This is a genomic window from Deltaproteobacteria bacterium HGW-Deltaproteobacteria-4, from assembly GCA_002841765.1.
In the GTDB taxonomy this organism is placed as follows: Bacteria; Desulfobacterota; Desulfuromonadia; order Desulfuromonadales; family UBA2197; genus UBA2197.
Window position 1 is genome coordinate 1 of record PHAV01000003.1, and the last position, 189,985, is coordinate 189,985.

148 protein-coding genes, 3 pseudogenes and 2 riboswitches are annotated in these 189,985 nt (G+C 56.3%); of the genes and pseudogenes, 96 read left to right on the top strand and 55 right to left on the bottom strand.

Going from position 1 to position 189,985, the window contains the following annotated elements; translation table 11 throughout:
* The first annotated feature begins 192 nt into the window (after positions 1-192).
* The 32 genes and pseudogenes from CVU69_02610 (at position 193) to CVU69_02765 (ending at position 35,517) form a co-directional block, all read left to right on the top strand.
* On the top strand, positions 193-1,005 hold the full coding sequence (locus tag CVU69_02610; protein ID PKN13213.1) for a teichoic acid ABC transporter permease: 813 nt from the start codon (positions 193-195) through the stop codon (positions 1,003-1,005).
* A gap of 138 nt (positions 1,006-1,143) precedes the next feature.
* A complete protein-coding gene (locus tag CVU69_02615; protein PKN13214.1) occupies positions 1,144-1,776 on the top strand; it encodes an SAM-dependent methyltransferase in 633 nt (210 codons plus the stop codon).
* A 51-nt stretch (positions 1,777-1,827) separates the two neighbouring features.
* Positions 1,828-2,532, top strand: a pseudogene (locus tag CVU69_02620) (ABC transporter ATP-binding protein).
* 611 nt (positions 2,533-3,143) lie between these two features.
* Positions 3,144-3,809, top strand: a complete 666-nt coding sequence (locus tag CVU69_02625; protein PKN13215.1) for a hypothetical protein — start codon at positions 3,144-3,146, stop codon at positions 3,807-3,809.
* A gap of 6 nt (positions 3,810-3,815) precedes the next feature.
* Positions 3,816-4,676, top strand: a complete 861-nt coding sequence (locus CVU69_02630; GenBank protein PKN13216.1) for a hypothetical protein — start codon at positions 3,816-3,818, stop codon at positions 4,674-4,676.
* Positions 4,676-5,626, top strand: coding sequence for a hypothetical protein (locus CVU69_02635; protein PKN13217.1), 951 nt, complete (start codon positions 4,676-4,678; stop codon positions 5,624-5,626). The genes CVU69_02630 and CVU69_02635 overlap by 1 nt, the downstream gene beginning before the upstream one ends.
* Entirely contained in the window at positions 5,619-7,343 is a 1,725-nt protein-coding gene (locus CVU69_02640; GenBank protein PKN13218.1) for a hypothetical protein, read from the top strand. The genes CVU69_02635 and CVU69_02640 overlap by 8 nt, the downstream gene beginning before the upstream one ends.
* Before the next feature lie 49 nt (positions 7,344-7,392).
* Positions 7,393-8,484: a lipopolysaccharide biosynthesis protein gene (locus tag CVU69_02645; GenBank protein PKN13219.1), complete on the top strand. Its 1,092-nt coding sequence runs from the start codon at positions 7,393-7,395 to the stop codon at positions 8,482-8,484.
* Positions 8,485-8,580: 96 nt separating this feature from the next.
* A complete protein-coding gene (locus CVU69_02650; protein ID PKN13220.1) occupies positions 8,581-9,411 on the top strand; it encodes a hypothetical protein in 831 nt (276 codons plus the stop codon).
* A 116-nt stretch (positions 9,412-9,527) separates the two neighbouring features.
* A complete protein-coding gene (locus CVU69_02655; protein ID PKN13221.1) occupies positions 9,528-9,827 on the top strand; it encodes a hypothetical protein in 300 nt (99 codons plus the stop codon).
* 11 nt (positions 9,828-9,838) lie between these two features.
* Positions 9,839-10,684 carry an IS3 family transposase gene (locus CVU69_02660; GenBank protein ID PKN13222.1) on the top strand — a complete coding sequence of 282 codons (846 nt, stop codon included), beginning with the start codon at positions 9,839-9,841 and terminating at the stop codon, positions 10,682-10,684.
* 175 nt (positions 10,685-10,859) lie between these two features.
* Positions 10,860-11,624: a hypothetical protein gene (locus CVU69_02665; protein PKN13223.1), complete on the top strand. Its 765-nt coding sequence runs from the start codon at positions 10,860-10,862 to the stop codon at positions 11,622-11,624.
* Between the two features lie 121 nt (positions 11,625-11,745).
* Positions 11,746-14,847 carry a hypothetical protein gene (locus CVU69_02670; protein ID PKN13224.1) on the top strand — a complete coding sequence of 1,034 codons (3,102 nt, stop codon included), beginning with the start codon at positions 11,746-11,748 and terminating at the stop codon, positions 14,845-14,847.
* Positions 14,848-14,987: 140 nt separating this feature from the next.
* The gene (locus tag CVU69_02675) at positions 14,988-15,248 is read left to right on the top strand and encodes a hypothetical protein (GenBank protein ID PKN13225.1); all 261 of its coding nucleotides are present in this window, start codon (positions 14,988-14,990) and stop codon (positions 15,246-15,248) included.
* 6 nt (positions 15,249-15,254) lie between these two features.
* Positions 15,255-16,124, top strand: coding sequence for a class I SAM-dependent methyltransferase (locus tag CVU69_02680; protein ID PKN13226.1), 870 nt, complete (start codon positions 15,255-15,257; stop codon positions 16,122-16,124).
* Between the two features lie 5 nt (positions 16,125-16,129).
* Complete coding sequence (locus CVU69_02685) at positions 16,130-18,265, top strand: hypothetical protein (GenBank protein ID PKN13227.1); 2,136 nt, start codon at positions 16,130-16,132, stop codon at positions 18,263-18,265.
* A gap of 77 nt (positions 18,266-18,342) precedes the next feature.
* Positions 18,343-19,500 carry a glycosyl transferase family 1 gene (locus tag CVU69_02690; protein PKN13228.1) on the top strand — a complete coding sequence of 386 codons (1,158 nt, stop codon included), beginning with the start codon at positions 18,343-18,345 and terminating at the stop codon, positions 19,498-19,500.
* A gap of 194 nt (positions 19,501-19,694) precedes the next feature.
* A complete protein-coding gene (gmd, locus tag CVU69_02695; protein ID PKN13229.1) occupies positions 19,695-20,819 on the top strand; it encodes a GDP-mannose 4,6-dehydratase in 1,125 nt (374 codons plus the stop codon).
* Between the two features lie 160 nt (positions 20,820-20,979).
* Positions 20,980-21,954: a GDP-fucose synthetase gene (locus CVU69_02700; protein ID PKN13230.1), complete on the top strand. Its 975-nt coding sequence runs from the start codon at positions 20,980-20,982 to the stop codon at positions 21,952-21,954.
* A 472-nt stretch (positions 21,955-22,426) separates the two neighbouring features.
* Positions 22,427-22,801 (top strand): GxxExxY protein, encoded by a 375-nt coding sequence (locus tag CVU69_02705; protein ID PKN13350.1) that lies wholly within the window; start codon positions 22,427-22,429, stop codon positions 22,799-22,801.
* Positions 22,802-23,226: 425 nt separating this feature from the next.
* A complete protein-coding gene (locus CVU69_02710) occupies positions 23,227-24,681 on the top strand; it encodes a mannose-1-phosphate guanylyltransferase/mannose-6-phosphate isomerase (protein ID PKN13231.1) in 1,455 nt (484 codons plus the stop codon).
* A 287-nt stretch (positions 24,682-24,968) separates the two neighbouring features.
* Positions 24,969-25,343 carry a GxxExxY protein gene (locus CVU69_02715; GenBank protein ID PKN13351.1) on the top strand — a complete coding sequence of 125 codons (375 nt, stop codon included), beginning with the start codon at positions 24,969-24,971 and terminating at the stop codon, positions 25,341-25,343.
* Positions 25,344-25,444: 101 nt separating this feature from the next.
* Positions 25,445-26,797, top strand: coding sequence for a phosphomannomutase (locus tag CVU69_02720; protein ID PKN13232.1), 1,353 nt, complete (start codon positions 25,445-25,447; stop codon positions 26,795-26,797).
* A gap of 338 nt (positions 26,798-27,135) precedes the next feature.
* Positions 27,136-27,864 (top strand): glycosyl transferase family 2, encoded by a 729-nt coding sequence (locus CVU69_02725; GenBank protein PKN13233.1) that lies wholly within the window; start codon positions 27,136-27,138, stop codon positions 27,862-27,864.
* Positions 27,855-28,247, top strand: a complete 393-nt coding sequence (locus CVU69_02730) for a DUF2304 domain-containing protein (GenBank protein PKN13234.1) — start codon at positions 27,855-27,857, stop codon at positions 28,245-28,247. The genes CVU69_02725 and CVU69_02730 overlap by 10 nt, the downstream gene beginning before the upstream one ends.
* Positions 28,244-29,242 carry a 4-hydroxythreonine-4-phosphate dehydrogenase PdxA gene (gene pdxA / locus CVU69_02735; protein PKN13235.1) on the top strand — a complete coding sequence of 333 codons (999 nt, stop codon included), beginning with the start codon at positions 28,244-28,246 and terminating at the stop codon, positions 29,240-29,242. Before CVU69_02730 ends, pdxA begins: the two co-directional genes overlap by 4 nt.
* A gap of 29 nt (positions 29,243-29,271) precedes the next feature.
* Positions 29,272-30,615, top strand: coding sequence for an MATE family efflux transporter (locus tag CVU69_02740; GenBank protein ID PKN13352.1), 1,344 nt, complete (start codon positions 29,272-29,274; stop codon positions 30,613-30,615).
* Between the two features lie 485 nt (positions 30,616-31,100).
* Positions 31,101-31,979: a YicC family protein gene (locus tag CVU69_02745; protein PKN13236.1), complete on the top strand. Its 879-nt coding sequence runs from the start codon at positions 31,101-31,103 to the stop codon at positions 31,977-31,979.
* 10 nt (positions 31,980-31,989) lie between these two features.
* A complete protein-coding gene (locus tag CVU69_02750; GenBank protein PKN13353.1) occupies positions 31,990-32,595 on the top strand; it encodes a guanylate kinase in 606 nt (201 codons plus the stop codon).
* Positions 32,596-32,653: 58 nt separating this feature from the next.
* Positions 32,654-32,860 carry a DNA-directed RNA polymerase subunit omega gene (locus tag CVU69_02755; protein ID PKN13237.1) on the top strand — a complete coding sequence of 69 codons (207 nt, stop codon included), beginning with the start codon at positions 32,654-32,656 and terminating at the stop codon, positions 32,858-32,860.
* A gap of 99 nt (positions 32,861-32,959) precedes the next feature.
* On the top strand, positions 32,960-35,110 hold the full coding sequence (locus tag CVU69_02760; protein PKN13238.1) for a GTP pyrophosphokinase: 2,151 nt from the start codon (positions 32,960-32,962) through the stop codon (positions 35,108-35,110).
* Positions 35,111-35,130: 20 nt separating this feature from the next.
* A complete protein-coding gene (locus CVU69_02765) occupies positions 35,131-35,517 on the top strand; it encodes a reactive intermediate/imine deaminase (protein ID PKN13239.1) in 387 nt (128 codons plus the stop codon).
* A gap of 91 nt (positions 35,518-35,608) precedes the next feature.
* Here CVU69_02765 and rpmB read toward each other — a convergent pair whose 3' ends face one another.
* Complete coding sequence (rpmB, locus tag CVU69_02770) at positions 35,609-35,800, bottom strand: 50S ribosomal protein L28 (GenBank protein PKN13240.1); 192 nt, start codon at positions 35,798-35,800, stop codon at positions 35,609-35,611.
* A 185-nt stretch (positions 35,801-35,985) separates the two neighbouring features.
* Here rpmB and CVU69_02775 point away from each other — a divergent pair, with 185 nt between their 5' ends.
* From CVU69_02775 to CVU69_02815, 9 genes are all read left to right on the top strand, one after another.
* Positions 35,986-36,498 (top strand): hypothetical protein, encoded by a 513-nt coding sequence (locus CVU69_02775; protein PKN13241.1) that lies wholly within the window; start codon positions 35,986-35,988, stop codon positions 36,496-36,498.
* Between the two features lie 52 nt (positions 36,499-36,550).
* Positions 36,551-37,873, top strand: a complete 1,323-nt coding sequence (locus CVU69_02780) for a tRNA (N6-isopentenyl adenosine(37)-C2)-methylthiotransferase MiaB (GenBank protein ID PKN13242.1) — start codon at positions 36,551-36,553, stop codon at positions 37,871-37,873.
* 10 nt (positions 37,874-37,883) lie between these two features.
* A complete protein-coding gene (locus tag CVU69_02785) occupies positions 37,884-39,725 on the top strand; it encodes a hypothetical protein (GenBank protein PKN13243.1) in 1,842 nt (613 codons plus the stop codon).
* Entirely contained in the window at positions 39,722-41,173 is a 1,452-nt protein-coding gene (locus tag CVU69_02790) for a hypothetical protein (protein ID PKN13244.1), read from the top strand. Before CVU69_02785 ends, CVU69_02790 begins: the two co-directional genes overlap by 4 nt.
* Positions 41,170-41,820 (top strand): PHP domain-containing protein, encoded by a 651-nt coding sequence (locus CVU69_02795; protein ID PKN13245.1) that lies wholly within the window; start codon positions 41,170-41,172, stop codon positions 41,818-41,820. The genes CVU69_02790 and CVU69_02795 overlap by 4 nt, the downstream gene beginning before the upstream one ends.
* A gap of 91 nt (positions 41,821-41,911) precedes the next feature.
* Positions 41,912-42,982: a hydrolase gene (locus CVU69_02800; protein ID PKN13246.1), complete on the top strand. Its 1,071-nt coding sequence runs from the start codon at positions 41,912-41,914 to the stop codon at positions 42,980-42,982.
* Between the two features lie 98 nt (positions 42,983-43,080).
* Positions 43,081-44,556: an IMP dehydrogenase gene (locus CVU69_02805; GenBank protein ID PKN13247.1), complete on the top strand. Its 1,476-nt coding sequence runs from the start codon at positions 43,081-43,083 to the stop codon at positions 44,554-44,556.
* A gap of 104 nt (positions 44,557-44,660) precedes the next feature.
* Positions 44,661-46,220, top strand: coding sequence for a GMP synthase (glutamine-hydrolyzing) (gene guaA / locus CVU69_02810; protein PKN13248.1), 1,560 nt, complete (start codon positions 44,661-44,663; stop codon positions 46,218-46,220).
* Positions 46,220-46,615 carry an 8-oxo-dGTP diphosphatase MutT gene (locus CVU69_02815; GenBank protein PKN13249.1) on the top strand — a complete coding sequence of 132 codons (396 nt, stop codon included), beginning with the start codon at positions 46,220-46,222 and terminating at the stop codon, positions 46,613-46,615. Before guaA ends, CVU69_02815 begins: the two co-directional genes overlap by 1 nt.
* Positions 46,616-46,709: 94 nt before the next feature.
* Here CVU69_02815 and CVU69_02820 read toward each other — a convergent pair whose 3' ends face one another.
* Complete coding sequence (locus tag CVU69_02820) at positions 46,710-47,600, bottom strand: hypothetical protein (protein ID PKN13250.1); 891 nt, start codon at positions 47,598-47,600, stop codon at positions 46,710-46,712.
* A complete protein-coding gene (locus CVU69_02825) occupies positions 47,597-48,490 on the bottom strand; it encodes an AAA family ATPase (protein PKN13251.1) in 894 nt (297 codons plus the stop codon). Before CVU69_02825 ends, CVU69_02820 begins: the two co-directional genes overlap by 4 nt.
* A 240-nt stretch (positions 48,491-48,730) precedes the next feature.
* Between CVU69_02825 and CVU69_02830 the strand changes: the two are divergent.
* From CVU69_02830 to CVU69_02850, 5 genes and pseudogenes are all read left to right on the top strand, one after another.
* A pseudogene (locus CVU69_02830) lies at positions 48,731-49,832 on the top strand (hypothetical protein).
* A gap of 44 nt (positions 49,833-49,876) precedes the next feature.
* Complete coding sequence (locus CVU69_02835; protein ID PKN13252.1) at positions 49,877-50,077, top strand: hypothetical protein; 201 nt, start codon at positions 49,877-49,879, stop codon at positions 50,075-50,077.
* A 593-nt stretch (positions 50,078-50,670) separates the two neighbouring features.
* Positions 50,671-51,576 carry a hypothetical protein gene (locus tag CVU69_02840; GenBank protein PKN13253.1) on the top strand — a complete coding sequence of 302 codons (906 nt, stop codon included), beginning with the start codon at positions 50,671-50,673 and terminating at the stop codon, positions 51,574-51,576.
* A 326-nt stretch (positions 51,577-51,902) separates the two neighbouring features.
* Positions 51,903-52,955, top strand: coding sequence for a hypothetical protein (locus tag CVU69_02845; protein ID PKN13254.1), 1,053 nt, complete (start codon positions 51,903-51,905; stop codon positions 52,953-52,955).
* 90 nt (positions 52,956-53,045) lie between these two features.
* Positions 53,046-54,983 (top strand): pilus assembly protein PilB, encoded by a 1,938-nt coding sequence (locus tag CVU69_02850; protein ID PKN13255.1) that lies wholly within the window; start codon positions 53,046-53,048, stop codon positions 54,981-54,983.
* Positions 54,984-55,058: 75 nt separating this feature from the next.
* Here CVU69_02850 and corA read toward each other — a convergent pair whose 3' ends face one another.
* Positions 55,059-56,021, bottom strand: a complete 963-nt coding sequence (gene corA, locus CVU69_02855; GenBank protein ID PKN13256.1) for a magnesium and cobalt transport protein CorA — start codon at positions 56,019-56,021, stop codon at positions 55,059-55,061.
* A 178-nt stretch (positions 56,022-56,199) separates the two neighbouring features.
* On the bottom strand, positions 56,200-57,960 hold the full coding sequence (locus tag CVU69_02860; protein PKN13257.1) for a radical SAM protein: 1,761 nt from the start codon (positions 57,958-57,960) through the stop codon (positions 56,200-56,202).
* Between the two features lie 701 nt (positions 57,961-58,661).
* On the opposite strand from CVU69_02860, the gene CVU69_02865 reads away from it, so the two are divergent.
* From CVU69_02865 to CVU69_02895, 7 genes are all read left to right on the top strand, one after another.
* Positions 58,662-60,224, top strand: a complete 1,563-nt coding sequence (locus tag CVU69_02865; GenBank protein PKN13258.1) for a hypothetical protein — start codon at positions 58,662-58,664, stop codon at positions 60,222-60,224.
* Positions 60,225-60,304: 80 nt separating this feature from the next.
* Positions 60,305-66,487 carry a hypothetical protein gene (locus CVU69_02870; GenBank protein ID PKN13259.1) on the top strand — a complete coding sequence of 2,061 codons (6,183 nt, stop codon included), beginning with the start codon at positions 60,305-60,307 and terminating at the stop codon, positions 66,485-66,487.
* Between the two features lie 72 nt (positions 66,488-66,559).
* On the top strand, positions 66,560-67,807 hold the full coding sequence (locus CVU69_02875; GenBank protein ID PKN13354.1) for a hypothetical protein: 1,248 nt from the start codon (positions 66,560-66,562) through the stop codon (positions 67,805-67,807).
* A 4-nt stretch (positions 67,808-67,811) separates the two neighbouring features.
* Positions 67,812-69,212 (top strand): hypothetical protein, encoded by a 1,401-nt coding sequence (locus CVU69_02880; protein PKN13260.1) that lies wholly within the window; start codon positions 67,812-67,814, stop codon positions 69,210-69,212.
* 28 nt (positions 69,213-69,240) lie between these two features.
* Positions 69,241-71,514 (top strand): hypothetical protein, encoded by a 2,274-nt coding sequence (locus CVU69_02885; GenBank protein PKN13261.1) that lies wholly within the window; start codon positions 69,241-69,243, stop codon positions 71,512-71,514.
* A gap of 97 nt (positions 71,515-71,611) precedes the next feature.
* On the top strand, positions 71,612-72,058 hold the full coding sequence (locus CVU69_02890; GenBank protein ID PKN13262.1) for a hypothetical protein: 447 nt from the start codon (positions 71,612-71,614) through the stop codon (positions 72,056-72,058).
* 5 nt (positions 72,059-72,063) lie between these two features.
* Positions 72,064-74,265 carry a hypothetical protein gene (locus CVU69_02895; GenBank protein PKN13263.1) on the top strand — a complete coding sequence of 734 codons (2,202 nt, stop codon included), beginning with the start codon at positions 72,064-72,066 and terminating at the stop codon, positions 74,263-74,265.
* 140 nt (positions 74,266-74,405) lie between these two features.
* Here CVU69_02895 and CVU69_02900 read toward each other — a convergent pair whose 3' ends face one another.
* The 35 genes from CVU69_02900 to CVU69_03070 all read right to left on the bottom strand — a co-directional run bounded on the left by CVU69_02900 (position 74,406) and on the right by CVU69_03070 (position 116,821).
* Positions 74,406-75,545 (bottom strand): mannose-1-phosphate guanyltransferase, encoded by a 1,140-nt coding sequence (locus CVU69_02900; protein PKN13264.1) that lies wholly within the window; start codon positions 75,543-75,545, stop codon positions 74,406-74,408.
* Positions 75,545-76,462, bottom strand: a complete 918-nt coding sequence (locus tag CVU69_02905) for a multidrug ABC transporter ATP-binding protein (GenBank protein ID PKN13265.1) — start codon at positions 76,460-76,462, stop codon at positions 75,545-75,547. The genes CVU69_02900 and CVU69_02905 overlap by 1 nt, the downstream gene beginning before the upstream one ends.
* Positions 76,459-77,460 (bottom strand): secretion protein HlyD, encoded by a 1,002-nt coding sequence (locus tag CVU69_02910; GenBank protein PKN13266.1) that lies wholly within the window; start codon positions 77,458-77,460, stop codon positions 76,459-76,461. Before CVU69_02910 ends, CVU69_02905 begins: the two co-directional genes overlap by 4 nt.
* Before the next feature lie 130 nt (positions 77,461-77,590).
* Positions 77,591-79,318, bottom strand: coding sequence for an amino acid ABC transporter substrate-binding protein (locus tag CVU69_02915; protein PKN13267.1), 1,728 nt, complete (start codon positions 79,316-79,318; stop codon positions 77,591-77,593).
* Positions 79,319-79,746: 428 nt separating this feature from the next.
* The gene (locus CVU69_02920; protein PKN13268.1) at positions 79,747-81,138 is read right to left on the bottom strand and encodes a cytochrome C; all 1,392 of its coding nucleotides are present in this window, start codon (positions 81,136-81,138) and stop codon (positions 79,747-79,749) included.
* 98 nt (positions 81,139-81,236) lie between these two features.
* Complete coding sequence (locus tag CVU69_02925) at positions 81,237-83,072, bottom strand: DUF3373 domain-containing protein (GenBank protein ID PKN13269.1); 1,836 nt, start codon at positions 83,070-83,072, stop codon at positions 81,237-81,239.
* 35 nt (positions 83,073-83,107) lie between these two features.
* Positions 83,108-83,434 (bottom strand): cytochrome C oxidase Cbb3, encoded by a 327-nt coding sequence (locus CVU69_02930; protein ID PKN13270.1) that lies wholly within the window; start codon positions 83,432-83,434, stop codon positions 83,108-83,110.
* Positions 83,435-83,743: 309 nt separating this feature from the next.
* Positions 83,744-84,700, bottom strand: a complete 957-nt coding sequence (locus tag CVU69_02935) for a hypothetical protein (GenBank protein ID PKN13271.1) — start codon at positions 84,698-84,700, stop codon at positions 83,744-83,746.
* A 62-nt stretch (positions 84,701-84,762) separates the two neighbouring features.
* A complete protein-coding gene (locus CVU69_02940) occupies positions 84,763-86,967 on the bottom strand; it encodes a hypothetical protein (protein PKN13272.1) in 2,205 nt (734 codons plus the stop codon).
* A gap of 72 nt (positions 86,968-87,039) precedes the next feature.
* Positions 87,040-87,849 (bottom strand): periplasmic polysaccharide biosynthesis/export protein, encoded by an 810-nt coding sequence (locus CVU69_02945; protein PKN13273.1) that lies wholly within the window; start codon positions 87,847-87,849, stop codon positions 87,040-87,042.
* Between the two features lie 66 nt (positions 87,850-87,915).
* Positions 87,916-88,464, bottom strand: coding sequence for a hypothetical protein (locus tag CVU69_02950; GenBank protein ID PKN13274.1), 549 nt, complete (start codon positions 88,462-88,464; stop codon positions 87,916-87,918).
* Positions 88,465-88,515: 51 nt separating this feature from the next.
* Positions 88,516-89,877, bottom strand: coding sequence for a hypothetical protein (locus CVU69_02955; protein PKN13275.1), 1,362 nt, complete (start codon positions 89,875-89,877; stop codon positions 88,516-88,518).
* Between the two features lie 12 nt (positions 89,878-89,889).
* Positions 89,890-91,860: a nucleoside-diphosphate sugar epimerase gene (locus CVU69_02960; protein PKN13276.1), complete on the bottom strand. Its 1,971-nt coding sequence runs from the start codon at positions 91,858-91,860 to the stop codon at positions 89,890-89,892.
* A gap of 201 nt (positions 91,861-92,061) precedes the next feature.
* Entirely contained in the window at positions 92,062-92,691 is a 630-nt protein-coding gene (locus CVU69_02965; protein PKN13277.1) for a hypothetical protein, read from the bottom strand.
* A 132-nt stretch (positions 92,692-92,823) separates the two neighbouring features.
* Positions 92,824-94,038: an aminotransferase gene (locus CVU69_02970; GenBank protein PKN13278.1), complete on the bottom strand. Its 1,215-nt coding sequence runs from the start codon at positions 94,036-94,038 to the stop codon at positions 92,824-92,826.
* 96 nt (positions 94,039-94,134) lie between these two features.
* Positions 94,135-95,370, bottom strand: a complete 1,236-nt coding sequence (locus CVU69_02975) for a hypothetical protein (protein ID PKN13279.1) — start codon at positions 95,368-95,370, stop codon at positions 94,135-94,137.
* The gene (locus CVU69_02980) at positions 95,367-96,389 is read right to left on the bottom strand and encodes a hypothetical protein (protein ID PKN13280.1); all 1,023 of its coding nucleotides are present in this window, start codon (positions 96,387-96,389) and stop codon (positions 95,367-95,369) included. The genes CVU69_02975 and CVU69_02980 overlap by 4 nt, the downstream gene beginning before the upstream one ends.
* 51 nt (positions 96,390-96,440) lie before the next feature.
* Positions 96,441-97,076, bottom strand: coding sequence for a hypothetical protein (locus tag CVU69_02985; protein ID PKN13281.1), 636 nt, complete (start codon positions 97,074-97,076; stop codon positions 96,441-96,443).
* On the bottom strand, positions 97,036-98,139 hold the full coding sequence (locus tag CVU69_02990) for a hypothetical protein (protein ID PKN13282.1): 1,104 nt from the start codon (positions 98,137-98,139) through the stop codon (positions 97,036-97,038). Before CVU69_02990 ends, CVU69_02985 begins: the two co-directional genes overlap by 41 nt.
* An 11-nt stretch (positions 98,140-98,150) precedes the next feature.
* Positions 98,151-99,710, bottom strand: a complete 1,560-nt coding sequence (locus tag CVU69_02995) for a D-alanine--poly(phosphoribitol) ligase (protein ID PKN13283.1) — start codon at positions 99,708-99,710, stop codon at positions 98,151-98,153.
* 4 nt (positions 99,711-99,714) lie between these two features.
* Positions 99,715-100,848, bottom strand: coding sequence for an acyl-CoA dehydrogenase (locus CVU69_03000; protein ID PKN13284.1), 1,134 nt, complete (start codon positions 100,846-100,848; stop codon positions 99,715-99,717).
* A 2-nt stretch (positions 100,849-100,850) separates the two neighbouring features.
* A complete protein-coding gene (locus CVU69_03005; GenBank protein ID PKN13285.1) occupies positions 100,851-101,108 on the bottom strand; it encodes an acyl carrier protein in 258 nt (85 codons plus the stop codon).
* On the bottom strand, positions 101,105-103,105 hold the full coding sequence (locus CVU69_03010; protein ID PKN13286.1) for an iron-sulfur-binding reductase: 2,001 nt from the start codon (positions 103,103-103,105) through the stop codon (positions 101,105-101,107). Before CVU69_03010 ends, CVU69_03005 begins: the two co-directional genes overlap by 4 nt.
* Before the next feature lie 10 nt (positions 103,106-103,115).
* The gene (locus tag CVU69_03015) at positions 103,116-104,096 is read right to left on the bottom strand and encodes an electron transfer flavoprotein subunit alpha (protein ID PKN13287.1); all 981 of its coding nucleotides are present in this window, start codon (positions 104,094-104,096) and stop codon (positions 103,116-103,118) included.
* A gap of 19 nt (positions 104,097-104,115) precedes the next feature.
* Positions 104,116-104,874, bottom strand: a complete 759-nt coding sequence (locus CVU69_03020) for an electron transfer flavoprotein subunit beta (protein PKN13288.1) — start codon at positions 104,872-104,874, stop codon at positions 104,116-104,118.
* A gap of 21 nt (positions 104,875-104,895) precedes the next feature.
* A complete protein-coding gene (locus CVU69_03025; GenBank protein ID PKN13289.1) occupies positions 104,896-105,912 on the bottom strand; it encodes an ATP-dependent carboxylate-amine ligase in 1,017 nt (338 codons plus the stop codon).
* 16 nt (positions 105,913-105,928) lie between these two features.
* The gene (locus CVU69_03030) at positions 105,929-107,170 is read right to left on the bottom strand and encodes a diaminopimelate decarboxylase (protein PKN13290.1); all 1,242 of its coding nucleotides are present in this window, start codon (positions 107,168-107,170) and stop codon (positions 105,929-105,931) included.
* Positions 107,171-107,187: 17 nt separating this feature from the next.
* Positions 107,188-107,859 (bottom strand): UDP-galactose phosphate transferase, encoded by a 672-nt coding sequence (locus CVU69_03035; GenBank protein PKN13291.1) that lies wholly within the window; start codon positions 107,857-107,859, stop codon positions 107,188-107,190.
* Positions 107,834-108,976, bottom strand: a complete 1,143-nt coding sequence (locus CVU69_03040) for a glycosyltransferase family 1 protein (protein PKN13292.1) — start codon at positions 108,974-108,976, stop codon at positions 107,834-107,836. The genes CVU69_03035 and CVU69_03040 overlap by 26 nt, the downstream gene beginning before the upstream one ends.
* Before the next feature lie 138 nt (positions 108,977-109,114).
* Positions 109,115-110,254 carry a phosphatidylinositol alpha-mannosyltransferase gene (locus CVU69_03045; GenBank protein ID PKN13293.1) on the bottom strand — a complete coding sequence of 380 codons (1,140 nt, stop codon included), beginning with the start codon at positions 110,252-110,254 and terminating at the stop codon, positions 109,115-109,117.
* A 24-nt stretch (positions 110,255-110,278) separates the two neighbouring features.
* Positions 110,279-111,406, bottom strand: coding sequence for a glycosyl transferase (locus tag CVU69_03050; protein PKN13355.1), 1,128 nt, complete (start codon positions 111,404-111,406; stop codon positions 110,279-110,281).
* A 27-nt stretch (positions 111,407-111,433) separates the two neighbouring features.
* A complete protein-coding gene (locus CVU69_03055; protein ID PKN13294.1) occupies positions 111,434-112,597 on the bottom strand; it encodes a hypothetical protein in 1,164 nt (387 codons plus the stop codon).
* Positions 112,594-113,655 (bottom strand): hypothetical protein, encoded by a 1,062-nt coding sequence (locus CVU69_03060; protein PKN13295.1) that lies wholly within the window; start codon positions 113,653-113,655, stop codon positions 112,594-112,596. Before CVU69_03060 ends, CVU69_03055 begins: the two co-directional genes overlap by 4 nt.
* A 225-nt stretch (positions 113,656-113,880) precedes the next feature.
* Positions 113,881-115,386 carry a hypothetical protein gene (locus CVU69_03065; GenBank protein ID PKN13296.1) on the bottom strand — a complete coding sequence of 502 codons (1,506 nt, stop codon included), beginning with the start codon at positions 115,384-115,386 and terminating at the stop codon, positions 113,881-113,883.
* A 112-nt stretch (positions 115,387-115,498) separates the two neighbouring features.
* Complete coding sequence (locus tag CVU69_03070; GenBank protein PKN13297.1) at positions 115,499-116,821, bottom strand: hypothetical protein; 1,323 nt, start codon at positions 116,819-116,821, stop codon at positions 115,499-115,501.
* A 377-nt stretch (positions 116,822-117,198) separates the two neighbouring features.
* Between CVU69_03070 and CVU69_03075 the strand changes: the two genes are divergently transcribed.
* Entirely contained in the window at positions 117,199-117,711 is a 513-nt protein-coding gene (locus CVU69_03075; protein PKN13298.1) for a hypothetical protein, read from the top strand.
* A gap of 154 nt (positions 117,712-117,865) precedes the next feature.
* On the opposite strand, the gene CVU69_03080 is transcribed toward CVU69_03075, so the two are convergent.
* On the bottom strand, positions 117,866-120,622 hold the full coding sequence (locus CVU69_03080) for a hypothetical protein (protein PKN13299.1): 2,757 nt from the start codon (positions 120,620-120,622) through the stop codon (positions 117,866-117,868).
* 42 nt (positions 120,623-120,664) lie between these two features.
* A riboswitch (cyclic di-GMP riboswitch) is annotated at positions 120,665-120,742 on the bottom strand.
* A gap of 475 nt (positions 120,743-121,217) precedes the next feature.
* On the opposite strand from CVU69_03080, the gene CVU69_03085 reads away from it, so the two are divergent.
* From CVU69_03085 to CVU69_03130, 10 genes are all read left to right on the top strand, one after another.
* Positions 121,218-122,066 carry an alpha/beta hydrolase gene (locus tag CVU69_03085; protein ID PKN13300.1) on the top strand — a complete coding sequence of 283 codons (849 nt, stop codon included), beginning with the start codon at positions 121,218-121,220 and terminating at the stop codon, positions 122,064-122,066.
* Positions 122,067-122,233: 167 nt separating this feature from the next.
* On the top strand, positions 122,234-126,763 hold the full coding sequence (locus CVU69_03090; protein ID PKN13301.1) for a glutamate synthase: 4,530 nt from the start codon (positions 122,234-122,236) through the stop codon (positions 126,761-126,763).
* Positions 126,764-126,902: 139 nt separating this feature from the next.
* On the top strand, positions 126,903-127,709 hold the full coding sequence (locus CVU69_03095; GenBank protein ID PKN13302.1) for a hypothetical protein: 807 nt from the start codon (positions 126,903-126,905) through the stop codon (positions 127,707-127,709).
* Between the two features lie 19 nt (positions 127,710-127,728).
* A complete protein-coding gene (locus tag CVU69_03100) occupies positions 127,729-128,031 on the top strand; it encodes a hypothetical protein (protein ID PKN13303.1) in 303 nt (100 codons plus the stop codon).
* Between the two features lie 97 nt (positions 128,032-128,128).
* Positions 128,129-128,917, top strand: coding sequence for a hypothetical protein (locus tag CVU69_03105; protein PKN13356.1), 789 nt, complete (start codon positions 128,129-128,131; stop codon positions 128,915-128,917).
* A gap of 312 nt (positions 128,918-129,229) precedes the next feature.
* Positions 129,230-131,335 (top strand): TonB-dependent receptor, encoded by a 2,106-nt coding sequence (locus CVU69_03110; GenBank protein ID PKN13304.1) that lies wholly within the window; start codon positions 129,230-129,232, stop codon positions 131,333-131,335.
* 42 nt (positions 131,336-131,377) lie between these two features.
* Positions 131,378-131,953 carry a DUF4154 domain-containing protein gene (locus CVU69_03115; protein PKN13305.1) on the top strand — a complete coding sequence of 192 codons (576 nt, stop codon included), beginning with the start codon at positions 131,378-131,380 and terminating at the stop codon, positions 131,951-131,953.
* Between the two features lie 15 nt (positions 131,954-131,968).
* Positions 131,969-134,023, top strand: a complete 2,055-nt coding sequence (locus tag CVU69_03120) for a GGDEF domain-containing protein (GenBank protein PKN13306.1) — start codon at positions 131,969-131,971, stop codon at positions 134,021-134,023.
* Positions 134,024-134,163: 140 nt separating this feature from the next.
* The gene (locus tag CVU69_03125; protein PKN13307.1) at positions 134,164-135,870 is read left to right on the top strand and encodes a hypothetical protein; all 1,707 of its coding nucleotides are present in this window, start codon (positions 134,164-134,166) and stop codon (positions 135,868-135,870) included.
* The gene (locus tag CVU69_03130) at positions 135,860-136,510 is read left to right on the top strand and encodes a DNA-binding response regulator (GenBank protein ID PKN13308.1); all 651 of its coding nucleotides are present in this window, start codon (positions 135,860-135,862) and stop codon (positions 136,508-136,510) included. The genes CVU69_03125 and CVU69_03130 overlap by 11 nt, the downstream gene beginning before the upstream one ends.
* Before the next feature lie 69 nt (positions 136,511-136,579).
* On the opposite strand, the gene CVU69_03135 is transcribed toward CVU69_03130, so the two are convergent.
* On the bottom strand, positions 136,580-137,248 hold the full coding sequence (locus tag CVU69_03135; GenBank protein PKN13309.1) for a hypothetical protein: 669 nt from the start codon (positions 137,246-137,248) through the stop codon (positions 136,580-136,582).
* 78 nt (positions 137,249-137,326) lie between these two features.
* On the bottom strand, positions 137,327-137,638 hold the full coding sequence (locus tag CVU69_03140) for a hypothetical protein (protein PKN13310.1): 312 nt from the start codon (positions 137,636-137,638) through the stop codon (positions 137,327-137,329).
* A 641-nt stretch (positions 137,639-138,279) separates the two neighbouring features.
* A riboswitch (cyclic di-GMP riboswitch) is annotated at positions 138,280-138,357 on the top strand.
* A gap of 43 nt (positions 138,358-138,400) precedes the next feature.
* Here CVU69_03140 and CVU69_03145 point away from each other — a divergent pair.
* Entirely contained in the window at positions 138,401-139,093 is a 693-nt protein-coding gene (locus tag CVU69_03145) for a hypothetical protein (protein ID PKN13311.1), read from the top strand.
* Between the two features lie 556 nt (positions 139,094-139,649).
* Here the strand turns inward: CVU69_03145 and CVU69_03150 are convergent.
* From CVU69_03150 to CVU69_03200, 11 genes and pseudogenes are all read right to left on the bottom strand, one after another.
* Entirely contained in the window at positions 139,650-140,126 is a 477-nt protein-coding gene (locus tag CVU69_03150) for a hypothetical protein (protein ID PKN13312.1), read from the bottom strand.
* Between the two features lie 43 nt (positions 140,127-140,169).
* Positions 140,170-141,936: a Na(+)/H(+) antiporter subunit D gene (locus tag CVU69_03155; protein PKN13313.1), complete on the bottom strand. Its 1,767-nt coding sequence runs from the start codon at positions 141,934-141,936 to the stop codon at positions 140,170-140,172.
* Positions 141,926-142,159 carry a hypothetical protein gene (locus CVU69_03160; GenBank protein PKN13357.1) on the bottom strand — a complete coding sequence of 78 codons (234 nt, stop codon included), beginning with the start codon at positions 142,157-142,159 and terminating at the stop codon, positions 141,926-141,928. Before CVU69_03160 ends, CVU69_03155 begins: the two co-directional genes overlap by 11 nt.
* A 236-nt stretch (positions 142,160-142,395) precedes the next feature.
* Positions 142,396-143,865 (bottom strand): cation:proton antiporter, encoded by a 1,470-nt coding sequence (locus tag CVU69_03165; protein ID PKN13314.1) that lies wholly within the window; start codon positions 143,863-143,865, stop codon positions 142,396-142,398.
* A gap of 15 nt (positions 143,866-143,880) precedes the next feature.
* A complete protein-coding gene (locus CVU69_03170) occupies positions 143,881-145,371 on the bottom strand; it encodes a hypothetical protein (protein PKN13315.1) in 1,491 nt (496 codons plus the stop codon).
* Positions 145,368-145,760, bottom strand: a complete 393-nt coding sequence (locus CVU69_03175) for an NADH-quinone oxidoreductase subunit J (protein ID PKN13316.1) — start codon at positions 145,758-145,760, stop codon at positions 145,368-145,370. The genes CVU69_03170 and CVU69_03175 overlap by 4 nt, the downstream gene beginning before the upstream one ends.
* 1 nt (position 145,761) lies before the next feature.
* Positions 145,762-146,507, bottom strand: a pseudogene (locus tag CVU69_03180) (sodium:proton antiporter).
* A complete protein-coding gene (locus CVU69_03185; protein ID PKN13317.1) occupies positions 146,504-146,749 on the bottom strand; it encodes a cation:proton antiporter in 246 nt (81 codons plus the stop codon). The pseudogene CVU69_03180 and the gene CVU69_03185 overlap by 4 nt, the downstream one beginning before the upstream one ends.
* Positions 146,746-147,069 (bottom strand): sodium:proton antiporter, encoded by a 324-nt coding sequence (locus CVU69_03190; GenBank protein ID PKN13318.1) that lies wholly within the window; start codon positions 147,067-147,069, stop codon positions 146,746-146,748. Before CVU69_03190 ends, CVU69_03185 begins: the two co-directional genes overlap by 4 nt.
* A gap of 1 nt (position 147,070) precedes the next feature.
* Positions 147,071-147,376 (bottom strand): pH regulation protein F, encoded by a 306-nt coding sequence (locus CVU69_03195; protein PKN13319.1) that lies wholly within the window; start codon positions 147,374-147,376, stop codon positions 147,071-147,073.
* Between the two features lie 5 nt (positions 147,377-147,381).
* Complete coding sequence (locus CVU69_03200; GenBank protein PKN13320.1) at positions 147,382-147,858, bottom strand: cation transporter; 477 nt, start codon at positions 147,856-147,858, stop codon at positions 147,382-147,384.
* A gap of 392 nt (positions 147,859-148,250) precedes the next feature.
* On the opposite strand from CVU69_03200, the gene treZ reads away from it, so the two are divergent.
* The 10 genes from treZ (at position 148,251) to CVU69_03250 (ending at position 164,637) form a co-directional block, all read left to right on the top strand.
* Positions 148,251-150,074, top strand: coding sequence for a malto-oligosyltrehalose trehalohydrolase (treZ, locus tag CVU69_03205; protein PKN13321.1), 1,824 nt, complete (start codon positions 148,251-148,253; stop codon positions 150,072-150,074).
* Between the two features lie 3 nt (positions 150,075-150,077).
* A complete protein-coding gene (locus CVU69_03210; protein ID PKN13322.1) occupies positions 150,078-152,531 on the top strand; it encodes a glycoside hydrolase in 2,454 nt (817 codons plus the stop codon).
* Complete coding sequence (locus CVU69_03215; protein ID PKN13323.1) at positions 152,528-155,500, top strand: malto-oligosyltrehalose synthase; 2,973 nt, start codon at positions 152,528-152,530, stop codon at positions 155,498-155,500. The genes CVU69_03210 and CVU69_03215 overlap by 4 nt, the downstream gene beginning before the upstream one ends.
* Complete coding sequence (locus CVU69_03220; protein ID PKN13358.1) at positions 155,412-157,421, top strand: 1,4-alpha-glucan branching enzyme; 2,010 nt, start codon at positions 155,412-155,414, stop codon at positions 157,419-157,421. The genes CVU69_03215 and CVU69_03220 overlap by 89 nt, the downstream gene beginning before the upstream one ends.
* A 7-nt stretch (positions 157,422-157,428) precedes the next feature.
* Positions 157,429-159,417: an alpha-1,4-glucan--maltose-1-phosphate maltosyltransferase gene (locus tag CVU69_03225; GenBank protein ID PKN13359.1), complete on the top strand. Its 1,989-nt coding sequence runs from the start codon at positions 157,429-157,431 to the stop codon at positions 159,415-159,417.
* A gap of 17 nt (positions 159,418-159,434) precedes the next feature.
* Positions 159,435-162,803, top strand: a complete 3,369-nt coding sequence (gene treS, locus CVU69_03230; GenBank protein ID PKN13324.1) for a maltose alpha-D-glucosyltransferase — start codon at positions 159,435-159,437, stop codon at positions 162,801-162,803.
* A gap of 1 nt (position 162,804) precedes the next feature.
* On the top strand, positions 162,805-163,488 hold the full coding sequence (locus CVU69_03235) for a hypothetical protein (GenBank protein ID PKN13325.1): 684 nt from the start codon (positions 162,805-162,807) through the stop codon (positions 163,486-163,488).
* 155 nt (positions 163,489-163,643) lie between these two features.
* Positions 163,644-163,973 (top strand): ArsR family transcriptional regulator, encoded by a 330-nt coding sequence (locus tag CVU69_03240; GenBank protein ID PKN13326.1) that lies wholly within the window; start codon positions 163,644-163,646, stop codon positions 163,971-163,973.
* A 128-nt stretch (positions 163,974-164,101) separates the two neighbouring features.
* Positions 164,102-164,371, top strand: a complete 270-nt coding sequence (locus CVU69_03245) for a prevent-host-death protein (GenBank protein PKN13327.1) — start codon at positions 164,102-164,104, stop codon at positions 164,369-164,371.
* Positions 164,372-164,373: 2 nt separating this feature from the next.
* Positions 164,374-164,637 carry a plasmid stabilization protein gene (locus CVU69_03250; GenBank protein PKN13328.1) on the top strand — a complete coding sequence of 88 codons (264 nt, stop codon included), beginning with the start codon at positions 164,374-164,376 and terminating at the stop codon, positions 164,635-164,637.
* Positions 164,638-165,050: 413 nt separating this feature from the next.
* On the opposite strand, the gene CVU69_03255 is transcribed toward CVU69_03250, so the two are convergent.
* Positions 165,051-166,976 carry a 4-alpha-glucanotransferase gene (locus CVU69_03255; GenBank protein ID PKN13329.1) on the bottom strand — a complete coding sequence of 642 codons (1,926 nt, stop codon included), beginning with the start codon at positions 166,974-166,976 and terminating at the stop codon, positions 165,051-165,053.
* A 153-nt stretch (positions 166,977-167,129) separates the two neighbouring features.
* Between CVU69_03255 and treS (CVU69_03260) the strand changes: the two genes are divergently transcribed.
* The 21 genes from treS (CVU69_03260) to CVU69_03360 all read left to right on the top strand — a co-directional run.
* Complete coding sequence (treS, locus tag CVU69_03260) at positions 167,130-170,471, top strand: maltose alpha-D-glucosyltransferase (protein PKN13330.1); 3,342 nt, start codon at positions 167,130-167,132, stop codon at positions 170,469-170,471.
* 143 nt (positions 170,472-170,614) lie between these two features.
* Positions 170,615-171,493 carry a protease HtpX gene (locus CVU69_03265; protein PKN13331.1) on the top strand — a complete coding sequence of 293 codons (879 nt, stop codon included), beginning with the start codon at positions 170,615-170,617 and terminating at the stop codon, positions 171,491-171,493.
* Positions 171,494-171,505: 12 nt separating this feature from the next.
* Positions 171,506-172,942 (top strand): signal transduction protein, encoded by a 1,437-nt coding sequence (locus CVU69_03270; protein PKN13332.1) that lies wholly within the window; start codon positions 171,506-171,508, stop codon positions 172,940-172,942.
* A gap of 103 nt (positions 172,943-173,045) precedes the next feature.
* The gene (locus CVU69_03275; GenBank protein PKN13333.1) at positions 173,046-174,662 is read left to right on the top strand and encodes a TIGR00341 family protein; all 1,617 of its coding nucleotides are present in this window, start codon (positions 173,046-173,048) and stop codon (positions 174,660-174,662) included.
* 4 nt (positions 174,663-174,666) lie between these two features.
* Complete coding sequence (locus CVU69_03280) at positions 174,667-176,970, top strand: Na(+)/H(+) antiporter subunit A (GenBank protein PKN13334.1); 2,304 nt, start codon at positions 174,667-174,669, stop codon at positions 176,968-176,970.
* Positions 176,967-177,377: a Na(+)/H(+) antiporter subunit B gene (locus tag CVU69_03285; protein PKN13335.1), complete on the top strand. Its 411-nt coding sequence runs from the start codon at positions 176,967-176,969 to the stop codon at positions 177,375-177,377. The genes CVU69_03280 and CVU69_03285 overlap by 4 nt, the downstream gene beginning before the upstream one ends.
* Positions 177,378-177,379: 2 nt before the next feature.
* Positions 177,380-177,751 (top strand): Na+/H+ antiporter subunit C, encoded by a 372-nt coding sequence (locus tag CVU69_03290; GenBank protein PKN13336.1) that lies wholly within the window; start codon positions 177,380-177,382, stop codon positions 177,749-177,751.
* Entirely contained in the window at positions 177,748-179,256 is a 1,509-nt protein-coding gene (locus CVU69_03295; protein ID PKN13337.1) for a Na+/H+ antiporter subunit D, read from the top strand. Before CVU69_03290 ends, CVU69_03295 begins: the two co-directional genes overlap by 4 nt.
* A complete protein-coding gene (locus tag CVU69_03300; GenBank protein PKN13338.1) occupies positions 179,253-179,726 on the top strand; it encodes a Na+/H+ antiporter subunit E in 474 nt (157 codons plus the stop codon). Before CVU69_03295 ends, CVU69_03300 begins: the two co-directional genes overlap by 4 nt.
* The gene (locus CVU69_03305) at positions 179,723-179,998 is read left to right on the top strand and encodes a cation:proton antiporter (GenBank protein ID PKN13339.1); all 276 of its coding nucleotides are present in this window, start codon (positions 179,723-179,725) and stop codon (positions 179,996-179,998) included. Before CVU69_03300 ends, CVU69_03305 begins: the two co-directional genes overlap by 4 nt.
* A complete protein-coding gene (locus tag CVU69_03310) occupies positions 179,991-180,350 on the top strand; it encodes a Na+/H+ antiporter subunit G (protein ID PKN13340.1) in 360 nt (119 codons plus the stop codon). Before CVU69_03305 ends, CVU69_03310 begins: the two co-directional genes overlap by 8 nt.
* A gap of 7 nt (positions 180,351-180,357) precedes the next feature.
* Positions 180,358-181,125, top strand: coding sequence for an ion transporter (locus CVU69_03315; protein PKN13341.1), 768 nt, complete (start codon positions 180,358-180,360; stop codon positions 181,123-181,125).
* A gap of 483 nt (positions 181,126-181,608) precedes the next feature.
* Complete coding sequence (locus CVU69_03320) at positions 181,609-182,625, top strand: fatty acid desaturase (GenBank protein ID PKN13342.1); 1,017 nt, start codon at positions 181,609-181,611, stop codon at positions 182,623-182,625.
* A 404-nt stretch (positions 182,626-183,029) separates the two neighbouring features.
* On the top strand, positions 183,030-184,184 hold the full coding sequence (locus tag CVU69_03325) for a DUF4263 domain-containing protein (protein ID PKN13343.1): 1,155 nt from the start codon (positions 183,030-183,032) through the stop codon (positions 184,182-184,184).
* A 91-nt stretch (positions 184,185-184,275) separates the two neighbouring features.
* Complete coding sequence (locus CVU69_03330) at positions 184,276-185,475, top strand: EstA family serine hydrolase (protein ID PKN13344.1); 1,200 nt, start codon at positions 184,276-184,278, stop codon at positions 185,473-185,475.
* Positions 185,476-185,518: 43 nt separating this feature from the next.
* Entirely contained in the window at positions 185,519-186,061 is a 543-nt protein-coding gene (locus CVU69_03335) for a flavin reductase (GenBank protein ID PKN13345.1), read from the top strand.
* A 132-nt stretch (positions 186,062-186,193) separates the two neighbouring features.
* Positions 186,194-186,712 (top strand): tRNA (N6-threonylcarbamoyladenosine(37)-N6)-methyltransferase TrmO, encoded by a 519-nt coding sequence (tsaA, locus tag CVU69_03340; GenBank protein PKN13346.1) that lies wholly within the window; start codon positions 186,194-186,196, stop codon positions 186,710-186,712.
* Between the two features lie 212 nt (positions 186,713-186,924).
* The gene (locus tag CVU69_03345; protein PKN13360.1) at positions 186,925-188,616 is read left to right on the top strand and encodes a mechanosensitive ion channel protein; all 1,692 of its coding nucleotides are present in this window, start codon (positions 186,925-186,927) and stop codon (positions 188,614-188,616) included.
* Complete coding sequence (locus CVU69_03350; protein PKN13347.1) at positions 188,613-188,918, top strand: DUF1049 domain-containing protein; 306 nt, start codon at positions 188,613-188,615, stop codon at positions 188,916-188,918. Before CVU69_03345 ends, CVU69_03350 begins: the two co-directional genes overlap by 4 nt.
* A 218-nt stretch (positions 188,919-189,136) precedes the next feature.
* Positions 189,137-189,463 (top strand): hypothetical protein, encoded by a 327-nt coding sequence (locus CVU69_03355; protein ID PKN13348.1) that lies wholly within the window; start codon positions 189,137-189,139, stop codon positions 189,461-189,463.
* 258 nt (positions 189,464-189,721) lie between these two features.
* Positions 189,722-189,985: hypothetical protein (locus CVU69_03360; GenBank protein PKN13349.1), on the top strand; the 264-nt coding region annotated here is incomplete at its 3' end.

Below are 189,985 nucleotides of genomic sequence, written 5' to 3' on the forward strand. Positions count from 1 at the left end.
GTTTCACCGTTTCCAGAATTCAATGTGAACCGCCGTATACGGAACCGTACGTACGGGGGTGTGGGAGGACGGCGGGAGTAATTCCGCCTCCTACCCGATTGTTCTCGATTTAAAGATTATTTCAATTGATTAACATTTTTGATTCAGTTAAATTGACCAATCAAAATTCAGTATTTAACAGGTAGTTACCTCATGAAAAGTCTCAAGATGTTCCTCGGTTTTCTGACGGAACTTTTTTCCAAAAGACACATCATTACCGAGCTCACCAAAAATGATTTCCGGAAAAAATACCTCGGCTCCTATCTGGGGATACTCTGGGCCTTCGTACACCCGACCATCTATATCGCCATTGTCTGGTTCGTGTTCCAGGTCGGCTTCCGCTCCCAGCCCATGGATAATTTCCCTTTTGTCCTCTGGATGCTGGCTGGGATCATCCCCTGGTTTTTCTTTAGCGAATGTCTTGCCAGCGCCACCAACAGCATTATGGAGAATGCCTTTCTGGTCAAGAAGGTGGCTTTCAGTATGGGGATGCTCCCCCTGGTTAAAATCCTTTCCAGCCTGATCATTCACTGTTTTTTCATTGCCGTCATCTTTGTCATGTTTACGGTTTATGGCTACCCGCCCAGCATTTATAACCTCCAGGTCTTTTACTACCTGTTTTCCGCCATCGTTCTGTTGCTCGGACTTTCCTGGTTGACCTCCTCGCTCACCCTCTTCTTGAAGGATACCGGCCAGATCGTCACCATGATCCTTCAGTTCGCCTTCTGGATGACGCCGATTTTCTGGTCGCCAAAGCACCTTCCGCCAAAGATCATGACTTTGATCAAGCTGAATCCGGTGTACTACATCGTCGAAGGATATCGGCAAAGCTTCATCTATAAGACCTGGTTCTGGGAACAGAACTACATGATGACCCTCTATTTCTGGTGCGTCACCCTGTTCTTCTTTTTCCTCGGAGCAGTGGTGTTCCGGCGCTTGCGGCCGCATTTTGCGGACGTATTGTAGGCCTTTGTGAGTTTTTTTCGTTCGTTCTTCCTTATCCCAAAAAAAGCCTATGCCGAGATCATCGACACATGAGCTCCGGTAAGTCGACAAGTATGCAAGTTGTAACAGTCACCGTGCTTCAATAAAAGGATGTGTTAGATGACCAAATTCTTGTCTCATTGCAGGAAAGTGTTATGGCAATTGTCTGTGAAGGGATTAGAACGTGGCCCCCATATCACGCGCTATTTCATGTACGAGCGACTTTGCGTCGTTGCTGCTGATTTTAATTCACATTTGGGGCGTGTCCTTTCAATCAGTCGCTCCACTTCTTTGGTCAAACTATTGCAATTACAGCCTGATGAAGTGGTAGAGGCCGATTACCCGGAATACAACGTCCTTGATCTTGCTTTTGAGGATGCTTCCTTTGATTTTATTCTGCTCGATCAGGTGTTGGAGCATGTAGAGGGGAGTCCGCAGCAGGCAATTGATGAGTGCCTGAGGGTGCTCAAACCCGGCGGTGTTATGGTGCTGACTACATGTTTTATGAATCCGGTACATGCAGCACCCGGTGATTATTGGCGGTTTACGTCGGACGCTCTTTGCCACCTCTGTCGACAATTTTCAAAAATTATCGACTGTGACGGTTGGGGTAATTTTGAAACATGGCTTCTGGTGCGCGACGGATTGAGATGGGAGGGTATACCCCATGCCACCTGGCATCCGCTCAATCGCCTTGCCCGCAGAAACGATCCGGAGTGGCCCATTGTTACCTGGATTGTGGCGCAAAAATAACCAGCAACATACTGGCCAGATCATTGGTCATAAAAATAGGTGCCGATGCTCATGTCAGATCATACTGCGATCAAAATCGAAAATTTGACCAAAATCTACAAACTCTACAACTCCCCCCAGGACCGGTTGAAGGAATCGCTACACCCCCTGCGCAAAAAGTACCACAAGGATTTTTATGCCCTCAACGACGTCTCCTTAGAGATACGCAAAGGTGAAACAGTGGGGATCATCGGGCAGAACGGCGCCGGCAAGTCGACGCTTTTGAAACTCATCACCGGTGTCCTGACACCCTCTAGCGGAACAGTGTCGGTCAACGGCAAAGTATCAGCGCTGCTGGAGCTGGGGGCCGGTTTTAATCCTCAACTTACGGGATTGGAGAATGTCTATTTTAACGGGACTATTTTGGGATACACACGGGTGGAGATGGATGTCAAGCTTGACGACATACTGACCTTTGCCGACATTGGTGAATTTATCCATCAGCCGGTGAAAACCTACTCCAGCGGCATGTTTGTCCGCCTTGCCTTTGCCGTAGCGGTTCATATAGAACCGGAGATCCTCATCGTCGACGAAGCATTGTCCGTCGGGGATATGATGTTCCAGGCAAAGTGTTATGACAAGATCAAGTCCCTTATGGCTGGCGGCGTCACGACGCTCTTTGTCACTCATAATATGAACACTATCACCACTCTCTGCAATCGGGCCTATATGCTTGATAGTGGAAAGATATATGTTGAAGGTGCTCCCAAGGAGGTGTCTCTTGCGTACTACCGCCTGCAGCGGGAGCGGGAGCATGCACGGCAAGGGAAGACGTCTGTCAGAATGGTGGAGCCGCCGAAAGACAAGGGGCAGCTTGAGCCGCAGCAGTCTTCCGTCAGGGCAGATGCGGCGCCCGGTGAAGAACGGTTTGGGCTCGGTACGGCCAGGATCGTTGATTTCAGAATATACAACCATGATGACAGGGAGACTAATGCTCTGGAGACGGGGATGAAATTTAGTGTCCGGGCGGAGATAGAATTCTACGGAAATGTGCAGAATCCTGCGGTGGGTGTAATGTTCAAGAACCCTCAAGGGCAGGCACTGTTAGGGATTCACAGTTATTGTGACAATCGGGTTTGTTTCGGAGCCAAAAAGTCGGGTGATCGGTTGGTGCTGACATTTGAGTCCGTCATGCTTCTCAACCCTGGAACATATCTAATGAACATAGGTCTGGCTGACCACGAGACAGACCATGAGTACAAAAATATAGATTCCAGACACAATGTGGCTAGCATAAGCGTGTACGGAAAAGAGTTTTCATACGGACTAATTAATAACCCAGGAATCGCTCTTGAAGAAAAGAATGATGACAGTCAGGCGGTAGCTGAATGATAAAACAACAATACGATCAAAATAAAAAACTGTACGAATTTATCATAAACAGTAATATCCCTTACATCAGTAAGTCCATACTCAACAAGATATATGATCAGGACTTCTTTGTACAAGGCGGGAAGCTAAAAAAGGAATCCGCTGCCAAGGTCGCGCAAATTATAGACGAGCATATCGACTTTAGCTCATTGTTCGACATCGGCTGTGGCATGGGAATCTATCTGGAGGAATTTCATCGGCTGGGGAAAGATGTGCTTGGTTGCGATTTCAGTGCTGACGGCCTGCGGTTGGCTCCCAAGGAATTTACTGTTTTTCAGGCGGATGCTACGAAACCCGTACTCCTCAACCGGAAGTACGATGTAGTGGCCTGCTTTGAAGTGGCAGAGCACATACCCACCAGACATTCACGGCAACTTGTGTCCAACTGCATCAATAATGGGAGAGCGGTGCTATTCACTTCCGCACCCGTGGGGCAAGGAGGTATAGGGCACATCAACGAACAACCCTATGAATTCTGGATCGATATTTTCAAGGACAAAGGTTTCAGTTACCAGGAGAAGCTTTCTCATACAATTCGAGAACAAATGAAGAGTGAAAATGTCGTGTGGTGGATAGCAAACAACCTCATGTTTTTTACAGGTGATGGGAGTACTCACTCGTAGTTGCATATGGCCGCTATATCTGAGCATCCAATAATTGTCGCCGGCTCCGGTCGAAGCGGTACAACATGGCTTGGTAACGTCATCGCTGGAGATGATCACCGTATCATCTTCGAGCCCTTTGACTATCGGAGAACCCCTGAATTTAGCGGGCTGACTCTGAGGCCCTACTTCCGGCCGAATGAAAAATATCCACAGTGGGGAAGTACCATTGAAAAGATTCTGAGGGGTGAGGTCAGCAGCGATTGGGTCGACCAAGACCTGCCACGCCTCAATACATCTGCACCTCTACGCGGGCTTGTTATCAAGGAGATACGAGCCAACGGCATGCTTGGGTGGTTGCAGAACAACTATTCGTGCAAGATAGTGTTTTTGCTGCGTCATCCCTGTGCGGTTGTAGCCTCACGTATGAGTCTTGGATGGGATGCGGGAATTGATGAGGTTGTGACCCAGGGGGAGTTCATTGAAGATTATCTTACGGAGTATGCCGAAGTGATCGCCGGTGCGGATACCCCTGCCAAGCGCCATGCAGTAATGTGGTGCATCGAAAATCTGGTGCCATTGCGACAATTGCCGGGCACGGGCTGTTGCACCCTTTATTACGAGGACCTGGCGGCTAAAACCCAGTCCGAAGTAGTGCGAGTATTGGATTTTCTGGAGCTGCCTCTGACGGAAAGCAGAAAGGCGGCAATGCAGGAACTCTCGCGCACCAGCAGGAATGGTGTAATACGTAGTGCAGGGTCTCTGTTGGGTGGTTGGAGAGAACAACTTTCAGCGGAAGACCTGTCTGGCGTCGGAGAGATTGTGAAAGCCTTTGGTATAGATGTCTATGCAACAGATTCACTATTGCCCGTGAGAAAACCCCTGTGATGCCTCTCGTATCAGTAGTCATGAGCGTCTACAACGGCGAGCGCTATCTTCGAGAAGCGGTTGACAGCATCCTCAGGCAGACGTTCACAGACTTTGAGTTCATCATCATCAACGACGGCTCTACCGACGGGACGCGGGAAATCCTTGAATCGTACCAAGATGAGCGAATAGTCCTGATCCATCAGGAAAATATGGGCCTCACCAAGTCCCTCAATAAAGGGATTGCCCTCGCGCGTGGTAAGTACATTGCCCGGCAGGATGCAGATGATTTTTCCCTGCCCGAACGTTTTGCCACCCAGGTTTCTTTCCTTGACCGGGAGTGCGATATTTCGATGGTCGGGTCAGCAGTTCAGGTTGTCGATAAGTCAGGGGAAGTACTGACCACCTTCAAGAACCCGACCGGATCATCGGAAATCAAAGAGATCCTCAAGAAATACAACTGCTTCTGGCATGGTTCAGTGATGTTTCGGCGGGAATGTCTCACCAGTGTTGGGTGCTATAACGAGCGCTTCGGTACTGCTCAGGACTACGACCTATGGCTTCGTTATTCTGAAAAGCTGAACTTGGCTAATCTTCCCGAACCATTTTACGCTTACCGGGTTTCTCCTGAGGCGATAACTTTCAAAAAGATAGTCTCTCAGCACCGCTTGGCGAATCTTGCTCGCCGCTTAGCCCGGATCAGGAGTGTTGGTGGTGATGAGATTGCCGAGTTAGAGATATATGAGAAGGAGTCGCTCAAACCGCTTTCGAAAACTGAAAAGTTTGAAATCATAGGGAATTATAAGCCATGGTGTCGGTTGCTCATCAAGAGTGGCCTTCTCCTCGATGCCAAAGAAATGATGTCCGAAGTTTTTCGCTATCACCCAAGCCGAATCTTCAGGTTTGCCTTCAGTTGTGCGAAAAATATCAATTCACCGCAACTTCTTACCCGGTTCATTGAGCATGCATAAGATAAAAGTTCTCTACCTATCCCATTCCTCAACCTTGAACGGTGGCGAGATCAGTCTCTTGACCCTGCTCAAGAACCTTGACCGGGACCGGGTCGAGCCCCTCGTTGTCTTGCCCGGGGAGGGGCCCCTTTGCAGCGAGATCGAAGCTCTCGGTATTCGAATGATCGACAGTTCCCTCGATCGCTGGATACGATACTCGTGGGATCACCTGCCGGCTGATGGTTTGACGACCCAGAGGGTCGCTCGGCTGGTCGAAATCATTCAGAGCGAACAGATCGACATCGTTCACAGCAACTCGTCGGTCATCCATGAGGGAGGGCTGGGGGCAAAGCTGGCAGGGGTTCGCCATGTCTGGCATATCCATGAAACGCTCACCGATCATCCCGAACTTGTACCTCTCCTTGACCTTCCATTGATTCTTCACGGCATCGACTACCTCTCCGACGCCGTCGTGACGGTAGCCAATACGGTTCAACAGCAGTTCAGGGATGTCGGGGTTACTGAAAAGCTGAGGACGGTCTATAACGGAATAGATTCTGCTCTTTTCGATAAGCTTGAAGGTTCATCAATCCGGGATGAATTGCGAATTTCCCGGGATAAGATACTCGTCGTTTCAGTGGGTGCCGTCACCGAAAGGAAGGGGTATCCTCATCTTCTCAAGGCCGCCGAAATTATCTGCGGACAGCGCAGTGACGTTCATTTCCTCTGGGTTGGGCCACTACTGGGTAAGGAGCGGCCTGCCTTTGAAGAAGCAATCAGCAATTGTGGTCTTCAGGATGTCTTCACCCATCTCGACTTTCGGCGAGATATTCCTCAGATACTGAAGTTCAGCGATTTGTACGTCCTACCTTCCTTAAATGAAGCCTTCCCCTTGGTCATCCTCGAAGCCATGGCCGCCGGTAAACCGGTGGTGGCCACTTGCTGTGGTGGAACAAGCGAAAGCGTCGAGGACGGGAATACGGGGTATCTCGTGCCGGTGGCGAACTCTGAGGCGCTGGCGGAAAAAATCCTTGTCCTTGCCTCGAATCAGGGGCTGCGTGAAGCCATGGGGCAGAGGGGCCGAGAGGTTTTTGAAAGAAAGTTTTCTGCCGAAACCTATGCCCGAAGGATGGAGGAGCTTTATGAACACCTCCTTTCATCGCCAATGACAACAGATTTGTCCGGTTCCGTTGAGAACATCCTCTTTCAAGGCGCTATCCAGACCTATGAAACGCTGACGACTCGTATTGAAGAACTGAGGATAGCCAGTGAAAGCTTGCAGGCTGCGCAACGTTCCTGTGGACATTTGCAGGCCAAGGTAGAGGAAGCCCAGGACCGGCTTGCCGACCGTGACCGGCGATTAGCTGATCTGGTAGATCAGGTCGCCGAGCGTGAGCGGGCTATACAGGAACGCGACCACCTTCTTGCTGAATCCAGAGGTACAGCCCAAACGTTAAAGCAGGACCTCACCGCTACACAGGGTGAGCTTGCGCAAGCCAATATTAGAGTTAAAGCACTGGAAGAGCGCCTAAGACAAACCGAGTCAATCCTTGCGGCCGAGCGGAAAGGTTTTGATGAGGAGAAGACAAAAAACGCCAATGAGCGCAAGGCCGAATGTCTGCGCCATGAAGAGAAGCTTAGTGAGATAGAAAAGCAAATAAATGAAATTTTAAATTCAAAGAGCTGGAAAGTCACCGCTCCGCTCCGCAAGGCTGGCAGTTTTTTGACCAGAAAATGAAAAAATTCGTACGCTTTTTGATACCCAACACCTAGAGAGAACGAAATTTATGTACAAAGCGCGACTCATCGCCCATTACCTTCCCCAGTTTCATCCGATCCCTGAAAATGATCTATGGTGGGGCAAGGGTTTCACCGAATGGACCAATACCGCCAAGGCCAAGCCGCTCTTCCCCGGCCATAAACTCCCGAATATCCCGGCTGATCTTGGCTACTATGACCTGCGTGTCGCCGAGTCTCGAGAGGAGCAGGCCGGGCTTGCCAGGGCCTACGGTATTGAAGGTTTTTGTTACTGGCACTACTGGTTCGGCGGTGGCAAGAGGCTGCTGGAGCGACCTTTTAACGAGGTACTTAAATCCGGGAAACCTGATTTTCCTTTCTGTCTCGCCTGGGCCAACCACACCTGGTCCGGCATCTGGCACGGTTGCCCCAACAAGATTCTTATCGAACAGACCTACCCCGGCGTCAATGATTTCAAGGCGCATTTCTACTGCATGCTCGATGCTTTTCTTGACCCCCGATATATGAAAGTTGACGGTAGAAACATTTTTTGTATCTATCGCCCGACCGATTTTGAACATGCCGAGCTGTTTATGGAGACCTGGCGGGAATTGGCTCGGAGAGAAGGCGCCCCGGACTTTCATTTCGTAGCGATCACCGATTATCCCTGGCGGATGCCGGAGGGCGGCTATGATGCCTATACGACCAATCCGCCGGTCGGTCAGCTCCCCTACCAGGGCATCAAGTCCATGAATGAAGAGATCGAAAGAGAAATAATGGCGTCCGGTTTTGGTGGGGCGCAGGAAAAACCAAAGTTGCCGCAAATTTATACGTATGAGACTTTTGTCAAGAACGCCTTTCCTGAGGTCACCCGACGGAAGGAGTTTTTCCCGTGCGTCCTCCCCAACTGGGACAATACGCCCCGTTCAGGGACAAACGGTTTCGTTTTGCAAGAATCAACGCCTGAACGCTATCGTCAACACCTTGAAGAAGCAGTCGGACTGGTGCAGGACCGTACGCCGGATCAGCGGGTGATCTTCGTCAAGTCATGGAATGAGTGGGCTGAAGGTAATTATCTGGAGCCGGATTTGAAGTGGGGCCATGCGTATCTCGAAGAGACTCTGAAGGCCATAACAGTCTAGAACCGATGAAAATTCAAAAGAGGTCTTTGGGGGAAGTTTTCAGGCGACCTTAGGGTAGCCTACTGCTTAGCTGGGTAAATCATCTAGGAGGAGTTTATGGTCGCGTCCGAAATCCTTGAACAGACAGAGCGTTCAATCGAAGAAAATCCCAACATTCCTCTATGTAAATTATTTTCATCTTGGGATATTAAAGATTACGCATCGCTTTATTTCAGTGATTTGACAGTATATCCATCTCTACAACGGCGGCTTCCTAAAATGCCGCCTGCGGATATTCAGAGGCACTGGAACTGGTTCTCTGATAAAGAACTAATGGAGCGTAGCGTTCTGTTCTCCAAGAACATAAAGGAAACATATGAATCAATTACGGGAAGATCCCTTGCCGACGCCTCGGTTCTCGACTACGGTGCTGGATGGGGTCGATTGACAAGAATGATGTTGCAGTTCGTACCAGGGTCTCGTGTACATGCTTGTGACGCTGACCCCAAATCAATTAATTTGTACAATTCCCTTGGTTTTGAAAACATTTGTCAAAAAGTGTCGCCAGTGCCTGTTGAATTACCCTTCGCACAAAGATCTTACGATCTTGTTTGGTTATGGTCTATCTTGACGCATTTGCCCGACAAGGCGACTGACGCAGTGATGAACTCTTTGCATCCGATTATGACTCCCCACGGTATGTTGCTCATTACTATCAGACCTGCGAAATTTTGGACTGAAAATCCTTTAGTTGACAATAAATCCGTGGCACAAAAAATGGTAGAAGAACATGAGGTGACCGGGTTTGCTCATAATGCACAGAGCCCTTATTGGGGGGACACCTCTATGTCAGTTGATTATATCAAACAAAAATGGCCACAATGGGCTGTGTCTAAGGTAGAAGATGATGGCCTACATCAAATCAAGGTTTATTTGTCTCCTAATTAAGGGTCGCGTTCCGCATAATGCCCCTTCAGAACTGGGGTTTTTGCGTAGACATTTTTAAGCAGTCTGAAGTGGCTACGCTATCCCGGACACACTAAATTGAGGCAATATGCCCAAAAATGGAGATGTGTCCAATGAGTTCAAGTTATTCATCCCAATTCAAACAAGATGCTGTCAAATTGGCAGTTGAGTCCGACCTTCCTGTCGCCCAGACGGCAAGGAATTTGGGTGTTAATCCAAACAGTCTGTACACTTGGATAGCGAAGTATCATCAGCCAGAGTCTCCGAGCAATAAAGGCGCTGGTGAAAAGCACCCGCATGAGGAGTTGAAACGCCTCCGCCGGGAAAATGCTCAGCTTAAGGAAGAGCGTGACATCTTAAAAAAGGCGGCGGCGTACTTTGCAAAGAACAGTCGATAAAGTACGCCTGGATGAAACAGCAGACTGATTTCAGCACCCAAGCCATGTGTCGAGTCCTTCAGGTTTCCCGAAGTGGCTACTATGAGTTCTTAAGGCGGCCTCCCAGTTGCCACCGGATTGAGGATGATGAACTGAAGCCCCAAATCAAAGCCGCCTTTGAAAAAGGTCGGAAAAACTATGGGACCCGTCGTGTAAAGCGCGAACTAAAAAAACAAGAAATCGCCGTCAGTCGCCGCCGTATTGGCCGATTGATGCGGGAAGAAGACCTTCAGGTCCAAACCAAGCGGAAATTCAAAGTGACAACGGATTCGAACCACGACAAGCCGATCGCACCGAACCTTCTTGAACATGAATTTACCGTCGGTACTCCAGATACCACTTACGTTGGCGACATCACTTACATTTCGACGCGTGAAGGATGGCTATTCTTGGCAATTGTCATCGATCTGTTTTCTCGGGCCGTGGTCGGCTGGTCCATGGATTCACGAATGAAAGCCGACTTGGTCAATGATGCCATGCTGATGGCCATCTGGAAGCGAAAACCAGCTAAAGGTCTTATCTTCCACAGTGATCGGGGCAGTCAATATGCCTCTGACAGTTATCGAAAAATCCTCGAAATCCATGGGGTGACGGCCAGCATGAGCAGAAAAGGTGATTGCTGGGACAATGCCGTCGCCGAGAGCTTTTTCCACACCTTGAAAACAGAACTGGTTCACCATTGTGATTTTCAGACTCGGGAGGAAGCCAGGGCTGCAATATTCGAGTACATCGAAGTTTTTTACAATCGTGAGCGGCTGCATTCTGCTAACGGCTATGAGGCTCCGCTGGCCTTTGAAGTCATGCAGAAAGCTGCTTAATCTTGTGTCCGGAAAAGTGTTGACACTCCAGTCGTAATTTTCTGTATTAACGGGTTAGGTTGCATAAAGTCGTTTCCATTGTCTGTAGTATGTTCTTCTCAGCCACAGCGATGGATTCTTTTTCGGCAACCTGCTTTGAATCATTCAGATTTTATTTATTTATTGAGGATTTCTTATGGCATCAGATATGAAATTCGTTATCATAGCGAATCCGCGTACAGGCACAAACCATTTCATTGACTTGCTCAACTCCCACCCTAATATCTCTTGTCACCGAGAGGTTTTTCATCGCCACTCGGTTTACTTGCTCGAAGGGACGAGAGACGACCTGTTTGAGAAGCGAAATCACGACCCGGTAGCCTTTTTACACGAACTTTACAATTCGAGCCCGACCCAAGCGTGCGGGTTTAAAATTTTTATGGGCCATGATGACGTTGTTTTGAATACCGTGTTGCAGGATCCTGAAATCAAAAAAATCATCTTGTACCGCCCCAACTTTTTAGCGGTCTATTCCTCCGATATGATCGCAGAAGCAGAACAACGCTATCTTATCTTCGATCAGACGCAAGACAGGATTGATTCTGGAATTCGGGACAAGGCACGCACTTCTGCGAAGGCCGTCTTTGATCGTACCCAATTTGAAATGCGGTGGCGCGATTACCATTCCCACTACCAGAAGGTCGTCAAAGTCCTCAACGAGACAAACCAAGTCTATCTCTTCATGACCTACGATGATTACATAAACGAGGGTCTGTTTAGGCGAGTCTTTCCTTTCCTCGGACTGGCTCAACCAGAGCAGGTTCAAACTCGAATGAAGAAGATGAATAGCAGCGATATTCTGTCTCGCTTCGCCAATCCAGATGAGGTGCGAGATTACCTCACAGAAACAGGAATACTCCACTGGGCTCACGAGGGGTTCATGATCTGGCCTCAGGTGTAAGAGGATTTGGCACCTGTCATCAACCAAGCAAATCCACAGAAGTGTCTATACCCGCAGGGCCTGGCGTATCAAATCGGTAAAAAGTCGGAATAAAACGAGTGATTGGAAGAGGAACAATACATTGAATAAAAAGAATGGCAAAAGACTGATGGGAATGAGTGCTGCGCACAATTCCGACGGAGGGCAATGTCAAGCTAGACCCAGTTCCCGAGTGGAAGAACGTAAACAGACCCTTCTCTTCGTCGATTATGCCGTACCGATGTACGACAGGTTCGCCGGCTCGCGGACGAATTACATGTACCTCGTCCTTTTAGTGAAAATGGGGATGAAAGTGAAGTTCCTTCCGGCGGATTTCAAGCATGTCGAACCTTATTCTGCCGAACTGAACAATCTTGGAATTGAGGTTCTGGCAGGTGAATGGTTCAGCAACAACTGGGAAGAGTGGTTCAAGGAAAAGGGTCAAGAGATCGATTACATCTTCCTGAACAAGCCCAACCCCTCCATAAAATTTCTGGATGCTATCCATCGTTATACCAGGGCTGCCATTCTCTATCAGTGTCATGACCTACATTTCCTAAGACTGCAAAGGCAAGGCCAGCTAAACGGGGACCACAGCCTTCTGGATGAAGCCAGGTTTTATGAGGAAAAGGAAGACTATATTTTCGGCGTTAGTGATGCTCTTTTGACCTTCAGCACGGTGGAAGAAAAGATTATCAGAAACAAGTTTCCACAGAAGCAGGTCTTCACCGTTCCCTTGTTCTTTTACGATGATGTGCCTGAACCCAAGTACAATTTCAGCAGTCGCCGTGATCTGCTTTATGTCGGCGGTTTTGATCATGCCCCCAATCGGGATGCGGTCGCATGGTTTTGCCGTGAGGTCTTTCCCCTCGTCCTTCGCCAGTCACCTGAAATAGTCCTTAATGTTGTTGGTGCCAATCCACCCAAGGAAATATCATCCCTGCAATCCGACAACGTAAAGATCCTTGGCAAGGTTAGCGATGAGGAGCTGCAGGGGTTGTATGATCAGGTCAGGCTGTCGGTTATTCCTCTCAGGTTTGGCGCCGGAGTCAAGGGGAAGACCATCGAGACCATGTACCATGGAGTTCCTCTTATTTCGACAAGTATAGGTCTTGAGGGGATTGAGGGGATCGAACAAATCGCCTCACCCAAGGACGAATCCGAGACTTTCGCCACGGAAATCCTCGCACTTTATCAGGATGAAGTTCTTTGGCGGGACCGGAGCCTACAGGGTGCTAAATTTGTAGCCGAACACTTTACTTCGCTGAAAACTGCCGAATTGATGAGTGATATTTTTACATCCTCAAAAGACGTGGTTGCCGCACGGATGGTTGCCGCGCCAGCGGTGAACCCGGAGGAGGATCTGCTTCGACTTATCGCTCTGTACCTGCCGCAGTATCACCCGATTCTGGAAAACGATAAATGGTGGGGGAAGGGATTTACCGAGTGGCGGAATGTCTGTAAGGCCGCACCGCTCTTCCCCGGACACTATCAACCGCATATCCCTGCCGATCTCGGCTTCTATGATCTGCGTCTGGAAGAGGCCCGCATTGCCCAGGCTGAACTGGCCAGGGAATATGGAATCCACGGTTTTTGTTATTACCACTACTGGTTTAACGGGCGGCGTCTTCTTGAGCGCCCGGCCGAAGAGATGCTGGCGTCGGGCAAACCGGATTTCCCCTTTTGCCTCTGCTGGGCAAACGAGAATTGGACCCGTCGCTGGGACGGTGAAGACCAGCTCGTTCTCATGGAACAAAAGTACAGCGAAGAGGATGACCGGGAGCACATCCGCGACCTGTTCAGATTTTTCAGGGATGAACGCTACGTAAGGATCAACGGCAAGCCGGTCTTCTTTGTCTATCGCACGGAAAATATTCCCGATCCGGCCAGAACGGCCAGTGTCTGGCGTGAAGAAGCTCGACAGGCAGGCATCGGTGAACTCTATCTGGTGCGCGTGGAAAGTATTGGGCGAACAGACCCACACGCGATCGGGTTCGATGCGGCATTGGAATTTGCCCCGGACTGGAACAACCTGGGGCACCAGGTAAATTCTCTCGCCCCTTCATATTCTGATTTGCAGGATGTTGTCGAATTGCCACGAGACGTCTGTGAGAAAAATTATATCCGTGGCTATGATGTCATGATGAAACGGATGCTGGAAAAGGAAAAGCCAGACTATCCATGGTTCCGATGTGTGACACCGGCCTGGGACAATTCGGCAAGGCGCAGTGAAGGCGCTGTCGTCCTTGTCAACTCCACCCCCTCCCTGTACCGGCACTGGCTGGAGAGCGTTATCAAGTCCACCAACTCAGTTCGGAAGGGGGACGAGCGAATCGTCTTCATTAATGCCTGGAACGAATGGGCGGAAGGCAACCACCTTGAGCCATGCCTTAAATGGGGAAGGACCTATCTCGAGGTGACTAAGGCTGCGATTGAAAACAGCAACCCTGCGGCCAGCAGTGCTTATCTCAAAGGGACTGAGGCAGTTGATAAGGAAAACATCTCTATGAGCGAAAGCTCCTTCGCAAGCCTCCTTATTAACATCATGAAGGAAACGAAATGCCCTCTTTCAATCATCATGAGCATCGAGGACATATGCGAGTGCGATGAAAGGACGTATTTAAGTGGATGGGCGTTCATTAACGACAATATTTGCGCTGCCGGCTCCGAAATTCTGATTTTGCTCCAAGAACCAAACGGCAGAGTTCAACTCATAGAACCGTCGAAGCGGAAGCGCCCGGACGTCACAGCACATTTCTCGAACAGGTGTGATTACGACGATTGCGGCTTTGAAATTGTTGTGAAGCGAATTGACCCGAATTCTCGAATTACCCTTTTCATTAAACGGGACGGCAAGATGGCCTGGGCCGACTATAAGTCTCCTTCCGCACCTGCCCCTGCACCTTCCGCCCCGGTCGCGGCCCAACAAAAGTCCGCTGCTGCGCCAGTTTTAAAACAGGAAACAATAGTGGTACCGAAATTTGAGCCGGTTGCAGGCAAGGGTTTGCTCCTTATGCACGAACGGCGGATTGCCCATCTCGAGCTACGGGCACAGGAGCGCGAGCGGGACGTTGCCGAGCTTGAGAATATTGTCAAAGACCGCGAGAGAAGCATCGATGCCCTGCTAAATTCAGCAAGTTGGAAAGTAACCGCCCCCTTGCGCTGGTGTCACACCAAGTTCATACGGCGGGACGAATCCTCATAATGAGCATCTAATTGCTTTTTTCTCTCTTGTTTTATCCTGTATCTGAAAATGTTTAGTGACGGTGAAGACGAAATAGATGAATGATGTTTAGTGCTAGTTATTTTTATATTTGTTCAGACTGATCATGACCGGGGGCGCACATGTATTCACTGTTCCGTGGTACTTTGGGCAAGAAACAAGAATCAGAGGCCATGCTGAAAGATGGCCAGGTTACTAACCTCCTGGAACCCGTGTATCATGGGAATCCTATCGACGCGAAGGGTTCACTGGTTGTCACTGATTTTGGACGCGATTTGTGCAACTACATATATGAGAGCTCCAAAATGTTTACAACAGTTATAAGAATCAATGATAAACAATTAGGAATAGGCGGAAAATTTATCGAGCTATTCGTTAGTTAAAAATAAATGGATAATATCAGTATCGAAAAAATAAGAAATACCAGTGAATTCGAAGCGATCTTCGATGCAGCTTATCTGGATAGAGTTGCTGTCGAAAAAATGATGGCATTGTCGAACCGCAAGCAGCGCACTTGGCATCTGCCCGGGTATTGTGAGGTGTGTGGGAAAGCTGTCCGGTTTTTGATCGACTGGGTGAATTCCTTTGAGACACCAGAAGGGAAAATGCCATCCTACCGCGAGAGGATCATCTGTGAAGACTGTGGTTTAAACAATCGACAGCGGTTCATGGCTGCCTTCCTGCGTAAAGCCATGAACAAACTCGATGGCAACGACCATCGGGTCTATCTCTATGAGCAGGTGACCCAATTTTTTAAATTAATGCAGGCAGCAAAAACCAAGGCTGAGATATTCGGCAGTGAATATCTCGGACATGACAAGAAACCAGGCGAATTAATTAAGAACATCCGCCATGAAGACGCATTGAGTCTCAGCATGGCAAGCGACAGTATCGATATCATCGTGTCCAATGATGTTTACGAGCACGTTCCCGACATCTCAACAGCACTTGCTGAAGCATGCCGGGTGCTGAAAAAAGGCGGACGCCTCCTGTTTTCTGTTCCTTTCCACGCCTCTCAGGATACCACCACTCAACGTGCCCGACTTGATCAGGGTGTGGTGACGCATCTGCTGCCCGAGCGCTATCATGGCAATCCAGTCTCTTTCAAGGGCTCACTGGTTTTTTACGATTTTGGCTGGGACTTGCTTGATTTTTGCAGGGCTGCGGGTTTCAGCGATGTGTATATGCTGTGCTATTACAGCATGATGTATGGCTATATAGGCGAAGGAATGCAGTATATGTTCGTTGCTGAAAAGTAGCGATTATGAATACGGAGCATCATGTTATGTTCAAGCTCTTCATCAGATGCGTCCGCGCTCCTTTTTCCCTTATCCGTAACATCAACCGCGATTCTGTCCGCTTGGCCCTTGGGCATCTGAAAAACGGCGACTTCACTGCTTTGGCGGAAGGCATCCGCATCTTTATCCGGCGGTCAGCGCCGAGTACCGAGTACAAACCGGTCATTATCCACGGCACCATCGATCCCGACTCTTCAGTCGCTCTCCCCATTTCCGAAAAGCCCCTCGTCTCCATCATCATCCCTGTCCACAACCAGTGGGAATTCACCCACTCCTGTCTTGCCGCCATCGCACGGCACAGCGGCGAGATCACCTACGAAGTCATCATCGCCGACGATGTCTCCACGGACCGGACGCAGAGAATCTCAGAGTTGGTCCCCAACGCCCGGGTGGTGCGCAACGAAAGGAACCTGGGTTTCCTGCGCAACTGCAACCGGGCCGCCCGGGCGGCACGGGGCGAATATCTCCTCTTTCTGAACAACGACACCAACGTGCAGCCCGACTGGCTTGCTCCTCTGGTGAATCTGATGGAGGGGGACGCGACCATCGGCATCGCCGGCTCTAAGCTGGTGGATCCGGACGGCATGCTCCAGGAGGCGGGTGGAATCATCTGGACGGACGGCTCGGGGTGGAATTTCGGCCGCTTTGATGATCCGGAGAAGCCGGAGTACAACTACCTGAAGGATGTCGATTACATCTCCGGGGCCGCCATCATGGTACGGCGCGAACTGTGGGAGAAGACGGGCGGTTTTGACGAACGGTACGTTCCCGCTTACTACGAGGATACGGACCTGGCCTTCGAGGCCCGCCGGCTGGGGTATCGGGTTGTGTATCAGCCACTCTCGGTTGTGGTGCACTTTGAGGGGAAATCCCACGGCACCAGCACCAGCAGCGGCATCAAAAGTTATCAGGTGACGAATCAGCAGCGGTTCGTTGAAAAATGGCAAGAGGTGCTGAAGAAAGAGCACTACCCCAATGGACAGAAGGTGTTCCGTGCCCGGGACCGGAGCCGGGACAGAAAGGCGATTCTGGTCATCGACCACTATGTGCCGACGCGGGACCGTGATGCCGGCTCCTTTTTCCTTTACAGCCTGCTGAAGGCCCTCTCCAGTTTGGGATATCGGGTGACCTTCTGGCCGGCGAACCTGTACCGCCACGAGCCCTACGCGACGGAGCTTCAGCAGCTCGGCATCGAGGTGATCTACGGACAGCGGAGCTTCGATGGTTACATGCAGGCCAACGGGGCAAATTTTGACGCCGCCATCCTGACCCGGAACCACATCGCCATCAACTTTATCGACACGGTGCGCCGGCATGTCCCCAAGGTCATCTACCATGATCCTGATCTGGAATTTTTGCGGGAGCAGCGGCGCTTCGAGTTGGAGGGTGGCTCGGCGCGGGAACTGGAAAAGATTAAGGAGCGGGAGTTCTACCTCTTCCGCACTTGCGATATCGTTGGCATTCACAGTCCGGTGGAGAAGGAGATCATCGAAAAGGAATTGCCGGGTGTGCGGGTGGAGGTGATCCCCCTGCCCATCTCCGGGACGCCGCCGACGGAGACTCCTTTTTCTGCCCGTAGCGGGCTCTTTTTCGTCGGCGGGAGCCACCCTCCCAATGCCGATGCCCTTGCTTACTTTATCCGCGATATTATGCCGCTGTTGCGGCAACGGATGCCGGACATCACCTTTACGGTGGCGGGTGAGGTGAACCGAGGGGCACTGGCTGGTCTGGATATGACGGGTGTTGCTGTTACGGGCTATGTCCCCGATCTGCGGCCGTTGTATGCCCAGGCGCGGGTCTTTGTGGCGCCGCTGCGCTACGGCGCCGGGATCAAGGGGAAGATCCTGGAGGCCATGAACTATGGTCTGCCGGTCGTCACCACCGCTGTGGGTGCCGAGGGGATAGGCCTAAGCCCTGGGGAGAATGTCATCATCGGTGATACCGCCGAAACCTTTACCCAGGCAGTTCTCGATCTGTATGGCGACGAGACAGCCTGGACGCGGGTCTGCACGGGCGGCCAGCGGCATGTGGCGGAACACTTTTCCCAGGGTGCGTTGCGTGATAGGGTGGGCGCGGTCCTTGACAAGCTTCTGAAAATATAAAGATTTGAGGACAATTCATGAATTGCCCCTACAATCATCATAACTGCCATCGGGATTCGGAATAAGGCCGCCAATTCATGAAAATTCTTTTGGTTTCACTCTTTCTCCCCCGGCAACAGGCCAATCACGCGGGGGGCCGTTATGTCTTTGAAATCCTGCGGCAGCTGGCCAAACATCATCAGGTCACCCTGGCGACCCGTTATGAGGCAGGCGAGGAAGGGGAGTTGGAGGCGCTGCGCCCGTGGTGTCGGGAGATTCATGCACAGTCTTATCCGGCCTTTGCGCAGCGGGGTGTGGTTGAAAAAGCACAGTTGATCGGCAGCTATCTGACCTTTAGCCGTTTTGCCGACACGTTGATCCGGGACGGCGATTTCGACCTGATCCAGGTGGAGTGGGTGGAGACGGCGTTTCTGATCGGTCGGCACAGCACCCCGATGCTCCTTGATGCCCACGATGTCATGACCAAGCCGGCGGCCCGGCGTTGGCGAGAGGCGCGCGGCCTGGGTCGCGTTATGGCTGGAGTCAAGTACCTGTTGACCCGGAGCGTTGAGCGGTGGATCGTCGGCCGCTTCGACGCGGTGCTGACCGTTTCGGACTTCGACCGTGGCTACCTCGAAGCGATGGCGGTCAAGACGAGAGTGCGGACCGTGCCGATTCCGGCCGGACTCGACCTGACGGAGCGCGCTTTTTTGCCGGTACCGGGGACGATTCTTTTTCTCGCGTCGTACCGCCACCATCGCACCAATATCGATTCGGCCCTGTGGCTGGCGCAGGAGGTTCTCCCCCGGGTCAGGGAGCAGGTGCCGGAGGCTCGGCTGATTCTGGCCGGTTATGGTCCGCCCGCCGAGCTGTTGCAACTGGCGGAAGCGGATCCCTGCATCACCGTCCCCGGTTTTGTCGAGGATCTGGATCGCTGCTACAAGGAGGCGGCCCTCTTTGCCGCGCCGATCCTCACCGGCGGTGGCATGATCGTCAAGATTCTCGATGCCTTGGCCGCCGGCCGCCCGGTGGTGACGACTCCCTTCGGCAATGAAGGGGTCGGGGCGGAATCCGGCCGGGATCTTTTGGTGGTCGATACGGCCAAAGATTTTGCCGATGCTTTGGTGCATCTGCTGCGCAGCCCTGAACTGGCTGAGCGTTTGGGTGCAGAGGGCAAAGCCTTTGTCGCGCGTCGTTATTCTCCGGCGGTGTTGCTGGCACAGCTGGAGAGTGTGTATGCGGAGGTTGTGAGCTGAAGGCCGGGAAGCGGTGAACGGTGAACGGGAATTCAGGGAGTAAACTTTGAATCGAAAAACCATTGCATTCGGGAGTTGTGAATTGATTTTCCTGATCCCTGTTCCCGGACCCCGGCCTTAAACTCTTTGCGTCTTGAGTGCGCGCCGCGAACGGGCGGTGAAAAAATTATTACTTGAATGAAAGGTATGTTTTTATGTCGAAAGTTGCACTGATCACTGGCATCACCGGCCAGGACGGCGCCTATTTGGCGGAATTCCTCCTCAGAAAGGGGTATATCGTCCACGGCGTCAAACGCCGCGCCTCCCTCTTCAATACCGATCGCATCGACCATCTTTACCAGGATCCGCACATTGAAAATCGTAACTTTATCCTCCACTACGGCGATCTCACCGACTCCACCAACCTGATCCGCATCATCCAGCAGGTGCAGCCGGACGAGATTTACAACCTCGCGGCGATGTCGCATGTGGCGGTCTCTTTCGAAACCCCGGAGTACACCGCCAATGCCGACGGCATCGGCACGCTGCGTATTCTGGAGGCGATCCGTATCCTCGGGCTGGAGAGTAAGACCCGCTTTTATCAGGCTTCGACCTCGGAGCTCTACGGCCTGGTGCAGGAGACTCCGCAGAAGGAGACGACCCCTTTTTATCCCCGTTCGCCTTATGCGGTGGCCAAGCTCTACGGCTACTGGATCACCGTCAACTACCGCGAAGCCTACGGCCTCTACGCCTGCAACGGCATCCTCTTCAACCACGAATCGCCGGTGCGCGGCGAGACCTTCGTTACCCGCAAGATCACCCGCGCCATTGCCCGGATTGCTCTCGGCCTGCAGGACTGCGTCTATCTCGGCAACATGAACGCGCTGCGCGACTGGGGCCATGCCCGCGATTATGTCGAGATGCAGTGGCTGATGCTGCAGCAGGAGAAGGCGGAGGATTATGTCATCGCCACCGGCGTGCAGTATTCGGTGCGCGATTTTGTCGATGCGGCGGCGGCGGAATTAGGGGTCAAGCTGCGCTGGCAGGGGGAAGGGCTCGATGAGGTCGGCATTGTCGATGACCTGTCCGGATTCGAAATCCAAAATACAAAATTGAAAATCGGTGACGTTATTTCCCGGGTCGATCCCCGGTACTTCCGTCCCACTGAGGTCGAAACCCTGCTCGGTGATCCGACCAAGGCCCGGGAGAAACTGGGCTGGACGCCGACCACCACCTTTGCCGAGCTGGTGCGGGAGATGATCCTCTCCGATCTCGAAGGGGCAAAGCGTGATGAGCTGTGCCGTTCGCACGGTTTTAATACCTTCGATTATCACGAATAGTCTTCAGGGCTTTTTACCACAGAGAACACCGAGGACACCGAGAAGAACAGAGTGATGATTTTCCGGATCAAGATTTTATGCTGCAAACGCTTTTCTCCGTGAACTCTGTGTCCTCTGTGGTGAATAAGGTTCGGCATTTCCTTCAATTAAAGGCACTCCCATGGAAAAGAACGCGAAAATTTTTGTTGCCGGGTCACAGGGGCTGGTCGGCTCTGCGCTGGTGCGGCGGCTGCGGCACGAAGGATTCAGCAATCTGCTTTTGCCGGAGATCGACCAACTCGATCTGACCGATCAGGTCGCGGTTCGCCACTTCTTCCTCGCCGAGCGCCCTGACTATGTCATCCTGGCGGCGGCCAAGGTCGGCGGTATTCATGCGAACAATACCTATCCGGCGGACTTCATCTATCTCAACCTGATGATCCAGAACAACGTCATCCATCAGGCCTTTGAGGTCAAGGTGAAGCGCCTCCTTTTCCTCGGATCCTCCTGCATCTATCCGCAGCTGGCACCGCAGCCGCTGAAGGAAGAGTACCTGCTGACCGGGCCCCTGGAGCCGACCAACGAACCCTACGCCCTGGCCAAGATCGCCGGTCTGAAGATGTGCGAGTCGTACAACCGCCAGTACGGCACCCGCTTTGTAGCAGTGATGCCGACCAACCTTTACGGACCGGGAGACAACTTCCACCCGGAAAACTCCCACGTTATGCCGGCGCTGATCCGCCGCTTGCACGCTGCCACGCAGGCGCAGCTCCCCGAGGTGGTGGTCTGGGGGACGGGGACGCCGATGCGGGAATTCCTGTACGTCGACGACATGGCGGCCGGCAGCCTCTTTGTCCTCAACCTCCCTGATGAGGTTCTCGGGCCGGAGCTTTGTGCTTATCCGAAACCGAACTTTGTTAATCTCGGCACCGGCACCGATGTCACCATCCGCGAGCTGGCCGAGACGATCCAGGCGGTGGTCGGCTATCAGGGCAAGCTGGTCTTTGATGCTTCGAAACCGGATGGCACGCCGCGCAAACTCCTGGATGTTTCGCGATTGAAGAGCTTGGGATGGGAAGCCCAGACGGCGTTGCGGGACGGAGTGGAGCGGACCTATCAATGGTTTTTGGCGCATCAGCAGGATTTTCGCGGCTGATTTTTGTTGTCAAAGGCGGGCGACGAAGGCTTTGGCTCTCTGCGGGAAAGAAGGGAGGGTAGCTATGGCCAGAAATCTCGGGGCATTTGTCCACGAAATGGCACGAAGTTTTACAAAAAAAGGCTAAGGGACAAGAGCGTTAGCAGCTTTTGGTGTTAAACCCGGATCACAAGTTTTTTTGACTTTCTTCGTGGCTCCTTTCGTGTGCCTTCGTGGAAGAGATCAAAGGCATTTTGTCCACGAAATGACACGAATTTTCACGAAAAAGGCTAAGTCATAAGAGCATTAGCAGCTTTTGGTGTTAAACCCGGATCACAGGTTTTTTTGACTTTTTCGTGGCTCCTTTCGTGTGCCTTCGTGGATAAGATCAAGAGCATTTGTCCACGAAATGACACGAATTTTCACGAAAAGGCTAATGCATAAGAGCGTTAGCAACGTGGAAACGAAGTTCTTGACTTCAGAGGAGGGGGAAATGGATTTACTGCTGAAAAACGAGGTCTTTGCAATTATCGGTGCAGCAATGGAGGTTCACCACGAGTTGGGGCCGGGTTTTCTTGAGGCGGTTTATCAAGAGGCAATGGAAGTGGAGTTGGAGGAAAGAGGAATACCCTTCAGCGCCCAAAAAAACTTGCCGATCTGGTATAAAGAACGCCCCTTGAAAAAGGAGTATGTTGCTGATCTTCACTGCTACGGACAAATCATCGTCGAACTCAAGGCGCTCGATCGACTCGGGGGCAAGGAGCAGGCGCAATTACTCAACTATCTGCATGCATCCCGTTCAGCGGTGGGGCTCGTGATTAACTTCGGCAGTCACGGGCAGCTCGAATGGAAGCGTTTTGTGCTTTGATCCACGAAGGTTAAAACCTGGAGTCTTGGACTTCTTCGTGTGCCCCTTTCGTGTGCCTTCGTGGAAGAGATCAAGAGCATTTGTCCACGAAATGGCACGAAGTTTCACGAAAAAAGACTAAGGAATAAGAGCGTTAGCAGCTTCTTGTGTTAAACCCTGATCTCAGTTTTTTTGCCTTCTTAGTGGCCCCTTTCGTGTGCCTTCGTGGATAAGATCAAGAGCATTTGTCCACGAAATGGCACGAAGTTTCACGAAAAAATGCTAAGAAATAAGAGCGTTAGCAGCTTCTTGTGTTAAACCCTGATCTCAGTTTTTTTGCCTTCTTCGTGGCCCTTTTCGTGTGCCTTCGTGGATGAGATCAACGGCATTTGAAAGGTGGGCTGCGGTAGAACACCTACGATTTATTTAATTGAATGGAGGTTTTTATGATCGTCCCCTTGATCCTTTCCGGCGGCTCCGGCACCCGGCTCTGGCCCTTGTCGCGGGAGATGTACCCGAAGCAGCTGCTCCCTCTGGTGGGGAATCAGACTATGCTGCAGAACACCATCACCCGCCTTGCCGATGTTGCCGGGTTGGCGAGCCCGATCGTCGTCTGTAACGAAAATCACCGTTTTCTGGTCGCCGAACAACTGCGCCAGGTCGATAGCTGCCCTACGGCGATTATCCTTGAGCCGGCCGGCCGCAATACCGCTCCGGCGGTGGCGGTGGCGGCGTTGCGGGCCCTGGCGACCGGGGATGATCCGCTGCTGCTGGTGCTGCCGGCGGATCATGTGATCAAGGATGCAACGACCCTGTGCCGGACAGTTGAAGCGGCAATCCCCCACGCCCGGGCCGGCAAGCTGATCACCTTCGGCGTTGTCCCCACCGGCCCCGAGACCGGCTACGGCTACATCAAAGCCGGCGCCGCGCTATCAGATTCTCCGATCCCCGATTCCCGATCCCCGATTCCCGATCCCCGAATCCCGGCCTTTAGCGTCAGCCAGTTCGTCGAGAAACCCGACCTGGCCACGGCGCAGGGGTATGTTGCTTCGGGCGAATATTACTGGAACAGCGGCATGTTCCTGTTTCAGGCTTCCCGCTATCTGCAGGAGCTGGAGAAGTTCTCCCCGGCGATGGTGGCGGCCTGCCGGCTGGCCTGCGACGGGGCGAAGGCGGATCTCGACTTTGTCCGCCTGGACGCGGACGCCTTTGCCCGCTGCCCGAGCGACTCGATCGATTACGCGGTGATGGAGAAGACCGCTGCGGCGGTGATCATCCCTTTGAATGCCGGCTGGAGCGATGTCGGTTCGTGGTCGGCCTTGTGGGAGGTCGGCGAGCTGGATGCGCAGGGGAACCTCCTTTACGGCGATGTCCTGACCAAGGATGTCAAAAACTGTTATCTGCATGCCGAAAGCCGGATGGTGGCGGCGGTGGGGATCAGCGATCATGTGGTGGTGGAGACCGCGGATGCGGTGTTGGTCGTCCACAAGGACAAGGTGCAGGACGTCAAGGAGATTGTGCAGCAGTTGAAGTTGCAGAGCCGCAGTGAAGCGATCCTGCACCGGCGCGTTGCCCGTCCCTGGGGTTCGTATGAGTGCATCGACAGTGCGGAACGCTTCCAGGTCAAGCGGATCATCGTCAAGCCCGGCGCCACCTTGTCGCTGCAGATGCATCACCATCGCGCCGAGCACTGGATCGTTGTCTGCGGCACGGCGGCCATTACCCGCGGCGAGGAGACCTTTATCCTGTCGGAAAATCAGTCGACCTACATCCCCCTGGGCGTCAGCCATCGCCTCGAAAATCCCGGCAAGATCCCGCTGGAGCTGATTGAAGTGCAGTCAGGAAGTTATCTCGGAGAGGATGACATCGTCCGCTTCGAAGATGTTTACGGGCGGAGTTGATGGACCGTTTGCACCACAGAGGTCACGGAGGGCACAGAGAAAGGCTGAGAAGAGCTGTTTTGATGGTTAAACCAATGCGGAATGCTCTTCTCGGTGTCCTCGGTGTCCTCGGTGGAAAAAATGTTTTTAAAGGCGGTTTGCACCACAGAGGTCACGGAGGGCACAGAGAAAGGCTGAGAAGAGCTGTATTGATGGTTAAACCAATGCAGAATGCTCTTCTCGGTGTCCTCGGTGGTGAAATGTTTTTTGAGGTCACGGAGGCCATAGAGAAAGGCTTGGAGGCGGGGATGACGGAGATCGATCCGATTACTGATAAGATTATTTGTGCGGCGATCAGGGTGCATCGTGAGCTTGGTCCGGGGTTGTTGGAGTCAACTTATGAGGCCTGTTTAATTCATGAGTTGATCAATTTTGCTCTGGATTGTAAAAGACAGGTTGAGTTGCCGGTCATTTATCGCGGCGTGCATATTGATTGTGGTTATCGCCTTGATCTTCTCGTCGAAAACAAGGTGATCGTTGAACTGAAAGCGGTTGAGAAAATATTGCCGATCCATCGTGCACAGCTCCTTTCTTATTTGAAGTTATCCGGACAAAAGACCGGGTTACTAATCAATTTTAACGTTGAACTGCTGAAATCAGGTATTGTCAGAATTTCCAATTAACAAATGGCAACAACTGAATTTTTATATTCGCTCTCTTTTTAAACAAAAAGCACGGTTTTCTCGGTGTCCTCGGTGCCCTCGGTGGTGCGAAAAGGATTTATATGAATCTGAATTGTTTCAAAGCTTACGACATCCGCGGGCGCATTCCTGACGAATTGAACGAAGAGATCGCCTATCGTATCGGCCGGGCTTATGCTCAATTTCTCCTGCCGCAGCGGGTGGTGGTCGGCCGGGATATCCGCTTGAGCAGCGCTGAACTTTGTCGGGCGTTGACCGAGGGGCTGACCGACGGCGGGGTCGAGGTCTTTGATCTCGGACTGTGCGGGACGGAGGAGATCTACTTCGCAACCTTCAGCGCGGAGATGGACGGCGGGATTATGGTCACCGCCAGCCATAACCCCATGGACTACAACGGCATGAAGCTGGTGCGGGAGGGATCGAAGCCGATCAGCGGTGATAACGGTCTCAATGAAATCCGCGATCTGGTCGCGGCGAAGGCTTTCCCGCCGGTGGTCGTCAAGGGGAGCGTACACCCCCTCAATGTCCAGGAAAAATATATCCAGCACCTCCTCGGTTACATCGATCCGCAGGAGTTGCGCCCTCTGAAGGTGGTGGTCAATGCCGGCAACGGCTGCGCCGGGCCGATTATCGACGAGCTGGCGCCGCACCTCCCCTTCGACTTTATCCGCGTTCACCATCAGCCGGACGGCACCTTTCCGCACGGCATTCCTAATCCCCTTTTGCCGGAAAACCGCACGGCCACAGCGGAAGCGGTGCGCGCCCACGGGGCGGATGTCGGCATTGCCTGGGACGGCGACTTTGACCGCTGCTTCTTCTTTGATGCGCAGGGGGAGTTCATCGAGGGTTATTATATTGTCGGCCTCCTGGCCACGGCCCTCCTTGTCCACCATCCTCGCGCCAGGATCATCCATGATCCGCGTTTGACCTGGAACACCATCGAGATGGTCACGGCGGCGGGGGGGATTCCGGTGCAGAGCAAGACCGGCCATGCCTTCATCAAGGAACGGATGCGGGCGGAGGATGCGGTCTACGGCGGGGAGATGAGTGCGCACCATTACTTCCGCGACTTTGCTTATTGCGACAGCGGCATGATCCCCTGGCTGCTCGTCCTTGAAATCATCAGCCGCAGCGGCCAGCCGTTGTCTGCGCTGGTGGCGGAGCGGATGCGCCTCTTCCCGGCAAGTGGCGAGATCAACCGCCGCCTCGCCGACCCGGCGGCGGCGATTGCCCGGGTGGAGGCTCGCTTTGCTCCGGCGGCGCTGGCCATCGACCGCACTGACGGGTTGAGCGTGGAGTTTGCCGATTGGCGTTTCAATCTGCGCTCTTCCAATACCGAGCCGGTGCTGCGGCTTAATGTCGAAAGCCGGGGGGATGCCGGGCTGATGGCGGCGAAGACGGCGGAGCTTTTGGAGCTGATTGGTGATGAGGCGTGAGGCGTGAGGCGTGAGGCGTGAGGCGTGAGGCGTGAAAGGCCGGAAGGCATTTGTCCACGAAATGGCACGAAGTTTCACGAAAAGAGGCTGAGAAATAAGAGTGTTAGCAGCTTTTGGTGTTAAATCCAGATCACAGTTTTTTTGATTTCTTCGTGGCTCCTTTCGTGTGGCTTCGTGGAAGAGATCAAAGGCATTTGAAAGGCGGGCTGAGGTAGAACATCGGGCCGCAGAGTTGGCTACCGGGAAGAATTGAACCTTGAGTTTTGTGGCAGTTACCGATCCCGGATCCCGATTCCCGGATTCTGCCTTTACCGATTTAACCTTAACGGACCTGACCTATGGCAAAAATACTGATTCTCATCCCTGCTTACAACGAGGCCGACAATGTCGGAACGGTTGTGACTGCGGTGCGTGCCGTTCATCCCGATTTCGACGTGCTGGTGGTCGATGACGGTTCTCTTGACCACACCGAATCGGCGGCGCGGGCGGCCGGGGCGGCGGTGGTGCGGCTGTCCCAGAACATGGGCTACGGCGTTGCCATCCAGGCCGGTTACAAGTATGCCCGGCTGCATGATTACGATTTTCTCGTCCAGCTTGACGGCGACGGCCAGCATGACCCGACCTTTATCGCCGCGCTGCTGGCGCCGCTGCTGGCGGAGGAGACCGACTTCGCCCTCGGTTCGCGCTTTCTGGCCGTGGAGAGCTACCGCCCGTCCTTTACCCGGCGGCTGGGGATCCTCCTTTTTCGCCACCTTGTTTCGGTCCTGATCGGCCGGCCGATCACCGATCCGACCTCGGGCTATGCCGCTTTCAACAAGAAGGTGATCCACTTCTTCTGCAGCGACATCTTCCCTTGTGATTATCCGGATGCCGACATGCTCCTCACCCTCAATCTCGCCGGCTTCCGTATTCGCGAGGTGCCGGTGCGGATGCTCGCCAACCTGCGCGGCTCGTCGATGCATCACGGTCTGCTCCCCCTTTACTATATCTTCAAGATGTTTCTGTCGATCCTTGTCACCCTGCTCCGGAGCCGTAAATTTTACGCCAGGAGGAACTCATGCCTCTGAAACAGCAACTCTTCGCCCTGTTCGTCTGTGTCGGTGTCTTTCTCTTTACCCTCGATATGGTGCGCCGTAAAAAGCTGCGGGAGGAATATTCGGTGCTGTGGCTGCTGACCAGCGTCGGCATGTTCATCCTCGTCTTCAAGTATCAGTGGCTGGTGCTGCTGACCGATCTGATCGGCGCGGTCCTGCCGACCACCACCCTCTTTATCGGCTCGCTGATCTTTCTCACCCTGATTGCGGTGCAGTTCTCCATCAAGATCTCCCGCTTGACCGAGCAGATGAAGAATCTCACCCAGGAAAACGCCATCCTCGCCCATGAGGTGCAGAAACTGCGTGAGGGGGAGGGGCCGGGAAGCGGGAAGCGGGAAGCGGGAAGCGGCAAATGAAACCACTGATTATCACCATGGGGGATCCGACCGGGATCGGCCCGGAGATCATTGTCAAGGCCTGTCTGGCCGGGGAGTTCGATGCTTATCCGCTCCTGGTTGCCGGTGATGTCGGGGTGTTGCTGCGCGCGGCACGGATCTTCGGCATCGACGGGACGATCGCAACGGGGGCAACGACTGATGAAGTCCTGCTCCGTCTCGGGCCGCGTTCGCTGCGGGTGCAGAACCTGTCGACTCTGGATGCGGCGGGGCTGTCCTGCGGCGCTCCGGATCGGGCTTGCGGGGCGGCGATGCTGGCTTACATCGAATGGGCCTGCGCGGCCTGTCTGGCCGGCGATGCCGCGGGGATGGTGACCGCGCCGATCAGCAAGGCGGCGATCCGGACGGCCGGCTCGCCCTTTCCCGGTCATACCGAACTTCTGGCGGCGCGCTGCCAGGTGAGCAAAGAGGTGATGATGCTGGCCGGCGACCGTCTCAAGGTGGCGCTGGTGACGACGCACCATTCCCTTGCGGCGGTACCGGGGCTTCTCTCGGTCGAGGAGATCCTGGCCACCATCCGCATCACTGCTGCGGCGTTGCGCCGTTACTTCGGCCTGACCTCCCCGCGCTTGGCGGTCCTGGCCCTGAATCCCCATGCCGGGGAAGGGGGGCAGTTTGGCGACGAAGAGCGCACCCTGATTGCGCCGGCGATTGCCGCCGCCCGGGCGGAAGGGATCAACGCCAGCGGGCCGCACAGTGCCGATACTCTTTTTCACTTTGCCGTGCAGGGGCACTACGACGTGGTGATCTGCATGTACCACGATCAGGGATTGATCCCGTTGAAGCTCCTCCACTTCGATGACGGCGTCAATGTCACCCTCGGCCTGCCGATCGTCCGCACCAGCGTCGATCACGGGACCGCCTACGATCTGGCCGGCAGCGGCTGTGCCAGTGCCGGCAGTCTGGTGGCGGCGCTGCGCCTGGCGGCAGAGATGGCGGGGAAGCAGCAGGGGTGAGCGTTTTCTCCTTCCTGAATCAAAATCTTCTGCGGCTGCGCCAGGCCGAAGGCCGCGCCCTTTTGACGCTGGCGGCGCCGATCTTTACCGCCCTCTTTGCCCAGCAGTCCCTCGCCTTTGTCGATACGGTCATGGCCGGCCGGGTCAGTGCTGTCGATCTGGCCGGGGTGGCGGTCGGCGGCAGTCTGTGGATCCCCCTCCTCCTCTTTTTGTATGGTGTCCTCCTCGCGGTCACACCGCTGGTGGCGCAACTCTACGGCGCCGGGCGGACCGCCGAGTGCGGCCCTCTGGCGCGCCGGGCGCTGTGGGTGGCGCTGCCGCTGGTCCTCCTCTCCTTTCTGCTGCTGCGTCAGGCGCAGGGGCTCTTTGCGGTGATGGGGGTGGAGCCGGCGATTGCGGGCATTGCTGTCGATTACCTCAAGGCGATGACCTGGGGGCTGCCGGCCCTGGGGATCTTCTTTGTGCTGCGCAATTTGAGCGAAGGGCTGGGGCTGGCCCGTCCGAGCATGCTCATCGGTCTGGCGAGTCTGCCGGTCAATATCCTCGCCAATTATATCTTTATCTATGGCAAGTTCGGCTCTCCGGCCCTGGGCGGGGTCGGCTGCGGCTGGGGGACGACCGTCACCTTGTGGTTCATGTGCGGTTGCATGTTCCTCACCATCCGCCGCGTCGGCGCTTATACTCCCACCCATTTCTTCGATCTGAAACAACAACGCGGCACTGAAGGGGCGACCCAGATCCTCCGGCTCGGTCTGCCGATCGGTGCCTCCCTCCTGGTCGAATCGAGCATCTTTGCCCTGATTGCCCTCTTTCTGGCGCCCCTCGGGGCGGTGGCGGTGGCGGCGCATCAGATCACCCTCAACTATTCCTCCCTGATCTTCATGATCCCCTTGAGTCTCTCCAGCGCCATGACCATCCGTGTCGGCCATGCGGTCGGCCGCCGCCGCTTCGATCGGGCGCGGCTGGTCAGCCAGACCGGTCTGACCCTGACCTCCCTGATTGCCTTGATTACCGCCGCCGCTACCCTCATCTTTGCCCGGCAGATCGCCGGTCTTTATACCCATGATCCGCAATTGATCGTCACCGTCGTCGGGCTGTTGACCCTCAACGCGCTTTATCAATTGCCGGATGCGCTGCAGGTCGGCGCCGCCGCTTCCTTGCGCGGTTACAAAGATACCCGGGTCCCTCTGCTGCTGGTGATCGTTGCTTACTGGGTGATCTCTCTGCCCCTCGGCTACACCCTGGCACTGACTTACTTCTGGGGGGCGCCGATGGGGGCCCGCGGCTTCTGGATCAGTCTGATCATCGGCCTGAGCGTTGCCGCTCTCCTCCTCCTCAGCCGTTTACGGCGGGTGGAGAAGCGCCGCCGCTGATTCCTTTTTTCTGCTTCGGTGGATTTCCCCCCTTGCATCGGCCGCGGCTCTGGTGTATAAAGATAGCAATGAGCCCCTTCCCCCCCTCCAGGGGCTCCAGCGCTCTGGCCACCCCCCTCCGGCCAGGGCGCTGTTTTTTTGCCCTGCAGCACTGTGCATCGCCACACTCGGCTCCTGACTATTTTCGATGCAAATAATACGAACCTCCACCTACCTTGTCTTTCTCCCCTGCGCTATTCTCACACCATAGCAAAGCAAGTCTCCTCCTCCAAGGCTGGCGCAGATAGTTTCTTCAGAGCATCCTGACTCTTCCTCAGGAAAACCCTTTGCCGGTTGAGGTCCTCCTCCTCGACCGGCCTTTTTTTGTCTTCCCCCGGCCGCTCCGGCCTTTCTCCCCCCCCCCCCCCTTTTTCTTGACACCTTTGCGCGATTATCCTATTCTGCCGGCCGCTGTGTAACGACTTTATTTTGCGAGGAAATCATCGATGATCCGAAGCATGACCGGGTTTGGCAAAGGGATAGCAACGATCGACGGCGCCACTCTGACCGTGGAGATCAAGACGGTCAATCATCGTTTTTGCGATATCAGTATCAAATCCCCCCGCCTCTTTTCCGCCTGTGAAGCGGAGTTGCGGCGCAGTCTCAGCGAGCGTCTCAAGCGCGGCAAGGTCGATCTCCTCGTCCTCCTCGAATACAATTCCGGGGGCGCGGCCCTGCCGGTCCTCAACCTGCCCCTGGCGCAAGCTTATTTTCAGGCTTTTAGCGAATTGCGGACGACCTTTAATCTGCCCGGGGAGATCAGCCTCGAACTTCTCAGCGGCCAGCGCGATGTGATTCTGATGCGGGAGAATGCCCTGCCGGAAGAAGATTTGTGCCGTTGTCTCTTTGTTGCCCTGGAGCGGGCGATCGAAGCGGTCGAAACGATGCGCAGCCATGAAGGGGAGGCCACGCAGCGCGATATTGAAGGGCGCATCGCCACCCTCGATGCCCACCTTCATGCGATCTCGGCGCGGGCGGCGGTTGTCCCGAAAGAGTGGCAGGGGCGCTTGAACGAGCGTCTGGCCCGCCTCGGTCCGGATTTTGCCTACGATCCCCTGCGTGTTGCCCAGGAGATTGCCCTCTTTGCCGATCGCTGCGATATCAGTGAAGAACTTTCGCGGTTCCGCAGCCATCTTGAACAGGTGCGGCTGCTGTTGGCCGAACCGGAACCGGTGGGCCGCCAGCTCGATTTCCTCGTCCAGGAGCTGAACCGGGAAACGAATACCATGGGGTCGAAGTCGAACGATGCCGAGTTGACCCGGCATGTGGTGCAGATCAAGTCCGAACTCGAAAAGGTGCGAGAGCAGATTCAAAATGTCGAATAATTTCAATCAAATCAAACGTGACGGGGTGCTCTTTGTGATCTCGGCGCCGTCCGGGGCGGGAAAGACGTCGCTGTGCAAGGAAATCGTTGACATCATTCCGGGGCTGCGGCATTCTGTCTCTTTCACGACGCGGCGCATGCGCAAGGGCGAAGTGGAGGGCGTCGATTATCACTTTGTCGATGAAAAGACCTTCGCCGACATGGTTGCGGCCGATGCCTTTGCCGAGTGGGCGGAGGTGCACGGCAATCGTTACGGCACCGCCCTGGCGACGATCGACACCGCTCGGCAAAGTGGCTGTGATCTCCTCCTTGATATTGACTGTCAGGGGGCGGTGCAGTTGCAGACCAGTCAGGTGCAGGGGGTCAATATCTTTATCCTGCCACCGTCAATGACCGAACTGCAGCGGCGGCTGTGCGAGCGCCAGACCGACAGCGATGCGGTGATTGCGCAACGTCTTGTTAATGCCCGCGGAGAGATTGCCCAGGCGGGCTGGTACGATTACTGGGTCTTCAATGACGATTTCAATCTGGCACTGGAACAGCTCAAATCGATTATTATCGCCGAGACCTGCCGTGCAGCCCGTTATCACGGCGTTGTCGAGGAACTGCTCGGTTAACGAGACATCCCCCACGCATAACTTCAAGTATGCGTTTCATTATCAAGGAGTATCAAAGATGGCACGTATTACCGTTGAAGACTGCCTGCAGCAGATTCCCAACCGTTTCCTGCTGGTGACAGTGGCTGCAAAGCGGGCCAAGCAACTCTACAAAGGGTCGCAACCCCTCATTGAGAACAAGGCCGGCAACAAAACCATCGTCGTCGCCCTGCGGGAAATTGCCGCCGGCAAGGTCGATTACGAAATCCCGACGCGGCGCCGCTAAAGTTCCGTGACTTTTCACTGAACGGTTATGCTCAGGTTTATATTGCAGGCGGGTCATTTTTTGCCCCGCCTGATTTTCGTTTACAGGTAAGCCATGCCCATGTCTGCTCTCGACAACCTTCTTGCCAGTGTCCAGGCTTATCAGCCGACCGCTGATCTTTCGTTGATTCGCGACGCTTACACCCTGGTGGAAAGCGGCTCTTTCGGTGGTGTCCGTCCGACGGCGGCGCAGAATATTGAACACGCCGGCGCTGTTGCGCAGATCCTCGCCCGCTTGCGCATGGATGTGCCGACGATCGTCGCCGGCCTGTTGCACGAAGCGTTGGAGGGGAATGCGCCGACGACCCTGCCGGAGCTGCGGCAGCGTTTTGGCGATGAGATCGCCGAACTCGTCGACGGGTTGACGCGGATCAGCCGTTACAATGCCGTCAGCAGCGAAGAGCGCCAGGCCGAGAACTTCCGCAAGATGTTGATCGCCATGGCCCGGGACCTCCGGGTGATCCTCGTCAAGCTCGCCGATCGTCTCCATATCATGCGCAACCTGGCGAGCCAGCCGGAAGAAAGGCAGCGGCAGATAGCCCGCGAAACCCGGGATATCTATGCCCCTTTGGCCAACCGCCTCGGGATCAGCTGGCTCAAGTGCGATCTTGAAGATCTTGCTTTCCGTTTTCTCGAAGCGGAGACCTTCACTGCCCTGGCCGCACAGGTGGAGAAGCGGACGCAGGAACGGGCCGCTTATATCGAAGGTGTGCGCATCAATATCCTCGACAAGCTGCATGAGCACAAAATTGAAGGGGAGGTTTACGGCCGTTCCAAGCACCTTTGGTCGATTTATCGCAAAATGGAGCGGCAGGGGGTCGACCTTGACCAGATCTATGATCTCGTCGCCTTTCGGGTGATGGTCAAGTCGCTGCGCGACTGTTATGCCGTCCTCGGTATTATTCACGCCGCCTGGAAACCGCTCCCCGGCCGTTTCAAAGATTATATCGCCATGCCCAAGGCGAATATGTACCAATCGCTGCATACGACGCTGATCGGCCCGCAGGGGGAGCCGATGGAGGTGCAGATCCGCACGGAAGAGATGCACCGCATTGCCGAAGAAGGGATTGCCGCCCACTGGAAGTACAAGGAGAAGGGGGTTACGGTCGCGGACGATCGCGATGACAAAAGTTTTGCCTGGTTGCGGCAGATGCTGGAGTGTCAGTACGAACTCACTGATTCCAAGGAGTTCATGGATTCGGTGCGCTTCGAGCTCTTCCCCGGCGAAGTCTTTGTCTTCACCCCGCGCGGCGAAGTTTGTGAGCTGCCGCGGGGTTCGACGCCGATCGATTTTGCCTTCTCCATCCATAGCAATATCGGCATGCACTGTGTCGGCGCCAAGGTGAACGGCAAACTGGCCCCGTTAAAGACGGTCCTCAACAACGGCGATCTCGTCGAGATTATTACTTCACCGAACCAGACGCCGAGCAAGGATTGGCTCAAGCACGTCCATACCGCCAAGGCGCGCAACAAGATCCGCCAGTGGATCAAGAATGCCGAGCGGGACAAAAGCCTGGTCATCGGCCGCGATCTTCTCGAGAAAGAGTTGCGCAAGCAGGGGGCGGCGCTTAACCGCTACCTGAACTCGGAGGAGATGAACCATGCGGCTCTGGATCTCGGTTTTTCCACGGTCGAGGATCTCCTTGCCGGCGTCGGCTATGGCAAGGTGCCGATCGGTCAGGTGGTCGGTCGCCTCCTGCCGCCGGAGAAGAGCAAGGTCGAGAGTGAAGTCATTCCCCTGTCTCCCCGCCCGCCGGAGCGGAATAAATCCGGAAGCGCCATCACCATTCACGGCGTCGACGATATCATGGTCCGCTTCGCCAGGTGTTGTAACCCTCTCCCCGGCGATGAAGTGATCGGTTTTGTGACGCGGGGGCGCGGCGTGACCATTCATACGGTCGATTGTTCGCATGCCCTGCAGTCTGATCCGGAGCGGCGCATCGATGTGGAATGGGATCTGAAGAAGAAGTCGCTGCGTCCGGTCAAGGTGCGGGTGCATTGTTACGATCAACAGGGGATGTTGACCAATATTACCGGGGCGATTACCAACTGTGATGCCAATATCGTCAGCGCCAGCATTATGTCGACCCCCGACCATCGCGGCCTTAACAACTTTGAACTCGATGTGCAGGATCTTGCTCATCTCAACCGGGTGATCAATGCTTTGTTGAAGATCAAGGGCGTTTATAAAGTCGAACGCTTGCGCAGTTAATAATCAGGGAGGTCAGAGAGATGGCACTTCAGGTGGTGAGGAGTGAAGCGGCGCCGGCCGCAATCGGCCCTTATTCGCAGGGGATGCGGGCGGGGGATTTTATCTTTTTCTCCGGCCAGATTCCGCTTGATCCCGGTAGCGGTGAGGTGGTGAGCGGCGGCATTACGGCGCAGATCGAACAGGTGATGGCCAATTGTGCGGCGATGCTGGCCGCGGGCGGGGTCGGTTTCGAGCGGGTGGTCAAGACGACGATCTTTCTCGTCGATATGGCGGACTTTGCCGTGGTGAACGCGGTCTACGGCCGCTTCTTCCCGACCAATCCGCCGGCCCGGTCGACGGTACAGGTGGCGGCCCTGCCCCGGGGCGTGGCGGTCGAAGTGGAGATGGTGGTTTATTGCGGCGCTTGAGATATAAGAAAAGGGCGAATGAAAACGGGGGGATGGACATCTTGTCCATCCCCCCGTTTAACTGGCGGATATTCCTGCGGCGCGATGCCGATCAGACCACTTTGGTGACGGACCCGGAACGGATGCAACGGGTACAGACTTTCATGGTGCGAACAGTCCCGTTATTCAGCGCTTTAACGTGCTGAAGATTCGGATACCAGGTCTTCTTGGTTTTGTTATTCGCGTGACTGACATTATTGCCGGTGGAAGGCTTTTTTCCGCAAACTGCACAAATTCTCGACATGATCCTTCGACCTCCTAAAGAGTAGACGCAGATTGATATCACCCTTTTTGGGGAAAGGCAACAGGTTTTTTTCTTTTTCGTCATTGCCTGGAGGGGGATGCTCCTTTATAATCCACCCCCGCCCGGCCTCCTTGACCTTGATTCCTCAAGAAGGGATGTTATGAATGAGCGGAAGGAAGAGTGCCATGTTTGAACCTTTACCTTTGGCTGAAAATGAAACCATCCTTTGGCAGGGGCGCCCGGCGCCGCGTGCTTATACCTTTCGCAACTGGCGCCATGCCGTCTTTGGTCTGGTGTTGATGCTCCCCTGCCTTTTCTGGCAAATCGTCGGGATTGAGCTTGCCGCCACCGGCGCCCCCGCGTGGGTGGCATGGCTGCCACTGCCCTTCAATCTCGCTTGCCTCTATCTCGCCTTCGGTCAATTATTCATTGCCCGGCTGGAATGGGAGCAGATCCTGTATATTGTGAGCGACCGCACCATTTACCAGCGCCGTGGATTTTTTCGTTCCCGGCTCCGTTCTCTGCCGCTGGCGGCGGTGACCAACGTCCGGCAAAAAAGACTCGGGCCGAATCTGGCAACGGTCCGTATCGAAGGCAGGGACGGGGAATCGCTCCTCTTTGCGGCGCTGGAACATCCCGAGCTCCTGCTGCGCCTTTTTCCTGGCGCTGCCAACGGGGATAACACTTTAAAATATTGACATTTTCACTGTCCCGCAAGATCATAACTGCACTCTATTTTTAGGATGGATCATGGCAAAGAGTTTTTATCTGGAAACATTCGGCTGTCAGATGAATGTCGTCGATTCGGAGCGGATCGTCGCCACCCTGCATGACCTGGGCTATCAGCAGGTCGACAGTCCGGAGGGCAGCGATCTCATCCTCCTCAATACCTGTTCGGTGCGCGACAAGGCCGAACGCAAGGTCTATGGTCATCTCAATCGCTTTAAAGCCCTGAAACAGGCGAATCCCCGGCTGATCATCGCGGTCGGCGGCTGTGTCGCCCAGCAGGAAGGGGAGAAGATTCTTAAAAAACTCCCCTTTGTCGATCTCGTCTTCGGGACCCATAATGTCCACCGGCTCGCCGAATTGGTCGGTGAAGTTCAAGCAAATCGCGGAGCCCAGCTGGCCACGGAATTTCTTGATCGTGAAACCCGCCTGCGCCTCTTCCCCCGCCGCGCCGCCGGCAGCGGCATTGCCCGCTTTGTCACGGTGATGCAGGGGTGTGACAACTTCTGTACCTACTGCGTCGTCCCCCTGGTGCGCGGCCGCGAGATCAGCCGTCCCTGCGCTGAAGTCCTTGATGAAGTCCGCGCTCTGGTCGGGCAGGGGGTCAGGGAGATCACGCTGATCGGCCAGAACGTCAACTCCTATAATCGTCACGATCCGGCTGCCCCCGACTTTGCCGGGCTGTTGCAGCAGGTGCATGCGATCGACGGGATTGAGCGGATTCGCTTTATCACTTCCCACCCCCGCGACCTCTCCGATGGCCTCATCGACGCCTTTGCTTCCCTGGACAAGCTCTGCCCCCAGCTCCACCTCCCGGTGCAGAGCGGTTCTGACCGGATTCTGACGGCGATGAACCGCGGCTACAGCGTCGCCGGCTACCGGCGCCAGGTCGAACGCTTGCGGGCGGTGCGGCCGGATATCCGCCTGAGTTCCGATGTTATTGTCGGCTTCCCTGGTGAAACGCAGGAAGACGCCGATGCTTCTTTGGCGTTGGTGCGGGAGATTTCTTATGCTGATATCTACCTCTTCCTTTACTCGCCGCGCCCCGGCACGGCCGCAGCGGCTTTGCTCGATGACACCCCGCCGGCGGTGAAACAGGCCCGTTTTGAGGCGATTCTGGCGGCCCAGAAAGAGAACAGCCAAAAGATCTGGGGCGCGGATGTCGGGCAGATCCTGCCGGTTCTGGTCGAAGGACCGAGTCGCCGTAATGGCGAGGAGTCCCTCTTTGGCCGCTCCCCCTGGAATCGTATCGTTAATTTTCGCGGTGATCCGCAGTTGATCGGGACGATCGTGCCGGTGCGGATCGTCCGGAATAACACCAATACCCAATTCGGGACGATCCTTTAGTGGTAGTTGCATGACCTTGAACTCGACACAACAAAATATTCACAAGGGCCGCCTGCTGGTGATCGATGCGGATCAGCAGATGCGTCTTGCCGTCGAGTCGATCTTTGTCCTGCAAGGGTATGAAGTTGTCGGCAGTGACTCCTGGCCGGAAGCACGTCAGTTGTTGCAGTCGGAGAACTTCGATCTGATCTTGAGCGATCTGCAAGCCGGACAAGGGCGGGGGGAGGAGACGGCTAAAACCCTGCTGGCTCTCGGCGGAGCGAGCGAGGTGCTGGTCGGTGTCTTCCCGGCGCAAATTCAGGAAGGGCGCGCCGCCCTGTGCCACGGCGCGACCGCCTATCTTTTGCAGCCTTACGATAGCGACGAACTGGAGATCCTGGTCGACCGCAGCCTTTATCGTCACGCTGAAGCGGAAAGTCATCTCCGCCTGAATCGGGAGAACAGCGAGTTACAACGGAGCCGGGATGTTCTCCTGTCCTGTCTGCCCTTGTTGCAGGTGGACGATCTCGACCGTCTTGGCGATCTGGTGCTCGATACCATGATGGAGCTTTGTGCGGCGGAGACCGGGATCCTCTGGTTGAGCGGCAACGGTGAGCTCCATCTTCATTGCGTGCGCGGCTTGTCGGCGGTCGGGGCGCTCGCCCCGGAGACGGCGGTTGCCGCGAACTTGTCCGTTGATCAGCACGCTCTCTTTGTGCCGTTAGCTGCCAACGGCAGGGTGATCGGCCTGGTGCGCCTCGAATCAGCGGTGGGCCGCGAGCTCTTTAACGCCGAGGCGCAGCAGCGCGCCGAGACCGCCGGCACCTTTGCGGCCGTGGCCCTCTCCGCGCTGCTGCGCCGCCAGGAAGTCGAACATAATCTGTTGCGGGCGCCGGGGAGTCAGGCCTACAATATGATCTTTTTCCGGGATCACCTCGAAAAAGAGCTTTACGCCGCCAAGCGTTATGACCGCAAACTGACCCTGCTGAAAGTCGTCATCGTCAACTATGCCGAGCTGACCGCGCGCTTTCATGACCGGCAGGTAAACGATGCCGGGGAGATGATGGTGGCAACGATTCTGACGGTGCTGCGCGATACTGATTTGATCTGCTCTCTCCTCCCCGGCCAGTTTTATATCCTTTTGCCGGAGACCGATTCCTGGGGAGCGCTCATGGCGCAACGGCGGATCCGGAAAGCCCTGCGCGGTCAACTTCTCATCTCCGATATGAAGAAGAATCTGCCGATCCGGGTGCAAATGCGCTCTGCCACTGCCCCCTTTGAGGCGACGACCCTGCCGGAACTGGATCAGCTTATTGAATCCCGCCTCGCCACGTTGCGCAGCAGCCTCCTTATCCGCTGTCAATTCGAGGAAGCCGGATTCTGGAAGATTGTCGACACCCTCCTTGCTCCGTCCGGGCCGCAGCTGCTGCGCAAGGCGGTAAAGGGGAGCGCAACTTTTCTTCCTTTAGCGGACGGAGAGTTTACCGCTCTCGGGCTGGCCGTTTGTCAGGAACTGCTCGGCGCGGTGCCGGTCCGCGGCGTCATCCTCTGGGGGGGGCCCGATCTCACCACCCCGCGCTCGCTCCTTTCTCCCTTCCTGGCCACCCCCGAAACACGCACCGCCCTTTACCTGCTCGGCGCGACCGGGCCGACAGCAGGGCTTGATCCCCCCGGCGGCATAACCATTCCGGTCGGGGATGGTTCCCTGAGCGATCATGCCTTTCTCCTTTGTCTCGGTGAAGACTACGCTTATGCCCTGCTCGCCCGGCGCAGCGGGGCTGGCTGGCATGCTTTCCACAGCAATGACGGTTATTTTGTCGAGAATATGTTCGCGAAAGTACAAGAGCAGTATCAATTTCAGGCGCAGATATGAACGAAACCGCAACGCCATCGACTATCCTTTTTGCCGGTGATGATCCCGCCTTCAGTGACCTTTTCCGGAGGTTCAAGGAGCAGGGTTTTGCTGCCGGGCATGCGACCGATGGCAACGTCGCTTTACAACAAGCCTTGGAGCTGAAGCCGGCGCTGGTGGTGATCGATGCCGGGCTGCGCGCCATTCCTGCCCCGCGTTTCGCCCAGATACTGCGGACAAATCGCCAGGGGAACGATCTGGCGATCGTCTTTGTCGGCGAAGACGGTGAAGAGATTGAAGGATTTGTGCGGCATCGGGACGCTTTCTTTGCCCGGCCCCTCAACCTCAGTCAGATCAGTGCTTATATCGAAAAACATTTTCAGCGACTGGCACAAGCGCAGCAGCTGCTAGAGCAGACGCAAGAGGTCAAGGGGAGTCTTGATCAGCTCGGGATTACCGATCTTCTGCAGCTGTTCACGCTGAACCGTAAAAGCGGTACGCTCTTTTTGACGCGCGGTAGCGAACAGGGAAGTGTCCATCTGCAGGACGGCCAGATCGTCTATGCCCGGCTTGGTCGTGTCGATGCGGAAAAAGCTTTGTATCGTCTCCTTCTTTGGAACTCCGGAACGTTCCGTTTCCGCCCCGGCGCCTTCACTGGTCCCGTCAGGATTTCTACTCCCACCGACCATCTGATCATGGAGGGGTTGCGCCTTGGCGATGAAACTGCTGCCCAGGCAGAACGTCTGCCGGCGCTGCAGTCGCTTCTGCAGTTAGCCATTCCCCGGGAGCGTCTCCCCCAGGGATTGCGTACCGCCACCCGGGAGATTCTGCTCAAGCTTGAAACCTACCCCCGCGTCAGTGATCTTCTTGACCACTGCGCTTACGGCGACTTGCAGGTCCTGCAGGTGTTGCGGGTCTTGCGGGAAAAAGGGGTGATCAGCGAAAGCCGTCATGAAAGCGGCACCGCTCCCCTCTTGACGACGGCAGAGATTCTGACGCTGCATCAAGCCCTTTATGGCCCGACCCGGATCGGTGAACCCCTCAGTGCGGTGGTGGTCATCCTTGCTCCGTCGCCCGAGGCATTGCGGGAGTTTCTGGCGGCCCTGCAGACACTCGCTGAGTTTGTGCCGGCCACTCTGGTGGCAGCTTCTCCCCGCCTCCCCGTCGAACTCGGTCGTCTGCAAATCGCGGGAAATTTCGCTTTACGCTTCACGGCCCTGGCGGCGCCAGCGGAATTCTCCCCGCTCTGGTCCCTTTATGGCCGCCAGCTTTTCGGCGTGATCGTCCTTGCCCCGGCCGGCACCTTCCCGGGGGCGGAAAAATACTTCGCGGCTCGCGGCACCGACCTGCTCTTCCTTGATGCGCCGGAACGACAGGCGTTGACGCACGGCAAGCGGGACGACTGGCGTGATCTTTTTCACCGTTTTCTTCTCCGTCACCAACCCGGCACCCCATTGGAGGACTCATGATCGATCTGCATACGCATACTCTCTTCAGCGACGGCGAGTTGATCCCCGCCGAATTGACCAGGCGCGCTGCCTTTGCCGGCTATCGCGCTCTCGCCATGACCGACCATGTCGATCTCTCCAATCTCGATTTCATTCTGCCGCGCCTGCTGAAAGTCGCGGCCGATCTCGGTCAGGCCTGGGGACTGACGGTCCTCGCCGGCGTCGAACTCACCCACATCCCGCCGGCACAGATCGCCGCTGCGGCTGCGGCGGCCCGGCAACTCGGGGCGCAGATCATCGTTTGCCACGGGGAGACGATCGTCGAACCGGTTGCCGCCGGTACCAACCTCGCCGCTTTGGCGGCCGATATCGACATTCTGTCCCATCCCGGCCTGCTCAGCGCCGAAGAGGCGGCTCTGGCCGCAGAGCGCGGTATCTTTCTGGAGATTACCACCCGCAAGGGGCACAGTCTCACCAACGGTCATGTCGTCAGGATGGCGCAAGCCGCCGGCGCCCGACTGGTGGTCAACAACGATGCCCACGCCCCCGGCGACCTCGTCTCTCTGGAGATGGCGCGTAAAATTGCCCTCGGCGCCGGCCTTGATGAGGCCGGTTTTGCCGCTTGCCGGCGTAACAGTGAAGAGCTGGTCAAGAAGGCGTTGGGGTAGATGAAGCTGGGCGAGGCACCGCCTCGCCCCTACAAAGACCCTCGAATCGTAGGGGCGACCCGGTGGGTCGCCCACGACAAAGGAACCAACCATGAACGAAGCCGATTACGCCTTTCTCAAAGAGCTGATCGAAGCGCCAAGCCCCTCCGGCTTTGAACAGCCGGTGCAGCGGATCCTTCGCCGCGAACTGGCGACCGTTGTCGACGAACTGCGCAGCGATGTGCTCGGGAATCTTATTGCCCGCATCGACGGACACGGTCTGGCGCCCCTCAAGGTCATGCTGGCGGCGCACTGTGACGAAATCGGTTTCATGATCCGCTATATCGATGAGCAGGGCTTCCTGTGGTTTGCACCGATCGGCGGGGTCGATCCCCATCTCTGTCCGGGGCAGCGGGTCATGATCCACAGCGAAGCCGGGCCGATCCTCGGCGTCATCGGCAAGAAGCCGATCCATCTCATCGAGGTCAAAGATCGCGACTCCGTCGTCAAGTTCCGCAACCAGTTCATCGATATCGGCTGCAGTTCGCGCGCCGAGGCCGAGGCGCTGGTCGCTATCGGCCAGGCGGTGACCTTTGCAGTGACACTGGAGCGTTTGCAGGGGGAGAAGGTCACCAGTCGCGCCTTTGATGACAAGATGGGGGTCTTCATCCTCGCCCAGGTTCTCAAGGCGGTGCGGGAGCAAGGCGTCCCGGCAGTGGAACTTTACGGCGTCTCGACGGTGCAGGAAGAGGTCGGTCTGCGCGGCGCCGCCACCAGCGCCTTTGAACTCCGTCCCGACGTGGCGATCATCCTTGAAGTCGGTTTTGCCAGCGATGTCCCCGACGGCGACAAGAAGGAACAGGGGGAGATCCGCCTCGGCGGCGGCCCCATCCTCTCCTGCGGTCCGAACATCAACCCCGCCCTGTTGGCCCGTCTCAAGGCAACGGCAACGCAGGAAGAGATCCCGGTGCAGATTCTCGCTGAGGCGAAGATTACCGGCACTGACGCCAATGTTGTCCAGCTTTCGCGCAGCGGCGTCGCCACCGCCCTGGTGCGGGTGCCGCTGCGCTACATGCACACCCCGGTCGAGGTCCTGTCGCTGGACGATCTCGACGCTGCCATCCGTCTGGTCGTCGCCCTGCTCGGGGAGCTGGGCGACCGGCAGGAACTGATTCCGCAATAATTGTGTTAAAAGGTTTTTTCTTGACCGTCGCCTGCGCCACGGTATAAGGTCACCGATTATTTCCTCCCGCCGCAACCTCCCAGCACAAGGAGATCCGCATGCTTGTTTCCGAGATTCGCGAAGGTTTAACCTTTGACGACGTCCTCCTCATTCCCGCCCACTCGATCATCCTCCCCAAGGATGCCGACCTCTCCACCTGGCTGACTCCGCAGATCAAATTGAATATACCCCTCCTCTCGGCGGCGATGGATACCGTCACCGAAGCCCGCACCGCCATTACCATGGCACGGGAAGGGGGGATGGGGATTATCCACAAGAATCTCAGCATCCTCGACCAGGCGCATGAGGTCGACAAGGTCAAGAAGAGTGAATCCGGGATGATCGTCGACCCGATTACCATGCGCCCGACCCAGAAGATTCGCGATGCTCTCGAAATGATGGCGAAATACCGGATTTCCGGGGTGCCGATCACCAATGCCAAAGGGAAGCTCCTCGGTATCCTTACCAACCGCGACCTGCGATTCGAAACCAACTTTGATCTGCCGATCTCCGAGCGCATGACCAAGCGCAATCTCGTCACTGTTCCGGTCGGGACAACTCTCGATGAAGCCCGTGAACATCTCAAGCACACCCGGGTCGAGAAGCTGCTGGTCGTTGATAAGGATCGTTATCTCAAAGGGTTGATTACCATCAAGGATATCGAGAAGGTTAAAAAATATCCTCATGCCTGCAAGGACTCCTTCGGCCGTCTCCGCGTCGGTGCCGCGGTCGGCCCGACCGCTGATATGGAAGAGCGGGCGGAAGCGCTGATTCGCGCCGGGGTTGATGTGCTGGTCATCGATACCGCGCACGGCCATTCACAGGGGGTCATCGAGGGGGTGCGCCGCCTCAAGGCCTGCTTCCCCGAGGTTTCGATTATTGCCGGCAATATCGCCACCGGTGACGCGGCTGAAGCGTTGATCAAGGCCGGGGCGGATGCGGTCAAGGTCGGAATCGGTCCTGGCTCGATCTGCACCACCCGGGTCGTGGCCGGGGTCGGCGTGCCGCAGATTACCGCCATCTCCGACGTCGCCCGTGCCACCCGCAAGGCGGGCGTGACGCTGATTGCCGATGGCGGCATCAAATATTCCGGTGAACTCCCCAAGGCGATTGCCGCCGGCGCCAATGTCATCATGATCGGCTCCCTCTTTGCCGGCACCGACGAATCGCCGGGCGAGACGATCCTCTTCCAGGGGCGCACCTACAAGTCCTATCGCGGCATGGGGAGCATGGGAGCGATGAAGCAGGGGAGCAAGGATCGTTACTTCCAGGAGGATGTCGAGAGTGACGTCAAGCTCGTCCCGGAAGGGATCGAAGGACGGGTCCCCTCGCGCGGCAGTCTCTCGACCAACATCCACCAGCTCCTCGGCGGCCTCCGCGCCGGCATGGGTTACACCGGCTGCGCCACCCTCAAGGAGTTGCAGGAGAAGGCGCAGTTTATGCGCATCACCAACGCCGGCCTGCGTGAGTCGCATGTCCACGATGTGACGATCACCCAGGAAGCGCCCAACTACCGGGTCGAAAAGCCCTCGTAGTAGATTCTTCCGTAGGGGCGCAGCGTGCTGCGCCCTTTTTCGTGACCCACACAACAAAATCGGGCGCAGCACGCTGCGCCCCTACGCATCTATAGGCCCTCCCCATGTCCGACATCCATAGCGAAAAGATCCTCATCCTCGATTTCGGTTCCCAGTACACCCAGCTCATTGCCCGGCGTGTGCGTGAAGCCCATGTCTTTTGCGAGCTTCATCCCTTCGATATGACGATGGCCGAGATCCGCGCATTTGCGCCGAGCGGGATCATTCTCTCCGGCGGGCCGAAGTCGGTTTACGAGGAGGGGGCTCCGGCCGTGGCTGAGGAACTCTTTGAACTCGGCGTGCCGGTCCTCGGGATCTGTTACGGCATGCAGCTCATGGCCCGCCACTTCGGCGGCCAGGTCGTCCCCGCCGGCAAGCGCGAATTCGGTCACGCCGAACTCCTGGCAGAGGGGATGCCGGATACGCTCTTCGACAACTTCTTTGTTGAAGGAAAGAGCCCGGTGTGGATGAGTCACGGCGATCATGTCGAGGTGGTCCCGGCCGGTTTCGAGATTGTCGCCGGCACCGCCAATGCCCCGGTCTGCGCTATTCAGAACCCGGCCCGCCGCCTCTACGGTGTGCAGTTCCATCCCGAGGTGAATCATACTCCGCGTGGTGAAGCCCTCCTCGATACCTTTGTCCGCAAGATCTGCGGCTGCAACGGCCTGTGGACACCGGGGCAGATCATCGAAGATGCTATCGAGCGGATTCGCGCCCAGGTCGGCAGCGATCACGTCATCCTCGGCCTGTCCGGCGGCGTCGATTCTTCCGTTGCCGCCGCCCTGATTCATCGCGCCATCGGTGCACAACTGACCTGCGTCTTTGTCGACAACGGTCTCCTCCGTCTCGGCGAAGGAGATCAGGTCATGGCGACCTTTGCCGAGAGCCTTGGCGTCAAGGTCATCCGCGTCGACGCCGAAGGCCTTTTCCTGGACGAGCTCGCCGGCGAGGCTGACCCGGAGAAGAAGCGCAAGATCATCGGCCGGCTTTTTGTCGAGATCTTCGAGGCCGAATCGAAGAAGATCGCCGATGCCAAGTGGCTGGCGCAGGGGACGATCTACCCCGATGTCATCGAATCGGCCGGCGCCAAGACCGGCAAGGCGCACAACATCAAGAGCCACCATAATGTCGGCGGCCTCCCTGAGCACATGACACTAAAGCTTCTCGAACCGCTGCGCGAACTCTTCAAGGATGAAGTCCGCGCCATCGGCGAAGAGCTCGGCCTGCCGCATCGTATGGTCTGGCGCCACCCCTTCCCCGGACCCGGCCTCGGGGTGCGCATTCTCGGCGCGGTCAACAAAGAATATGCCGATATCCTCCGCCATGCCGACGCCATCTATATCGAGGAACTTTATGCCTCCGGCCACTACGAAAAGATCAGTCAGGCCTTTGCCGTCTTTCTGCCGGTGAAGAGCGTCGGCGTCATGGGGGATGGCCGCACTTACGAATATGTCGTGGCGTTGCGGGCGGTCGAGACCAAGGACTTCATGACCGCCGGCTGGTATCCGATGCCCTATGAAGATCTGGCGCGGATCAGCTCGCGGATTATCAACGAAGTGCGCGGTATCAATCGCGTTGTCTACGATATCTCCAGCAAGCCGCCGGCCACCATCGAGTGGGAGTAGTGACGCGGCGCCACCATCATGTCGCTTGCGCGCTGATCGAAAAGGCCGGTCTCCTCCTTGCTGCCCAGCGTAGCGCCACGATGAGTCTGCCGCTCAAATGGGAGTTTCCCGGCGGCAAGATCGAAGCAGGGGAGTCGCCGGAAGAGTGTTTGCACCGGGAACTGCGGGAGGAGATGGAGGTTCTCGTCGAGATCGGGACGGCGCTTTCGACATCGACCCATCACTATCCGGATTTCAGCGTCACCCTTTATCCGTTTGTCTGTCAGTTGGCAACGACGGAGATTGTGCTGCGCGAACATGCAGCGATGCGCTGGTTGGCGCCGGGAGATGTTCTGGGGTTAGATTGGGCGGCGGCGGATATGCCGGTGCTCAGGGATTATCTGGCGCGGGGATAAAAGGGTTAGGCGACCGATCGGTCAGCCCTGGCAGGAGAAAAGTTTAGAGCGATTTTAGTTGCGGATTTCCGTGATTAAAATCGCTCTTTTTGGTTTAGGTATGGTCAGGGAGGACGATGCCACATTTCTCCAGATAACCCGCCAGATCCGCCGGAAGCGGCACTTCGCAATTGATCGGTTTACCGCTGCAGGGATCGAGAAAAGCGAGGCGGTGACAATGAAGGAAGAGGCGGGGGAGGTCGGAGGGGTAGGGGCCGCCGTAGCGTTTGTCGCCAAAGAGGGGGTGGCCGATCTCGGCAAGCTGGCGGCGAATCTGGTGCTGGCGGCCGCTGTGCAGGCGGATCTCCAGGAGCGTCGCCGTGCCGTTACTCGCCAGGGTGCGCACGTCGGTGCGGGCGTTCTTCAGCTTGCCCTTGGCCGGAACCAATCCTTGCAACGATTGCTCTCCGCTCATCTCTCCCTGAACCAGGGCAAGATAGGACTTTTCAACCTGGTCGTCCATGAAGAGTTTGCCGAGGGCGCTGCAGGCCGCCTTCCCTTTGCCGAAGAGGAGGGGACCGCTGGTTTCAAGATCGAGACGATGCACCGGGGCGATGGAGAAGCGGTCGCCGCGGTGCTTGAGGAGTTCCTGACAGCGGGCGGTGAGATTGTCAGCTTCATGCCCTTCACTGGCGTGGACCGCCAGCCCCGGCGGTTTGGCGACGATGAGGAGATCGCGGGTTTCGAAAAGGATCTGCAGGGTCGTCATCGCCAGCAGATCGCGCAGGCGCTTGCTCTCGGGGAGGAGGATGCGGGCGCCTATCGGCAGACGGGCTTCAGCGTTGAGGATCTGCTCTCCGCGGCAAACCTTCCCCTGGCGCAGGAGTTGCCGCAGATAACTCGCCGGAGCCAGGGGGATACGGCGCTGCAACAGCACCAGCAAGGGGAGATGTTCCTCCCCTTGCTGGACGGTGAGGGCAAGGGGTGGCGCCGTCGCTTCGTTCACTTCGGCATCCGGGCAAGGAGGTAGCGACCGATCCAGTTTTTACTGAACTGGAAGGCGGTCCGTCCGCAGCGTTTGGTCTTTTCGTGCGACCAGTTCATCGCCGCTTCTTCGAGTTCCTGGCTCCAGGGGATGGTGATCTTTCTCGCCCGACTTTCGCGCTCGATGCAGAGACGCACGGCATCAAGGTAGCGTTCCTGCGAAAAGATATGGAAAGGGATCCACAGGCCGAAGCGGTCGGAGAGAGACTGCTTCTCTTCCATGACTTCGCCCGGCTGATTTTCGTTATTGACGAAGCGATTGCCGAGGTTGTCACTTTCGAATTCGGGGATGAGGTAGCGGCGGTTCGAAGTGACGTAGATCAGCACATTCTCCGGGGCGGAGTAGACCGACCCGTCGAGGGCACTTTTCAGGAGTTTGTAGGTGAGTTCGCCCGCTTCAAAGGTGAGGTCGTCGCAAAGGAGGATGAAGCGATACGGCTCATTCTCGACGGCGTTGAAGATGTCGGAGATATAGATCAAATCCTCCTTCTCCACCTGAACGATGCGCAGGCCCTGCGCTGCATAAGCATTGAGGAGGGCCTTGACCAGGGACGATTTGCCGGTGCCGCGCGAGCCCCAGAGGAGGGCGTTGTTCGCCGGGAATCCGGCCAGAAACTGCCGGGTGTTGCTGTCCATGATCTCTTTCTGTTTGTCGACGCCAAGGAGTTCGTCCATGGTCGTGGTGTCGGTGACCTTGACCGGTTCGAGATAGCCGGAGAAGGAGTGGCGACGCCAGTTGGCGGCATGACAGGTCGACCAGTCAACTTTGTTGACGGCTTTGGGCAGGAGCATTTCTACCGAGCTGAGGACACGTTCGATCTGGGCGACAACTTCCGGTTTGAGGCTGAGCATGGGAATCTTCTCTCTTTAGCGGGAAATGGAGTGAGCGGGCAGTCCGGTGCAGAGTTGGATGAAGCATGGTTAACTCATTGAAAAATACGTATAATCAGGGTCTTGTGTATACGTCAGCCTCGGGGATGCTGTCAAACCAAAAATTGTCAAAAGTTGTTATTTGGGTGGACGCTTCCTTGCTGATTTTATCGCGGTCTTGTGTTATTGCTGTGCACCGCAATCTGTTATTTATGGTAAATTATCGCAACCGTAACGCCACCGTTCCTCAGGAGTTTTTGTGAAACCTGCTACTTCCCGTCCCCTGATCCATGTTCTCTCCGTGCTGGTGTTCCTCCTCGCTCTCCCGGCTTGCGATCGTCAAGAGAAAGTGCCGGAACCGGCACCGGTGCCGGCGATCACTGCCCCGCCGGTACCCGCGTCCCCCCCTGTTGTCATTCCTCCCCCTGCTCCTGTGGTTGTCCCGGCGCCGGCGCTGAAGACCAAGTATCGCGCCGGCGAAGATCCCGATTATGCCAAAAGTTGTGGCTGGCCGGTTGTTGATGCCGAACCGTTGCCGGGGGCGATCCTGCCGGAAAAACGGATTGTCGCTTATTATGGCAACCCCCTTTCGAAGCGGATGGGGGCGCTCGGTGAATTTGAGAAGGGTGACATGTTACGCCGTCTGAATAACGAAGTGCTGCGCTGGGAGGAAGCGGATCCGACCAAACCGGTGCAGCCGGCCCTGCATCTGATCGCGGTGGTGGCTCAGCCGGAGCCGGGGAAGGCCGGCAAGTACCGGATGGTCATGCCCGACGAGGTGGTGAATCGCGTCTACGGTTGGGCCAAAGAGGCCAATGCGGTGATGTTTATCGACATTCAGACCGGTCATGACGATATTCGCGTCATCTTGCCGCGCTTTGAGTGGCTACTCAAAAATCCCGATGTCCACCTCGGCATCGATCCCGAGTTTAATTTGATCGCCAGTGGGGTGGTGCCGGGGAAGAAGGTTGGCACCTACGATGCCGCCGACATCAATTATGTCACCGGGTATTTGGCGGGACTGGTCAAGACCTACAACCTCCCCCCCAAGGTGCTGACAGTGCATCGTTTTACCCGCAAGGGAGTGAGCAATGCCGACAAGATAGTGCTGCGACCGGAGGTGCAGGTGGTTATGCATATGGATGGCTGGGGGGCGCCGTGGCTGAAGCGCGATACCTACAAGGATTACATTGTCCAGGAACCGGTGCAGTTTACCGGTTTCAAACTCTTTTATCACAACGATACCAAGAAGGGGGATCCTCTTCTCACTCCCCCGGAAATTCTGCAGCTTCATCCGCAGCCGGTTTATATTCAGTACCAGTAACCAATCCTAAGGCGAAGGTCGGTTGTTTGAACAGGAGTTGCGGGATGGATGAATGCGGGGAAAGCAGTCCGTGGATCTGTCATATCTGTGATGCTACGGGACGAGGTGAGGCGCAGGCCTGTGCGCAGTGTTACATGGTGACGTGCCCGAAGCATCTGCAGGCCAGGGCCGTCTATCATGCCGAGAGCGGTCTATACGAACTGCAGGCTGTTTGTCTGCTCTGTGCGACGCCGGGGCTGCATTAAAGGAAGGGCTTTATACGTTCCCTTTCCATGAGGACCCGCAGGGCCTAAAGGAGGGCCAGGGTGAGACTGAAGATCATCTGCGTTTGGAATCGGCGGCTACGAAGCAGGCGTATGGGATCATAAAGATTTCCTTTGACAATGGATGAAAATTCAATAAGAATCGGAACCTCTTGATCTGGCAGGGGGGTAACGATGCGATTTTAGAATGATAAATTCATGAACCGCTTGGCGACCGTCTGTTGTTTGGGCGGTTTTATACTTTCGAATCGGCCGGCATAACGGGGACGGGGAGGAGAATCCCGGCCCGAGATTACAATTCCGACTAAGTCGGGACAAGCTACAAAAGGGCCATTATGTTAAATATATTATTCATATCGAGTCATCCCAAGATAGATATCCTCAGAAAAGCTCTCCAGCCTTCACTTAAGATCAAGATCGATGTTGTTGGCAACTTTGATATTGGCTTGAAAGAAGTGTTCGATAAACGAGCCGCCTTGGTTTTTATTCAGGACCGGATTGCCGGCGTGACAGGCGAGAGTGTTGCTCGCCATATCCAATTGCTTCTTGGTTCAGGCGCCCCCTCATTTATCTCTATGCATGATGGTAACCCCAAGGCCAAGCCAATCAAGGGACTCTGCAATCATCTGATCGATCTATCACAGGACAATTCAAAACTGTTGGCAGACATTCATGCGACTCTTAAATTGTTTCTGGGAGCACAATGGCAGCAGTTTTATGTTCTTCCCAAAGAAAATGTCCCCGATATTATGCCCACACTCGACGGTCCTGAGGGGCAGCGCGTTAATGCGGATAGCTTCAGCTTCGAGGAATACAGCTTCTCGAATCGGGAAGAGATTTTTGATAACGATGATCAGTTGCCGGAGACTGTTGAATCTGAAGCTTCCACGGAAGCGCCATGGCTGTTCACGACATCAGCTCTGGATCAATTGAAGAAGGTAATCGCCAGAAAAAAATATCAGGTCATTGCGCTGGCGGTGATACTGGGCTTGATTGGAGTGGGCTGGTATCTGTTCAAACTGACATCTCATCCGGAAAAAACCGTTGTTAAAGAATCGACCCAGTCTAATACCCCTGCGCCTGTGGCAGTGGCCCCGCTGGCTCAGGACATATCATCAACACAACGGCCGAAAACGGATGTATTACCCTCATTCATACCACTTGCAGGACATGACCAGGCATTTGCGCTTCAAAATCCTGGCTGGGAGCGTTATGTCGGAACTGGTTCTGAATTTCGGGTATTTCTTTCTAATGGCAAGATCAAGGCAGTACAGATGCTGGCAACTAATGGCCATGTGATTAGCGAATCAAGATTGAAAACAATTTTGATTGAACTTACCGGTACCGATGAATACAGTATTTCATCGCATGAACAACAATTTGGATTTCAAGTTTCACGTGCTACCGTAACTCCGAAGTCAGATCTGTTAATTTATCGTAAAGAATCTGCGGTGCATGCATTTGTTGTTTCGCTTGACTGATGAAAGTTTTTAGTCCGGGTGTTAATGCTTGTTCCTGATACGTTATATTGCTATGAGTGTTTAAATTTATGAGGAGTTTTATGTTTCATTCAGACCGATATTATGGGGCCATGATACTTGTGTCCGGTTTATTCATGATGTTTACAGTGCTGCCAGTTTATGCCGCAATGGATGCCAGATTTGAACTCGACCCCCGGACTTTAGGTGTTTCTGCAACAGCAATAAAACCATTGGACTCCGGTAGACAACCTGCCGGTCACCGTAAGGCTAAATCTTCTTCTGCCAGTGAGGGGAAGACTACCCGGGCAGGAGGACAGATTTTACGGTTGGAACCTCCGAATACCGAAGATTCCGAACAGGTGGCTGACGTCCAGTTCCGTCAATTCTGGGACAAAATGCTACCACCCTCGGTTGATCAAAAATCGATTATTTTTCAATCCTCTTTGTATTCCCTGACCTTCGATCCTCAACGTTATCCGATTTATGCCGCTATGAATAATGGCAAAATCCTGGTCGACAAGAATGTTTCAATCCCACCTCTGGTAAAATCTTTGATCTCGGAAAAAGATCCCTCGATTCGAATTGTTTCTGAATCTCCACTTAATCGGAAACGCTTTCTTTCGGCTATGTTCAATTCTGCGGGGTTCTATTCTGTTGAAGAAAACTTCAGTATGGATTTTGGCTCAGACCCTAGGCTGACGATTCACTCTGATTTTAAAATAGAGAAGGCTCCAGAGAGTGTCTTCAATCAGGATATCTTGTTGATGAATGCAGGTCTTAACTCTTTTCCGATAGTTATCAGCGAGTTCCTGAAAAAAGAGGGCTTTGTGGTGAAGGAACCCTTTTCTTCTCCCAAACCTGTCACTTTTACGACCGGTCGACTGCTCCAGGTAACCTCAAAAATACAGTCTGATATTATTGATGCCCTGCTTTCATCCATTTCCATTGTACCGGATAAGGACCGAACCCTGGATGTATTTGCTGCAGATAATAACGGCATTTTCCTTTCGGTAAAGGCGGAACGCTATTTTGAGCATGAAGGACGGCGTTATTTTGTAACTAATTTCGATGGCGACCCTGTAACGTATACCCTGTATCGAATTCTGGAGACCAAAGGTTATCGGGTTGTAATTTTGGAAGCAAAGGACGATTTCCGCAAGGTGTCCGAGAAACTTTTGAACGGCTTGCGAATCCCTGGCATCTATGCCCAGCATGAAATAAATTTTGACCAGAAGGCCAACTTTTCACTTCATATGACCGGCATCAAGCTTGAGAGCCCTGATTACCCTGGCGCAGGCATCTTCCTGACCAATCTTGAGTTGGATCGTGTCATTCTTGATCTTTTTTCGGAGAATGGATATATCATCGTTACCAAATGAAAGAATTTATGGATTTCTGCTAGCAACGCTCGTGCTTAGGTTCGGGCGTTTATATTTTGAGCAGTAAATACATATGTGGAGTTGTTTAGTATGAGCGAAAAAAAAGTCGGTGAGTTGCTGCTTGAGCAGAAACTGATCTCTGTTGAGCATTTGCAGGAAGCGCTTGATCTGCAGAAGATTTTTCCCGATCTACCGATTGGTCAATTGCTCTGCAAGCTTGGCTTTGTCAAGGAGAGCGACCTCAGTTTTGTTCTTGATCAAAAAAACAAGCGGCTCATGCTGACAGATATTTTCCTGAAGGGAGAAGTGATAAATCAGCAGAAGCTTTCACATGCACGACAAATAAGTAAGCAAAACGACATTCCCATCGAAAAAGCTCTTCTTAAACTTGGATATATTGATGAGGAGCAGATGGCCCGTGCCGTTTCCAGTCAGTATGATCTACCCTTTGTATCGCTCAAGAACATTGATCTGGATGTTTCCCTCGCTCAGTACATCAGTGCCATCTATGCCCAAAAACAGATGATGGTGCCTATTTCAAAAATTGGCAACACTCTCACTCTGGCAATGGCGGCGCCTCTTAGTACTCATGTCATCAGGGAACTGGAAGACGGCATTCGCCTTAGAATCATTCCGGCCATTGCAACGCAAACCAGCATCTATTCCGCACTGAAGCGTCTCTATAATTCTGACATTGCAGGCAGTATTCCTTCAGCATTTGAAGAGGTTAATCTGGATATCGTTCCAGACAGTATTGATAAATTGCTCAGCAGAATGTCTGCCAACGAAGAGCCAGAGGTTGAAGAAGAGATCAAAAAGGTTACTGAAAAGGATAGTGTCATTGTCAAGTTGGTCAACAAAATCGTCTATGATGCTTATATGAGCAAAGCGTCCGACATTCACATAGAACCGTATCCGGGAAAGAAGGATATCATTGTTCGCACTCGTATTGATGGACAGTGCTCCATCTATCAGCAGATCCCGTACAAATACAAGTTCGCCATACCATCTCGAATAAAAATCATGGCTGAACTGGATATTGCTGAACGCCGCAAACCTCAGGACGGCAAGATCGATTTTAAAAAATTCGGACCGTTGAACATTGATTTGCGCGTAGCCACAATGCCAACGGTTGGCGGCCTTGAAGATGTGGTCATCCGTGTGCTCACTAGCGGTGACCTGATTTCATTTCATCAACTGGGACTATCAAATCGTGACTTGCAGGTTTTTGATAATGCTATCAAAAGCCCATATGGGCTTATTCTTCTTGTAGGACCGACCGGATCGGGCAAGACAACCACTCTTCATTCCGGCCTTGCAATCATCAATCAGAGTACCCGGAAGATTTGGACAGCAGAGGATCCGGTTGAGATTACACAATCCGGATTGCGTCAGGTACAGGTCAATCCACGCATTGGATTTACCTTTGCTGCGGCTCTGCGATCTTTTTTGCGGCTTGATCCGGATGTTATTATGGTAGGCGAGATGCGTGATGAAGAGACGGCCAGCATTGCCATTGAAGCCTCATTAACAGGTCACCTGGTTTTTTCAACTTTACATACAAATTCGGCTCCCGAGACTGTGACACGTCTTCTGGAAATGGGGCTTGACCCCTATGGATTTTCTGACTCGTTGCTGTGTGTTATGGCCCAGAGATTGGTGCGACGTCTCTGTGACGAATGTATGGAGAGTTTCCAGCCGGAGGAGGCTGAGGTCGACGAGTTGATCGAGGAGTACGGTCGTGCTGATTTTGCCTCTACCGGGCTTGGACGGGATGATATCAACATGTCAAGGGCTGTCGGTTGTGATCGCTGTGGTCATTCCGGATACCGTGGCAGGTCGGGTATTTATGAGGTGCTGGAGTGTACCCCCAAGCTCAAGGGACTTATCAAGAGGCGAGCCGACACGGACAGTGTCCTTGAACAAGCAAAGTGTGATGGTATGACTACTCTCAAGCAGGATGGTATCCTTAAGGTGTTTAAGGGCCTGACGGATATACATGAAGTGCGGAGAGTGTGCATCAAGTAAAATAGCTCCGGCACGTTTACGGTGAGCTTGTCGAGCCAAAGCTATTATTTAAGTGATTTTTGGCAACCGCTGGGATTACAACCAGCCCTTGCGTTTGAAGTACCAGTACGGCGCAATGCCGGAGATCAGCATCAGCCCCAGCGCCCAGAGATAACCGAATTGCCATTGCAGCTCGGGAAAGGCTTGAAAGTTCATGCCATAGATGCTTGCCACCATGGTAGGCGGCAGAAAGACCACCGCAGCAATCGAAAAGATCTTGATGACTTTATTCTGTTCGATGTTGATAAAACCCTGCGCCGCGTCCATCAAAAAGTTGATCTTTTCAAAGAGGAAGGTCGTATGGGACAGGAGACTTTCCACATCGCGGAGGATATCGCTGGCTGCGGCAAAGTGATCGGCCGAGTAGCGCTGGTGTTTCTGTAAAAAGGAGATTGAGCGCTGCGTATCCATCAAGCACAGGCGGACTTTTCCGTTACTGTTCTCGTAACGGGCGAGATCGCCGATCGCTTCCTCCAGATGACCTTCCGCCCCTTCCGCTTCCTCCAGAACCATCTCGCTGACCTTTTCCAGTTCCCGATGAATATCTTCCAAAATATCCGCGAGATTTTCGACCTTGTTTTCGAAGATCGAGAGGAGGAATTCCAGGGGGCTGCTCGCTTCAATCTGTCCGCGGCGGACGCGCATGCGCAACAGCCGGAAATCGGGGGAATCCTCATCGCGGAGGGAGATCAGGCGGTCGGGTTGGAGGATAAAGGCGACCGTTACATTGATGTGGCGGCCTTCGCTCTGGCCGAGGAAGAGGGAGTGGACGTGCAGTCCGGCGCCGTCAATAAAGTAGCGGGCTGATGATTCGATCTCTCCGACGTCGTCTGATTCGGGGAGTTCCGTCCGCAGATACTGTTCGAGCTGATCCCGCTCTTCCTCGGTCGGATCGAGAACGTCGATCCAGGTGGCAGCGGTGATGGTCTCCGCGAGCTCTTCGCCGGCAAAGCGAATCTCGTTGACCCGGTTATCTTGAAAGTTGAAGGCACGCAGCATAAAGATGTTCCTGTGTTGATAAACAGCATAGACGTGACAAAGGGCAGTCTCCGCTTCGTCGCTTCTGGTCGCGTGGAGCTCTGCCCCGGTATTGATTCATCGGGAAATGTCCGCATAGATTAGAACAAACGACGCGGCGGGTCAACTTGGAATAACTAACCAGCCACCGCAAACCCCTTTAGCCCCCGGAGGTTTGGGATGATGAGTCCTTTCGCCCACACACCCCGCAACGGCTGCAACCGGCGGCGCAGCGGGGACTGAGCCGTCCGGCGATGGCGCGCTGGTATTCGCTCCAGAGGTGGCGGCGCGACACGCCGCAGTCGATCACCTCCCAGGGGAGGATTTCGTTCTCACCCCGCTCGCGGCTGAGATAGAAAGCGGGATCGAGATCCAGCTCGCGGCAGGTGGCGCGCAGATTTTTGCCGGACGCCAACAGCGGGATGGCGGCGCCGACGCGCCGGTCGCCGCGGGCGAGAAAACCTTGAAGGAGGGCGGCGCGGGGAGATTCGACATTCAGTTCGCAATTCGCCAGGCGGGCAATAGCGCTGCGCAAGGTGCGGATGCTTCTCTCCAGCCCCTTTTCATCGAGCATCGCCGCCCATTGCAGCGGGGTGAAGGGTTTGGGGACAAAGGGATTGACCGAAAGGGTGATGCTGCCGAGACGTCCGCGTTTCTTCCCTTCCTCCACCCAGATGGTGCGGATCTGCGTCGTCAATTCCAATATGGCCGCAATATCTTCCTCGCTTTCGGTCGGCAGGCCGATAAGGAAGTAAAGTTTGAGATTGAGGATTCCGGCTTCGGCAAGGTGACGGGTAGCGGCGAGGATCTGCGTTTCGTTGATCCCCTTGTTGATGAGATCGCGCATCCGCTGGCTCCCCGCTTCCGGGGCAAGGGTGGCGGTGCGGTGTCCCGAGGTTGCGAGCGCCTGCGCCGTGGCGGCGTCGATGGCGTCAATGCGCAGGCTTGCCGGCGAAAGGGTTCCCTCGCGCTGATGAATGACTTCGCTCAAACCGGCAAAATCGCTGTAATCCGAGACTGCTGCCCCGACCAGTCCCTGCTTGCGGTGCTGGCGCAGACCGCATTCGAGCTGGCCGGTGAGCTGTTCCAGGCTGCGCTCCCGGGGAGGGAGAAAGATGAAGCCGGCGGCGCAGAAGCGGCAGCCGCGCGAACAGCCGCGCGAGATTTCGGTGAGCGCCATCCCGGAAAACTCCGCTTCCTCGGTGACGATAAAGGAGCGACATTCGCTGGAATCGAGATCTGCCAGCCATTGTCGCTCTACCTGCGCCGGGGCTGGCGGTTGCGGTGTCAGGGCGGCGATGGTGCCATCCGCGTTGTAACCGATGTCGTAAAGGGCCGGGACGTAGAGGCCGGGGACAACAGCCAGACGTTGCAGCAACTCCGGTCGTGAAGAGTTGTCGTTATTGTGCAGGGTGGAAAGCAGGGGCGCCAGGAGCACTTCGGCCTCGCCGACGGCAAAGAGATCGAAAATCTCCGCAAAGGGTTCGGGATTGAGAAATGCGCAGACACCGCCGCAGAGGAGGAGGGGAGCATCGGCGCCGCGTTCTTTTGACCACAAGGGGATGCGGCCGAGTTCGAGGATGAGCGGCAGATGGAGGGCATCGTTCTCAAAGGAGAGGGAGACCGCAATAAGGTCGAAATCAGCGAGCAGTCGCCCTGACTCGAGGGAGAAAAGGGGGCAGCCGGTCTTTTGGTGTTCAACGATATCCTCAGGATCAGGGAGGAAAAAGCGTTCGCAGAGGGTGTCCTCCCGCGCATTGAGGAGGTGATGGACAGTGAGAAAACCGAGGTTGCTCATGGCGTGGCTGTAGCGGTTGGGATAGATCAAGGCTACTGACAGGCGCCCGCCTTGGGGATGAATGACGCCACCCTTTTCAGCAGCAAGGCGGCGATGGGCTTTATCGAGCAGTTTACGGGACATGCAGCTCCTGAAGTGGGGAAGAGTAAGGAATCGTGCTGTTATCTTAGGGAGTCTGAACCGGCAAAGTCAAATGCCGATACCGTTATCGACAACAAGTCAATTTTGAGCTGTAAGCGGGGGCAAACGGATAACGCGGATAACGCGGATAACGCTACCTGTACCCTTAGATTCAGCCGGTTCACTACAGGAACAAAAAGGTGCCGTTGTTGCCCCGATTGCCGCCAAATACGAAAAAAGGTGAAAAATAAAAATATTTTTCATTTTATCTTATTTTGTATTTGAAATTCAGGGTTAAATGATTCCGGATAGTTGTAAATTAATGTTTTGTCCTGTCAAACTTTCTCCGCGTCACCCCCACTTGCAAAAAAAAATAAACAGGATAGAATCAGTTATAAACATGGAGCTGAAATGATGGAGATATTCATATATCTGTATTTGTTATTAATTTTTGTCACTGCCGATTGTTTCCGGAGGATTGATGGAGGCATTTATCTTCACTGTTTTCTCTTTCCCCCTTTGTGGCGTTAATCGCTCGTCCTCTCTTTTTGTCATTCTACATCTAATAGAAGTTCGGTTGAAAATAACACTGTTTCCTGGGCTGAAGTCCGTTTGTTGACAATGCGGATATCAAGCAGCATCTAAACCAACCATGAGTCCGGTGAGAGTTGCAGCCGGATTCGACGAAAGAAGGGAGCTCAATCATGGTCCGTCTACTGAAATCCACTGGTTATGTTGTCCTTGCTTTGCTCGCGGTATCGCTAATGGCTTGTGGTGGTGGTGGTGGAGGTGGCGGTTCGGCTCCCACGCTCAAGCTCACCGGCACGGTCAGTGATTCAACCCAGGCGCCGGTTGACGGTGCCACGGTCTTTGCTTACAGCGACACCAATTCTATCATCGCTCAGGCCACGACCAACGCCGTCGGCCGTTATTCATTCACAACCCTGCCGGTCAACGCGCCGCTGACCCTCAAGGTTAGCGGCCCGGCCGGCACCTTCCCGGCCCAGGCGGAGAAGATCACGCTTTCTTCCTCGGCGCCGACAGTGCTCGATTTCTATCTGCCCTCCACCGCCCCGGCGTCTGAGACCACTGCCGGCTCCGGAATCTGGCAATCACCGGCACAGATCCACGGGCCGCGTCGCGCCGTGGTTGCCAGTCTCTCGCCTGCTCAGACGGCGGTGAACGTTGCACCGTTCGATGTCAGCCTGATCGGTGACGGTTATCCGGTCTATTCGGTCTCTCCGCTGGCGGTCGGTGTCGACGAAATCATCGAGCTTTATGCCGCCGCCGCCTTCAGCGTCAGCGGTGCGACCATCACCTCCGCCGATCTCTATCTGCCGGTGCCGCTGGTTCTTGACGTCGCTGCTGCCGCTGCCGCAGCCCCGGTACTTTATCGCTTCGATGAGACCATCAATGCCTGGGTGGACACGACGATTACCCCGGTTCTGACGGTCGACCCGGTCAGCAGTGCCCCGGCATTCCGTGCCACAGTAACCCAAGCCGGCCTCTACCGGGTTGGTAAGGTTGTTCCCGCGACACCGGTCACCGGCACCCTCACCTACAGCGACGGCACCACTCCGGCAGCCGGGGTAACTGTGCATGTCACTGGCAGTGCTACCGGCAATGCCTATGGTTATCAGCAGGAAGTTGTGACGGACAGTCTCGGCCAGTACACAGCTCTGGTTAAAACCGGCGGGACTACCTCTTACACCTTCACGGCCTGGGGCTTTGGTGTTGAGTTGAGCCAGAGTTCTGCAACCCCCACTGCCACCCTCGCCTTTGCCAAGCCGACCTACGGGGTGCCGGCGACTGCCACCTTGACTCTGGACGACCCGGCAGTTTTACCGAATACGAGCGCGGACAGCATCGGCCTGATCGTCGCCTCCGGTCGTCTCAGTAACGACCCTGTGGTGATCGACGGTACCACGTTGACCGACGGCCGGGCTGACGTGTCTTTTAATGTTAATTCTTTTGACGGCAGCCTTACCCTCAACGCCACCACCAAGGGGAGCGGTATCCAGCAAGCGGCGGTTGGCAAAACTTTCGCCAACCTGACGGTGGCACCGACCACCGGTTACGCCGACGCGACAACTTTCGCCACGATTCCGGTCCCGACGACAATACCGACCGGCGGCTTGCTGGTGGTGGTCAAGACCAGCGACGGTTATGCCAAGATTTCTATCGACAGCGTCACCGAGACCCCGGCGAACAGTGGTAACTGGGTGATCACCTTCCGTTCGGCCTTCAGCCTCTCCGGCAATTTCTAAGGGTCGCGGATGAAGATTTTCAAGCAACATCTGGCCATGCCCTGCGGGGGATCTCTTCCCCGCGTGAAGGAGAGCCTTCCATGAAATTATCAATAACTCGCAACTGCTTCCAGAAATCCTGGACAGCCTTGGCGCTGTTGCTGCTGCTCGGGCTCGGTGCCGCCGGCCAGGCTGTGGCACTCACTCTCGAGGTCGTGACCAGGAACGCCAGTGGCGTTTATGAGCCGATTAGCAACAGCGGCTTCCGCTGGCTGCTCGAAGAAGACAACACCAACCAGCCGCCGGGCTTCTCTGACGCCGGTGCTGACAGCGATAGCCAGCCGCCGGCGCCGCCGGGGAACAAAATTCTCTCGGCCTTCAGTATCGGTCTTGATATCCACAAAAGCCACGCACCGGCGGTTGCCACCGGCAACGCCACCGGTGCGTCCACCATCATTACCCCTCCGGATGCAGGAAAACGCTACTTTGTCTCTGTTCTTCCCGACAGCAGCTACAGCCTCGGCGGTGCACCGGTGCCGATCGGTGCCGATACGGTGCAAGTGGTGGTGGTCGAACACCGCGCCTACAACCCCTTGGCCCCAGACCTCAAAGGAATTCCGACTGCGCAGATTTCGCTGCTGGTCTTTGAGGACCACTATGCCATCAACAACGCTCCCGACGTCCCTAATGAGCGCGGTCTGGCAGGCTTCAGCATCATCCTCTTTGACAACGCTGGGCAGTTGATGACCGATGCCTTTGGCAACATGCTCGGTACCACCTACAATTCCGATGGCAGTGTGCTTATGCCGGGAACTGGCGCTATCCGCACCGATGTCAACGGCGAAGCCTTGATCAAATACCTGATGCCCGGCAAGTACGGGGTTCAGGTGATCCCGCCACTGATCGATGAGAATGGCGTGCCGGTGAACTGGGTGCAGACTGCCACCATCGAAGGAACCAAGACCATCGACGCCTGGGTGGCGGCTAACGAACCGCCCCTCTTCATCGAGGGTTTCGGGGCCGGTGGCAAGCACGTCAACTTCGGCTACGTTAATCCGGCGGCGCTGCCGTGGGCGCTTAATCCCCCGACTGTCGACGGAAACCCTCCGGCACTTGATGGGTCTAATCTTTACGCCGGCAGCATCAGCGGCACCAACGTCTTCAACCACTTTTCCCAACCGCCCTTCCTGCAAGGGTTCTTCCCCGGCGACCCGGTCGCCGAATGTTGGGCCGGTCTCAACGATGCCGTCACCGGCCAGGGCCTCCTCGCCGTCCCCTGCAATAGCGACAGTGAATTCAGCATGGCCGGCATCCCGCCGGGAACTTACCAGCTCGTCACCTGGGACACGCCCCTTCAGGCCCTCTTCGGCTTCAACACTGTCACCATCCCGATGGGTGGCGGCACAGGCGAGCCTGTCGATCTCGGCAATGTCCTCTCTTTCCGCTGGTTCGGTACTTACGAGGGTTCGGTCTTCCTCGACCATGATCAGGATGGTTTTCGCGATTGCGTGACGCCCGAGTGTAATGATGTGTTGCAGGATGAAACAGGTGTCCCCGAGCAGTTGGTCAACATCCGCTTCCGCGACGGCACCCTTTATCAGGCGCAACCGACCGACGTTTTCGGAGGATTTGAACTCTCCGGCGTCTTCCCCTTCTTCAAGTGGCTGGTGACCGAGGTCGATTTCGCCCGCTACAAGGCGACCGGCATGACCGCGGTGGTCGATGCCGGCGGCGAAGTCCTCCCCGACAACGGCTGGGCCATGCCGTCGCGCGGCAAACTGACCCCGCAGCCTCAGGCTGAAATCAACCCCAATACCGACAACAACCTTTCCCGTACCGAGACCGGTCCGGTGCTGACACAGGGTTTGATGCTTTTCCTCAACCAGACCAACGTCATCGACTGGGGCAAGCATGAATATGAGATGGGCGAGAACGGCGGCATCAGCGGCATCGTCTACTACGCGGTGACCCGTGCCGAGAACGATCCGCGCTACGCCGCCGGTGAAGACTGGGAGCCCGGTATCCCGCGGGTGCAGGTCAACCTCTACCAGGACTTCCGCACCAACGCCACCGGTGTCCCTGGCCCGGACGGGAAGATCGATGATCTCGACCGCGATGGTATGGAGACTCTGGCCGACGTCGATAATTACCCCTTTGGCTGGCGGGACGGCACTGTTGCCAAGGGGCCGGAGGATCTCGACCGCAATGCCAACGGCATCTTCGATAGCGGCGATGCCATCCAGATCACCACCAGCGACAGCTGGGACGATGCGCTGCCGAGCGGCTGCATCCAGACCCTGCCGGTGATCGCCGGCCAGGAAGCGCGCGAGTGTTTTGACAACTTCGGCACCTGGAACCAGGTGCGCCCGGCGCTCTTTGATGGTGGCTATGCCTTCGCCTCCTACGTCCCCGGCGGACTCTCCAGCGGTCGCCCCGAGGTCGAAGGTCTGCCGGTCGGCACCTACATCGTTGAGGCGGCTAACCCTTACCCCGGCGTCTACGATTTGCAGAAGGAGGAAAGCAAGAATGTCGATTTTGGCGACACGCCGATTCCCAGCCCGATGTTACTGCCGCAAGTCTGCGTTGGCGATCTGCATCAAGTCCCCGCCGAGTTGACCCTCTTCCCCGGCGTCGCTGCTCCATCGGCCGGCAGCTTTACTCCTCTTTGTGATCGCAAACAGGTGGAGCTGACCGATCGTAATAACACCGGCGCCAACTTCTTCTACTTCACCGAGGTACCGAAAGCGGCGCGGGTTGTCGGTTTTGTTAACAACGACCTCTCGGCCGAATTTGATTCGACCAGCCCGATCTTCGGTGAAAAAGCAGCGCCGATGTGGATTCCGGTCTCCTTCCGTGACTGGCAGGGGAACGAGATCACCCGCGTCTACTCCGACGCATACGGGGCCTACAACGCCCTGCTGCCGTCGACCTTCAGTATCAATGTCCCCTCCGCTACCGGGGTGGCGCCGAACATGATCACCGCGGTGCTCAATGATCCGGGGCCGATTCCCGACCCGAATAACCCCGGACAGATGATCATCGATCCCAACTACGACGAGCGTTTCGCTGTCGCTCCCTGGACGCTGCACTACGAAGTGGGGCGTACCACCTACCTCGATACGCCGATCGTGCCGGTGGCCGCTTTCGCTACCATCCCCAGGGGGACTCTTGACACCGGCGTTCCGGCTGGCACTCCGGTGATCGCCAGCGCTATCGGTAACAGCGGTGCGGCAGCAATTTGTACCGAGCAACCCGGCACCATCCTCACTATCACCGCAGCAACTGCTGCTGACGGCCGCGACAACGGTTTCGGCCCTGAACGGGGAGAGGTCTGGATCAACGGCACACAACTCGATCCTGCCACCATTGTCATCTGGACCCCGACACAGATCATCGTCGGCACCAGCGGTGTCACCTCCGGTCCTTTGGTTGTAGTGCGTAAAGATACCGGCTCGGCCAACGAGAACGGACTCCGCATCGAGTTCGTCGACTGCACCGACCCGACAATTCACCTCGTCACCGGCGGCAGTGTTTATCCCTATCCTGATGGCAAGAGCATTCAGGCGGCCATTGACGCAGCCGATCCTGGGGACCTGATCCTGGTCGGTCCGGGCAGCTATTTCGAGAACGTCATCATGTGGAAACCGGTGCGCTTGCAGGGCAGCGGCGCCGGGGTAACCCACATCTTTGCCAACCCCAACCCGGCCGAGCGCCTGCAGGCCTGGCATCTTAAGACCCGTGGTTTGCTCGGCATAACCGCCCCGGCCGTCCTCAACCCGTTCCTGGCCAATGAAGCTCCCGGCATCCTGGTGACCGGCCAACCGCCGACCCCTGCTCCTGGCGATCAGCGTCTGCTGTTCGATGTCCCATCGTTGATCGAAGGTTTCGAGATCAGCGGCGCGCTTTCCGGCGGCGGCATTTATGTCAACAATGACGCCACCGGTTTACAGATCAGTAACAACACCATCCGCAGCAATCAAGGGAACCGGGGGGGCGGCATTGTCATCGGCATCCCTGATCTCGACCCGAACATCCCCATGGGCAATACTGACATCGTCATTCGCGACAACCGCATCGCTGCCAACAGCGGTGTCATCGGACCGGGTGGCATCGCCATTTATGGCGGTTCCAGCGACTACCTGATTGAGGACAATCGTGTCGTTGGCAACTTTTCCCGCGATTCCGGCGGCGGTATCGGCCACGTCGGGCTCTCCGACGGTGGCGTCATCCGTGGCAACAAGGTTCTTTTCAACGAGGTCTTCTACGGTCTCCTCGTTCCCGGCGGCGGCCATGGGGGCGGCATCTTCATCGGCGGCGAAATTCCGCCTCCACCGGCGTTGCCACAGATTTCCGGCGGTGCCGGTAACGTCATCATCGAGGCAAACCTGATTCAGGGGAACCTCGCTGGTGCCGGTAACGGGGGCGGCATTGCCGCCTACGCTTTCAACGGTCTGGATGTCGTGGAAAACCCGACCAACGATCCGGCCGATCTTGCTGGTCCGTGGGGAACTCTGACCATCCGTAACAACATGGTCGTCAATAATGTCGCTGCCATCGGTGGAGGCGGCATCTCGCTGCAGGATGTCACTGCCGCGACTATTGTCCATAATACCGTCGCCCGCAACGACAGCACCGCCACTGCGGCGCTGGCTTTCAATGCCGGCAATCTGACCGTTTCTGTGCCGCAGGGAGCCGGGGTTGTCAGCAGTGCGCACAGTGTCTCGCTGCGTGCGATCCCCGGATTTACTCAGACCTACTCTGACCCGGTGTTGGTGAACAACATCGTCTGGCAGAACCGCAGCTTCTTCAATGACGGCAGTCTCAACGGTACCGCCGGCGGTCTTGCCCCGGCCAGTCAGCACCCCACCATGCCACACGCCGACTTCTGGGATCTCCAGGTGGCCGGCGCTCTCGATCCGGTCAACGACGTGCTGCATCCGACCTTCTCGATCCTCACGGATATAACCGGCTTCGACCCGGCGAACATCGCCCGGGATCCCGGCCTGGTGCGTTACTACTACAATGACATCGAGTCCTCCACGGTCCTCGATGAAGGCGGCAATGCCATCACTGTCCGTTTTACCCCGCTGTCGGCGGATGCCGGTGATTATCACCTTCTCACCGTCTGTTCACCGGCGGTGGATGCTGCTGATCCGCTTTTCAGCGTTGTTACGGATATTGATGGTGAAATCCGTCCCGACGGTGTCAGCAACGATATCGGCGCTGACGAGTACAACCCGAACATTGAACCCCCGCCCTCGAGAGTGCTTGAGCTGTTGGCTCCTAGTGTCGGGGAGGTGTTGACCGCCGGAACCAACGTGATTGTGCGCTGGACCGGACTGGTCGGTGCCGCGAGTTATGATCTCGGTTATTCCCTTAGCCCCGGCAGCCCGTTCCGACTCTTCGAAGGCGGGATCACGGATACCTGTCTGGATCTGCCGATTGCGCCGGAAATCTCCGGAAACGCGGTGCGCTTTGGCATTATCGCTCGCGATGGTGAAGGACAGATCCTGGGCCGCGATCTCAGCGATGAACCGTTGAGTATCGTCGTGCAAGCGCTGCTCAGCCCGAATGGCGGCGAGGTTCTCACCGGCGGCAATACTGTTCCTATCACCTGGACCAGTATGTACTCCCCGGCAACAGTGAATCGCGTCGCCCTGTGGTACCAGACCGCTGTTGACGCCCCGTGGATGGCAATCGGTGTCACTGCCGACACCGGCAGCTTCAACTGGACGGTGCCAACTCTGCCGGCCACTATCACCACTGCCCGTGTCGCTCTGGCCTTCTACGGCGTCGATGGCAAGTTGCTGGTGAGCGATAGCAGTGCCGCACCCTTCACCATCGTCGCCCCCCTGCCGGCACCAGCCGCGCTGGCAACCCCCGCAACGCCAAAAGCGTTTGGCACCTCGGGGACGGGCGGCGTTGGCAGCGTGGTCCCGAACTCAACGACGGCGTCGACCGCCACCCCGACGGTAGAGGTCTTTATTCCTGCCGGTGGCGAGATCTTCGCGGCCGGGGAGAGTGTTCCGCTCCTCTGGAGCAGTCCTTCGACCGATAAGGTTGGCGTCGGCGTCGAGGTTGCTTTCAGCGGCGACGATGGCAGCACCTGGCAGATCATCGGCCAGCAGGATGCGGATGCCGGTTATCTGCTCTGGACGGTGCCGGCCTTGGAAAATGACACTCAAAGGGGATTCATCGAAGTGCGGCGTCTCGACGCCGAAGGTGGCGTCATCGATCGCGACCGCAATGACGCACCCTTTGCCATCACCGCTCCAATCAACTGACCAATGACCGGGGGCGCAACGCGCCCCCGGTACAAGGGAGTCAACGATATGACCACTCTGCAGAAAAGATTGATGTCCCTGGCGGTCGGCCTCATCGTCGCGGCCGTGGCTTTGCCGGCACAGGCCGGGGTCTTCCCCCAGTGTCCGACCCGGGATCCAGCTCCCGGTTCGCCAATTGTATACGGTAGCTGGTTCGCTGATGGTAACGGCGACGGCGTCCTGCGCGCCAGCGACGGGGAGATCCCCAATGCTCTCTCGCCCAACCAGGTCTGTGTGCACCTGACCGCCGGTGATGGCTTCACCAATATGGCCGACGGTCGCGAGCAGTACATCTTCGGCTTTGCCAACGCCACCGGCTTCATGCCCATGGAGGGCGAAACCTGGGACGCGGTGATGATGGCGTACATGGAGACGGCGGTATTCCCGGCCCCGACCCTGACCTTCCGTGAAGGGGACGAGGTCTATCTGTCGCTGACCAACGTCGGCATGATCAATCGCCCCGATCTCTTCGACCCGCACTCGGTGCACTGGCACGGCTTCCCGAATGCCTCGGCAGTCTTCGACGGTGTCCCCGATGCCTCGATCATTATCAACATGGGCTCGACCCTGACCTATTATTACCAGGTCGTCGAGGCCGGCACCTTCATGTATCACTGCCACGTTGAAGCGACCGAGCACATGCAGATGGGGATGCTCGGCAATCTCTACGTCACCCCGCTTCAGGATGCCGGACCTGCGCTCAACGGATTTACCATGTTCGCTTACAATGACGGCGACGGCTCCACCGGCTACGACGTCGACTATCCGATCCAAATTGCCGCCTTTGACCCCCTCTTCCACGAACTGCACATCGACGTGCAACCGCTCCCCTTTGCCGACATGGACGACAAGTACCCGATGCTCAATGGCCGCGGCTATCCGGATACAGTGAATAACGGAGCCCTTGATCCGGCATTGCACCCGCGGCCCAATGCAGCGCCGGTCTCGTCCCTGATCGAGGCGTCTCCTGGCGACCGTATTCTGCTGCGGATCTCCAGCCTTTCGACAACGTCTTATCACACCCTGACAGTACAGGGGATCCCGATGCAGGTGGTCGGTAAGGGTTCGCGCAAGCTCGGTCCGGTCAATGACACCAGCCAGTATTACACCACCAATTCCATCACCATCGGTGGCGGTCAGGCGATTGACGTTATCCTCGATACGGCCGGTATTCCGGAAGGAACTTACTTCCTTTACACCACTAATCTCGATCACCTCGCCAACGAGGCGGAGGATTTTGGTGGCATGATGACGGAAATCCGCATCCAGGCGCCTCTTTAGATAGATGTTTCCACTTCGGGAGAGAAAATATATGAACAAGTTATTTCAACATATCATGCGGAGCCTGACGTTGGCCGTGGCCCTGCTCTGGGGCGCCGCCTCAGTCGCCTTGGCTATGCACGGGAATGTCGAGGTCGCGGGGGTCACCGGCACAGACTTCCAGTTCACTGCCAGGTCCGGCTACATCACCACCGGCGACGGCAACAACGTCTATTTCTGGGGTTATGCCAACGGCAGCAGCGCGGTTCAGTACCCCGGCCCGACCCTGATTGTCAGCGAGGGGGCCACGGTGACAATTCGTCTCGTCAGCCAACTCCCCGAGGCGACCTCTCTGGTCATTCCCGGTTTCTCTGTCACCGCGACCGGCGGCCAGCCTGGACTTCTGACCCGCGAGGCCCCGGCCGACGGCGTCACTGCCGTGACTTACACCTTTGTCGCCGACCGTCCCGGCACCTTCACCTACTACAGCGGCACCCACAGCGATTTGCAGGTCGAGATGGGGCTGCTCGGGGCGCTCATCGTCCGCCCCACCAACTTTAACGCGATGGATCCAATGCTGCGCACCGCCTACGGCGACGCGCGCTCGGCCTACGATCAGGAATACCTCTACCTGCTCAGCGAGATGGATCTTGAGACCCACATCCGGGCGGAAAAGGGGCTCTTTTCGGAGATCGACACCTCCAGGTTCTGGCCGGTCTACTGGTTTATCAACGGTCGGACCGCCCCCGATACCATGCTCAGCGATAATGTCAGTTGGCTGCCGAACCAGCCATACGGCGCCATGACAATGATGAATGCCGGCGAGCGTGTGCTGATGCGCATGATCGGCGGCGGCCGCGATCTTCACCCCTTCCACACCCACGGTAACAACTTTGACCAGATCGCCCGCGATGGCTGGTTGCTGGCGACACCGACAGACCTTGGAACTCGTACTGCGGAAGTCGGTGTTATCCCTGATAAGTCGATCTCCGATTTCACTCAGACCGTGGTGCCGGGGGCGACCCACGATGCCATCTTTGCCTGGACCGGCCGAGGACTCGGCTGGGATATTTATGACGGTAGTAACCCCAACCACATGATGGCGACACTGGTTGACGCCAACCTCGACGGTTTCGACGACAACACTTATGAGTACATCGCCGACCACGGTAAACCCTTCCCGGTTATCCTCCCCGGCCAACAGGAAGTGACCTTTGGAGCATTCTACAGCGGCAGCCCCTTTCTTGGTGCAGCCGGCTCCCTCCCACCCGGTGAGGGCGGTAACAATCCGAACTCCGGTTTCGCCTTTATGTGGCACTCGCATAATGAAAAGGAGATGACCAATAACGACATCTTCCCCGGCGGCCTGATGACCATGGTCATCGTCGAGGCACCGGTGGTTGAAGCTCCGATGCCGATGCCGTAACCTGCAACCCAAAAAAAGGAATAGCGCTATGAAAATGCTGAATGCGATAATCTTGGGGGTTGCGACCACGGCTCTGCTGCTCTTTGCCGCCCCGTCGATTCAAGCCGCGACCTACAACCTGACCGCCAGGGCTGGCACAGTGACCATGCCGGACGGAGTCAATGTTCCGGTATGGGGGCTGGCGGAAGGAACAGATCTGCCATTAACACCGGTACCCGTGCTCATTGATGCTGTCGATGAGACCTTGACGATTAACCTGACCAACCAGCTTCCGGAACCGGTCTCTTTGGTGATTAATGGTCAGACCGCTCAGGGCGGTATGGCCCCGGTCTTCTTCAACGATGCAGAGGGGCGTCGACGGGTCTTCTCCTTCACCCATGAAGCCGACGCCAATGGTGGTACGGCAATTTACACGTGGTCCAATCTCAAGCCAGGCACATATCTGATCACCAGCGGCAGCCACCCGTCGGTGCAGGTGCCAATGGGGCTTTACGCAGTGCTTCAGGTAAACGCGGCTGCTGATGAGGCCTATCCCGGACTAACCCACAATAGCGAGGCCACCCTCCTCTTCAGCGAGATTGACCCGATGCTTAACCAGGCGGTTTCCGATGGAATCTACGGCGATCCGGCCGGAGCCTACCCGACTGCGCTCAAAGTCGGCTACAAACCGAAGTATTTCCTCCTTAACGGCCGCCCCTGGTCGGCAAGTGCTCCGCCCCTCGCCACCGTCTCCGCCGGCGACACCGTGTTGTTGCGCATGCTCAACGCCGGATTGCGCCCCCGCACCCCGCTCTTCCCCGGTCAGGCGCTGATCATGATTGCCGACGATGGCAATCCTTACAACTATCAGCCGACTCAATACAGCGCCGATCTTGTTGCCGGCAAGACTCTTGACGCGTTGCTGACCATTTCGGCGACGGCACCGGCCGGCTACCTGCCAATGCATGATCGTATGCTCGGCTTGACTGGCGGCGGCATGCTCGGTTATCTGGCAGTTGACGATGGCGTTCCGGCGACGACCTTGACTGTGGCCGTCACCGGCCCCGGCAGCGTCTCCGCCACCAGCCTCCCCGGTGGTATTACTGCATGCAATGAAACCGGCGGGAGCAACTGCACGGCGACTTTCCTGGTTGGTACGGCTGTTACCCTGCACGCCGTCCCGACCAGCCCCGACAGCGCTCTGACCAGCTGGAGCGTAACTCCAACCATTAACCCCGGTGAATGCACCACTCTTGGCGACTGCGTCGTTACCCTTGATCAGTCCAGGACGGTCACCGCGGTCTTCTCCACCTTTACGACGACAACCCTGATTTCACCGAATGGCGGCGAGCAGGTTCCAATCGATGCAACCTTGCCGATCCGCTGGACTTCTCCGGCCGATGACTACACCTTTGATATCGGTTACTCTGCCGGACCCGGGGCACCCTTCCGTCTTATCGCCAGCCGCGTGGGTGGCCGTGAGTTCCTTTGGAATCTGGCGGCCGCCAATCTTCGTCCGTCAACCGGAGTCCGCCTGGCTATCGTGAGTTATGATGCCGCCGGCAATGTAGTCAGTCGTGATAGCTCCGACGCGTCTTTCTCCTTGGTTTCGCCACTCGCTTTGACGTCGCCGAACGGCGGTGAGAGCCTCGCTGCCGGGAGTTCCCATGCCATTACCTGGAGCGTGCGACCGACCACGCCGACAGCAACCCGCGCCAGTCTCTGGTACCAGTCGACGCCGACCGCTGACTGGAGTCTCATCGCTGATATTGATCCGACCTCCGGCAGCTACATCTGGAACGTGCCGTCCGCACTGACCACCACGGCCAGCGTGGCCATGACTATCTACGATGCGGCTGGAAAAACAATTGCCACGGATAGCAGCGATGCTGTTTTCAGTATTGTGCCACTGGCAGTTCCAGAGGCTGCGACGACGCCAGGCGCTGTGCGCAACAGCAACGTTACCTCTGCTGATGTAGCCGTGCCGCCTCCGGTCTCTGCTCCTGCTCCTGCTCCCACAGCGCAAGAGATCGGCCTGGCACTTCTCTTCCCCAATAGTGGTGAGGTGCTTTCCGGCGAAACGTCTTTCACCATCCTTTGGCAGTCACCCGCTGACGCCGTTGCATTCGGTCTTGACTATTCGTTGGATGGCGGGGAAAATTGGCAGAGTTTGGCCAAGGATCTTGACGGCACCCAGTTTGATTGGGAGATTGATCCCAAGTTGCGCGGCAGCAAGTCTGTGCTGCTGCGAGTCACCGCTTTTAACGCCAAGGGAGATGTCATGGCCCGCGACCTTGCTGATGAAGCATTCTCAATCGACTGATCCGCATCGGCGCAATGTCGCGCTGATCCTTTAAAAATGAGAAGGAGCGGGATCGACATCCTGCTCCTTTTTCTTATTCTCGACCCACGGAGGTTCGATGAAATCTTCAGCCAGTAAAATAAGCCTGCTGTTTGGCGTCCTCTTTTTTCTGACCCTCGTTGCTTGTGCTCCGACAGTGCGTCCGGAAGTCACACCAAATCCTGCAGCATCAACTTCCGATATCCTTGGTATCGAGATCGTCGGCTTACACCTGAGTTCCGGCGGCTACATGATCGATTTTCGCTACAAGGTGGTCGATGCGGCCAAAGCAGCACCTTTGATCGATCACGCCCTGATTCCGTATCTGGTGCATGAGGACAGTGGTGCTAAATTCGCTGTGCCGGCGCCAACCAAGGTCGGCCCGATGCGGCAGATGCCCCGCCAGCTTGAGGTCGGGCGCCAATACTTTATTTTCTTTGCCAACCCCGGCAAGTTTATCAAGTCCGGGGATTATGTTACGATTATTCACGGACCCCATCGCTTCGAACATCTCAAGGTTGAATAAAACGGATGCATAAATACCTTGTCCTTCATTTGACCAGTCTCCTCATCGGCGTCCTGTTGCTGAGCACCAGCGCTGCGCAGGCAGCAGTCCTTGCTCCGGAATTGCGGCAACGCATGGAGACTGCGGGGCAGGGCGGCAAGGTGCCGGTTATTGTCCACTTCGCGGACCACATTAATTTGAAGGAGTTTTCACAGCGCAGTGATCGCGCCGCCGCCCGTGCCGGGTTGGTGCGAGGCTTGCGCGACAAGGCTCGCAACAGTCAAGGGCCGTTACAGAGTTTCCTGCGGCGTCAGGGGGGGGAGCCGACTGAACTCTGGCTGATCAACGCTCTGGCGGTGCAGGTGCCGCCGCCTCTGGTCGAGACTCTGGCCGCATGGCCCGGCGTCTCCGCCGTCGAACTCGACGGTCAGATATCACCGCCGGCGCCGGTGACAATGGCCGTCCCGGCTGAACCGAGCGACAATATTGCTGCCATTGGTGTCGAACCGCTCTGGTCTTCCGGCATCACCGGCGGTGGAGTGGTGGTGGCGAGCTTTGATAGTGGGGTTGATGTGAGCCATCCCGACTTAGAGTCGCGCTGGCGTGGCGGCACAAATAGTTGGTTCGATCCATACGGTGATTCAGTCACCCCCTACGATGTTGATGGCCACGGCACTGCCGTGACTTCGCTGATGGTTGGCGGCGCTGCCAGTCGGAAGACGATCGGCGTCGCCCCGGACGCTCAGTGGATATCGGCCAAAATTTTCCCAGATAGTGGCGATGCTAACGCTTCAACAATTCACCTGGCCTTTCAGTGGGCTCTCGATCCGGATGGTGACCCGAACACCGATGATGCTCCGGATGTTGTCAACAACTCCTGGGGGTTCGAGACAGCCAAAAACCAGTGCATCACGAGCGACTTCTTTCGCAGTGATGTCCAGGCACTACAGTCAGTCGGTATCCATGTCGTTTTTTCTGCCGGCAACAGCGGCCCGGCAGCGTCGACCAGCGTCAGTCCGGCCAACTACCCGGAAGGGTTGGCAGTCGGGAGCATCGGTCCGGGCTATATCGTCAGTTCCTTCAGTTCACGCGGGCCAAGTGCCTGTAGCGGTAGCATCTTCAACGACCTGCCTGTCGATGTCTACCCGGAGCTTGTGGCTCCGGGAGAGTTGGTAACGGTGGCGTATCCACGGAACGTATTCCCCTTCGGCTACGCCAGCGTTTCCGGCACTTCTTTCACCGCGCCGCATGTGTCCGGAGCGTTGGCGTTGCTGCGAAGTGTAATCCCGCCTCTCGCTGGCGAATCTATCGATGCTTACCGCCTGCGTCTGGAGTTGGGTCTGCTCACTACCACCGCTGACCTTGGGCCGCTTGGCGCCGATAACAGTTATGGCCGCGGATTGGTCGATCTGCCGGCCGCCTACGCCCGACTCACGTCACAACCGCATCTCTCAGTCTTTGATCCGATCGCACCGGAAAACGACGACCAGCTCGATTTCGGTCCGGTCACGCCGGGAGCAGTCAAGGAATTGGCCTTCGTGCTGAAGAACAGCGGGACGGCTAACCTTTTCATCAATATCAGCAGCTCTCTGCCGGCACCGGAACTGACACTGCTCGCCAACAGCTGTCCGGCAGACCTCTTACCTGGTGCACAATGCACGCTGACTGTACGCTTCGCCCCGACCGATTTTGTGAACTCCTCCGGGCAGATTGTAATCAACAGCAATGACGGACGCTTACCTCTGCGTCCTCTGACGGTCACAGGGATTGGCAATGGCCTGCCGCCGGCGGCCCGGTTGCTTGCCCCCTTTAATAATGCGGTTTTTGTGACTTCGCCGGTGACTTTTTCCTGGGTTCAGGGAGAAGATTTTGATGGCGACGTGTTGAATATGACCCTGTTGATCGATACCGATCCGCATTTTAATCCACCCGTCCGTACGATCTTTGTTTCTGCTGTTGGCACCTTTGGGGTGCTGATCGCCAGCTTAGGATTTTTCCTCTGGCCGCGGTCGAATAAGAGGCGTCCCTACTTGCTGATCGCCGGTGTTCTGCTCATGCTCTGGCTCATGGTCGCCTGCGGGGGGGGTGGGGGAACAACGATCGTGGCGACTGACAGCATCGTCGTCAACAACCTCTCTCCGGCTACTACTTATTTTTGGAAGGTGCAGACCGTCGACAGTCATGGCGGCATCAGCGAAAGTGAAGTCTGGAGTTTCACCACGCGTTAACTTGCAGATTGTGATGAATTGCAACAACGAAGCGCCCTCCGGCTATTGTCAGGGGGCGCTTTGTTGTTGGCGGGGGGGAGGATTTCAAAGGCACCACCCCCCGGCCCCCTCCTTGAAGGAAGGAGGGGGAGAAAAGCAGATCAATCCAACGTCCGGCGATAGCGCAGTAAACCCAATCCCAGCGAGGCGAGCAGAAAGAGGGCAATCGGCCAGATCTGCGGGGCGATCTCGGCGAGGCCGTTCCCTTTCAACACAATGCCGCGGACAATCCGCAGGTAATGGGTGAGAGGGAGAATCTCGCCGATGGTCTGCGCCCAGACCGGCATACCGCGGAAAGGGAACATGAAGCCGGAGAGGAGGATCGAGGGGAGGAAGAAGAAGAAGGACATCTGTGCTGCCTGCAGCTGGTTGCGCGCCAAGGTCGAGAAGGTCAGGCCGACACCGAGGTTGGCGGCGATGAAGGGGAAGGAAGCGATCAGCAGCAGTGGCACGCTGCCGAGGATCGGGATATTGAAGATGAGTTTGGCGAGGAGGAGGATAGTTCCGGCCTGGAGATAGCCGACGACGATGTAGGGGAGGATCTTGCCGAGCATGACTTCGACGGGGTGGACGGGGGTAGAAAGGAGGATCTCCATCGTCCCCCGTTCGCGTTCACGGGTGATGGCGAGGGAAGTGACAATAACCATGGTCATGGTCAAAACGACACCCATCAGGCCGGGGACGATGTTGTAGCGGGTGATCGCTTCGGGATTAAAGCGCGGCTGAATGCGGACTTCCAGCGGATAATCACCGGGGAGGAGGGAATGCAACGGGCCCTTCAGTTCGCGGCTGACGGCGCGTTCGACGATGGTGCGGAAGGCGGCAACGGCGTTGCTGGCCGCCGCCGGATCGGAGGCGTCGGCTTCGAGCAGGAGGGCCGGGCGCTCACTCCGCAGGAGTTGACGCTGGAAACCGGGGGGGATGGTGAGGACAAATTGAGCGCCACCGTTTTTCAGCAGTTTGGCGGCGTCGGCTTCACTGCTGACGCTGCCGATGATCCGGAAGTAGCTGCTCTGCTCCATCGCCGCCACCACCGCCCGGGCCACTGGACCGTGATCGGCAACCCGCAGCACCGTCGGCAGATGACGCGGGTCACTGTTGATAGCAAAGCCGAAGAGGATGAGCTGTAGCAGGGGGATGCCGAGCATGATCGCAAAGGTCAGGCGGTCGCGCCGCATCTGCACGAACTCCTTGGCGGTCATCGCCGCAAAGCGCCGCCAGGAGAAGAACCGGCCGGTCATCAGTGCACCTCCCGGTCGCGCATGAGATGGATAAAGACCTCTTCGAGGGTGGTGTCACTTTCTTCCCAGTGCTGCGGCCCTGTTTGGAAGGGGGCGAGACTTTCTGCCAGCAACGCCGGATCGCGGCCGCCGACGCGCAGGGTGACGCCAAAGGGGACGACCTGATCGACGCCGGGGAGTTGGCGTAACGCTGCGCTCAGAGTATGGAGATCATCGCCGCTCACCGTCCATGAAGAAAGACCGGCACCGGCGACGATCTCGCCCGGCGAGCCGGTGACGAGGAGTTCGCCGTAAGCGAGGTAGGCGAGGCGGTGACAGCGCTCGGCTTCATCCATGTAGTGAGTGCTGATCAAGGTCGTCACCCCCGCTCCCGACAGTTCGTAGAGGTCGTCCCAGAAGTCGCGACGCGCCTTGGGGTCGATGCCGGCGGTCGGTTCGTCGAGGAGGAGGAGTTTGGGCTGATGCAGGAGGGCGCAGGACAGGGCGAGACGTTGTTTCCAGCCGCCGGAGAGGGCGCCGGCAAGACGTTCGCTAAAGGGCGTAAGCCGCATCTTCTCCATGGTCGCGCTGACCACCTCTTTACGATCGTGAACGCCGTAGATGCGGGCCATGAAGTCGAGGTTCTCGCGGACGCTCAAATCTTCGTAGAGGCTGAAGCGCTGCGGCATGTAGCCGATAAGAGGGCGGATTTTGTCGCTTTCGTGGCGGACGTCAAAGCCGAGGCAGCGGCCCTGGCCGGCATCGGGGCGCAGCAGACCGCAGAGCATCCGTAAAAAAGTGGTCTTGCCGCTGCCGTTGGGACCGAGAAATCCGTAAATCTCTCCATTGCCCACTTGCAAAGAGAGGCGGTCGACGACGGTGTTGCCGTTAAAGACCTTGCTCAATCCCTGCACGTCGATGACGACCGCGCCGTTCATTGCGGCGTCACCTCCAGCGGTTGTCCGGGTTTGAGGCGTGCTGCCCCGGCGGGATCGGGACGGGCCTCGACGAGATAGACGAGTTTGCTGCGAGTGTCGCTGCTATAGATCACCGGCGGGGTGTACTCGGCTTGCGGCGAGATAAAGCTGATCGTCGCCGGCAGTTCTCCGCCGTCGAAGCGCAGCATGACTTTGTCGCCGGGGTGAAGTCCGGCGAGCTGCGGTTCGGGGACGTAGAAACGGGCTTTCCTGCCGGTCTCAGGGAGGAGGATCACCACCGGTGTTCCGGACGGGATAAGTTCGCCGACCTCAAAAAGGGTGTCAAAGACCAGTCCGCTTTGCGGTGCGGTTGGACTCTTCTGGCTCAAATGCCACTCCGCCTGCCGCAGCGCCTCGCCAAGGGCGGCTGCTTCGGCACTCAAGGCCTGGCGCTGACCGATTCGACCGCCGAGACGGGCGGTAGTCAAACGGGCGTCGAGCTCGGCAACAACGGCGGCGGTCTGTTGCGCTGCGGCACGGCTGCGGTCGAGGAGCTCCCGGGAGGTCACATTCTCGGCAAAGAGGCTCTCCTGGCGGATCAATTCCTTTTGTGCCAGATCCCGTGCCACCCGTGCCTGTTCGCGTTGCGCTTGCAGGGCGGCGATTTCGCTCGGCCGCTCACCACTGCCAAGATCGTCGCGGCGAAAGCCCGCCTGTTCCAGGCGTTGCTGTGCTTCGGCGACAGCGGTCGCTTCCGGTTCGGGGTCGAGGCGGAAGAGAGGGGTGCCGGCGTTGACGGTCTCCCCCTTGCGAACTGCCATCTCCAGCAAACGTCCACTCCGCTGGGCGGCGACGTAGACATACTCCCCTTCAGCATAGCCCTGCCAGGAGGTGGCGGGGTCACGATTGCAGGCAGAGAGGATGAGAAGGGAGAGGGCGGGAAAGAGCAATAGAATGCGGAGGCGGGATTTCAGCATCATGGCAAAAGCAATCCTCTGAGTGATAATTCCAGGTTGCATTCAAATTGACAGCTTCAAACCTCCGAGGTTTTTAAACCCTCGGAGGTTTCTCCTGATACAGGTGTCATCCTGATTGCAAAAGCGAATAACAAATCATAAGAGCGTGACCAACAGCGGCCTCACGAAAGGATCAATGAATCACCCATTCACTCTTTTTCACCAATTCGGGGGAAGCCCCTGGCGTCAATTGTACGATGTAGCACCCCTTTGCGGCGTAACGCTGCCCCGGTCCGAAGCTCAGGCGTTCGTAATCGGTATAGGGTTGGGGCTTGTCTTGAAGCATGTCAATGACCTCAAGGAAACGGTCACGATAAAAATCGGTACCCATCATCATCAAGGCATCGGTCAAGATAACACCGGTTGAATATCTTTTAGCGGGTATTCTTCGGTCAATGGTTGTTTGTGGCCCCTTTGCCGTAGAAGGGTTCAGCGCTAATGTCTTGACTCGCGGGAGGGCGTAAGGGTAGGTAATGTAGGTAAAACCTCTTGACTGCTCCGGCAGTTTTTCGAGATTTTCATGCAGCAGGCTTGAGGAAAGATAGATCATCTCAGGGCGGTTCGCACTCGCTGCAATGGTTTCCAGCGCCGGGAACGCTTCTGGGCCGAGCCAGAGAAGAACGACAGGGGGATTCTTCTTGTCTGCCAGTCCTCGCAGGAAATCCGGTGGGAGCTTCTCTCCGGCCTGAAGTATCCTGTTGACCGGTAATTGGCGAGCGAGTCCTTGCCATGTTTCCGAAAAACCCGAACTGAAGGCCCTCCCTTCCCGCGTATTGTAGTAAATCTGGACAACGGTCTTATCATGAGGAAGGTTGATCGTCATTCCGAGGTGACGGGCAACCGCCTCCCCTTCCTGATAATACCCCTTTGAAAAATAGAGAGTGTACCAATCGCTCTTTGAGATGACAGGAAAATCGGTGATAGGGAAGATGCACGGGATACGATTTTCTTCACTGAATTCATGGATCGGTTTCCACTCGCCGTTGGTTATGCCTCCCAGAAGGGCAAAGACCGGCTCTCTCCGATAATGTTCTTCTAACTGTTTTCGCCAAGTGTCCGGTGAACCTTTTAGTTCCCAGCGCGACAGGGATATTCTTCGATACGACAGATCCATGGTCATGCCAAAAATGCCGTAGTTTTTAGCCCGTGTCTCAATGGACTTCTCTCTCTTTTTCCGGCCAAGGATATATTTCTCCAATGGTGCCATCGCCGCATCAACTTCTTCTGCGCTGACATCATCGGTAATGATCGTCGCAAAGCGAATAGTTGTGTCCGTCACTCCAGGGGATAATTCTGCGGAGAGACTCTTCAGATAATGCACGAGGATCTTCATCTCCCTGTCGTCGAGAAGATAGCGGGGCATGACGGAATGCAATTCTCTGCCTGTCGGATCGATGCCGAGCCGCAGAGAGACGGCAAGGGATTCATCGGTATAAGGCGGTCGGCGGGGAGGGGCCAGATACTGGGAAAGCATATAGCGGGGGAGTTTCCTGATTTCGTCAGGGGTGAGATCGCGGAAATTAAATTGTGCCTTATACAGGTTTGCCCCGTTGGTGGCAGTCGTCAAAACCCCCCCTTCAAACGACCCGATGCCACTCCTCATATGACAGCTTTCGCAGGAAAACATGGTCCCGTCGACCGGTATGTCTCCCTTCACAATCGCAGTGACCGGTTCGCCTGACGGCAATATCCCCTTCCGGTAGATTTTTTCTCCGAGCATCAGGGCCTCTTGCTGCGAAAACCCGACGACTCCGATCGGTTCTTCTCCCGCCAAGGCAGCGCAGGCCCAGAAGAAAACCGCCAGAGCACAAAGAGTGTGCATCCACAGGTAGTGATTGTTCTTGTTTTTCCATAACATCATGTTTGCTCCGCCAGTCGGTATTCTTCCAGCACGTCATCACCGCGAATAAGCTCATTGATCCTGATCCACTTGCCGTCCCGCCAATTCCCGATTTTCTGTGGAGCGCCGATATTTCTTGTCGGCGGCGCTAGCCAAAGTTTCTTTTTGATCAAGGCACTGTCTCCCGTTGACTGGACCGGGGATTTTCAGTTTTCTGAGATAAAACTAACAAATTTAACAATAGCAATTTAAATTCTGGATGTAAAGTTGAGTACGGGGGAATTGGGGACATCCAGTTTTATACCCGGAAATTTCTCCAATCGGATTTTATTCATGTGCAATATGCCTTTTGTAACTGGCGCCGTCAAAATTTTTGCTGAATCGTTGCAAACGTAAAGACGGGGCAGAAAATTCTGCCCCGTCTTTGTTTTTACTTTGTTCTTTATTTTTTATCTTTTCGCAGCGGCCTTCTTGTCGGTCATGGGATCGCCGCCGAAGCCGAGCTCTTTCCACTTCATCCGGCTATTGTCGCCATGGCAGTCGAGGCACTTGAGGGCATCTTCCTTCGGCGAGACCATGTGGTTAAGCTTCCAGTACATTTCAGTCGGAGCAAAACCATATTCGCCGCTATAGGTAATCCCTTTTTCACGCATGACCGGGTTGGCGTCCATGCCGAGTCTGGCGGCCTTGTCCCAGTCGAAGGTGCTCCAGTAGCCGTCTGCACCGTAGACGCGGGCGGTAATGAAGACTTTGTTCTTTTTGTCGTAAATCTGTTTGCCGCGATGCACCTTGAACGGGGTGATCTTGGCGCCTTTGTCCTTGATCGTCGAGGTCGGATAGGCGATTTTGGTCACCTTGGTCGGATCGATCTTCTCTCCGGTCAGATTGACGTCGCTGGCGCCGTCCTGGTACCAGGCGTATTCGGGGACGACCATCTTGGCGTAGGTGAAAGATCCTTTTTTCTTCAGATATGAGTGTTTGTCTTCCGGAAGATCCTGTCCGGCAGTCGACCAGTCCCAGGACATCTTGGTCGCAATGTTCTTGGCGAAGTAAGGGATGTGGCAGGTCTGGCAGGCCACAGAGGCAGCGTGCTGGTTCAGGCGTGACTCCTTGTGGGGAGCGGACTCGTGACACTTCTCGCAACCGAAGTGACTCTTTCCGCCGGGGGAGACACCAAGGGAGTTGCCGGGAACCTGATGATTGCTCGTCTCGTGACAGGTTTGGCAGACAAAGTCGTTTCCGTCGGAATCCATATGGACGTCGGTCTTTTTGTCCGGGTAGGACATAGATGAATCAAGGTCACCGTGCTTGACGGCATCGCCGCCGCCGCCGAAGAAGTGGCAGACGCCGCAGTTATCGCGGACCGGTTTGCCGACGTTCTGGGCGACGCGGAGCAGATCGACGTTTTTGGCGGGGAGGCCGCCGGTGCCGGCCGCCTTGGAGTAGGTGCCGGTGGTATCGTGGCAGACGAGACAGTCGATATTTGACTTGTCACTGAAGTCGTAAGTATTGATGTCGGTCATGCCGTAGCCGGTGTGACAGGTTGCGCAGAAGATCTCGCTACCGGCAATGGCGGTGCAGAAATTATTAATGGCGTTGGCCTTGCCGCGCTTGACCTTCTGGCCGTGGACAGTCTGATCGAGGGTCCAGTTCCAATGCGCGGTCTTCATGAAGTCCCCGGCCTGTTTGTCATGGCATTTGATGCAGGCTTTGGTCACCTCTGGCCCGCTCTCCAGCGGGCCGGTGATGAACGCTGCGTGGTCGTTATCAGCCAGCGCCGAGGCAGCAGAAACGGCCAGTCCGAGGATGAGCACCGCTGCGGTCTTTTTCCAGTTTTTCATAAATTGACTCCTGTCTTAAATACTGACTTATATATATATCTATATGTGTATGAGCGAAAAATCGGGGGGAGGCTAACCTCCCCCCTGGGTTGAACCGATTAGAACTTGACGGTCAGTGAAGCATAGCCGTCCCAAGCAGTATCGGCGACCGGCAGCATCGAATAGGCGGTGCCGTCGAGAACATCCGAAACTTTTTGCGGAGCGCCGACCGGTGAGCCACTGTTAGTGTACTCGTAATCGTAGTAAAGGCCACCGACTTTGATGAACATATTGGGGTTGATGTCGAAGATGTAGTAAGCCTCACCAACATGACCACGGGTGGCAAGTTTGCTGCCGAGCATGTCATCCTGGGCCTGGGTGAAGGGGGTCCAGTACTTGGAGCCGTAGTTGTATTCGAGGCCGAGTTTGCCGGCCGGAGCCGGGATCTGCACACCGGCATAGATGCCGTAGCCGTCGTGATTGTCGTCGTTCTCAGCACGGGCCGGCATCATGATGACCTCGCTGCCGTCGGCATTGAGCTGTGCTTCAAAGACTGCGTCAGTTCCCATGCCGCCGAACAGACCCGCTTCGCCATTCGGACGCAGCTGGGTCCAGCCCAAGGAGCCGAAGTAGTTGAGGCCGTTATCCTCCTCGCGGGCCGCACCGATGCCGGCAAGCATGATGTCGCCGATGACGCTGGAGGGCTGATAGCGGGTCACGAAGTTGAAGGTCGGGAATTTTTGCATGTCCTGATACATGGTTGGGGCAAAGATCGCCGCGAGCTGGGTCGGGAAAGCAAAGGTTCCTTTGAAGCCGTCAACGACATCCATGGCGGCAAAGGCGGTCAACTGCACAAAGTTGGTGCCATCGTTGATGACGTCAACATTGAAGCCACCGAGATGGGTGTCTTTCGTAGTGATGTCGCCGTAGAGTTCACCGTTACCAACCTGTGATTCAAATCCCTGACCGTAGCAGAAGCGTACGACCTGACCTTCGACGCCGGTATGCTCGCCGAGTTTGTAACCGGCAGTGATGCCGTCAAAGTTGAAGTTGACGAGATGGCCGGAGGGAGTGCCGCCGCGCATTTCGTTTTCACGATACTGTCCCGGAGGGCCGTAGGTGGAGGGGCGGCGGCCGATGGAGAGATAGAGGTTGCTGCCGCCGATGTCCTTCCAGTCAAAGTAGGCGCGCTCGACGCGCAGGAAATCGCCGGTGGTGTTGCCGCCGTCGGTGCCGTCCATGGTGAAAGCATTCCAGGAATCGAAGACTTTGACCCCGGTCGAATCGCCCCAGTTTTTGTACATGGCGAGGCGACCGGCAAAGTCAACATTGTCAGCGACATTGGCCTTCATGTTCAGGCGCAGGCGAGTGGTGTAGAGGATGTCGTTGTCGATGTCGCCGGTTTTGGGCGCAGTGTTCAAAAGCGGGAAGGGACCGACGCCCGGAACCTGGCCGAGGCCAAAATAGTTATTCATCTTCGTGAATAGATCATAATACATTGCCTGGTTCTGGGTGTACAAGTTCGAAAACATCTTGTCCAGAGCCGACGGATTTTGTGTGTAATCGACAGCTACAGGGCCATTTGTCAGGGGATTTCCGTCGCCATCCGGATCATTCGGATTAAACGCGCCGAAAGTGCCGAGAGGATAAGAAGGTCCTGGGCCCATTGCCGCTCCGACCTTGTTAAAAAAGTCCGTATAGTCAACTTTGATCGCCGGATTCCAGGTTGAATCCTGATAATGCAGGGTATCGGCCTTGACGCGCAGATCGCCGGTGAACTGAATGCGGTCAGTAGCGGTATGTTTCTCGGTGGCGTCGACGCGACTGGAGATTTCAGCCAGTTCTTTGGTGAGCTCGTCGAGTTTGAGCTGTAATTCGGCGGTGCCGGTTTCAGCGCAGAGCACGGCCGGGGCGAGGAAGAGGGCGGTGGCGCAGATGGCGACAAACTTTTTCATCGTTAAGTCTCCTGAATTAAAATAGAAAGAAAAGATTAACCACAAGTCTGCGGCTGGTCAGAATCGGCCGCATGATCGTAGAGGTACTGCTGGATGTCTTTCATATCCGCGGGCGAGATATTCTTCACGGCATCAGGGTTTTTGCTGTGGACGTCTTTATCGAAGAAACGATCCCACTGTGCCTGAGTCTTGGAGAGAGGAGAGATCTCGCCGCCGACAGCTCCGGTGGAGTGACACTCTTTACAGTTCTTTTTGTAAAGGGCTTTCCCTTTTTTGGGATTTCCCCCTGTGGCGGCAAAAGCGAGGCCGGTGGCAAGGACAGTTGCAAGGAGAAGGACGATGAAGGTACGGATGGTGGTCATGATTTTTTCCTTTCGTAAAGAAACGTTGACTAGCACTCTTGTTAAAATATTACATAAAGTATGCCGAGTACAAGAACTTATTTTACGTTTTATATAACTATATGATTTCAAGAATGTATCCACAGTTTCAGGTGCATTTTAAAAATTCAGGATTTTTTCTTTGGTTGACTCAACGCTAAATGACGATACCTTACCGTCAATTGGCGGAGAAAGTCACTGCCGCAACTCAGTCAAGGTATGATCCGATGGTCTCTTGATGGAATTGCTCTGCTGATTCCTTCTGAAAAGTCCGCCGGTAAAAAAGTATTCTCAGGGCTCACTTCCCGTTTTCATGGGATAAAGCGCTGGATCCGCATTCCCCCAGTCGACGATGGAACCGGTGTAGTTGGCTACGTTTTTATACCCCATCAACCGACAGAGAAAATAGAAGAAGCCACTCCGATGACCTATTGTACTGTAGGCTACCATCTCTTTGTCCAGGGATATCCCTTGGTTTTCAAGGAGAATTTTTAACTCTTTGAAATTCAGTATCGTCTTGTCCGAATTGAAGCATTTACTATAAGGGAAGGAAATCGCACCAGGGATATGACCAAGTCGAGGGTCGGTGCTGTTAAGTTGCGTCCCTTGATACTCCTCATCCGTCCGCACATCGATGAGGATGAAACCATCGTCCGGGGTGGGAAGGAAGTGGTCGGCAACATATTCCTTGGTTACGTATCTTACCCCAGGGTTGACCTCAGATGTGAACACGGTCGCCGGAAGCGTTGCCGGTTCTGTCTCCCAGACCATATCTTGTTCTTTCCATTGGTCCCAGCCGCCATTGAGAATTGTGACGTCGGTGCAACCCAAATATTCGAGCATCCAGAAGAGGCGCCCGGCAGAGCCTCGGGAGGCGCTGGTATTATCGTAGATAACAATTTTACTGGTACGACTGATCCCCATGTTGCCCAGGATCGTTGCGAGTTCCTCGGAGGGGAGAAGCATTCCGTCCTTTTCGAAGATGTTAGGTTTGGCGAGTATGGCGCCGGGGATGTGCCCGGCATCATATTCGGCGTCAGAACGCCGCGCATCGAGGAAGATAACCTGCGCCGTATCCACCTCTGCCGGAGAAACCAAAAGCTCCTTGTTGGGAAAAAGGGACAGATCGCCCGTTTGCGGTGGCATCGGTTTTGTCTCACCTCCGCTATTACTGCCACATCCGGCGAGAAGAGTTATCAGCAGGGTTGTGAGTAATAACGAGACCAGGCAGTTGCGAAAGTTTCTCATCACACATCCTCCTTTTGTTGTTAAAAAAGCTTGTCAGTCAATATTTAACACGCCAATTCAGCTCATTTTTCTTCACTGCGTGCGGTTTGCAAGGCAGTACTCATGATGGCAACTTCCGGCTTGGCTGTTACTTCGAGGTAGTTGGAATAGTATCCGTAATACTCCAGATCCCGGGTCTGGACGGCATTGACGAGGATTCCCAGAATTTCTCCTTTCACCTCTTTCACCATGCGAATACTCTTCTTCACCATTGGATAGGTGGTGAGGCCGGCGCGGGCGACAACGATCATGCCATCGAAAAACCGGCACAAAACACGGGCATCCGCCACCGAGAGGATCGGTGGTGAATCACAGATAATGACGTCAAAGTCTTTTGCAAGATTGTCGAGCAGCGTTGCCATGCGATTTGAGTTAAGGAGTTCATAGGGATTGGGTGGGATCGGTCCGGCCGGTATAATGACCAGATTTTCATGGCTCCCCTTGTTGAGGATCGATTTATCGCTACTGCCGGCGAGGTAGCTGCTTAATCCGACCTGATTGTGAAGTTTGAAGACTTTATGCAGTGTTGGCTTGCGCAGATCGGCGTCGATCAGCAGGACCCTGGAGCCGGCCTTGGCCATGGTCAGGGCCAGATTGGTGGCAGTGGTGGTCTTGCCCTCGCCGGCAATCGAACTGCTGATTAAAATGTGGCGGGGGGGAATGTCCGCTGCAGACAACAACAGAGTTGTGCGTAAGGCGTTGTAGTTCTCGGTGAATTCCGAGCGGGGAGCCGTCCTGACGATCTCTTTCATGTTTCCGGCGACGCGGTTGAAGGTGATGCTGCCCAGGGCCGGAATTTTGAGGATGTCGGCGACGTCTTCTGCTGCCTTGATGCGGAGATCATGATGATCGAGGAAGAAAGCGACGGCAGCACCGCAACATAAGCCAAGGATCAGTCCGAGCAGAAGATTAAGCATGACCATGGGCCGCACCGGGCTCTGCGGGACTTTAGCGTTTTCGACGATGCTGATATTGACCGGCTGCCTCTCGCCACTGACGCTTTGGTCTTTGATCTTGGTCAGCAGGGCATCATAAAGTTGCCGGTTGGTGTCGATCTCCCGCTTGAGGACACTGTACCCCACATATTTTTCGTTCAATCCCAGGGCCATGCTCTTGGTCTGATTGAGCTGGCCGCGGATACTGTTTTCGTTGTCCCGGGCCAGTTCGTACTGATTCCGGAGTTTCTGGATGATCCGATTGATCTCCTGCCGGCGTTTCTCCTTGAGGATATTCAGGTCGGCAACGGCCTTGAGCATCATCGGATGCTTGGTGCCGTATTTGCTGGAAAGCTCCATATTCAGCTGTTCGGCCTGGAGAATCTGGGCACGCAGAACTTCCAGCGCCCCTCCTTCCGAGACAGCCAGGACGTTTTCCGCGGCATTAAGGTCCCCGGCAACGGCACGGACTTTGTCATACAGGAGTTTGTGCTCCTTGGTTCTCGATTCGGCGCTGATCAACTCCCGGCCTAACTGCGCCAGAGCTTCCGGGACAATGCTCATGCGATCTTCCAAGCTCACGAGATTGTTGTCTTCCATGTAAGTTTGCAGTCTTTTTTCACTGTCCTGTAATTTTTTGAGTTCGGCATCAGCTTTTGGCGTCAACCAGTTGAGGCTTAGGTGGGTTGCGTCCATTTTCATCTCAAGGGATTTTTCGAGATAGGCCCGGACGAAGGAGTTGGCAATCAAGGCGGCAAACTCCGGGTTAGGTGAAGAATATGTGACTTCGGTAATGCGGCTCCCCTGTACCGGTCTGACCCGGATATTTTGCAGGATCTGTCTGGCTACCTTGTCACTTGCGGTCCAGGCGTTGGGGTCAGCAGGTTCGCCATTGCCCTTCTCGACGACGGGGGAGGAGCGGGGAAACCATCCCCGGATGCTTTGCAGTACGGAACTGAACCGCGACGGACCCTCCGGCATTTCCCTGTCGGCGATTCCGGTTTCAAGGCCGAGGATATCGACAACGCGGCGGGCCACAGCATGGCTGCGGATCAACTGAAACTGGGTGCTGTAAAATTCCGGGTCCTGAGGCTGCACCCTGTTGCTGCCGGGCAGGTTATCGACTTCAACCCGTTCAATGATGACCTTGGCTGTTCCGTCATAAATAGGTGTAGACAGCATGGTCACCAGCAGAACCAGAGCAAAAATCCCGCCGCCGACGGCGGCAACGATCTGCCAGCGTTTGTGTAAGACCTTTAAATAGTCCTGCAAATTGCGATTACGGTCGTACATCACAACACTCCCTTCCTCACTGCGACCCTGCGTGATCAAGACGCAAGATCCCGCCTTTCATGTAACTCTTTTCTAAAAGAAGCTTTCAGGGACGACCATGACGTCCTCCGGCATCAACTTTTCGTGGAGAGGAACTTTTTCAAGAATTTGTTCAACGCCATTGATTTTACGGATGATTTTGATCTTGCCTTGTGAGGCCAGGGCAGTGAAGCCGCCGGCCATAGTAATGGCCTTGATCACCGTAGTGTCGGGCTCGACGGGAAGTGCCGAGGGGCGATTGACCTGTCCGGTGACATAGATGACTGCCGCCTTGGGGATAGTGATCGAGTCTCCGTCCAGCAGTAGCAGATTGACGGTTTCGGAGCCGGACTGCAGCAGTTCGGCGATATTGACTTCAATATTCTTCTCCCCGGCGGTTCCGTTCGCCCCGTTACGACGGATTGTCGCGTTGTGTCCGGCACCCCGGGTCAGACCGCCTGCTTTTGAAACCAGTTCCAGCAGTGTTGTCGGGCCGCTCAGTTCGTAAAGACCGGGGCGGACCACTTCACCGATGATGAAGACTTTCTTGCTGCGGAATTCCTGGACAAAGACCGATGCCTGCGGGTTGACGATATAATCGTCACCGAGTGCTGCCGCAATCGTCTGCGAAGCGCTGGAGGGGGTCAAGCCACCGACCTGAACCCGTCCGGCCAGCGGCAGGAGGATATATCCTTCGTTATCGACCCGGGCAACCGTCATCAGGTCAGGATGATCGTAGATCGATATTTTCAGGACATCACCCGGACCAATCTGGTAATCGCTCTCAGCGCTGCCGGCGAGAGCACTCCAGAATGTCAGGAAGAGAAGTGACACGATAATGACAATAAGACGATGAATGTTCATGGCTAACCTCTTCTTTCGTTAAATCTGTGACGCGCGCCCGGCAATCTTTCACCCGTTACCCCTTGCTTAAAAAAAACTTTCGGGGATAACCATGACATCTCCCGGCATCAACTTTTCATGCAGTGACACCTTTTTAAAGACTTTCTCAACGCCATTGACTTTACGGATGATCTTGATATTTTTTTGCGCCGCCAGCGGGGTAAAGCCACCGGCCATGGTAATGGCCTTGATGACCGTAGTCTCAGGAGCGACAGTGAAAGCTGAGGGCCGGTTGACCTGCCCGGTGACATAGACCACCCTGCTGTGGAACTCCTGAACAAAGACCGATGCCTGCGGGTTGACGATATAGTCGTCACCGAGTGCTGCCGCAATCGTCTGCGAAGCGCTGGAGGGGGTCAAGCCACCGACCTGAACCCGCCCGGCCAGCGGCAGGAGGATATATCCTTCGTTATCGACCCGGGCGACCGTCATCAGGTCGGGATGATCGTAGATCGATATTTTCAGGACATCACCCGGACCAATCTGGTAATCGCTTTCAGCGCTGCCGGAGACAGCACTCCAGAAAATCAGGAAGGTCAGCGAAACAATAATGACGATAGGACGATGACAATTCATGACGGACCTTTTTTTTTCGTTTAGCTCTTGACGTCACATCCGGAAACTATTTCAGAGTGCTGCAGTCGCCTGAAGAAAGACGGTGTTGTTACTATAATCTTCACTGTCAAAGTTCGAGTCGCGCTGCCGGTACTCATAGCCGAGCCTCAAATCTATCCAGGTGAGGGGTGAAAAGCCGAGAGTGACACGACCGCCATACTCATCATGATAATAATTCGAGGCGATTCGGTTGCCGATGGTCACTGTGCCGTTGTAGTCGTTACGGTTGAAAAAAAGGCTGGCATCTCCTGATACTCTCGCCGTCATCCGCTGCCGATAGCCGAGGAGCGCACGATGCGAGAGGATGCCTGTTGCGCCGATCTGGTCTGTTTCCAGAATGCGTCGCGTCCCTTGCACATAGAGGGAGGTCTTTGGAGAAAAGAAGTAATCGAGTTGTCCCTCGGCGAGAAAATCATCGGATTCAACTGAGTCGTAGTCCTGCATACCGTAACCGACTTTGACGCGGCCGCGCGTGTTGGCGCTGGTCTGCATCTGCATCCCGACATAGTAGTTGTTGTGTTTGGTGTCGACTTTGCCCGCTTCGTCATAATCGATATTTATGTATTCTCCCTGGATAAAGAGGGCTGTTTTGGGTGTTGCCTGAAAGAAGAGATAGCCGGAATAGCTGTTGTCGTTACGGTCGCGATATAAGTTGCTGGCGTCGGCATAATTCAGAGTGTAGCGGCCATAATCGGCACGCAGCAGCATCTTTGGCGTTAACCGGCTGACCAGGATGGCGTTGAAGAGATTGGCGTCAAAGGTATCGAGCGTGCCGGCAGCCTTCCCTCCGGTTCCATACGGGTCGCTGTTCCGTTCAAAGACATCAACAATTTCCAGGGACAGGCCACGGCGGGCGCTGAGTTTGAGCATCCCCTGAAGGCGATGGTCGACACGGTCTTCGTCCTGGTATTGATCATATTTAAAGATGTTGGCCTGATACAAGGCGTAGGCTTGTACGCGACGTTCTCTTGCCGCGGTCAAGCGACTGAGGCTCAAACCGCCCGGTGCAGTGTTTGAAGTGCCGATCTCCGGCATTCTTTGATTGCGGGCCGGAAGTGCCAGCCAGATTCCCGGGGTGATGACGGCGTAGAGATCCGACTGTTCGTTACCGGCCGTGCGAAACAGGTTGCTGGTGTAAAAACCGCTGAGCGAAAAAAATGGATGGATATAACCGGTCCTGCCGCCGAAAAGGTTGGTAGTGTCAGGAGCTGGATTGTCGACAGGGGCGGCCGTCCCTGGTGCGTCAGCGTTTAAAGGGATCGATTCAGCTGGGGCGGTTGTCTCTATGACTGTCTCTGGAAGAACCTCCTGCCCCCAGGCGAATCCGGAGAGGAGTGTCAGGAGCAAAGTGGTGAGCAAAGAATTCCTGCACATGAGGCGCTCCCTTCAAGCTGATTCCACGGCAACTTGTGAAATATTAATAACCGGTGACCTGACAACACTTAAGCGACTGATCGGGATCGGTTGGCCATCTTTTGCGGAATGGTACTCCGGGACCAGCGAGCGAATAAGTTTCGTAACCTGATCGCTGTCCATAACAGTGCAGGCATTATTCAGCCGATCAAGCTGCAGGTTCAGTTCGGCCAGATTGTGATGGCAGGCCCGTGCAACACAAATTTTTTCATGACTGGTCGGCACCACGCCCTCTTCGTCCAGAAGGAGTTCTTCATGGAGTTTTTCGCCGGGGCGCAGGCCGGTAAAGACCAGATCGATATCCTGGTAGGGGGTCAGACCTGATAAGCGGATCAATTCTTCCGCCAGCTGAACAATCCGCACCGGTTCGCCCATATTCAGGACGAAAATTTCCCCGCCGTGCCCCATACTGCCTGCCTGCAGAACAAGCTGGACGGCTTCCGGGATGGTCATGAAAAAACGGGTGACTTCCGGATCGGTCACGGTGACCGGGCCGCCCTTGAGAATCTGATTTTGGAAGATCGGCACGACACTGCCGTTACTGCCAAGAACATTGCCGAAGCGGACGGTGACGATGCTGGTGCGGCTGTTGGCGGCCAGAGCCTGGACGTAGATTTCCGCCGCCCGTTTGCTTGCACCCATGATATTGGTCGGATTCACCGCCTTGTCCGTTGAGATCATGACAAAGTGATCGACCTGGTAGCGATCTGCCGCGTTGACAACATTACGGCTGCCGATGACGTTATTCTTGACTGCGGCCACCGGGTTGCATTCCGACATCGGGACATGTTTATAGGCGGCGGCATGAAAGACGACTTCGGGACGGAAAAGCTTGAAAACGAAGTCGACTTTGGCCACGTCGCGGACATCGCTCAGGCTGGGGACAAACTCCACGGCGGGGAAGGATGCTTTCAGTTCGCGCTCAACATCGAAGAGCGGAGTCTCGGCCTGATCGAAAAGGACGACGGAGGATGCCCCGAATCTGGCAACCTGACGACAGATTTCCTGACCGATGCTCCCGGCAGCACCTGTGACCAGAACTCGTTTTCCTCCGAGATATTGCTGAATATTGCTGACGTCGAGGTGAACGGAAGGGCGCCCCAGCAGATCCTCCAGCTTGACGTCGCGGACATGCTGGATGGAAACATCTTCATTGAGAATTTCACAGACATTCGGGAGGATTTTAGAGGTCACGCCAAACTTTTTGCAGGTCGCGACAATCTGACGCAGTTGTTTGAGTTCCAGTACCGGGTTCGCGAGAATGACCTGATCGATCGAAGCGCGGCGTAGCAGTTCACCCAATCCCTCGATGTCGGAAAGAACCTGGACGCCATGAAACCAATGGCGCAGGCGACTGGAATCCTGATCGACGAGTCCTACCACGTCCCAGTTCAGCTTCCGGCTCTGACGGATTTCGCGGATAATCGTCTGAGCGACGGCACCGGAGCCGACAACGATAATGCGTTTCATCGTTTCATGGCAGTTTTTGCTGTAGTTACTGGCGAATTCCCGGCCAAGCCGCACTGAGACACGCAATCCGCTCATCAACATAAAGCAGAGGAGACCATCAAGGATCAGAATCGACCAGGGGACTGTCGCCGGGAGAGGGCCGAAGCTGACATAAAGGGCAAAGAGTGCCGAACCGGCTATATTGGCTTTGACCAGCGCGATCAAGTCGGGAAGCGAGACGTAGCGCCACCAGCCGCTGAAGAGGTGAAGCAGGGAGAAGGTGGCCAGTTTTATGGTGATCAAGGGGAGTAGCAGTGGTAACAGGAACGGACTGAGTTCGCTTGGAAAGACACCATCAAAGCGGAGAGAGATGGCCAGAAAAAATGCGGTCAAGACAATGATGATTTGCCCAATCAGAATAAGGGATATTCGTCCATTGACCGTCAGTCTGTTTATCATAATGGCACCCGTCGCGAAATAAAAAGAAACACACATTAGATGTCTGTAAGTTGTTTAGAAGGATAAAACGCTTATGCCTGACGGCAATTACCTGTTGGGTTGAGCATGGGAAAAAATTGGTATAGAAAAAATTTAAACTAAAGTTTCATCAACTTGGCAAGGCGGTGATAACGGAGTTGTGCAGGAGGGGGGGGAGGCCGGGGGAGGGGATCAACGTCATAGCTTTAGCACGGTAAACTACTGCATTTGCGAGAAACCGTCCGGGAAATAGTTCGGGGCACAAAGTGCCAGCTTGAGCCGGCTGGATACGCCGAATTTTTTGAAGAGGTGGTTGCAATGCGACTTGACCGTCTGTTCGCTGATAAAGAGTCTTTTGGCAATCTCCTTGTTAGTAAAGCCGGAACAGACGTAATTGAGGATATCGATTTCCTTCTTGGTCAGATGGATGTCGTGCTGTTTGTCGGTGTTGCGGCGTAAGACCTCGCGCAGGGTCTGATGGTCGATCCAGAGTTCGCCTTCGTGAAGTTTTCTGATGGCCTTCATGAGTTGCTTGCTGTCGGCATCCTTGGGCAGAATCCCTCCCAGTCCCTCGGCAATCATCGACTTGACCGTATCACTGTTGAGATCCATCCGATCATTGACGAGCAGCACTTTTCTGCTGTCTCCTCCCGAGAGGAACTCAAGAACCTTTCGGCAGTTTGCCATGTCGGAGATGATAACGTCGGGGTCGAGCTCCATCAGTTTTTTAATGTCCTGATCATTGCAGGCGATCCCCCAGACCCGAAGCTCATCGTTTTCATCCAGAAGGCGTTTCAGCCCTTCTGCAAAAAGATAAACCTGGCAGCAGATGATGATATTCATTTGCATGGCCTTCTCCTTCTCGACTCTTTTTTTAACCGGAAAGTTGTTTAAACCTTAACAAAGGTTCATCAAACATCAAGCAATAAAATGTAGAAATAGCTGTTTTTGCGAATTTAATCTTCAGCGGCACCTTATATTTCAGTAAGTTCCGGGAGTCATGATCGCCTCGACCACCTTGCCGGTCTGGATGATGTGGTCCTCCGTGAGGGTCGGATGGACCAGGAACATCAGGCTCGTTTCTCCGAGACGGCGTGCCACCGGCAGTCGCTCGGGCGGGCTCAGCCCCGCCGCAATAAAGGCCTTTTCCCGGTAAATTTCGCTGCAGCTCCCACTGAAGCAGGGGATCCCGGCAGCGTTGATCGCGGTTATAAGTCCATCTCTCGTTACGACCGCGGGGAGATCGCTCTCCTCGACAAAGGTGTAGTATTTGTAATAAGCATGAGCGATTTCGGCCGATGGGATGGTGACCCGCAAGCCGTGAATATTCTGGAAAGTATCCGTCAGGATGGCGGCATGTCGTCGTCTGATGGCAAGCCAGGAGGGTAGTTTCCGTAACATAATCCGGCCGATAGCCGCCTGCATCTCGGTCATGCGCCAGTTGGTACCGAAGGAATGGTGCAACCAGCGAAAAGCCGCTCCCGATTCGCCGCAAAATACCGTGTTGTAATCTTTGCCGTGATCCTTGTAGGCCCAGGCTTTTTGCCAGATTTCCGTATCATTGGTCGTCAGCATCCCTCCTTCTCCACCGGTGGTCATGATCTTGTCCTGGCAAAAGGAGAAGGCAGCTACGTCTCCCAATGAACCGACGGGGCGCCCCCTGTAACTGGCGCCCTGCGCCTGGGCGCAATCTTCGATGACCTTGATGTTGTGAGCACGGGCCAGTTCCAGCAGGGGATCCATGTCGCAGGGCCAACCGGCAAGATGGACGGCTATGATCGCCCTGGTTCGGGGGGTAAGCAGCGGCTGCACCGTCACAGCACTCAGGTTTTGACTGTCGGGGTCGATATCCGCAACCACCGGTGTGGCGCCACGCACAACAACGGCACTGGCTGAAGCGATAAAGGTGCGACTGCTGACGATGACCTCGTCGCCCGGTCCGATGCCCAGGGCGAGCAAGGCAAGTTCCAGAGCAACGGTGCCGTTGGCGACGGCAATGGCATGACGGCACCCGGTAAAGGTCGCGAATTCCTGCTCAAATAGCTCATTCTCCTGTCCTGTCCAGCGGTTTACCCGTCCGGAACGCAGTACGGCAGTGACGGCGGCAATTTCTTCCTCATCGAACCGGGGCCAAGACGGGAAAGGCGGTATGATTACGTCTGGCGGTCTTTGTTCAAGGGGTTGAAGTTGGTTCATAGGACACCTCGCACGCAGAGGGGAAAGCTTTGTTAGCAAGTCATTTCTGAACAGGCTTCAGCCTGCACGAGTCAGAGCGGTTGAGTTTCATCATCCTTACTTATTTGTGTAGTGCGGAAGTGCCAGCAGGGGATCAATCACAGCATTGCTTTTGACCTCCGGCCGCACCTTCCCCCGTAACAGTTCGCCCGCCAGATGGCCGATGCGCTGCATGAAGGGGAGTGGGTCACGTCCGCTACAAATGGCCCAGACATGCGCTTCCCGATAGGGTTTGAGGTAATCCCTCAACGCATACGGTTCGTCACGATAATGTTTGAGGCTATAGCCGATATCACGGGCCAGGTCGATCCAGTAGACCCCGCTTTTAAAGATTTGTGCTTGCGGCAGTTCCCCATAAGCTTGGTGCTTGTACTCCAGCCAGGGGAAGTTGATGCCGCAGTTGACCGCCAGTGCGGTTGAGAGATTGTGCCGCCCATTGATCTCCATGAGTGTGTATTCATTGTCTCGGATATCCCGTTTGAACTCTATGCAGGCATATCCGGAATAATTCAGGGCCTGTATCAAGCGCCTGCCGGGTTCGAGAAGTTCATTAATCTGACGGCTGCGCACGACCCGGGGAGAGCCGAAGCAGGGGGGAGCATTACGAACATGGTCAGCCGTAAATTCAACTAAAGTTTTCCCCTTGATGGCATAACAGTTGTAGTTGGCCCCTTCTTTGTCGCCGCCGGGAATGTATTCCTGGATCATGACCTCAAGGCCGGCTTTGGCGACACGATTATAGCCATCGAGCAGCTGCGCCGGAGTCTCCACGAAAAACATCTTGGTGCCGAAGCAGGCGTGAAAGAGATGACTCTGCGCCGGTTTGAGAAGACAGGGGAAAAGATCTTCATCACAGAAACTTTGTAGATCAGCAAGTGAATGCGGGATCAGGGTGTGAGGGATCCTGACTCCCTGCGTTGCGGCAAGCGGGTAGGTCATTCGCTTGTCAACGACTTGGCAGGCGGTCGCATAATCGGGGCAGGCGACCCGGAAATGGCGGCTCAACCTCTCTTTGTGGCGAGCGGTGACGAGGAGGGTTTCATCCGAGACCGGCATGATGACTCCTCCTGACCATTTGGGCGCCAATTGCATGATCTGTGCGACAAAACCTTCCTCGTCCTGCTGCGGATCCGGAGCCAACAGCGCCTGGGTTGCATAGCGCGAGCGCTGCGCGATGTCGCACGAATTGTAATGCACAACCACCAGCGGTACGCCCTGTTGTCCGAGGGCTCTGACGACCCCGAGCGCCATGGTTTGCGCCGAGAGAATAATGGCCGGAATGACTTTATTCATCTGTGCCCCACATTTTTTTTGGCACGATCCGGATGAAATGCCAGGCGGGTAATGAGCGGCAAATGATCTGAACCGTAAGCCTCCTCTGCCGTGGCCGTATCCAGGGCAGTAAAGTGATCACTAAAAAAAATATGATCAATACGAACGAGAGGGAAAAAGGGAATCTGTCTGTTTTTCATATGGAGGGCCTTCGGGAAAGTAAGGCCGAATCCCTGTCCCGCCGCATTGTGGGCATTGTGCAGATGGCGGGAAAGGAGTTTGAAGATCTCAGACTGCTCCGGTGAGTTGAAATCACCGCCAAGGATGACGGGGAGTTCGCAGGGGAGAATGTCTTCCCGTAATAAATCAGAGAGTTGTCGATCCCGGCGTGCCCAGTTGCCCCAGGTGGGGTGAACATTGAAGATCATAACGGTGCCAAAGGGCGCTTCCGCACTGACAACCTGAACCTTGGCCTTATTTCTTTTGGCCCAATGACTCTGGAGCGGATAACGGCTGACCACCGCTTGCAGTAATTCCGGATGATAAATTTTGTTCATGGTCTCGCCGGTCAAGCCGGAAATTTCATCCAAGGATCGGGCCAGATTTTCAAATTGTGATGGCATGATCTCCTGGAGGAGGAGAATGTCCGGGTCGTGTTCTGCAACCGCTCCGGCGATGCGCTCCGGGCTTGAGTTTCTCGACCAGACGTTAAAACTCATCACTTTCAACGCGTCGTTCGAGGCATGGACAACATTGTGCCGGGGCAGCAGCAGCGGTGCGTAAGTGTAAAGAATAATACCCAGAGAGACGCCGAGGACGACCGATAACGACCACTGGCGCATCAGCAGGGTCCAGACTGTTGCGGGGAGGAGAATGACAAGAAGCCAGGGCATCAGATAACCGGTATATCTTCCCGGGAAAAGATCGTCGCCACTCCACCAGTGCAGAGCCAGGCCGATAAGAACGGCCAGACCGAAGGTCCACAAAACCTTCCAGCTCAGCATGATGATACTTGATGTCATGCGTCCTCTTTCCTTCATCGCGAATCTTCTTCTTTCGCTAAAGGGTTCATAGATCTTTTGCGACTTCGCTTACTCTTTGGCATGGGCGGTTTCATAAAGAAGAAATCTTTGTACGACAAAATGAGCTTTCTCCTCGTAGCCGATCAGTCGGTGCACCCAGAGTGCCGGCACATTTTGAGCGGCAAAATAGCCATAGGCTTTGTCAAAGCCCTTATCGCGCAGAGTGAAAAGGACGCTGGTGAGAAACCAGGTCGTCAGAGAATTTCCCCGCTCTTTTGGATCGACGTGCATATCGAACATATAAACTTCATGCTCTCCCAGATCGATTCCGAACCACTGCAGATGCGGGTGGAGCCGGGGAGTACGGGCTGTGGCGCGCGTGACATACCAAAGGTCGCCGATGACCACCCCGTTACGCACTATGGCGAAGGAGCGGTAGCCAAGGAGAAAACAACGTTCAACCCGCTCCCGGCGACTGCGCAGTGGATAGTGCAGATCAAGGGAGTAAAAATTATCCGGACCCAGGTCGAGAAGGACCGGCAGGGCGCCGCCCGGTGCTTTGGCCGGGCGTAGCGTTGCGAGGTTTTTGACTACCGGCACCGCCTCCTCGCATTTGTAAAGGGTGAACCAGCAGGCGGACAGGAAGCCTTCCTGCCGATAGTGCTCAATGAACTGGAAAAATTTGATTCGCAGCAACGTCATCATTTTCTTTCGTCTCCTTTCTGAGTATGTAGTCAGAATTGGTCGCGCCAATGCACACCAGCAACTCTTCTGCCGGTCCAACGGCTGCCTTTTCCAGGGCGATAAAGAGTCTGATGAGGGATTTCCACGGTAATTCATAAAGAGCATCGGAGCCAAAGACGATGCGTTCCGGCTCAATTCGCGATAGTACCAGACCGATGATTTCTGCTGATAAAGCCGACACATCGACAAAAAGATGGTCGTAGCGGCGTAAAAGATTTTCCAGTCGCGGCAGAATAAGGGAGTCAACCTGCTGACGTTCCAGACCAAAAGCTCCGGCATGGGCGATGACCACCGGATACGAGGTCAGATTGAAATCGATGCGGTCCATATTCTCCAGCAGCCCAAAGCACGGGGCGCACGGCTCGACAATGTTCGGGTAGGTGCCGCCATGAATAATGACAGGGAGTCCCGTCTTGCCGGCAGCAGCCAGGATGGCTTCGATGCGTGAAACCCCGGCCGAGGTACAAAGGTTTATAGCGGACAGGCAGGGGTGCACTTTGACCGCGCGGATTCCCCAAAGCCTGATAGCCCGAAATAGTGTCGCCTCGATATCCGCATCGGCGGTCTCCACCGGAATGGAATAGCCGAGCAGAAACCGCGGATCGTCAGCGAATATTCTCGCCAGCAAAGCCATGTCTTTCTCGGCATTGGTGCCGGGACGGGTGACCGGCAGGAGCAGCCCCCGGGAAATCCCACTGATCCGCAGTTGATCCCCGAAGCAGCGCGGACCGGTATGGACGTAGAGGCGCCGCAGTCCCAGCATCGCCAGCCGCCCCTGCAGGGCTGCCGGCAGGTCGTGCGCAACATCGGTTTGCGGAGTTAACTCCATTTCGCCGACCCCGGGGGGGAGATAGCAAAGGTCGGAGGTACTCCAGATGCCGGTCGTCTGCTGATTTTCAGCGTAGCGGCCCGCCCCGAAGACCACCTCAAAGGGATGCATATGCAGATCCGTCAGCTGGTGTTCGGCACCGATCGCCCGAATGATCGTCAGATAGCGCTCAACGTCTGCTTTGCCTAGATTCATAACCCTCTTCCTTATTTGAATTCCATCGCCTGCAGAGCCTGGCGGTCGACCTTCCCCCGGGGACAGCGCGGCAGCCTGGCGACGCTGCACAGGCGGCGGGGGATCATGTAAATGGGAAGTTGCTGTTTGAGCTGTTCAAAGGCCGCGGTGGTGTCGGCGCTCAGCTCCCCTTCGATAAAGGCGACCAGTTCCCGGAGGTCCTGGTCGCCGACAGCCATGGCGGCGACGGCCACATCGTTGACTCCCGGCAGGGCGGAAAGCGCATGCTCGATCTCACCCAACTCGATCCGGTATCCCATAATTTTCACCTGATGATCGGCGCGGCCGACAAACTCGTACGCTCCGTCTGCTCTTCTGCGGGCCAGATCACCAGTGCGATAAACGCGGGCGCCGGGACGGAAGGGATCGGGCAGAAAGGCCCGGGCGGTCTTCTCCGGGGCATTCAGGTAGCCGCGGGCAAGCCCGGCGCCGCCGATGAAGAGTTCGCCGATTTCCCCGTCGGGAACAGGATCAAGATCGTGCCTGAGGAGATAGACGTAGGTGTCAGAGCAGGGGTAGCCGATCGGGATCAATTCCTGCGGGCTGCCGGGCAGCGCTTCGATCTGGTGAAACAGGGAAATTCCGGTGGCTTCTGTCGGGCCGTAAACATTGTAGAAAACTTTTTCGGGGAAGACCTCCATCCAGTGGATCAGCCAGCGGGTCGCCAAAGACTCGCCGCCATAAAGGAGCCTCCGCAGTGCCGGGAGTCGGCCCGGCCGCAGCACGCCGGCGCGGGCGAGATACATCAGCAGGGAAGAGATACCTTTCCACAGGGTGACCTGGTGTTGCTCCATGAAGACGACCAGTTTTTCCGGAAAGAGCGCCAGCGCTTCTGTGGCGATAAAGAGGGTGGCGCCGCGGCGCAAGGTGGTGAAGACGTCAAAGGTCGACATGTCAAAATGAAACGGCGCCGTACAAAGGATGCGGTCCGATGCATCGATAGCAAAACGGCGCACCGCCCAGTCGATGTAACTGCGGATGTTCCGGTGCAGAATCATTACGCCTTTTGGTTGGCCGGTCGAGCCCGAGGTGTAGAGGATATAAGCGAGGTCGTCATCGGCCTCTTCCGTCAGCGGTCGCTCCGCCGGATAACCGTCAATCCAGGTCTGATCGCGCTCGTTCTCACCTGCGTCGGCCACCGCTGCACCGAGACAGATGATCGGCAGCTCCGCTCCGGCAACGCTTCTGGCCAGGGATCGGGTCGTTGCATCACAGATAAACGCCCGCGGTTCACAATCGTGCAGGATGCTTCTGGCTCTCTCGGGGGGAGATTTGGGGTCGATCGGCACATAAACGGCGCCGGCCCGGAGGATGCCGAGCAAGGCGGTGAGGCAGTGCACCGAACGCGACAGGCAGAAAACAACCCGATCCTGCGTCTTCACCCCCAGGCCGCACAATGCCTGGCCGAGACAGTTGCTTCCTGCGGCGAGTTCCGCATAGCTCAGCGTCAGTCTGCCGTCGTGTACGGCGATCTTCTCCGGAGTCAGCGCGGCCCAGTGATCGATTTCATGGTGAGCGGAGAGTCGGTTCATAACGTCAAAGTCCAATAAAGCGGGAGATGATGTTCTGTTGCATCTCGCTGGTTCCGGAGTAGATCGTGGCGGCAATGCTGTCCCGCAGGTCGCGCTCGACTTCGTATTCCTTCATATAGCCGTAGCCACCGTGAATCTGCACCGCGTCGAGACAGGCCTTTTTCAGCGCTTCGCTGATATAAAGCTTGACGATGGAGGCTTCCAGGGCCGCCCGTTTGTGCTGATCCTTGGTTGTCGCCACCTTGTAAAGCATCAGTCGACCGAGTTCGAGGGCGATCTTCATCTCGACGATCTTGCTGGAGACCGCCTGAAACTTGCTGATCGGCTGGCCAAATGCAGAACGCCCCTTCGCATAAGCAACGCTGGTTTCAAGGATCCGCTCCAGGGTGCCGAGATGCGCGGCAGGGAGGAGGCAGCGCTCCCATTCCATCGATTCGTTGAAGAGGATGGCCCCCTGTCCGGAGCTCCCTACCAGGTTCTCAGCCGGTACCGGGCAATCGGCGAAGACCAGTTCCCCGTTCTGCAGGGTGTCGAGCCCCATCTTAGCCATCGGCGGGCACTGGGTAAAACCGCCCATCCCCTTTTCGACGACCAGGCAGGAGATGCCGCTGATGCGGCTCACCTCCGGGTTGGTGACGGCGAAGACGAGGACCACATCGGCGACCGGACCGTTGGTAATGAAGATCTTCGTGCCATTGAGCCGATATCCTCCCTCTGCCCGCTCAGCCCGGGTGCGCATGCCGAGGGCGTCGGAACCGGATCCGGCTTCAGTGATCGCCTGGGCAAAGATCTTTTCGCCGCGCACGAGGGGTGGCAGATAGCGGCGCTTCAGCTCTTCACTGCCGAAGGAGTTGATCTGCATACCGCAAAGGATCTGGGTGCAGACGGCGTGGACCAGCCCTGCATCTTTGCAGGCGTAGCCAAAAGCTTGTGTCGCCACGACTGTGGTCAGGAAATCGGCGCCGCAACCGCCGTATTCCTCGGGAAAGGGGAGGGCCATCAGCTGCATTTCAGCGCATTTCTGCCATGCTGCGTGCGGGAATTCATTCCCCTCGCCACACTCGGCTAGTTCCTGGCGGGCGAAGCGAATAATCGAGTCCCGGATCTCCGTCTGTTCCTCATTCAGGGCGAAATTCATCGTCATGCTCCTGCCGACAATCCGGCCTTGCGATCGATCAAAGCAGAGATGGTACTGATGCTGGAAAAGTTCTCCGGCGTCAGATCGTCCCCTTCGATGTGGACAGAAAACTTCTCTTCGAGAAAGCCCAGCAGTGTCATGATGCCGAAGGAATCGATGATTCCCTGCTCTAGAAGCTGATCATTATCGGCGATGGTGGTGTTGGCCCCACCAACCGCGAGCTCCGTGGCGATGAAGTGACGAATGGAATCTTTGCTCATAATGGCCTCCGTTCAATGTCGATGAATCCGCCCGGCAGGCAGGCATCGGCGAGTAATTCTGCGACGTCGTGAATGCGTATATTTCCTTCTCCTCCGTCCTCTTTGAGACCATCCGCCAGCATCGTCAAACAAATGGGACAGGCGGTTGCAATGACCTGGGTGCCACAAGCCTTGAGCTCACGGAAGCGCTCGCCGCGCATAGTGTCGCCAGTCCGTTCTTCCAGCCAGAAGCGGCCGCCCCCGCCACCGCAACAGAAGGTCTCCTGACCGTAACGCGGCGCTTCGACCGGGTTTTGACCGAGGGCTTTGGCCAGCAGGAACCGGGGCTCGGTGGTCATGTCGTGGTAGCGGGCCAGATAGCAGGAATCGTGATAAACGACGGCTGCGCTGCGGGGCGCGACAAGGATCGGCAGTCGCCCCTCACCCACCAGGCGTTGCAGGAAGGCAGTATGATGGACCACTTCCCATTGCCCGCCGAAGGCCGGGTATTCGTTCTGCAAGGTGTTGAAACAGTGGGGGCAGCCGGTGACGATCGTTCTCACCCGGTAGGGGGAAAGGGCCGCAATGTTCTTTGCCGCCAGGGACTGGAAGAGATATTCATTGCCGGTCCGCCGCGCGGCATCACCGCAACAGCTTTCCTGCGCCCCGAGGATGGCAAATTTGATTCCGGCCTGGTGGAAAAGGAGGGCCTGCGCTTGCGCCGTGCGCCGCGCCCGGTGGTCGTAAGCCGCGGCGCAACCGGGCCAGAAGAGTATTTCGGAGTCGGGTGCGTCGGCCAGCAAGGGGATATCGAGTCCCTGCGCCCAATCGCCGCGCCCCTGGCGGGGGAGGCTCCAGGGATTGCCGCTGCTCTCCACGCTGCGGAAGGCGGTCTGTAACTCTGCCGGAAAGTGCGATTCGGCGAGGACGAGGTGGCGCCGTAAATCGACCAGTCGCGGCACATGTTCAATCGCCATAGGACACTGGACTTCGCAAGCCCGGCAGGTGGTGCAGGCCCAGAGCGCTTCCTCTTGAACCGCAGTGCCGGCAATAGGCTCCGGTGATTTGTTTGATAATTGCGTACAGAGCGCTTCGCCGAGCTCTTTGGGCGACAGCGGTTTCTTTGTCAGCCAGGCCGGGCATTGCGTCTGACAGCGGCCGCAGCCGGTACAGACATCGGCATCAAGGAGCCGTTTCCAGTGGAAGTCTTTGATCGTGCCGACGCCGAAAGAGGTGGCATTTTCATCGCTGAAATCGAGGGGGATAAGAGCTGCTGCCCCCTGGCGGTCAACAAAGAAGAGGGCGGCGGTGCCGCTGGCAAGATGGAAAAGGCGGGTAAAAGGGATGACGGCAATAAAGACAAGGGCAATGCTCAGATGCCCCCACCACAAGCCCTGATGCAGGGTTGAATAGCTCTGGGGTTCGAGGCCGGAAAAGAATGATGCTACCCCGTAGCCGACCGGCGACCATCGGGCCCAAAGGTCGTCATCGCGGGAAAGCCGGACTCCTTCCAGGAGCAGGCCGGTCAGCGGCAACAGGGCGATCAGCACCAGCGGCAGGGCGCTGCCGGCCGGCCGGCTCAGCTCCACCGGCTGCTTCACCCAGCGGCGCCAGACGGCGATGCTGACTCCCGCCAGCACCAAAAGGGCGAAGAGGTCGAGAGCAAGCTTCAGTCCGAGATACCAGACACCGCTGAAGGTCGGCAGTCCGAAATGTTCCTGCAACATGACGCAGAGGGTGGCGAGAAAGAAGAGCGCGAAGCCCCAGACGATAAAAGCGTGAAAATGCCAGGGATGCTGCGCTCTCCGGAAACGGCGCTGCGTCAGGATATCGATCACGACTGCCAGGATGCGGGTCAGGGGGCGATCAAGCCGATCCCTGAGTTTGCCCTGCCCCAGGCGCCAGCGCCGTACCTGCCGCTCTATCCCAATGGCGAAGACCACCACAGCAATGGTCGCCAGCAGGTAAAGGAGCCAGTACATCTGGCTGTAGGTGCCCAAAGTTCGGGTGATTTCCATGACGACACTTTCAGGCGGCGTGCGACCGCTGCGCTTTCAGTTCCTGGATCAACATCGGTACGACTTCGAAGAGATCTCCGACAATTCCGTAATCGCAATGCTGGAAAATTTCCGCCGAGGGATCCTTGTTGATCGCCACGACCTTGTGCGCCGAGCGCATCCCGGCCAGATGCTGGACAGCACCCGAGATGCCGCAGGCGATGTAGAGGTCCGGGCTCACCGCTTTGCCGGTCTGACCGACCTGGTGGGCATGATGAATCCAGCCGGCATCGACAGCGGCGCGACTTGCGCCGAGGGCGGCGCCGAGCACCTGACAAAGTTCCCGGAGAACGGCCCAGTGATCGGCACCCCCCATCCCCCGCCCGCCGGAAACCACGATTCTGGCGTCGGCGAGTTCGGCGATGCCGGCGGAAACGTTCACCACTTCCTTGATGATGCTGCGTAAATCGTTCGGGTTTTTCATGGTGTGGTAAGCGATGGCGGGGAGTGCATCCCCGCTCTGCTCGATCTGGAAGCTGGCCGGTCGCAGGGTCACCAGCGCCGGCTGCCGTTCGAGGCGAAGATTGACCAACAGCTTGCCGGCATAAAGAGGCTTACGAACCAGCGGTCTGCCCTGAGCTGTCGGCTCCAGGTCAATGCAGTTCTGTGCCAATTCAGCATCCAGGCGGGCCGCCAGAGCCGCCATCCAACTCTTTCCCAGGGCTGAAGCCGGTCCGACGATCAGTTCGATTTCAAGGTTTTTGACCAGCTCGGTCAGCAGTGGCAGCCACGCTTCGTGACTAAGCGGAGGGATGTGATCTGCCCGCACGGCATGCAGGGTAGCGATCCCGAGACCACGCAAACGGTTCGCGATGTCTTCGGCATGGCTGCCCGTCCAGAGGGCATGCAACTCCGCTCCTGCCATACGGGCACTGCGCGCTGTCGTCGCCAGTGCGACCAGGCTGCCGGTTGTCAGCTCTCCGCGAGGTTCGAGTAAGACCAGCCAACGCATGCTCTGCCTCCTTGCCGATTTATGCTTCCTGCCGCAGCAGTTCGGCCAGTTGTTGTACTCCGGTAACGATGTCCCCGGAAAAGATCTGTTGTTTTCTTGCCGTGTGTTGCAGGGTGACGCACTCCACCCGCCAACCCGATGTCAAATCGACATCCAGAGGCGGGGCAACCTCGTACAGAGGTTTGTTTTTCGCTTTGAGCACCTGCGGCAGCGCCGGATAGCGCGGGACATTAATCCCTTTCTCGGTGGTGACAACTGCCGGCAGGGGCAGGTCAATAACCAGATGACCTCCTTCGATTTCGCGCTTGACAAGGAGTCGCGCATTATCGCCGATTGTGAGCTGCGAAACCGCGGAGGCATGGACAAAGTCAAGCAGTTCCGCCACCCGCTCGGGCACTTGCGCATCGTCGCTGTCAATCGTTTGTTTGCCGGCCAGAATCAGATCGGGAGAAAGTTCGCGCAGGGTCGGGAGGAGGCAAAGAGAACGTCCACGGCCGGTCAGTTCCATGCCCCCCGTCAGTCGCACCAGGACGCCGGACTCGACCCCCATAGCGAAAGCGCAGCGAAGCGCTTTGCGGGCCACATCGCCGCCGATACTGACGGCAATGACCTCCGCTCCCAGACTTTCCTTGAGCCGGACCGCTTCCTCCACAGCATATTCGTCGTAAGGATCGAGGACGAATTCGAGCTGTTCGGTCAATACGCTTCGACCGTCCGGAACTATTTCCGGGGTGGCGGCGGTATCGGGGACGGCATTGACAAGGACGACAATTTTCATGGGACCTCACTCGTGCGTACCTTATAAATTAACAATCTCCACCAGACGGTCACACTTGGCGGTGGCGACATCCGGCTGCATGACCAGCCAGCCGGGATCGACAATCTCACCCTGCGCCCAGGCGATCAAAGCGGCCGGCAGGTTGGCGCCGGCGCGGTGGGTAAAGGGGTAGCCGCCGCCAAAGCGGGGATTCAATTCCAGCACCCAGAAGCGCTCACCATCAACGAAGACATCGCAGTCGAGATTACCGATGTGTTTGAGCGCCTCACCGATGCGCCGGCCGACCGCCTCCAGCGCCGGGTGGCTGACGGTGATCGCCTTGTCGGTCTCGCCGGCGCGCATCGCCAGTTTGCGCTTGACGAAAGTGGTGACATACCGGCCCTCAAGATCGTTGACGATATCGAGGCCATACTCTGTCCCGGTCACTTTCTCCTGCGCAATCAGGCAGCACTCCTGGTCGGTACTTGCCGCCAGCAGATAGGAGCGCTGCAAACGCATACGGCCCAGTTCCCAGCTCAGCGCCATCTCCTCTGCCGACTCCGGATAGTCGATGCCGAAAGAAGCGGTCCCCCAGCGAGGCTTGACCACCAGCGGAAAGGACATCTCACGACGGGACAGGGCTGCCTGTGCCTCGACCAGAGAGATGAAGGTGAGTGGTGTCGGCACAGCAATTTCCCGGAGGAAGTTCCAGGTGGCCCATTTGTCAAAGCAGAGGTCGATGACGGTCGGGGAGGAAACGACGGGGATGGTGCCGACGGCGAGGAATTGGTAGCGCTGCCGGGAAAGGTGCGGCAGTTCCAGATCGTTGAGCGAAAAGAGGAGGCGTACCTGGTGTACGCGACAGATCTCCAGCAGGACGTTGAAGTACTCCGGGTCGGTGACCGCCGGGACGAGAAAGGCCCGGTCCGCTTCCTGGAGGGCCGGCGCGGAGAGGGCGGCATCGCTGGCAAAGACCTGGCCGCGCCCGGCCAGCGCCTGGCGGAAGTACTCGACCAGATAGTTTCTGCGGCCGGCGCAGGTCAGAAGGATGTTGATCATGGAGCCTCCTCAAGCATTAAAAAAGATAACTGCCGAAAATATCGTTGAATTCCTGCCGACGGCGAATCGCCATATACCCTTTGGGGCCGCGCACCACGATCGGCGGTGCCAGGTTGATAAAGGGCGGCGTCATCACCACGGTATAGGCGCCGACATTCTCGATGCGGATGAAATCTTCCCGCTCAATTTCGACACTTTCGATCTCCTGCAGCAAGCGATCTTTCTCCATACAGGTAGCGCCGACGATGTTGTAGAACACCTTGGGGCCGGCACCGCTCTCTTTTTTGATGATGGAATAAGGATGATTGCGCTGGTGCAGGGTCGGTTTGACATTGAAGATGCTGCCGTCCACCACCGCCAATCGCTGGTTATCGATTCTTTTTACTTCGAAGACCTGGGTGATAAAACTCAAGGTATCGGCGGCAACGGCCATTCCCGGTTCGATGACCAGGTGCGGTTGTTGGTCCTTGATCCAGGGGTACTGAGCCAGGACGTCGCAGATCGTCTCGGCATAGTCGTCAAAGGTCGGAGTGTCGGTCAGCCCCATACTCGGTGCCGGCCGCCCGTAAAATCCTCCCCCGACATTGAGGAATTTAATTGATTCGCGGAAGTAGCGCTCGCCGACCTCCGCCAGTTTGGTCGCAATCGTCCGATAGCCCCACAAGCTCCGGTTCGATGACGAGGTATGGCCGTGCAGGGAAGAGACTTGAACATTCGGATAATCCCGAAGCATCCGCACCGCCGCCCTGAGAGCGTTATCGGAAAAGCCGAAGCGACCGGAGGGGAGGTCGTTCTGCAGATGCGATTTCCCCTGACTGTCGACCAGCGAGATGTTGATGCGCAGACCGATCCGAAAGGTCTTTTCCGGCTGCTGTCTGGCAAGGTGCATGACAAATTCGAGCTCCCGGATGGTATCGATGTTGACGGTGACTCCGGAGATCAGGGCAAAGGTGATGTCCGCAGCATTTTTGATCGGTCCGTTGTAGATGATCTCTGCCGGCGGACAGCCGATTTTGAGGGCCAGATCGAGCTCCAGCCGCGACACCACCTCGGCGTAGCCGCCCAGATTCCGGACCAGCTGACAAAGGTAGGGGATGTAGTTTGTTTTATAGGAATAGCCAATGGTGACGAAGGGATAGCGCTGGGTGAAGGCGCTCCGAATCTCCTTGAAGTTGCGGATGAAAGCTTCCCGGTCAAAGATGTAATAAGGAGAGCCGTGTTGTTGTGCCAGCTCCGCCAATTCTTTATAGGTTTCCATAAGACCTCGCGTTTGTTTTAGCGCGAACAATTGAGGTGCAGATCAGCCTGCCTGTTCCGCCGCTCCTGATCCATATCCGGTTCTACTTCATCTGTGTTGGGGGCAACTCCATCCTTGCGGAGCACTTGCCAGAAGGTTTTGGCAAGGATTTCAAGATCAAGCCGCAGAGTGTGGTTTTCCGCATACCAGACATCCAGGGCCAGGCGCTCATCCCAGGGGAGTTGATTACGGCCATGAATCTGCGCCCAGCCGGTAATCCCCGGTCTGACTGTGTGCCGTTTCTGCTCATGTTCGGTGTAGTAGGACAGATACTTCATGTACAAGGGGCGGGGCCCGACGATACTCATTTCACCCTTCAACACATTGAACAGCTGGGGGAGTTCATCCAGGCTGGTGCTGCGCAGGAACCGGCCCAGCTTTGTCAAACGCTGGCCGTCGGGAAGAAGATTCCCGGAACTATCCCGATCATTGGTCATAGTGCGGAACTTGTAGAGGTTGAAGGGTCTGCCCTGCAGGCCGGGACGGGTCTGCTGGAAAAAGACCGGGGCACCCATTTTGAAGCGCACCAGAGCGGCGACCAGCAGCAGGACGGGGAGCAGAACCGCGAGAAGGGAGGCTCCCAGCACGAGATCGATGATCCGTTTGAACCGGTTTTCGCACAATTTAATGGCCGGCGAGCGCTTCTTCATACAGTTCCTCATGCAGTTTCAGAATGTGGTTGATATCGTAGTTCACCATTATTTGCCGTCCGTGTTTGCCCATGGATTTAGTTTCCTCAGGATGCTCAATCATCCAGGACATGGTTTGTGTCAGGCTCTGCTGGTCATTGGTTTTAAAGATCAAGCCGCAACCATCCGCCAGTAAATCTCTGGTCCCCCGCACATCTGAGCCGATGCAGGGACGTTCCAAGCAGAGCGCTTCCATGATGCTTCGAGGTAAACCTTCTCTTTGCGAGGCGAGGATAAGGCTGTCCGCAACTTCCAGCAGCGTTGTGACATCCGAACGAAAACCGAGAAAATGAGTTCGATCAAGAACGTTGAGTCTTTCTCCCTGAGCACGGAGTCGGGATCTCAAATAACCTTCTCCAAGAAAGACCAGGTGGGCCTTTTTCGTAGGCAGGGCAGCAAATGCGTCGATGACAAGATCGGGACGTTTGTTACGGTTAAGTTCGCCAATAACCAAAAAAAGCCAGTCTCTCTCATCTATTCCCATGTTGTTGCGAAACAGGGCGATGTCCGATTTCGTCATGCTTTCAGGGGAATAAGTCTTCAGATCTACGCCGACACCGGGTATGTATTTCAGCCGCTCCGGAGAGACGATTCGATGCTTGCCCGCAGCGGAGTAATCTTCTTTGTTGATAGTGACAAGGTAATCAGTCCAGCGCCCTGCAACTTTCTCCAGGTTTAGAAATAACCCGTTACTTATCATTCTTCCCCCCTTGTGGAAGTGGAAGCCATGTGCTGTATAAATAATGACAGGTCGTCGCGACTGTTGTCGGCTGCGCATGGCAAAACGGGTAATAAATGAAGCTATAGGGGTATGAACATGAACCAGGTCATATCCTTCGCGGGTAATAAGGGTTTGAATTTCCTGGGAGGCACGGTGGAGGTTTTTAAAGTCAAAAGGGTTACGTGACCAGTTGATATCCCATATATGGTTGAAAGCTTCTCTGCAGGCGTTGTGGTTGCTCGCGTTGCTTGCTGCGGCATCGACCTGCCACCCTTTGTTGCGGAAGTGATAGGCATATGGCAGCAAGAAAGCATCGAGGGTATAGGCCATAGTGGAAACGAAAAGTACTTTTTTCATGATGATTCACCCATGTTTGTTTTAAAAAGCATAGATGAGTTGTGGGGGTGGGCAATTGTTCCTAGGTTGCGTTTTGATTGAAAATAAGGAGGAGATTTTGGTCAATCGAAAGTTTTAAAAAGGGGATACGAAAGGATGTCAGCCTAAAACAGTCGTATAGAGGTCTTGATATTTCGTGACGACCCGATCGAGGGAAAACTCCTGATCGATTCGGTGCCGGGCCAGGCTTCCCAATTGTTTACGCTGTTTAGGGGTGAGTTCGATCAAGTCTTGCAGGGCGGCGGCGAGGGATTGCGGGTCACGGGGGGGAACAACTCTGCCGGTAGTGCCGACGATCAGTGCCGAGTCGCCGACCTCAGTGACGACGCAGGGGACGGCGCAGGCCATTGCTTCACCGATGGCATTTGAGAACGCCTCGCCGTATGCCGAGGCTGAAACCGCGATGTCAAAGGCCGGGGTGATCGCCGGCATGTCCTGTCGCCTGCCGAGCAAACGAAAAGCTTCAAGCAGATGGCGTTCTTCGATGCAGCGCCGCAATTCCGGGTTGTCACCACCCGTCTCGTCTCCGCACAGAACAAAGACCGCCTGCGGGCAGGTCTCCCGCACCTTTGCTGCGGCCTGAATGAAACCCCTATGGTCCTTTTGCGGATCGAATCGTGCTGCATAGCCAATAATGATCGAGGTTTCCGGAATGTTGTTTTCCCGACAAAATTTATGCCGGAACTCCGGGGAAGGACGGAAGGCCGACAGGTCAAAACCGTTGGGGATATAGACCATTTTTGATCGGTCGTATCCGAGTTGTGCGTGAATATTTTCTGCAACCTTTGAGCAACAGACGATTTTTCTCGGGAGATAACGCGAGAGCTTTGCACAGAGGCGCGCGACTGTGATCGAGGATTTCTTGCTGGTCTGCGGGTCGAGATTGCTGTTGCGCAGGTTCCATATCAAAGGGATTCGGCCAGCGAACAGGGCACTTAGACCTCCCAAGAAATCGGCATGATACATCCAGGTCTGAATCAGGTCCGGTTGTTTAGCGCGCACGATACGGACCAGTCGCGCCATCTCGCCAAGATTGACTCCGCCTCGTTCCATGCGCAAGAAATCGACCGGGATATCAATCTCTGCATACTTCTGCGCCAAGCTATCGATCCCTGTGAGGGAGATGACTTCAGCGGAAAAAAGCTGGCGATCAAGTCGGGAAAGTAATTTCCAGAGCATCATCTCCGCGCCGCCGGCACCGAGTCCGGTGATGACGAAAAGAATTTTGTGTGGGGCCATGTTGTCGCGTCTCTCTCGTGGTACCTAGCCGCACGCCGGGGGTACAGGTTTAGTCATGAGCAGTTTCAGATAGTTGTCAACAGCATGTTTGACTTTAAATTGTTCCCAGGAATCTAGAGGGGGGGGAGATTTTTCTTTGGCCAACTCATCGATGATCGCATCAGCCAGGGCTGCAACATCCTGCACCGGCACAAGCCGACCGAAACGGCCATTTTCCAAAATCTCATCCGGCCCGCTCTTGCAGTTGGTGGAGACAACCGGGGTGCCGACTGCCAAGGCCTCGATCAAGACCGTCGGCAACCCTTCCCAGCGAGAAGAGAGGACAAAAAGCCGGGCATTGGCAAGGTACTGGAAGGGATTATCCACAAAGCCGGGGAGAGCGACCTCCTCTTGTAATCCGTGCTGCCGAACGAGGGCTTCCAAGGATGGGCGCAGTTCTCCTTCCCCGAGGATTATCATTCGGCACGGCACGTTGGCGGTTTTGACGCGGGCAAAAGCCTCTATCAGATTCGCAAAGTCTTTTTGCTCAGTGAGACGACCAATACCCACCAGGACGGGAGGCTGGCCGGCGGCAAACCAGGAGTGGTCGAGAGGCTGGCGGGATTGGAGCAACATCTGGGGAGAGATGACCGGATTGAAGATGACCTGGATCTTTGTTGCCGGGGTCTTGTAGAGTTTGGCATAATCAGCCGCAACTCCGGCGGAAACCGCGATAATGGCATCGGCGCGTGCATGAGTGTAACGCACCACCCTTTGCCCGAGAAATTTGCGGCAGGTCGGATTTTCCTTTGTTTTTTGAGAAGGGGTGTTGTGCAGAGTGATCGCCACTTGAGTCTCGGATCTAGCGAGATCGCGGGCGATGACGGCGGCGCAGTTGGTATGATCGAGGGCCGAAAGGAGAACCGCCGGTTCTTCGCGGCGCAGATAGCGGATCAGAGGGAGAATGCTGGCGCGGACTCTGCCGGCGGCGAGATCGACTATGCGGATCTCCTTGGGCACTTCTTTCAGATAGGGACCCTCAGCTGCGGCGAGGAGCAGATCGACCGACACTCCGCTTCGAACAAAACCACAAGCGAGGTTGAGCATGACTCTTTCCGCCCCTCCGCCGATCAGGGAGGGGAGGAAGACAGCAATTTTTCGTTGGTTCACCATAAAATTCACCACAAACCTTTATTTCTTTTAGTTGCGTAAATACGCCAGAGTGGCCGCCAGCCCTGGAGAACGATGAGTCTCAAGCGTTGCCAGGCTGAGATAGGCTTGCTGCAACTTCTGCACGGCGACATCCATCGAGAAGCGTTCTATAACGATTTGGCGGGAGTGCTGACCCATGATCAGAGCTTTGGCCGGGTCAGCAAGAATCCGTGCGACCTGACTGGCCAGTGATAGATGGTCGCCAACATCGACGGTAAATCCGTTTTTTCCTTCATGAATAATCTCTTCAAGGCGGGTACAGCGGGTTGTCACCACCGGCAACGCGGCTCGCATCGCTTCGAGCAGGGCATTCGGACAGCTTTCTGAGTCGCTGGTCAGGACAAAAACGTCCATGCTTTTTAAAGCTGCAGGGATATCCTCGCGAAAGCCGAGGAGATGTGCGTGGTTTTCGAGATGGTAGTCAACGATTTGCTGAGCCAGGGTTTCCTGTAGCGGCCCCTTGCCGATAATCCAGAAATCCGCATCGACCCCGGACGAGACAAGCTCGCGCGCCATCTGCAGGAAGAGCAAATGGTTTTTGACCGACTGCAAACGGCCGACGGTCCCGATGACCGGGCGATTGTTCCGTAGTTGTTGATAGTCATTCGTCTCTTTGTTCTGGATGGCCAGGTCCGGTTCGAGTTCAATGCCGTTCGGCACGATTCTGAACGAATTTTTGCCGAGGAATGAAATACTCTTTTCAGCATGGGCCTGCAGCGCTTCAGAGTTGACGATCCATCCCGAACACCGCGCGGAGACCATGGAATAAATTTTGGGCCAGTAGGAATCGAGCTCGATTTTCCCCTGCAGTCCCCCGATGATTACTGGAACCCGATTGATCATCGCCGGGAGCCAGCCGTAAAAATTTGTTGAGTGCTGCAGGCAGTGAACAATGTCGAACTGTTCTTTACGCATGAAGCGAATCGCATCAGCCAGGAAACGTGCTTTGCTCCAGGTAGGGCTGCCGAGGAAACGGACGGGTATTCCGGCGTTTTCCAGGATTTCCTTGGGAAATCCTACGCGTGGATCATAATAGGCCACCTTGATATCAAAGATTCCTTTGTCGAGTCGCGACAAGAGCTTGGAGAATTGGACTTCGGCTCCCCCCACATCGAGGGAGGCAAAGACGACCAGGAGTTTGAGCTTGTTCATTTTTCCCCCATTGTCGCGAGCTCTGGTTGTGTCGAGCGATTTCTCTGCGCGGCGAAACGACTTTCAAGAATCGCCACACAGAGAATGAAGGCGTAGTTGCCGGGGGCAAAGACCGTTGTAAACTGGGCAGCGAGAAACATCAGGAAGATTGTCATGGTTTCGATGCGGAGCGGCCAGGAGTTGCCATAACCAAAGATAAAGCGACTGGTCTGCCAGCCCAGGTAGGTCACCCATAAGGCATAAATCCAGGCACAGACGCCGCCAAAAGCAAGGTGCAGCCAGAGGAAGGTCGAGTGCGGCAGCGAACCGTCGAAGGAATAAGCGTTGATGCTGCTGAACCCGGCGAGAAAACTGCTCTGCATGTCCCGGGGTGCGGTCATCCAATAGTTCGTCCGGCCGCTTGACTGGGTGAAACGGTAGGTATAACCGTTGATGATCTCCGTCAGATTCTCTATGTTGTAGAGGGTGAAGCCGGCGATCGCAGCAGCGATGATGATCAATTCGAGAGAACGGCCGCGTTTAAAAAGAAGCGCCGCGAAGTAGAGGAGGAAACCGGCGCCAAGGATTACAACGCCCTGTCTGGACAAGGTCAGCAGGGTGACCCCCGCGAGGCCGAGGGCCGCAGCATAATGAATAAGCTTCGTCATAAATGGCCGGCTGATGCCCTGGAAAAGGAGGATCACGGCCGTGACGCCGGCGATCTGTGCCAGATCGTTGGCGTTGGCAAACATTGAGCCGGCCCCTTCTTTGTTCAGGTAGAGTCGCATGATTCCGATTTTTTCTGCGGAGTAGACAGCATTGAACGACAGGGCGCCGGCAACACAGGCGCCGATAAAAATGAGCCCGCGGCTGATTGCCTGTTCCTCACGAAAAATAAAACAAGCCATGAGCAAAGCACTCAACCAGAAGATCATGTCCCGGTTGAGCGTGTCCAGCCAGACCAGGTCGGTAATTAAGGCAATGACATTTATGGATAGAGCAAAGTAGACGCTTGCAGGGATCTTTTCATGACGGGAAAGCATGACCAGCAGGCAGATGGTCGCGGATGCGAGAATCATCGCGCCCGACAAACCGGTGAAACGTAACAGCCCCAACTGGGGGGCGAAGACCCGGCTGCCGATTGCGAGATAGAATAGGCATTCAACGACAATGCGACCCCAGTCTACGGTCTGGTACCACACCGCGTTAACTGGAGGAGTTCTGTAGTGGCCAGCAGTATAAGGTGTCGAGGTTGAGGGCGGGAAGTTTAGTGTTTCCATAGTAATGCTCTCATTTGTTTGTGGTTAAGAGCTAAAGAGAGTGAGGCTGGCGCTTCGGATGCGCAATCCTAGTTTTCGCAGAAAATTTCCGGCTTCCACCGGGCCGACCCAGATCAGCCAGGTGATGTAAATCGCCCCGGCCAAAGTTGAGGCGACGACCAGTTGGGAGACAACGTTATCAATAAGAAACAGAGGAATGGCTGTTAGTGAGACACTGACTCCGGCACCAGTGGCTGTGAAAAAGTTACGCAACGGCATCTGCAGCCCCCACTCTTTTTTCAGGGGTTTGAGTAGCGGTAACAAGCCGGCAAAATAGCCGAAGCCCATGGCCACGGGAATTCCCCACGCACCAACGGTCGGCAAGAGAATGAGATAACCGATCATGGTGACGACCGTGGAAATTACATACTGGTAAGCAATATGTTTTGGGGAGAGAAGTCTCAGGGCTGCTTCTCGCAACGTCGTCCACAGGGCGGCGCCGATGAAGGTAAAGCTAAAGGCGATGAGTACGGGTGTGTTGGGGAGATACTTCTCTCCGCCATACAGTAAAAGCAGTTGCGGGCTGATGACCGCCAGGAAAAATCCCAAGGGAATAAAGAACTGGGTTATGAAAATCATGCAGTTTCGATAATATTCTTTGAGTACCCCCGTGCCGGCTGATTTTAGTTCGCCGAATTTCACCCCGGCCGGGACAACGATAGCAATAATCAGCGCTGAAAAATTTTCATAAAGACGCTTGGCTACATGGTAGCCGGCAAGGGCCTCCGCCCCCAGAAAAAGGGCAATCACTGGTCGGTCGAGATTGTCGAGGCCCGAACGCAGTAGCTCAAGACCGAAATAGCTGCGACTGTCGTGAAAAATTCGGGAGAACGAGGTCAAGCGGAAGGTCAAATAACTTCTGATATCGACCATTCCTAACCCCAATCCAAAGAGCGTCGCCAACAGGAATCCCCAATAGAAACCAGGCACCCCGTAGAGGATAAAACCAAAAACGCAGAGCGTGCGCTGACAGAGAACGGTGACAACGTTGATGACTTCTCGCGATATGAACTTCTGCAAGGAAATCTGAATGCTGCCGACGGTAGACCGACAGGAGATGGCGAAACTAATCCAGATGATGATGCTGATCAGGTCCGCGAGTTCCGTGGAGTCGAAGATTTCCAGATGGAGGAAAGACCCCAGTGCCATCCAGAGCAGGCAGAGTAAAAACAAGGAGATAGTGCGATAGACGAGAACACTGGAGATCAGACGTTTGGCCCGTTCGATCTGCCCGCCGGCGACCAGCGGGGCTGCATCCTTAATGACTAAAGTTACCAGTCCAAGGCTGCTGAGGGTGTCGTTCCAGGTGGCCAGGATGGTGAGCGTGGCATAGACGGCCATTTGTTCCAGGGTGAAAACCCGGGCAAAATAGGCCATGAAACTGATGGAGATAATGATCGTCGCAATATTTGCGACAATCCGGTAGCTGCTGGATTTGATGATGTGGCCGATATGCGACACGCTGCGCCTCTTTCGTTTTTGGAGGGGTATGTCATGAAGATAAACGAGATAGGAGGGAAGACAATCACCCTAAAGATTGAAACGCATGGAGTGAAAGTTTGAAGTTATTACCCCGCCAAAGGAGGGCTGAGTATTTTCCGGGTTAGTTCTTGAGTCGGGTCAGGGCGTTGTTTTCAACTTCTTCGGCCAGTTGATGTAGCACCTCCTCGATATTTGTGTAACCGTCCCCGTCAGCATCGCCATGCGGATCGGCAGGGATAAAGCGGGCGAAACTTCTGGAAGTCGTGCGGGCATAATCGTCCGGCCAGCCGCCGGCATCGGCGATTGAATCTTTGTGTCTGCCGGTTTCGTTTCTGACCTCTGCGATCAGCCGTCTTTCGATCGAATCACGGTGTCCCGGCCAGGCGCCGACGGCGCGCAGAACATGGTCGCGAACTTGGGAAACAGGGAGAAATTTGTATCCGGAGGATAGAGGCATTTTCGAAATAATTGTATTTCCGGTGAGATCCCGGAATAGGGTGCGGTTATGTGACCCGCTGACTCGATTGTCATGTAAGAAAATCTTGCTGCCAACCGCACCTCTTTGTACTTCAATGGTATATTTGTAGCCTTTGCTTGCTGCCCCTGTAATGTAATGATTGCCGACCACACTAGCATCCACCGGGCCGTTGTTGGCCCCGAGCAAACAGAACCCTCCTCTGGCGTTATAGCTGAGGTTATTGGCGATTTCGACACGAGAATCGCGTGATACCAACGGGTCACGTTCATCATTGTGAGCATAAAGGTTTTTAATAATACTGACCCGATTGACCCAGTTCGGCCCAAGAGAGGGATCGTATTTTGAACCGATTGCAGTTCCGTAACCGTGTGGTCCTAGTCCTTCGGCAATGATGTTGTTGCTGAAGGTAATATCGTGGATGGGTAGTTTTTTGGTCCAGATGGAAGCGACTTCATCGTCGGCCCACATTAGTGTGCAGTGGTCAACAACTACATTGTAGGCACCAGATATCACGCGCAAGGCATGGGAGTTATTCTTGCCGGAGTAGTCTCCGTAGCGTGACCGAATATGCTGAATTAACACGTCGTGAGTCTGGATGGTGATCCGCCCGCCGGAGACCTGTATCCCGGGGAAGGGAGCTGTCTGGCCGGCGAGGGTGACGAAGGGCTCGTTGAAGGTCAGGTCTTTTGCCAGTCGGATGTGCCCGCCGACTGCGAAAACAATAATCCGCGCTCCGCGAGTCTCTACCGCAGCGCGCAGCGAGCCAGCACCACTGTTGTTCAGGTTGGTCACGGTGAGGATTCGACCGCCGCGACCAGCAGAAGTTTCCGTCCCGAAGCCGCTCGCCCCGGGAAAGACAGCGAACTGTCCTCGTGCAGGTACGGCAGCAGTTGACCATTCACTGTTGCACAACAACAGGAGAAGGAAAAGTCCGGCCCGACAGGAATGTTTTTTTAAAAGTTCCATAACTGTCAATCTCTTAAACTATTGTTCGAGCCATGTCTCGGAAAAGTTCATCCGGTATATGCTGGTCATGCCTAGCCATCTTCCTGATATAAGCCAACCAGTTAACATCATGATGTCAAGTATTGCTGCCGGTAAAAAAAGCATAAACCTGAAGTGGTTTGTACTTTTCCAGCGCAAACACCACCCCTACCTTTCCCTTCCGCTGGGTTGGAGGAGTTGTAAGTAATGGTCACCGTAAGTTGTAGAACTTTTTCATAATTTTTTTTATGAGAAATCAACTCTTTTAGTCGATTTTAATATTTATCTGGGCAGTTATAGTTGCTTTTACATTGGCTGCCACTGATTTTTAAACCCTAACTTAAGTGAGGGAGGTTGTGATGAAAAACCCTGAGAGGATTTGCCGAAAATTTATTTTGGTCCTTTGTGTAAGTGTCGCCCTGCTTATGATTTTGGTAAGTCAATCGTCTGCGATGGATAAAAAGGATATTTATTTCAAAGTGTTTCAGGGCGCGGATTTAGTTCCTCGAGAAAATAATGAGGTAATAGTCTCATGTGATTCATATGATGACCATACGGTACGTGATATAGGGGCTGAAGTGTATCCTGATGATGGTAGCTTTCCTCAGCAGGACATGATTTTTGGTGTTTCAGTCCTTTGTCCTAAAAGTCAGGATCGTCTTGATCCAGTTATTCATATTTATGGTAACCAGTCGGATTTGTGGGAGTGGACAGACCCAACAGATGGTTTACTCGATTTTCATCTGGCAATAGTCTATTGCGAGAACAAGGAATTTAATTTTACCGCACCCGCTAGTCGAGTCATTTTGGAATGTCTTGATCATGATGTAATTACCGATCAAGTGAAAACAACTGGAAAAAAACAACGTTAAGATCCTTTTTTTGATCAATGAATATCACTGTTCAGTACGATACTTAAGATTGCTATTTTCGAGAATTGGGTCAAGTTTGTTGAATATAAAAAATGGCACAAACCTTTCGAGGTTTGTGCCATTTCAGATTAAGCCATTTGATTTTCAGTTGTTTTTATAGCCGACCTTCGACTTGTGCTGCCATCTTGTACAGAAATTCTTCGATATTGGTGTAGCCATTACCATCATCATCTCCGTTCGGATTGGCCGGCAGCAACGAAGAGAGGCTTCGGCTGGTCATGCTGTTGTACTCGGTCGGCCAGCCTCCGGCCTCAGAGATCTTGTTCTTGTGGAAACCGGTACCGTTCCGCACTTCGTCAATAACGCGGGTTTCAGCCGAATCACGGTAAGCCGGCCATGCCCCGACGTTGCGGAGGACATAATCTTTGACGGTTGATCCCGGCAGGATGGTGGTGCCATCAACAAGTGGGGGCTGAGACACAACAGCGCTTCCCGTCCCATCGCTGAAGACGTTTCGGGAATAGGGGCCGGTTACCCGGTTGTCGCTCTGGTAGATTTTGCTGCCGACGCCCGTGGCCGCCACGCCGATCGCTGCTCCGCCGTAGTTGGCAGAGCCGGTGATAAAATGGTTGCCGATGATGCTGGCAGTCGTCGGTCCGTTGTTCAGACCGAGGGCCATAAATTCCCACTGAGCGTTGTAGGACAGGTTGTTGATAACGACGGCATTGACGTCGCGGCTCAGCGAGGGGCTGCGTTCGTGGTTGTGTGCATAAAGATTTTTGACCAGGCTGATTTTGTTCACCCAGTTAGGGCCCGGCGACGGCGCATATTTGGCACCAACGATCGTCCCGTAACCGTGGCTGCCGAGGCCTTCAGCGACAATACTGTTGCTCAGCGTAATATCGTACATCGATTTGTCATTGGTCCAGATCGAGGCGACCTCGTCATCAGCCCACATAAAGGTACAATGATCGACGACGACTTTATATGCTCCGGAAATGATCCGCATCGAGTGAGTTTCATTTGTTCCGGAGTAATCGCCATAGCGCGCGCGGATATGCTGCATCAGGACGTTGTGGGTTTGGATGGTGATCCTGCCGCCCGAGATCTGGATCCCTGGGAAGGGGGCGGTCTGGCCGGCAATAGTGACATACGGCTGGGAGATAATCAGATCACTCTGTAATTTGATATGCCCCCCCACTTCGAAGACGATGACTCTTGCCCCGGCGGTGGCAATCGCCGCCCGTAGCGAACCGGCACCGCTGTCGTTGAGGTTGGTTACTTTAATAATCTGTCCGCCACGCCCAGCCACAGAGTCCGTACCGAAACCTTCTGCCCCCGGGAAGACCTTGACCGGGCCGGAGACGACGGGTGCTGAAATGTTCACGGTCACAGTGACAGCGCCTGAGACCTTACTGTTGCCGGCGACGTCATAGGCTTTGGCGGTCAGGCTGTGGCTACCGTTGCTGGCGCTGGAGATCGTCCAGGAAAAACTGTAGGGAGCGGTGGTGTCGGTGGATTTGAGGGTGGTCCCATCATAAAGTTCGACTTTGCTGACGCCGACGTTGTCTGAAGCCGAGGCGGTGATTGTCACTGTCTGGGCCGTGGTAAAGGTCGCGGAGTTGGCGGGGCTGGTCAGCGAAACGGTCGGGGCAGTGGTGTCGGCAGAGACGGCGGTAACGGTGTCGTTATCCTGAATAGTAACGACGGTGGTGGTGATGCTCCCCAGGGCCGCACCACCAGTGGCATTGCTCAGCAGGACATTAAAGGTTTCGTTCCCTTCTACCAAGGTGTCGTCGACAATGTTGATACTCTGTACCTTGCTCGTTTCACCATCAGCAAAGGTAAGCGTCGTCCAGTCGAAATCCCCGTAATCCTTGGTAAAGGTCGCGGTGACTCCCTGGGTTTTCCAGTCAATAGTAGCAATACCGGCGCTGCCACCGACACGGTTAATGGTGATGTTGACTTTACCGCCCCCTTCACCGACAGAATAGTTTGCCGCCGAGAAGGTGAAGGCGCCGGGAGCAGCCACCGCCACAGGGATGTTAACCGTCACAGCAGTTGCAGCAGAAATCTTGACATTGCCGGCCGCGTCATACGCCTTGGCAGTGAAGCTGTGATTGCCGTTATTCGCACTGGTGATCGCCCAGGCAAAGCTGTAGGGGGCGGTGGTGTCGGTCCCTTTAAGGGTGGTCCCTTCATAGAGTTCGACTTTGCTGACGCCGACGTTGTCCGTCGCCGAGGCGGCGATGGTCACTGTCTGCGCCGTGGTCAAGGTCGTTGGGTTGGCGGGGCTGGTCAGCGCAGCGCTCGGGGCAGTGGTATCGATCGCGCTGTTGACCGGGGCAATGTCGTTATCCTGGATGGTGATCACTGAAGTGCTGATTTTGCCGAGGGTCGTTCCGTAGGTTGGGTTGGAAAGGAGGACTTCGAAGGTCTCGTCCGGTTCGACGACGGTGTCATTAATGATATTGACACTGACGACTTTCTGCCTTTCGCGGTGTGCGAAGTTCAGAGTTGTTAAGGGAATGTTGACGAAATCACTGCCGGCTGCGGCGGAGATCGGGTTGGTCCGGAAACTGACGGACGCGGCGCCTGTGCTGCCGCCGACGCGATTGATGGTGATGCTGACTTTGCCTGCATCTTCATCGACAGAGTAGGTTGCCGTCGAGAAGGCGAAGGCGCCGGTCGCTGCCTGGCTGGCGGGGGCAAAGATCCCCAGCAGTCCGAGGACGACGAAGAGGGTGCAGGTGAGATGTTTGAAGTAGTGTCGAATGTTTGAGCTGTTGGTTTTTTTCACTTTTTTCTCCTTTTTTGCTGTTGCCTGTGTGGCTGGTGGTGCTTTTTGTTTAGTGGTTGAGGAGGACATACCCACAAAAAAAGCCCGTCTTCTGCGAAAGAAGACGGGCATTATTGTGGGCAACGAAAAACCGAATAATGCTTCCACATCCTCTTCGGTAGCCCGACTGACCATTTGCATGGCCTCGCGGCTTTGCGTCACCAGGTTGCCCTGGTTTTGCCTTTTCGGAGATTTTTTTGAACGGACTGTTAAATCATTCGATCCTCTTTTTATATAGTTGGTTGATTGTATCTCTATATATTTTTGTTATTGATAGATCATCCTTTTGTTCTATCCACAGTTGTCTTGCTAGTAGCAGGTTGCGTGCCAATATAGCAGGGTGAAAAAAGTGATACTTTATGGTTGGTTATGGAATATTTTTGTCAAATTCTTGTCAAACTTTGGTTTATTTGTGGGATTTATCTAATTAATGGTTTTTTGTTCTCTCTGCTATATGCAACAATCCAGTAGTCGGGACTGTTGAAAATATCAATTATTCTAAGCTATTAGTCTGGTGGTTAAATGACGGCGTGAATTGACCAGGGAAATTGAGGCATAATGTGACAGGTGTGTTGTTGTCACCACATCATTTTTTTCAGTGCTATTTCGGGAAAGTTTCGGGACTGGAGATAGCATTCAGAGCAATAGAGAGGAAGAGGATTTGTTCATGAATAATATTATCATTTACTGCCTGGTCATCCTTGTTCTCTTTTTCTTTGGTTGTGTGCGTGTCAACCAGATGTTCTACTACCCCGACCGCACCGTTTATGCTACCCCGAAGGACAGCGGGCTAAGCTTCGAGGAGATCGTCTTTCTAAGCCGGGACGGGACCAAGCTGAACGGGTGGTTCATACCGGCGGTGGGTGAAGCACAAGGGACGATCCTCCACCTGCACGGTAATGCCGAGAATATGACCAGCCACTTCGGATTTGTGAACTGGTTGCCGGCCGCGGGGTTTAATCTCTTCGTCTTTGATTACCGCGGTTACGGCAAATCGGCCGGTCGTCCGCATCGCACCGGGGTCTACGAAGATTCGTGTTCGGCTCTGGCCTATCTCCGCTCCCGCGACGATATCGATCCGGGCCGGCTTCTTATCCTCGGCCAGAGCCTCGGAGGCGCCCTGGCTCTTGTCGTGGTCGGCGATGGCGAGCAACAGGGGGTGCGAGCAGTGGTGGCCGAATCCGCTTTCTGCTCCTATCGCAGTATTGTCCGCGACAGCATCGGCAAGATGCCGCTCCTCTCATTCTTCAAGATCCCTCTGGCGCAAATTCTCATCAGTGACGAACTCAGCCCTGCTGATTATGTCAGCAGGATCGCGCCGATCCCCTTGCTCCTTATCCATGGCACCCAGGACGAAATCATCCCTTTCCGTCATGCCGAGCTTCTTCTGGAGCGGGCCAGGGAACCGAAGACCCTCTGGCGGATCGAAGGAGGGGATCACACCCCCGCTTTTGCCTCCCCAGACTCCCCTTATCGCCGGCAGTTAGTGGAGTTCTTTGTTGCGGCCTTGCGTTAAATCTGCGCCGATGCGTCGTGCCAGCGCCAGAGGCGTCTGCCGCCCGGATTCAAGGTCACAGGATTAAGGGAATTTTTCTCCTGGTCTTGTCGACCTTTCGGCCCTCTGCTATAACTCACAGCAGAAAATAAGAGTGTCAATTCACAGAACCCCACAACGGAGCTTCCATGAAGAGAATCGATCCGGATCCTTCCGGTCTCGTCCCCCGGGAACGGGACGCCTGTGCCATCATCGCTTACATCAACAAGAGCGGTCGGCCCACGCACGGTAATGTGCAGCGAACGATCGAGGCGCTGATCAAGATGGGGCACCGCGCCGGCGAGATCAATGGCGAGGGCGATGGCTGCGGCCTCCTCACCGATATCCCCCGTATCCTGTGGCAGGAGATCCTGAACCATGCCGGGCAGCGAGCGGAGCTGGCGGACGATCCCGGCTTTGCCGTCGGCCATTTTCTTCTCAATCGCGAAGATTTGAACACCCGGCCCCAGTTGCAGGATAGTATCCTCGCCCGCATCCGTGCCGCCGGGCTGGAGGTGCTGGTCGAGCGGCCGGCACCGGTGCGCAGCGAAGTCCTCGCCACCCGCGCCCGGGCGGGCGAGCCACTACTTTGGCAAGTGGCGCTGCACTGTCCGGAAGCGAAAACGGCGCCCTGCCGCCTCTTTGCCTTGCAACTTTCTCTGGAAGAGGAATTCCCTATCCAGGTCGCTTCCCTCTCGACGAACGTCGCTGCCTATAAGGTGCATGGCGCCCCGGAGATTTTGCCCCGCTACTATCCGGAATTGAAGCGCCGCGAATTTCTTTCCGGCGTCACCATCGGCCACAGCCGTTACTCCACCAACACCCTCCCGACCGTCCTCCGTGCCCAGCCCTTCTCCCTGCTCGGTCACAACGGCGAGATCAACACCATTGCCCGCCTGCGTGAAGAAGCGCGGATGCTCGGCATCGATCTCCCTTATGGCGGCAGCGATTCGCAGGATCTCAACCGCATCCTGGAGGGGCTGATCTGCCGCTACGGCTTCACCCTCTTCGAAGCGATGGAGCTGGTCTTTCCGCCGGTCTTCAGTGTTGTCGAGCGGATGGCCCCCGACTTTCAAGCCATGTACGGCTGGTTCCGCCGTTTCCTCACTGCCAGCGCCCAGGGACCGGCTGCCATCATTGCCCGCCACAACGATCGCTGCATCTTTAGCGTCGATGCCATGGGGCTTCGCCCTCTTTGGGTCGGGGAGACCGATAAGGAGATTTTCGCTTCTTCGGAGCTGGGGGTCGTCCCGCACGAAGAGATTCTCAGTGATCCCAAGCCGCTGGCACCGGGAGAGAAGCTCGGGATCAAGCTGGCTGCCGACCGGGAACCGGTAGTCCTGGCGCATCATGAACTGCGGGATGAAGTCCTCGCCGTCTTCCGCAAGCGGACTGATCTCGCAGCGCAGGCCAGGAGTCTGGTTAAAGGGGGATTAATAGGGGCAATTCATGAATTGCCCTTACAGGGATGGCAGCGCAGCTCCCGCCTCCTCACCGGGAACCTGATGTCCGCTTTTGCCTGGAAATCGACAGATGTGCAGAATCTGCGGGAGATGGCAAAAAGTGGTCAGGATCCCATCGCCTCCCTCGGTTACGACGGCCCCCTCGCCCCCCTTTCCTTGTCGCGGCAGAACCTGGCCGACTACTTCAAGGAACAGGTGGCGGTGGTGACCAATCCGGCCATCGATCGCGAGCGGGAAGCAGAGCACTTCTCCACCCGTGTCTTTATCGGTCCGCGGCCAAACTTGCGGGGGACGCTCCAACCGGCGGTGGAGCTGGCCCTGCCGCTCCTCCTCGGCGGGACGCGCCACAGCAGCGGGGAGGATTTATCCGCCCTTGGCAACCGCTTTGGCACCTGTACTCTGGAGAGTCTGCTGGCCCGGACCGGTGCCAACCGCAGCCGCAGCCTCAGTTGCACGATGAAACGGAGTGAATCGCTGCCGGAGGCGCTGGCGCGGCTGACCCAGGAAGCGGTGACGGCCGTGCGGCGCGGGGTGCGCCTTCTCCTTCTCGACGACAGCGCCGCCTTTACTCCGACCCAGGCCTTTCTCGACCCCTGCCTGGTGGTGGCGGTGCTGCACAAAGCCCTCAAGGAGACGACAACCAACAACGGCGAATCGCTGCGCCGTCGGGTTGCTATTGTTGTCCGCTCCGGGGCGCTGCGTAATCTGCATGATCTGATCTTCGCTTACGGCATGGGGGCCGATGCCCTCTGCCCTTATTTAATGTGGGAGCAGGCCGCTGAACAGGAAAAGGGCGTCGAGAATCTCCTCGGCGTTCTGGCGCGCGGTCTGGAGAAGGTCATTTCGACCATGGGCACCCATGAGATCGGCGGCTACGGTAAATATTTCGCCTCCATCGGCCTGTGCAGTCATCTCGCCGCCATCTTCGAAACCCCCAACTTCTGCGGCTCCGGTACCGGCGGGTTGACGTTGCAACTTCTCGAAGCCGAGAATAAGGGGCGCAGCAGCGTCGCCCGCAGCCGCGACAAGCAGCCGGTTCCGGTGCAGTTTCGTCTCTACCCGCGCATCTGGAAGATGGTCGGCCAGGTGGCGAAGATGGAGGAGAGCTACGCTGACCTGTCCCGTCTCATCCAGCAGCTGGAGGCGGAGAATCCGACCGCCATCCGTCATCTTGTCGATCTCCGTTATCAGGAAGAGCTCGCCGTCGATCCTGAAGAGGTCGATACCACAGTAGGGCGCCATGATCTCCCGATCCTGCTCTCGGCGATGAGTTTCGGCTCACAGGGAGAGACCCCTTTCCGCATCTACGCCGAGGCGGCACGGCGGCTGAACATCATCTGCATGAACGGCGAAGGGGGGGAGATTGCCGACATGCTCGGCCAGTATCGCCACAACCGCGGCCAGCAGATCGCTTCTGGCCGCTTCGGGGTGACGATGGAGTACCTCAATTCTGCCGACATCCTCGAAATCAAGGTCGGACAGGGGGCGAAACCGGGGGAGGGGGGGCATCTCCCCGGCTTCAAGGTGACGGCGAAGATCGCTGCTGCCCGTCATGCTACCCCCGGCGTCTCGCTGATTTCACCATCCAACAACCATGATCTTTACTCCATCGAGGATCTTGCCCAGATTATTGAAGAGTTGCGTACCGCCAACCCCTCCGCCCGCATCAGCGTCAAGGTGCCGGCAGTGGCGGGGATTGCGACTATTGCCCTCGGTATCGCCAAGGCCGGAGCGGATATCATCACCATCAGTGGCTATGACGGCGGTACCGGCGCCGCCCGCAAACATGCCATCAAGTTTGTCGGCCTCCCGGCCGAGATCGGCGTGCGCGAAGCGCACCGCGCATTGGTCGAGGCGGGGATGCGTGATCGGGTCGAGCTCTGGGCCGACGGCGGCGCCCGAACCGGCCGCGACGTGGTCAAACTCATGCTCCTTGGTGCCAACCGCGTCGGCTTCGGCACCATGGCGATGGTTATCATCGGCTGCACCACTTGTCGCGGCTGCCACCTCGGCACCTGTCATGTCGGCATCGCCACCCAGATCGAGACGGTGGAGGAGGCGCAGGCGCGCGGCCTCAAGCGTTTCGTGCCGCGTGTTCTCGAGAACGGCATCATCTACGAAACCACCTTCTTCCGCGGCATGGCGCGGGAGATCAAGATCCTCACCGCCAAGCTCGGCTATCGTCGTACCCAGGATCTGGTCGGTCACGCCGAACTTCTGGTACAGAGCCGCGGCCTCGACCGTCTCGATCTTGGCGATCTCCTTTCCTTGCCGGCATCTCCGGCCCTCCCGGCGCTGGAGAATGAGGTGCGGATTATTCGTAAACCCCTCAACTATCTAACCTCCCTCATCTCCGGTCTGGTCGCTGACGCCTTTAGCGCCGGGGAAGAGCGGGTCCGTTACGACGACGACAATGCCACCAGCTCGGACCGGGCGATCGGTACCCACCTCGCCGGCACCATGGTGCGGGGCTGGCAGGCCGGCAAGTTCACTCCGGAGTGCGAGGCTCTCCTCCATTTCCATCGCGACTCGGTCCCCGGCAACGGTCTGGGCGCCTTCACCATCCCCCGCATCGCCATCCGTGTCGAAGGCGGGGCGCAGGATGGTGTCGGCAAGTCGACGCAGGGAGGGAAGATCGTCATCCTCAAAGGGGAGAACCGCAACGGCGTTCGCGTCGGCGGCTCGGTCGGCAAGGGCCTCGCCTACGGCGCCCAGGGGGGGACCTTCATCATTCAGGGGGATGCCGACAGTCGTGCCTGCATTCGCCTGTCCGGCGCCGACGTCATCCTCGGCGGACGCATTCGTACCCGGCTCGACGACAGTCTCGCCAATCTTGCCGGCCGCGCCAACCTCAAGGGTTTTGCCTGCGAATATATGACCGCCGGTCGCGTCGTCATCCTCGGTGACCCTGGTCCTTGGTTCTGTTCGGGGATGACCGGCGGCACGGTTTATTGTCACCTCGATACAACGATGGGTTTTGACCGCGAGGCATTACGGCGGCGGCTGGCGCGCGGGGCAGGGGTGGAGATCCGTGCTCTGGAGGAAGAGGATACGGCGATTATTGATTTCCTGCTCGGCAAGTATCACCGCGAACTTATCCATTCGCATCAGGAAGAGGAAGCCGACTGGCTGGCCACCGTGATCGCCGCCTGTCGCAGTCGTTTTGTCAAGATTGTGCCGGAAAAGGCGGTGTTGATGCCGCGCAGTACTGAGTAGCGTTGATAAACGGGCACTGGTTGTGGTAGGGATTGAAATTCTTCTTTGCATTGTTTAATTAGTTTTTACAATTATTGAATCTCATGTTATGTTTTTTAACAGTGGAAGTGACTGATGATCAACTTTCCGGGAGGAATTAATGAAAAAAATAATCTGTGTCTTTGCCGTGTTACTGTCGCTGTCCGGCCTCGTTTGGGCCCAGGGGGGGGGAGGGGTGATGAAGAAAAAACCATTGCCCTATGAATATGGCGCAGTAACGATAAGTAACTTTTCACAGTCGGCGGGTATTTCTCCTGTCGTTTTTGACCACTGGGTGCACCGGCGGCACTTCACTTGCCGCCTCTGTCACGTGGATATCGGTTTCGGCATGACTGCCAACTCCACCAAAATTCATGCTGCGGACAATAGCCGCGGGTTTTATTGTGGCACATGTCACAACGGCAGCATGATGCAGGACGGCCAGAAAATTTTTGCGTCCTGTAGCAGTGAGTACAGTCGTGATGATATCAAACGTTGCATGCGCTGCCATCTTCTTGAATCAAGCTCTTCCAAGCAGGAAGCTTTTTACCGCTTTGCGGAAAAGATGCCGCGGGAGACCTTCGGCAACGGGATCAACTGGGAAAAGGCTGAAAACGAGGGACTGATAAAGCCGGTCGACTACCTCAAGGGGATTTCAGTCAAGAAGGCAAAAATGAGGAACCAGCTGGATTTTGCTATCAATACAAAAGTTGCGGGAATGCCCGACATTATCTTTTCCCATAGCAAACACACAGTTTGGAATGGCTGTGAACTCTGCCACCCGGAAATCTTTCTGGGGGTAAAAAAGGGCGCGACAAAATATACGATGATCGATCTATTCGAAGGGAAATATTGTGGTGCCTGCCACGTTAGTGTCGCTTTCCCGCAAACCGATTGCCAGCGCTGCCATTCGCAGTCGCCGCAGTAGGAACTGAATAATGAGAAATATGGATTTTCGTAAATTACTGCCGATCGCTGCCTGTTATCTTGCATGCACGCTGATGCCTCCCGCTTACGGCGCAGATGACTGGCGAGCTGAATTTGATGACGTCTGTTCCAAGACAGATATTGCCATGAGCCTTTCAACGAGCGAACTTCTTGCCTTGACCTCTTCGTGTGACAAACTGGAGAAGGTTATTGACAGTCTGGATGAAACCGAACGCAGGGTCTTTCAGAAGCGACTGCAGATGTGTAAGAATCTCTATTTATTTGTTTTGGAAGCGAAGAGCAATGAACCGTCGGCTGAGTAAAAAACAGCGATTTGTGATGCTGGTGAATCGACCCTTATGGTTTGTCGGAAAACCTGCCGTGGGCTGTCGTCTGACTTTGCCGGTCGTTTTTTTGCTGATGTTTTTTTTGCTGGCCCTTTCTCCTGGTTTTGGAACCGCCCAGGCTATGAGTCGCTATGAACTCGGCCGGGTGATCGAAACAATCCCCCCCAACGGACCATTCTGGAAGTATGGTAACGTCGTCATGCAAAGCCGGACCCGGGCGGCGGGAGTGAAGCCGGTGGTCTTTTCGCACTGGAGTCATCGGCCGCTTTATACCTGTCGGGTCTGTCACGTCGAACTTGGCTTTACTATGAAGGCCGGGGGGTCTGGCATCACTCGCAATCAATACTTGTCCGGGGCCTTTTGTGGTGCCTGTCATGATGGTCAGACCGCTTTCTCGGCACGAAAAGTTAAAGGGAGCGAATGCGACCGCTGTCATCTTAAGGACACTACCGAGTTGGAGAAACGTTTCGAAACGTTTGCGGCGGTGTTTCCGGTAGCACATTTTGGCAACGGCATCGATTGGGCTCAAGCTCAGCGTGACTGGTCAATCAATCAACTCTCTTCGTTGCGGGCTTCGACTGTCATTATGCCGCTTCCGGAGAAACTGAAACAGCCTTTGAAGCTTGGCACTTCTTCCCCGCGGAGCGGCGTCTTTTTCTCCCATGAAGAGCATTTCGCCGAACTCGACTGCTCCAATTGCCATCCCGATCTCTTCACGATCAAGCAAAGCGGGACTCAAACCTTTAGCATGGAAAGAAATATCTTCGGTAATTTCTGTGGTGCCTGTCACATGCTCGTCGCCTTCCCGATGAACGACTGCCGACGTTGTCATCCTCAGATGAATTATACAACAAAGCCTTAGCAGCTGTTGTCCTGGCTGGTATGGCCCCCTTCAATTATTCAGCTCGCTGATAGAGCAGGATTCCCCCCCCCGCCAGAAAAAACCGGCAGGATTAGTCCCGGTAGTGTTTAATCCATTCATTTTAACCATTATTGTTGACAGTCGCCCACTAGATGTTGAATATGATCAATCATTAGAATCCTGCGAGAGAATTCCTTTTCGCACTCAAAAATCCGAGTATCTGAACAGTGTATCCTGTAGCACCCAAGAAAGATCGCCTGTGCTGTCGTCGACTTTTTCTGTCGAATCTTGTCCCCATGGTTGCATGGAATCATGGCCCGGGTTAAAACGCTCTCCCTCTATGAGGCTGTCATGAATCAGGCGCGTATCTCATTCCTGTTGAAACTCTCCTCTTTATTATGTCTGTTAGCCTTAATTTTTACCGTCTCCCCGGTCCTGGCCGCCGGGATGGATGATGACAAGGCACTTAACCTGACGACCTTGAGCCTTGAACAGCTCATGGAGATTGAAGTGCCGACCGTTTATGGCGCCTGCAAGTATGATCAGAAGGTGACGGATGCCCCGGCTTCAGTCACTATCATTACCGCTGAGGAGATCAAAAAGTACGGTTACCGCTCCTTTGCTGAAATTCTTCGCAGTGTGCGGGGCTTCAGCGTGTCCAACGACCGCAACTACCAGTACCTGGGAGTGCGGGGATTCAGTCGCCCCGGTGACTACAACAGTCGCGTGCTCCTTCTCATCGACGGCCATCGCCTCAATAACAATATCTACGATCAAGCGCCAATCGGAACGGACTTTCCCCTTGATGTTGACCTGATTGACCGGGTCGAAGTTATCCGCGGGCCGGGCTCAGCCCTTTACGGCACCAGCGCCTTCTTCGGGGTGATCAACGTCATCACCCGGCAAGGGAAAGATCTCAAGACCCTTGAAGCATCAGGATCAGCCGGGAACCAGGAGACTTACAGCGGCCGTCTCAGTTATGGCAACAAACTCCCCGGCGGTCTGGAAATGCTGGTTTCGGCTTCCCGTTATGACAGTGAAGGGGAGGATCGCCTCTACTTTAAAGAGTTTGACGCCCTTGGCGATAATAACGGCATTGCTGAACATGCGGATGGCGACAGCTCCTACAGTCTCTTCTCCAGATTCACCTTACGGGACCTGACCCTCACTGGTGCCGTCTCTTCGCGGGAAAAGGTGATTCCGACCGGTGCCTACCAAACCGTCTTCAATGACCCCCGCAACCGCACGACCGATGCGTACGGGTATCTTGACTTGAAATACAGCCATAGACTGGAGGAACAGGGGGAGGTGACGGCCCGGGCTTACTATGAAAACTTCCGTTACCGCGGCGATTATATCTACAACGGGGAATTGGAAGGGGATCCGCTGCAGGTTAACAAGGACTTTGCCGACGGGGAATGGGTCGGTTTCGAACTGATGGCAACCCGGCGTTTTTTCGACAAGCATCAGCTCACCACCGGTTTAGAAAATCGCTACAATCTCCGCCTCGACCAGCGCAACTATTGGGTGGAGCCTTTTGAAAGCACGCTTGACGACCAGCGCAGCTCGAATATCTATGCCCTCTACATTCAGGACGAATACCAGATCCTTTCCAACCTCAGCCTCATCGGCGGCGTACGCTACGATCACTACAACTCTTTTGGTGGCACGAGCTCCCCCCGACTGGCTCTGATCTACAAGCCTTACGAGAAAAGCATCTTCAAATTCCTTTATGGTAAAGCCTTCCGTGCCCCGAACGTTTACGAATTGTTCTATGCCGATGGCGTGTATTACCGCGCCAATCCCGACTTGAATCCGGAAAGGATCACGACGACTGAAGTCGTCTACGACCAGTATCTGGGCGAGCACTTTCGCTCCACACTCTCCGCTTATTATTACCAGATCAAGGGGTTAATCTCTCAGCAGTTGGGGCCGGATGATCTTCTTGTCTATGAAAATACCGAGACCATACAGGCCCGGGGGATTGAAGCGGAGGTGGAGGTGCGTTGGGCCGATGGGCTGCAGGGGCGGGCGAGTTACGTTCTGCAGCAGGCCGAAGACAAGGAGACAGGGCTGACCTTGACCAATTCTCCCCGCCACCAGGCGAAAGTGAATCTGAATATTCCCTTGGTCAAGCAGAAGCTTTTCGCCGGCGCCGAAGTCCAGTACACCAGCACCCGCAAGACCCTGTTGCGAAACGATACCGGCGGGTTTACTACGACCAACCTGACCCTCTTCAGTCAGAATCTGGTGCCGGGACTCGATCTCTCCGCCAGCGTCTATAACCTCTTTGATAAGAATTATGGCGATCCTGTCGCCGGCGAATTGCAAATTGATCCGGAGCAGCCCGAACTCGGGCTTGATACCGTTGCTCAGGATGGCCGCACATTCCGGGTGAAACTGAGCTATCGCTTCTAGACTAAAGGGCGGCTCGACCCGAGCCGGTAGAGGAATTGTTTTTTGAAACGCAAATGTCCCAATTACATTAAGATTACTGGCAAGCTGCTGACCCTGCTGGTTCTGGTTCTGGCTCTTTTGACAATCGAACCGCTCCCCCTCTCGGCCGAGGCCCCCACCCCCCGGGAATACAAAGTCAAAAGTGCGTTCCTTTACAACTTTGTCCATTTTGTTGACTGGCCTGCCAGCGCCTTTACCTCTGCTCAATCCCCTTTTACTGTCGGCATTCTCGGGAAAAATCCCTTCGGTGCGGATCTGGAGAGCCTGAATGGTCAGAGCATTAAAAATCGAAAGCTCCTGGTCAAAACTCTGAGGAGCATCGAGGAAGCCAAGGACTGTCAGCTGCTTTTCATCAGTAACTCGGAGCGTGGGCGCCTGCTTCAAATCCTGAGCGCACTTCAAGGAATTCCAGTGTTGACGGTCAGTGATATTGAGGGGTTTGCTGCTAGCGGCGGAATGATTCATTTCGTCACTCTGGAGGATAAGGTCCGCTTTGAAATCAACCTTAAGGAGGCCCAGGCTGTCAAGCTCAACCTTAGTTCTCAGCTCCTCAAATTGGCACGTGATGTCATCAAATGACGCGGGAGATAGTTCATGCTGATCAGTTTCAATGACTCTGCTCTCAAGCACAAGCTGATTTCAATCATGCTGCTGACCAGCAGCATCGTTCTGCTGATCACTTCGCTCTCTTTTTTCACCCACGAGCTGCTGACCTACCGTAAAGTGATGCGACAAGAACTGCTCGGCATTGCGGATATTATCAGCAATAACACCGCGTCGGCCCTGATCTTTAATGACCAGAACGCTGCCCAGTTGACTTTGCAGGGGTTGACTGGCAATCCGCGGATTCTTAAAGCTCAGATTCTCTCTCCTGAAGGGAAAGTCTTTGCCGAGTATGGCTCATCAGGCTTAAAAACGAATCTGCTATCCATGTCGCCGGCAGGAAAGAAGGCCTTCTGGGATTGGCATAGCCCGGAAGAAGTTATACAGAAGATCACTGTCGATGGTCGCGAGGTCGGGACCGTTGTCATTCAGTCAAATTCGGCAGGGTTGCGGGAAAAACTTGACCTCTTTTTAGTTGTTGCCGCCATCTCTATGCTGGTGTCGGGGCTGATCGCCTATGTCGTCTCAACTCGGTTGCAAGGGTTGATCTCGGAGCCGATCATGCGCCTGGTGCAAACCATGAAACGGGTTTCCCAGGAAAAGAACTATCAGCTTCGCACGAAAAAGAACAGCAACGATGAAATCGGCACACTTATCGATGGTTTTAATGAAATGCTGGAAGAAATTGCCGAGCGGGATGAGCTTCTCCGGCAACGCCATGACCATCTACAGCAGCTAGCGCACTTTGACAGTCTCACTCGTCTCCCTAACCGGGTGCTCTTCTATGACCGGATTAGCCAGGCTCTTCTCCAGGCCGCCAGGCTGAAGCAGAAAGTCGCCATCCTTTTTGTTGATCTCGATCATTTCAAGGATATCAACGACACTCTAGGGCACCGAATCGGCGATCTTCTTTTGATCGAGGTCGCGAGCCGCCTCCAGGAGATTGTGCGTGCCTGTGACACCGTCGCGCGGATGGGGGGGGACGAGTTCACCCTCTGTTTGCAGAATATGGAGCATCCGGACAATGCCGGTCTGGTGGCACAGAAAATTGTCAACAGTCTGGCCCGGCCCTATACGATCGAAGGGGAGGATATCTTCGTCAGTGCCAGTGTCGGCATCACCCTCTTTCCTGTTGATGGGGTGAGTGTTGATGAATTACTGAAAAATGCCGACACCGCCATGTATCACGTCAAGGATCATGGCAAAAACATGTTTCAGTTCTTCTCCCAGGAGATGAATGACAAAACCTGTTCGCGGCTGGCCCTGCATAACAGTCTGCGTTATGCCCTCGAGCGGAACGAATTCCTCCTTTACTATCAACCAAAATTTGATATTGCCAGCCGGCAGCCGACCGGCATGGAAGCCCTGTTACGCTGGAACAATCCGGAAAAAGGGATCATTGTTCCCGATAAGTTCATCCCTCTTGCTGAAGAGACCGGCCTGATTGTTCCGATTGGCGAGTGGGTGCTGCGGACCGTCTGTGAGCAAATAAATAGTTGGCAAGCGCAAGGAAACCCGCCCCTGCGGGTCTCGATAAATATTTCTCCGGTCCAGTTCAGAAGGGATGATTTTGCTGAGTCGATCCTCAGGATTTTGGAAGAAACCGGCGTTAACCCGAATCTTCTTGAGTTGGAACTCACCGAGAGCGCGCTCATGCAGAACACGGCTTCAACGGTTGCAATCCTCCATAAATGCAGAAATCTCGGCATGCACATCTCTATCGATGATTTTGGCACCGGCTACTCTTCCTTGAGCTATTTGAAACGATTCCCGATCGATACCCTGAAGATTGACCGATCGTTTATTTTTAATCTCACAGAAAACCGGGATGACAACGCCATTGTCACGGCAATCATTGCCATGGCTCACAGCCTTAATCTCAAAATCATCGCCGAAGGGGTTGAAACAGAGGGTCAGTTGGCTTTTCTGGTGGAGCAGGGGTGTGAAGAAATGCAGGGGTATCTGTACAGTCGGCCGTTACCTGCAAAAGAGATCGACAAGCTGTTTGCGACCCTGATGCCGCCCAAGATAGCCGATAGACAGTAATTTTATAAGAACAAATGTCTTCGCAATAGAACCTGTTTGTGGAAGCTAACAAAATGTCTTATGCGAGATTTTATGGGGACAAATGAAGTTTATCTGCTGTCATCGAAATTACCCGGACGGGAAGTCCTACGGTGCCAGCAATGACCCCGGGAAAGCGGCACTTCCAGAAAAACCGGGCTGAAAATCTTATCGCCACAGGGCGGTTGGCCCTGGCGGCCTTTTTTCTCATCGCAATCTGGCTGGACCCCTCAGAACCTTTTCGATATGCCCGTCTTACCTATGTATTTTTAGCATGTTATCTGCTCTACTCCCTTGTGCTGGGAGTGTATACGTGGCAAAAGCATCAAATCGGGGACCACCTACTGGTTGTTACTCATAGTGTCGATTTGCTGGTCTTTTCTCTCCTCATGTATCTCACTGAAGGGCCAGGCAGTCCATTCTTCGTATTTTTCATTTTTCTCCTTGTTTGTGCCACGTTGCGCTGGCAGTGGCGCGGGACACTATGGACCGCGGTGGCTGCACTGTTTGTAGTCATTGCCCTGTCATTGTATCCATACAATCTCCTGCATGATCATAATTTTGAGCTGAATCGATTCATCATTCGGATTGCCTACCTGATAGTCATTGCGATTATGCTTGGTTTTCTGGGCGCCTATGAACAATCAATACGAAACGTCCTTACTATGTTGACGGAGTGGCCACGCACCGTCTCCGATGATCTTCAAGCCATGACAAATGAATTGTTGGGGCATGCCGCTACAGTTTTTGGTGTCCCCCGCATTCTCCTTGTCTGGGAGTCCGAGGAGGAACCCTGGCTCTATCTGGTTCTCTGGACGCAGGATGGTTGCCAGCAGAGCCGCGAACATCCGGACGCGTTTGGACCTCTCGTAGCAGAGAAACTGATTGGGACGAACTTTTTCTGCAGGGATGCCGCTGACCCTCAATCCCCGGTCATGCACATGTCTCCCTCCGGTTTGCAGAAATGGCAGGGAGTTCCCCTGCACCAAAAGCTGCAGCAGCGATTTAGCATTGGCTCCGTCATTGTTTCAGGGCTCAAAGGCGATAAAGTAACAGGTTATCTCCTGGCGCTTGACAAAAAGTCGATGACCGACGACGAGTTAGTTCTCGGCGAAATTGTCGCTCACGAATTGGCCGCCCGCTTTGACAATTATTTCCTTTTGAAGGAGTTGAAGCAGACGGCGACTTCGGATGCACAGATTCGTTTAGCGCGTGACCTGCACGATGGACTCCTCCAGTCTTTGACCGGAGTGGCTCTGCAGCTGGAAGCAGCGCAGCGTCTGATAGAATCTGAGCCGCAGACGGCGCGACAGCGTATCCATGAGATCCAGCGACTGCTTGCTGCCGAGCAACGCGATCTGAGGATCCACATCAGTGAACTGAGGCCTTTTCTCCCGGGACAGCCGGCGGAAGATTTCGAGCTTTCCGACCGTCTGGAGAAACTAGCCGAACGGATCAGGCTTCAATGGGATCCCGTCATCGTGATAACGATTTATCCTCCAATCCCCCGGATTACCAAGAGCATGGCGCGGGAGATTTATTTTGTTGTCAATGAGGCACTGATCAACGCCGTTCGCCATGCCGGTGCCTCCTATGTGCGGGCGGAGCTCGCTTTTGACCCTGGCCGGATTAAAATTACAGTCACCGATGACGGACAAGGATTCCCTTTCACCGGCCATTATGATCTTGAAAAATTATTTGAAATGAAGCGTGGACCCGTGACGTTAAGGGAGCGGATATCCGCCCTGGAGGGAACTCTGTCCATCGACTCAAGAGAAACCGGCGCGCATTTGGACATCACCCTGCCGCTGACGGAATATGGGGGCTGAAATGTCTATTAGTCTTGTTCTCGCTGACGACCACCCGCTTATCCTGAACGGTCTGAGCAACCTCCTTCTTCTGGAAGACGACCTAAAGGTTCTGGCGACCTGTGCCAACGGCGTCGAAGCAATTGGGGCGGTGCGCAGTCACCGCCCGGACGTGGCGGTCATGGATATTTGTATGCCTGAAATGAGTGGACTGGAGGTCTGCAGAAAAATCCGGGAGGATAAACTTCCGACGCGGCTGGTGATACTAACGGCAATGCTCAAGGAAGAGGAAATGTCCGAAGCGGTTCATCTGGGGGTGCATGGCATCGTTTTGAAGGAGATGGCACCCCAACTCCTTATCCAGTGCATTCGCAAAGTGCACGCGGGTGAGCAGTGGCTGGAGCGCCGCGCTACCAAACATGTCCTGGAAAAGATGCTGCGGAGAGAAACAGGGGCGCGCGAGGTGTCAACCATTCTCACTCACCGGGAAATCGAACTGGTCAGGATGGTCGCCGGCGGCCTGCGCAACAAGGAAGTCGCTGAAAAGCTTTTCATCAGTGAGGGGACGGTCAAGGTTCACCTGCATAACATTTACGAAAAACTGAATATTGACAGCCGGATGGAGCTTTTGAAGTATGCTCAGGAGAAGAGTTTGGTGTAAGCCATATCCATAAAAAAAGCCGGAGGGATATTTGCCACCGGCTCAACACACAACAATTAACTTCCAGCTTTAATTGATCGGCATGGTCCCAGTCGTAACCGTGTCGGTGATCGGGCTACCTGCTGCATCTTTGAGGTAGGCACTGTAGGACACGCTGTTAATTGTCACCGATACTACACTGTAGCCATAGGGGACGAGATCGGGATCAACCAGGTCAGCATTGGGAACTATTGACAGGGTGTTTGTCCAACTGTAGCCAGTAATTTTCCCTTTGGGGTTGAGGCGGCCCTTCTCGATAGTCGGCTCGGTGATTGCCGTCATGCCTTGCGTGCCATTGAATGTTTGAGTGACTGTTGTAGGCTCAGTCGTGGTCGTAGAGGTCTCATACGTGCCTGTCCAGATGGCGCCATTTGTAGCTTTGGGATCGCCATTTTTATCAAAGCAGCCCTCTGTGTTAGGTACGCCCGTCACACACTTGCCGGGGACAAACACAATAACAGTCGTTGTCTCACCGGGGATTGTTTCCGTTTTTTCGGCTGCAAAGGAATATTCATAAGTCACATCAACCACAACCGTCTTTTTGCTCTGGATAGCACCGTGATTAACGGTGCCGGAAACAGTGGCAACATCGTTTGTATAACCGTATCCTGTAACTTTGAAATCGCCCGTAACATCTGCCATTGCCATCGTTGCCAGGCATCCCACCATTGCCACTGCTGCGAGAATCGACTTTTTCATTTTCTGTTCCTCCTATTGATAAGTTATTACCGGACCATACCGGCGTTGCTTGCATTACGAAATCCGCCTGAATCCCTTTTACTTCTGCGCCATGACTGAAATATCAGCAAACCGATGGGAAATAATGGAGACGGCAACTCCCCTTTTCTCCAGACCCGGCTCCACTCTGACCACCTCCCCCTCACAAAGAAGCTTTGCAGACCGGTCCCCCTTGATCGCGTACTCCAGTTTCATGACAAATTCGACCTGTTCACCCACCGATAAGGGCTGATCCGTCTCGAAAAATACGCCATCAACGCAACAATCGCGGGTTATCCCTCTGCCCGATTTCAACTCAATCGGAATTCCTACCTTGAAGCGCTCGGATCTTCTTTTCTCCGTAGAGCTCATGTCGGATCCTTGTGAATTTTACAACTGAGACGATCTCACCGGTTTGTTTGAACACATCATAGTTCATTAGTCTTTGTTTAAAATAGACGGCTGGATATATTTTTCTATACCAAAAGATATAGTGCATCGAAAAAAACAAGGAAAAATATTAGGTTAGAGTTGGAAGCAATAACAGAAATCATGAGTGTTTAGTCACCCATCGTCGCTTGTCTAGCGCTGGAGGGTTGGTTGCTGGAGGTCGAGATGCGCGAAGGCTCCCAGCATATCCGGAAGGTCTTCATTCCGTTTCTTGCCCGCGTTCTGCGACAGACGTCGAATCAAGTGAGGTGGTCGTTATTGCTCACGGATTCAGGCAAAGTTCTATATCGAAAGATATAGAGAAAAATATATCGAATGACTTATTATAATTTGTGGAGTCTAATCATATGCTTGATTCAAAGAAATTTGCTAATGGACCGATCGGCAAAACTTGTCGAAAAACTTGTCGTGAATTTCGCAGATAAGAGAAAATCAAACCACTATTCCGGTGCAATTTCGTTGGAGTGAAAAGGGCTGCGGAGAAGCCCTGAGGGTAGGAAGGGGGTGCTCATCAAGGAAACGCTACGAGAGAGGATATGAAGAAGATGTGGATTGTTTTGGGCGCAGAAAAAAGCCAAACCCGTTGCGAGGCGGGGACGGAAAGCTACGGATCTCGTTGGTGAGATGGCTGGGTTGCCTGAAATCTTTGCCGGCCTCGGCCGGCAAGAAAAAGGGAGAACAAAAATGAAAAAATCTGTTTTGGCAGTAACGGCAATGTTGGCATTTCTGGCAATGGGCAGCGTGGCCACCGCAGCAACCGTCGGATGGGACGGGAATGGAACGTCTGAAGGTGTCTGCAACAATGTCACGGTTGATCCAACCGTCACTGGACAAAACTGGCTGTTTGTTCTGACCCAGGCAAATACAGCGATTAGACCAGAGTTGAACGCGACGTTTAATTCTGTGGGAAAAACTTTGAGTCCTGCCTCCAAGATCAACAGGAACAATGTGCAGTTCTCGGTCAACACGGCGCCGTATGCCATTTTGCAATCTGCCTCTGCAGTCGAAGGCAACGCAAAGAGCGTGTTGACGGTATCACACTGTGAGGTCGGAGTTCAGCCCCAGTGGTGTTCGCCCGGATTCTGGAGAAATGCCGATGATAAAGCATGGAGCGACGCAGGCATCAACCGTGAGGAGGCGAAATATTCAGAAGTGACGGATAAGTACAGCTATTGCCCGGCAGCGGATGGAGACCCGACACTGCAGCAGGTTCTTGAAAGAAAACAAGACTATTTCGCGTCTACTGATCAGGGACAAGCCTTCAACTGCGTTGGTGACTTCCTCAGCGACGCACACCCCAACATCAGCTTCTCCGATAATATCCGCGCTCTGAACACCTGCCCGATCAGCAACGCTGGGTACGTGATATTACCGTAGGGGGATTTTGCGGGGTTAGCCCCCGACTTGGGGCAAACGCCGATTTGAAAAAAAACGTACATAATTTCTGGGACGGGTGGATTGCCACTCGTCCCTTTTATTTTCCCACTGAAAACGCGAAAGAGCGCCCGCAAGGGGCGCCCACAAAACCGAGTTGAAATTGGGCCAGCGATGCCCTTTATTTCCTCTCTTGATATGACTACCTCAATGGCTGGATTGCGGACGTGCAGTGAAAGGAGCAGCCATGACCGATAGTATCCTTGGACAGGCAAGTCGCAGTCATCTACCTTGTCGCGGCGTTGATCTGCGGGACCTACGGAATTTTTTTATTCGCACCAGGAAGGAAGCCGTTTGGGTGGCTGGAGTGATTACCGCCTGCCGCACGAGATTATGCTGAAAAAGTCGGTGCTGATGCCGTGCAGTACTGAGTGGAAGAGTAACCGGGAGACGCACCTGTTTTTCACACAAAAGGTGGCCAATTGGCCGCCTTTTGTTGTATCAGATCAAATTTTTGTCACAAAAAACCAGAGACCAGAGCTGTTGTTGCGCTCGTCATCTAAGGGCGTTCGCCGATGACCCAGAGGGCGAGGGGGGCTTTATGTATGAGATCGTGCGACACGCTCCCTTGTAACATCTCCTGCACCAGCGACAGACCGCGGCGGCCGACGACGATGGTATCGCAGTCCTGTTCCAGCGCTTCATCGATGATATCCAGGGCGACGCCGCGCCGCAGCGGCTTGGCCGAAGTCTGCACCTGTGCGGCGGGAAAACCGTTATCCACCAGGAGGTTAGTGATCTCCTGAAAAAAGTTCTGAACCTGCTGGACTTCCTGTTGATGGTCCTCGCCGCCATGCACTTCAAGCGGGGCGCTATCACTCAGCTTCTCCATTTCGCGACTATCGTAGGGGATTCCGGTCATCACCGAAAAGAGGGTGACTTCACAGCCGGGCAGATATGGGGCTACGGTCGCCAGATACTCTGCGGCACTTTTCGAGGGGGGGGAACAGTCAACGGCAAATAGCACTTTCCTCACGTTTTATCTCCTTGTGTGGACGGCAAGGGGGGCAGTTACCCGCTTACAGGAAGAACAAAAAGGACATCAGCGCCAGAAAGAGGACCGCCAGGAGTACGCCACCGCCGACCGGGTAGGCGCTGCGTTCACAGCGGCCGGAAAATTCGTCCGCAGGGACATCCTTGCCAATCATCTTGTAGTAGGGCGCAGCGAACAAGGCGTGCAAGCGGTCGGCGGGATCGACAAAGAAGCGGGCCAGGGCTGCCGGCAGGCGCCGGACAAAGAGCTGGTCGCCCCAGCTGTTCAGGCGGTTGAAGCTCCGCTCGGCGATGCCGTAGAACAATCGGCCACCCTTACGGTAAAACCAGTCGGCATCGAGATTGATCGAACGAATCTCGGCCGGGTAAATTCCCGACAACAGCAACAGTGAAAAGGCCAGAGCCGAGAAGAAGAGGAGCTGGGTCTGGGAAATGACGTGTGAAACGGTATAGGGCTGATAATCGGTGGGGAAGGGGAGCAGATTGTAAAGGTATTGCGGGAAGCAGCCGATGAAGATGCAGAGGGCAGCGGTCATCCCCATGGCAAGGAGCATGTGGCGTGGCGCTTCCTGGCAGCGAATGCCGGAGTCGTGGGAAAAAAAAGCGAAAAAAGGGATTTTGATGCCGGCGTGGTGAAAGACGCCGGCCGAGGCAAAGAGGAGGACAAACCAGACAAAGCGCAGATCCCCGAGGGCGGCGGCTTCCATGACCATCGATTTGCTGACAAAGCCGCTGAAAAGGGGAAAGGCGGAGATCGATGCCGCGCCGACGATGCAAAAGGCACAGGTCCAGGGCATGGATTTGTAGAGTCCCCCGAGATCGGTGGCGTTGATTTTGCCGGTGCGATACAGCACCGCCCCCATCGTCATGAAGAGCAGTCCCTTGAAGAGGATGTCGTTAAAGGCGTGGGCCACCGCGCCATTGATGGAGAGGGCGGTGCCGATGCCGATCCCCACCACCATAAAGCCGACTTGGTTGATCAGGCTGTAGGCCAGAACCCGGCGCAGGTCGTTCTCGATAACAGCATAAAAGATCGGAAAGGCGGCCATTGCGGTGCCGATCCAGATCAATTCGCTGGTGCCGGGAAAAGATCTGGCCAGGGCATAGATCGCCACCTTGGTGGTGAAGGCCGAAAGGAAGACGGTACCGGTGACGGTCGACTCCGGGTAAGCGTCAGTGAGCCAGGGGTGCAGCAGCGGCCAGGCACAGTTGACCCCGAAACCGATAAAGATCAGCCAGGAAGCAGGGGTCGCCAGACCGATGTAAGCGAACTTGGCGCTGCCGGTCTGCTGTACCTGTAAAATAATCCCGGCGAGGAGGCAGAGACCGCCGGCGACGTGGACCATGAAGTAGCGAAAGCCGGCTCCGAGGGCGGCGGGAGTCCGCCGCGCCATGATCAGGAAGGTGGCGCAAATGGTGAGGAGTTCCCAAAAGACGAAGAGCGAAAAGAGATCTCCGGAAAAGACTGCTCCGAGGGCGGCCGCGGCATAGATCAGCGAAGCGACGTTCTGGACCTTGTCGGCCACATGCAAGGCATAAAGGACAGAGAGGAAGGTGATGAGGTGAAAAATTATGCCGAAGATATAACTGAGACGATCAACCCGGCCGAGGATGATTTCATGGCCAAAAAAGCTGGTGACCCAGTGGTTTCCTTCGGGGATCAGCAGGAAGTTAACGAAGCTCACCACGGGCAGGAGCAGCATCCAGCTGTTCCTGATCTTCCCTTTGAGAAAGGGGACGACCAGGGCACCGACCATCAGCAGGAGAAAAGGGGGCAAAGCGCTAATCATAATGATTCTCTTTACGCATCACGAGGGGGCGCAGGATGTATTTGGCCACAAGGACGAGGATGACACAGGCGACAAACCCGTAAAGGGAGTAGAAGCCGAAGCGATCCTCCCAGGGGAAGATGGCATGCTTGTGGTAAATCAGGTCGGTGGCAAAAAGAAGGATGACACAAGTGTAAAAGATGTAGAGCAGTCGCTGCACATTGCGGGGGTTGTCAAAGACACCCAGCTTCTCCGCGAGCGGGGCGGACGAGGTGTCAGTCTGCTCCGCCGGCGGCGGATTATTCGGGGATACTGGCATTGCCGACTCCTACAGAGTGTCGAAAAGAATCCACGCGAGGTAGAGGGTTCCGAGTGTAAAGATGATGAGAAAGGCCGGCAGGTAACCCGGCACCGGTTCATGATCCAGAATCATCTTTTCTTCGTGTTGATGATCGCTCATGGTCGTTTTCCTGGCGTCGCGACTTATGAAAGGGCGAGCTGAATCAGGCGCAAGAAAGTGCCGGGATAAAAGAAGAGGAGCAGCGAGCCGAGGGCCGTGATCGTCAGCGGGACAAGGCACCAAAGGGGCGCTTCCTGAATGCCTTCACCCTCGTCGCCGCTTTTCGCCGGGGCAAAGAAGCCGCGGTAAACAAACGGGAAGAAGTACGCGGCATTGAGCAGGGAACTGATCAGCAGCACCGCCACCAGAACCAGTTGGTCGGCCTGCACCGCTCCGATCACCAGTTGCCACTTGCTGAGGAACCCACCGAGTGGCGGCATACCGATGATGCTGAGAGAGCCGAGAAAGAAAGCAAAATAGGTGATCGGCATCTTCCGGCCGAGGCCATCCATTTCGCTGATGTACTTTTTATGGCTGGCGACATAGATGGCACCGGCACAAAAGAAGAGAGTGATCTTGCCAAAGGCGTGCATGGCGATGTGCAGCAATCCCCCGGTCATTCCCGCCGCCGAGAGCATGCCGGCGCCGAGGATCATGTAGGAGAGTTGGCCGATGGTCGAATAGGCCAGACGCCGCTTGAGGTTGTCCTGAGTCAGGGCGATCAGCGAGGCGGCGAGGATGGTCACAGAGACAAAGTAGGTCAGGGCGATGCCGAGATCGAGGGAGCGCAGCAGATCCGGGCCGAGGATGTCGAAGATTACGCGCAAAATCGAGAAGACCCCGACCTTGACAACGGCGACGCCATGGAGAAAGCTGCTGACCGGGGTCGGGGCGACCATCGCCGCCGGCAGCCAGCCGTGGAAGGGCATGATCCCAGCCTTGGCGAAACCGGCGACAAAGAGGACGAGCAGGAGGGCGACGGTCCCCGGCGCTACCCCGGTGCCACTCAGGATCCCCCCGGAGGTGAAGTCAAGGGTGCCGGCGATGGCGTAGACGATGAGCATGGCCGGCAGGGCAAAGCCGATGGAGGTGCCGAGGATATAGGTGAGGTACTTGCGCCCGGAGACCTTCGCCTCGGCGTTGCGCTCATGCGTCACGAGCGGATAGGTGGAGAGGGAGAGCATCTCGTAAAAGAGATAAAGGGTGAGCAGGTTGGCGGAGAAGGCGACACCGATGGTGGCGGAGATCGCGACCGCAAAGGAGGCATAATAACGGGTCTGGTCATGCTCCTGCAGCGCCCGCATGTAGCCGATGGAGTAAATAGAGGTGCAGATCCACAGGAAAGAGGCGACCAGGGCGAAGAACATCCCCATCGCGTCGACCCGCAGCTGAAAGGGGACACCCGGGATCAGTTCGGCCAGGGTGAAGACAAACCCGTCGCCGGCCAGCACGGTCGGCAACATGGTCAGGACCAGCAGGAACTTGCCGACGGCGATCAGCAGGGTCACGCTTTCCCGCAGGTTCGGGCGGCGATTAGCGAGAATGATGAAGATGGCGCCGATTAATGAAATCCCGACCGCAGCCACCGGTAACAATGAAGTGATGATATTCATGATTCCTCGTGACCGCTAGAAGCCAGCCGGCAGAGCCGGGATAATCAGGTGCTCGACCAGCGGTCCGACCGCCAGGCCGATGGCCAGCAATGCCACTGCAGACAGGAGGAGAGGGCTGAGCTGCCAGGCGCAGGCTTCCTGGCGCGGCATATCGGCACCATGGCCATGCTCGCCGCCCCCCTGAAAATAAGCGATTTCAATAATACGAAAGAAGAGAATGGCGTTGACCAGACTGCTGATCAGCAGGGCGGCCACGTAAATCCAGGCCCAGGGGCCGGCCTGTATGCCACCGAGAATCAGATACCACTTGCTGAAGAAGCCGGCCGTGGGCGGGACGCCGATCATCGAAAAGGCACCGATGGTGAAGGCAGCCATGGTTAGCGGCATGCGCCGGTAAAGTCCCTGCATCGACGCGAGTTTGCTGTCGCCGAGGCGAAAGACGATGGCCGACGCAGCGAGGAAGAGACAGAGGGTCATCAGGGCATCATTGACGATGTGCAGAATCGCTCCGGTCATCCCCGGGGTGTTGGCCAGCCAGACGCCCCCGACCATGTAGCCGACTTCGGCGACGATGATGTAGGACAGCATCCGTTTGAGATCAGTCTGCGCCAACGCCAGCCCCGAGGCGATCAGGATCGCCAGGGCTGCGGCCCAGACGATGAGGTGCTGTACGCCGACGTGCTGAAAGAAGGCATAATCCGGGGAGAAGATGGAGAAGATGATGCGGATCATCAGGAAGACCGAGACTTTGGTCATCAGCGGAGCGATCAGGACGCTGGTGCTGGAGGGTGCAAGGGAATAGGCGTTCGGCAGCCAGCCGTGCAGCGGCAGGAAGGCCATCTTGATCCAGACGCCGACCAGCAGGAAGGCAAAGGCCGTCGCCACCGAGATCGAGCCGTACATGCCGGGGAGGATGCTCTGGATGTCGGCCATGTTCAGTGAGCCAGTGAGCATGTAGAGATAACCGACGCCGAGGAGATAGAAGCAGGCGCCGATCGTCCCCATGATGATGTAGTTGAAGCTGGCCAGCGGCGCCCGCCCTTTGCCCATGGCGATCAGGCAGTAGGTGGTGATCGAGGTGATCTCCAGCAGGACATAAAGGTTGAAGGCGTCGCCGGTAACCACCAGGCCGAGGAGTCCGGCGATGAGGATCAGATAGAGGGTGAAGAAGAGATGTTCCCGTCCGGGTAGCTCTTGACGGGCACTGGCCAGAGCTGAAAAGGTCGCCAACAGCGCCACTGCGGCGATCAACACCAGCATCAAGGCCGAGAGGGGGTCGATGACCAGTTCGATGCCCCAGGGAGCCCGCCAGCCGCCGACCGTGTAGTGGATGGTGCCGTGCGTCAGTACCTGCTGCAAGACCAGCAGGGCGCTGATGGTGGAAAAGGTCAGGGCGCCCAGGGAGAGGACCGCTACCGAGCCGCGCCAGAAGCGACCGGCGAGATTGACGAAAAAAGCGGTCAGCAGAGGGGCCGCTAAAACATAAAGGGGGAGGTTGCTAGTCATGAGCGACCAATCTTGTCGAGGATTTCGTCTTCTTCCAGGGTTCCGTATTGCTTGTAGATACGTTGCATCACCGCCAGGGCGACACCGGTGACACTGACCGAGACGACGATGGCGGTGAGCATCAGGACGTGCGGCAGGGGATTTACCACCTCCGCCACCTTGACGGCTCCGGCCAGGGCCGCCTCTTTGTCGAGGATCGGGATGCCGCCGCCGCGCTTGGCCCCCATGGAGACATAGAAGAGAATAATGGCGGTTTGGAAGATATTCATCCCCAACAGTTTTTTGACCAGATTACGTTTGCCGATCATGGCGTAGAAGCCGATCATCATCAGCACGACATAAAGCCAGTAATTGTATTTTGCGACCACTTCGCCCAGCATCGATTCCATGCTATAGCCCTTCTTCCATCTGGCCGCCGGAGGCCATGTCCCAGTAAATAGAGAGCATGATGCACATGACTCCCAGTCCGACGCCGACCTCTACAAGAAAAATACCGAGCGAGCGCCACTCAATCGGATCGATGGGGAGCAGGCGGGTGAGGATACTGTAGTCGAGAAAGTAGCCGCCGAGCAGCGCACATAAAGTTGCAATGCCGGTATAGATCAATGCACCGATGTTGGCGAGAATGGCGTTGGTGCGGATCGGGAAGTAGCGTTTGCTGGTCGGCAGGTCGTAGCCGAGGGCAATGAGAATAAAGGCCGCGCCGAGCAGCACCCCTCCCTGGAAGCCGCCGCCCGGGCTGTAGTGCCCGTGCACAATGACGTAGAGGCCAAAGATCTGGATGAACGGCACTGTCAGGCGGATCGTCGTCTGCAGAATCAGATTGTCGCCACCGTCGTCCTTGGCGAGTTCCTGTAAGCTCTTCATGAATCACTCCGTCGCAACACCGCCACCACCCCCATGCCGGCGCAATAGATGACCACCAGTTCGAACATGGTGTCATAGCCCCGATAATCGCCGAGAACGGCGGTGACCAGGTTCGGCACATGGGTTTCCTTGACGGCCTGCTCGATATAGTACGTCGAGAGATGGCTGTTGGGCGGCGACTTCGGATCTCCCCAAGGGGCGAAGTCAGCCGTGCCGTAAAGGAGGATGGCGCCGGTCAGGATGGTCGCCAGCAGGGCCAGGGTTTTCAATCCTTACTCCTTCGTGTTGTGCGGAAGATGGCGGCAATGAAGAGGATGGTGCTGATGCCGGCGCCGACCGTTGCCTCGGTGAAAGCGACATCGACCGCCCCCATCTCTGCCCATAACAAGCACAGAAGAAAGCTGTAGGCGCCAAAGACGATGGCCGCCCCGAGCAGGTCGCGAACGGTTATGGTGGCAATCGCACAGATGACGACCATCAGCAGAATCAACAGGTCGAGTTGCCAGATCATGAGTGTTTCTGCTCCTTGGTCCAGGGTTCGACGCCGACCACCAGCGCCGCCTTGGTGAGGGCGTGGGTCGCTGTCGGACTGGTAATGGAGATGAAGGCGACGATCGCCAGAATCTTCAGGCTGACCAGCAGGTTACCAAAAGAGAAGTCGTGGAGATTAAAGAGGGCCACAGCCAGCAGCACCAGGAAGGCCGCCAGTGTGTCGCATTTACCGGCGGCATGCAATCGGGTGTAAAAATCGGGAAAGCGCAAGATGCCGATCGTACCGATGGCAAAAAAGAAGACGCCGGCAATGAGCAGCACGGAAACCAGAATGGTCATATCAGGCGGCCTCCTTTTCCTTGATCAGTTCATCCTGCAGGTGAACACTTTTACGCCGCAGGAAGAATTTGGTGGCACCAAGGGTGGCGATAAAGTTGAGCAAGGCATAAGCAATGGCAATATCGACGAACATACCGACCTGGCCGTAAAGGAGACCAATCAGCAGCAGAACAATCGTTGTTTTGGTGCCGATGACATTGACTCCGACGATACGGTCAAGGACGGTCGGCCCTCCCACGACCCGTATCAGGGAAAGTAGGATCAGCAGCAGCAGGGCAATGGCGGCGGCGAGAAAAACCGTGGACATCTTTGTTAGTCCTTTTCCAGGGCGGCGATCAGGCGCTCTTCCATCTCGCCCGGCAGATCAGAGGCGGCCGCAGCGGTCAGGGCGTAGACGGTGAACTCATCATTGCTTAGGTTGACGGTGATGGTGCCGGGGGTGAGGGTGATGGACTGTGCCAGGGTCACCCGGGCAAAGGAGCCTTTGAGGCGGGTGCGAAAGCGGACCAATTGGGGATCGATCACTTCAAGCATGCGCGGGTGCAGGACGATGTAGGCCACCTGCAGGTTGGACAGCAGGATCTGCCAGAAGAGCCAGGGGAGATAGATGATCATCCCGAGTACTTGGCTGAAACGTACTTTGAACTCCGGACCAAAGAGGAGGTCCGCCGACAGAAAGGCGATCAGTAGACAGCAGAGCAGTCCCAGGCTCAGGTGGAAGGCATCGAACATTCCGGACATCAAGATCCAGAAACCGGCCATGACTATGAAGGTTACGACTTTATTCATAAGTGACCACGCTGAGGAATGTAAATTAATTGGAAACGATGTTTGTTTATTTTTTGACCTGTTTAAAGGGAGCCAATTTTCGCCAGCGCCGTACCATTTATCATGCTTTTTCTTTGCGGGTCAAGAAAATCCGGTGGTTGTTTTTGCTTTTTTCATCTCCGTTCGGGCGATGTAATTTATTGTGAATAAATGTCTTCAGGATTTTATCAAACGCTATTTGTTGTATACGCTTTAGGCGGTAGGCGTGTCCTGTTGTGACCGTTCTGTGTGGGGTCGGTGATGATTTTTCGCTACGGAGTTGAAAAGAACAAAATCTCCGTTAGACTTTAATCTCCGGGAAAAAGACTTCCGTTGTTTTTTAGTTTTGTCATATAGAGCAGGAGGCTCAGTTTATGCGTTCCTTTTCCTTCGACATCGGCGCGACCCCGGTGCCCGGCGGCGTCAACTTTCGGGTCTGGGCTCCGGCCGCGACCTGTGTCGAGGTCGAAATACTGTCGACCGCTGGCAGGAAATTCGTTTTGCAGCGGGATGGCGACTATTTTCAGGGTGTCGTCGTTGCTGCTGTCGGCGATGACTACTGGTACTGGCTGGACAACACGCTGCGGCGGCCGGATCCGGCTTCGCGTTCGCAACCGCAGGGGGTGCATGGCCCTTCCCGCATCATCGATCCGGCTTTCCCTGAGAATGAAGGGGGATGGGCCGGCATCGCCCTTGACGCTTGCATCTTCTACGAGCTGCACATCGGCACCTTTACTCCGGCCGGAACCTTCGACGCGGCCATCGACCGCCTTGCTTATCTTCGCGAACTCGGGGTCACGGCGCTTCAGATCATGCCGGTGGCGCAATTTCCCGGCGAACGTAACTGGGGCTACGACGGGGTCTTTCCCTTTGCACCGCAAGAGAGTTACGGTGGGCCCGCCGGTCTGAAACGTCTGGTTGCGGCCTGTCATCAACAGGGGTTAGCCGTCTTCCTGGATGTTGTCTACAACCATCTCGGCCCGGAAGGGAACTACCTGCACGCCTTCGGCCCCTACTTTACCGACCGTTATCGCACCCCTTGGGGGGATGCGGTTAACTTTGACGGCGCGGACAGCGATGGCGTGCGCCACTACTTTATCGCCAATGCCTGTTATTGGCTGCGCGAGTACCACTTCGACGGCCTGCGCCTCGATGCGGTGCATGGCATCTTCGACTTCAGCGCCCGCCACATTCTCGACGAATTGACCGAGGCAGTGCATGCGCTGGCCGCTGAGCTCGGACGCCCGGCTTATGTCATCGCCGAAAGCGATCTCAACGATCCCCGGCTGGTCATCGATCGCCGGCACGGGGGCTACGGCCTCGATGCCCAGTGGTGTGATGACTTCCATCATGCTCTCCGCACCCTCTTAACCGGCGACCGTTCCGGATATTTCCGCGACTTTGGTGGATTTTCCCCGCTCGTCAAGAGTTTCCGCGCCGGATTTGTGATGGCCGGCGATTATTCCTCCTATCGGCGCCGCCGCCATGGCGCCTCTTCGGCGGAGATCCCCCCCCGCCAGCTGCTGGTCTTTGCCCAGAACCATGACCAGGTGGGGAACCGCATGCGCGGCGAGCGGCTCAGTGAACATCTGTCTCCGCCGCAGCTGAAACTTGCCGCCGCCACGGTCTTGCTTTCCCCTTACCTCCCCCTCCTCTTTATGGGCGAAGAGTACGCGGAGAGAGCTCCCTTCCCTTATTTCATCAGTCATGGTGATGCGGAGCTGGTCGCGGCGGTCCGGCAGGGACGGAATGATGAATTTCTCCAGTTTGCGTGGCAGGGTCACCCTCCCGATCCGCAGGCCGAAAGCACTTTCCTGTCGGCAAAAGTCGATCCGGAACAGCGCCGGCAGGGGGAGCAGCGGGCACTCTTCGATTTCTATGGTGAGCTGATCCGACTGCGCAAGGAGTGCCGGCCTCTTGCCAAGCTCGACCGGGAGGGGATGGAGATTGTTGCCGGCGAGGAGGAACAGCTGCTGGCCATCACCCGTAGCGCTGGCGACGAGCAGATCCTTTGTCTCTTCAACTATAGTGAGCGGCCGCGTCTTGTCGCTCCCCCCCTGGCGATGGGGACTCTTACCCTTCTTTTCGATTCTGCCGGTGCCGTGTTGCCGGGCAGGGGCATCACGGTCGATGCCGCCCGACCTGAAACCTTTCCGGCGCTCCCCCCCTTTGGTGTCAGCGTCTACCGAAAGGACTAGATTATGGAACGATTCCTCTGCATCCATGGCCACTTTTATCAGCCCCCCCGCGAGAACCCCTGGCTGGAGGCGATTGAAATCCAGGATTCGGCTTATCCTTATCATGACTGGAATGAGCGGATCACCGCTGAGTGCTATGCCCCCAATACCGCGTCCCGCACCCTTGATCATGAAGGGCGGATCCGGGGGATCATCAATAACTATGCTTCGATCAGCTTCAACTTCGGTGCGACCCTCCTTTCCTGGATGGAAAAGTTTGCGCCCGCAACCTATCAGGCGATTCTCGCCGCCGACCGGCAGAGCCGCCACTGGCGTTCCGGGCATGGCGCTGCCCTGGCCCAGGTCTACAACCACATCATTATGCCTCTCGCCAGCCGGCGCGACAAAGAGACACAGGTGCGCTGGGGGATCAAGGATTTTGAAGCGCGCTTTCAACGCTTCCCCGAAGGGATGTGGCTGGCGGAGACCGCCGTCGATACAGAGACTCTCGAGGTGCTGGCCGCTGCGGAGATCCGTTTCACGATCCTTGCTCCGCATCAGGCAGCGGCGGTGCGCAAGATCGGCAGCGGCAAATGGCAGGAGGTCAACGGCGCCCGCATCGACCCTTCCCAGGCCTACCTCTGCCGTCTCCCCTCCGGGCGGAGCATCACCCTCTTCTTCTACGATGGACCGATCTCACAGGCCGTCGCCTTCGAGAAGCTGCTGAGCAGCGGTGAACAATTTGCCGCCCGGCTGTTGACCGGCTTTGCAGCCCAGCGCAAACATTCCCAACTCGTCCACATCGCCACCGATGGCGAGACCTACGGCCATCATCACCGCTTCGGCGAGATGGCGCTCGGCCATGCCCTGCATCATATCAAAACTAATAATTTGGCGCGGCTGACCAACTACGGCGAGTATCTGGAGCTGAATCCTCCCACCATGGAGGTCCAGATTGTCGAAAAGAGCTCCTGGAGCTGCAGTCACGGTGTCGAGCGCTGGCGTCGTCATTGCGGATGCAACTCGGGGGGGGGCAGTGGCTGGAACCAGCAGTGGCGGCAGCCGTTGCGCGAGGCCCTCGACTGGCTCGGCGGTGAACTGGCCGATGCTTATGAACGGGGAGCAGCCGGGGTGCTGAAGGAGCCCTGGAAGGCGCGGGATGATTATATTGACGTCATATTGAACCGCTCCCCGGAGAATGTTGCCGCCTTTTTGCAGCGGCATATGCCGCCGTCTCTGGGAGAAGAAGCTGCGGTCGACGCCCTTTGTCTGCTTGAGATGCAGCGCCACGCCCTGCTCATGTTCACCAGCTGCGGCTGGTTTTTTGATGAACTCTCGGGGCTGGAAACAGTGCAGATCATCCAGTATGCCGGCCGGGCCATCCAGTTGGCCGGGAAGTACTCGTCACAGCCGATCGAAGGCCCCTTTCTGAACCGGCTGGCGCTGGCTAAAAGCAACCTGCGTGTCCATGGGGACGGAGCGAAGATCTACAAGAAATCGATCAAGCCGGCGATGATCGACTTGATCAAGGTCGGGGCACACTACGCCGTCAGCTCGGTCTTTGAGGAGTACAGCAAGGAGACCGGCATCTTCAGTTATCATACCTTGCGGGAGGACTTCCTCCTTATCTCCGCCGGAGAGATGCGACTGGCGATCGGCAGGGTCTTCATCCGCTCGACCATCACTCATCAGGCCGACCGGATCAGTTTCTGTACCCTCTATCACGGCGGTCATGCCCTGAACAGCGGTGTCCGGTCCTTCCTTGGTGAAAGAGCTTATCTGGGCATGAAGAGGGAGATCGTCGCTGCCTTCAATGACGGTGATGTCGCCAAGATCATCCGGCGGATGGACGGTCATTTCGGCCGGCACAGTTACTCCCTGCGCAACCTTTTTCGCGATGAGCAGCGGCAGATCCTTAAGCACATCATTGCTGCAACCTTGCAGGAGTTTGAAATAAAATTCAGCGATCTCTACGACAAAAGCCGCAGCCTCGCCGGGTTTTTGCGCGAAACCGGTATGCCGGTACCGCACCGTTTTATGACCACGGCCGAGACCTCCCTGAATTTGCAACTGCAAAAGCTCTTCACCGCCGAGGCTGTCGACATGACAAGGCTGCAGGAGACAATCGACGAGATCGGCATCTGGAAGGTCGGCGTCGACAAGGTGGCCCTGGAGTTTATCGTTCGCCGTCGATTGGAGAGGGCCATGGATGCCCTGCAGGAAGAGCCGGAGAGCCCACAACGCCAGACGGATGTGAGTCAATTGCTAGAGGCGATTGCGCACCTCTCCATCGAGGTGAATCTCTGGGAGGTGCAGAACCAGTACTGGGATTTAATCCGTTCCCGCGGCATCGACTTCAGCCCTCACGCCGGAGAGACCGCGAGGCCTGGTACCGCCGGGGTTGAATTCCTCCGCAAACTCGGGGGACTGCTCCATTTTAATGTCGGGGTAGATCTGACATCCAGGGGAGAGCTATGAATGGTCAGGGTCTAAGGATACCGGTCTCAACCTACCGGCTGCAGTTCAATGCTGATTTTCGCTTCAGCGATGCGCAGCAGATCATCCCCTATCTGCATGCCCTCGGGATCAGCGATCTCTACGCTTCCCCCTACTTCAAAGCGCGGACAGGGAGCCAGCACGGTTACGATATTCTTGACCAGAACAGCCTTAATCCCGAGATCGGCAGCCCCGATGAGTACGAAGCGCTGGTCGCCACGCTGCATCGCTTTGATATGGGACAGATTCTCGATATCGTCCCTAACCACATGTGTATCGAAGGGCAGAATGACTTCTGGCTCGACGTCCTCGAGAATGGCCCAAGTTCCCCCTATGCGAACTTCTTCGATATCGATTGGCACCCGGTCAAGCAGGAGTTGGAAAACAAAATTCTCATCCCCATCCTCGGCGAGCAGTACGGAACCATCCTCGAAAACGGCGAGCTGCATCTGGCTTTTGAAGAAGGATCTTTCTTCGTTTACTACTTTGAACACAAATTTCCGATAATCCCCAAGTCCTACAGCAATGTCCTGACCCTGGAACTCGATGCTTTGGAGGCGGAGCTGTCGAGCGATGTCCACGAGTTTCAGGAGCTGATGAGCATCGTCACCGCCCTCAAGCACCTCCCCCCCACCACCGAACAGCTTCCCGAGCGCATCACGGAGCGCTACCGGGAGAAGGAGGTCGTCAAGCGGCGGCTCTGGACCCTGTATCAGGAGAGTAGCGTCATCAGGGCTTTTATTGACGGCAATGTCATCGCCTTCAACGGCAGTAAGGGTGATCCCCGCACTTTCGATCTCCTCGACGCTCTCCTCGGCGAGCAGGTCTATCGCATCTCCCACTGGCGAGTCGCCACCGAGGAGATCAACTACCGCCGCTTCTTCGACATCAACTCCCTCGGCGCCATTCGCGTCGAGGATCCGGTCGTCTTCGCTGCGACCCATCGCCTGGTCTTCGATCTGATTGCAAGCGGCAAGATCAACGGCCTGCGGATTGACCATGCCGATGGTCTGTGCGATCCGGAAGACTATATCAAGCGGCTGCAATCGAGCTGTTTTCTGCACCTCTATGGCGAGACCACCGGCGCTGAGAGCAAAGAGGAGGAGGCCACGATTCGCGGGAGGTATGGGCAAATTCTGGCCGGCGACCCTGCTTACAAGCCTTTTTACATCCTCGGCGAAAAGATCCTGCTGAAATCCGAGAAGCTGCCGGAGAGCTGGCCGGTCTATGGGACGACCGGTTACGATTTTGCCAACCAGGTCAATGGCCTCTTCGTCGAGACCGGCCAGGCCAAAGTCTTTGAACGACTCTACAGCCGCTTTGTTCAGCAGCGCATCGACTTCCCTAGTGTAGCCTACGAGTGCAAAAAACTGGTCATGCAGGTCACCATGTCGAGTGAGATCAATACCCTTGGCCACTATTTGAACCGGATCTCCGAACAGAACCGTCATACCCGCGACTTCACCCTCAACAGTCTGATCAAGTCGATCATCGAGGTGATCGCCTGTTTTCCCGTCTACCGGACCTACATCAACAACTACGAGGTCGCGGAGCGGGATCGCCTTTACATCGAGTCGTCGGTCAGTCGGGCCAAACGTCAGAATCCGGCGATCAGCGCCTCGGTCTTCGATTTCATCCGCGATGTCCTCCTGTTGCGCTTCCCGGAGACGATGAATGAGGACTACCGGCAGGTCTGGCTCGATTTCGTCAAGCGTTTTCAACAGATCACCGGCCCGGTCATGGCCAAAGGGGTCGAGGATACCGCCTTTTACGTTTGCAATCGCCTCCTCTCCCTCAACGAGGTCGGCGGCAGTCCGGAGCGCTTCGGCATAACCGTCGAGACCTTTCACGGGCAGAATATCGAACGCAGCAAGAGTCGTCCCTTGGCGATGCTCGCCTCCTCGACCCATGACACCAAGCGGAGCGAGGATGTGCGGGCGCGGATCAACGTCCTCACCGAGATGCCGGAGCTGTGGCGGGAAGGGCTTTACCGCTGGAGCCGGCATAACCGTAAACTCAAGGAGATGATCGACGGCAAGCTGGTGCCGGGACGCAATGAAGAATACTTTCTTTACCAGACCCTGATCGGCACCTGGCCCTTCTGCCCTCCGGATGATCCGGAATTCGCAGGTTTCCGCACCCGCATGAAGGACTATATGCTCAAGGCTCTGCGCGAAGCCAAGGTCAACACCAGCTGGATCAGCCCCAATCTTCCCTATGAAGAGGCGCTCCTGACCTTTATCGACAGGATACTGAAAGTCTCCAGAAAGAATAAATTCCTAACGGATTTTTCCTCCTTTCAGCGCCTGACCGCTGCCTGCGGCATCTTCAATGGATTGGCGCAGACCCTCCTCAAGATCTGCTCGCCGGGGATCCCTGATGTCTATCAGGGGAACGAATTGTGGGATTTCAGCCTTGTCGACCCCGACAATCGCCGTTTTGTCGATTATGCTTTACGAAGAAGGCTCCTTGATGAGTTGCTGCGCAAAGAAGAAGAGGAAGGCCCCCTGGCCACAGCCCGGGATGTCGTTGCCAGCCGCCGCGACGGCCGTATCAAGCTGCACCTGACCTGCAAGGCCCTCAATTTTCGCCGTGCCAACCGTGAGCTCTTTGAAACGGGGCGCTATCTGCCGCTCGTCGTGGAGGGTCCGTGCCAGGATCATGTCTGTGCCTTTGAGCGCGCCTCGAGCGATAGCGCTTTTCTGGTGGTGGTCCCCCTCTGTTGCAGTCATTTACTGGCCGACGAGCAAGGCCTTCCCCTCGGAGAAAAGATTTGGCAGGGAACGCAAATCCTCCTTTCCCCCGAGAGTTCTGCCGCCAGCTACCGAAACCTCCTCACCGGCGAGATCCTCCATGCCGTAGATGGGGAGGGGGGGTGGAACCTGCTTTTGGCTGAAGTCCTCGCCAATTATCCGGTGGCCTTGCTCGAACGGCTTGATCGCAGCCCCTGACAAAGTGAAAGGAGACGTCGCGGTGTTGACGGAACACGATATCTATCTCTTCAAGGAAGGGACCCATTCCCGGCTGCACGAAAAGTTCGGCTGCCAGCTGGTCGAGTACGACGGTGCTGGAGGCGCGCATTTCTCGGTGTGGGCGCCCAACGCCCGGCGTGTCTCGGTGGTCGGTGATTGGAACGGCTGGAAAAGGGGGGCCCATCCGCTCCGGATGCGGGAAGACGGTTCGGGGATCTGGTCCGGATTTGTGCCGGGTGTCAGTCAGGGGCAGGCCTACAAATATTTCATCACCTCCCGCCAGGGCGGTTATCAGGTGGAGAAGGCCGACCCCTTCGCTTTTTGTGCCGAAGCGCCGCCGCGAACCGGTTCCCGCGCCTGGAGGTTCAACTACGAATGGAACGATGCGGCGTGGATGGCGACGCGGAGCAGCGCCAATGCCCTCGATGCGCCGCTGTCGATCTATGAAGTGCATCTCGGCTCGTGGCGGCGGGTGCCCGAGGAGGCCAACCGTTTTCTCAACTATCGTGAGATTGCGCAACCCCTCGCCGAGTATGTGCGCGAAATGGGATTCACCCATGTTGAACTGATGCCAGTCACCGAACACCCCTTTTTCGGTTCCTGGGGGTATCAGACCACCGGCTACTTTGCCCCGACGGCCCGTTACGGTGATCCGGAAGATTTCATGCACCTCGTCGATACCCTGCACCAGCACGGCATCGGTGTCATCCTCGACTGGGTCCCGTCGCATTTCCCCAGCGACGAACACGGGCTGGTCTACTTCGACGGCACCGCCCTTTATGAACACGCCGATCCGAAACAGGGCTTTCACCCGGAATGGACCAGCCAGGTCTTCAATTACGGCCGCAACGAAGTGGGCGGTTTTCTGATTTCCAGCGCTTTGTTCTGGCTGGATCGTTATCACGTCGATGGGCTGCGCGTCGATGGTGTCGCCTCGATGCTTTATCTCGATTATGGCCGTCAGCCTGACGAGTGGGTGCCGAACCGTTACGGCGGCCGGGAGAACATCGAGGCCGTCGAGTTCCTGCGCCTGCTCAACCAGGCGGTCTATCGCGAACATCCCGACGTGCAGACCATGGCCGAGGAATCGACCTCCTGGCCGATGGTGTCACGGCCGGTCTATCTCGGCGGCCTCGGCTTCGGGCTGAAGTGGAATATGGGCTGGATGCACGACGCCCTCAAGTACATGAGCCAGGATCCGATCCACCGCAAGTATCACCATAGCCAACTCACTTTTTCGATCTGGTACGCCTTTTTCGAGAATTTCCTCCTTCCCCTCTCGCACGATGAAGTCGTCTACGGGAAAGGCTCACTGCTCAACAAGATGCCGGGCGATCCCTGGCGTCAGTTCGCCAATCTGCGTTTGCTCTACGGTTATATGTGGGGGCACCCTGGCAAGAAACTCCTCTTTATGGGGTGTGAATTCGGCCAGCGCAGCGAATGGACGCACGAAGGGAGCCTGGAGTGGCATCTGCTCCAGACTCCCGAGCACGCCGGTCTGCAGCGCTGGGTGAGCGATCTGAACCGGCTTTACCGCGCCGAACCCGCCCTTTATCAACGCGATTTTGACCAGTCCGGTTTTGCCTGGGTGGATTGCAATGACAGCGAACAGAGTGTCTTGACCTTCCTGCGCCTGCCGCAAGGGGAAGGCGCGCCGATCCTCGTGGTCTGCAACTTCACGCCCATTCCGCGTACCAACTATATTGTCGGGGTTCCGGACGGTGGGTATTGGCGAGAAATTGCCAACAGCGATGCGCCGCTCTACGGCGGCAGCGGCATCGGCAACCTTGGCGGCGTCGAGGCGGCGCCGGTCGCGGTGCAAGGTCGCTACCACTCCCTGGTGCTGACGCTGCCGCCCCTTGCCATCCTCATGTTCAAGAAGGAGGGGACAGATGACTGAAACGGAAATGCCGGTCAGCGACGGACGGCGGCGAGCGGTGATCGAATGCGTCACCCCGGTGGTGGACGGCGGCCGCTTTGCCGTCAAACGGATCGTCGGTGACGACGTTGTCGTCGAGGCCGATTGTTTCACTGATGGCCATGATACGCTTGACTGTCTCCTTTTGTGGCGCCGTGAGGACGAAACAACCTGGCAGGAAACCCCCATGGCCCCCCTCGGCAATGATCGCTGGCGCGGCACTTTTACCGCCGGGGACATCGGGCGCTACCGTTACACGGTCACCGCCTGGGTCGATCACTTCCTGTCCTGGCGCCATGATTTTGTCCGGCGTATCGATGCCGAGGATCTGCGCCTTGCTGCCCTGGTCGGGGCGGGACATATTGAAAACGCCGCCGCCCGCGCGCAAGGAGAGGACCGTAAAGCATTGCACTCCTGGGCCCGGCAACTCCGCACGCTACGCGATGCGCGGGAACTCAAGGCCTGCGGGGTCGACGCAGAGCTCACTGCCTTGGCCCGGCGCTTTCCCGACCGACGCCTCGCCAGCACTGACCCTATCGAGTATCCGCTGGTGGTCGACCGCGCGCGCGCCCGCTTCTCGGCCTGGTACGAGATGTTCCCCCGTTCGGCCGCGCCCGAGCCGGGAGAACACGGCACCTTCCAAGATTGTGAGGCGCACCTCCCCGCCATCGCCAGGATGGGGTTCGACGTCCTCTACTTCCCCCCCATCCATCCGATCGGGCGCGTCAACCGCAAGGGCGAGAACAACGCCCTGGTCGCCTGGCCCGGCGACGTCGGCAGCCCGTGGGCCATCGGCTCCCGTGAAGGGGGCCACAAGGCGCTGCACAGTGAACTGGGGACGATGGCCGACTTCCGGCAGCTGCTGGCCAGCGTCCACAGCCATGACATGGAGCTGGCTCTGGATATTGCCTTCCAGTGTGCGCCGGATCACCCCTACGTCGAGGCGCATCCGGAGTGGTTCCGATGGCGTCCCGACGGCACGGTCCAGTACGCCGAGAACCCGCCGAAGAAGTATCAGGATATCTTCCCCTTCGAATTCGAATCAGAGGAGTGGCGCGAACTGTGGCAGGAGCTCGCCGACGTGATCCGTTTCTGGGCTGAAGAAGGGGTGCGGATCTTCCGCATCGACAACCCGCACACCAAGCCCTTTCCCTTCTGGGAATGGGCCATCGCCGAGCTCAAGCGCGACTATCCGGATGCGATCTTCCTCGCCGAGGCCTTCACCCGCGCCAAGGTCATGCACCGCCTTGCCAAACTCGGCTTCAGCCAGTCTTACACCTACTTCACCTGGCGCAATTCCAAACACGAACTGGTCGAATACTTCACCGAACTCACCCAGGGGCCGGGGCGCGAATACTTCCGGCCCAACGCCTGGCCGAATACCCCGGATATTCTCAACGAGTATCTGCAGTTCGGCGGGCGTCCCGCCTTCATCATCCGCCTGGTCCTGGCGGCGACGCTGGCGGCGAACTACGGCATTTACGGGCCGGCCTACGAGCTCCTCGAAGACGCCCCGCATACCCCCGGCAGCGAGGATTACCTCGACAGCGAAAAGTATCAGCTCCGCACCTGGAACCGGCAGGCACCGCAGAGCCTGGCGGATGTGATTGCCCGCGTCAACCGCGCCCGCCGCGACAACCCGGCACTCCAGTCCGATGCCTCGCTGCGCTTCTTCCCGGTCGATAATGACAATCTGCTCTGTTATGCCAAGTCGCATGCCGGGGAGAAGAACCTGGTCGTGGTGGTGGTGAATCTCGACCCGCACCATATCCAGTCCGGCTGGGTCGAGCTCGATCTGGAGGCCCTCGGCATCGATCCGCATACGACCTACCAGATGCACGATCTCCTCTCCAGCGCCCGGTTTCTCTGGAGCGGGCCGCGCAATTTCGTCCAGATCGATCCGCAGCGGGCGCCGGCCCATCTCTTCGCGCTGCGCCGCAAGGTGCGGACCGAGCGTAATTTCGATTATTTCCTGTAACGGATACGGAGTGAACGATGGATAGACCGAAAGATCTCTCTACTGACGAAGCGCAACAGCAGGACACGCCGGGCGACGCATTCTGGTACAAGGACGCGGTCGTCTACCAACTGCACGTCAAGGCCTTCTTTGATTCGAACGACGACGGGACGGGGGATTTCCCCGGACTCATCGAAAAACTCGATTACGTGCGTGACCTTGGCGTGAATACCCTCTGGCTCCTCCCGTTCTACCCGTCGCCGATGAAGGATGACGGCTACGACGTTGCCGACTATCGCAACGTCCACGAACAGTACGGCACCCGCAACGATCTGCGCATCCTCATGCGTGAGGCGCACCGCCGCGGCCTGCGGGTGATCACCGAGCTGGTGGTCAATCACACCTCGGACCAGCACGCCTGGTTTCAGGCGGCGCGCCGGGCCCCGGCCGGGTCCTCCAAGCGCAATTACTACGTCTGGAGCGATAACGACCAGAAATTTGCCAGTACGCGCATCATCTTCAGCGACACCGAAGCCTCCAACTGGGCTTGGGACCCGATTGCCAAGGCGTACTACTGGCACCGCTTCTTCAGCCACCAGCCCGATCTCAACTACAACAACCCCAAGGTGTTGAAGGCGATCTTTCGTGTCATGCGCTTCTGGCTCGACATGGGCGTCGACGGCTTCCGTCTCGACGCCATCCCCTACCTCTGCGTGCGCGAGGGGACGAGCAACGAGAACCTCCCCGAGACGCACGAGGTGATCCGCCAGCTCCGCGCCCAGGTCGACGCCCACTACCCCAACCGCCTCCTCCTCGCCGAGGCGAACCAGTGGCCCGAGGACGTGCGCGAATACTTCGGCGAGGGGGACGAGTGTCACATGGCCTACCACTTTCCGTTGATGCCGCGTATCTATATGGCGATGGCGCAGGAAGACCGCCACCCCGTCGTCGAGATTATGCAGCAGACGCCGGAGATCCCCGAGAACTGTCAGTGGGCGATCTTTCTGCGTAATCACGACGAACTCACCCTGGAGATGGTGACCAGCAAAGAGCGCGACTACATGTACAAGATGTACGCTGCCGACCCGCGTGCCCGCATCAACCTCGGCATCCGCCGGCGCCTGGCGCCGCTGATGGAGAACGACCGTGAACGGATCAAGCTGATGAACAGCTTGCTCCTGTCGATGCCGGGTTCGCCGATTATCTACTACGGCGATGAGATCGGCATGGGGGACAATATCTTCCTCGGTGACCGCAACGGCGTGCGCACGCCGATGCAATGGAGCCCGGATCGCAATGCCGGTTTCTCGCGGGCCGACCCGCAACGACTCTATCTGCCGCCGATCATGGACCCGGTCTACGGCTACGAAGCGATCAACGTCGAGGCCCAGAGCCGAGACCATTCTTCCCTCCTGAACTGGATGCGGCGTATGCTTACGGTGCGCAAGAGCAGCAAGGCTTTCGGGCGTGGACGCCTCATTTTTCTCAATCCCGGCAACCGCAAAATCCTCGCTTATCTGCGCGAGTACAAGGAGGAGACGATCCTCTGCGTCGCCAATCTCGGCCGCTCGGCACAACCGGTCGAACTCGATCTGGCACCCTATCGCGGTCGCGTCCCGCTGGAGATGATGGGGCGCACCGCTTTCCCTCCCATTGGCGAACTCCCCTACCTCCTCACCCTCCCGGCCTGCGGCTTCTACTGGTTCCGCCTCGCCGTCGACGTCGAGGTACCGCGCTGGCACGAAGAGCGCCTGGCCCCCGAAGAGTTGCCGGTGCTGGTCCTCTTTGACGGTTGGACCAGTCTCTTCCGCGAACGTGTCGTGCCGTGGCGCATGCGCATGGCAGAGAAATTGCGCAGCCAGCTTGAGACGGAGACCCTGCCGCACTACATCGCCACCCAGCGCTGGTATGCCGCCAAAGGGGTGCCGATCAAGCGCGCCGCCTTGAGCGATTGGGGCCTGTGGGGCCCGGAGCAATCTTCGTGGCTGATGGCGCTGTTGCAGGTCGAGACGGCTGCGGGACAGAGTGCCTATTTCCTGCCGATGGCCCTCGCTTGGGGGGATAGCGACGAAGAACAGGTGCGCGCCCTCGCCGCCGCGACCCTGGCACGGGTGCGCCAGCAATCGCAGGTCGGCATCGTTGCCGATGCTTTTGCCGACGAAGGATTTTGTCGCGCGCTGGTCGAGGCAATCGCCACTGGCAGTGTCGTCCCCTGCAACCACGGCCAGCTGCGCTTTACCCCGACCTCCGCCGGCGCCAGCCTCTCTGCTGAGCTCCTCGCCAAGTTGCCGATCGGCCGTCCGAAGTTCCAGGGGAGCAATACCGTGGTCACCCTCGGAGAGAGCCTCTTCCTCAAGGGCTATCGGCAGCTGCGCGCTGGCGTGAATCCGGAATTCGAGGTGGGACGATTTTTGACCGAAGTGGCCCGCTTTGCCAACTGTGTGCCGGTGGTGGGAGGGATGGAATATATCGCTGCGGACGGCACCCCGACCAGCCTGGTCCTGCTGCAGGGGCAGGTTGCCAACCAGGGGGACGGTTGGTCGTACACGATCGACTACCTCGACCGCTTTTTCGAAGAGCAACTCGCTGTAGCCGAGGACCCGCCGTTAGATATCCACGGTGCCTACCTGTCGCTGGTCCATACTCTCGGCACCCGCACCGCCGAGCTGCACAAGGCCCTCTCGCTCCAGACCGGTGACCCGGCCTTCGATCCGGAGCCGTTGGCATCCGGCGACCTTGCCCGCTGGCAGCAGCGGGTGCAGGACGAGGCTCTCGCCACCCTGGTGCTGCTCGAACAACGTCAGACCGAGTTCCCGGCTCCGGCGCGGGCCAATGCCCTTAAACTGTTAAAAGAACAGCAACGGCTCCTCGCGCGGATCGCCGCTTGCGCTATCCCCGCCGGCCCCTGCCTCAAGACCCGCTATCACGGTGATTACCATCTCGGCCAGGTCCTGGTGAGCAGTAACGATTTCATTATCATCGACTTCGAAGGCGAGCCGGCGCGCCCTTTGAGCGAGCGCCGCATGAAACACTCCTCCCTGCGTGACGTCGCCGGGATGCTGCGCTCCTTCGATTACGCCCGTTGGAGCGCCCTGTTGCAGGGCACCTACAGTGATGCGGATCAGGCCCGGCTCGCGCCCCTCGCGCGCGGTTGGGTCCGTGAAGTTCGTGAGATCTTCCTGCGCGCCTACGATGAAAGTACCTGCGATAGCGGTCTGTTCGGAGACTTTGCGGAAGTGCAGGGGCTGATCGCGCTCTTTGAACTGGAAAAGGCCTTGTACGAACTGCGTTACGAGATCAGCAACCGGCCGGGTTGGATCGATGTTCCACTGCAAGGCGTGCTGACGCTGTGCGGCCTCTCCGCGGAGAGTGGAGCCGTGAAGGGGATGGACTCAAAAGGAGACTGACATGGAAAAAGTCGACATCATGCTCGAACCGGTGCGGGCGTTCCTGCTCCAGATCGCCGGGTTCCTCCCCAAGCTCGCCCTCGCCCTCGGGGTGCTCCTCGCCGGCTGGTTACTGGCCAAACTTGCCAGGTTTGCGATCGTCAAGGGCCTGCGCGCCATCAACTTCAACATCCTCACCGAGCGGGCCGGTCTCGAAGATTTTATGAAAAAAGGGGGGGTAGAGACCGACACCACCGGCATCTTCGGGTTGTTGATCTACTGGGTGGTCATCCTCCTTGCTCTCATCATCGGCTTCAACAGTCTCGGTCTCACCTACATCACCGGGCTCCTGGGCGAAGTCGTCCGCTTCGTTCCCAAGGTGATCGTCGCCCTGCTCATCCTCGCCTTCGGTTCCTACTTCGCGCGCTTTGTCGGCAATGCCGTGGTCACCTACTGTAAAAATATCGCCATCCAGGACGCCGACCTCCTCGGCAAACTGGCGCAGTCGGCGATCATGACCTTTGTCGTCCTCATCGCCCTCGATCAGGTCAACGTCGGCGGCGACATCGTCCGCCAGAGCTTCCTCATCATCCTCGCCGGCGTCGTTTTGGCTCTGGCACTGGCTTTCGGACTCGGCGGGAGAGAGGCGGCGGCGGAACTCATTGAGCGCTGGTGGCCGCGGGGGGGGAAGAAGGGCGAGCGGTAGGAGCGCGCTCCAGCTCGCGATGATCGGGGTCAAGGTTTTTGTCGTGTTGGTGAAGCGTAACGCGACCAGTCTCCCCAAATAAGTGATTGCGCTCTGAATATAAAATGATATTATGACCTCAAATTGTAATCATTTGACATCATATTGAGGTCGTCATGCTTGAATCCCTTTTCGGTTCGATCAACAAAGAGCGGGTCCTTTTTTTCATTCATGCGCGAAGTCAGGGGCATGCGCGAGAGATGGCGCGCTTCTACGCCTGCGCTCTGACCCCCCTTCAGCGCCAGCTTGAGATCCTTGAACGCGGCGGCATTCTCGTCAGTTCCCTGGTCGGGCGCACCCGGCTGTACACCTTTAACCCCCGTTATCCCCTCCTTGCCGAAGTGACTGCTTTGATTGAAAAGGCTCTGACTTTTTATCCGGAAGATGAGCGGATGCGTCTGCAGATGGAGCGCACTCGCCTACGGAGAGCTGGTAAGCCGCTATGACAACGGTGCGCGAGATGAACATTGGCGAGCTGGCCGCCTTTCCTGTCTCTACAAAAATCCTCTTGTCGCCCACCATCCGCTGTGGCACACTATCAAGTACTTAATTGGGTACCACAAGGAGTGCACATATGAATACCATCCCTGCTCAGGAGCTGAAACGCCGCGGTCTTGCCGCGGTTGACGGGTTGATCGCACAGGGTGACGTGCATGTCATCCGTAACAATCGGCCCGAGTACGTGGTGCTGACCGAGGCGCGTTACCAGGAGCTGGTGGCCGAGGCAGAGGAGGCGTACGTCGCCCGGGTCAAGGCATCCCTTGAGGATATGAAGGCGGGCCGGATCCGGAAATTTGCTTCTGCCGATGAACTGCTGCAGGCGCTTGATCGTGACGGAGAGTGAGCGTGTTTCGCATGACCACCTCGGAGACGTTTCTCCGGCAGGCACGCAAGTTTTTCAGGAAACACCCTGATCTCAAACCCTGCTTCGCTGCGACTCTCGGCGCCCTGCAACAGGACCCGTTTCAGCCGGGCCTTGGCTTGCATCCTCTCACCGGCAGGCTTGCCGGCTGCCATGCCGTGAGACTGACCTATTCCTACCGCATCACCCTGACCCTGCTGATAACCGAAGAAGAGATTATCCTGTTTGATATCGGCAGCCGACATTAACCCGCAGTCTATAAACCGACCACCCCCAGCCCTTTAGGCCCCAGAGGGTTCTCCTTAAGTAAGGAGGGGAGCTTAAGACCAAGGCGGGCGACCCACCGGGTCGCCCCTACCAAGTCTTTGCATTTATGGTATTTCGGGGTTGGTGTCCCCCCCTTTCGCCGCCGCCGGAGCCCGGTGGACGTTTGGCGATCAAGGAGGACAAATGTTTGAGCGTAGCGAGTTTTTGTCCGCCCGCCAAATGTCTGCCGGGCGCAGGGAATCCGCGTAGCGGGCCAGACGATGGGGTGCCTTTTCTTGCCTACTTCTTTCCGGCAAGGAAAAGAAGTAGGGCGTCGTCGGGGGCGCAACCCCCGGACCTTGACTGGTTGAGAGAGGAAGGACAAGGGGCGCATACTATGCGCCCCTTGTACAGATTACAGATCGATCCGCCAGCCGGCCTTCTCCTCCAACCGGGCAATCAGTTCCGGGCAGACGATCTCCGGTCGCGCCCGCAGCGCCAGGGCGAAGACGGCGTGCAGGTTCAGCACTTCCCCCCGCACTCTCCCCTCCTCATAGCGCTGGACGAAATCTGTCGGCACCCGCAGCGTCCAGTTCTCTTCATTGTGCATCCCCGGTACATTGTAGGTCTCCTCCAGGCCAAAGAGATCGGCGAAGAACATCATGACGTGCCGGGCCGGTCCGAGGAAGAGGTTGGCGACCTTGGCATGCGCCAGCCGGTGCGGATCGGCGCTCAGGAGAGAGGCAAGGGACTCGGGGTCGTTCGGACGGAAGCAGCGGGCGAGATAGTTGGCATGCTTGCGCCCGGTCTCTGTCCCGTGCCACTCCTTGACCAGATGCCAGATCGGCGGGGTATCGTGGTTGCCGACCATGATCCAGTCCGGGGGGAGGGTATTCTCGCTGCGATAGACATCCTGGCGGTTGTCCATGTCGGCCTTCTGGGTCACCCGGAAGCGGCCGAGACCATGGCGCAGTCGGACCTGCTGCAGGGGGAAGGGTTCGGTGGAGAGGACTTCGCAGAGGATATCCTCCTTATGGCGGCCGTGTGCCCGCACCTGTTCCATGAGTGCATCCATGATCAAAGCGTAGCGCTCCTCCTGCGCCGGAGTGAGGTCGCGGACCCAGGCGTCGGCGTAGCGGGGGAGGGCGCGGTTTATCTGTTCGGGGTGGACGATGGCATAGCGGGCAAGGTCGGGATGGTCGGCGAGATCGGGGGCGGCAAAGAGGCGCGCGCCATGCTGGACGGCGTGGTAAGGATCGGGATCATCGGCGCGATAGACCCAGGGGCAGACGAGACCGTGCGGATGATCGAGGCGCAGACCGTCAAATTCGGAGAGCATCTTGCCGAGGCGGTCGGCGACGAGAGCGAGGACCGGACCGGGCCGGCCGGCGGCATCGAGGTAGTGGGCGGGGTCGAGGACCGGATAGTTCCAGGGCTGGCCGGCGTGGTTGGTACGGCTCGGCGGCGCCCCGAGAGAGTAGCCGCGCAGCAGCAGCCCCTGCAGGCTCCAGGCGTCGGCCTGGGAAAAGCCGACCTGGACATCGCCGTAAATCTTCAGCCCCAGCCCCTGCATCGCGGCGTAAAAGCGCCGGTGTTGTTGCAGGAGGAGCTGCTGGGCGAGGGCGTAGCGTTCGAGAAGGAGGGCGTATTTCTCTTCCAGGGCGCGGCGCCGGCAGGCGCAGGCCGTCTCCATCCCTGGCGGCGGGGCGCAGAGGTTCTGGTCGAGGCGCGTCTCGCCGCCCTGCGGCCAATGGCGCCAGGCGATCCCGCCATGCTCATGGCACAGGGCCTCGTAAAGGGCATCGTCGCGCAGCCAGCGTGCCGCTTGCCAGAGGGCCTTGATCTCCGCGTCGAGGGCAAGGGCGCTCTTTTCCCCTTTTTCCCGCGCGGCGCGGAAGGTGTGATGCACTTCGTCAAGGGCGCGGTTGTAGATGGAAAAGCTCTGACGATAGGGGACGCGGCGCCCGTCCGGATGCGGATTGGCAGCGCAGATCTCTGCCAAGCTTTGCCGGCTGAGCCAGCCTTGCTCGACCAGGGCTTTCAAATCGAGGGAGAGGAGATTGCGCGAAAAGAGGGTGCCGTCGTAGGGGGAGGGGTTGACCAGGGAGGTCTGCCCTTGGGGGCCGAGCTGCAGTCCGGTGAAACCGAGGGAGCCCGCCAAACGGGCGAGGGCCAGGCCGCCGGCGCCGTAGGGGGTGCCGCGGCCGCTGTCCTCTCCGGCGGCACCGGGGAAGCTGGCGTCATGGACCGCCAGCAGAAAATCGGACTTGCCGAGGAGTTGCAGGGCCGCGACAAGGTTGGCATCGGGGTGGAGATCGGCAGATTTTTGCATATAGTTCATAGTTGACCGCCCTTTAAAAGGTCTATCATTGGAAAAATAGCATCAACGATGTTAATCTACCACTTGCAAAGAAAATAGGGCTCTGGAATGTGGGGTCTGTCCGCCTTGGCTCAGTATTGGCGAGATCAGGCTTCTTACAGGAGGATCAACTCCATGAAACATGATCATGCTCTCCTCGAAGACAATCCCACCTGGTACCGGGATGCGATCATTTATCAGCTGCACATCAAGGCCTTTGCCGATTCCGATGCCGATGGCATCGGCGACTTTCGCGGCCTGATCAGCAGGCTTGACTACCTGCAGGCGCTCGGGATCACGGCGATCTGGCTCCTCCCCTTCTACCCCTCGCCGCAGCGCGATGACGGTTACGATATCGCCGACTACTACAATGTCAACCCCAGCTACAATACCCTGCGCGACTTCAAGGAGCTGCTACAGGCCGCCCACAAGCGCGGCCTGCGCGTCATCACCGAACTCGTTCTCAATCATACCTCCGATCAGCATCCCTGGTTCCAGCGCGCCCGCCACGCCAAAGCGGGCTCCATCCATCGTGACTACTATGTCTGGAGCGACACCCCGGAAAAGTACCGGGAAGCGCGCATTATCTTTCAGGATTTCGAAAGTTCGAACTGGAGCTGGGATCCGGTCGCCAAGGCCTACTACTGGCACCGTTTTTATCACCATCAGCCCGATCTCAACTTTGAGAATCCCAGGGTGCAGGCAGAGATGCTTAAGGTTATCGACTTCTGGATGAAGCTCGGTGTCGATGGTGTCCGCCTCGATGCCGTCCCTTATCTCTTTGAGCAGGAAGGGAGCAACTGCGAGAATCTCCCCGCCACCCATGCCTTCCTCAAGAAGCTGCGGGCCCATCTCGACGCCTCCTTCAAGAACCGCATCCTCCTCTCTGAAGCGAACCAGTGGCCGGAAGATGCCGCCGCCTACTTCGGCAACGGCGACGAAAGCAACATGGCCTTCCACTTCCCCTTGATGCCGCGCCTCTTCATGGCGATTGAGATGGAAGACCGCTTCCCGATTGTCGATATCCTCGATCAGACCCCGGCCATCCCCGACAATTGCCAGTGGGCGATCTTCCTGCGCAATCACGACGAGTTGACGCTGGAGATGGTCACTGACGAAGAGCGCGACTACATGTACCGGGTCTATGCCTCCGACCCCCTCGCCCGCATCAATCTCGGCATCCGCCGCCGCCTGGCGCCGCTGATGGGGAATAACCGCCGCAAGATCGAGTTGATGAATATCCTCCTCTTTACCCTCCCCGGCACCCCGATTATCTACTACGGCGATGAAATCGGCATGGGCGACAACTATTATCTCGGTGATCGCAACGGCGTGCGCACGCCGATGCAATGGAGTCCCGATCGCAACGCCGGCTTCTCCACCGCCAGTCCGCAGAAGCTCTTTCTCCCCGCCATCATCGATGCCGAATATCACTACGAATCGATCAACGTCGAGAATCAGGAGCGCAACCCCTCCTCCCTCCTTTGGTGGATGCGGCGCACTATCGCCATGCGCAAGCGTTTCAAGGCCTTCGGCTGCGGCACTCTGGAGATCCTCTCTTCCGATAATCCCAAGGTCCTGGCTTTTATCCGTAGTCACGAAGAGGAAAAGCTGCTGGTCGTCATCAATCTCTCGCGCTTTGCTCAGACCGTCACCGTCGATCTGGCCCGTTACGCCGGCATGATCCCCGAAGAGCTCTTCAGCCGCAGCCGCTTCCCGATGATCCAGGAAAGCCGCTACCACTTCACCATGGGCACTTATGATTATTTCTGGTTTGTCTTGCGGAGTACTGACGGCCGAGGAGAGCTGCGTGACGAAAGTGTCAAGCTGAAGCTGCGTGACGGACATCCCTGGTGGGAGGTTCTGCAAGGCCGGAGTGGCGAGCGGCTCTGCAGCCATGTCCTCCCCCCTTATCTGCAACGGGTCTTCTGGTTTTGCGGCAAAGGGCGGGGGATCAGCCAGGTCAACATACTCGACAGCTGCCAGCTTCAACAGGAGGAGCAGGTCTTTCTCCTCGTCTTTGTTCAGGTCACCTACACGGCGGGGGATCCGGAAATTTATCAGATCCCCATGACCTGGTTATCAAACGAACGGGTGCAGGCGTTGAGCGAGCGTCACCCCCTGGCCACCATCACCCCGCTGAGCCTCGGCGATGTTGATGGTGTCCTTTGTGACGCCATTTACTTCGAAGAGTTCCGAGAGCTCCTCTTCGCGCTGATGGTCAATCGCAGCAAGGTGGCGGGGAGGAATGATTCGCTTCTGGTCGGGCTGCGCGGGCGCGGTGTCACCAAAAGTTCTCCGAGCCGGGGTGAGCTCTTCCCGAGCCGGGTGGCAGCAGTGGAACAGAATAATACCAGTATCCTTTACGGGGATCAGCTCCTCTTCAAGATGTACCGGAAGCTGGAGGCGGGGATGAATCCCGAAGCCGAAATTCTCCACTACCTGGCGGAAAAGGAACGCTTCAGTCAGGTGCCGGCGTATGCCGGCGGCATCGAGTACCGGTCCAGCCGTGGTCAAGCTTATGACCTCGGGGTGTTGCAAACCTATGTCCCCTGCCATGGCGATGGCTGGCGCAACGCCTTGACCAGCCTGGCGCAATTTGTCGAGTATCTGCTGACGCACAAGCACGAGCTCCCCAAACTTCCGCGCCGCTTGCCGACTTTGCTCGAAATCGTCGATCACGGTATCCCCATCCCCTTCGGCGATCTGGTCAGTGGTCTGCATCTGGAAATGGCCCTGCTCCTCGGGCAGCGGACCGCCGAGTTACACCGGGCGCTGGCGACGAGAGGGCCGGAGAGCGCCTGGAGCATGGAAGAGTTTTCTACTCTTTACCAGCGCTCGGTCTTCCAGTCGATGCGGGCGCTGCTGCGGCGGAATTTTCAGCTCCTGACCAGCCGTCTGCCGGATCTGTCTGAAGAAGTACAGCGCCGCGCCGCGCCGCTGCTGGCGGCCGAAAAGGAGATTATCGCTTGTCTGCACAAAATAACCGATCATCGTTTTTTGGCGATGAAGTGCCGGATTCACGGGGATCTCCATCTCGGCCAGGCGCTCTTTACCGGCAAGGATTTTGTCTTTATCGATTTTGAGGGAGAGCCCTCCCATTCTCTAGGGGAACGCCGCCTGAAACGATCGCCGCTGCGCGATGTGGCGAGCATGATCTACTCGATCTATTATGCGGCGATGACGACTTTACAGCATCACGGCAGCAGCCATCCCGATAATACCGCTTTACTCGATTCCTGGCTGGAGGCCTGGTCTGTCTGCGTCAGCGGCTCCTACCTCAAAGCCTACCTCCAGGGGATGCAGGGCTCCCCGCTCGTCCCGGCGGATGTGGACGATCTGGAAACCATGCTCCGCTGTTTCCTGATTCATAAAATTATTCACGAGATCGGACAATCCTTGAGCAACCGTTTGGAGGGGGTAGATCTGCATCTCCGGGGGCTGGAAATGACGTTGCGGCAGTCCCGCTGTTTGTGATTGTTGCACCTTGAAATTTTTTTGTTTATTACCGGTGCGGCAGGAAAATCGGGAAGAGCTGACCCGATATTGCTTGAAAGAAGGGACTGAAATCTTTAGGCTTATCCATGAAGTCCGGACAACCTGTAACTCGGAGGAACATCATGTTTAAACGTATCACGCTCTTTTTAATCACCAACCTGGCTATCGTCTTTGTTCTCAGTCTCGTACTCAACCTGCTCGGAGTCGGCCCAATGCTCACGGAACAGGGGATCGACCTGGTCAGTCTGGTCATCTTCGCGGCCGTCTTCGGTTTCGGTGGCTCGCTGATTTCGCTGGCGATCTCCAAGTGGACAGCCAAGCGTTTGACCAGCGCCCGGGTGATTGTCAGTCCGGCCAATGAAGTGGAGTTCTGGCTGGTGGAGGTAGTGCGCCGCCAGGCCGCGCAGGCCGGTATTGATATGCCGGAGGTAGCAATCTACGATGCGCCGGATGTCAATGCCTTTGCCACCGGCATGCGGCGCAACAGCGCTTTGGTCGCAGTCAGCAGCGGACTGTTGCGGGCCATGGACCGGAACGAGGCCGAAGCGGTTCTGGCTCACGAGGTCAGCCATGTGGCCAACGGTGACATGATTACCCTGGCGTTGATTCAGGGGGTGGTCAACACCTTTGTCATCGTTGCGGCGCGTCTGGTCGGCCATCTTGTCGATCGGGTGGTCTTCAAGACCGAGCGCGGTCACGGGCCCGGTTTCTTTATCACCTCGATGATCGCCCAGATCGTCTTCGGTATCCTCGCCAGCACCATCGTCTTCTGGTTTAGCCGCCAGCGGGAATTTCGCGCCGATGCCGGCGCCGCCACCCTGGCCGGGCGGGAGAAGATGATTGCGGCCCTGGAGAAGCTGCGCCAGAGCGTTCGCCAGCCCCATTTGCCGGACCAGATGAGTGCTTTCGGCATCTCCGGCACCGCCGGGGGTGGTTTAAAGCGGCTCTTTATGACCCATCCGCCCCTGGAAGAACGGATCGCCGCCCTCAAGCGCGGCTAAGGGACTCTTTTTATGTCCGATTTGAATGCCCTCTTTCTCACCGTCGGCCAGTATTGCCGGCGCGAGGTGATCACCTGCGCTCCCACGGATCGGTTGCCGGCGGCGGCGACGATCATGCAGCGCCGTAATATCTCCAGCGTGGTGGTTTGTGACGGGGGACGCCCAATCGGTATTCTGACGGATCGCGACCTGCGCAACAAGGTGGTGGCGCAAGGGATTGATCCCGGCACCTTGAGCGTTGCTGAGATCATGAACAGCCCGGTGCTGACGATCTCCGAAGACGATTATCTCTTCGAAGCGCTGCATCGTCTCTCGCGGCACCGCATTCATCGTCTGGTGGTGACCGGTCCAAACGGTGAACTTGCCGGGATCATCACTGATTCGGATATTCTGCGGGTGCAGACCCGTTCGCCGCAGCAGTTGGTGCGGGAGATCGAAGAGGCAGCCACTCTCGACGAGCTGAAAGGGCTGCATCAGCGGGTTCAGGGCTTGGTCCAGCACCTGACCGGCACCGGTGTCCGCGTTCGCGATACGATCCGGCTTATCGCCCATCTCAATGACCGGATTGTCGTCCGGTTGATCGATCTGCTGCGGGCGGACCGTTTTAACGGCCTGACCGAAAAGTTTGCCTTTGTCGTGCTGGGGAGCGAAGGGCGTAGTGAGCAGACCCTGACGACCGATCAGGATAATGCCCTGATCTATGTCGATGATCTTCCTGCGGCGGATCTGCAGCAGCTCAAAGAGTTCAGCACGCTCCTCATCAACAGTTTGATCGCCATCGGCGTCCCGTCCTGTCCGGGCGGCATCATGGCCAAGAACGATCAATGGCGTCGCAGCCTCCAACAGTGGCGCACGGTCCTCGATCAGTGGTTTAGTACGCCGACTCCGGAAAACATCATGAATGTCAGTATGTTCTCCGACTTGCGGATGTTAAGCGGCGATTCGGCCCTGGAGCAGGCGCTGAAGGACCATGTTGTCGGGCGCTTGCAGGGGAATGATTTTTATCTCGGCCATATGACCGCCAATCTACTGCACTTCCCCGTGCCGCTCGGTCTGTTCGGTCGGATCAAGGGGGAAAAAGGGGAGCATGCCGGGCGGCTTGATCTCAAGAAGGCGGGGATCTTCGCCATCACCGAAGGGGTCAAGATCCTGGCGCTGGCGAACGGGGTGCAGGAGACAGGCACGGCCCAGCGGATCGAGCGTTTGGCGCAACTGGGCGAACTCACGCAACAAGCGGCGGACGACCTCATCGCCAGTTTTTACGCACTGGTCCATTTCCGCCTGCGCACTCAGGTCGATGCCATCAACGCCGGAAGAGAGCCGGATAACCGTATCACTCTGGCCGGGTTGAACCGGATGGAGCAGGAGCGTCTGAAAGCGGCGCTGCAAGGAGTTCGCACCTTTCAGGAAAGTATCGGCAGTCGCTACCGGTTGGGACAGTCGATTTAGGTTGGGCGCCGCGGCTTTATTGGCACTCCGTTTGGAATATATTGCAGTCGCAGGGATTGTTCATTATATTCCGGAACCATATTTTTAAAGGCAGGCGCACTTCATGACTCCAGAATCACCGGAAAAATCTCCCCTGCGGGAAGCTCTGCATCGTCTGCGACTGACGGTCAACGAGTATCTCGATAGCAAGTCCGCCGATGTGCAGCACAAAGAGGTCATCAAAGAACTCTACACCCGCACCGACATGACCGGCAGCTATGTGGCGGCGCTGGTCTTTGCCAATCTCATCGCCCTGCTCGGGCTTCTGTCCAACAGCGTCGCCGTGGTGATCGGTGCCATGCTCATCTCGCCGCTGATGGGGCCGATCTTTACCCTCGGGCTGGCCTTTGCCCTTGGCCATCTGACTCTGGCCCGCAAGGCCGCCCGGATTATCGCCATCAGTGTTTTGGTAACAGTGCTGGCGGCCGCCTTCTTTACCCTCCTCTCCCCCCTCAAGGAAGTAACGCCGGAAATTCTGTCCCGCACCCGGCCGAATATCTACGATTTGCTGGTCGCCATCTTCTCCGGCGCCGTCGGTGCCATCGCCCTTTGTACCCGGAAAAACTATCTCTTTACCACCACCGGAGTCGCCGTCGCGACCGCGGTCATTCCCCCCTTGAGTGTCGTCGGCTATGGCATCGGCACCTTCCAGTTCAGCATGGCCCTGGGTGGATTCTTCCTGTTCTTTACCAACCTGGTGGCCATCGTCATCAGTTCCGATATTGTCTTCATGCTCCTGCGCTTCCGTACCTCCATGGTCGAAGAGAGTCCGTACCCTTTACGACTCCGATTAAAAGTCCTCGGTATTACCCTTGCCATCATCTCCGTCCCCCTCGTCACGACGTTGGTCATCGATATCCGCGCCCTCAAACTGAGCAAGCGGATTGAGCAGACCCTCAAGAGTCACCTTAATCTGGAGGGGCAATCGCGCCTGACCTCCTATTCGATCAATCGCGATGAACCGGTCATCAAGGTTCTGGCGACCGTCAACACCGTTACCGAGTTTGATACCGACAACGAAAAGGTGCTCCAGAACGCCCTTGGCAGCGAAACGAATCGGCCCGTTGAGCTCGAACTCGAGCAAGTCGTGGTCAAGGCCGGAACCATTAAAAAACCGACGCTGCCCCTGGCCCTCAGCTCTTCCCCGCCGGCACCCGCAGCCCCTGAGACCCTTGCGACGCTGCGCAGCAAAACCATGGGGATCATCCGGGGCGCCTGTGACGAAGCCGGTACCTTCCTGTCCCCCTGGCCGGTACGCAGCTGTGAGGTCAGCTTTAGCGCCGGGTCTTCCCCGGTGACCCTGCACCTGGCTGTCGGCCGCGATCACCCCCTGCGTGAGCAGGAGGAGCGCTGGCTGAAGCTGGCGGTCGCTAAAAAGCTGCAGGAAGAAGTAGCCTTGAAACTGTCCACAGTCCCGCTGCTGCCGGCTCTGACCCTCGGTGATAAGGGTGTGCCGGACGCGGCCGGAGTGAAGGCGTTGGCGATCCTCAAAGAGTTGCTGCGAAAAGATATCCCGCTGCGCTTGACCTTGCAGTACCCGACCGGGACTCGAAACGGCCTGAAAAAAGCACGTCTACTGAAAGGATACCTTGAAAAAGAACTGGGATTAGACGGGAAGCTGATCACCCTTAAATCGTCCGGAAGCAGTTATCTGGTGATGGTGCAGGAAGAGGGAGGATAAGGCGATGCTCCTGGCGGTCCTTTGCGGCTTCGGCGCCGCTCTCTTTGCACCGCTTGGCTTCCGTCGTTTTCCGCTCTGGGCGGGGCGGCTTGCGCCGCTGCTGCCCCTTGGTCTCTTCCTCTTTTTTCTCAGTCACATCGGTCCGGTCAGTCGGGGGGAGACGGTCGTATATACCACCCCCTGGATCCCCTCCCTCGGCATCGATTTTTCTCTTTATCTCGACGGATTGGGGATGCTCTTTGCCCTGTTGGTGACCGGCATCGGCTTTCTCATCTTTCTTTATACCCCTGCTTATCTCGGGGCGGATCGCCGCCAGGGGACGCTCTTTGCCTGGCTCTTCGCCTTCATGGCGGCGATGCTCGGCACCACCCTCGCCGGCAATCTCATCACCCTCTTTGTCTTTTGGGAGTTGACCGGCCTCTGCTCTTACCTGCTGATCGGCTTTGATCATGAAGCCGAAAACTCCCGCAGCGCGGCCCTGCAGGCGTTGCTGGTCACCGGCGGCGGCGGGCTCGCCCTCCTCGCCGGTTTCCTCCTCCTCGGCGGCGTTGTCGGCAGCATGGAGTTGCCGGTGCTCCTGGCGAGTGGCGATCTGGTGCGCAACCATCCCCTGTATCTGCCGATCCTCCTTCTCCTCCTGGGCGGCGCCTTTACCAAGTCCGCGCAGTTCCCTTTTCATTTCTGGCTGCCGAACGCCATGGCGGCGCCAACGCCGATCTCTGCCTACCTCCATTCCGCGACCATGGTCAAACTCGGGATTTACCTCCTCGCCCGCTTCTCTCCGGTTTTGGCCGGGACAGAGCTTTGGCTGGCGCTGGTCGCCGGGGTCGGCGGCCTGACGATGCTGGTCGGCGGCATTCTGGCTGTTCTGGAGCATGACCTCAAGCGGATCCTTGCCTGGTCGACGGTGAGTGCCCTGGGGATCCTCACCCTCCTTTTCGGGGTCGGAACGCCGACCGCAATCACCGCGGCGATCCTGCTGCTTCTCACCCATGCCCTTTACAAAAGCTCCCTCTTTCTCGTCGCCGGCGCCCTTGATCACGGTGCCGGCAGTCGCGATATCCGTCAGTTGGGCGGGCTGGCAACGCAGATGCCGTGGCTGGCTGCCGCTGCGATCCTCGCTGCTCTGGCCATGGCCGGCCTGCCGCCACTCTTCGGTTTTATTGCCAAGGAGTCGATTTACACGGCCCTGCTCCTTGCACCTTGGGAGCCACTGCTGTTGACCGGACTGATGCTGGTGGCCAATGCTCTGATGGTGACGGTGGCGGTCATGACCGGCCTTGGCCCCTTTCTTGGCAAAGGGGCGTCCTCTCTTCCGACGCCCCATCCCCTGCCGCTGACCCTGTGGTTGGCCCCCCTTCTTCCTGCCGCTCTTGGCCTCCTGCTCGGCCTGGTCCCTGGCTTTGTCGCGCCCCTTCTCCTCCATCCGGCGATTGCCGTTGTGCAGGCGGCCCCCGTCAGTACCGTCCTTGCTCTGTGGCATGGGTTCAATTTCGAACTGCTGCTGAGCGCGGCGACGCTGCTTGTCGGTACCCTGATCGTCTTAAGCCGGCGCCGGCTGCTGGCGTTGCTGCCGGCTTCCTGGCAAGAGGGGGGCTTTACCCAGGATGGCGGCTTTGTTTTGCTCCTGCGCACTTTGCTGTGCGGGGCCCGGCTACAAACGATCATTGTCCAGAACGGCCGGCTGCGCTATTACCTGATGGCGACGATCGGGGTCGCCATGGGTTCGATGGGGCTGACCTTTCTCGAAAGTGGCGGCCTGCCGGGCGCGCTCCCCTGGCCCAGCGGTTATCTGCATGAATGGTTGGCGGCCGGGATTATTGTTGCCGGGGCGCTGTACGTCACCGTCACCGATTCCCGGCTCGGGGCGGTGGTGGCGCTGGGGACGGTCGGCTACGGCGTCTCACTGGTCTATATCCTGTACGGGGCCCCTGATCTGGCCATGACCCAGTTCTGCATCGAGACGCTGGCGATCGTTCTCTTTGTCCTCGTCCTTTATCGTCTCCCCCTCTTTGCCCTCCTCTCCACCCCGGTCGCACGGTTGCGTGATGCGGCCATGGCCGCCGCCATCGGCGGGCTCATGACCCTGCTCATGCTTTATGTCCTGGCGCAGCCGCTGGTGCCGCATGTCAGCGACTTCTTTTTGGCTAACAGTTGGCCGGCGGCGCACGGCCGCAATGTCGTCAACGTCATTCTTGTCGACTTCCGCGCTCTCGATACCCTTGGCGAGATCGTTGTTTTGGCGGTGGCGGCGCTCGGGGTCTTCGGTCTGATACAGTCGCGGCGTGCCGACGGGGAGGGGAAATGAGCTCGATTATCCTCTCCACTACCATCCGTCTTCTTTTGCCGCTCCTCCTCCTCTTCTCGGTCTTTCTCCTGTTGCGCGGCCACAATGAGCCGGGCGGCGGCTTTGTCGGCGGATTGGTTGCCGCTGCCGCTATCTCCCTTTACGCTCTGGCGGAAGGGGTCGAAGCGGCCCGTCGCATCCTGATTGTCAATCCCCGCAATTTGATTGCCGGCGGTCTCCTCACTGCCCTCGGCAGCGGGGTGATCCCCCTTTTTTTCGGACGTCCTTTCCAGTCCGGTCTCTGGCTCCCGCATTCGCTGCCGGTTTTCGGGCATGTCGGCACCCCCCTCCTCTTCGATCTTGGCGTTTATCTGCTGGTGCAAGGGATGGCCCTCCTGATCGTCCTGTCGCTGATGGAGGAGGAGTAACGATGGAGAGTGTTTTTGCAGTGGTGGTCGGCATCTTGTATGCGACCGGTCTATATCTGATGGTGCGGCGCAGTATTGTCAAGACCATCTTCGGTCTGGCCCTCCTCGGCAATGGTGCCAACCTGCTGATCTTTACCGTTGGCCGGCTGAGCGCCGGTCGCCCGCCCTACGTTCCGGTCGGCGCCCTGGAGCCGCTGCCGCCGGTGGCCGATCCTCTCCCCCAGGCGCTGATTCTCACCGCCATCGTCATCGGCTTCGGGGTGCAGGCCTTTGCCCTGGTCCTGATCAAGCGGGTTTATCAAGCGGTCGGCAGTGATGATGTCGATGAAATGACGACGACCGACCGGATTGGCGACGACGGAGGGCAGGGATGAGCAATCTCCTCTTTCTCCCTCTCATCATCCCGCTGGCTACTGCCGTCGCCTGCTTGCTTTCCTGGCAGCACCGGGGGGTGCAACGGGTCATCAGCCTGATCGGTGCTGCCTTCCTGCTGATTGCCGCGGCCGTCCTGCTGGTCACTGTGCAGCAATGCGGTGTCCTCAGCGTCCAGGCTGGCGACTGGTCCGCTCCTTTTGGCATCACCCTGGTGGCCGATCTCTTCAGCGCGCTGATGGTCTGCGTCGCCGGCGGCATGGGGCTGGTTGTGGCGATTTATGCTTTGGCGGATACGGAGGCGGAATACGAGCGACTCGGTTATCATCCCCTGATGCAGGTCCTGATGCTCGGGGTCTGCGGCTCCTTTTTGACCGGCGATCTCTTTAACCTTTATGTCTGGTTCGAAACCATGCTCATCGCCTCCTTTGTCCTGCTGGCCATAGGTGGCAAACGTGACCAGATGGAAGGGGCGATCAAGTATGTCGTCCTTAACCTGATCGCCTCGGCCCTCTTCCTCGCCGCGGTCGGCATTCTTTACGGGGTGGCCGGCACCCTCAATATGGCCGATCTGGCGCGCATGCTGCGGACAAGTGAAAGTTCCGGTCCGATTCCGGTGATTGCCATCCTCTTCTTTCTCGCCTTCAGCATCAAGGCAGCGGTCTTCCCCCTCTGCTTCTGGCTGCCGGCGTCTTATCACACGGCGCCGATAGCGGTGACCACCATCTTCTCGGCGCTCCTCACCAAGGTCGGGGTCTATGCCCTGATCCGGATCTTTACCTTGATCTTCTTTGTAGAGTTGGCGGCGTGGCAGCCCTACATCCTGGCGATTGCCGGCTTGACGATGGTGGTCGGCGTCCTTGGGGCGGTGGCTCAGGATGAGATGCGGCGGCTCCTCTCCTTTCATATCGTCAGCCAGATCGGTTATCTGATCATGGGATTGGGATTACTCACCCCGCTGGCACTGGGAGGGGCGATCTTCTTTCTGGTGCATGTCATTGCCGCCAAGTCCGCACTCTTCCTTGCCACCGGCATGGTGCTGCGTTTGACCGGGACGACGCAGTTGAAAAAACTCGGCGGCCTGTATCGCTATCAGCCCCTGTTGGCAGGGCTTTTTCTGGTGGCGGCTTTGGCGCTGGCCGGCATCCCCCCCTTGTCAGGCTTCTGGGCCAAGTTGGCACTGGTCTGGTCCGGTCTGGAGAGCGGCGACCACTACCTCGTCGTTGCGGTGGCCTTGCTGGTGAGTCTGCTCACGCTCTTTTCCATGACGAAAATCTGGGCGGCGGCCTTCTGGAAAGCGGCCGCCGTCAACGGTGCGGGGAGGATACCGCCCCCCCTGTCGCGCCGGGAGTACTGGCAGCTGGCTGTGCCGACGGCGCTTTTGACGGCGACGACGCTGCTCATCGGCCTCTGGCCGGAGCCGTTGTACGCGCTCTGCATGGATGCGGCCCGTCAACTCCTGGTGCCGGATGCTTATATCTTTGCGGTTTTGGGGGTGCATCCATGACCCCTTTTCTCACCAACCTCCTGCTGGCGCTGGCCTGGGTGGCACTGACCGGGCAGTACGATGCCGCCAACTTTTTTGTCGGCCTCTTCCTCGGTTATGCCGCCCTGCGCATGACGCTGCGCGGCAAAAGTGTTGCGGCTTATGGGACCCGTCTGGCCGCCATTGCCGGTTTTATCCTCTTCTTCCTCAAGGAGTTGATCATGGCGAATCTGCGCCTGGCCTATGATGTCCTTACCCCCCGCCATTATATGCGCCCCGGCATCGTCGCCATCCCCCTTGATCTCAAAACAGATCTTGAAATCACCGTACTGACGACGCTGATCACTCTGACCCCCGGTACTCTCAGTCTGCATGTCACTGATGATCGTCGCACCCTCTACATTCATGCCATGTACATCGATGATACCGAAAAGCTGATTCGTAATATCAAGGACGGTTTTGAACGCCGGGTGCGGGAGGTGCTGCAATGACTCTCTCCGGCTATATCCTGCAGATCATCCTCCCCCTGCTCAGCTGCGGTCTGGTCGTCGCCTTTATCCGGCTGCTACGGGGCCCGACCCTGCCCGATCGGGTCGTGGCTCTCGATCTCATGGCGACCCTGATCATCGCCATCTCCGCCGCTTATTCGGTCGTCACCGATCAGCCGGCGTACCTCGATGCGGCTATTGTTCTCGCCCTGATCACCTTTCTCGGGACCGTGGCTTTTGCCTATTATTTGAACCGGAGGACGACCCATGTTTAATTTCTGGGTGGCCGGACTCCTCTCCATCGGCGCCCTCTTTGCCGTCATTGCTGCCGTCGGCATTCTGCGCATGCCGGATTTTTACATGCGCATCTCGGCGACCACCAAAGCCTCGACCCTCGGCGCCACCTTTATTCTGGCGGCGACCGCCCTGTACTTTGACGATGCCGCCGTCACCGGCAAGATTATCGCCATCATCGCCTTTATTATCCTGACCACGCCGGTGGCAGCGCACATGATTGGCCGGTCCGCCCACCGCAGCGGTGTCCCGCTCTGGAAAGAGAGTATCCGCGACGATCTCGCCGCGTCCGAACACGCGTTTACGACCATAAAAGAACCAGAGGAGAGCTGAAACGATTATGAGCCCCCGATTGCACGAGTTGCGCGAACATTTCTACAAGATTATCTTCGAAGCCGAGACCAAGGCGGGGAAGGCCTTTGATCTTGCCCTGATCTTCTTTATCCTCCTCTCGGTGGTGCTGGTGATGCTCGACAGCATCCCCGGCATCCATGATGTTATCGGTGTCTGGCTCCTGGGCGGGGAGTGGCTGATTACCATCCTCTTTACGGTGGAATATCTGCTGCGACTAAGCGTTGCCCGGCGGCCGGGGCGTTATGCCGGGAGTTTCTACGGTGTCGTCGATCTCCTCTCCATCCTGCCTACCTACCTCGGCATCTTCTTCCCCGGCATGCACTTCTTGACGACTGTGCGGATTCTGCGGATCTTGCGTATCTTTCGGGTCCTTAAGCTCGTGCAGTTTCTCGGCGAAGGGAATAACCTGTGGCTGGCGCTGAAACGGAGCCGCCACAAAATTATCGTCTTTCTGACCACGGTGCTGACAGTGGTCATTGTCGTCGGCAGCCTGATGTACACGATTGAGGGGGCAGGGTCGGGTTTCACCAGCATCCCGCACAGTATTTACTGGGCGATTGTCACCATGACGACAGTCGGTTACGGCGATATTGCTCCGGTCACCCCCCTTGGGCAGTTTGTTGCCTCGCTGCTGATGATCACCGGCTACGGCATCATCGCCGTTCCCACCGGGATTGTCACGACGGAGATGATGCGACCGACAGTGCCGCCGGTCGGGGGAACCTGCCCCTGTTGCGGGAAGAAGGTGGATTGATTGATTTGGGGCGCCCCTTGTGGGTGCCCGGTTCAAGATCAAAATCGGGCACCCACGAGGGGCGCCCCTACCACCGTCGGGGAGATTGTGGGCACTTTCAAATCTCTGACAACGCATGAATATTCGATCGGCGTCGCAAAATCTCGCTGGCCGTCCTTTCCCGGCCGGCTCTGGTAACGCAATTATTTCGAACGGGTGATCCGCAACGATGCGGAGCTGTGAAAATTCCGTGACTACATTCTGAGCAATCCGGCCCGCTGGGTTGTGGATGTTGAAAATCCGCACAACCATTAGGCCCTATATAACCGCAGCGGCGATATCCATAACAATGGCCTGCTCGTTACACGTGAAGACAACTTTACAGCCCCTTGCGGCATGCTAAAATCTTAGCAGGAGCGATGGTTGCGTGGAGCCGTCTCGGATTTGTTGTCTGCTCCGGGTGACCCGACCGACCGAAATGGGCGCTCGTCCCGAGGTGTCGCGATGGCTGAGATGGAAAGTCCCTATGGCAGTCAAAGAGCCGGCCATGTCTGGCCGGAGTGGTATGGCGGCCTCGCCGCCTACCGCAACCCCGACAATTGGAAAGCCGCCGGGCAGCTGGCTAACACCCTTCTCCCCTATTTTGCCCTGTGGTACCTGATGGTGCGCTCACTGCAGCTCGGCTACCCGTATCCCGTCACCCTCCTTCTTGCCCTGCCGGCCGCCGCCCTGCTCGTGCGGATCTTCATCCTCTTTCACGACTGCGTGCACGGCTCCTTCTTCTCTGCCAAGGGGGCGAATACCTTCTGCGGCTACCTCTGCGGTCTCCTGGTCTTTACCTCCTTTGAGAACTGGCGCTTCAGCCATCTGCGCCATCACGCCACCTACGCCAACCTCGATACCCGCGGCTACGGCGACATCTGGACGATGACCAGGAGCGAGTATGCCGGAGCCGACCGCACCACGCGCTGGCAGTACCGCCTGTACCGCAATCCCCTGGTGATGTTCCCCCTCGGCGCACTCTACAGCTTCCTCCTCGGCCACCGCCTCCCGACACGCAATAGCCGGCGGGCCGAGCGGATGAGCGTCCTCCTCACCAACCTCCTCCTCCTCGGCATCTCCCTGCTCGTCAGTCACTTCATCGGCTGGCGGATCTACCTGCTGGTGCAGATCCCGGTCCTGGGGCTGGCCGGGGCCGCCGGGATCTGGCTCTTTTATGTCCAGCACCAGTTCAGCGGGGTCTACTGGGCGCGCAAGGAAGAGTGGAATCCGCTGCGCGCCGCCATGGAGGGGAGCTCCTTCTATCGACTCCCGCCGCTGCTGCGCTGGTTCTCCGGCAATATCGGCTACCACCATATCCACCACCTCGGCCCCCGTATCCCCAACTACCGGCTGCGCGCCTGTTTCGCCGCCATTCCGGCGTTAAACGCCAAAGCGCCCCTCACCCTCGCTGCGAGTTTATCGGCGGTGCGCCTGAAGCTCTGGGATGAGGAGGCGCAGCAGCTGGTTGCTTTTGATTGATTGCCGGTCTGTTGCCTCCCCCTTTGGCAAAGAGGAATGAGGGGGATTTCGCAGTCATTTTATTGACTTTGATTAAATAGTCAGCTCTAATGCCGGTCACAAAAAGGGGGACGCCCGTCGGGGCCGGCGTTCTTCGCGACCATCTTCACCGCCGCCCCGGTTTCGTCCGAGGTGGCGGTTTTTCTTTGCGGGTGAGTCGATTTTTTGTGGGTGCGGTTGCAGTCGCGGGGGCGGGGTGAGTGGGGACGAGAAGATTGATATTTTTAAGCGGGTGGATGGATCTTATTGGACCTCTTCGTCTGGATAAATGTGCCATTTGGGAAGATCAGCGGTTCACGCGCGCGGGTGCGCGGGGCCGGTCAAATACGAGTTAGATTTTAAAAAATACTTAACAGGACAATGACATGGACAATTACCAAGACCCGAAACCAGGCAAAACTTACATCAGCCCCCGACTTGACTCATTCGGCGATCCTGAGCGTAAGGTTCGCATAGCGACTAAACTTATTGAACAACCGAGTACGTATGCGTTCGCAAAGATTAAGGACGAACTTGTCCTGCGGCATAAGGAAAATGCAGAATCTTGCATAACAGCAAAGTTTTTTGAAGACGATCGGGGAATCTTCGTTCTCAGTATCCAGGGCTACACTGTAGCAACCAATAAGCCGCGTAACGCCAGTTTTTCATTCATCGGCGATGAGATTGAAAAATTAGTTGAGTTCCTAAATCACATTCAGGCTATGCCGATCAAGAACAGCGGTCCACTGAAAATCACCGACGAAGACCTACGAAAAATTGTTCTCTCCAGCGTTCAGGCGCAAGCCATCTTTCATGACAACCAAGAGCTATTTGCAGAGATTTTACGCTCGGAAATCACCAAAGATGATTTGGTTGCGGTTGGCTTTCGCAAACGCCAACTGCAAGTGTTCCAAAGGCTCCTTGAAGATGTCGAATATTTCAATGACGTCAAGACTAAAAAGCAGTGCTCCAATGAAGCAGTGTGGCAGCGGTTCTTTGAGAAGAACCCATGGATATTCGGTTATGGCCTGAGCTACATTCAGCTATCAGGCCTGGATGACAGGAAGCTTGAGCAAGTAGTACATGGGCATACGGTCACTGAGCCTGGTAAGAGGGTAGATGCCTTGCTTCGTACTCGCGGAGTTATTTCGAGTCTATGTTTCGTCGAGATCAAAACTCACAAAACACCACTACTTCAAGGCCAATCATATCGCCAAGGATGCTGGGCTCCTTCGTCTGAACTTACCGGAGGCATATCACAGGTTCAGGGCACGGTTGCTCTTGCTACGGAAACAATACGCACTAAACTTTCGCTTGTGGACGATGTTGGAAATCCAACAGGCGAGGAGGCATTCAACTACTCTCCAAAATCATTTTTGGTTGTAGGCAGTCTGCAAGAGTTCGTTGGTGACCACGGCATCAACCAGGAACGCTACCGCTCATTCGAACTATTCAGGCGAAATACGACAAGCCCCGAGATCATCACTTTCGATGAACTCTATGAACGCGCCCGGTTCATCGTTCAACAGTATGAAGCTTAACTCTCGGCTGGGCTAGGCCCGAAAGCTTCCGGTCAGCCTGGCGTTAAGCCGCGCCACCCCAAGCCTGACCAAAGAGTAAGGAGGCTGCCGTATGAAGCATCACAACGCAGTCCGTATTGAGGGGCATGTAAGCGCGGGGTTTGAGCCTGTACGCGATGCCTTCATCGAGAACTTCTCGCAACGTCATGAACTGGGAGGTGCTTGTTGCGTCTACCGACGCGGCGAGAAAGTTGTCGACTTGTGGGGTGGGGTGCGGAACAAGGCGACCGGCGAGCTCTGGGAAGCGGATACCATGGCCCTCGTCTACTCGACCACCAAGGGCCTGGCGGCCATGACCCTGGCGATCGCCCATTCGCGGGGGTGGCTCGACTACGACGAGCCCGTTGCCACCTACTGGCCGGAGTTCGCCCAGCAGGGGAAGGAGCGGATCACCGTCCGCCAGCTGCTGGCGCATCAGGCCGGCCTCTTTGCCTTCGATGAGCAGGCAGACCGGAGCCTGATCGCCGACCTCGACCGGCTGGCGGTGGTGCTGGCTCGCCAGAAACCGGCATGGGAAGCGGGGACGCGGCAGGCCTATCACGCCATCACCCTCGGCTACTACGAAAGCGAGCTGCTGCGCCGCATCGATCCGCAGCACCGCAGCCTGGGGCAGTTCTTTCAGGACGAGATCGCCACGCCACTCGGCCTCGACTTCTACATCCGTCTCCCCGAGACGATCCCGAATTCACAATTGGCGACCCTTGACAGCCCCGGCCTCCTTGCGCGGCTCCTCGGCTTTCCGCTCCGTCTCTCGCTCGCCCTCTTTAATCCCCGCGCTAACATCGTTCGGGCAATCGCCGGCTCCATGCTCTTCCACGACCCCGAGCGTATCTATGTCCGCAACTTCGAGGTGCCGGCGGGGGGCGGCGTCGGTACGGCGCGCGCCATCGCCCGCGCCTACGGCGTCTTCGCGACCGGTGGCCGCGAACTCATGCTCCGCCCGGAGACGCTCCGCGCACTGTCGGCACCGGCTGTTCCGCCGACCCGCGGCTTCTATGACGAGTGCATGCTGAACGACGGCGTCCACTTTACCCTCGGCTTCATGCAGCACTGCCCGGTCTGGCCCTTTGGGAGCGCCGGTTCCTTCGGCATGCCCGGCGCTGGCGGCTCCCTCGGCTTCGCCGACCCCGAGAGCGGCATTGGCTTCGCCTACGTGACCAACCAGCTGGGGACAGCGCTGGTCGGCGATCCCCGTGAGCTGGCGCTGCGAAACGCGGTATACTCCATCGTAGCAGGGGCGAGAGCCGGCTAACCAGGGGCTGGCGCTTAACCCTCATACGACTGGAGGTGCGCGCATGCGAAAGCTGAAGCTGAGCAAGGCCTTTACCCTGATCGAACCGGGGCCGGTGGTCCTCGTGACGACGCATGATGGAGAGAAAAGCAACATCATGACGATCTCCTGGACGATGGTTCTCGATTTCACCCCGCTCTTTGCCCTCACCACGGGGGCATGGAATCACTCTTTCGGCGCGTTGCAAAGGAACAGGGAGTGCGTCATTGCCATCCCCACCGTTGATCTCCTCGATACGGTCGTCGGCATCGGAACATGCTCCGGGCGGGACACCGACAAGTTTGCCAGGTTCGGGCTCACGCCGCTGCCGGGCAAAGTCGTCAGGCCGCCCCTGATCAAGGAGTGCCTCGCCAACATCGAATGCAAGGTCATCGACATCGTGACGCAGCACAACATCGTCGTCTTGGAGGGGGTTGCCGCCTACATCGATTCCGCTCGCCAGGAGAAACGCACGCTGCACGCGGTTGGTGACGGCACCTTCATCGTCGACGGGATCAAGATTGACCGGAAGAAGATGATGGCCTCCAAGCTCCCAGCGGGAATTTAAGAAAATACGGGGCACCATTCCTGTTACATCTGAGCCTGGTAATTGGTAAGGTGTCCGTGTCGTTCGTCCGGTTCAAAATTAAAGTCGGGCACCCACGAGGGGCGCCCCTACCGAAAAGCGACCACAATAAATATGACCAAAAACCCCCATTTCACCTATCGCCCGATTGGCATCCTGTGCTCCCCCTATGCCCGCCGCATTGATGCCCCTCATCAAAGCACGGTGGTGGAAGGGACGGAGAGCGGTGAGTTGGCGCTTGCCACTCTGGAGCTGGAGGATTGGCTGGACGAAAAAGTCCTTCAGGATCTGAGCGGTTTCGACCGGCTTTGGCTTATCTTCGCTTTTCATCGCAGTGAAGGCTGGAAAAGCACCGTCAAGCCGCCGCGGGGGGGAGAAAAGCGGGGCATTTTCGCCACCAGGTCTCCGCATCGTCCCAATCCTATTGGCCTGTCGGCGGTCGAATTAGTCAGGATTGAAGGTCGGACGCTGCACCTGCGCGGGGTTGACCTCCTCGATGGCACCCCGGTTCTCGATATCAAACCCTATGTGCCCTACGCGGATGCTTTTCCGGAAGCCAGGGCCGGCTGGATCGACGAACTCGATACCAAGCTGGGGCGTTATTTTGCGCCTGGACCGAAAAAACCCCGGTAATTCAGTAGGCTGGGAGGACACACCGGTCTGTCTTTGCCATCCGTATGCATTTTTCCTTACTCCCGTCGCACAACAAAACAGCGTGGCTTGTCTGTTTTCCGGTATCCGGTACTCTTTACAGTGGAAAAACTCGTCCTCCTCCTTTATTGTTTTGCAGCGTCTTTCGCACTGTCAGCTCACAGTAGAACAACCTCGAAAGGAATCATCAGATGATGAGGGTGCTCGTATCCATTTTTGTGGCAGGGATTATGAGTGTCAGTGTCTGTGCTGCTGCCCCTCCGGACAAGACACCCGCCCAGACAATCATTGCCCCTGTTCCGCCGCCGGCACCACAAGTAGCGTCTGAAGTGGTTCTGTTGGATGAAAAACCGGTCCTGACAATTTCCTCAGGGGTTCTTTCCTTTACGCCAGCGGAGCGAGCTAGGGCGATTTCCGAACGATTGGCCAGATTGATCAGTAGTCCGCTGCTCACGGCCGAGATGATCATGGTTGCCAACAATGAGGTCACCAGCGATATCGTGGTGAAAGATCTGGTGCTGATGGCCGTGACCGAGGCGGATGCGCAGACCCAGGGCAAATCCCGCCAGGAGTTGGCGCAGGAGTATGTGGAAAAGATCCGGAGTGCGGTCATTGAGTACCGTTCGGAACGGAGTTTACGACAACTTTTCATTGATGCTGTTCAGGCCGTGGCGTTGACGCTGCTATTGGTTGTTCTGCTCTTATTACTCAAGCGCTATCTCCCGCACGTGGAAGCCCTGATTACCTCCTGGAAGGGGACCCGTATCCGTTCGATCCAATTTCAGTCCATTGAAGTCCTCAATGCCGACCGGATCGTGGCGATGCTCCTGTCATTCCTCCGTTTTATGCGAGTGATGCTGGTGATCGGCCTGCTCTATCTTTATATTCCCCTGGTATTGAGTTTCTTCCCGATGACCGAAGGGGTAGCGGCCCGGCTCTTCGGTTATATCGAGACGCCGGTGGTCAGGATCGGGCAGGCGGTGCTGGCTTATCTCCCCAACATCTTCTTTGTCGCCGTAATTTGCGTCTGCACCTATTATGTTATCCGCTTCAGCCGCTTCCTGTTCAACGAGGTGGAGAAACAGCACATTTCCCTCCCCGGTTTTTATTCCGATTGGGCGATGCCGAGTTTCAAAATTGTCCGCTTTCTGATTATCGCCTTTGCCGTGGTGGTCGCCTTCCCTTATCTCCCCGGTTCTGATTCCCCGGCCTTTAAAGGAGTTTCGGTCTTTCTCGGAGTCCTCTTTTCCCTCGGTTCGACTTCGGCTGTCGCCAATGTCGTGGCCGGGACCATCCTCACCTATATGCGGGCTTTTACCCTGGGGGATCGGGTCAAGATTGCCGATACCATGGGGGATGTGATCGAGAAGACCTTGTTGGTGACCCGCATCCGGACGGCGAAAAACGTCGATATTACCATTCCCAACGCCATGGTTCTGGGCAGCCATATTGTTAACTACAGTTCTTCGGCGCGCCTTATTCTGCATACAACCATCACTATCGGCTATGACGCGCCCTGGCGGCAGGTGCATGAATTGCTGCTGGCCGCAGCCGCTTCAACTGAAAGGATTCTGCCGGATCCGCGCCCCTTTGTGTTGCAGACCGCCCTCAACGATTTTTATGTCAGTTACGAATTGAACGCCACCACCGATGCCCCCTCGGCGATGCCGGTCATCTATTCGGAGCTGCATAAAAATATCCAGGATCATTTCAACGAAGCCGGCGTTGAGATCATGTCTCCGCATTATTCTGCGTTGCGGGATGGTAATACAATCACGATCCCCGCGAATTACCTGGCAGCGGAATATCAGCCGGCGACGCACCGGATCAACATCACGGGCGACGCTGGCTGTTCGTCCATCTCATCTTCAGGAGGTAACAAATGAAACTGACATTTATTGCGGCACTGCTTGTCGCAGCTCTGGCGGCTTTTTTTGCCATACAAAATTCTCAGGTCGCCACAGTGACCTTCCTCGGCTGGTATTTTGAAGCACCGCTGGTGATGGTCCTCTTGATCACCTTTGCGGCCGGCGCTCTGGCGGCAATGCTGATCATGTTCCCGGCTTCGATGAAAAAATCTTTGGAGATCAAGCGTCTCAAGGCGCAGATTCCTCCACCGCCGCCACCGGCAGGAAGCGTGGCTGGAAGCCCGGCGTCTGGCTCGCGCCTACCGGGACCCTATGAATAGAGGTGTCGCCCTTCGCTTGGGGCACGATCTTTATCTTTTTGAACCGTGTGCCGATGTAATTCAGGACAGCGAAAAGAAGGACGTGTTGACTAATGATAAGCGCTTTCCAGTGAAGGCAGTCAGTCGTCTTGATGGAATCAGCAATCCTATTTACAAAAAAAAAATAATGGTATATTTTAGTTTAAAAAAATTCTTATTAACCCTAAAAGGAGTTGAACATGAAAATGAAATCTTCACTCGTGTTGTTGGTTGGTTTGGTTGGTATTTTAGGCGCAGGTTGTACTTCTCAGCCCAACACGGTCGGGAAGTTTATGATCGAGCAGTCGAAAGCCACCATGGAGTTGGGAAAACAGTGGGAAGCCGGGAAAAAGCGTGTTGTCGATGGCGAAAAAGCCATCGCAGAAGGCAAAGACACCATTGCGAAGGGCGAAGCTCGCGTGAAGGAAGGAGAGATCATGGTTGTCGAGGGGAAAAAAATGAAGGAAGAAGCTGAACTGATTTTCTCAACCCGCTTCCCGGGACAGTCTCTGGAAAACCTCAAATAAAATAGAGGGTTGATGGCAAATATTATTTGGTTTCGTCTGAGGTTTAAAAGCCCCACAATGCATATAGGCCTTGTGGGGCTTTTTTGGTTAATGTTGCAATCGTGGGGAGGGATGTCGGGTATTCAGGTTCTAAAAGTATATAGGTTTTGAAAACGAATTAGGCTAAGAGCGTTCATAGCGCATCAACTACGACTTGGGAAATTTGCGCCGATTCGCTATGACATCTGGGAAAAAAACTTTGCAAACAGGAGGTTTGGTATGACTGAGGACACGGTAGCATCAGAAAAAAAACTCGATTCCGGCGCAGGCAGTGGAGAACAACCGAAACAGAGCGTTAACAAATCATTTATTGTTGGCCAATGGCGTTTGATTATCATTTTGTTGCTGGTTATTGCCGTCGCAGGTATGTATGTGTGGAAAAACGTTGCTGTCAACAGAACTACGGTACACCTGACGGAAAAGGCAGATCGGATCATAACGGACCAGAACAGGATGTTTCTTCGACTCGCTGTCGTGCCGCTG

Bases quoted from the DNA above. Each gene is read 5' to 3' on its own strand.
- CVU69_02610 (PKN13213.1), top strand. From the start codon at position 193: ATGAAAAGTCTCAAGATGTTCCTCGGTTTTCTGACGGAACTTTTTTCC.
- CVU69_02615 (PKN13214.1), top strand. From the start codon at position 1,144: ATGACCAAATTCTTGTCTCATTGCAGGAAAGTGTTATGGCAATTGTCT.
- CVU69_02625 (PKN13215.1), top strand. From the start codon at position 3,144: ATGATAAAACAACAATACGATCAAAATAAAAAACTGTACGAATTTATC.
- CVU69_02630 (PKN13216.1), top strand. From the start codon at position 3,816: ATGGCCGCTATATCTGAGCATCCAATAATTGTCGCCGGCTCCGGTCGA.
- CVU69_02635 (PKN13217.1), top strand. From the start codon at position 4,676: ATGCCTCTCGTATCAGTAGTCATGAGCGTCTACAACGGCGAGCGCTAT.
- CVU69_02640 (PKN13218.1), top strand. From the start codon at position 5,619: ATGCATAAGATAAAAGTTCTCTACCTATCCCATTCCTCAACCTTGAAC.
- CVU69_02645 (PKN13219.1), top strand. From the start codon at position 7,393: ATGTACAAAGCGCGACTCATCGCCCATTACCTTCCCCAGTTTCATCCG.
- CVU69_02650 (PKN13220.1), top strand. From the start codon at position 8,581: ATGGTCGCGTCCGAAATCCTTGAACAGACAGAGCGTTCAATCGAAGAA.
- CVU69_02655 (PKN13221.1), top strand. From the start codon at position 9,528: ATGGAGATGTGTCCAATGAGTTCAAGTTATTCATCCCAATTCAAACAA.
- CVU69_02660 (PKN13222.1), top strand. From the start codon at position 9,839: ATGAAACAGCAGACTGATTTCAGCACCCAAGCCATGTGTCGAGTCCTT.
- CVU69_02665 (PKN13223.1), top strand. From the start codon at position 10,860: ATGGCATCAGATATGAAATTCGTTATCATAGCGAATCCGCGTACAGGC.
- CVU69_02675 (PKN13225.1), top strand. From the start codon at position 14,988: ATGTATTCACTGTTCCGTGGTACTTTGGGCAAGAAACAAGAATCAGAG.
- CVU69_02680 (PKN13226.1), top strand. From the start codon at position 15,255: ATGGATAATATCAGTATCGAAAAAATAAGAAATACCAGTGAATTCGAA.
- CVU69_02685 (PKN13227.1), top strand. From the start codon at position 16,130: ATGAATACGGAGCATCATGTTATGTTCAAGCTCTTCATCAGATGCGTC.
- CVU69_02690 (PKN13228.1), top strand. From the start codon at position 18,343: ATGAAAATTCTTTTGGTTTCACTCTTTCTCCCCCGGCAACAGGCCAAT.
- gmd (PKN13229.1), top strand. From the start codon at position 19,695: ATGTCGAAAGTTGCACTGATCACTGGCATCACCGGCCAGGACGGCGCC.
- CVU69_02700 (PKN13230.1), top strand. From the start codon at position 20,980: ATGGAAAAGAACGCGAAAATTTTTGTTGCCGGGTCACAGGGGCTGGTC.
- CVU69_02705 (PKN13350.1), top strand. From the start codon at position 22,427: ATGGATTTACTGCTGAAAAACGAGGTCTTTGCAATTATCGGTGCAGCA.
- CVU69_02710 (PKN13231.1), top strand. From the start codon at position 23,227: ATGATCGTCCCCTTGATCCTTTCCGGCGGCTCCGGCACCCGGCTCTGG.
- CVU69_02715 (PKN13351.1), top strand. From the start codon at position 24,969: ATGACGGAGATCGATCCGATTACTGATAAGATTATTTGTGCGGCGATC.
- CVU69_02720 (PKN13232.1), top strand. From the start codon at position 25,445: ATGAATCTGAATTGTTTCAAAGCTTACGACATCCGCGGGCGCATTCCT.
- CVU69_02725 (PKN13233.1), top strand. From the start codon at position 27,136: ATGGCAAAAATACTGATTCTCATCCCTGCTTACAACGAGGCCGACAAT.
- CVU69_02730 (PKN13234.1), top strand. From the start codon at position 27,855: ATGCCTCTGAAACAGCAACTCTTCGCCCTGTTCGTCTGTGTCGGTGTC.
- pdxA (PKN13235.1), top strand. From the start codon at position 28,244: ATGAAACCACTGATTATCACCATGGGGGATCCGACCGGGATCGGCCCG.
- CVU69_02745 (PKN13236.1), top strand. From the start codon at position 31,101: ATGATCCGAAGCATGACCGGGTTTGGCAAAGGGATAGCAACGATCGAC.
- CVU69_02755 (PKN13237.1), top strand. From the start codon at position 32,654: ATGGCACGTATTACCGTTGAAGACTGCCTGCAGCAGATTCCCAACCGT.
- CVU69_02760 (PKN13238.1), top strand. From the start codon at position 32,960: ATGTCTGCTCTCGACAACCTTCTTGCCAGTGTCCAGGCTTATCAGCCG.
- CVU69_02765 (PKN13239.1), top strand. From the start codon at position 35,131: ATGGCACTTCAGGTGGTGAGGAGTGAAGCGGCGCCGGCCGCAATCGGC.
- rpmB (PKN13240.1), bottom strand. From the start codon at position 35,800: ATGTCGAGAATTTGTGCAGTTTGCGGAAAAAAGCCTTCCACCGGCAAT.
- CVU69_02775 (PKN13241.1), top strand. From the start codon at position 35,986: ATGTTTGAACCTTTACCTTTGGCTGAAAATGAAACCATCCTTTGGCAG.
- CVU69_02780 (PKN13242.1), top strand. From the start codon at position 36,551: ATGGCAAAGAGTTTTTATCTGGAAACATTCGGCTGTCAGATGAATGTC.
- CVU69_02785 (PKN13243.1), top strand. From the start codon at position 37,884: ATGACCTTGAACTCGACACAACAAAATATTCACAAGGGCCGCCTGCTG.
- CVU69_02790 (PKN13244.1), top strand. From the start codon at position 39,722: ATGAACGAAACCGCAACGCCATCGACTATCCTTTTTGCCGGTGATGAT.
- CVU69_02795 (PKN13245.1), top strand. From the start codon at position 41,170: ATGATCGATCTGCATACGCATACTCTCTTCAGCGACGGCGAGTTGATC.
- CVU69_02800 (PKN13246.1), top strand. From the start codon at position 41,912: ATGAACGAAGCCGATTACGCCTTTCTCAAAGAGCTGATCGAAGCGCCA.
- CVU69_02805 (PKN13247.1), top strand. From the start codon at position 43,081: ATGCTTGTTTCCGAGATTCGCGAAGGTTTAACCTTTGACGACGTCCTC.
- guaA (PKN13248.1), top strand. From the start codon at position 44,661: ATGTCCGACATCCATAGCGAAAAGATCCTCATCCTCGATTTCGGTTCC.
- CVU69_02825 (PKN13251.1), bottom strand. From the start codon at position 48,490: ATGCTCAGCCTCAAACCGGAAGTTGTCGCCCAGATCGAACGTGTCCTC.
- CVU69_02835 (PKN13252.1), top strand. From the start codon at position 49,877: ATGGATGAATGCGGGGAAAGCAGTCCGTGGATCTGTCATATCTGTGAT.
- CVU69_02840 (PKN13253.1), top strand. From the start codon at position 50,671: ATGCATGATGGTAACCCCAAGGCCAAGCCAATCAAGGGACTCTGCAAT.
- CVU69_02850 (PKN13255.1), top strand. From the start codon at position 53,046: ATGAGCGAAAAAAAAGTCGGTGAGTTGCTGCTTGAGCAGAAACTGATC.
- corA (PKN13256.1), bottom strand. From the start codon at position 56,021: ATGCTGCGTGCCTTCAACTTTCAAGATAACCGGGTCAACGAGATTCGC.
- CVU69_02860 (PKN13257.1), bottom strand. From the start codon at position 57,960: ATGTCCCGTAAACTGCTCGATAAAGCCCATCGCCGCCTTGCTGCTGAA.
- CVU69_02865 (PKN13258.1), top strand. From the start codon at position 58,662: ATGGTCCGTCTACTGAAATCCACTGGTTATGTTGTCCTTGCTTTGCTC.
- CVU69_02870 (PKN13259.1), top strand. From the start codon at position 60,305: ATGAAATTATCAATAACTCGCAACTGCTTCCAGAAATCCTGGACAGCC.
- CVU69_02875 (PKN13354.1), top strand. From the start codon at position 66,560: ATGTCCCTGGCGGTCGGCCTCATCGTCGCGGCCGTGGCTTTGCCGGCA.
- CVU69_02880 (PKN13260.1), top strand. From the start codon at position 67,812: ATGTTTCCACTTCGGGAGAGAAAATATATGAACAAGTTATTTCAACAT.
- CVU69_02885 (PKN13261.1), top strand. From the start codon at position 69,241: ATGAAAATGCTGAATGCGATAATCTTGGGGGTTGCGACCACGGCTCTG.
- CVU69_02890 (PKN13262.1), top strand. From the start codon at position 71,612: ATGAAATCTTCAGCCAGTAAAATAAGCCTGCTGTTTGGCGTCCTCTTT.
- CVU69_02895 (PKN13263.1), top strand. From the start codon at position 72,064: ATGCATAAATACCTTGTCCTTCATTTGACCAGTCTCCTCATCGGCGTC.
- CVU69_02900 (PKN13264.1), bottom strand. From the start codon at position 75,545: ATGACCGGCCGGTTCTTCTCCTGGCGGCGCTTTGCGGCGATGACCGCC.
- CVU69_02905 (PKN13265.1), bottom strand. From the start codon at position 76,462: ATGAACGGCGCGGTCGTCATCGACGTGCAGGGATTGAGCAAGGTCTTT.
- CVU69_02910 (PKN13266.1), bottom strand. From the start codon at position 77,460: ATGCAACCTGGAATTATCACTCAGAGGATTGCTTTTGCCATGATGCTG.
- CVU69_02915 (PKN13267.1), bottom strand. From the start codon at position 79,318: ATGATGTTATGGAAAAACAAGAACAATCACTACCTGTGGATGCACACT.
- CVU69_02920 (PKN13268.1), bottom strand. From the start codon at position 81,138: ATGAAAAACTGGAAAAAGACCGCAGCGGTGCTCATCCTCGGACTGGCC.
- CVU69_02925 (PKN13269.1), bottom strand. From the start codon at position 83,072: ATGAAAAAGTTTGTCGCCATCTGCGCCACCGCCCTCTTCCTCGCCCCG.
- CVU69_02930 (PKN13270.1), bottom strand. From the start codon at position 83,434: ATGACCACCATCCGTACCTTCATCGTCCTTCTCCTTGCAACTGTCCTT.
- CVU69_02935 (PKN13271.1), bottom strand. From the start codon at position 84,700: ATGAGAAACTTTCGCAACTGCCTGGTCTCGTTATTACTCACAACCCTG.
- CVU69_02940 (PKN13272.1), bottom strand. From the start codon at position 86,967: ATGTACGACCGTAATCGCAATTTGCAGGACTATTTAAAGGTCTTACAC.
- CVU69_02945 (PKN13273.1), bottom strand. From the start codon at position 87,849: ATGAACATTCATCGTCTTATTGTCATTATCGTGTCACTTCTCTTCCTG.
- CVU69_02950 (PKN13274.1), bottom strand. From the start codon at position 88,464: ATGAATTGTCATCGTCCTATCGTCATTATTGTTTCGCTGACCTTCCTG.
- CVU69_02955 (PKN13275.1), bottom strand. From the start codon at position 89,877: ATGTGCAGGAATTCTTTGCTCACCACTTTGCTCCTGACACTCCTCTCC.
- CVU69_02960 (PKN13276.1), bottom strand. From the start codon at position 91,860: ATGTGTGTTTCTTTTTATTTCGCGACGGGTGCCATTATGATAAACAGA.
- CVU69_02965 (PKN13277.1), bottom strand. From the start codon at position 92,691: ATGCAAATGAATATCATCATCTGCTGCCAGGTTTATCTTTTTGCAGAA.
- CVU69_02970 (PKN13278.1), bottom strand. From the start codon at position 94,038: ATGAACCAACTTCAACCCCTTGAACAAAGACCGCCAGACGTAATCATA.
- CVU69_02975 (PKN13279.1), bottom strand. From the start codon at position 95,370: ATGAATAAAGTCATTCCGGCCATTATTCTCTCGGCGCAAACCATGGCG.
- CVU69_02980 (PKN13280.1), bottom strand. From the start codon at position 96,389: ATGAAGGAAAGAGGACGCATGACATCAAGTATCATCATGCTGAGCTGG.
- CVU69_02985 (PKN13281.1), bottom strand. From the start codon at position 97,076: ATGATGACGTTGCTGCGAATCAAATTTTTCCAGTTCATTGAGCACTAT.
- CVU69_02990 (PKN13282.1), bottom strand. From the start codon at position 98,139: ATGAATCTAGGCAAAGCAGACGTTGAGCGCTATCTGACGATCATTCGG.
- CVU69_02995 (PKN13283.1), bottom strand. From the start codon at position 99,710: ATGAACCGACTCTCCGCTCACCATGAAATCGATCACTGGGCCGCGCTG.
- CVU69_03000 (PKN13284.1), bottom strand. From the start codon at position 100,848: ATGAATTTCGCCCTGAATGAGGAACAGACGGAGATCCGGGACTCGATT.
- CVU69_03005 (PKN13285.1), bottom strand. From the start codon at position 101,108: ATGAGCAAAGATTCCATTCGTCACTTCATCGCCACGGAGCTCGCGGTT.
- CVU69_03010 (PKN13286.1), bottom strand. From the start codon at position 103,105: ATGGAAATCACCCGAACTTTGGGCACCTACAGCCAGATGTACTGGCTC.
- CVU69_03015 (PKN13287.1), bottom strand. From the start codon at position 104,096: ATGCGTTGGCTGGTCTTACTCGAACCTCGCGGAGAGCTGACAACCGGC.
- CVU69_03020 (PKN13288.1), bottom strand. From the start codon at position 104,874: ATGAAAATTGTCGTCCTTGTCAATGCCGTCCCCGATACCGCCGCCACC.
- CVU69_03025 (PKN13289.1), bottom strand. From the start codon at position 105,912: ATGATCAACATCCTTCTGACCTGCGCCGGCCGCAGAAACTATCTGGTC.
- CVU69_03030 (PKN13290.1), bottom strand. From the start codon at position 107,170: ATGGAAACCTATAAAGAATTGGCGGAGCTGGCACAACAACACGGCTCT.
- CVU69_03035 (PKN13291.1), bottom strand. From the start codon at position 107,859: ATGAAGAAGCGCTCGCCGGCCATTAAATTGTGCGAAAACCGGTTCAAA.
- CVU69_03040 (PKN13292.1), bottom strand. From the start codon at position 108,976: ATGAAAAAAGTACTTTTCGTTTCCACTATGGCCTATACCCTCGATGCT.
- CVU69_03045 (PKN13293.1), bottom strand. From the start codon at position 110,254: ATGGCCCCACACAAAATTCTTTTCGTCATCACCGGACTCGGTGCCGGC.
- CVU69_03050 (PKN13355.1), bottom strand. From the start codon at position 111,406: ATGGTGAACCAACGAAAAATTGCTGTCTTCCTCCCCTCCCTGATCGGC.
- CVU69_03055 (PKN13294.1), bottom strand. From the start codon at position 112,597: ATGAACAAGCTCAAACTCCTGGTCGTCTTTGCCTCCCTCGATGTGGGG.
- CVU69_03060 (PKN13295.1), bottom strand. From the start codon at position 113,655: ATGATTCTCGCATCCGCGACCATCTGCCTGCTGGTCATGCTTTCCCGT.
- CVU69_03070 (PKN13297.1), bottom strand. From the start codon at position 116,821: ATGGAACTTTTAAAAAAACATTCCTGTCGGGCCGGACTTTTCCTTCTC.
- CVU69_03075 (PKN13298.1), top strand. From the start codon at position 117,199: ATGAAAAACCCTGAGAGGATTTGCCGAAAATTTATTTTGGTCCTTTGT.
- CVU69_03080 (PKN13299.1), bottom strand. From the start codon at position 120,622: ATGCCCGTCTTCTTTCGCAGAAGACGGGCTTTTTTTGTGGGTATGTCC.
- CVU69_03085 (PKN13300.1), top strand. From the start codon at position 121,218: ATGAATAATATTATCATTTACTGCCTGGTCATCCTTGTTCTCTTTTTC.
- CVU69_03090 (PKN13301.1), top strand. From the start codon at position 122,234: ATGAAGAGAATCGATCCGGATCCTTCCGGTCTCGTCCCCCGGGAACGG.
- CVU69_03095 (PKN13302.1), top strand. From the start codon at position 126,903: ATGAAAAAAATAATCTGTGTCTTTGCCGTGTTACTGTCGCTGTCCGGC.
- CVU69_03100 (PKN13303.1), top strand. From the start codon at position 127,729: ATGGATTTTCGTAAATTACTGCCGATCGCTGCCTGTTATCTTGCATGC.
- CVU69_03105 (PKN13356.1), top strand. From the start codon at position 128,129: ATGTTTTTTTTGCTGGCCCTTTCTCCTGGTTTTGGAACCGCCCAGGCT.
- CVU69_03110 (PKN13304.1), top strand. From the start codon at position 129,230: ATGGCCCGGGTTAAAACGCTCTCCCTCTATGAGGCTGTCATGAATCAG.
- CVU69_03120 (PKN13306.1), top strand. From the start codon at position 131,969: ATGCTGATCAGTTTCAATGACTCTGCTCTCAAGCACAAGCTGATTTCA.
- CVU69_03125 (PKN13307.1), top strand. From the start codon at position 134,164: ATGACCCCGGGAAAGCGGCACTTCCAGAAAAACCGGGCTGAAAATCTT.
- CVU69_03130 (PKN13308.1), top strand. From the start codon at position 135,860: ATGGGGGCTGAAATGTCTATTAGTCTTGTTCTCGCTGACGACCACCCG.
- CVU69_03135 (PKN13309.1), bottom strand. From the start codon at position 137,248: ATGAAAAAGTCGATTCTCGCAGCAGTGGCAATGGTGGGATGCCTGGCA.
- CVU69_03140 (PKN13310.1), bottom strand. From the start codon at position 137,638: ATGAGCTCTACGGAGAAAAGAAGATCCGAGCGCTTCAAGGTAGGAATT.
- CVU69_03145 (PKN13311.1), top strand. From the start codon at position 138,401: ATGAAAAAATCTGTTTTGGCAGTAACGGCAATGTTGGCATTTCTGGCA.
- CVU69_03165 (PKN13314.1), bottom strand. From the start codon at position 143,865: ATGAATATCATCACTTCATTGTTACCGGTGGCTGCGGTCGGGATTTCA.
- CVU69_03170 (PKN13315.1), bottom strand. From the start codon at position 145,371: ATGACTAGCAACCTCCCCCTTTATGTTTTAGCGGCCCCTCTGCTGACC.
- CVU69_03175 (PKN13316.1), bottom strand. From the start codon at position 145,760: ATGGAATCGATGCTGGGCGAAGTGGTCGCAAAATACAATTACTGGCTT.
- CVU69_03185 (PKN13317.1), bottom strand. From the start codon at position 146,749: ATGATCTGGCAACTCGACCTGTTGATTCTGCTGATGGTCGTCATCTGT.
- CVU69_03190 (PKN13318.1), bottom strand. From the start codon at position 147,069: ATGACCATTCTGGTTTCCGTGCTGCTCATTGCCGGCGTCTTCTTTTTT.
- CVU69_03195 (PKN13319.1), bottom strand. From the start codon at position 147,376: ATGTCCACGGTTTTTCTCGCCGCCGCCATTGCCCTGCTGCTGCTGATC.
- CVU69_03200 (PKN13320.1), bottom strand. From the start codon at position 147,858: ATGAATAAAGTCGTAACCTTCATAGTCATGGCCGGTTTCTGGATCTTG.
- treZ (PKN13321.1), top strand. From the start codon at position 148,251: ATGCGTTCCTTTTCCTTCGACATCGGCGCGACCCCGGTGCCCGGCGGC.
- CVU69_03210 (PKN13322.1), top strand. From the start codon at position 150,078: ATGGAACGATTCCTCTGCATCCATGGCCACTTTTATCAGCCCCCCCGC.
- CVU69_03215 (PKN13323.1), top strand. From the start codon at position 152,528: ATGAATGGTCAGGGTCTAAGGATACCGGTCTCAACCTACCGGCTGCAG.
- CVU69_03220 (PKN13358.1), top strand. From the start codon at position 155,412: ATGGGGAGGGGGGGTGGAACCTGCTTTTGGCTGAAGTCCTCGCCAATT.
- CVU69_03225 (PKN13359.1), top strand. From the start codon at position 157,429: ATGCCGGTCAGCGACGGACGGCGGCGAGCGGTGATCGAATGCGTCACC.
- treS (PKN13324.1), top strand. From the start codon at position 159,435: ATGGATAGACCGAAAGATCTCTCTACTGACGAAGCGCAACAGCAGGAC.
- CVU69_03235 (PKN13325.1), top strand. From the start codon at position 162,805: ATGGAAAAAGTCGACATCATGCTCGAACCGGTGCGGGCGTTCCTGCTC.
- CVU69_03240 (PKN13326.1), top strand. From the start codon at position 163,644: ATGCTTGAATCCCTTTTCGGTTCGATCAACAAAGAGCGGGTCCTTTTT.
- CVU69_03245 (PKN13327.1), top strand. From the start codon at position 164,102: ATGAATACCATCCCTGCTCAGGAGCTGAAACGCCGCGGTCTTGCCGCG.
- CVU69_03255 (PKN13329.1), bottom strand. From the start codon at position 166,976: ATGAACTATATGCAAAAATCTGCCGATCTCCACCCCGATGCCAACCTT.
- treS (PKN13330.1), top strand. From the start codon at position 167,130: ATGAAACATGATCATGCTCTCCTCGAAGACAATCCCACCTGGTACCGG.
- CVU69_03265 (PKN13331.1), top strand. From the start codon at position 170,615: ATGTTTAAACGTATCACGCTCTTTTTAATCACCAACCTGGCTATCGTC.
- CVU69_03270 (PKN13332.1), top strand. From the start codon at position 171,506: ATGTCCGATTTGAATGCCCTCTTTCTCACCGTCGGCCAGTATTGCCGG.
- CVU69_03275 (PKN13333.1), top strand. From the start codon at position 173,046: ATGACTCCAGAATCACCGGAAAAATCTCCCCTGCGGGAAGCTCTGCAT.
- CVU69_03280 (PKN13334.1), top strand. From the start codon at position 174,667: ATGCTCCTGGCGGTCCTTTGCGGCTTCGGCGCCGCTCTCTTTGCACCG.
- CVU69_03285 (PKN13335.1), top strand. From the start codon at position 176,967: ATGAGCTCGATTATCCTCTCCACTACCATCCGTCTTCTTTTGCCGCTC.
- CVU69_03290 (PKN13336.1), top strand. From the start codon at position 177,380: ATGGAGAGTGTTTTTGCAGTGGTGGTCGGCATCTTGTATGCGACCGGT.
- CVU69_03295 (PKN13337.1), top strand. From the start codon at position 177,748: ATGAGCAATCTCCTCTTTCTCCCTCTCATCATCCCGCTGGCTACTGCC.
- CVU69_03300 (PKN13338.1), top strand. From the start codon at position 179,253: ATGACCCCTTTTCTCACCAACCTCCTGCTGGCGCTGGCCTGGGTGGCA.
- CVU69_03305 (PKN13339.1), top strand. From the start codon at position 179,723: ATGACTCTCTCCGGCTATATCCTGCAGATCATCCTCCCCCTGCTCAGC.
- CVU69_03310 (PKN13340.1), top strand. From the start codon at position 179,991: ATGTTTAATTTCTGGGTGGCCGGACTCCTCTCCATCGGCGCCCTCTTT.
- CVU69_03315 (PKN13341.1), top strand. From the start codon at position 180,358: ATGAGCCCCCGATTGCACGAGTTGCGCGAACATTTCTACAAGATTATC.
- CVU69_03320 (PKN13342.1), top strand. From the start codon at position 181,609: ATGGCTGAGATGGAAAGTCCCTATGGCAGTCAAAGAGCCGGCCATGTC.
- CVU69_03325 (PKN13343.1), top strand. From the start codon at position 183,030: ATGGACAATTACCAAGACCCGAAACCAGGCAAAACTTACATCAGCCCC.
- CVU69_03330 (PKN13344.1), top strand. From the start codon at position 184,276: ATGAAGCATCACAACGCAGTCCGTATTGAGGGGCATGTAAGCGCGGGG.
- CVU69_03335 (PKN13345.1), top strand. From the start codon at position 185,519: ATGCGAAAGCTGAAGCTGAGCAAGGCCTTTACCCTGATCGAACCGGGG.
- tsaA (PKN13346.1), top strand. From the start codon at position 186,194: ATGACCAAAAACCCCCATTTCACCTATCGCCCGATTGGCATCCTGTGC.
- CVU69_03345 (PKN13360.1), top strand. From the start codon at position 186,925: ATGAGGGTGCTCGTATCCATTTTTGTGGCAGGGATTATGAGTGTCAGT.
- CVU69_03350 (PKN13347.1), top strand. From the start codon at position 188,613: ATGAAACTGACATTTATTGCGGCACTGCTTGTCGCAGCTCTGGCGGCT.
- CVU69_03355 (PKN13348.1), top strand. From the start codon at position 189,137: ATGAAAATGAAATCTTCACTCGTGTTGTTGGTTGGTTTGGTTGGTATT.